At 72.2% G+C, this 217,131-nt stretch carries 178 protein-coding genes, 3 tRNA genes and 1 riboswitch (1 of these 182 only partly in view); of the genes, 82 read left to right on the top strand and 99 right to left on the bottom strand.

Annotation, left to right across the window (positions count from 1 at the left end; translation table 11 throughout):
• The first annotated feature begins 32 nt into the window (after nucleotides 1-32).
• On the top strand, nucleotides 33-1,490 hold the full coding sequence (locus ADL08_RS01160) for a PLP-dependent aminotransferase family protein (protein WP_063885205.1): 1,458 nt from the start codon (nucleotides 33-35) through the stop codon (nucleotides 1,488-1,490).
• Between the two features lie 113 nt (nucleotides 1,491-1,603).
• Here ADL08_RS01160 and ADL08_RS01155 read toward each other — a convergent pair whose 3' ends face one another.
• The gene (locus tag ADL08_RS01155; protein WP_053640083.1) at nucleotides 1,604-2,416 is read right to left on the bottom strand and encodes a carbon-nitrogen family hydrolase; all 813 of its coding nucleotides are present in this window, start codon (nucleotides 2,414-2,416) and stop codon (nucleotides 1,604-1,606) included.
• Between the two features lie 155 nt (nucleotides 2,417-2,571).
• Between ADL08_RS01155 and ADL08_RS01150 the strand changes: the two genes are divergently transcribed.
• Nucleotides 2,572-3,399, top strand: a complete 828-nt coding sequence (locus ADL08_RS01150; protein ID WP_053640082.1) for a maleylpyruvate isomerase family mycothiol-dependent enzyme — start codon at nucleotides 2,572-2,574, stop codon at nucleotides 3,397-3,399.
• Nucleotides 3,400-3,419: 20 nt separating this feature from the next.
• Here ADL08_RS01150 and ADL08_RS01145 read toward each other — a convergent pair whose 3' ends face one another.
• The 5 genes from ADL08_RS01145 to pdhA (ADL08_RS01125) form a co-directional block, all read right to left on the bottom strand.
• Nucleotides 3,420-4,736: an MFS transporter gene (locus tag ADL08_RS01145; protein WP_053640081.1), complete on the bottom strand. Its 1,317-nt coding sequence runs from the start codon at nucleotides 4,734-4,736 to the stop codon at nucleotides 3,420-3,422.
• Nucleotides 4,733-5,374, bottom strand: coding sequence for a GntR family transcriptional regulator (locus ADL08_RS01140; RefSeq protein WP_053640080.1), 642 nt, complete (start codon nucleotides 5,372-5,374; stop codon nucleotides 4,733-4,735). Before ADL08_RS01140 ends, ADL08_RS01145 begins: the two co-directional genes overlap by 4 nt.
• Nucleotides 5,375-5,483: 109 nt before the next feature.
• A complete protein-coding gene (locus tag ADL08_RS01135) occupies nucleotides 5,484-6,893 on the bottom strand; it encodes a dihydrolipoamide acetyltransferase family protein (protein WP_053640114.1) in 1,410 nt (469 codons plus the stop codon).
• A 31-nt stretch (nucleotides 6,894-6,924) separates the two neighbouring features.
• The gene (locus ADL08_RS01130) at nucleotides 6,925-7,905 is read right to left on the bottom strand and encodes an alpha-ketoacid dehydrogenase subunit beta (RefSeq protein WP_053640079.1); all 981 of its coding nucleotides are present in this window, start codon (nucleotides 7,903-7,905) and stop codon (nucleotides 6,925-6,927) included.
• Nucleotides 7,906-7,907: 2 nt separating this feature from the next.
• Complete coding sequence (pdhA, locus tag ADL08_RS01125) at nucleotides 7,908-9,101, bottom strand: pyruvate dehydrogenase (acetyl-transferring) E1 component subunit alpha (protein ID WP_053640078.1); 1,194 nt, start codon at nucleotides 9,099-9,101, stop codon at nucleotides 7,908-7,910.
• 342 nt (nucleotides 9,102-9,443) lie between these two features.
• Here pdhA (ADL08_RS01125) and ADL08_RS01120 point away from each other — a divergent pair, with 342 nt between their 5' ends.
• The 3 genes from ADL08_RS01120 to ADL08_RS01110 all read left to right on the top strand — a co-directional run bounded on the left by ADL08_RS01120 (nucleotide 9,444) and on the right by ADL08_RS01110 (nucleotide 11,802).
• On the top strand, nucleotides 9,444-10,103 hold the full coding sequence (locus tag ADL08_RS01120) for a response regulator (RefSeq protein WP_053640077.1): 660 nt from the start codon (nucleotides 9,444-9,446) through the stop codon (nucleotides 10,101-10,103).
• An 85-nt stretch (nucleotides 10,104-10,188) separates the two neighbouring features.
• A complete protein-coding gene (locus ADL08_RS01115) occupies nucleotides 10,189-10,641 on the top strand; it encodes a pyridoxamine 5'-phosphate oxidase family protein (RefSeq protein ID WP_053640076.1) in 453 nt (150 codons plus the stop codon).
• Nucleotides 10,642-10,815: 174 nt separating this feature from the next.
• Nucleotides 10,816-11,802: a phosphotransferase gene (locus ADL08_RS01110; RefSeq protein WP_053640113.1), complete on the top strand. Its 987-nt coding sequence runs from the start codon at nucleotides 10,816-10,818 to the stop codon at nucleotides 11,800-11,802.
• A gap of 46 nt (nucleotides 11,803-11,848) precedes the next feature.
• Here ADL08_RS01110 and ADL08_RS01105 read toward each other — a convergent pair whose 3' ends face one another.
• Entirely contained in the window at nucleotides 11,849-13,489 is a 1,641-nt protein-coding gene (locus ADL08_RS01105) for a protein kinase domain-containing protein (protein WP_053640075.1), read from the bottom strand.
• Between the two features lie 264 nt (nucleotides 13,490-13,753).
• Here ADL08_RS01105 and ADL08_RS01100 point away from each other — a divergent pair, with 264 nt between their 5' ends.
• From ADL08_RS01100 to ADL08_RS01075, 6 genes are all read left to right on the top strand, one after another.
• Nucleotides 13,754-15,385: a protein kinase domain-containing protein gene (locus ADL08_RS01100; RefSeq protein WP_053640074.1), complete on the top strand. Its 1,632-nt coding sequence runs from the start codon at nucleotides 13,754-13,756 to the stop codon at nucleotides 15,383-15,385.
• Nucleotides 15,386-15,645: 260 nt separating this feature from the next.
• The gene (locus ADL08_RS01095; RefSeq protein WP_159042953.1) at nucleotides 15,646-16,434 is read left to right on the top strand and encodes a hypothetical protein; all 789 of its coding nucleotides are present in this window, start codon (nucleotides 15,646-15,648) and stop codon (nucleotides 16,432-16,434) included.
• Nucleotides 16,435-16,530: 96 nt separating this feature from the next.
• Nucleotides 16,531-17,190: a PadR family transcriptional regulator gene (locus ADL08_RS01090; protein WP_053640072.1), complete on the top strand. Its 660-nt coding sequence runs from the start codon at nucleotides 16,531-16,533 to the stop codon at nucleotides 17,188-17,190.
• Nucleotides 17,191-17,345: 155 nt separating this feature from the next.
• Nucleotides 17,346-18,080 carry an ABC transporter ATP-binding protein gene (locus tag ADL08_RS01085; protein ID WP_053640071.1) on the top strand — a complete coding sequence of 245 codons (735 nt, stop codon included), beginning with the start codon at nucleotides 17,346-17,348 and terminating at the stop codon, nucleotides 18,078-18,080.
• Complete coding sequence (locus ADL08_RS01080) at nucleotides 18,077-20,938, top strand: ABC transporter permease (protein WP_053640070.1); 2,862 nt, start codon at nucleotides 18,077-18,079, stop codon at nucleotides 20,936-20,938. Before ADL08_RS01085 ends, ADL08_RS01080 begins: the two co-directional genes overlap by 4 nt.
• A 97-nt stretch (nucleotides 20,939-21,035) precedes the next feature.
• Complete coding sequence (locus ADL08_RS01075) at nucleotides 21,036-21,581, top strand: bacterial proteasome activator family protein (protein ID WP_053640069.1); 546 nt, start codon at nucleotides 21,036-21,038, stop codon at nucleotides 21,579-21,581.
• A gap of 139 nt (nucleotides 21,582-21,720) precedes the next feature.
• Here the strand turns inward: ADL08_RS01075 and ADL08_RS01070 are convergent, their stop codons facing one another.
• From ADL08_RS01070 to pdhA (ADL08_RS01040), 7 genes are all read right to left on the bottom strand, one after another.
• Complete coding sequence (locus ADL08_RS01070; RefSeq protein WP_053640068.1) at nucleotides 21,721-22,707, bottom strand: NAD(P)H-quinone oxidoreductase; 987 nt, start codon at nucleotides 22,705-22,707, stop codon at nucleotides 21,721-21,723.
• Nucleotides 22,708-22,746: 39 nt separating this feature from the next.
• The gene (locus ADL08_RS01065; RefSeq protein WP_053640067.1) at nucleotides 22,747-23,808 is read right to left on the bottom strand and encodes a potassium channel family protein; all 1,062 of its coding nucleotides are present in this window, start codon (nucleotides 23,806-23,808) and stop codon (nucleotides 22,747-22,749) included.
• A 20-nt stretch (nucleotides 23,809-23,828) separates the two neighbouring features.
• Nucleotides 23,829-25,316, bottom strand: a complete 1,488-nt coding sequence (locus ADL08_RS01060) for a molybdopterin molybdotransferase MoeA (protein WP_053640066.1) — start codon at nucleotides 25,314-25,316, stop codon at nucleotides 23,829-23,831.
• Nucleotides 25,313-26,164, bottom strand: a complete 852-nt coding sequence (locus ADL08_RS01055) for an NTP transferase domain-containing protein (RefSeq protein ID WP_053640065.1) — start codon at nucleotides 26,162-26,164, stop codon at nucleotides 25,313-25,315. Before ADL08_RS01055 ends, ADL08_RS01060 begins: the two co-directional genes overlap by 4 nt.
• A 231-nt stretch (nucleotides 26,165-26,395) precedes the next feature.
• A complete protein-coding gene (locus ADL08_RS01050; protein WP_053640064.1) occupies nucleotides 26,396-27,760 on the bottom strand; it encodes a dihydrolipoamide acetyltransferase family protein in 1,365 nt (454 codons plus the stop codon).
• Complete coding sequence (locus ADL08_RS01045; protein WP_053640063.1) at nucleotides 27,760-28,806, bottom strand: alpha-ketoacid dehydrogenase subunit beta; 1,047 nt, start codon at nucleotides 28,804-28,806, stop codon at nucleotides 27,760-27,762. Before ADL08_RS01045 ends, ADL08_RS01050 begins: the two co-directional genes overlap by 1 nt.
• On the bottom strand, nucleotides 28,806-29,963 hold the full coding sequence (gene pdhA / locus ADL08_RS01040; RefSeq protein WP_078967902.1) for a pyruvate dehydrogenase (acetyl-transferring) E1 component subunit alpha: 1,158 nt from the start codon (nucleotides 29,961-29,963) through the stop codon (nucleotides 28,806-28,808). The genes ADL08_RS01045 and pdhA (ADL08_RS01040) overlap by 1 nt, the downstream gene beginning before the upstream one ends.
• Before the next feature lie 192 nt (nucleotides 29,964-30,155).
• On the opposite strand from pdhA (ADL08_RS01040), the gene ADL08_RS01035 reads away from it, so the two are divergent.
• Nucleotides 30,156-30,665 (top strand): Lrp/AsnC family transcriptional regulator, encoded by a 510-nt coding sequence (locus tag ADL08_RS01035; protein WP_053640062.1) that lies wholly within the window; start codon nucleotides 30,156-30,158, stop codon nucleotides 30,663-30,665.
• A gap of 20 nt (nucleotides 30,666-30,685) precedes the next feature.
• Here the strand turns inward: ADL08_RS01035 and ADL08_RS01030 are convergent, their stop codons facing one another.
• Nucleotides 30,686-31,279 (bottom strand): TetR/AcrR family transcriptional regulator, encoded by a 594-nt coding sequence (locus ADL08_RS01030; RefSeq protein WP_053640061.1) that lies wholly within the window; start codon nucleotides 31,277-31,279, stop codon nucleotides 30,686-30,688.
• Nucleotides 31,276-32,787: a 3-hydroxyacyl-CoA dehydrogenase gene (locus tag ADL08_RS01025; RefSeq protein WP_199836925.1), complete on the bottom strand. Its 1,512-nt coding sequence runs from the start codon at nucleotides 32,785-32,787 to the stop codon at nucleotides 31,276-31,278. The genes ADL08_RS01030 and ADL08_RS01025 overlap by 4 nt, the downstream gene beginning before the upstream one ends.
• A 207-nt stretch (nucleotides 32,788-32,994) precedes the next feature.
• Here ADL08_RS01025 and paaN point away from each other — a divergent pair, with 207 nt between their 5' ends.
• Nucleotides 32,995-34,692 (top strand): phenylacetic acid degradation protein PaaN, encoded by a 1,698-nt coding sequence (gene paaN, locus ADL08_RS01020; protein WP_053640060.1) that lies wholly within the window; start codon nucleotides 32,995-32,997, stop codon nucleotides 34,690-34,692.
• A 38-nt stretch (nucleotides 34,693-34,730) separates the two neighbouring features.
• Here paaN and ADL08_RS01015 read toward each other — a convergent pair whose 3' ends face one another.
• The 3 genes from ADL08_RS01015 to ADL08_RS01005 are packed head-to-tail and all read right to left on the bottom strand — an operon-like array spanning nucleotide 34,731 to nucleotide 37,503.
• The gene (locus ADL08_RS01015; protein WP_053640059.1) at nucleotides 34,731-35,426 is read right to left on the bottom strand and encodes a TrmH family RNA methyltransferase; all 696 of its coding nucleotides are present in this window, start codon (nucleotides 35,424-35,426) and stop codon (nucleotides 34,731-34,733) included.
• A complete protein-coding gene (locus tag ADL08_RS01010; RefSeq protein ID WP_053640058.1) occupies nucleotides 35,423-36,670 on the bottom strand; it encodes an HTTM domain-containing protein in 1,248 nt (415 codons plus the stop codon). Before ADL08_RS01010 ends, ADL08_RS01015 begins: the two co-directional genes overlap by 4 nt.
• Nucleotides 36,667-37,503, bottom strand: a complete 837-nt coding sequence (locus ADL08_RS01005; RefSeq protein ID WP_053640057.1) for a DUF5819 family protein — start codon at nucleotides 37,501-37,503, stop codon at nucleotides 36,667-36,669. Before ADL08_RS01005 ends, ADL08_RS01010 begins: the two co-directional genes overlap by 4 nt.
• A gap of 111 nt (nucleotides 37,504-37,614) precedes the next feature.
• On the opposite strand from ADL08_RS01005, the gene paaA reads away from it, so the two are divergent.
• Genes paaA through ADL08_RS00980 form a run of 5 tightly spaced genes read left to right on the top strand, consistent with a single transcriptional unit; the run spans nucleotide 37,615 to nucleotide 41,265 of the window.
• Nucleotides 37,615-38,646, top strand: a complete 1,032-nt coding sequence (gene paaA, locus ADL08_RS01000; RefSeq protein ID WP_053640056.1) for a 1,2-phenylacetyl-CoA epoxidase subunit PaaA — start codon at nucleotides 37,615-37,617, stop codon at nucleotides 38,644-38,646.
• On the top strand, nucleotides 38,643-38,930 hold the full coding sequence (gene paaB, locus ADL08_RS00995; protein WP_053640055.1) for a 1,2-phenylacetyl-CoA epoxidase subunit PaaB: 288 nt from the start codon (nucleotides 38,643-38,645) through the stop codon (nucleotides 38,928-38,930). The genes paaA and paaB overlap by 4 nt, the downstream gene beginning before the upstream one ends.
• Nucleotides 38,927-39,685, top strand: coding sequence for a 1,2-phenylacetyl-CoA epoxidase subunit PaaC (gene paaC, locus ADL08_RS00990; protein ID WP_420709536.1), 759 nt, complete (start codon nucleotides 38,927-38,929; stop codon nucleotides 39,683-39,685). Before paaB ends, paaC begins: the two co-directional genes overlap by 4 nt.
• The gene (gene paaD / locus ADL08_RS00985; protein ID WP_053640054.1) at nucleotides 39,679-40,176 is read left to right on the top strand and encodes a 1,2-phenylacetyl-CoA epoxidase subunit PaaD; all 498 of its coding nucleotides are present in this window, start codon (nucleotides 39,679-39,681) and stop codon (nucleotides 40,174-40,176) included. Before paaC ends, paaD begins: the two co-directional genes overlap by 7 nt.
• Nucleotides 40,177-41,265 carry a 2Fe-2S iron-sulfur cluster-binding protein gene (locus ADL08_RS00980; protein WP_053640053.1) on the top strand — a complete coding sequence of 363 codons (1,089 nt, stop codon included), beginning with the start codon at nucleotides 40,177-40,179 and terminating at the stop codon, nucleotides 41,263-41,265.
• Nucleotides 41,266-41,332: 67 nt separating this feature from the next.
• On the opposite strand, the gene ADL08_RS00975 is transcribed toward ADL08_RS00980, so the two are convergent.
• From ADL08_RS00975 to ADL08_RS00960, 4 genes are all read right to left on the bottom strand, one after another.
• The gene (locus ADL08_RS00975; protein ID WP_053640052.1) at nucleotides 41,333-41,677 is read right to left on the bottom strand and encodes a rhodanese-like domain-containing protein; all 345 of its coding nucleotides are present in this window, start codon (nucleotides 41,675-41,677) and stop codon (nucleotides 41,333-41,335) included.
• Nucleotides 41,678-41,733: 56 nt separating this feature from the next.
• The gene (locus ADL08_RS00970) at nucleotides 41,734-42,570 is read right to left on the bottom strand and encodes a hypothetical protein (RefSeq protein ID WP_420709543.1); all 837 of its coding nucleotides are present in this window, start codon (nucleotides 42,568-42,570) and stop codon (nucleotides 41,734-41,736) included.
• A 149-nt stretch (nucleotides 42,571-42,719) separates the two neighbouring features.
• Entirely contained in the window at nucleotides 42,720-44,180 is a 1,461-nt protein-coding gene (locus ADL08_RS00965; RefSeq protein ID WP_078967884.1) for a DUF2252 domain-containing protein, read from the bottom strand.
• A gap of 129 nt (nucleotides 44,181-44,309) precedes the next feature.
• Complete coding sequence (locus tag ADL08_RS00960) at nucleotides 44,310-45,365, bottom strand: hypothetical protein (RefSeq protein WP_053640051.1); 1,056 nt, start codon at nucleotides 45,363-45,365, stop codon at nucleotides 44,310-44,312.
• A gap of 103 nt (nucleotides 45,366-45,468) precedes the next feature.
• On the opposite strand from ADL08_RS00960, the gene ADL08_RS00955 reads away from it, so the two are divergent.
• Entirely contained in the window at nucleotides 45,469-45,936 is a 468-nt protein-coding gene (locus tag ADL08_RS00955) for a MarR family winged helix-turn-helix transcriptional regulator (RefSeq protein ID WP_053640107.1), read from the top strand.
• A gap of 30 nt (nucleotides 45,937-45,966) precedes the next feature.
• Here ADL08_RS00955 and ADL08_RS00950 read toward each other — a convergent pair whose 3' ends face one another.
• The 3 genes from ADL08_RS00950 to ADL08_RS00940 form a co-directional block, all read right to left on the bottom strand.
• Nucleotides 45,967-46,626, bottom strand: coding sequence for a response regulator (locus ADL08_RS00950; protein ID WP_053640050.1), 660 nt, complete (start codon nucleotides 46,624-46,626; stop codon nucleotides 45,967-45,969).
• 36 nt (nucleotides 46,627-46,662) lie between these two features.
• Nucleotides 46,663-48,438 (bottom strand): sensor histidine kinase, encoded by a 1,776-nt coding sequence (locus ADL08_RS00945; RefSeq protein WP_053640049.1) that lies wholly within the window; start codon nucleotides 48,436-48,438, stop codon nucleotides 46,663-46,665.
• A 347-nt stretch (nucleotides 48,439-48,785) separates the two neighbouring features.
• Nucleotides 48,786-48,872 (bottom strand) — tRNA-Leu (locus tag ADL08_RS00940).
• Between the two features lie 550 nt (nucleotides 48,873-49,422).
• Between ADL08_RS00940 and ADL08_RS00935 the strand changes: the two genes are divergently transcribed.
• From ADL08_RS00935 to pknB, 6 genes are all read left to right on the top strand, one after another.
• Nucleotides 49,423-50,277, top strand: coding sequence for an FhaA domain-containing protein (locus tag ADL08_RS00935; RefSeq protein ID WP_053640048.1), 855 nt, complete (start codon nucleotides 49,423-49,425; stop codon nucleotides 50,275-50,277).
• A gap of 10 nt (nucleotides 50,278-50,287) precedes the next feature.
• Complete coding sequence (locus tag ADL08_RS00930; RefSeq protein ID WP_053640047.1) at nucleotides 50,288-50,809, top strand: FHA domain-containing protein FhaB/FipA; 522 nt, start codon at nucleotides 50,288-50,290, stop codon at nucleotides 50,807-50,809.
• Nucleotides 50,810-50,986: 177 nt separating this feature from the next.
• Nucleotides 50,987-52,477, top strand: a complete 1,491-nt coding sequence (locus ADL08_RS00925; RefSeq protein ID WP_053640046.1) for a Stp1/IreP family PP2C-type Ser/Thr phosphatase — start codon at nucleotides 50,987-50,989, stop codon at nucleotides 52,475-52,477.
• Nucleotides 52,478-52,504: 27 nt separating this feature from the next.
• The gene (locus tag ADL08_RS00920) at nucleotides 52,505-53,947 is read left to right on the top strand and encodes an FtsW/RodA/SpoVE family cell cycle protein (protein ID WP_053640045.1); all 1,443 of its coding nucleotides are present in this window, start codon (nucleotides 52,505-52,507) and stop codon (nucleotides 53,945-53,947) included.
• Nucleotides 53,944-55,410, top strand: a complete 1,467-nt coding sequence (locus ADL08_RS00915; RefSeq protein ID WP_053640044.1) for a peptidoglycan D,D-transpeptidase FtsI family protein — start codon at nucleotides 53,944-53,946, stop codon at nucleotides 55,408-55,410. The genes ADL08_RS00920 and ADL08_RS00915 overlap by 4 nt, the downstream gene beginning before the upstream one ends.
• 154 nt (nucleotides 55,411-55,564) lie before the next feature.
• The gene (pknB, locus tag ADL08_RS00910) at nucleotides 55,565-57,607 is read left to right on the top strand and encodes a Stk1 family PASTA domain-containing Ser/Thr kinase (RefSeq protein WP_053640043.1); all 2,043 of its coding nucleotides are present in this window, start codon (nucleotides 55,565-55,567) and stop codon (nucleotides 57,605-57,607) included.
• A gap of 79 nt (nucleotides 57,608-57,686) precedes the next feature.
• Here the strand turns inward: pknB and ADL08_RS00905 are convergent, their stop codons facing one another.
• From ADL08_RS00905 to ADL08_RS00890, 5 genes are all read right to left on the bottom strand, one after another.
• A complete protein-coding gene (locus tag ADL08_RS00905) occupies nucleotides 57,687-58,364 on the bottom strand; it encodes a class E sortase (RefSeq protein ID WP_053640042.1) in 678 nt (225 codons plus the stop codon).
• A 37-nt stretch (nucleotides 58,365-58,401) separates the two neighbouring features.
• Nucleotides 58,402-59,760 (bottom strand): class E sortase, encoded by a 1,359-nt coding sequence (locus tag ADL08_RS00900; RefSeq protein WP_053640041.1) that lies wholly within the window; start codon nucleotides 59,758-59,760, stop codon nucleotides 58,402-58,404.
• Nucleotides 59,757-60,395 carry an aminodeoxychorismate/anthranilate synthase component II gene (locus ADL08_RS00895; RefSeq protein ID WP_053640040.1) on the bottom strand — a complete coding sequence of 213 codons (639 nt, stop codon included), beginning with the start codon at nucleotides 60,393-60,395 and terminating at the stop codon, nucleotides 59,757-59,759. Before ADL08_RS00895 ends, ADL08_RS00900 begins: the two co-directional genes overlap by 4 nt.
• Nucleotides 60,392-60,553 carry a hypothetical protein gene (locus ADL08_RS36290; RefSeq protein ID WP_107091943.1) on the bottom strand — a complete coding sequence of 54 codons (162 nt, stop codon included), beginning with the start codon at nucleotides 60,551-60,553 and terminating at the stop codon, nucleotides 60,392-60,394. The genes ADL08_RS00895 and ADL08_RS36290 overlap by 4 nt, the downstream gene beginning before the upstream one ends.
• A gap of 154 nt (nucleotides 60,554-60,707) precedes the next feature.
• Nucleotides 60,708-61,475 carry a DUF881 domain-containing protein gene (locus ADL08_RS00890; RefSeq protein ID WP_053640039.1) on the bottom strand — a complete coding sequence of 256 codons (768 nt, stop codon included), beginning with the start codon at nucleotides 61,473-61,475 and terminating at the stop codon, nucleotides 60,708-60,710.
• Between the two features lie 140 nt (nucleotides 61,476-61,615).
• On the opposite strand from ADL08_RS00890, the gene crgA reads away from it, so the two are divergent.
• Nucleotides 61,616-61,870, top strand: coding sequence for a cell division protein CrgA (gene crgA, locus ADL08_RS00885; protein ID WP_030321260.1), 255 nt, complete (start codon nucleotides 61,616-61,618; stop codon nucleotides 61,868-61,870).
• Between the two features lie 315 nt (nucleotides 61,871-62,185).
• Here crgA and ADL08_RS00880 read toward each other — a convergent pair whose 3' ends face one another.
• Nucleotides 62,186-63,049: a rhomboid family intramembrane serine protease gene (locus ADL08_RS00880; protein WP_053640038.1), complete on the bottom strand. Its 864-nt coding sequence runs from the start codon at nucleotides 63,047-63,049 to the stop codon at nucleotides 62,186-62,188.
• Between the two features lie 22 nt (nucleotides 63,050-63,071).
• A complete protein-coding gene (locus tag ADL08_RS00875) occupies nucleotides 63,072-63,599 on the bottom strand; it encodes a peptidylprolyl isomerase (RefSeq protein WP_053640037.1) in 528 nt (175 codons plus the stop codon).
• 172 nt (nucleotides 63,600-63,771) lie between these two features.
• Between ADL08_RS00875 and ADL08_RS00870 the strand changes: the two genes are divergently transcribed.
• Nucleotides 63,772-64,506 (top strand): DUF5324 family protein, encoded by a 735-nt coding sequence (locus ADL08_RS00870; protein ID WP_053640036.1) that lies wholly within the window; start codon nucleotides 63,772-63,774, stop codon nucleotides 64,504-64,506.
• A gap of 378 nt (nucleotides 64,507-64,884) precedes the next feature.
• Here the strand turns inward: ADL08_RS00870 and ADL08_RS00865 are convergent, their stop codons facing one another.
• The 3 genes from ADL08_RS00865 to ADL08_RS00855 all read right to left on the bottom strand — a co-directional run bounded on the left by ADL08_RS00865 (nucleotide 64,885) and on the right by ADL08_RS00855 (nucleotide 67,140).
• Nucleotides 64,885-65,262, bottom strand: coding sequence for a DUF6344 domain-containing protein (locus ADL08_RS00865; protein WP_053640035.1), 378 nt, complete (start codon nucleotides 65,260-65,262; stop codon nucleotides 64,885-64,887).
• A gap of 145 nt (nucleotides 65,263-65,407) precedes the next feature.
• The gene (locus ADL08_RS00860; protein ID WP_159042954.1) at nucleotides 65,408-66,583 is read right to left on the bottom strand and encodes an MFS transporter; all 1,176 of its coding nucleotides are present in this window, start codon (nucleotides 66,581-66,583) and stop codon (nucleotides 65,408-65,410) included.
• Between the two features lie 484 nt (nucleotides 66,584-67,067).
• Nucleotides 67,068-67,140 (bottom strand) — tRNA-Ala (locus ADL08_RS00855).
• A gap of 129 nt (nucleotides 67,141-67,269) precedes the next feature.
• Between ADL08_RS00855 and ADL08_RS00850 the strand changes: the two genes are divergently transcribed.
• Nucleotides 67,270-67,818 carry a helix-turn-helix domain-containing protein gene (locus tag ADL08_RS00850; RefSeq protein WP_053640034.1) on the top strand — a complete coding sequence of 183 codons (549 nt, stop codon included), beginning with the start codon at nucleotides 67,270-67,272 and terminating at the stop codon, nucleotides 67,816-67,818.
• A gap of 61 nt (nucleotides 67,819-67,879) precedes the next feature.
• Entirely contained in the window at nucleotides 67,880-69,298 is a 1,419-nt protein-coding gene (locus ADL08_RS00845) for a serine/threonine-protein kinase (RefSeq protein WP_053640033.1), read from the top strand.
• A 4-nt stretch (nucleotides 69,299-69,302) separates the two neighbouring features.
• On the opposite strand, the gene ADL08_RS00840 is transcribed toward ADL08_RS00845, so the two are convergent.
• The 11 genes from ADL08_RS00840 to dnaA all read right to left on the bottom strand — a co-directional run bounded on the left by ADL08_RS00840 (nucleotide 69,303) and on the right by dnaA (nucleotide 84,027).
• The gene (locus tag ADL08_RS00840; protein ID WP_078967886.1) at nucleotides 69,303-70,604 is read right to left on the bottom strand and encodes a hypothetical protein; all 1,302 of its coding nucleotides are present in this window, start codon (nucleotides 70,602-70,604) and stop codon (nucleotides 69,303-69,305) included.
• 158 nt (nucleotides 70,605-70,762) lie between these two features.
• Complete coding sequence (locus ADL08_RS34955; protein WP_003958712.1) at nucleotides 70,763-70,897, bottom strand: DLW-39 family protein; 135 nt, start codon at nucleotides 70,895-70,897, stop codon at nucleotides 70,763-70,765.
• 169 nt (nucleotides 70,898-71,066) lie between these two features.
• Nucleotides 71,067-71,140: transfer RNA gene (locus tag ADL08_RS00835), tRNA-Ile, on the bottom strand.
• A 110-nt stretch (nucleotides 71,141-71,250) separates the two neighbouring features.
• Nucleotides 71,251-71,814, bottom strand: a complete 564-nt coding sequence (locus ADL08_RS00830; RefSeq protein ID WP_053640032.1) for a DUF3566 domain-containing protein — start codon at nucleotides 71,812-71,814, stop codon at nucleotides 71,251-71,253.
• Nucleotides 71,815-71,923: 109 nt separating this feature from the next.
• Nucleotides 71,924-74,539, bottom strand: a complete 2,616-nt coding sequence (gene gyrA, locus ADL08_RS00825; RefSeq protein ID WP_053640031.1) for a DNA gyrase subunit A — start codon at nucleotides 74,537-74,539, stop codon at nucleotides 71,924-71,926.
• A gap of 41 nt (nucleotides 74,540-74,580) precedes the next feature.
• Nucleotides 74,581-76,611 (bottom strand): DNA topoisomerase (ATP-hydrolyzing) subunit B, encoded by a 2,031-nt coding sequence (gyrB, locus tag ADL08_RS00820; RefSeq protein ID WP_053640030.1) that lies wholly within the window; start codon nucleotides 76,609-76,611, stop codon nucleotides 74,581-74,583.
• Nucleotides 76,612-77,331: 720 nt separating this feature from the next.
• Complete coding sequence (locus tag ADL08_RS00815; protein WP_053640029.1) at nucleotides 77,332-77,901, bottom strand: DUF721 domain-containing protein; 570 nt, start codon at nucleotides 77,899-77,901, stop codon at nucleotides 77,332-77,334.
• Between the two features lie 13 nt (nucleotides 77,902-77,914).
• Entirely contained in the window at nucleotides 77,915-79,036 is a 1,122-nt protein-coding gene (gene recF, locus ADL08_RS00810) for a DNA replication/repair protein RecF (protein WP_053640028.1), read from the bottom strand.
• A gap of 56 nt (nucleotides 79,037-79,092) precedes the next feature.
• Nucleotides 79,093-79,971: a phosphogluconate dehydrogenase (NAD(+)-dependent, decarboxylating) gene (gene gnd / locus ADL08_RS00805; protein WP_053640027.1), complete on the bottom strand. Its 879-nt coding sequence runs from the start codon at nucleotides 79,969-79,971 to the stop codon at nucleotides 79,093-79,095.
• Nucleotides 79,972-80,157: 186 nt separating this feature from the next.
• A complete protein-coding gene (dnaN, locus tag ADL08_RS00800; protein ID WP_030205035.1) occupies nucleotides 80,158-81,288 on the bottom strand; it encodes a DNA polymerase III subunit beta in 1,131 nt (376 codons plus the stop codon).
• Between the two features lie 957 nt (nucleotides 81,289-82,245).
• Nucleotides 82,246-84,027, bottom strand: coding sequence for a chromosomal replication initiator protein DnaA (dnaA, locus tag ADL08_RS00795; RefSeq protein ID WP_053640026.1), 1,782 nt, complete (start codon nucleotides 84,025-84,027; stop codon nucleotides 82,246-82,248).
• A 396-nt stretch (nucleotides 84,028-84,423) separates the two neighbouring features.
• Here dnaA and rpmH point away from each other — a divergent pair, with 396 nt between their 5' ends.
• From rpmH to ADL08_RS00750, 9 genes are all read left to right on the top strand, one after another.
• On the top strand, nucleotides 84,424-84,561 hold the full coding sequence (rpmH, locus tag ADL08_RS00790; RefSeq protein WP_006381191.1) for a 50S ribosomal protein L34: 138 nt from the start codon (nucleotides 84,424-84,426) through the stop codon (nucleotides 84,559-84,561).
• 21 nt (nucleotides 84,562-84,582) lie between these two features.
• A complete protein-coding gene (gene rnpA, locus ADL08_RS34945) occupies nucleotides 84,583-84,954 on the top strand; it encodes a ribonuclease P protein component (protein ID WP_078489585.1) in 372 nt (123 codons plus the stop codon).
• The gene (yidD, locus tag ADL08_RS00780) at nucleotides 84,951-85,277 is read left to right on the top strand and encodes a membrane protein insertion efficiency factor YidD (protein ID WP_053640024.1); all 327 of its coding nucleotides are present in this window, start codon (nucleotides 84,951-84,953) and stop codon (nucleotides 85,275-85,277) included. The genes rnpA and yidD overlap by 4 nt, the downstream gene beginning before the upstream one ends.
• 3 nt (nucleotides 85,278-85,280) lie before the next feature.
• Nucleotides 85,281-86,609, top strand: a complete 1,329-nt coding sequence (gene yidC / locus ADL08_RS00775) for a membrane protein insertase YidC (RefSeq protein ID WP_053640023.1) — start codon at nucleotides 85,281-85,283, stop codon at nucleotides 86,607-86,609.
• Nucleotides 86,610-86,639: 30 nt separating this feature from the next.
• Nucleotides 86,640-87,152: a protein jag gene (locus ADL08_RS00770; RefSeq protein ID WP_053640022.1), complete on the top strand. Its 513-nt coding sequence runs from the start codon at nucleotides 86,640-86,642 to the stop codon at nucleotides 87,150-87,152.
• A gap of 93 nt (nucleotides 87,153-87,245) precedes the next feature.
• Nucleotides 87,246-87,986 carry a 16S rRNA (guanine(527)-N(7))-methyltransferase RsmG gene (gene rsmG, locus ADL08_RS00765; RefSeq protein WP_420709538.1) on the top strand — a complete coding sequence of 247 codons (741 nt, stop codon included), beginning with the start codon at nucleotides 87,246-87,248 and terminating at the stop codon, nucleotides 87,984-87,986.
• A gap of 272 nt (nucleotides 87,987-88,258) precedes the next feature.
• Nucleotides 88,259-89,353, top strand: coding sequence for a ParA family protein (locus ADL08_RS00760; protein ID WP_078967887.1), 1,095 nt, complete (start codon nucleotides 88,259-88,261; stop codon nucleotides 89,351-89,353).
• Nucleotides 89,350-90,330: a ParB/RepB/Spo0J family partition protein gene (locus ADL08_RS00755; RefSeq protein WP_053640019.1), complete on the top strand. Its 981-nt coding sequence runs from the start codon at nucleotides 89,350-89,352 to the stop codon at nucleotides 90,328-90,330. The genes ADL08_RS00760 and ADL08_RS00755 overlap by 4 nt, the downstream gene beginning before the upstream one ends.
• A gap of 165 nt (nucleotides 90,331-90,495) precedes the next feature.
• Nucleotides 90,496-91,113 (top strand): GNAT family N-acetyltransferase, encoded by a 618-nt coding sequence (locus tag ADL08_RS00750; protein WP_053640018.1) that lies wholly within the window; start codon nucleotides 90,496-90,498, stop codon nucleotides 91,111-91,113.
• Nucleotides 91,114-91,200: 87 nt separating this feature from the next.
• Here ADL08_RS00750 and trxA read toward each other — a convergent pair whose 3' ends face one another.
• The 7 genes from trxA to ADL08_RS00715 all read right to left on the bottom strand — a co-directional run bounded on the left by trxA (nucleotide 91,201) and on the right by ADL08_RS00715 (nucleotide 100,936).
• Nucleotides 91,201-91,533: a thioredoxin gene (trxA, locus tag ADL08_RS00745; RefSeq protein WP_053640017.1), complete on the bottom strand. Its 333-nt coding sequence runs from the start codon at nucleotides 91,531-91,533 to the stop codon at nucleotides 91,201-91,203.
• Between the two features lie 47 nt (nucleotides 91,534-91,580).
• Nucleotides 91,581-92,564, bottom strand: coding sequence for a thioredoxin-disulfide reductase (gene trxB / locus ADL08_RS00740; protein WP_053640016.1), 984 nt, complete (start codon nucleotides 92,562-92,564; stop codon nucleotides 91,581-91,583).
• A 136-nt stretch (nucleotides 92,565-92,700) separates the two neighbouring features.
• Nucleotides 92,701-93,630, bottom strand: coding sequence for a hypothetical protein (locus ADL08_RS00735; RefSeq protein ID WP_053640015.1), 930 nt, complete (start codon nucleotides 93,628-93,630; stop codon nucleotides 92,701-92,703).
• Nucleotides 93,627-94,361, bottom strand: a complete 735-nt coding sequence (sigM, locus tag ADL08_RS00730; RefSeq protein ID WP_420709544.1) for an RNA polymerase sigma factor SigM — start codon at nucleotides 94,359-94,361, stop codon at nucleotides 93,627-93,629. Before sigM ends, ADL08_RS00735 begins: the two co-directional genes overlap by 4 nt.
• The gene (locus tag ADL08_RS00725; RefSeq protein WP_053640013.1) at nucleotides 94,358-96,049 is read right to left on the bottom strand and encodes a protein kinase family protein; all 1,692 of its coding nucleotides are present in this window, start codon (nucleotides 96,047-96,049) and stop codon (nucleotides 94,358-94,360) included. Before ADL08_RS00725 ends, sigM begins: the two co-directional genes overlap by 4 nt.
• A 117-nt stretch (nucleotides 96,050-96,166) precedes the next feature.
• Nucleotides 96,167-98,482 (bottom strand): murein biosynthesis integral membrane protein MurJ, encoded by a 2,316-nt coding sequence (murJ, locus tag ADL08_RS00720; protein WP_053640012.1) that lies wholly within the window; start codon nucleotides 98,480-98,482, stop codon nucleotides 96,167-96,169.
• Between the two features lie 45 nt (nucleotides 98,483-98,527).
• Nucleotides 98,528-100,936 carry a DUF6049 family protein gene (locus ADL08_RS00715; RefSeq protein WP_053640011.1) on the bottom strand — a complete coding sequence of 803 codons (2,409 nt, stop codon included), beginning with the start codon at nucleotides 100,934-100,936 and terminating at the stop codon, nucleotides 98,528-98,530.
• Nucleotides 100,937-101,194: 258 nt separating this feature from the next.
• Between ADL08_RS00715 and ADL08_RS00710 the strand changes: the two genes are divergently transcribed.
• Nucleotides 101,195-102,661 (top strand): CCA tRNA nucleotidyltransferase, encoded by a 1,467-nt coding sequence (locus ADL08_RS00710; RefSeq protein ID WP_199836920.1) that lies wholly within the window; start codon nucleotides 101,195-101,197, stop codon nucleotides 102,659-102,661.
• A 90-nt stretch (nucleotides 102,662-102,751) separates the two neighbouring features.
• On the opposite strand, the gene ADL08_RS00705 is transcribed toward ADL08_RS00710, so the two are convergent.
• From ADL08_RS00705 to ADL08_RS00695, 3 genes are all read right to left on the bottom strand, one after another.
• The gene (locus ADL08_RS00705) at nucleotides 102,752-104,011 is read right to left on the bottom strand and encodes an MFS transporter (protein ID WP_053640009.1); all 1,260 of its coding nucleotides are present in this window, start codon (nucleotides 104,009-104,011) and stop codon (nucleotides 102,752-102,754) included.
• Between the two features lie 73 nt (nucleotides 104,012-104,084).
• Entirely contained in the window at nucleotides 104,085-105,167 is a 1,083-nt protein-coding gene (locus ADL08_RS00700) for an inositol-3-phosphate synthase (RefSeq protein WP_053640008.1), read from the bottom strand.
• A gap of 49 nt (nucleotides 105,168-105,216) precedes the next feature.
• Nucleotides 105,217-105,897: a PadR family transcriptional regulator gene (locus ADL08_RS00695; RefSeq protein ID WP_053640007.1), complete on the bottom strand. Its 681-nt coding sequence runs from the start codon at nucleotides 105,895-105,897 to the stop codon at nucleotides 105,217-105,219.
• Nucleotides 105,898-106,264: 367 nt separating this feature from the next.
• On the opposite strand from ADL08_RS00695, the gene ADL08_RS00690 reads away from it, so the two are divergent.
• Nucleotides 106,265-109,027 carry a transglycosylase domain-containing protein gene (locus ADL08_RS00690; protein ID WP_078967888.1) on the top strand — a complete coding sequence of 921 codons (2,763 nt, stop codon included), beginning with the start codon at nucleotides 106,265-106,267 and terminating at the stop codon, nucleotides 109,025-109,027.
• A gap of 115 nt (nucleotides 109,028-109,142) precedes the next feature.
• Nucleotides 109,143-110,645, top strand: a complete 1,503-nt coding sequence (locus ADL08_RS00685; protein WP_053640006.1) for a glycosyltransferase family 87 protein — start codon at nucleotides 109,143-109,145, stop codon at nucleotides 110,643-110,645.
• Nucleotides 110,646-110,688: 43 nt separating this feature from the next.
• On the opposite strand, the gene ADL08_RS00680 is transcribed toward ADL08_RS00685, so the two are convergent.
• From ADL08_RS00680 to ADL08_RS00670, 3 genes are all read right to left on the bottom strand, one after another.
• Complete coding sequence (locus ADL08_RS00680; protein WP_053640005.1) at nucleotides 110,689-111,720, bottom strand: alanine racemase; 1,032 nt, start codon at nucleotides 111,718-111,720, stop codon at nucleotides 110,689-110,691.
• A gap of 102 nt (nucleotides 111,721-111,822) precedes the next feature.
• The gene (locus ADL08_RS00675; protein ID WP_053640004.1) at nucleotides 111,823-112,941 is read right to left on the bottom strand and encodes a lipid II:glycine glycyltransferase FemX; all 1,119 of its coding nucleotides are present in this window, start codon (nucleotides 112,939-112,941) and stop codon (nucleotides 111,823-111,825) included.
• Nucleotides 112,942-113,139: 198 nt separating this feature from the next.
• Nucleotides 113,140-113,454 carry a hypothetical protein gene (locus ADL08_RS00670; RefSeq protein WP_053640003.1) on the bottom strand — a complete coding sequence of 105 codons (315 nt, stop codon included), beginning with the start codon at nucleotides 113,452-113,454 and terminating at the stop codon, nucleotides 113,140-113,142.
• Nucleotides 113,455-113,749: 295 nt separating this feature from the next.
• On the opposite strand from ADL08_RS00670, the gene rpsF reads away from it, so the two are divergent.
• From rpsF to rplI, 4 genes are all read left to right on the top strand, one after another.
• Entirely contained in the window at nucleotides 113,750-114,040 is a 291-nt protein-coding gene (rpsF, locus tag ADL08_RS00665; RefSeq protein WP_015034882.1) for a 30S ribosomal protein S6, read from the top strand.
• A gap of 75 nt (nucleotides 114,041-114,115) precedes the next feature.
• A complete protein-coding gene (locus ADL08_RS00660) occupies nucleotides 114,116-114,715 on the top strand; it encodes a single-stranded DNA-binding protein (protein ID WP_053640002.1) in 600 nt (199 codons plus the stop codon).
• Nucleotides 114,716-114,772: 57 nt separating this feature from the next.
• Complete coding sequence (gene rpsR / locus ADL08_RS00655; protein WP_005315025.1) at nucleotides 114,773-115,009, top strand: 30S ribosomal protein S18; 237 nt, start codon at nucleotides 114,773-114,775, stop codon at nucleotides 115,007-115,009.
• 18 nt (nucleotides 115,010-115,027) lie between these two features.
• Nucleotides 115,028-115,474 (top strand): 50S ribosomal protein L9, encoded by a 447-nt coding sequence (gene rplI, locus ADL08_RS00650; RefSeq protein ID WP_053640001.1) that lies wholly within the window; start codon nucleotides 115,028-115,030, stop codon nucleotides 115,472-115,474.
• 128 nt (nucleotides 115,475-115,602) lie between these two features.
• Here the strand turns inward: rplI and ADL08_RS00645 are convergent, their stop codons facing one another.
• Entirely contained in the window at nucleotides 115,603-116,940 is a 1,338-nt protein-coding gene (locus tag ADL08_RS00645) for an MATE family efflux transporter (protein ID WP_053640000.1), read from the bottom strand.
• A 439-nt stretch (nucleotides 116,941-117,379) separates the two neighbouring features.
• Here ADL08_RS00645 and dnaB point away from each other — a divergent pair, with 439 nt between their 5' ends.
• Nucleotides 117,380-118,840, top strand: coding sequence for a replicative DNA helicase (gene dnaB, locus ADL08_RS00640; RefSeq protein WP_063885203.1), 1,461 nt, complete (start codon nucleotides 117,380-117,382; stop codon nucleotides 118,838-118,840).
• 60 nt (nucleotides 118,841-118,900) lie between these two features.
• Complete coding sequence (locus ADL08_RS00635; RefSeq protein ID WP_053640103.1) at nucleotides 118,901-120,283, top strand: serine hydrolase domain-containing protein; 1,383 nt, start codon at nucleotides 118,901-118,903, stop codon at nucleotides 120,281-120,283.
• Between the two features lie 65 nt (nucleotides 120,284-120,348).
• Here ADL08_RS00635 and ADL08_RS00630 read toward each other — a convergent pair whose 3' ends face one another.
• The 3 genes from ADL08_RS00630 to ADL08_RS00620 form a co-directional block, all read right to left on the bottom strand.
• Nucleotides 120,349-120,801 carry a GNAT family N-acetyltransferase gene (locus tag ADL08_RS00630; protein WP_053639998.1) on the bottom strand — a complete coding sequence of 151 codons (453 nt, stop codon included), beginning with the start codon at nucleotides 120,799-120,801 and terminating at the stop codon, nucleotides 120,349-120,351.
• A gap of 36 nt (nucleotides 120,802-120,837) precedes the next feature.
• The gene (locus ADL08_RS00625) at nucleotides 120,838-121,296 is read right to left on the bottom strand and encodes a MarR family winged helix-turn-helix transcriptional regulator (protein ID WP_053639997.1); all 459 of its coding nucleotides are present in this window, start codon (nucleotides 121,294-121,296) and stop codon (nucleotides 120,838-120,840) included.
• Nucleotides 121,297-121,513: 217 nt separating this feature from the next.
• The gene (locus ADL08_RS00620) at nucleotides 121,514-122,377 is read right to left on the bottom strand and encodes a GNAT family N-acetyltransferase (protein WP_053639996.1); all 864 of its coding nucleotides are present in this window, start codon (nucleotides 122,375-122,377) and stop codon (nucleotides 121,514-121,516) included.
• A 251-nt stretch (nucleotides 122,378-122,628) separates the two neighbouring features.
• Between ADL08_RS00620 and ADL08_RS00615 the strand changes: the two genes are divergently transcribed.
• Nucleotides 122,629-123,927: a globin domain-containing protein gene (locus ADL08_RS00615; protein WP_234351947.1), complete on the top strand. Its 1,299-nt coding sequence runs from the start codon at nucleotides 122,629-122,631 to the stop codon at nucleotides 123,925-123,927.
• 46 nt (nucleotides 123,928-123,973) lie between these two features.
• Here the strand turns inward: ADL08_RS00615 and ADL08_RS00610 are convergent, their stop codons facing one another.
• The 4 genes from ADL08_RS00610 to ADL08_RS00595 all read right to left on the bottom strand — a co-directional run bounded on the left by ADL08_RS00610 (nucleotide 123,974) and on the right by ADL08_RS00595 (nucleotide 127,200).
• On the bottom strand, nucleotides 123,974-124,453 hold the full coding sequence (locus ADL08_RS00610; RefSeq protein WP_053639994.1) for an NUDIX domain-containing protein: 480 nt from the start codon (nucleotides 124,451-124,453) through the stop codon (nucleotides 123,974-123,976).
• 55 nt (nucleotides 124,454-124,508) lie between these two features.
• Complete coding sequence (locus tag ADL08_RS00605) at nucleotides 124,509-125,405, bottom strand: LysR family transcriptional regulator (protein WP_053639993.1); 897 nt, start codon at nucleotides 125,403-125,405, stop codon at nucleotides 124,509-124,511.
• Nucleotides 125,406-125,640: 235 nt separating this feature from the next.
• A complete protein-coding gene (locus ADL08_RS00600; protein ID WP_053640102.1) occupies nucleotides 125,641-126,813 on the bottom strand; it encodes a cystathionine gamma-lyase in 1,173 nt (390 codons plus the stop codon).
• 9 nt (nucleotides 126,814-126,822) lie between these two features.
• On the bottom strand, nucleotides 126,823-127,200 hold the full coding sequence (locus ADL08_RS00595; RefSeq protein WP_053639992.1) for a phage holin family protein: 378 nt from the start codon (nucleotides 127,198-127,200) through the stop codon (nucleotides 126,823-126,825).
• A 51-nt stretch (nucleotides 127,201-127,251) separates the two neighbouring features.
• On the opposite strand from ADL08_RS00595, the gene ADL08_RS00590 reads away from it, so the two are divergent.
• The 4 genes from ADL08_RS00590 (at nucleotide 127,252) to ADL08_RS00575 (ending at nucleotide 129,575) form a co-directional block, all read left to right on the top strand.
• Nucleotides 127,252-127,569: a cupin domain-containing protein gene (locus ADL08_RS00590; protein WP_053639991.1), complete on the top strand. Its 318-nt coding sequence runs from the start codon at nucleotides 127,252-127,254 to the stop codon at nucleotides 127,567-127,569.
• Nucleotides 127,570-127,771: 202 nt separating this feature from the next.
• Entirely contained in the window at nucleotides 127,772-127,990 is a 219-nt protein-coding gene (locus tag ADL08_RS00585; protein ID WP_053639990.1) for a DUF5326 family protein, read from the top strand.
• A gap of 241 nt (nucleotides 127,991-128,231) precedes the next feature.
• The gene (locus tag ADL08_RS00580) at nucleotides 128,232-128,996 is read left to right on the top strand and encodes an IclR family transcriptional regulator (RefSeq protein ID WP_078967889.1); all 765 of its coding nucleotides are present in this window, start codon (nucleotides 128,232-128,234) and stop codon (nucleotides 128,994-128,996) included.
• Between the two features lie 138 nt (nucleotides 128,997-129,134).
• Nucleotides 129,135-129,575, top strand: coding sequence for an SsgA family sporulation/cell division regulator (locus tag ADL08_RS00575; RefSeq protein ID WP_053640100.1), 441 nt, complete (start codon nucleotides 129,135-129,137; stop codon nucleotides 129,573-129,575).
• Between the two features lie 140 nt (nucleotides 129,576-129,715).
• Here the strand turns inward: ADL08_RS00575 and ADL08_RS00570 are convergent, their stop codons facing one another.
• Entirely contained in the window at nucleotides 129,716-131,134 is a 1,419-nt protein-coding gene (locus ADL08_RS00570) for a YibE/F family protein (protein WP_420709539.1), read from the bottom strand.
• 71 nt (nucleotides 131,135-131,205) lie between these two features.
• A riboswitch (TPP riboswitch) is annotated at nucleotides 131,206-131,352 on the top strand.
• On the opposite strand from ADL08_RS00570, the gene thiC reads away from it, so the two are divergent.
• On the top strand, nucleotides 131,346-133,115 hold the full coding sequence (gene thiC, locus ADL08_RS00565) for a phosphomethylpyrimidine synthase ThiC (protein WP_053639988.1): 1,770 nt from the start codon (nucleotides 131,346-131,348) through the stop codon (nucleotides 133,113-133,115). It overlaps the preceding riboswitch by 7 nt.
• A gap of 74 nt (nucleotides 133,116-133,189) precedes the next feature.
• Here the strand turns inward: thiC and ADL08_RS00560 are convergent, their stop codons facing one another.
• From ADL08_RS00560 to ADL08_RS00550, 3 genes are all read right to left on the bottom strand, one after another.
• On the bottom strand, nucleotides 133,190-133,843 hold the full coding sequence (locus ADL08_RS00560) for a hypothetical protein (protein ID WP_053639987.1): 654 nt from the start codon (nucleotides 133,841-133,843) through the stop codon (nucleotides 133,190-133,192).
• 161 nt (nucleotides 133,844-134,004) lie between these two features.
• A complete protein-coding gene (locus ADL08_RS00555) occupies nucleotides 134,005-135,453 on the bottom strand; it encodes a metallophosphoesterase (protein ID WP_053640099.1) in 1,449 nt (482 codons plus the stop codon).
• 333 nt (nucleotides 135,454-135,786) lie between these two features.
• Complete coding sequence (locus tag ADL08_RS00550; protein WP_053639986.1) at nucleotides 135,787-136,893, bottom strand: LacI family DNA-binding transcriptional regulator; 1,107 nt, start codon at nucleotides 136,891-136,893, stop codon at nucleotides 135,787-135,789.
• Between the two features lie 390 nt (nucleotides 136,894-137,283).
• Between ADL08_RS00550 and hisC the strand changes: the two genes are divergently transcribed.
• The 5 genes from hisC to ADL08_RS00525 all read left to right on the top strand — a co-directional run bounded on the left by hisC (nucleotide 137,284) and on the right by ADL08_RS00525 (nucleotide 146,504).
• On the top strand, nucleotides 137,284-138,381 hold the full coding sequence (gene hisC / locus ADL08_RS00545; RefSeq protein WP_053639985.1) for a histidinol-phosphate transaminase: 1,098 nt from the start codon (nucleotides 137,284-137,286) through the stop codon (nucleotides 138,379-138,381).
• 244 nt (nucleotides 138,382-138,625) lie between these two features.
• The gene (locus ADL08_RS00540) at nucleotides 138,626-140,134 is read left to right on the top strand and encodes a cytochrome ubiquinol oxidase subunit I (RefSeq protein WP_053639984.1); all 1,509 of its coding nucleotides are present in this window, start codon (nucleotides 138,626-138,628) and stop codon (nucleotides 140,132-140,134) included.
• A gap of 18 nt (nucleotides 140,135-140,152) precedes the next feature.
• Entirely contained in the window at nucleotides 140,153-141,157 is a 1,005-nt protein-coding gene (gene cydB / locus ADL08_RS00535) for a cytochrome d ubiquinol oxidase subunit II (protein WP_053639983.1), read from the top strand.
• A 26-nt stretch (nucleotides 141,158-141,183) separates the two neighbouring features.
• A complete protein-coding gene (gene cydD / locus ADL08_RS00530; RefSeq protein WP_199836919.1) occupies nucleotides 141,184-144,768 on the top strand; it encodes a thiol reductant ABC exporter subunit CydD in 3,585 nt (1,194 codons plus the stop codon).
• Nucleotides 144,769-144,791: 23 nt separating this feature from the next.
• Nucleotides 144,792-146,504 carry a GAF domain-containing sensor histidine kinase gene (locus tag ADL08_RS00525; protein ID WP_053639981.1) on the top strand — a complete coding sequence of 571 codons (1,713 nt, stop codon included), beginning with the start codon at nucleotides 144,792-144,794 and terminating at the stop codon, nucleotides 146,502-146,504.
• An 82-nt stretch (nucleotides 146,505-146,586) separates the two neighbouring features.
• On the opposite strand, the gene ADL08_RS00520 is transcribed toward ADL08_RS00525, so the two are convergent.
• Nucleotides 146,587-147,477 carry a Cof-type HAD-IIB family hydrolase gene (locus ADL08_RS00520; RefSeq protein WP_053639980.1) on the bottom strand — a complete coding sequence of 297 codons (891 nt, stop codon included), beginning with the start codon at nucleotides 147,475-147,477 and terminating at the stop codon, nucleotides 146,587-146,589.
• A gap of 220 nt (nucleotides 147,478-147,697) precedes the next feature.
• Here ADL08_RS00520 and ADL08_RS00515 point away from each other — a divergent pair, with 220 nt between their 5' ends.
• Complete coding sequence (locus tag ADL08_RS00515) at nucleotides 147,698-147,997, top strand: hypothetical protein (RefSeq protein ID WP_159042955.1); 300 nt, start codon at nucleotides 147,698-147,700, stop codon at nucleotides 147,995-147,997.
• 145 nt (nucleotides 147,998-148,142) lie between these two features.
• Here ADL08_RS00515 and ADL08_RS36990 read toward each other — a convergent pair whose 3' ends face one another.
• Together ADL08_RS36990 and ADL08_RS00510 are read right to left on the bottom strand one after the other, a co-directional pair.
• Nucleotides 148,143-148,283 (bottom strand): hypothetical protein, encoded by a 141-nt coding sequence (locus ADL08_RS36990; protein ID WP_159042956.1) that lies wholly within the window; start codon nucleotides 148,281-148,283, stop codon nucleotides 148,143-148,145.
• Nucleotides 148,284-148,425: 142 nt separating this feature from the next.
• Entirely contained in the window at nucleotides 148,426-148,773 is a 348-nt protein-coding gene (locus tag ADL08_RS00510; RefSeq protein ID WP_159042957.1) for a hypothetical protein, read from the bottom strand.
• Between the two features lie 160 nt (nucleotides 148,774-148,933).
• Here ADL08_RS00510 and ADL08_RS00505 point away from each other — a divergent pair, with 160 nt between their 5' ends.
• The 3 genes from ADL08_RS00505 (at nucleotide 148,934) to ADL08_RS00495 (ending at nucleotide 151,089) form a co-directional block, all read left to right on the top strand.
• On the top strand, nucleotides 148,934-149,929 hold the full coding sequence (locus ADL08_RS00505) for a helix-turn-helix transcriptional regulator (RefSeq protein ID WP_053639977.1): 996 nt from the start codon (nucleotides 148,934-148,936) through the stop codon (nucleotides 149,927-149,929).
• A 345-nt stretch (nucleotides 149,930-150,274) separates the two neighbouring features.
• Nucleotides 150,275-150,880, top strand: coding sequence for a helix-turn-helix transcriptional regulator (locus ADL08_RS34930; RefSeq protein WP_107091946.1), 606 nt, complete (start codon nucleotides 150,275-150,277; stop codon nucleotides 150,878-150,880).
• A complete protein-coding gene (locus tag ADL08_RS00495; protein ID WP_053639976.1) occupies nucleotides 150,877-151,089 on the top strand; it encodes an MbtH family protein in 213 nt (70 codons plus the stop codon). Before ADL08_RS34930 ends, ADL08_RS00495 begins: the two co-directional genes overlap by 4 nt.
• Here ADL08_RS00495 and ADL08_RS00490 read toward each other — a convergent pair.
• Nucleotides 151,049-151,825, bottom strand: coding sequence for a 4'-phosphopantetheinyl transferase family protein (locus ADL08_RS00490; RefSeq protein ID WP_053639975.1), 777 nt, complete (start codon nucleotides 151,823-151,825; stop codon nucleotides 151,049-151,051). The genes ADL08_RS00495 and ADL08_RS00490 overlap by 41 nt on opposite strands.
• 403 nt (nucleotides 151,826-152,228) lie before the next feature.
• On the opposite strand from ADL08_RS00490, the gene ADL08_RS00485 reads away from it, so the two are divergent.
• From ADL08_RS00485 to ADL08_RS00435, 11 genes are all read left to right on the top strand, one after another.
• Complete coding sequence (locus ADL08_RS00485) at nucleotides 152,229-153,050, top strand: TauD/TfdA family dioxygenase (RefSeq protein WP_053639974.1); 822 nt, start codon at nucleotides 152,229-152,231, stop codon at nucleotides 153,048-153,050.
• Nucleotides 153,051-153,179: 129 nt separating this feature from the next.
• Nucleotides 153,180-154,547, top strand: coding sequence for a serine hydroxymethyltransferase (gene glyA / locus ADL08_RS00480; RefSeq protein WP_053639973.1), 1,368 nt, complete (start codon nucleotides 153,180-153,182; stop codon nucleotides 154,545-154,547).
• A gap of 124 nt (nucleotides 154,548-154,671) precedes the next feature.
• Nucleotides 154,672-169,509: a non-ribosomal peptide synthetase gene (locus tag ADL08_RS00475; protein ID WP_053639972.1), complete on the top strand. Its 14,838-nt coding sequence runs from the start codon at nucleotides 154,672-154,674 to the stop codon at nucleotides 169,507-169,509.
• Complete coding sequence (locus ADL08_RS00470) at nucleotides 169,506-174,080, top strand: non-ribosomal peptide synthetase (protein ID WP_053639971.1); 4,575 nt, start codon at nucleotides 169,506-169,508, stop codon at nucleotides 174,078-174,080. Before ADL08_RS00475 ends, ADL08_RS00470 begins: the two co-directional genes overlap by 4 nt.
• Nucleotides 174,077-175,375, top strand: coding sequence for a diaminobutyrate--2-oxoglutarate transaminase (locus ADL08_RS00465; RefSeq protein WP_053639970.1), 1,299 nt, complete (start codon nucleotides 174,077-174,079; stop codon nucleotides 175,373-175,375). Before ADL08_RS00470 ends, ADL08_RS00465 begins: the two co-directional genes overlap by 4 nt.
• A 56-nt stretch (nucleotides 175,376-175,431) precedes the next feature.
• Nucleotides 175,432-176,478, top strand: a complete 1,047-nt coding sequence (locus tag ADL08_RS00460; protein WP_053639969.1) for a cupin-like domain-containing protein — start codon at nucleotides 175,432-175,434, stop codon at nucleotides 176,476-176,478.
• A 113-nt stretch (nucleotides 176,479-176,591) separates the two neighbouring features.
• Nucleotides 176,592-177,821, top strand: a complete 1,230-nt coding sequence (locus ADL08_RS00455; protein WP_159042958.1) for an MFS transporter — start codon at nucleotides 176,592-176,594, stop codon at nucleotides 177,819-177,821.
• Nucleotides 177,818-178,009, top strand: a complete 192-nt coding sequence (locus tag ADL08_RS00450) for an MbtH family protein (RefSeq protein ID WP_053639967.1) — start codon at nucleotides 177,818-177,820, stop codon at nucleotides 178,007-178,009. The genes ADL08_RS00455 and ADL08_RS00450 overlap by 4 nt, the downstream gene beginning before the upstream one ends.
• An 18-nt stretch (nucleotides 178,010-178,027) precedes the next feature.
• Nucleotides 178,028-178,765, top strand: coding sequence for a thioesterase II family protein (locus ADL08_RS00445; RefSeq protein ID WP_159042959.1), 738 nt, complete (start codon nucleotides 178,028-178,030; stop codon nucleotides 178,763-178,765).
• Nucleotides 178,766-178,767: 2 nt separating this feature from the next.
• Nucleotides 178,768-179,634, top strand: coding sequence for an alpha/beta fold hydrolase (locus tag ADL08_RS00440; protein ID WP_199836918.1), 867 nt, complete (start codon nucleotides 178,768-178,770; stop codon nucleotides 179,632-179,634).
• A gap of 25 nt (nucleotides 179,635-179,659) precedes the next feature.
• Nucleotides 179,660-181,987 (top strand): M20/M25/M40 family metallo-hydrolase, encoded by a 2,328-nt coding sequence (locus ADL08_RS00435; protein WP_053639965.1) that lies wholly within the window; start codon nucleotides 179,660-179,662, stop codon nucleotides 181,985-181,987.
• Between the two features lie 85 nt (nucleotides 181,988-182,072).
• On the opposite strand, the gene ADL08_RS00430 is transcribed toward ADL08_RS00435, so the two are convergent.
• From ADL08_RS00430 to ADL08_RS00400, 7 genes are all read right to left on the bottom strand, one after another.
• Nucleotides 182,073-183,650, bottom strand: a complete 1,578-nt coding sequence (locus tag ADL08_RS00430) for an aldehyde dehydrogenase family protein (RefSeq protein WP_078967892.1) — start codon at nucleotides 183,648-183,650, stop codon at nucleotides 182,073-182,075.
• Nucleotides 183,651-183,716: 66 nt separating this feature from the next.
• A complete protein-coding gene (locus tag ADL08_RS00425; protein ID WP_053639963.1) occupies nucleotides 183,717-184,595 on the bottom strand; it encodes a DUF72 domain-containing protein in 879 nt (292 codons plus the stop codon).
• 86 nt (nucleotides 184,596-184,681) lie between these two features.
• A complete protein-coding gene (locus tag ADL08_RS00420) occupies nucleotides 184,682-185,140 on the bottom strand; it encodes a hypothetical protein (RefSeq protein WP_053639962.1) in 459 nt (152 codons plus the stop codon).
• A 46-nt stretch (nucleotides 185,141-185,186) separates the two neighbouring features.
• Nucleotides 185,187-185,729, bottom strand: coding sequence for an RNA 2'-phosphotransferase (locus tag ADL08_RS00415; protein ID WP_053639961.1), 543 nt, complete (start codon nucleotides 185,727-185,729; stop codon nucleotides 185,187-185,189).
• A gap of 152 nt (nucleotides 185,730-185,881) precedes the next feature.
• Nucleotides 185,882-186,829, bottom strand: a complete 948-nt coding sequence (locus tag ADL08_RS00410; protein WP_107091947.1) for a MerR family transcriptional regulator — start codon at nucleotides 186,827-186,829, stop codon at nucleotides 185,882-185,884.
• 273 nt (nucleotides 186,830-187,102) lie between these two features.
• Nucleotides 187,103-188,896 carry an SDR family oxidoreductase gene (locus tag ADL08_RS00405; RefSeq protein WP_053639959.1) on the bottom strand — a complete coding sequence of 598 codons (1,794 nt, stop codon included), beginning with the start codon at nucleotides 188,894-188,896 and terminating at the stop codon, nucleotides 187,103-187,105.
• Nucleotides 188,896-189,741, bottom strand: a complete 846-nt coding sequence (locus tag ADL08_RS00400) for a M24 family metallopeptidase (RefSeq protein WP_053639958.1) — start codon at nucleotides 189,739-189,741, stop codon at nucleotides 188,896-188,898. The genes ADL08_RS00405 and ADL08_RS00400 overlap by 1 nt, the downstream gene beginning before the upstream one ends.
• 403 nt (nucleotides 189,742-190,144) lie before the next feature.
• Between ADL08_RS00400 and ADL08_RS00395 the strand changes: the two genes are divergently transcribed.
• From ADL08_RS00395 to ADL08_RS00380, 4 genes are read left to right on the top strand one after another with little or no spacing between them, the layout of a single operon-like run.
• On the top strand, nucleotides 190,145-191,119 hold the full coding sequence (locus ADL08_RS00395; protein WP_053639957.1) for an ABC transporter ATP-binding protein: 975 nt from the start codon (nucleotides 190,145-190,147) through the stop codon (nucleotides 191,117-191,119).
• Nucleotides 191,116-192,027: an ABC transporter permease gene (locus ADL08_RS00390; RefSeq protein ID WP_053639956.1), complete on the top strand. Its 912-nt coding sequence runs from the start codon at nucleotides 191,116-191,118 to the stop codon at nucleotides 192,025-192,027. The genes ADL08_RS00395 and ADL08_RS00390 overlap by 4 nt, the downstream gene beginning before the upstream one ends.
• Nucleotides 192,028-192,076: 49 nt before the next feature.
• Nucleotides 192,077-192,988 carry an ABC transporter ATP-binding protein gene (locus ADL08_RS00385; RefSeq protein WP_053639955.1) on the top strand — a complete coding sequence of 304 codons (912 nt, stop codon included), beginning with the start codon at nucleotides 192,077-192,079 and terminating at the stop codon, nucleotides 192,986-192,988.
• A 14-nt stretch (nucleotides 192,989-193,002) separates the two neighbouring features.
• Nucleotides 193,003-193,722 carry an ABC transporter permease gene (locus ADL08_RS00380; protein ID WP_053639954.1) on the top strand — a complete coding sequence of 240 codons (720 nt, stop codon included), beginning with the start codon at nucleotides 193,003-193,005 and terminating at the stop codon, nucleotides 193,720-193,722.
• 125 nt (nucleotides 193,723-193,847) lie between these two features.
• Here ADL08_RS00380 and ADL08_RS00375 read toward each other — a convergent pair whose 3' ends face one another.
• Nucleotides 193,848-195,194, bottom strand: a complete 1,347-nt coding sequence (locus ADL08_RS00375; RefSeq protein WP_078967893.1) for a CynX/NimT family MFS transporter — start codon at nucleotides 195,192-195,194, stop codon at nucleotides 193,848-193,850.
• The gene (locus ADL08_RS00370) at nucleotides 195,191-195,871 is read right to left on the bottom strand and encodes a FadR/GntR family transcriptional regulator (RefSeq protein WP_053639952.1); all 681 of its coding nucleotides are present in this window, start codon (nucleotides 195,869-195,871) and stop codon (nucleotides 195,191-195,193) included. Before ADL08_RS00370 ends, ADL08_RS00375 begins: the two co-directional genes overlap by 4 nt.
• A 123-nt stretch (nucleotides 195,872-195,994) precedes the next feature.
• On the opposite strand from ADL08_RS00370, the gene lpdA reads away from it, so the two are divergent.
• Complete coding sequence (gene lpdA / locus ADL08_RS00365) at nucleotides 195,995-197,398, top strand: dihydrolipoyl dehydrogenase (protein WP_053639951.1); 1,404 nt, start codon at nucleotides 195,995-195,997, stop codon at nucleotides 197,396-197,398.
• A 148-nt stretch (nucleotides 197,399-197,546) separates the two neighbouring features.
• Complete coding sequence (locus tag ADL08_RS00360) at nucleotides 197,547-198,152, top strand: rhomboid-like protein (protein ID WP_420709540.1); 606 nt, start codon at nucleotides 197,547-197,549, stop codon at nucleotides 198,150-198,152.
• Nucleotides 198,153-198,252: 100 nt separating this feature from the next.
• Here the strand turns inward: ADL08_RS00360 and ADL08_RS00355 are convergent, their stop codons facing one another.
• From ADL08_RS00355 to ADL08_RS00315, 9 genes are all read right to left on the bottom strand, one after another.
• Complete coding sequence (locus tag ADL08_RS00355; protein ID WP_053639949.1) at nucleotides 198,253-199,059, bottom strand: HAD family hydrolase; 807 nt, start codon at nucleotides 199,057-199,059, stop codon at nucleotides 198,253-198,255.
• Nucleotides 199,056-200,345, bottom strand: a complete 1,290-nt coding sequence (gene serS, locus ADL08_RS00350) for a serine--tRNA ligase (protein ID WP_053639948.1) — start codon at nucleotides 200,343-200,345, stop codon at nucleotides 199,056-199,058. Before serS ends, ADL08_RS00355 begins: the two co-directional genes overlap by 4 nt.
• Nucleotides 200,346-200,830: 485 nt before the next feature.
• On the bottom strand, nucleotides 200,831-201,766 hold the full coding sequence (gene pheA, locus ADL08_RS00345) for a prephenate dehydratase (RefSeq protein WP_053639947.1): 936 nt from the start codon (nucleotides 201,764-201,766) through the stop codon (nucleotides 200,831-200,833).
• Between the two features lie 132 nt (nucleotides 201,767-201,898).
• Nucleotides 201,899-203,146: an iron uptake transporter deferrochelatase/peroxidase subunit gene (efeB, locus tag ADL08_RS00340; protein WP_053640097.1), complete on the bottom strand. Its 1,248-nt coding sequence runs from the start codon at nucleotides 203,144-203,146 to the stop codon at nucleotides 201,899-201,901.
• Nucleotides 203,147-203,236: 90 nt separating this feature from the next.
• Nucleotides 203,237-205,207, bottom strand: a complete 1,971-nt coding sequence (locus tag ADL08_RS00335; RefSeq protein WP_053639946.1) for a copper resistance CopC/CopD family protein — start codon at nucleotides 205,205-205,207, stop codon at nucleotides 203,237-203,239.
• Nucleotides 205,208-205,270: 63 nt separating this feature from the next.
• A complete protein-coding gene (locus ADL08_RS00330) occupies nucleotides 205,271-205,735 on the bottom strand; it encodes a copper chaperone PCu(A)C (protein WP_053639945.1) in 465 nt (154 codons plus the stop codon).
• Nucleotides 205,732-206,484: an SCO family protein gene (locus ADL08_RS00325; protein WP_078967895.1), complete on the bottom strand. Its 753-nt coding sequence runs from the start codon at nucleotides 206,482-206,484 to the stop codon at nucleotides 205,732-205,734. The genes ADL08_RS00330 and ADL08_RS00325 overlap by 4 nt, the downstream gene beginning before the upstream one ends.
• A gap of 39 nt (nucleotides 206,485-206,523) precedes the next feature.
• On the bottom strand, nucleotides 206,524-207,327 hold the full coding sequence (locus ADL08_RS00320) for a YcnI family protein (RefSeq protein WP_053639944.1): 804 nt from the start codon (nucleotides 207,325-207,327) through the stop codon (nucleotides 206,524-206,526).
• Nucleotides 207,328-207,470: 143 nt separating this feature from the next.
• Nucleotides 207,471-208,256 carry a hypothetical protein gene (locus ADL08_RS00315; RefSeq protein ID WP_053639943.1) on the bottom strand — a complete coding sequence of 262 codons (786 nt, stop codon included), beginning with the start codon at nucleotides 208,254-208,256 and terminating at the stop codon, nucleotides 207,471-207,473.
• Nucleotides 208,257-208,484: 228 nt separating this feature from the next.
• Between ADL08_RS00315 and ADL08_RS00310 the strand changes: the two genes are divergently transcribed.
• Complete coding sequence (locus ADL08_RS00310; protein WP_053640095.1) at nucleotides 208,485-208,955, top strand: ATP-binding protein; 471 nt, start codon at nucleotides 208,485-208,487, stop codon at nucleotides 208,953-208,955.
• A gap of 99 nt (nucleotides 208,956-209,054) precedes the next feature.
• Here the strand turns inward: ADL08_RS00310 and ADL08_RS00305 are convergent, their stop codons facing one another.
• Complete coding sequence (locus ADL08_RS00305) at nucleotides 209,055-210,515, bottom strand: aminopeptidase P family protein (RefSeq protein ID WP_053639942.1); 1,461 nt, start codon at nucleotides 210,513-210,515, stop codon at nucleotides 209,055-209,057.
• Between the two features lie 134 nt (nucleotides 210,516-210,649).
• Nucleotides 210,650-212,206, bottom strand: a complete 1,557-nt coding sequence (locus tag ADL08_RS00300; protein WP_420709541.1) for a PP2C family protein-serine/threonine phosphatase — start codon at nucleotides 212,204-212,206, stop codon at nucleotides 210,650-210,652.
• A gap of 535 nt (nucleotides 212,207-212,741) precedes the next feature.
• Between ADL08_RS00300 and ADL08_RS00295 the strand changes: the two genes are divergently transcribed.
• Entirely contained in the window at nucleotides 212,742-213,482 is a 741-nt protein-coding gene (locus ADL08_RS00295; RefSeq protein ID WP_053639940.1) for a bifunctional DNA primase/polymerase, read from the top strand.
• 168 nt (nucleotides 213,483-213,650) lie between these two features.
• On the top strand, nucleotides 213,651-214,307 hold the full coding sequence (locus ADL08_RS00290; RefSeq protein ID WP_053639939.1) for a hypothetical protein: 657 nt from the start codon (nucleotides 213,651-213,653) through the stop codon (nucleotides 214,305-214,307).
• Between the two features lie 220 nt (nucleotides 214,308-214,527).
• Here the strand turns inward: ADL08_RS00290 and ADL08_RS00285 are convergent, their stop codons facing one another.
• The 3 genes from ADL08_RS00285 to ADL08_RS00275 all read right to left on the bottom strand — a co-directional run.
• The gene (locus ADL08_RS00285; RefSeq protein ID WP_053639938.1) at nucleotides 214,528-215,505 is read right to left on the bottom strand and encodes a DUF5926 family protein; all 978 of its coding nucleotides are present in this window, start codon (nucleotides 215,503-215,505) and stop codon (nucleotides 214,528-214,530) included.
• A gap of 267 nt (nucleotides 215,506-215,772) precedes the next feature.
• On the bottom strand, nucleotides 215,773-216,291 hold the full coding sequence (locus ADL08_RS00280) for an ATP-binding protein (RefSeq protein WP_420709542.1): 519 nt from the start codon (nucleotides 216,289-216,291) through the stop codon (nucleotides 215,773-215,775).
• 195 nt (nucleotides 216,292-216,486) lie between these two features.
• Nucleotides 216,487-217,131 carry the 3' portion of a glycerophosphodiester phosphodiesterase gene (locus ADL08_RS00275; protein ID WP_053639936.1) on the bottom strand. Its footprint extends 177 nt past the window's final position, so 645 of the gene's 822 nt are visible here — the last part of the coding sequence; the start codon falls outside the window, past its right edge — the gene reads right to left on this strand; the stop codon is at nucleotides 216,487-216,489.

The following is a 217,131-nucleotide window of genomic DNA, read 5'->3' as shown; positions in this document are numbered from 1 at the left end:
CCCCCGTTCCCCTCCCCCCTCCCCTCGACGTCCTGGTCGCCCGGCTCGGGCGCTGGTCCGCCGGGCGCGGGCCGCTGTACCTCCTGCTCGCCGCCCGGCTGCGGCGGCTGATCGACGAGGGGGCGCTGCCGCCGGGCACGCTCCTGCCGCCGGACCGGCGCTTCGCGACGGCCCTGGCCGTGGGCCGTACGACGGTGGTCGCCGCCTACGACACGCTGCGGCAGGAGGGACGGCTCGTACGGAGGCAGGGCAGCGGTACGCGGGTGGCGCCGGCCGCGCTCATGGCGAAGCGGCTCCGGTCGGCGGGTACGGGGGCGGGGGCGGGGGTGCCCCGGGTGCGGGAGACGTCGAACCCGCTCTTCCTGCACCTCCTGGAGGCGCCGGACGACGTGATCCTGCTGAGCTGCGCGGCCCCGGACCGGGCCCCGGCCGAGCTGACGGAGGCGTACCGCTCCCTCGCCCTGCCCGTGGGGGACCTCGGCTACCACCCGGCCGGGCTCGGGGCGCTGCGGGAGGCGGTCGCCGCGCGGTGCGCGGCGCGGGGCGTGCCGACCGGGCCGGACCAGGTCCTGGTCACCACCGGCGCCCAGCAGGGGCTCGCGCTGCTCACACGGCTATTGCTCGCGCCCGGGGACGGGGTCCTGGTGGAGGCGCCGACGTACCCGGGGGCGCTCGACCTGTTCCGGGAAGCGGCGGCCGTGCCGCTGCCGGTGGCGGTGGGCCCGGACGGGATCGACGTGGCCGGGGCGGTGCGGATGATGGAGCGTCACCGCCCGGCCCTGGCCTATGTGGTGGCCCGCTTCCAGAACCCGACCGGGACCGTGCTGCCGCCGCTCGCCGGGCGCCGGCTCGTCGAGGCGGCGAACGCGCTGGGGGTGCCGCTCGTCGACGACGAGGCCCTCGCCGACCTGTCCTTCGACGCCGGGGTGCCGTGGACACCGCTCTCGGCGTACGGGGAGGTGATCGCGGTCGGTTCGCTCAGCAAGGTGGTGTGGGGCGGGCTGCGCATCGGCTGGGTACGCGGTCCGGCCCCGCTGATCGCCCGCCTCGCCCGGCTGAAGGCCCTGCACGACCTGGGCAGCGACGTCCCCGCCCAGCTGGCGGCGGCGAGGATCCTGGACGGTTTCGGGCCGGTCCTGGCGGCCCGGACGCGGGCGGTCCGGGCGGGCCACGACCATCTGCGGGCCGAGCTGGCCCGGCTGCTGCCGTCCTGGTCCTGCGCCCAGGCGACGGGCGGCCAGACCCTGTGGGTGCGGCTCCCCCACGGCGACGGCGTCTCCTTCGCGCAGCTCGCCCTCCGGCACGGGGTCGCCGTCCTCCCCGGCGCCACCGCCGACGCCCTCGGCGGCAGCGTCCGCCACCTGCGGCTGCACTTCCTGGCGGCCCCGGAGGTGCTGACGGAGGCGGTACGGAGACTGGCGGCGGCCTGGGCGGAGTACGCCCCGGGGCCGGAACCGGGCCGGGCGGCCCTGCACGCGATCACGCTGTGACCGGCGGGGGTTTGCCGGAGTCCTTCGGGGGTCCGGCAGGCGCCCTTCGGGGGTCCGGCAGGCGCCCTTCGGAGGTCCTGCCGAAGCCCTTCGGGGGTCCGGCCGGACACCCCCTAGGGCCGCGTCGGCGCAGCCCGCTTCGGCGTCGCCACGCCCAGGACCCGGTCCTTGAGCGCCGGGAACTCCTCGCGGGTCGTGGCGACCCGGCCGGGGTCGAGCGCGACGCGCAGGACCTCCTCGCCGGGCCCGGCCTCCGCCAGGGCCTCGCCCCAGGGGTCGACCACGATCGAGTGCCCGGCCTGCTCGACGCCCGCGTGGGTGCCCGCGGTGCCGCAGGCCAGGACGTACGCCTGGTTCTCGACCGCGCGGGCCCGGGCCAGGAGGGTCCAGTGGGCGCGGCGGCGGGCGGGCCAGCCGGCCGGGACGACGAAGGCCTGGGCGCCCGCGTCGACCAGGCCGCGGAAGAGCTCGGGGAAGCGCAGGTCGTAGCAGGTGCCGACGCCGACGGTGAGGTGCGGCAGGTCGACGGTGACCAGGTCCTCCCCGGCGGCCATGAGCACCGCCTCGCCCTTGTCGAAGCCGAAGCGGTGGATCTTCCGGTAGGAGGCGGCGAGTTCGCCGTCGGGGGAGAGGACGAGCGAGGTGTTGTAGAGGGCGCCGGCCTCCGCCTCGACGAAGGAGCCGGCGTGCAGCCAGACCCCGGCGTCCCGGGCGGCCTCGGCCATCGCCCGGTGCGTGGGGCCGTTCAGCGGCTCGGACTCGGCGGCGAAGAGGTCGGACGCGAAGGCGCCGACGGTCCACAGTTCGGGGAGGACGACGAGGTCGGCGCGGCCGGACTCCTCCCGTACGAGGCGTGCCGCGCGGGCGCGACGGGCGTCGACCGGTTCGTCCGGGTCTACCGCGATCTGGATCAGCGAGGCGCGCACACTACCACCGTCCTGGCATTCGAGCCGTCAACACCGGCCTACGATCGTCACACGAAAGCACTGCCGGGGTGCCTTCGGGCAGCGTAACTTAGCGTCCGAGCCTCCCACCCAGTCGTGTTTTCAGCCCGCGCACCGAAGAACCGCCGAGGGGTCCCGTGACCGTCCATCCCAGCCTCCAGAACCACGCCGACGCCTGGACCCACTCCATCGAGGCGATAGCCGAGCTGGTGCAGCCGCTCGTGGAGGGCGAGTGGAACCGGCGGACCCCCTGCCCTGGCTGGTCGGTGCGGGACATCGTGTCCCACGTCATCGGCATGGAGACGGAGATGCTCGGCGACCCTCGGCCGATCCACTCGCTGCCGCGCGACCTCTACCACGTGCGCAGTGAGTTCGCGCGCTACATGGAGGTCCAGGTCGATGTGCGGCGCCACCACACGGCGCCGGAGATGACGTCGGAGCTGGAGTACATCCTGATCCGCCGGGCCCGTCAGCTCCGCAACGAGAACCGCTCCCCCGACCGTCTGATCCGCGCCCCGCTGGGGGCCGAGCAGACCCTGGAAGCGGCCTACCGGGAACGGGCCTTCGACGTGTGGGTGCACGAGCAGGACCTGCGGGCGGCGCTCGGGGTGCCGGGGAACCTGGACTCGCCCGGGGCGCACGTGGCCCGGGACGTGCTCCTGGAGGCGCTGCCGAAGGTGGTCGCCAAGGACGCGGGCGCGCCGGCCTCCTCGGCGGTGGTGTTCGACGTGACCGGTCCGGTGGAGTTCCTGCGGACGGTGCGGGTGGACGCGGAGGGGCGCGGTTCGATCGACGGCGCGCCCTCGCTCGGCCCGGCGGTGACGCTCGCGACGGACTGGGAGACGTACGTGCGCCTGGCCTGCGGGCGGGTCCGGGCGGCCGACGCGGCCGACCGGATCAAGGTGGAGGGCGACGAGCGGCTGGCGTGGGCGATCCTCGACAACTTCGCGGTGACGCCCCGGTAGTTCCCGCCTTTCCCCTTGGGTCATACGGGTACGTGCACGGCCTCCACGCGGCTGGCGACGAGCCGTTCCCGTTCCCGGCGGTGGGTGCGGGCCTTGAGGCGCAGGATCTGCACGATGCCGAGGGCTTCGAGCACGAACACCGAGGAGAACGCGATCCGGTAGTCGTCCCCGGTCGCGTCGAGCAGCACGCCGACGGCGAGCAGCGTCGTCATCGAGGCGACGAAACCACCCATGTTGACGATGCCGGAGGCGGTTCCCTGACGCTCCGGCGGATTCGCCGGACGGGCGAAGTCGAAGCCGATCATCGAGGCCGGCCCGCAGGCGCCGAGGACCAGGCAGAGGGTGACGAGCAGCCACATCGGCGCGTGGTCGCCGGGGTACGCGAGGGTGGACCCCCACAGCAGGGCGGTGGCCGCGACCGTGCCGAGGGCGAGCGGGGCGCGGGCCGCGTGGTGGCGGGCGATGATCTGCCCGTACGCGAGGCCGACGGCCATGTTCGAGAGCACGACCAGGGTGAGCAGCGTCCCGGCGGTGGACCGCGACAGGCCCTGCGCCTCGACGAGGTACGGCAGTCCCCACAGCAGCAGGAACACCATGGCCGGGAACTGGGTGGTGAAGTGCACCCACATGCCGAGCCGGGTGCCGGGCTCGCGCCAGGACTCGGCGATCTGGCGGCGGACGTAGGCCGCGCCCGCGTGTGCGGCAGGCCGGGGCTCGTGCCCCTCGGGGTGGTCCTTGAGGAAGAGCAGCAGCAGGACGAGGACGAGGACGCCGGCGAGGGAGCTGCCGACGAAGGTGGTGGTCCAGCCGAGGCCGTGCAGGGCGCGGGCGATGAAGACGGTGGAGACCAGGTTCCCGGCCATGCCGAAGAGGGCGGCGACCTGGCCGATGAGCGGGCCGCGCCGGGCGGGGAACCAGCGGCTGCCGAGCCGCAGGACGCTGATGAAGGTCATGGCGTCGCCGCAGCCGAGGAGCGCGCGGGAGGCGAGCGCGGTGCCGTACGACGGGGAGAGCGCGAAGCCGAGCTGGCCGACGGTGAAGAGGACGACGCCGAGGACCAGGACCCTCTTGGTGCCGAGCCGGTCGACCATGAGGCCGACGGGTATCTGCATGCCGGCGTAGACGAGCAGCTGGAGGATGGAGAAGGTGGAGAGCGCGGAGGCGTTGACGTCGAAGCGTTCGGCGGCGTCGAGTCCGGCGACGCCGAGCGAGGTGCGGAAGATGACGGCGACGAAGTAGACGGCGACGCCGACGCCCCAGACGAGGGCGGCGCGGCGGCCGCCGGGCGGGTCTCCGGGGAGGGTGACGGCGGAGCCGTGTCCGTTGCGGTCGCTCACCGGTCCTCACCCCGGACCAGGACCTTGACCCAGCTGAGGTGCTGGCGGACGCAGTGCGCGGCGCCCTCGGCGTCGCCGGCCTTGACGCGGTCGAGGATCTCGGCGTGCTCGGCGATGTTCTTGGCGACGCGGTCGGGCTGGGACTGCATCACGGCGACGCCCATGCGCAACTGGCGGTCGCGGAGCTGGTCGTAGAGGCGGGCGAGGATCTGGTTGCCGGCGTGCTGGACGATCTCGGCGTGGAAGCAGCGGTCGGTGACGGCGACCGCCGCGAGGTCCCCGGCCAGGGCCCGCCGCCGCTGCTCCTCCAGGAGCTCTTCGAGGCGGGCGATCAGCGCGGCGGGGGCGGGTACGGCCCGGCGGACGGCGAACTCCTCGACGAGGAGCCGGGTCTCGACGACGTCGGCGATCTCCTGCGCGGAGACGGCGAGGACGAGGGCGCCCTTCTTCGGGTAGAGCTTGAGCAGCCCTTCCATCTCCAGCTTGAGCAGCGCCTCGCGGACGGGGGTCCGTGACACCCCCACGGCCGTGGCGAGTTCGCCCTCGGTCAGGAGGGTGCCCCCTTCGTAGCGCCGGTCGAGTACGGCCTGCTTGACGTGCATGTAGACGCGGTCGGCGGCAGGGGGAGCTGATGGCATGCGTACAGCATAGATACAACATGGATGCCGCGCAGGGCCCCGTCCACATCATGGACGGGGCCCGGTGGGCGCGTGCGCCGGTTTCACGTGAAACCACGCGAGTCGGGCGTCAGGCCCAGGTGATCAACCGCTTCGGCTGCTCCAGGATCGCGGCGACGTCCGCCAGGAACTTGGAGCCGAGCTCGCCGTCGACCAGGCGGTGGTCGAAGGAGAGGGCCAGCGTGGTGACCTGACGCGGCTTCACCTTGCCCTTGTGGACCCACGGCTGGAGCTTGATCGCACCGACCGCGAGGATCGCGGACTCGCCGGGGTTCAGGATGGGCGTACCGGTGTCGACGCCGAAGACGCCGACGTTGGTGATGGTGAAGGTGCCGCCCTGCATCGCCGCCGGGGTCGTCTTCCCCTCGCGGGCCGTGGCGACCAGCTCGCTCAGCGACTTCGAGAGCTCGGGCAGGGTCTGGGCGTGCGCGTCCTTGATGTTCGGCACGATCAGACCGCGCGGGGTGGCCGCGGCGATGCCCAGGTTCACGTAGTGCTTGAGGACGATCTCCTGCGCCGCCTCGTCCCAGGCCGCGTTGATCTCCGGGTTGCGCCTGACCGCGACCAGGATCGCCTTGGCGATGAGGAGCAGCGGGTTGACCCGCAGGCCCGCCATGTCCTTGTCGGACTTCAGCTCCTCGACCAGCTTCATCGTGCGCGTGATGTCGAAGGTCACGAACTCGGTGACGTGCGGGGCGGTGAAGGCCGAACCGACCATCGCCGCCGCCGTGGCCTTCCGTACGCCCTTGATGGGGACGCGGGTCTCCCGGGCGCCGGCCTCCGCGGCGGGAGCGGCGGCCGGAGCCGCGGCGGGCACGGGAGCCGGAGCCCGCACGGGAGCCGGGGCCTCGGCGGCCGGTGCGGGCGCCGGGACGGCGGCCGCGTGGACGTCCTCGCGGGTGATGATCCCGTCCGGGCCGGACGGGACGACCGTCGCCAGGTCGACGCCGAGGTCCTTGGCGAGTTTCCGCACCGGCGGCTTGGCCAGCGGCCGGCCGGCCCCCGACGCGTGCCCGTTGAGCTGCTCCGGTACGGAGACGGCGACGGGCGCCGGCTGTGCGGGAGCGGCGGCCGGGGCGGCCTCCCCGGAGCCGGCGGCCTTGCGGGGGCGGCGCTTGGTGGAGCTGGCGGCCACGCCGTAGCCGACGAGGACCGGCTGACGGCCCTGCGGCTCGTCCTCCTCGGCCACCGGCTCCGCCGGTACGGCCTGGGCCGCGACGGACTCGGTCACCGGGGCCGCCGGGGCGGGGGGCGCGCCGCCGCCGACGTTCACCGAGATGATGACCTGGCCGACGTCGACCGTCGTCCCCTCGGGGAAGCACAGCTCGTGGACCGTGCCGTCGAACGGGATCGGCAGCTCGACGGCCGCCTTGGCCGTCTCGACCTCGCACACGACCTGTCCGTCGGTGACGGTGTCGCCCGGCTGGACGTACCACTTGAGGATCTCGGCCTCGGTGAGGCCCTCGCCCACGTCGGGCATCTTGAATTCGCGGATCGTCACGGTGCTCTCCTCAGTACGCCAGCGAGCGGTCGACGGCGTCGAGCACGCGATCGAGACCCGGCAGGTACTCCTCCTCCAGGCGCGCCGGCGGATACGGCGCGTGGTAGCCGCCGACCCGCAGGACGGGGGCCTCCAGGTGGTAGAAGCAGCGCTCGGTGATCCGGGCGGCGATCTCCGCGCCGGAGCCGAAGAAGACCGGGGCCTCGTGGACGACGACCAGGCGGCGGGTCTTCTCGACCGAGGCCTGGACGGTGTCGAAGTCGATCGGGGAGATCGAGCGCAGGTCCACGACCTCGATCGACCTGCCCTCCTCGGCGGCGGCCGCGGCCGCCTCCAGACAGGTCTTCACCATCGGGCCGTAGGCGAGGAGGGTGAGGTCCGTGCCCTCGCGGGCGACCCGGGCCTTGTGCAGCTCGCCGGGGATGGCCTCGGTGTCGACCTCGCCCTTGTCCCAGTAGCGGCGCTTGGGCTCGAAGAAGACGACCGGGTCGTCGCTCTGGATCGCCTGCTGGAGCATCCAGTAGGCGTCGGAGGGGGTCGCGGGGGTGACGACCTTGAGGCCCGCGACGTGCGCGAAGAGCGACTCGGGGGACTCCGAGTGGTGCTCGACCGCGCCGATGCCGCCGCCGTACGGAATGCGGATGACGACCGGCACCTTGACCGCGCCGAGCGAGCGGGCCCGCATCTTCGCGAGCTGCGTGACGATCTGGTCGTACGCGGGGAAGACGAAGCCGTCGAACTGGATCTCCACGACCGGCCGGTAGCCGCGCAGCGCGAGGCCGATCGCGGTGCCGACGATGCCGGACTCGGCGAGCGGGGTGTCGACGACCCGGTCCTCGCCGAAGTCCTTCTGCAGGCCGTCGGTGATCCGGAAGACGCCGCCGAGCTTGCCGACGTCCAGACCCATGACGACGACCTTGGGGTCGGTCTCCAGGGCCGTGCGCAGCGACTCGTTGAGCGCCTTCGCGAGGGAGAGCTTCTGAACAGCCATGGTTACTCGGCCTCTCCGTTCGCGAAGGACGCCTGGTAGGCGGCGAACTGCGCGCGTTCCTCGTCGACGAGCGCGTGCCCGTCCGCGTACACGTTGTCGAACATCGCCATGTGCTCCGGCACGGGCATGGCGCGGACTACCTCGCGGACGTGCTTGCCCAGGGTCTCGCTCTCCGCCTCCAGCTCCTCGAAGAAGGCCGCGTCGGCGTGGCCCTCGTTCTCCAGGTAGGCCTTGAGGCGCAGGATCGGGTCCTTGGCCTCCCACTCCTCGCGCTCCGCGTCGCGGCGGTAGCGGGTCGGGTCGTCGGAGGTGGTGTGGGCGGCCATCCGGTAGGTGAACGCCTCGACGAGCGTCGGGCCCTCGCCGCGGCGGGCGCGCTCCAGGGCGGAGCGGGTGACGGCGAGGCAGGCCAGCACGTCGTTGCCGTCGACGCGGACGCCGGGGAAGCCGAAGCCCTGGGCGCGCTGGTAGAGCGGGACGCGGGTCTGCTTCTCGATGGGCTCGGAGATGGCCCACTGGTTGTTCTGGCAGAAGAACACGACCGGGGCGTTGTAGACCGCGGAGAAGACGAACGACTCGTTGACGTCGCCCTGGCTGGAGGCGCCGTCGCCGAAGTACGCGATCACGGCGGAGTCCGCGCCGTCCTTGGTGATGCCCATGGCGTAGCCGGTGGCGTGCAGGGTCTGCGAGCCGAGGACGATCGTGTACAGGTGGAAATTGTTGCTGTTCGGATCCCAGCCGCCGTTGTTCACGCCGCGGAACATGCCGAGGAGGTTCGTCGGGTCGACCCCGCGACACCAGGCGACGCCGTGCTCGCGGTAGGTCGGGAAGACGTAGTCGTCGTCGCGCAGGGCGCGGCCCGATCCGATCTGGGCGGCCTCCTGGCCCAGGAGCGAGGCCCACAGGCCCAGCTCGCCCTGGCGCTGGAGGGAGGTGGCCTCGGAGTCGAAGCGACGGGTGAGGACCATGTCGCGGTAGAGGCCGCGCAGCTCCTCGGCGCTCAGGTCGATGTCGTAGTCGGGATGCTGGACGCGCTCCCCTTCGGGCGTCAGGAGCTGGACGAGCTCGGGCTCCGTCGCTCCCGCCGCGGCGCGCGTGCTCGTCTTCTTGGTGGTGCTCGGGCTCGCGCTTGCGGTGCGCTTGGTGCCGCTGCTGCGTCGCGTCGTCTTGCGCGCGGCAGTGCTCTCCACGGTCACGTGCGTGCTCCTCCGTCGGTCCGGCCCCCGGGTTCGCCGGTGAGGCCAGTGCGGCTCTCCGCCTTATCCGTACCCTTCGCACGGGGTGGGTGCGACGCGGCCGGGGTCGGGCGTGACAAGTGCCCCGGCGAGCGCCCTGTCATAGGCACGTTACCCACAGCGCGGCATTCCCGCGAAACCCCTCTTGACCTGCGTTTTTGCTTGGATTTCCAAGTAAATCGAGGAAAAGGGGAACAGCGGCTGGTCAGCGCGTCGGCAACGGCCTGGCGGGCCGCCGGAACAAGCGGCACGTTATCCCGCGCACCCCGGGCGCGGGAAGAGCCAATATGTGAGACTGACAGCGTGCGCGAAGAAGGAAAAATCACGGTATTCCTGTTGGACGACCATGAAGTCGTCCGGCGCGGCGTCCACGAGCTGCTCTCCGTGGAGAGCGACATCGAGGTCGTCGGCGAGGCCGGCACAGCGGCTGACGCGCTGGTCAGGATCCCCGCGACCCGTCCGGACGTCGCCGTCCTCGACGTCCGGCTCCCGGACGGCAGCGGGGTGGAGGTGTGCCGGGAGATCCGCTCGCGGAACGAGGACATCAAGTGCCTCATGCTGACCTCCTTCGCGGACGACGAGGCCCTCTTCGACGCGATCATGGCCGGGGCCTCGGGCTACGTCCTCAAGGCCATCCGGGGCAACGAGCTCCTGAACGCGGTGCGGGACGTGGCGGCCGGCAAGTCGCTGCTCGACCCGGTGGCGACCGCCCGGGTCCTGGAGCGGCTGCGCGACGGCAACGCCCCCAAGGGCGACGACAAGCTCTCCCACCTGACGGAGCAGGAGCGCAGGATCCTGGACCTGATCGGCGAGGGCCTGACCAACCGGGTCATCGGCGAGCGGCTCCACCTCGCGGAGAAGACCATCAAGAACTACGTGTCCAGCCTGCTGTCGAAGCTGGGCATGGAGCGGCGCTCGCAGGCCGCGGCGTACGTGGCGCGGATGCAGGCCGAGAAGCGCTGACCGGTCCGCTTCGGGACCTACGTCCCTCCGCGAGGGGGGCGGGGGCCCCTTCTCGGGCGTACGGCGGTGACGGAGAGTGGAAGACATGTCCACCGACGAGATCCGCGCCATCGAGCTGCTGAACCGCGTGTCGTACGGCCGGGTGGCGACGAGCATGCGGGCGATGCCCTTCGTCGCCCCGGCCCGCCACATCGTGGTCGACGGCCGGGTGCTGCTGCGGATGCACGAGGGCCTCGGCTACCACCGCGCCTGCAACGGCGGCGTCGTCGCGTACGGGGCGGACAACTTCGACTCGGGGGCCGAGCACATCTGGTCCGTGCAGTTCAGCGGCACCGCGAGGGTCGTCGAGCCGACCCGGGAGGAGCGCGCGGCCTTCGGTCCGGAGCCGGAGCTGGTGGACGGCGAGCCCTTCGTCCCGGTCTACCTGCGGATCGAACCGCAGTTCGTGACGGTGCACGCGCTCGACTACGCGAGCGAGACCGCGGGCGTCCGGCCCGCCGCCCGTTCCGTACGGCGACACCTCCACCACGTAGCGTGATCTAACATCTGGCGGGTGCCGCGCTCATCTGAAACGCTCCCCCCGCCGACCGGCGCACCGCCACCGCACCCCCGGACCGCAGGGACCCGGCCCGGCGGCGCCCCGCCCGTACGGTCCGGCGGCGCTCCGCCGACCCGGCCCGCCCGGCCCCCCGGCGCCCCGCCCGTCGACGCCCTGCTGCGGCGGCACCGTCACGCCGGTGAGCCGCTGGCCTGCGTGCCGGTCACCGAGGGGCTGCTCAACCGCGGCTTCCGCCTCACCACCACCCGCGGCACCTACTTCCTCAAGCAGCACCTGGACGCCGCCACCGCCGACCGGGCCACCGTCGCCCGCCAGCACCGCGCCACCCAGCGCCTGCACGCCCTGGGCCTGCCCGTCGCCCCGCCGCTCGCCGACGCCCGGGGCCGTACGGTCGTCGTCGTCGGCGGCCACTGCTACGCCCTGCACCCCTGGGTCGAGGGCCGCCACCGGGACGGCGGCCAGCTCTCCACCGGCTGCTGCCGCCGCCTGGGCACCCTCCTCGGGCAGGTCCACACCGCGCTCGACCGGGTGATGGACGCCCCGGAGGCCGGCGGGACGGACGCGGACCCGTGCGCGAGCGCGGACCCCCAGGACACCTTCCGGGCCATCGACGAGCTGATCCGCCTCGTCCGCGCGCACCGCCCCCGCGACAGCTTCGACGCGCTCGCCGAGCACCGGCTCAGGGAGCGCCGCGGACTGCTCGCCCGGCACGCCCACCACCGGCCCCCGGCCGCCTCGGCCGCCGGCTGGGTGCACGGCGACTTCCACCCGCTGAACCTGCTGTACCGGGGCGCGGAGCCCGCCGCGATCGTCGACTGGGACCGCCTCGGGCTCCGCCCGAGGACCGAGGAGGCGGTCAGGGCCGCCGCCATCTTCTTCGTACGGCCGGAGGGCGAGCTGGCCCTGGGGAAGGTGCGGGCCTACGCGCGCGCGTACCGGCGGGCGACGGGCGCCGACGGCGCCGAGCTGGCGGCGGCGGCGCACCGGGTGTGGTGGGAGCGGCTCAACGACTTCTGGACCCTGCGCTGGCGCTACCAGCTGCACGACCGGAGGGCCGACGCGCAGTTCCCCGCGGTGTCGGCCCTGGCGGTCTGGTGGACCCGCGAGTACGAGGCGGTCCGGGAGGCCTTCGCGGGGTGAGCGCGGCGCGCGCCCGGCCCGGCGGGGCCGTTCCCGGCCGGGTCCGTCAGCCGGAGCCCTCGCCGGTGGCCGGCGGCTGGGTGCCCGGCTCCCCCTCGCCGCCGCCGTCGGCGCCCCCGGAGGGGTCGCCGGTCGGCTCGGTGACCGGCGGGGTCGTGGGACGGATCGTCGGCTCGGTCGTCTTCGTGGGCGTCCTCGTGGGCTCGACCGGCGGCGTGGTGGTCGGCTCGACCGGCGGCGTGGTGGTCGGCGTGCCCGTGGGCCAGTCCGGCTGCCGCGTCGGCTGCTCGGTCCACGGCTCCCGGGTCGTCCCGTCGCTGGACGTGCCCGGGTCCTGCGTCTGGTCCCGGGTCTGCTGCTCCGAGGGCGTGGGCTCCTCCGAGGGCGTCACCGAGGGCGAGGTGGTGACGGTCGGCGTCTTGTTCTCCGTGCCACCGCCGCCGCCGTTCCCGCCCGCCTTGCTGAGGGCGAACGCGACCCCGGCGACCACCGCGACCAGCGCGAGCGCGGCGAACAGCCACACCTTGCCCCGGCCGCCACCGCCGCCGCCCTGCGACCCGTACGAGCCGCCCTGGCCGTAGCCGCCGCTGCCGCCCGTACCGCCGTCGTAGCCGGCGAACCCGCCGTCGTCGGGGTTCATCGGCGGAAGGATCGGGCCCTGCGCGGTCTCGCCGTGCATCGGGTGGCCCATGGCGGTCGTCGCGGCCACGCCGCCGGCCGGGGTGCGCCCGCCGTCGTGCGCCTCGATCGGACCGGTGTTCCACGTGCCGGTGTACCCGCCCTGCTGCTGGAGCATCTGGAGGGCGTACTGGATGAGCCCGCGCATCTCCTCGGCGCTCTGGAACCGGTCGTCCGGGTCCTTCGCGAGCGAGCGCATCACCAGGCCGTCCAGCTCCGGCGGCACGGACCCGGTGACGTCGGACGGCGGGACCGGCACGTCCTGGACGTGCTGGTAGACGACGGACAGCGGGGTCTCGCCGGTGAACGGGGGACGCAGCGAGAGGAGTTCGTAGAGCAGGCAGCCCGTCGCGTACAGGTCGGAGCGGTGGTCCACGGCCTTGCCGAGCGCCTGCTCGGGGGAGAGGTACTGCGGCGTGCCCATGACCATGCCGGTCTGGGTCATCGTCGACTGCGCGCCGTGCAGGGCGCGGGCGATGCCGAAGTCCATGACCTTCACCGCACCGCTGTGGGTGATGATCACGTTCGCCGGCTTGATGTCGCGGTGCACGATGCCGTGCTGGTGCGAGTAGGCCAGCGCCTCCAGGACCCCGGAGACGATGATCAGGGCCTGCTCGGGACCGGGCGCCTCGGCGCTCAGCAGCAGGTCGCGGATGGTGCGGCCCTCGACCAGCTCCATCACGATGTACGGCACGGGCCGGCCGCCCACCAGGTCCTCGCCGGAGTCGTACACGGCGACGATCGCGTGGTGGTTGAGACCGGCGACGGACTGCGCCTCACGCGTGAAGCGGGCCTTGGAGACCGGGTCCTCGGCGAGGTCCGCGCGCAGCAGCTTGACCGCCACGGTACGGCCGAGCCGTACGTCCTCCGCCGCGAACACCTCGGCCATGCCGCCGCGTCCCAGACGGTGCGTCAGGCGGTAGCGCCCGTCGCCGACGACTCCGCCGACGCCCCAGGACTCCGCCGACGAGTCCGGCACGCCGCCGCCTGCTCCGGATTCGGGTGCCATCAGTCCTCGCCGTCGTCTGTCGTGCCGTGTCCAGTCGTCACGCTACAGGCTCCGTACGACATCACGGTCCGAGATGGACCGGCCATCCAATCCCGTTCACGTACACCTGTGCAAATTCGACGCATTCCCGCACCGGTTCGGAAACGCTTCCTGTGCGGAGGGTCACGTAACGGGCACCCGGCTTGACGTGTCACCGCCCTGGGGCAGACTTGGCCGGGAAAATCCGGGAACGACGCCGCCACGCGCGCGTAGGGGGAAGCACAGATGAGCCAGGACGGCGCACAGGGCCGCTACGCGGGCGGTTCGGTCGCGGGCGGCCGGTACCAGCTGCGCGATCTTCTCGGCGAGGGCGGCATGGCGTCGGTGTACCTGGCGTACGACACCGCCCTCGACCGGCAGGTCGCCATCAAGACGCTGCACACGGAGCTGGGCCGGGAGCAGTCCTTCCGCGAGCGGTTCCGGCGCGAGGCGCAGGCCGTCGCGAAGCTGTCGCACACCAACATCGTCTCGGTCTTCGACACCGGCGAGGACACCCTCGACGGCGCCGTCATGCCGTACATCGTCATGGAGTACGTGGAGGGGCAGCCGCTCGGCTCGGTCCTCGCCTCGGACGTGCGGCAGTACGGCGCGATGCCGGCCGACAAGGCGCTGAGGGTCACGGCCGACGTGCTCGCCGCCCTGGAGGTCAGCCACGAGATGGGCCTGGTCCACCGGGACATCAAGCCGGGCAACGTGATGACCACCAGGCGCGGCGTGGTCAAGGTCATGGACTTCGGCATCGCGCGGGCCATGCAGTCGGGGGTCACCTCGATGACGCAGACCGGCATGGTCGTCGGCACCCCGCAGTACCTCTCCCCCGAGCAGGCCCTCGGCCGCGCGGTGGACGCCCGCTCCGACCTCTACTCGGTCGGCATCATGCTCTTCCAGCTCCTCACGGGCCGTCTCCCCTTCGACGCCGACTCCCCGCTCGCCATCGCGTACGCGCACGTGCAGGAGGAGCCGGTCGCCCCGTCCTCCGTCAACCGCTCGGTGACGCCCGCGATGGACGCGCTCGTCGCCCGCGCGCTGCGGAAGAACCCGAACGAGCGGTTCCCGAGCGCGGCGGCCATGCGCGACGAGTGCCTGCGGGTCCTGTCGGCCGGGCGGACCGGCGCCCCCGTGATCGTCGCGGGCGGGCCGGTCAGCAGTGGCGCGGGCGTCGGCTCGGCGGTCTTCCCGCCGGTCGGCCAGACCCCGCCGCCCGGTCCGCACTCCGGACCGCACGGCGTGCAGCCGCCGTACCCGGCGCCGACGCCGCAGCCGGGGCCGTACGCGACCCCCACGCCCGCCCCGGCGTACGGCTACCCGCAGCAGGCCCCGGTGCCCGCGCCGTACGCCCAGGCCCCGACGCCGGCGCCGTACGCCCAGACGCACACGTCCGCCCCGGCGGGCGGCGGCTCCCGGCGGAACACCCCAGTGATCGTGGGCGCGATCGCGGTCGCCGTGCTCGCGATCGGCGGTCTGATCGTGGCGCTCAGCCTCGACAAGGACGACGTGAAGGACCCGGGGGCGGGCGGCACCGGCGGCACGGGCACCCAGCAGAGCCAGTCGGCGGCGCCGGGCCACAAGGGCCCCGACCTGACCAAGACCGTCGACGTGAAGAAGTGCACCCAGCCGAGGGAGTCGAGCGAGGACCCCGAGAAGTTCGAGGTGCCCAACTTCAAGTACCGGAACCTCCAGTCGGTGAAGGACTGCGTCCAGGCCGCCGGATGGAAGATCAAGGTCGAGACCCCGGTGGACGAGTCCACGTACGGCGAGGACACGGTCCTGGAGCAGTACCCGCCGGCCGGTACGGACATCACCGCCAAGGACGCGGAGTTCACGCTCCAGGTCTCGACGGGCAACCCGCCGCAGTAGGTCCCGGGGCTATCTGTTCAGCGCCCCCTCCGGAGGCCGGCCGGACGCCTGCCGCACGTCTGCCAGGGGCCTGTCGGGTGCCCACCGGGCATCTGCCGGGCGCCTGTCGGGTGCCTCCCTGGTAGCTCCCGGAGTGCCTCCCGGGTGCTCCGGGGGCGCTTCCCGGGCGCCTGTCGGGCGCCTCCCGGATGCCGGAATTGTCCCGTCATGTGACGCTGAGTCGAACACCTCGGCGGCTCGGTACGGGAGGGGGTCACCCGGTGACTCCAGTACTCCGCGGGGCACGGGCGCGAGCCCCGCGCCCCGCGCTCACCTGCGCGTTCCTCTGCGCCTGCACCCTGTACGCCGCGCCCCTCGCGCACGCGGCGGTGCCTCCCGGCGCCACGGCGGGCGCGACGGCGGGCACCACGGCCCCGACGCCCACGCCCCCCGGTACCACCCCGGCGGCGCCCCCGGCTCCCTCCGTGTCCTCCGCGCCCCCTTCGGGAACGCCCTCCGCGACCGTCTCGCCGTCCGCCCCCGCCTCCGGAACCCGCTCCGGAACCCCCTCTGTCACCGCCTCCGCCTCCGGACCCGCCCCCGTCTCCGCCCCTCCGGGGCGTACCGGTGGCGCCGTCTCCCCCGCGCCCGCTCCCGCCGGTTCCGGAGCGGTCTCCCCGGCCGCGCAGTACGCCGGGGCCTCGGACGCCCCCGCGCCGGAGGCGTCCCCCTCCCTGGCGGGGCGGCCCGCCGCGGAGGGCAGGATCCGCCCCGGCCGCACCGAGACCGCCACCGGTCCGACGCCCCCGGAGAGCCCTCCTCGTACCGAAACCGCTACGGAATCCGACCCGTGGGAGGGCGAGGAGGAGGAGGGCGGAGCCGTACCCGAGGAGGAGGCCGCGCCGCCCGAGGCCGCGCCCGCCAGCCTGCCCGCCGTCGCGCCCCGGGCGGGCACCGAGACCGCTCCGAACCTCGTCCACCAGCGGGTTCCCGTGCTGACCCTGGGGGTGGGGCTGGCTCTGATGGGGCTCGGCATCGGCTTCCTGGGGCTTCGGATGCGCCGCCGCTGAGCCGGTGCGGAGGGCCGGGGTCCCCCTTGAGTGGGACCTCCCGCTTCCACCCCAGGTCGGTTGTCCGCCACGGCATACCCGGTATACATACTGAGTATGTCGATCCGCCACGGGCTCCTCGCCCTCCTCGAACGCGGCCCGCGTTACGGCTCTCAGCTCCGTACGGAGTTCGAGTCCCGCACCGGTTCCACCTGGCCGCTCAACGTCGGCCAGGTCTACACGACCCTCAGCCGTCTGGAGCGCGACGGGATGGTCGCGCAGGGCGGCGAGGACGAGGCCGGGCACACGCTCTACACGATCACCGACAGCGGCCGCACCGAGCTGAAGACCTGGTTCGGGAAGCCGGTGGACCGCACCAGCCCCGCCCGTGACGAGCTGGCCATCAAGCTCGCCATGGCGGTGGGCGCGCCGAGCGTCGACATCCGCGACGTCATCCAGTCCCAGCGCCGGCACACCGTGCAGGCGATGCAGGACTACACCCGGCTCAAGGCCCAGGCGCTCCTGGCCGTCGAGAGCGGCGGGGCGCGGGAGCGGGACGACGTGGCCTGGCTGCTCGTCCTGGAGCAGCTGATCTTCCAGACGGAGGCCGAGGCGCGCTGGCTGGACCACTGCGAGTCCCGGCTGATCCGCCTCTCGGCGACCGCGCGGTCGGCACCGGACGCGCAGGACGCACCGGCCGCACCGGCCGCACCGGCCGCCGAGGCGCCCGCCCCGGCTCCCGCCGCGCAGTCGGGCGCGGACGCCGCCCGTCCGTGACACCGGCGCGCGCGGGCCGTCCGCTCCCGGCACCGGGGCGCGGCCGCCGACCGCTCGCGCCCCTTTCCGTACCTCCGAACCTCTGACGCACCACCTTCCACCGCACGCTCCGTACCCGGCCGACCGCCCGGTACGACCAAGGGGGGAACCCTTCCATGTCCGCACAGCAGCCCGTGCTGCAACTGAAGAACCTGACCCGGGTCCACGGCTCGGGCGCCACCGAGGTGCACGCCCTGCGCGGCATCGACCTTGCCGTGTACCCCGGTGAGCTCGTCGCCGTCATGGGTCCGTCGGGATCCGGCAAGTCCACCCTGCTCACCATCGCGGGCGGCCTGGACTCCCCCACCTCGGGCGAGGTGATCGTCGAGGACACCGACATCACCAAGGTCGGCATCAAGCAGCTCGCGGCCCTGCGCCGCCGCAGCATCGGCTACGTCTTCCAGGACTACAACCTCATCCCGGCCCTCACCGCCGCCGAGAACGTGGCCCTGCCCCGCGAGCTGGACGGGACCTCCGCCCGCAAGGCGCGCGTCGAGGCCCTCGCCGCCCTGGAGGAGATGTCCCTCGGCCACCTCGCCGACCGCTTCCCCGACGAGATGTCCGGCGGTCAGCAGCAGCGCGTGGCCATCGCCCGCGCCCTGGTCGGCGACCGCCGTCTGGTCCTCGCCGACGAGCCGACCGGCGCCCTCGACTCCGAGACCGGCGAGTCCGTCCTCGCCCTGCTCCGCTCCCGCTGCGACGCGGGCGCCGCCGGCGTCCTCGTCACCCACGAGCCGCGGTTCGCCGCCTGGGCCGACCGCGTCGTGTTCCTGCGGGACGGCGCCATCGTCGACCAGACCGTGCGCAGCGAGGCCGACTCCCTCCTCACGGGCCGGGTGGCGGAGGCGTGAAGACCTGGTTCCACTCCTGGCGGGCCGCGATCCGCATAGCCCGTCGTGACGCCTGGCGCGCCAAGGGCCGCAGCGCCCTCGTCCTCGCGATGATCGCCCTGCCCATCCTGGGCGTCAGCGCCTTCGACCTGACCTTCCGCAGCGCGGAGCTGTCCCCCGCCGAGAAGGTGGACCGGACGATCGGCGCGGCCGACGCGCGCTTCCGGGACGCCGACATGGGCGGCGTGCCGATCCTCCAGGATCCGGCCGGTGACATGAACGCTCCGGCCAGGAAGGAGGACGACGAACGGTGGCCGTCGGGCTCCACCGACGTCACCAGGACCTTCCCCGCGGGCTCCACCGTCCTCACGGACCGCACCGGATCGGCCAAGCTGACCACGTCCCACGGTCTGCTCATGACCGAGGTGCGCGAGCTGAAGGCGTCCGACCCGATCGCCCGGGGCATCATGCCGCTCCTGGAGGGGCGTTACCCGGAGAAGAACGACGAGGTCATGGCGACCTCGCACTTCCTGGAGACCAGCGGTCTGTCGGTCGGCTCGACCCTTTCCGCTCGCAACTTCGAGCGTCCGTATCGGATCGTCGGCTCGTACGAACTTCCCGACTCGCTCAACACCGATCAGGTCAACGCGCTCCCCGGCGCCTTCCTCGCCCCGTACGGGAAGGCCGTCGAGAAGGCCGGTCTGTCGGCCCCCGGGTCCTCCGTGTCGTACCTGGTGCGGAAGCCCGGTGGTTTCACGTGGAACACGGTCCAGGAGATCAACACCAAGGGCGTTCTCGTCGCCTCGCGCGCCGTGCTGCTCGCCCCGCCCGCCGACGCCGACGTCCCGCTCTACCAGAAGGAGGGCTGGGGCAACTACGAGGCCGGGACCGCGGACCGCGCCGCCGAACTCGCCGCGGTCGCGACCGTCGTGGGCCTGGCGATGCTGGAGATCTGCCTCCTCGCCGGTCCCGCCTTCGCGGTCGGCGCCCGCCGCTCGCGCCGCCAGCTCGGTCTGGTCGGTGCCAACGGCGGTGCCCGCAGCCACATCCGGGCGATCGTGCTGAGCGGCGGTCTGGTCATCGGCGTCGCGGCCGCCGTCGTCGGCACCGTGCTCGCCGTGGCCCTGACCCTGGCGCTCCAGCCGCTCCTCGAAGAGGCGATGGGCCAGCGGTTCGGCGCCTTCGACGTCCGGCCGCTCGAAATCCTCGCCATCGCGCTGCTCGCGGTCCTGACCGGTCTGCTCGCCGCGATCGTCCCGGCCGTCACCGCCTCCCGGCAGAGCGTCCTCTCCTCGCTCACCGGCCGGCGCGGTGTCCGCCGCAGCAGCCGCGTGCTGCCGGTGATCGGTCTCGTGGCGGTCGTGATCGGTGCGTCCGTCGCCCTCCTCGGCTCGCTCGTGACCGAGCAGGTCGCCCTGGTGGCGGCCGGCTCCGCCCTCGCCGAGCTGGGTGTCGTCGCGATGACCCCGGCCCTGGTGGGCCTGTTCGGACGCAGTGGACGCTGGCTTCCGCTCTCGCCGCGCCTCGCGCTGCGGGACGCCGTCCGCAACCGGGGCCGTACGGCTCCGGCCGTCGCCGCCGTCCTCGCCGCCGTCGCGGGAACGGTCGCCGTCTCGACCTACATGGCGAGCCGGGAGGCCGAGAACAGGGCCTCGTACGAGCCCAGGCTGCCGTACGGCGCCGCCGCCGCCTTCGTCCGGGAAGAGGGCGGCCGGGACGTCCCGGCGGTCCGCGAGGCCGTCCAGCGGTACCTGCCCGTCGAGCTGCGCGCCGACGTCGACCGCGTCGTGGTCGGCAAGCCCGGCTGCCCCCCGTGGAGCAACGACGCGGGCTGCGGCCGCTTCGAGGTCGTCGTGCCCCCGGCGAACGAGTGCCCGCTGTACGTGTCGGTCCCCGGCGGCGGCGACCCCGCGGAGAGGTTCACGCCCGACCAGCGGCGGAAGATGATCACCGACGACTGGCGCTGCAAGGAGTCCTTCCACAGCGGGATCTACGTCGACGGCGGCCTGCTCGTCGGTGACGCCAAGCTCCTCCAGGTCCTCGGCGTGGACGACCCCGGGGCCGTGAAGGCCCTCGCCGACGGCAGGATCGTCACCTTCGACCGGGCCCAGATCGACAAGAACGGCACCATCGGGCTCAAGCAGATCACCGACACCGCCGCCGCCGACAAGGCCATGGAGGAAGGCCGTCCCGTGCCCGGCAAGGTCAGCTCCGTGACCGCCTACCTGGTGCCCGGCGGCAAGAACTCCTACGGGATCCAGGCCCTGATCACCCCGGCCACGGCCAAGGCCGCCGGTCTCTCCACCGTGCCGCTGGGCGTGTACGCCGCCACCGACCGGCTCCCGGACAGCGAGCAGCGGCAGAAGCTCGACAGCGAGATCGCCAAGCTCGGCAGCAGCGTCGAGCTGCACGTGGAGGAAGGTTTCGTCAACGAGTACGGCATCGTCCTGCTCTCGCTGGCGATCTTCGCGGGCCTCGTCACCATCGGCGCCGCCGGCATCGCCACCGGGCTCGCCCAGGCCGACGCCGAGGCCGATCTGAAGACGCTCGCCGCCGTGGGCGCCCCGCCCCGGGTCCGCCGTACGCTCAGCGGTTTCCAGTGCGGGGTCGTCGCCGCGATGGGCGTGGTCCTCGGCTCGGCGGCCGGGCTGCTGCCCGCCGTGGGGCTCCGGCTCACCGAGGAGCGCGACCAGCTCCGCTACCACGAGATGAGCGTCGCCGAGGGCTGGAGCGCCGACACGGCCCCGCCGGACCTGCCGATCGTCGTCCCCTGGGAGACGCTGGGCCTCCTGCTCGTCGCCGTCCCGCTGGGCGCGGCCCTGCTCGCCGCCCTCGTGACCCGCTCGCGCGGCGCGCTGGCCCGGCGCGCGGCGACCTGACGGTCTTCGTCGCCCGTCTGTGCCCCTGTACGAGGGTGGATCACCCTCGTACAGGGGCACACCCCGTGGTGAAGCACGTGTACGAGAGAATGGCGGCATGGAGATGCCGAGGAATGACAGGTCGCAGGAGAGCCCCCAGGTCCTCATCGTGGGACAGGACGGGATGGCGCTCGGCGGCACTCAGGGCGACGACGAACCCCGCGAGGTCCCGGTGACGGAAATGGTCGAGCAGCCTGCGAAGGTCATGCGGATCGGCAGCATGATCAAGCAGCTCCTGGAAGAAGTACGCGCGGCACCTCTCGACGAGGCCAGCCGGGTCAGGCTCAAGGACATCCACGCCAGCTCCGTGAAGGAGCTGGAGGACGGGCTCGCGCCCGAGCTGGTCGAGGAACTGGAGCGCCTCTCCCTGCCGTTCACGGACGAGGCGATCCCCTCCGAGGCGGAACTGCGCATCGCGCAGGCGCAGTTGGTGGGCTGGCTGGAGGGCCTCTTCCACGGCATCCAGACGGCGCTGTTCGCCCAGCAGATGGCGGCCCGCGCCCAGTTGGAGCAGATGCGCAGGGCGCTGCCGCCGGGCTCCGGTCACGACGATGACGACGACCACGGCCCGGGCCACGCGATCCGCTCGGGGCCGTACCTGTAGGACGCGCCGGTGGGACGGGGTCGTACGCGGTCTTGCGGCTTCGTACGCGGTCCACGGCGTTCGTACGCGGTCTTGCGGCTTCGTACGCGCAGGGGCCCGGCACACGAGGTGTGTGCCGGGCCCCCGTGCGTGGGCCGGGTCAGTCCCGGGGGGCGAGGAGCAGGACCTTGCCGACGTGGTCGCCGGCCTCCAGCGCCCGGTGCGCGTCGGCGGCCTCCGGCAGCGGCACCGTGCGGTCCACGACCGGCCGGACCGTGCCCGCCTCGACCAGCGGCCAGACGTGCTCCCGGACGGCGGCGACGATCGCCGCCTTCTCCCGCGCCGGACGGGACCGCAGCGTGGTCGCCATGACGGCGCCGCGCTTCGCGAGCAGCGCCCCGAGGTTCAGCTCGCCCTTCACCCCGCCCTGGAGGCCGATGATCACGAGGCGCCCGTTCACGGCGAGCGCCTTCACGTTCCGTTCCAGGTACTTGGCGCCGACGATGTCCAGGATGACGTCCGCCCCGGCCCCGTCCGTCGCCTTGGCCAGTTCCTCGACGAAGTCCTGCGCGCGGTAGTCGATGAGGACGTCCGCGCCCAGTTCGGCGCAGCGCGCCAGCTTCTCGGGGCTTCCGGCCGTGACCACGACCCGGGCCCCGACCGCCTTCGCGAGCTGGATCGCCATCGTGCCGATCCCGCTCGCGCCGCCGTGCACGAGGAGCGTCTCGCCCGGCCGCAGGTGGGCGATCATGAAGACGTTGGACCAGACGGTGCACGCGACCTCGGGGAGCGCGGCGGCCGTGGCCGCGTCGACGCCCTCCGGCACCGGCAGGAGCTGGCCGGCCGGGACCACGACCTTCTCCGCGTAACCGCCGCCGGCGAGTAGCGCGCACACCTCGTCGCCGACGTTCCAGCCGGTCACCCCCGGGCCGAGCGCGGTGATCCGGCCCGAGCACTCGAGACCGGGGTACGGGGAGCTGCCCGGCGGCGGGTCGTAGAAGCCCTGGCGCTGGAGCAGGTCGGCGCGGTTGACCGCGCTCGCCACCACCTCGACGAGCACCTCGCCCTCGCCGGGTACGGGATCGGGCACCTCGGACCAGATCAGGGCCTCGGGTCCGCCGGGTTCCGGAATCGTGATCGCATACATGGCGGCGAGGCTACTCCCGCGACCGCCGCCGGGGCGGGCTCAGTCCTCCGGCGGGGTGGAGAGCCGGGTCACCGGCACGGCGCGCACGATGGTGATCACCCGGTCGGTCAGCTGGAGGGGGTTGGCCGCGGGGTCGTCGTAGCTGAGCAGACGGTGGCCCCGGAGCACGCTCACCACCAGGTCCCCGGTCTCCCGCGGGCTCTTGCCCGCCTCGCTCTTGGTCACGGGGCGCTCGACCAGGTCGAGGCCGGAGCCCTGCTGGATCAGGTCCTCCATCACCGTGCCGGCGCTGGGGCTCAGCACCGAGAGGCCGAGCAGGCGCCCGGCGGCGCTGGCGCTGGTGATGACCGCGTCCGCGCCGGACTGGCGCAGCAGCGGCGCGTTCTCCTCTTCGCGGACGGCGGCGACGATCTTCGCGCCCCGGTTGAGCTGGCGCGCGGTCAGGGTGACCAGGACGGCCGTGTCGTCGCGCTGGGTGGCGATGACGATCTGCCGGGCCCGCTGCACCTCGGCGCGGAGCAGCACGGCGCTGCGGGTCGCGTCGCCGATGACACCGACGAAACCGTCCGCGTTCGCCGTCTCGATCACCTTGCTGGAGGGATCGACGATGACGATCTGCTCCTTGCTGAGCCCGGTCGCGCAGAGGGTCTGGATCGCGGACCGCCCCTTCGTGCCGAACCCGACGATGACGGTGTGGTCGCGCAAGGTGGACCTCCAGCGGTTCAGCCGGAACTCCTCCCGGGTCCGCTCGGTGAGGACCTCCAGGGTGGTGCCGACCAGAATGATCAGAAACAGCACGCGCAGGGGCGTGACCAGCAGGATGTTGATGAGCCGCGCCGTGTCGCTGTACGGGACGATGTCGCCGTATCCGGTGGTGGAGAGCGTCACGGTCGCGTAGTAGGCGCAGTCGAGGAAGTCGAGCTTCTCGTCGGCGTTGTCGTGGTAGCCGTCGCGGTCGAAGTAGACGAGGAGAATCGTCACGAAGAGCACGCCGAGCGCCATGAGCAGGCGCTTGCCGACCTGGCGCAGCGGCCGCTCCACCTCCCGGCGGGGCAGGGTGACCCGCGGGCCGGAGATCTTCTCGTCCGCGTGGCGGGCCATCACGTCACGACTGGGAAGTTTCACGTGAAACACGCTCCTTGGGCCGGTGCGGCCCCCGCCGTCGGCGGCCAGGGAAGATCGAGGACGTCCAGTTCCTGTCCCGGCCGTGCCCCGCCGGGCGGGACGACGGCCAGGCCGTCCGCGGCGGCGACGCCGCGGAGCATGGCCGGACCGTTGTAGCGCAGCGGAACGGCCGATCCGCCGCGGCGGACGACCGGGACGAGTCGTGTGTCATGGGGGTGCCCGTGCACCTCGTCCCGAACGGGCACACGGTACGGCACGGGAGTACGGGCTCCGGATCCGGCCCCGTCCTCTGCGGGGAACGCGGGGGACGCGGGGGACGCGGCCCGGGCCAGGGCGGCGAGCAGCGGAGCGGCCAGGGTGAGGAGCCCGGAGACGGCCGCGAGCGGGTTGCCGGGGAGACCGACGAGGTGGCGCACGTGGAGCGGGCGGGCCGGGTCGGTGCCGAGACGGGCGAGGAGCATGGGGTGCCCCGGCCGTACCTTCACCCCGTCGACCAGGAGCGTGGCACCGGCCTTGTCGAGCACGCGGTGGACGTGGTCCACGGGTCCGGCGGCGGTGCCCCCTGTGGTGACGACCAGGTCGGCGGCGGAGCCGGTGACGGCCGCGTACAGCGCCTCGGCGTCGTCGCCGATCCGGCGGGTGGCGAGGACGTCCGCGCCGAGCGCCGCCAGCCAGGGGCCCAGCATCGGCCCGAGGGCGTCCCGGATGAGCCCTTCGTGGGGGAGACCGGCCGCGAGGAGCTCGTCGCCGAGGACCAGGATCTCCACCCGGGGGCGGGGCCGCACGAGGAGTTCGTCGTATCCGGCGGCCGCGGCGAGGCCGAGGACGGCGGGGGTCACGGCGGCGCCGGCGGGCAGCAGTTCGTCGCCGGAGCGGCACTCCTGGCCCCGGGGACGGATGTCCTGCCCGGCGACGACCTCGCGCAGGGCGTGCAGCAGGGCACGAGGCGGGCCGTCCGGGCGCTCGGGGCGGGAGTGCTCGGTACGGGGCTGCTCTGTGCGGGGCTGCTCGGTACGGGAGTGCTCGGTACGGAGGACGGCCGTGGTCCCGGGCGGGACGGGGGCGCCGGTGGCGATCCGTACCGCCTCCCCGCCGGCCAGGGCGGCGGCCGGAGCGTGGCCGGCCAGGACGGCGGTCTCCTCGCGGACGTGCCAGGGGCCGGGGCCCGCGACCGCCCAGCCGTCCATGGCGGAGGTGTCGAAGGACGGCAGGTCGGCGAGGGCCGGGAGCGGCCCCGCCAGGACCTGGCCGAGCGCCCGCCCCAGCGGGAGCGCCAGCGGCTCCCGGCCGGTCCGGGCCGCGGCCCCGGCACGGCCCGCGACGGCCCGCGCCTCGGGCCAGGAGGTGGCCCGGTGCGGATGCCCGGCCTTCGCGCCACCGACGGGTCCGGAAGGGGTGTCGGCGGGACCGGAAGGGTCGTCGGCGGGCCCGGAAGCGCTGTCGGCGGGGTCGGGGGCCACGGGAGCGGACTCCTTCAGGCTCATCCGGGTCCGTCCTGCTCGGCCTCCCAGCGCAGGGCCAGCGCCGCGGCCTTGCGGGCGGCCTCCGCGACCGCCTCGGGGCCGCCCTCGCCCGCGCGCGCCGCCGCGTACCCCACCAGGAAGGTGGTCAGGGGCGCGGCGGGGCGGGCCACGTTGTGGGCGGCGTCGCGGGCCAGATCGAGCAGCACGCCGGTGTCGACGTCCAGCTCGATGCCCAGTTCGTCCTTGACTGCGGTGATCCATTCGTCCAGCACGCTCCCATGCTCCCTGATGCGGGCGCGGGCCGTGGCGATGTCCTCCCAGGTGTCGCAGTCGAAGGAGGCGAAGGGGCCCGCGGGAAGCCGGACGAGCCGGAGCGCGTGCGTGAGGTGACGCAGCGGCAGGTGGGCGAGGCCGCCGTGGTCGTGCGCGAGCCGGTCCAGCGCGCGGCGCAGCGGACCGGTCCGGTACGCGGCGACGAGCGGCTGGTCGCGCCCCTCGGCGTCGGTGAGGAGCACGGCCTCGGCGCCCGGGTCCTCGTCCAGCGCGTCGAGGAGGCTCCGGACGGTGGCGCCGTCCAGGAAGGGCAGGTCGGCGGAGAGGACGAGCAGGACGGCGGCCTCCGCCTCCCGCACCCCCGCGTCGAGGGCGGCCACCGGGCCGCCGCCGGGCGGGTCCTCCCCGGTCCAGCGGACGGGCCGGCCGGTCGGCCGGGGGGAACCGACGACCACGGTGCGGCCGGCGCCGGAGCAGGCCGCGAGCACCCGGTCGAGGAGGGTCCGGCCCCCGATCCGTACCCCGGGCTTGTCGGTGCCGCCGAGGCGCCGGGCGGCGCCCCCGGCGAGCACGACGGCGTCGTATGCGGTGGTCACCCCAGCAGTATGGGCCGCCGGGGGCCGCGGACGCCCGGCCCGTCCCACTTGGAGAGACGGGCCGGCGCGCCGCCGGAGGAGCAACGGCCCGCCGGTCCATGGGACATCGGTCCGCCGATCAGCAGGGCACCGGTCCGCCGACCCGTGGGGCGGCGGACCTTCAGACCCTGGGGGCGGCGGACCTTCAGTCCCTGGGGCGGCGGACCTTCAGGCCCTGGGGGCGGCGGACCGTCAGACCGTGCGGAGCAGGACCGCGGGCTGTTCGACGCAGTCCGCCACGTACCGCAGGAAGCCGCCCGCCGTGCCGCCGTCGCAGACCCGGTGGTCGAAGGTGAGCGAGAGCTGCACCACCTGACGGACGGCCAGTTCGCCCCGGTGCACCCAGGGCTTGGGAATGATCCGGCCGACGCCGAGCATCGCGGCCTCGGGGTGGTTGATGATCGGCGTGGAGCCGTCGACCCCGAACACCCCGTAGTTGTTGAGGGTGAACGTGCCCCCCGTCAGGTCGGCCGGGGTGAGCGCGGACTGCCGGGCGGCCTCGGTCAGGCGCCCGAACTCCTCCGTCAGCGACTCGGCCGTCCGCGTCCCCGCGTCCTTGACCACGGGGACGACCAGGCCGCGCGGGGTCTGGGCGGCGAACCCGAGGTGCACGTCCGGCAGCCGGGCGATCTCCCGGGCTGCGGTGTCGACCGTGGAGTTGAGCTCGGGGAACCGGGCCAGGGCGTGGACGCAGATCCGGGCGAGGAGCGCGAGCAGCGAGATCTTCGGCCCGCCCGCCGCGTTCATCGCCGCCCGCGCGGCCATCAGCTCGGTCGCGTCGGCGTCGACCCAGCAGGTCGCGTCCGGGATCTCCGTACGGCTGCGGGACAGCTTGTCCGCCACCGCGCCGCGGATCCCGCGCAGCGGGACCCGCTCGCCCGCCGGTGCGACGGAGCCCGCCGGTGCGACGGAGGAGGCGGGGGGAACGGGCGCCGGGTGGTCCCGGTCCGTCGCGAGGGCGAGTTCCACGTCGGCCCGCAGGATCAGCCCCTCGGGTCCCGAACCGCGCACCTGCCGCAGGTCGAGCCCCCCGTCCCTGGCCAACTTCCGCACGATCGGCGAGATGACGGGCACGGGCCCCTGGTGCGCGGGGGCGGCGGGAGCGGGCGCGGGCGCGGGGACCACGACCGGTGCCGGAGCCGGAGCGGCGGCCGGAGCCGTCTGCCGCACCCGGCGGCGACGGGCGGCGGGCCCGGCGGTGCCGTACCCGACGAGGACGTTGCCCGAGTACTCGGAGGAGACGGCCGACTCGGCGTCCCCGGCGCCCTTCTCCGCGGCGGCGGGAACGGCTGCGGGCTCCGGTTCCCCCGTGCCGCCCACGGCGACCGTCAGGAGCGGTGCGCCGACGGGCAGTTCGGTGCCCTCCTCGCCGTACCGGGCGGTGACGACGCCGCCGTACGGGCAGGGCACCTCGACCATGGCCTTGGCCGTCTCGACCTCGACGACCGGCTGGTCGACGGCGACGACGTCGCCGACGGCGACCAGCCAGCGCACGATCTCGGCCTCGGTGAGTCCCTCGCCGAGGTCGGGAAGCTTGAATTCGAGGACCTGGGCCATCAGTTGTCCGCCTCCCACTGGAGCCGCGCCACCGCGTCCAGGACCCGGTCCACGCCGGGCAGGTGGTGCCGCTCCAGCATCGGCGGCGGGTACGGGATGTCGAAGCCCGCGACCCGCAGCACCGGCGCCTCCAGGTGGTGGAAGCAGCGCTCGGTCACCCGGGCGGCGATCTCCGCGCCGGGGCCGCCGAAGCCGGTCGACTCGTGGACCACGACCGCGCGTCCGGTGCGCCGCACCGAGGCGCAGACGGTCTCGTCGTCGAACGGCACGAGCGAGCGCAGGTCGACGACTTCGAGGTCCCAGCCCTCCGCCTGCGCGGCCTCGGCGGCCTCCAGGCAGACCGGCACCGAGGGGCCGTAGGTGATCAGGGTGGCGCCGGTGCCCCGGCGCCGCACGACGGCCCTGCCGATCGGCTCGACGGCCGCGGGCGCCTCGGGGGACCAGTCGGACTTGGACCAGTAGAGCCGCTTGGGCTCCAGGAAGACCACCGGGTCGTCGGAGGCGATGGCCGCGCGCAGCAGGCCGTAGGCGTCCTCGACGGTGGCCGGGGTGACGACGTGCAGGCCCGGGGTGGCCGTGTAGTAGGCCTCGGAGGAGTCGCTGTGGTGCTCGACGCCGCCGATCCCGCCGCCGTACGGCACCCGGATGACGATCGGCATGGGCATGGCGCCGCGCGTGCGGTTGCGCATGCGGGCCACGTGGGAGATCAGCTGCTCGAACGCCGGGTAGGCGAAGGCGTCGAACTGCATCTCCACGACGGGCCGCAGGCCGTACATGGCCATGCCGACGGCCGCGCCGAGGATGCCGGCCTCGGCCAGCGGGGTGTCCGTGCAGCGGTCCTCGCCGAACTCCTTCGCGAGCCCGTCGGTGACCCGGAAGACCCCGCCGAGGGCGCCGACGTCCTCGCCCATCACGTGGACGGTCGGGTCCTCGGCCATGGCGTCGCGCATGGCGCGCTGGAGCGCCTGCGCCATCGTGGCGGGCTTGGCCTTCCCGGCCTTCCTGCCGGTCCCGGCCGCCTTGGGACCGGTCGTCGCGGTCGTCATCACGCCTCACCCTCGGCTTCGAGCTCGGCGCGCAGCTGCGCCGCCTGTTCGCGCAGCTGTGTGGTCTGCTCCGCGTACACGTGGGAGAACAGGTCCATCGGGTCGAGCACCGGGTCGGCGTTCATCCGTTCGCGCAGGTCCGCGGCCATCGTCTCGGCGGCCTCGGCGGCGGCGCGCCTGCCGTCCTCGTCGAGCAGGCCGCGTCCGGTCAGTTCCCGTTCGAGGATCAGGACGGGGTCGTGCGCCCGCCAGGTCTCGACCTCGGCGGCCTCGCGGTAGCGGGTGGCGTCGTCGGCGTTGGTGTGGGCGTCGATCCGGTAGGTGACGGCCTCGACGAGGGTCGGGCCGCCGCCGCTCCGCGCGCGTGCCACGGCCTCGGTGAGCACCTGGTGGACGGCGACCACGTCGTTGCCGTCGACGAGCCGGCCCGGCATCCCGTATCCGACGGCCTTGTGGGCGAGGGAGGGGGCGGCGGTCTGCTTGGCGAGCGGCACGGAGATCGCGAAGCCGTTGTTCTGGACGAGGAAGACCACGGGGGCCCGCCAGACGGCCGCGAAGTTCAGCGCCTCGTGGAAGTCGCCCTCGCTGGTGCCGCCGTCGCCGACCATGGCGAGGGCGACGACGTCGTCGCCCTTGAGGCGGGCGGCGTGGGCGAGGCCCACCGCGTGCGGGAGCTGGGTGGCCAGGGGGGTGCAGAGCGGCGCGATCCGGTGCTCGTGCGGGTCATAGCCGGTGTGCCAGTCGCCGCGCAGCAGGGTCAGGGCCTGGACGGGGTCGAGGCCGCGGGCCACCGCCGCCAGGGTGTCGCGGTACGAGGGGAAGAGCCAGTCCCGCTCCTCCAGGGCCGCGGCGGCGGCGATCTCGCACGCCTCCTGGCCGGTGGTGGACGGGTACACGGCGAGCCGGCCCTGCTTGGTGAGGGCGGTGGCCTGGGTGTTGTACCGGCGGCCGCGGACCAGCTCCGCGTAGAGCTTCAGCAGCAGCGCGGGATCGGCGTCGGCCACGGCGTCCGTGCCGAGCACGCGCAGCGGCTCGGCGTCGGGCAGCAGCGGCGCGGGGTCGGTGCGCGGCTGCCACGTCGGCGGGGTGGTCCGGTGGGCGTGGGCGGCACCGGGCGGCTCTTGGACTGTCGAACTGCGCTGTCGCAACGAGTCCACCTCCTCGTGGGAGCGGGCGTGAAGCCCGAAGGCGGGCGGCGCGAGTGTGGTGCGCCTCACCTACCGATTGTTCGGTCGTGGAGGCATTTTGGCTACAGGCACCTCCAGCCTGTGGACAAACGGTTCTCCACAGCTTGGGATGAGAACAGGTCGTCCACCGGAGAAAGGCGGGGGCACATGGCGGATGAACAAATGGCCGACGAATGGGAGCAGGTCGTGTCACCGGCTCCCGCGGCGGCGCTGCCGGGCCCGCCCGCGCGCCCGCTGGACGCCGTCGACCGCGACATCCTGCGCATACTCCAAACGGACGGCCGCGCCTCGATCCGCTCCGTGGCCGAGCGGGTGCACGTCTCCCGGGCCAACGCCTACGCGCGGATCAACCGGCTCATCGACGACGGGGTGATCCGCGGTTTCAGCGCCCGCGTGAACCACGAGCGGGCGGGCCACGGCGCCTCCGCCTACATCACGCTCAAGATCGTCCAGAACTCCTGGCGGACCGTGCGCGAGCAGCTCCAGGCCCTGCCGGGAGCCGCGCACATCGCGCTGGTCAGCGGCGATTTCGACGTACTGCTCCTGGTGCACACCCCGGACAACCGGACCCTGCGCGAGCTGGTGCTCACCAAGCTCCAGTCGATCCCGGAGGTGCTCTCCACCCGGACCCTGCTGGTCTTCGAGGAGACGGACCTCGACCCGGACCACTGAGGCGTCCGGGCCGACCGCCGTCAGCGGGCCGTCCGCAGCCCGTCGAAGGCCAGGTGGACGACGGTCTCGGCGATCCGCCGCCGCTCCGCCACCGTGTCCGGGTGCGGCCGGTACCACTCCACCAGCGAGTTGATCATGCCGAAGAGCAGCCGGGTCGCGAGCCGGATGTCCACGTCGGCCCGCAGGTCGCCCTCGGCGGCGGCCGCCTTGAGCAGGTCGGCCACCCGGTGGTCGAACTCGCGGCGCCGCTCCATCGCCCACCGCTCGGTGGCCGTGTTGCCGCGCACCCGCAGCAGCAGCGTCACGTACGGCAGCTCCTCGACCAGCACCTCGACCGTGCGGCGCGTGACGTACTCGACCCGCTCGACGGCCCGGCCCTGCCCGGCCCCCGGTTCGTCGAGGACCGCGAACAGGCCGTCGAGCGCCCGGCTGACCGCCCGCCGGAGCAGCTCCTCCTTGCCGGACACGTGGTGGTAGATCGACGACTTGGAGATGCCCGCCGCCTTCGACAGGTGCTCCATGGACGTGCCGTCGTAGCCGCGCTCGTTGAAGACCCGCACCGCGACCGAGAGCAGCGTCTCGGGGGTGTACGTGTCGCGCTTCGCCGTGGTCATCGGGATTCCCGTCCTTCCTCGGCGTATCCCCGGCGCACCAGGCCGACGCTCGGCGCGTACCGGCCCGTCGGGTACCGCTCGTGCAGCGCCCCGAGGAGGGAGCACGCGCGCCGGTGGCCGAACGTCCCGGCCCACTCCAGCGGTCCCGCCGGGTAGTTGACCCCGAGCCGCATGGCCGTGTCGACGTCCTCGGCGGTGGCGACCCCGCGGTCGACCGCGTCGGCCGCGAGATCGGCCAGCATCGCGACCGTGCGGGCGACGATCATGCCGGGCACGTCACCGATGACGGACACCTGCTTGCCGAGGGCCTGGAAGAGGCCCACCGCCTCGGCGAGGGCGTCCGGCGCGATCCCCTCCCGGGTGGAGAGCACGATCCGGCTCGCGCGCGCGTAGTCGTGGGCCAGGTCGAAGTGGACGATCTCCTCGTGGCCGTACTCGAAGGAGGACTCCCCGTCCGCGAGCACGAGCCGGACACCGCCCGGCAGCTTGACGAGGCCGTTCCCCTTCTTGCGCCGGACCTTGATCCCCGCCTCCTCGAAGAGCCCCACCAGCGGCTCGGCGGGTCCGAGGTCGCCCCGGACGAGGATCCCCTCCGGCGCCTTCGCCGGCGGGGCCGTGTGCGGCTCGGGCCGCTCGGCGCCCTCCGCGTACGAGAACCAGCCGTGGCCCGTCTTGCGGCCGAGGCGCCCCGACTCGACGAGCCGGCGCTGCGCGAGCGACGGGGTGAACTTGGGGTCCTGGTGGAAGGAGTCCCAGACGGAGCGGGTGACGGCCTCGTTCACGTCCTGGCCGATCAGGTCGGTCAGCTCGAACGGGCCCATGCGGAAGCCGCCGCTCTCGCGCAGGGCCGCGTCGATGGTGGCCGGGTCGGCGCCGCCCTCCTCGTGGACGCGCAGCGCCTCGGCGTAGAAGGGGCGCGCGACCCGGTTCACGATGAAGCCGGGGGTGTCCGCGCAGCGCACCGGCGTCTTGCCCCAGCCCTTCACCGTCCCGTACGCGCGCGTGGCGGCGTCCGGGTCGGTGGCGAAGCCGCTGACGACCTCGACCAGCGGGAGCAGCGGCGCCGGGTTGAAGAAGTGCAGTCCGACGAACCGGCCGGGCAGCCGCAGGCCCCCGGCGATGGCGGTGACGGAGAGCGACGAGGTGTTGGTGGCGAGGACGGTGTCGTCGCCGACGACCTCCTCCAGATCGGCGAAGAGCCGCCGCTTGACCGCCAGGTCCTCGACGATCGCCTCGGCGACGAGGGCCGCGTCCGCGAGCTCGGCGAGCTCCCCGGCCGCGTGCAGCCGCCCGACGGCCGCCTCGCGCGCGCCGGCGTCCAGGCGGCCCTTCTCCACGAGCCGGTCGAGGCGGGCGGCGAGGGCGGCCACGGCCTCCTCCGCCCGGCCGGGGGCGCTGTCGTAGAGGCGCACGGGGTGGCCGGCGACCAGCGCGACCTGGGCGATGCCCTGCCCCATGGTCCCGGTGCCGACGACGGCGACGACGCGGTGCCGCCCGACGGGCTCCACGGCTTCGGCACGGTCCCGTTCCCCGCCGGCGGGCTCATTGGTGGTCACGTCGTCGTTCCCCCTGACGGTCGCGTCGGACTCATGGGAGTGATCCTCCCCGATGGGTTTTCCACAGGATCGACGGGCCCCCTTGTCCCGACCGATCGTTCGGTTACTCTAACTCCGTACGTGTCTCCCTGCCCAGCTCGACGAGGAGTTGGTCCATCCATGGCCACCGCTCAGCCGACCACCGACCGTCTGGCCGAGAAGCACCGGTCCACGCTCGACCAGGCGCTCGACACCATCCGCACCCGCGCCTACTGGTCGCCGCACCCCGAGCACCCCAAGGCGTACGGGGCGGACGGCTCGCTCGACGCGGCGGCCGGCCTCGCCGCGTACCAGTCCCTGCTGAACGGCCGCTTCGAGCTCGACCAGCCCGGCACGGACGGCTGGACCGGCGGCGAGGTCTCGCCGTACGGGCCGGAGCTCGGCGTCGAGTACCCGCACGCGGACATCGACGTCCTGCTGCCCGCCATGCGCGAGGGGACGGGCGCCTGGCGGGACGCCGGGCCCGAGACGCGCGCCCTGGTCTGCCTGGAGATCCTCGCCCGGATCTCCGCCCGCACCCACGAGTTCGCCCACGCCGTCATGCACACCAGCGGACAGGCGTTCATGATGGCGTTCCAGGCCGGCGGCCCGCACGCCCAGGACCGCGGCCTGGAGGCCGTGGCGTACGCGTACGCGGAGCAGACCCGCACCCCCGCCGGGCGGGCCGGCTGGTCCAAGCCCCAGGGCAAGCGCGACCCCCTGGAGCTGAGCAAGGAGTTCACCCCGGTCGGCCGGGGCGTCGCCCTGGTGATCGGCTGCAACACCTTCCCCACGTGGAACGGCTACCCGGGCCTGTTCGCCTCCCTCGCCACCGGCAACCCGGTCCTGGTCAAGCCCCACCCGCGCGCGGTCCTGCCGCTCGCGCTCACCGTCCGGATCGCCCGCGAGGTCCTCGCCGAGACGGGCTTCGACCCGAACCTGGTGGCGCTCGCCGTCGAGCGTCCCGGCGAGGGCATCGCGAAGACCCTGGCCGTGCGCCCCGAGGTCCGGATCATCGACTACACCGGCTCGACCGCCTTCGGCGACTGGCTGGAGGCCAACGCCCGCCAGGCCCAGGTCTACACCGAGAAGGCCGGGGTCAACACGGTCGTCGTGGACTCCACCGACGACTACAAGGGCATGCTGGGCAACCTGGCCTTCTCGCTGTCCCTCTACAGCGGCCAGATGTGCACCACCCCGCAGAACCTGCTGATCCCCCGCGACGGCATCGCCACCGACCAGGGCCCCCGGTCGTACGACGAGGTCACGGCCGACCTGGCGGCGGCGGTCGGCGGCCTGCTCGGCGACGACGCCCGGGCCAACGGCCTGCTGGGCGCCCTGGTCAACCCGGACGTGAAGGCGCGCCTCGAAGCCGCCGCCGAGCTCGGCGAGGTGGCGCTGGCCTCCCGCGAGGTGGTCAACCCGGACTTTCCCGACGCCGTGGTCCGCACCCCGGTGATCGTGAAGCTGGACGGCGCCAAGCCGGAGGCCCGGGACGCGTACTTCTCGGAGTGCTTCGGCCCGGTCTCCTTCGCCGTCGCGGTGGACTCCACCGCCGACGCCCTGGAGCTGCTGCGGAGCACGGTCCGCGAGAAGGGCGCGATGACGGTCGGCGCGTACACGACCTCGGAGGAGGTCGAGCGCGCGGTGGAGGAGGTCTGCCTGGAGGAGTCGGCCCAGCTCTCGCTGAACCTGACGGGCGGGGTGTACGTGAACCAGACGGCCGCGTTCTCCGACTTCCACGGCTCCGGCGGCAACCCGGCGGCGAACGCCGCCCTGTGCGACGGCGCCTTCGTCTCCCACCGCTTCCGGGTGGTGGAGGTCCGCCGCCAGGCCTGACCTCCCGCGTGCGGCGGGGCCCACCGGGCCCCGCCGTCCTAAGGGGTGTCGATCTCCGCGTACCGCTGGATCCACGCGTGCATGGCGATCGCGGCGGCCGCCCCCGCGTTGATCGACCGGGTGGAGCCGAACTGGGCGATCGAGCAGACCCTCTCCACGTGGGCGCGGGCCTCCTCGGTGAGCCCGGGCCCCTCCTGCCCGAAGAGGAGCACGCAGCGGCGGGGGAGCACGGTCCGCTCCAGCGGCACGGCGCCGGGCAGGTTGTCGATGCCGATGACGGGCAGGCCCTCGGCCGCCGCCCACGAGGTCAGCGACTCGGTGTCCGGGTGGTGGCGGACGTGCTGGTAGCGGTCGGTGACCATGGCGCCGCGCCGGTTCCAGCGCCGCCGGCCCACGATGTGGACCTCCTTGGCCAGGAAGGCGTTGGCGGTCCGCACCACCGAGCCGATGTTGAAGTCGTGGCCCCAGTTCTCCACCGCCACGTGGAAGTCGTGGCGCCGGGTGTCCAGGTCGGCGACGACCGCCTCGCGCGTCCAGTACCGGTAGCGGTCGACGACGTTGCGCCGGTCGCCCCCGGCCAGCAGCTCGGGGTCGTACCGCTCGCCCTCGGGCCACGGCTCCGGGTGCGGCCCGACGCCGACCTCGGGGCCGAACCCCTCGTCGTACTGGACCGGCTCCCGGTCGGGCCCGGCGGTCTCCGGCCCGTTCCCGGGCCTCTCTTCGGTGGTGCTCACCCGACGAGGGTACGGGGGCCGTACTCCCCGTCCACACGGCGCTGCTCGGGCAGCGTCCCGTCCGGCGTGCGCCGCAGCAGCCGGTCCCGGACCCGGGTCACCCGCGCCCCCAGGGCCACCAGGAACACCGTCGGCAGGAACACCGCGTCGGCGGAGATCATCGCCAGCGAGAAGAACGGCAGGCCGAGGAGCAGGGCGATCCCGGCGTGCTCCAGCATCATCGCGACGAGGAGGACGTTCTTGACCTTGCGGTTGAAGAGCGTGAAGGGGAAGGCGACCTGCACGATCACCGTGCCGTAGGTCAGCACCATCACCATGATCCCGCTGGCGGCGAGCAGCTCGGAGAGGGCGGGCCAGGGCGTGAAGTAGTCGAGGTGGAGCGGGTAGTACAGCGCGGTGCCGTCCTGCCAGCGCGAGCCCTGGATCTTGTACCAGCCGGCCGTGGCGTAGATCAGGCAGACCTCCGCCATGAGCACCAGGAGGGTGGCGTTGTGCGCCAGGTTGGCGAGGGCGTCGAGCAGGGTGCGCGGCTCCCCCGGGGCGTACCGGCGGACCAGCCACCACAGCGCGTTGCCCAGCCAGAGCACCCACAGCAGCACCGGCATCCACCACTCGCCGCTGACGTCGGAGAACCAGGTGGCGGCCATGAGGAAGCCGCCGAGCACGACCCACAGCAGCGGACCGGTGAGGTCGCGGCGCGGGGGCTCCCCGGCGCGGGCGGCACGGGCCTCGCGGGCCTCCCGCCGGGCGTCGAGGGACCACACCCGCGAGCAGCGGGCCAGGACGAGGTAGATCGCGGCGAGGTGGAGGACGTTGTCGCCGCCGTCGCCCACGAAGACGGCGCGGTTCTGCAGCGACAGCACCCCGACCATGAAGACCACGGAGACGGCCCGGGTGCGCCAGCCCACCATGAGGAGGACCGCGGAGAGCACCGCGAGTCCGTAGACGACCTCGAACCAGATCCGGCCGTCCGACCACATGAGCACGGTGAAGGCCCGGTTGTCGGCGATCAGCCGCTCGGCCATCCCCCAGGACCAGGGGCTCTCGAAGCCGTACAGCAGGTGCCGGTGCGGCAGCTCGCGCAGCAGGAAGAGCAGCCAGGTCAGCGAGAAGCCGATCCGGACGATCGCGCTCTGGTGCGGGCCGAGGGAGCGGCCGGTGACGGTCTGGACGGCGCGGGCGAGCCGGCGGTCGAAGGGCTCGCGGGCACGCGCGGGCGTGGGGGCCGGCGTCGGGGTGCTCATCGGGCCTCCTCCGTACGGTTCGGGGCCGCGTCCGCGCGGTTCGGGTCGGCGCCGGCGTCGGCGGACCGGTCGGCGTCGGTGATCCGCCACCACGGGAAGTCGCGGTAGGAGGGGGAGGACTTCGACTTCTCGGTGCTCCAGTGCGGCGCGGGCACGGGCCGGGTGACGGAGCGGAGCTGGACGCGGCGCACGTCGGAGCCCGCGAGGGAGGGGAGGGCGTCGAGCCGCTGCACCGCGATCCGGCGCATGTACTGCTCCGAGAGGCGGCCGCGCATCCCGTTGGGGCGGTGGTCGTCGGAGTGCGAGTTGGAGTAGAAGTCCAGGGCCCTGCGGAGCTGGTTCTGCTGGGAGTGGCTCGGCAACGGGTTGTGGCGGATCGCCTCGACGTCCTGGGCCGTGAGGTCGATCCAGCCGGTGGTCCGGCGGGCGCCGTCGGCGGCGGTGACCTCGGCGCGGACCTCGACGGAGGCGTTCTGCCGGAGCGGGTTGGGCGCGAAGAGCTTCCAGTTCTGCTCGAACTCGGGGTAGATCCAGTCGTCGACGGCCTGACCGTTCTGCTTGGTCAGCGTGTTGGACGGCGCCACGTGCAGGAAGACCATCGCCAGGTGGACGCAGGCGAAGACGCCGGTGACGGCGAGCGCGACGGCGACGACGACCTGGTACGGCAGGGACAGGGCCATGATCCCGGTGCCCGCCCCGCCCGCCCCGCCCGCCCCGTCCGTTCCGGCGGGCTGCGGGAGCGCGGAGCCCGGGGGCGCGGGTGGCGGTTCCTCCGGGGACGTCCGCCGGTCGTCCCCCGCCTCGACCGCGTCCTTTTCGACGTACGCGTCCATCCCGCCCCGATCCCGATCGGCCCACTCGGTTATCCACAGGGTTGACACCATACGGGCCGTCGTCTCACCATTGAAGCCAATGAACCGAACGATCGGTCGGTAGGGGATCTGATGACCGCAGTGACGGCAGGAACGGCAGGGGCCGCGGGCACGGCGAGCGGCGCGGGCACGACCGGCGCGGCGGACGCGGCCGCGGTGGAGGCGGCCGCCCACGAGGCCGTGTTCGACGCCGCCGTCGCCGCCGACGAGCGCATCGAGCCGCGCGACTGGATGCCCGAGGCCTACCGCGCCTCGCTCGTCCGGCAGATCGCGCAGCACGCCCACTCCGAGATCATCGGCATGCAGCCCGAGGCGAACTGGATCACCCGCGCGCCCTCGCTGCGCCGCAAGGCGATCCTGATGGCCAAGGTGCAGGACGAGGCCGGCCACGGGCTCTACCTGTACAGCGCGGCGGAGACCCTCGGCACCAGCCGGGACGAGCTGCTCGACAAGCTCCACTCCGGCCGCCAGAAGTACTCCTCGATCTTCAACTACCCCACGCTGACCTGGGCCGACGTCGGCGCGATCGGCTGGCTGGTGGACGGCGCCGCGATCACCAACCAGGTCCCCCTGTGCCGCTGCTCCTACGGCCCGTACGCCCGCGCGATGGTCCGGGTCTGCAAGGAGGAGTCCTTCCACCAGCGGCAGGGCTATGAGGCGCTGCTCGCCCTGTCGAACGGCACCGAGGCCCAGCACGCCATGGCGCAGGACGCGGTGGACCGCTGGTGGTGGCCCTCGCTGATGATGTTCGGCCCGCCGGACGACGAGTCGACCCACACGGCCCAGGCGATGGCCTGGAAGATCAAGCGCCACTCCAACGACGAGCTGCGGCAGCGCTTCGTCGACATCGCCGCGCCCCAGGCCGACGCGCTCGGCCTCACCCTCCCCGACCCCGACCTGCGGTGGAACGAGGAGCGCGGGCACTACGACTTCGGGCCGATCGACTGGACCGAGTTCTGGGACGTCCTCAAGGGGAACGGCCCCTGCAACGACCAGCGGCTGAGCAGACGGCGCCAGGCCCACGAGGACGGCGCCTGGGTCAGGGAAGCGGCGGCGGCCCACGCGGAGAAGCACACCGGAAAGAACGGGGAGGCACAGGCATGACGAGCGACGGTTGGCCGCTGTGGGAGGTGTTCGTGCGCTCGCGCCGCGGACTGTCCCACACCCACGCGGGCAGTCTCCACGCGCCCGACGCGGAGATGGCACTGCGCAACGCCCGCGACCTGTACACCCGCAGGAGCGAGGGCGTCTCGATCTGGGTCGTGCCCTCCGCGACGATCACCGCCTCCTCGCCCGACGAGAAGGACCCCTTCTTCGACCCGGCGGCGGACAAGCCCTACCGCCATCCGACGTTCTACGAGATCCCGGAGGGGGTGAAGCACCTGTGAGCACTCCCGACACCCGAGAGGGCGCCGACACCCGCGAAGGCACCGCCGTGCCCGTCGGCGCGGCCCTCGCCCTCGGCGACGACGCCCTCGTCCTCTCCCACCGCCTGGGGGAATGGGCCGGCTCCGCCCCCGTCCTGGAGGAGGAGGTCGCCCTGGCCAACATCGCACTGGACCTGCTCGGCCAGGCCCGCGTCCTGCTCTCCCTCGTCGGCGACGAGGACGAGCTGGCCTACCTCCGGGAGGAGCGCTCCTTCCGGAACGTCCAGCTCGTCGAGCAGCCGAACGGCGACTTCGCCCACACCATCGCCCGCCAGCTGTACTTCTCCACCTACCAGCACCTCCTGTACGCGCGGCTGGCCTCCGGCGGCGGGCCCTTCGCCGGGCTCGCGGCGAAGGCCGTCAAGGAGGTCGCCTACCACCGGGACCACGCCGAGCACTGGACGCTGCGCCTCGGCGACGGAACCCCCGAGAGCCACGAGCGGATGAGCCGGGCCTGCGAGGCCCTGTGGCGGTACACCGGCGAGCTGTTCCGGCCGGTCGAGGGGCTCGACGTGGACCACGCGGCCCTGGAGAGCGCCTGGCTGGAGTCGGTGACGGACGTCCTCGGCAGGGCCACGCTCACCGTGCCCTCCGGGCCCCGCACCGGCGCCTGGAGCGCGGGCGCGGGCCGCCAGGGCCTGCACACCGAGTCCTTCGGCCGGATGCTGGCCGAGATGCAGCACCTGCACCGCAGCCACCCGGGGGCGTCGTGGTGACCAGGACGGCCCTGGAGGAGGAGCTGAGCCGGGTCGCCGGCTCCGTCCCCGACCCGGAGCTGCCCGTCCTCACCCTGGAGGAGCTGGGCGTCGTGCGGGGCGTCCACGTCACCGGCACCGGCCGGGTCGAGGTCACCCTCACCCCGACCTACACGGGCTGCCCCGCGATCGAGGCCATGTCCTCGGACATCGAGCGCGCCCTCCACGACCACGGGGTCCCGGAGGTCTCCGTCGTCACGGTCCTCGCCCCCGCCTGGTCCACCGACGACATCAGCGAGGAGGGGCGGCGCAAGCTCACCGAGTTCGGCATCGCCCCGCCGCGCCCGCAGGGCCCGGCCGGCGGCCCGGTGCCGCTGACGCTGGCGATCCGCTGCCCGCACTGCGGCTCCACCGACACCGAGCTCCTGAGCCGCTTCTCCTCCACCGCGTGCAAGGCCCTGCGCCGCTGCACCGCCTGCCTCGAACCGTTCGACCACTTCAAGGAGCTGTAGATGGTGTCCTCAGGCGCGGGACGGGCCGGGTTCCATCCGCTCGCGGTCAGCGAGGTCGAGCGGCTCACGGACGACTCCGTGGCCGTCACCTTCGCGGTCCCGCCCGAGCTCCACGAGACGTACCGGCACCTGCCCGGCCAGCACCTCGCGCTGCGGCGCACCGGCGAGCGGGGCGGGGAGGCCCGGCGGACGTACTCGATCTGCGCCCCAGCCGCCCCGGCCGGCGAGCCGCCCGTCCTGCGCGTCGGCATCCGGCTCGTGGACGGCGGCGCGTTCTCGACGTACGCCCTGAAGGAGCTGGCCGTGGGCGACCTCGTCGAGGTCATGGAGCCGATGGGCCGCTTCACGCTCGCCCCGCGCCCCGGCCATTTCGCGGCCGTCGTCGGCGGCAGCGGCATCACTCCGGTGCTCTCGATGGCGGCCACCCTGCTCGCCCGCGAGCCGGAGGCCCGGTTCTGTCTGGTCCGGAGCGACCGCACCGCCGCGTCCACGATGTTCCTGGACGAGGTGGCCGACCTCAAGGACCGCTACCCGGGCCGCTTCCAGCTGGTCACCGTGCTCTCCCGGGAGGAGCAGCAGGCGGGCCTCCCGTCCGGCCGGCTCGACCGCGAGCGGCTCGCCGGACTGCTTCCCGCGCTGCTGCCGGTCGGCGAGGTCGAGGGCTGGTTCCTGTGCGGCCCTTTCGGTCTCGTGCAGGGCGCCGAGCGGGCGCTGCGCGACCTGGGCGTCGACCGCGGCCGGATCCACCAGGAGATCTTCCACGTCGACGACGGCTCCGCGCCCGCGGCGGCCCCGGCGTCCGACACCCCCGCGCACGCCACCCTGACCGCGACCCTGCACGGCCGGTCCGGCACCTGGCCGGTGGAGCGGGGCGAGACGCTCCTGGACACCGTGCTCCGCGCCCGCGCGGACGCCCCGTACGCCTGCAAGGGCGGGGTGTGCGGCACCTGCCGTGCCTTCGTCGTCGGCGGCGAGGTGCGGATGGACCGCAACTTCGCCCTGGAGCCGGACGAGACGGAGGCCGGTTACGTCCTGGCCTGCCAGTCCCGCCCCACCACCGCCGACGTGGAGCTGGACTTCGACCGCTGACGGGACCGGGCCGGAAAGGTCCTCGGGAGAACGGCGCGGGGGCCGGAGGCGGGGGCCCGGTGGAGGGTCAGAGCACGAACGCCTGGGCGCCGTTCTCCGTCACCATCGGGCGCCCGGCGCCGTCCCAGGCGAGCATCCCGCCGTCGACGTTCACCGCGTCGAAGCCCTGCTGGACCAGGTACTGCGTGACCTGTGCCGACCGGCCGCCCACCCGGCACATCACATAGGCCCGGCCGTGCTCGGCCAGGGACTCCGTGACCTCGCCGAAGCGGGCCACGAAGTCGCTCATCGGCACGTGCACCGCGCCCTCGACGTGCCCCGCGGCCCACTCGTCCTCCTCCCTGACGTCCAGCACCAGGGCATCGGCCGGCACGGAAGCCGCGTCCACCGAGGGCAGCGGGGAGAAATTCATGGGACCGGCCTTCTCTCGTCAGAACCGCCCGAAGGGGCTCGGGCGCACGGAAAAACCTACTGCACCAGACCGGACAGCTCGTTCTCCCGCTCGGAGACCTGCGCGAGCAGCTGCTCCGCGATCTCTTCGAGCAGTCGGTCGGGGTCGTCCGGCGCCATTCGCAGCATCGCGCCGATCGCGCTCTCCTCCAGCTCGCGCGCCACCGCCGACAGCATGTCCTTGCGCTCCGCGAGCCACTCCAGGCGCGCGTACAGCTCCTCGCTCTCGCTGAGCCGCTCCTCGGCCGGTGCGGGACCGGCCTCCCACTCGGCGGACAGTTCGCGCAGCAGCCCCTCGTCGCCCCGGGCGTAGGCGGCGTTGACCCGGGTGATGAACTCCTCGCGCCGCTTCCGCTCGCCCTCCTCACGGGCCAGGTCGGGATGGGCCTTGCGGGCCAGCTCGCGGTAGAGCCTGCGGGCCTCCTCACCGGGCCGGACCCGCTTCGGCGGCTGCACCGGCCGCTCGGTGAGCATGGCCGCCGCCTCGGGGGAGAGGCCGTCGGTGTCGATCCAGTCGTGGAACAGCTCCTCCACGCCGGGCATGGGCATGACCGCCGCCCGGGCCTCCTGGGCCCGCCGCAGGTCCTCGGGGTCGCCGGTGCGCGCCGCCCGGGCCTCGGCGACCAGCGCCTCCAGCTCGTCGAGCCGCGCGTACATCGGACCGAGCTTCTGGTGGTGCAGCCGGGAGAAGTTCTCCACCTCGACCCGGAAGGTCTCGACGGCGATCTCGAACTCGATCAGCGCCTGCTCGGCCACCCGCACGGCGCGCTCGAGCCGCGCCTCGGGCCGCTCGTCGCCCCCGGCGTCCGGTCCCGGCTGCCCGTCGGCGGCGCCGTCGGCCACACCGTCGGCCACACCGTCCGCCACACCGTCGGCCGCGCCGCCGACCGCGTTCTCGGCGCCGTCCCGATCCTGTTCCCGGCCCTGGTCCACGTCGCTGTCCTCGCTCCGGCTCGTCACCCTCCCAGCGTAAGGGGCCGGGGCCGCCGGCCCTCGCGGAGGAGTCAGACGCCGAGCTCGGCCGCCACGCGTCCGGAGCGGACGGCGGAGAGCAGGTCGGCGTGGTCGGCCGTGGTGCGGTCCGCGTACGTGACGGCGAAGGAGGCCACGGCCTCGTCCAGCTCCTCGCTCTTGCCGCAGTAACCGGCTGTCAGGCGCGGGTCGACGCTGTGGGCGTGGGCGCGGGCGAGCAGGGCCCCGGTCATCCGCCCGTAGTCGTCGACCTGGTCGGCGGTGAGCGCGGCGGGGTCGACACTGCCCTTGCGGTTGCGGAACTGACGCACCTGGAACGGGCGCCCGTCGACCGTGGTCCAGCCGAGCAGGATGTCGCTGACGACCTGCATCCGCTTCTGCCCGAGCACCACGCGCCTCCCCTCGTGGCCCGCGTCCCGCACCGCGAACCCCGCGGCCGGCAGGTAGGGGAGCAGGGCCGAGGGCCGGGCCTCCTTGACCTGGAGCACCAGCGGCTCGCCCCGGTGGTCGAGGAGCAGCACGACGTAGGAGCGGGTGCCGACGCTGCCGGTGCCGACCACCCGGAAGGCCACGTCGTGGACGGCGTACCGCGCGAGGAGCGGCAGCCGGTCCTCGGACACGGTCTCCAGGTAGGCGCCGAGGGAGGCGGCGACCCCGGCCGCCTCGTCGTCCGGGACCCGACGCAGCACCGGGGGAGCGTCGACGAACCTGCGGCCGCCGCCCTCGGCGTCCGCCACGGTCTCGGTCGACCGGGCGGCGAACCGGGCGCTGGTGTTGTTGCGGGCCTTGGCGGAGACCTTCTCCAGGATGCCGAGGAGGTCGTGGGCGTCGGCGTGGGAGACAAGTTCCTCGTCGGCGATCGCGTTCCAGGCGTCGGCGGCGGGGAGACGGGCGAGCAGCCGCATGGTGCGCCGGTAGGCGCCGACGGCGTCGAAGGCGGCGGCCCGGCAGACCTCCTCGCTCGCGCCGACCTCCCGCCCGGCGAGGACCAGGGAGGTGGCGAGCCGCTTGAGGTCCCACTCCCAGGGGCCGGCGACGGTCTCGTCGAAGTCGTTGAGGTCCATGACGAGCCGGCCGCGGGCGTCCCCGTAGAGGCCGAAGTTGGCGGCGTGCGCGTCGCCGCATATCTGCGCCACGATCCCGGTGACGGGGGTCCCGACGAGATCCTGGGCCATCAGTCCGGCGGAGCCGCGCAGGAAGGCGAACGGGCTCGCCGCCATCCTGCCGACCCGTATCGGCGTGAGCTCGGGGACCCGGCCGAAGTTCGACTCCTCGACGGCGCGGACGGCGTCCGGGCGGTCCGCGACGAGATCCTGCCGGTCGTGCGAGGAACGGGGGACCCGCCGGCGCAGCTCCTTGCCCCGCTCCTTGGGGGAGGCGCCGACGCCCGCGTCCGCCCGGCGCGCGAACCCCGGCACGTGCGGCACGCGCTCCGTGCTCCGCGCTCCCTCCGTACCGCGCCGCTCCGGCACGACAGCCGTGATCACGTCCATGGGACGCCCTCCCCCGATGCGATGTCCGTCCTCGTTCGGCCCCGACCGTACCTCCGCCGCCGACCGGCCGTCTCCCCCTGTGGACAACCGCCTGTGGACAAGTTCCCGCGGTCGGGACCAGGGTGGGGATCAGACCGCGACGGCCTCCTCCATCTCCTCCTCGACCTCGGCCTTCTTCTCCCCGGCCCCCTCCCCGGAAGGTCCGGCGACCGCCTTCGCGCGCCGTGCCTCCGCGCGGCCCGCGACGGCGACGAGGGCGGCTCCGGCGAGGAACCAGAGGGCGAGGACGAGGACGTTCCCGCCGAGGGCGTGGCCGTCGAAGTACACGTGGGCGCGCACGCCCTCGACGAAGCCCGCGCCGTTCCAGAAGGAGTGCAGGGCACCGAAGAAGCCGGGCTGGAGTTCGGGCCGGTAGATGCCGCCGGAGCTGGTGAAGTTGAGCATGACGAAGAGGACCATCACGCCGAGCGTGGTCCAGCGGCGCAGGAAGGTGTGGAGTCCGAGGCCGACCAGCAGGATGCCCGCCGCGTACAGCCAGGACATCGCCCACACCCCGCCGAGTCCCCGGTCGACCAAGTGGAAGACCGGTCCGGCGAAGAGGGTGCCGATCAGGCTGACGACGAACGACATGCCGGCGGCGAGGAGGGCCCTGATCCGCATGGGCAGGACGGCTCCGGCGCCGCCGATGACGGCGACCGAGGCGTACGCGCCGATGCTGAGGGCGACCAGGAGGAAGAAGACGCCCTGGCCGGTGGGGTCGCCGGAGGCGGTGGGGGCGACGTCGGTGACCTTCAGCGGGGCGTCCTGCGCGGCGGCGACCTTGGTGAACAGCTTCTCGACCGCCATGGCGCTGGTGTCGGAGGAGCCCGAGGCGACGAGGAGTTCGGGCTTCTCGCCCGGTACGTAGGCGCCGAAGCTGTGCTGCTCGCGCAGCGCGGTGACGGCCGCCTCCCGGTCGGCGACGGTGCGCACGTCGAGGGCGCCCGCCCCCTTGTCCTGGAGCGACTGGGCGAGGACCTGGGTCGTGGGCCCCGAGCCGACGACGTCGACGCGCAGGTCGTGGGGTTCGGGGGCGTGGAAGGCGCCGAGGTAGGCGAGTCCCATGCCGACGCACATCAGCAGGGGGGTGAGCAGATGCCCGAGGACATGCTTCAACGCACCCCTGGTGTTCGGTCCTGCGGACACCGAGACCTCCATGGTTGGCTTTTACAACTAAAGAACCGTTGTACTATACAACCGAAAGTCCGTGGTGGGCGAACAGCGTCCGCACGACGACGAGGGAGCCCCCATGACCGGCGGCGCGGAACCACCCCGCGAGGCGTCCCTGGACGTCATCCAGCGCGAGCTGACGGCCTTCGCCCGCCGGGCCCGCGCCGCGGCGGCCCGGGTCCATCCCGAACTCCCGCTCGTCTCGTACACGCTCCTCGCCCACATCGAGGAGAGTCACGGCTGCCGCGCCACCGACCTCGCGGCCCACTACCTGCTCGACAAGTCGACGGTCAGCCGCCAGCTCGCCGGCCTGGAGAAGCTCGGCTTCGTGGAGCGCCGGCCGGCCCCCGACGACCACCGCGTGCAGGTCCTGCACGCCACGGAGGCGGGCACGAAGGTCCTCGACTCGGCCCGGACGAACCGCAGGGCCGCCTACCAGGAGCGCCTCAAGGACTGGTCGGCCGAGGACCTCTCCCGCTTCGCCGCGTACCTCCTGCGCTACAACGACACCGGCACGAACGGCCTCCCGGACCACCCCGGCCCCTGACCCTCCCTACGCCCCCGGCCTCTGAGCCCCCTACAGCCCCGCGTCCCGCGCGAGCAGCGCCGCCTGGACGCGGTTCTCGCAGTCCAGCTTGGCCAGGATCCGGCTCACATACGTCTTCACCGTCCCCTCGCTCATGTGCAGCCGCTTCCCCGCGTCCGCGTTGGAAAGCCCCTCCCCGAGCAGCGCCAGGACGCCCCGCTCCTTCTCGCTCAGCGCCGCCACCCGCCCCCGGGCCTCCTCCGCGCGGGCCGCCTCCCGGCCCCTGGCGAGCCGCTCCACCACGTGCCGGGTCGCCGCCGGCGACAGGTACGCGTCCCCCGCCGCGGTCGCCCGCACCGCCCCGATCAGCTCCGCGGGCGCCGTGTCCTTCAGCAGGAACCCGGCACCTCCGTGCTCCAGCGCCCGCAGGACGTTCTCCCGCTCGCCGAAGGTCGTCAGGATGATGACCCGGGCCTCGGGCACCGCACGCCGCAGCTCCGGCAGCGCCGAGAGCCCGTCGAGGAGCGGCATCTGGATGTCGAGCAGCACCACGTCGGCGGCGTGCGCCCGCGCCGCCTCGACCGCCGCCCGCCCGTCGGCCGCCTCCCCGACCACCTGGATCTCCGGATCCGAGTTGAGGATCATCCGGATTCCCGCCCTGATCAGCGGCTCGTCGTCGGCGATCACGACCCTGATGGGCTGCCCTGCCACAGCTTCTCCCCCACGGCTCCGGTACGAGCGGCCGCGCTACCGCTGCTCGGCCATGTACGACTTCTTCTCGATCAGCTTGCCGTCCTTGAAGCAGAACCGGAAAACGGGCTCCTCGTCCCAGCTGTCGCTCGTCTCCGAGGACAACAGGACCAGGCACTCGGCCCCTTCCGGCCGCGCGGGCCCCGACCCCTGGAGGCCCACCGTGGCTATCGAGTCGCCCGAGGGCAGTTGGGCACGAACCTCCTGCTCGCTCGCCCCCGTCTTCACCGCCTCGTACTCCGAGGGCTCGATCATCCCCTTCTCCAGCGAACCCACCAGGAAGTAGAGGCCGAAGCCCCCCGCCACCAGAAGCAGGACGAGCGCCGCGAACGCGATCCCGCACCCCAGCGCGACCCCCCTGCCCGTGCCCGCGCCCCTGCCCCCACGCACCGCCATCGCCAGCTCCCGCTCGGTGAACGTCCAGTCGGCCGGTCCGACCACGACCGGACGACCATCGCCCACCAGCGGCTTCGTGGTCTGCTGCCGGAAGTCGTCGGCCGCATCGACCAAAGGCACCGCCTCCGCGACCGGCGCCGCCCCGTACGGCAGCATCCCGGCCACCCGGAACCCGCCGCCGTCGGCCGGGCCCGCGTGGCACATGCCGCCCACCAGCCGGGCCCGCTCGGCGAGGCCGGTCAGCCCCTGCCCGCCGCTCACCATGTCCTCGGCGGGCCCGTCCGCCGGCTCCTCGTTGACGACCTCCACCACGAAGGCGTCCGGTTCGTAGCGCAGTTCGACGCCGATCGGCGCTCCCGGCGCGTACTTGTAGGCGTTGGTGAGGGCCTCCTGCACGATCCTGTACGCGGCGTGGTCGGCCGCCGGCGCGAGCGGCCGTTCCTCCCCCGCCCGCCGGAGCCCGACCTCGGTGCCGGCCGCGCGGGCCGCCGCCACGAGCCCCTCGATGCCGGCGATCCCCCGGGCCGCCCGCCCCGTCTCGTCCCCCGCGGGCGCCGCCGCCGGCCCGTCCGCCGCCCCGACCCCGTCACGGAGTATCCCGACGACCTCCCGCAGCTCGTGCATCGCGGTCACCGAGGCGTTCCGCAGGACGCCGACCACCTCGCGCTGCCGCTCGCTCAGCTCCCGGTCCACCTCCAGGGCCCCCGTGTGCACGGCGATCAGGGCCAGCTGGTGCCCGAGGCTGTCGTGCATGTCCTGGGCGATGCGCTGCCGCTCCCGCAGCCGCGCCTGCCAGACCACCATGGTCCGCTCACGCAGCAGTTGCGCGTTGCGCTCCTGGAGCGCGTGCAGCAGGGTCCGCCGCTGGGTCCAGTAGCGGTGGGCGAGCCCGGGGGCCAGGGTGGTCCCCAGGTAGTAGAGGGTCGCCATGAAGACGACGGTGAAGAGCCGCTGCCGGTCCCAGGTGTCCACGAGCGTCCCCCCGACGTCGAGGACGAAGGCGGCGATGAACGCGGTCAGCGCCCGCCCGGCGCTCGCGATGTACCGGCCGGACGACCAGCCGACCACGATGAGGAGCGGCCCGAACCCGGGGGCGAAGGGGGCGAGCGCCGCCGTCAGGACGAGCACGCCCGCGGGGAGTCTCCGTCGCAGCAGCGACAGCACGGCGGCACCGGCGGCGACCCCCGCGAGCCGCCATCCCTCGCCGCCCATCAGTTCCTCGGTCCCGGCGCCGAGCAGCGCCACGACCGCGGCGAGCGCCACCTCACCGGTGGTCCTGCGCCCCGACCACTGCCCGGGCACCGCGAACCAGGCCCACCCGGCTGCGAGCGCGGCCCCGATCCCGTACGAACCACCCCGGTACCCCGACTTCGACATAGCGTCCACGCCCGCACCCTAGGCAGAGGCGCCGCCCCCGGCCTTCCCCCTTTCGTCTCACCCTTCCGCGACGAAGGTCATGGGTCCGGACAGCTCGCGTGCGGTGCCGTGGCTCCTTCCACCGCCGTCGCCCTCCCCACGACAGGGTGTGGACCGGTGTGGGTCACCTCACTCCACTCCCGTCCGGCCGACGGGCCACTCCCGTCCGGCCGACGGGCCACTCCCGTCCGGACAACGGGAAACCGGACGACGGGAAACCGGACGACGGGAAAAGCGAAACGGTCGGCATCGTGATCACGATGCCGACCGTTTCGTCGGTACTGCCAGACACCTTCAGAGGTGTCCTCTGGTGCGCGAGGGGGGAGTTGAACCCCCACGCCCTTTCGGGCACTGGAACCTGAATCCAGCGCGTCTGCCTATTCCGCCACCCGCGCATTGGGTGTGCTCCGGGCCCTCTCACTTTTCGGTGGGAGCGCCTGGCGACATCAGAAGATTAGCACGTCGCAGACCGTCGATTCACATCCGTTGTTTCGGCTCCACACGCGGAGACCAAGGTGAAGGAGTGACAGGAGGAACGACAGGGGTAGGGCGGTCCGGGACGGGACGGAGGAGGACGGAAGGAGGGGGCGGGAGGGCGGCGGGAGGACGGCGAGGGGGGTTGCCGGAGCCGCGGCCGGAGCAGAAGGGGACGGACGGAGAGGGAGCGGGCCGGCAGGACGGGGCGGGACGGAGCCGGGAGAAACGACGGGAAACGGGGGGAGCGAAGGGGAGGAACGCGGACGGACCGCCCGGACCTCGGACCGTGCCCCCACTTACACAGCCGGGTGCGGGACACTGTCCACAGGCCGCCTCTACGATCCGTGGGGGCAACCTGTGAGAGGTGACACTCGTCCACAGGGCAGAGAAGGGGAACCAGCCGATTTCCCGACGCGTGGATACGATCAGTAAGCAGTACCAGGACGACAACGACGGAGGAGGTGCCCCATGGGAGTCCTGAAGCGTTTCGAGCAGCGTCTCGAAGGTCTGGTCAACGGCACCTTCGCCAAGGTCTTCAAGTCCGAGGTCCAGCCGGTCGAGATCGCCGGCGCGCTCCAGCGCGAGTGCGACAACAACGCGCAGATCTGGAACCGCGAGCGGACCGTCGTGCCCAACGACTTCATCGTCGAGCTGAGCACACCGGACTACGAGCGTCTCAGCCCCTACTCGGGCCAGCTCGGCGACGAGCTCGCCGGCCTGGTCAGGGACTACGCTAAGCAGCAGCGGTACACCTTCATGGGACCGATCAAGGTCCACCTGGAGAAGGCCGAGGACCTCGACACCGGCCTGTACCGCGTCCGCAGCCGCACGCTGGCGTCGAGTACGTCACAGCCGCAGCCGCCCTCGGCCGGACAGCAGCAGGGCCGCGACGGCTACGGGTACCCCCCGGCCGGCGCCCCGCCCATGCCCGCCTCCCCGCCTCCCGGCGCGCCCGGCCACCGGCCGCAGGCCGCCGCGGGCCGCCCCTCCGGCGGCCCCGGCGCCATGCCCGGCCCCGCCACCCACGGCGGAGCGGGCACCCAGACGCGCCGCTGGATCGAGATCAACGGCACCCGCCACCAGATCTCGCGCTCGACCCTGGTCCTCGGCCGCAGCACCGACGCGGACGTGAGGATCGACGATCCCGGCGTCTCCCGCCGGCACTGCGAGATCCGGACCGGAACGCCCCCGACGATCCAGGATCTCGGATCCACCAACGGCATCGTGGTGGACGGGCAGCACACCACCCGCGCTACGCTCCGCGACGGCTCGCGGATCGTCGTGGGCAGCACCACCATCGTTTACCGGCAAGCCGAAGGGTGAAGCGGGGGCAATGTCAGAGCTGACCCTGACGGTCATGCGGTTGGGTTTCCTGGCCGTTCTGTGGCTGTTCGTCATCGTGGCCGTCCAGGTCATCCGTAGCGACCTCTTCGGTACGCGGGTCACCCAGCGCGGTTCGCGGCGCCAGGAGGCGCGGCCCCAGCAGGCCGCGCGCCAGGCCTCCGCGCCGCCGCAGCAGCGCGGCCAGCAGCAGAACACGGGCGGTCGCCAGCGCCGTGGCGCCCCGACCAAGCTCGTCGTGTCCGAGGGCACCCTCACCGGCACGACCGTCGCCCTCCAGGGCCAGACGATCACGCTGGGCCGGGCACACGACTCGACGATCGTCCTCGACGACGACTACGCCTCCAGCAGGCACGCCCGGATCTACCCCGACCGGGACGGCCAGTGGATCGTCGAGGACCTCGGGTCGACCAACGGCACGTACCTCGACCGGGCCCGTCTCACCACCGCCACGCCCATTCCGCTGGGCGCGCCGATCCGCATCGGCAAGACCGTCATCGAGCTGCGGAAGTAGTGGCTGCATCATGAAGAGGCGCGAGCGGAGCGAGCGAGCCGGGGCGGTCCCCGCCGCGCTCCCGGCCGGAGCGGCTGAAGCGTCCGGAGCGACTGAAGTGACCGGAGCGACCGGAGGGTGGGCAGTGTGGGTCGAGACCGGCTGTACCCCGATGCAGCGTCGACAGGGCAGGTGCGCATGACTCTGTCGCTGCGATTCGCCGCGGGCTCGCACAAGGGCATGATCCGCGAGGGCAACGAGGACTCCGGCTACGCCGGCCCCCGGCTCCTCGCCATCGCCGACGGCATGGGCGGCCAGGCCGCCGGTGAGGTCGCCTCCTCCGAGGTGATCTCCACCCTCGTCACGCTCGACGACGACGTCCCCGGCTCCGACATCCTCACCTCGCTCGGTACGGCGGTGCAGCGCGCCAACGACCAGCTGCGGATGATGGTCGAGGAGGACCCTCAGCTGGAGGGCATGGGCACCACGCTCACCGCCCTCCTGTGGACCGGCCAGCGGCTCGGTCTGGTGCACGTCGGCGACTCGCGCGCCTACCTGCTGCGCGACGGCGTCCTGACCCAGATCACCCAGGACCACACCTGGGTCCAGCGGCTCGTCGACGAGGGCCGGATCACCGAGGAAGAGGCCACCACCCACCCGCAGCGCTCGCTCCTCATGCGCGCGCTCGGCAGCGGCGACCACGTCGAACCCGACCTCTCCATCCGCGAGGTCCGGGCCGGCGACCGCTACCTGATCTGCTCCGACGGCCTGTCCGGCGTGGTCTCGCACCAGACGCTCGAAGACACCCTCGCGAGCTACCAGGGCCCGCAGGAGACCGTGCAGGAGCTGATCCAGCTCGCGCTGCGCGGCGGCGGCCCCGACAACATCACGGTGATCGTCGCCGACGTCCTCGACGTCGACGGCGGCGACACCCTCGCCGGCCACCTCAGCGACACCCCGGTCATCGTGGGCGCGGTCGCCGAGAACCAGGCCCAGCTGAACGACGGCGGGGCCATGCAGACCCCGGCCGGCCGCGCCTCCGGGCTCGGCCGCCACGCCTCTCACCGGCAGCCCCCGGCCGGCGGCTTCGGCCCGCCCGGCAGCGGCGACGACCAGGGCTACGACGGGATGCCCCCGGAGGGCTCCTTCGAGTCGTACACCGACGACGACTTCGTGAAGCCGCGCAAGGGCCGCAAGTGGCTCAAGCGCTCCTTCTTCCTCGTCCTGGTCCTCGCTCTCCTCGGTGGCGGCCTCTACGGCGGCTGGCGCTGGACGCAGACCCAGTACTTCGTGGGTTCCAAGGACCAGCACGTGGCGCTCTACCAGGGCATCAGCCAGGACCTGGCGTGGGTCTCGCTGTCGAAGGTCGAGAAGGACCACCCCGAGATCGAACTCAAGTACCTCCCCGCCTACCAGCGGAAGCAGGTCGAGAACACGATCGCGGGCGGCAGCCTCGGCAAGGCCGAGACGAAGATCACCGAGCTGGCCGTGCAGGCCTCCGCCTGCAAGAAGACCGAGCAGCGCCGCGCCGCCGCCGAGAAGGCCGCCGACCAGGCGAGCAAGCCGCCGGCCCAGAAGCCCGACGGCACCGCCACCCCCGACTCCAAGCCCACCACAGCCGCTCCGTCCCCGGGTCCCACCCTCACCGGGGAGGAGCAGAAGCTGGCCTCGAACTGCGGCAAGCAGTAAGCACCCGTAGGGGGGCCTTTCACCACCATGAGCGTTGTCACCAACACGACCACCATCGGCGCGATCGAGGCGCCGAGCCGTCGTAACACCGAGCTGGCGCTGCTCGCGTTCGCCGTCGTCATCCCGGTGTTCGCGTACCTCAACGTCGGCCTGGCCATCGACGGCAAGGTCCCGGCCGGCATGCTCGGGTACGGCCTCGGCCTCGCCCTCCTCGCGGGCGTCGCACACCTGGTGGTCCGGAAGTGGGCCCCGTACGCGGACCCGCTGATGCTGCCCCTGGCGACCCTGCTGAACGGCATGGGCCTGGTGCTGATCTGGCGCTTGGACCAGTCGCCGCGGCTGATCGCGACCTCGATGCGGCTCTACAAGAGCTTCAGCCCGGACGCCCCCAGCCAGATGATGTACTCGGCGATCGGCATCGCCATGTTCGTGGGCGTGCTGCTGCTGCTCAAGGACCACCGGGTCCTCCAGCGCTACACGTACATCTCCATGGTGGTCGCCCTCGTCCTCCTGCTGCTGCCGCTCGTGCCGGGCCTCGGCACGGACAGTTTCGGCGCCAAGATCTGGATCCGGGTCGGCGGCTTCTCGATCCAGCCGGGCGAGTTCGCCAAGCTGGTCCTCGCGGTGTTCTTCTCCGGCTACCTGATGGTGAAGCGGGACGCCCTGGCCCTGGCCAGCCGCCGCTTCATGGGTCTCTACCTGCCCCGGGGCCGCGACCTCGGCCCGATCCTGACGATCTGGGCGGTCAGCCTCCTCATCCTGGTCTTCGAGAACGACCTCGGCACCTCGCTGCTGTTCTTCGGCATGTTCGTGATCATGCTGTACGTGGCGACCGAGCGGACCAGCTGGATCGTCATGGGTCTGCTGATGGCGGCGGGCGGCGCGGTCGCCGTCAGCTCCTTCGCCAGCCACGTCCAGTCCCGCGTGGCGGCCTGGCTCGATCCCTTCGAGTGCCTGAAGACGGCGCCTGCCGACAGCAACATGGCGTACGCCTGCGACCAGATGACCCAGGTGCTGATGTCCTTCGGCTCCGGCGGCATCCTCGGCACCGGCCTCGGCCAGGGCAACTCCGACCTCATCGGCTTCGCCGCCAACTCCGACTTCATCTTCGCCACCGTCGGCGAGGAGCTCGGCCTCACCGGTGTGATGGTCTTCCTGCTCCTCTACGGGCTGATCGTCGAGCGCGGTGTCCGCACCTCCCTCGCCGCGCGCGACCCCTTCGGCAAGCTGCTCGCGATGGGCCTCTCCGGCGCCTTCGCGCTCCAGATCTTCGTCGTCGCCGGCGGTGTCCTGGGACTCATCCCGCTCACCGGCATGACCATGCCGTTCCTCGCGTACGGCGGTTCCTCCGTGATCGCCAACTGGGCACTGATCGGCATCCTGATCCGGATCAGCGACACCGCGCGCCGTCCCGCGCCCGCGCCCGCCCCGTCCCCCGACGCCGAGATGACCCAGGTGGTCCGTCCGTGAACAAGCCGCTGCGGCGGGTCGCGATCTTCTGCGGCCTGCTCATCCTCGCCCTGCTCCTGCGGGACAACTGGGTGCAGTTCGTCCGTTCCGACGAGCTGACCACGCACCCGAAGAACACCCGTGTCCGCATCGAGCGGTACGCCAACGAGCGCGGCAACATCATCGTCGACGGCAAGCCGATCACCGGCTCCGTCGACTCCAAGGACGAGTACTACAAGTACAAGCGGACCTACGTCGACGGCCCCATGTGGGCCCCGGTCACCGGCTTCGCCTCGCAGGCCTACGACGCCACCCAGATCGAGAAGCTCGAGGACGGCATCCTCACCGGCAACGACGACCGGCTCTTCTTCGACCGCACCCTCGCCATGTTCACCGGCGAGCAGAAGAAGGGTGGAGACGTCATCACCACCCTGAACGGCGCCGCGCAGAAGGCCGCCTTCGAGGGCCTCGGCAAGAACACCGGCGCCGTCGTCGCCATCGAGCCCCAGACCGGCAAGATCCTGGCGATGGCCTCCACCCCCTCGTACGACCCCTCCTCCATCGCCGGCTACTCCGGCAAGGACGAGGAGGCCTGGGTAGCGCTGGAGAAGGACAAGAACAAGCCGAAGCTGAACCGGGCGCTCCGCGAGATCTACCCGCCCGGCTCCGTCTTCAAGGTCGTCACCGCCGCCGCCGCGCTGGAGAACGGCAAGGTCGACGACATCAACGCGCCGACCGACACCCCCGACGGCTGGAAGATCCCCCTCTCGACCAAGGAGATGGTCAACCACGCCAGCGGCTGCGCGAACGCCAGCCTGAACAGGGCGCTGGAGATCTCCTGCAACTCGGTCTTCGCGAAGCTCGGCGACGACGTCGGCCGCGACAAGATGGTCGAGATGGCCGAGAAGTTCGGTTTCAACGCCGAGCAGTTCACCCCGGTCCGCTCCTCCGCCTCCGTCTACGACAAGAAGTCCGACCGCGGCGGCAACGCGCTCTCCTCCATCGGCCAGTTCAACACCGCGACCACCCCGCTCCAGATGGCGATGGTCACGGCGGCGATCGCCAACGACGGCAAGCTGATGAAGCCGTACATGATCGACGAGCTGCGCGCCCCGAACGTCGACCTGGTCAAGAAGAACGAGCCCGAGGAGCTGAGCCGCCCGGTCTCGCAGGAGACCGCCCAGAAGCTCCAGCAGATGATGGAGAACGTCGTCGCCAACGGCACCGGCGGCAACGCCGACCTGAAGGCGGACGGCGTGAAGGTCGGCGGCAAGACGGGTACGGCCCAGCACGGCGCGAAGAACGCCAAGCGCCCCTACGCCTGGTTCATCTCGTACGCGAAGACCTCCGAGGGCTCCCCGGTCGCGGTCGCCGTCATCGTGGAGGACTCGGCGGGCACGAACCGCGAGGACATCAGCGGTGGCGGCCTGGCCGCCCCGATCGCGAAGGCCGTGATGAAGGCGGTCCTGAAGACCCGGGGATGATCCCCGGCACGGCAGGGGCCAGGTACCGGTCGGGTATCAGCTACCGGCCCCGGGCGGAACGCCTGCCCGGGGCCGGTAGCGTATGCGCGAACAGCACACACCGCCGGACCACCCATGGGTGCGGTCGGGACAGACGGAGAGGGCTGGATTAGCTATGGAAGAGCCGCGTCGCCTCGGCGGCCGGTACGAGCTGGGCTCGGTGCTCGGCCGTGGTGGCATGGCCGAGGTGTACATCGCCCAGGACACCCGGCTCGGCCGCACCGTCGCCGTGAAGACGCTGCGGGCCGACCTGGCCCGTGACCCGTCCTTCCAGGCCCGGTTCCGCCGTGAGGCACAGTCCGCCGCCTCGCTGAACCACCCGGCGATCGTCGCGGTCTACGACACCGGCGAGGACTACGTCGACGGGGTCTCCATCCCGTACATCGTGATGGAGTACGTCGACGGCTCGACCCTGCGTGAGCTGCTGCACTCGGGGCGCAAGCTGCTGCCCGAGCGCACCCTCGAAATGACGGTCGGCATCCTCCAGGCGCTGGAGTACTCGCACCGCGCCGGCATCGTGCACCGCGACATCAAGCCGGCGAACGTCATGCTGACGCGCACCGGCCAGGTCAAGGTCATGGACTTCGGCATCGCGCGCGCCATGGGCGACGCGGGCATGACCATGACGCAGACCGCCGCGGTGATCGGCACGGCCCAGTACCTCTCCCCGGAGCAGGCCAAGGGCGAGCAGGTCGACGCCCGCTCCGACCTGTACTCCACCGGCTGCCTGCTGTACGAGCTGCTCACCGTCCGTCCCCCGTTCATCGGCGACTCCCCGGTCGCGGTCGCGTACCAGCACGTCCGCGAGGAGCCGCAGCCGCCGAGCAACTTCGACCCCGAGATCACGCCCGAGATGGACGCCATCGTCCTCAAGGCGCTGGTCAAGGACCCCGACTACCGCTACCAGTCCGCCGACGAGATGCGCGCGGACATCGAGGCCTGCCTCGACGGCCAGCCGGTCGCGGCGGCGGCCGCGATGGGCATGGCGGCGGCGCCCGCGTACGGCGGGGGCTACGGCGGCTACCCGCCGGAGGACCAGCCGACCACGGCCCTGCGCCAGGCCGACCCCGGCGGCCAGACCGCCATGCTCCCCCCGATCAACCCGAACGACGGCGGCTACGGCTACGACGACCGTCCGGACCGCCGTCGCGGCGGCGGTCAGAAGAAGTCGAACACCTCGACGATCCTGCTGGCCCTCGCCGGCGTCCTGGTGCTCATCGGCGCGATCTTCATCGGCGTCTCGCTCTTCGACAAGAAGGACGGCCCGGATCCGGTCACGGTCCCGCAGCTGGTCGGCGAGAAGCTGGACGTCGCGACGAAGCACGCAGCCAACGTGAAGCTGAAGGTCCAGCAGGCGGGCACCGAGCGCTGCGAGCAGCCCACCGGCGCCATCTGCCGCCAGGAGCCGGTCGCGGACAACGTCGCGAAGCTGGCGCCCGAGAGCACGATCAAGGTGTACGTCTCCGAGGGCGCGCCGCTCGTGGAGGTCCCGGACGTCCAGGAGCAGTCCCAGGAGCGGGCCACGAAGTCCCTGGAGGACAAGGGCTTCAAGGTCAAGGTCGAGGAGGAGGAGGCCGACGCGAACCCGGGCTCGGTCCTGCGCCAGAACCCGGACGGCGGCACCAAGGCGGAGAAGAACACCGAGGTGACGATCACCATCGCGAAGAAGAAGCTGAGCACGGTTCCCCCCGTGGTCGGCAACCAGCTCGCGCAGGCCGAGCAGCAGCTGAAGGCGCTGGGCTTCGTGGTGGTCACCGAGGAAGCGGACTCCGAGAAGCCGAAGGGCGAGGTCCTGGAGCAGACTCCGGAGGGCAACTCCTCGGTCGCGGGAGGCTCCGAGGTCAGGCTCAAGGTCTCCAAGGGCCCGCAGCAGACCCAGGTCGTGATCCCCGACGGCCTCGCGAACCGTCCCTTCAAGGACGTCAAGGCGCAGCTCGAGGCCATGGGCCTGGCGGTCGTCCAGAAGGGTTCGGACAAGGAGGACGCGATGGTCGTCGCCACGAATCCGGGCGCGAACACCCCCGTCAACACGGGCTCCTCGGTGGACGTCTTCACCATGGGCGGCGGTCTTCCCGGCAACTCCGGTGACAACAACAACGGGGACAACAACGGCGGCAACAACGGCGGCGACAACGGCGGCTTCGGCCTGTTCGACTGATCGCCCGCCCCGTACGACGGGAGAGCCCCGGCATCCAGGACGGATGCCGGGGCTCTCCCGTGTGTCGCGGCCCGGAGGCTCAGCGCAGCTCCGCCGGGGGCGTCCGGTCGCGGTCGACCCGCTCCGTGCGCTCCAGCTCGCCCCAGACGATGTAGCGGTAGTCCGAGGTGTACATGGGCGTGCAGGTGGTGAGCGTGATGTACCGGCCCGGCCCGGTCTTGCCGGACTCCTTCGGGACGGGCTGGAGGACGTCCACGTTGTACTTCGTGGTCTCGGGCAGGGCCTTGTAGACCTTGTAGACGTACCAGGTGTCCTTGGACTCGAAGACGATCGCGTCCCCGGTCTTCAACTTGTGGATGTTGTGGAACTTCGCGCCGTGCCCGTCCCGGTGCGCGGCCAGCGTGAAGTTGCCCTGCTTCTCCTGCGGGAGCGCGGCCTTGATCGGGTCGGTGTAGTAGCCGGCCACGCCGTTGTTGAGGACGTCGGGGTCGGTGCCCCGCTTCACCAGGACCTCGCCGTCGCCCATCGCCGGCACGTGCAGGAAGCCGATGCCGTCCCGGGTGTCGAGCGCGCCCGGGGCGTCGTCGGCCCAGTGGTCGCGGACCTGGGCGCCGTCCTGGTCGGCGGCGCGGTCGGCGAGGACGTTGGTCCACCACAGCGAGTAGAGGACGAAGAGACCGAGCACCAGGCCGGCTGTGATGAGGAGTTCGCCGAGGACACTGATGATCCCGGCGATCCGGTTGCGCGCTCGTGCCACTAGGTCGTCCCGTCGTCCCGTCCGGAGGTGTGGGGTCTCAGCCTACGAGCGCTTCGGGCTTCCCCTTGCTGCGCGGGCGTTCCTCCAGGAGCCTGCCCCACACGATCATGCGGTACGTGCTGGTGAATTCGGGCGTGCAGGTGGTGAGCGTGATGTACCGGCCGGGCTCGGTGAAGCCCGACCCCTTCGGGACGGGGTCGATCACGGACACGTTGGAGGGCGAGGTCTGCGGCAGGATGCTCGCCATCTCGTACGTGTAGTACGCGTTCCGGGTCTCGACGACGATCGGGTCGCCGGGCTGCAGCCGGTTGATGTACCGGAAGGGCTCGCCGTGCGTGTTGCGGTGGCCCGCCACCGCGAAGTTGCCCTGCTTGTCGGAGGGCATGGCCGTCTTGAGGCTGCCCTCGGCGTAGTGGCCGGCCATGCCCTTGTCGAGGACCTTGGTCTTGTCGATGCCCTCGGCGATGGGGACGACGACGTCCAGCTTGGGGATGTACATGATGGCGAAGCCCTCGCCGGGCTCGAAGACGTCCGGCTCGTCCTTGTCCACGCCCTTGGCCCAGGTGTCCTCGATCCGCTCCTTGGCCTGGTTCGTCTCCTGGCCGGCGAGGACGTTCGTCCACCACAGCTGGTAGGTGACGAAGAGCAGCATGACGACGCCGAGGGTGATGAAGAGCTCGCCGACGACCCGGCTGGCGACGACGCCGACGCTGTCCTTGGCCTCGCGGGCGGCCCGCCGGGCCTCCACCCGGGAGAGGGGAGCGGCCGGTTTCGCCGCGGCGGCGGGTGGAGCGCCCCGGCGGCCCTTGCCCCGGCCGCCCTTGGCGGCACGGCGGCGCTCGGCCCGCCCGGGTCCGGGGGCCCGCTCGGGTCCGGGGGCCTGCTCGGCGTCCGTCCCCGAAGGCCCCGGGGGGCCCTCGACGACCGGCAGGGCCGCCGTCTCGTCCGGCCGGGGGTTCGGGGCCTCCTCGGTGCCGTACGGCCCGTAGGAGGGCTCGTAGGGGCTCTCGGGAGGCCCGGTCCGGTGGTCGGAGGACTGCCCGTGCGGGTACGGCTGAGCCGGCGCGTAGGAATTGTCCGGTACGTACGGATCGGCCTGCGCGTACGGCTCGTCGGGCGCGTAGGTCTCCGCAGGGGCGTACGCCTCCGGGGACGCGTACGGGTCGACGGGCGCCGCGTACGGACCGGCCGCGGGCGCGTACGGGTCCGCGGCGGACGCGTACGGATCGGCGGGGGCGTACGGATCGGCGGGGGCGTACGGATCGGCCGGCGCGTACGGTTCCGTCCCCGGTGCGTACCCGTTCCCGTTCCCGTTCCCGGGCGCGTGCCCGTCCCCCGGTATCGGCTCCTGCCCCGGCTCGTGCGTATCCCGGAACCACGGCGAGCCCGCCGTCACGCGACGGCCTTGCCCACCACCGGCGCGAGCCCTGCCGACCGGCCGACCGCCCCCTTGTCCCCGCACTCCTCCAGCCAGTTGGCGAGCATCAGGTGTCCGTGCTCGGTGAGGACGGACTCGGGGTGGAACTGCACCCCCTCGACCGGGAGTTCGCGGTGCCGCAGGCCCATGATGATGCCGTCCTCGGTCCGCGCGGTGACTTCGAGCTCGGCAGGCAGGGCGGCGGGCTCGGCGGCCAGCGAGTGGTAGCGGGTGGCGGTGAACGGCGACGGCAGACCGGCGAAGACGCCCCGGCCGCCGTGCGTGACGGGCGAGGTCTTGCCGTGCAGCAGCTCGGGCGCGCGGTCGACGACGCCGCCGTACGCCACGGCCATCGACTGCATGCCGAGGCAGACGCCGAAGACGGGCACGCCGGTCTCCGCGCAGTGCCGGACCATGTCGACGCAGATCCCGGCCTGCTCGGGCGTGCCGGGACCGGGCGACAGGAGGACGCCGTCGAAGCCGTCCTGGGCGTGGCTCAGCTCGACCTCGTCGTTGCGCAGGACCTCGCACTCGGCGCCGAGCTGGTAGAGGTACTGAACGAGGTTGAAGACGAAGCTGTCGTAGTTGTCGACGACGAGAATCCGCGCGCTCACTGGCCGTCCACCGTCACATCGTTGAACGGAAGCAGCGGCTCCGCCCAGGGGAACACGTACTGGAAGAGGACGTAGACGATCGCGAGGGACAGCACGATCGAGATCAGCGCCCGTACCCACGCGTTGCCCGGCAGATGCCGCCAGATCCAGCCGTACATGACGTCGACCGCCCCTTCCGTTCGTTACGGGGACCAGAGTACGGGGCGAGGGGGCCGGGAGGGGGCAGCTGTCCAAAGCCTGTGGACGACGGGCGGCGACCCGGGACCGTCGTCCACAGTCCGTGGACGGGGCCGGGGCCGGGGCGGGATCCGGTCAGCCCACCGGCTTCGCCTGGTGGAGGTCCACCGTGCCCGAGTAGCCGGGAAGGGACACCGACCGGTGCTCGTCGACCTTCCAGCCGAGCCCGTACGCCTTGACGTAGAGCTGGTAGTTCCGGATGGCCGGGGAGTCGGCCAGCGCCCTGCCCAGCCGGCCCCGGTCGCCCACGGCGGTGATCTTGTAGGGCGGTGAGTAGACGCGGCCCTGGAGGATCAGGGTGTTGCCGACGCAGCGCACGGCGCTGGTGGAGATGAGCCGCTGGTCCATGACCCGGATGCCCTCGGCACCGCCCTGCCAGAGGGCGTTGACGACGGCCTGGAGGTCCTGCTGGTGGATGACCAGGTCGTTGGCCTGCGGTTCGGGGTAGCCGGGGGCGGCCCGGGCGTTCGGCGGGGCGTCGTCGAGGGTGACGGTGAGGCCGGATCCGGAGATCTCGGTGGTGCCGGCCGCCGCCTCCAGCGCTTCGAGCTTCTCGTCCTCCGCGCGCGTGGAGCCGTCGTCGCGAGCGGCGAGGGAGTCCACCTGGGAGCGGAGGGCGGCGGCGGACTCGTCGAGTCCGGCGTTCTTGTGGCTGCGTTCCTCGATGAGGTCGGAGAGCCTGAGGAGGGAGGCGTCCGTGCGGAGGTTGGTGCCCCTGGCGGTGTTGAAGCTCGTGACGAAGATCAGTCCGGCGAGGGCGAAAACGGCGAGGGTGAGCAGCCGGACGGGGCGCCACCTCGCGGTGCGGCCCGGCCCTTCGGGAGTACCGGCGGAATTGCTCAACGTACCCTGATCCCCTTCGGTGCCGCGGAACCACTACGCTAACGGACGCCCGGGGGACGCAGACGTCCTCCTTCGTCACATCCCGGCGCCAGCCACAGTTCCCTGCGCGGTCACGCAGCGCATCGACAGGAGAGTCCCTCGTGCCGAAGTCACGGATCCGCAAGAAGGCCGACTTCACGCCTCCGCCCGCCAAGCAGGCCACCAGCATCAAGCTGACCAATCGCAGCTGGGTGGCGCCGGTGATGCTGGCCCTGTTCGCCATCGGTCTGGTGTGGATCGTGGTCTTCTACGTCACCGACGGCTCGATGCCGATCGAGTCGATCAGGAACTGGAACATCGTGGTGGGCTTCGGCTTCATCGCGGCCGGTTTCGGCGTCTCCACGCAGTGGAAGTAGCGGTGGTCCGGCCGCCCGCGAGGGCGGCCTAGCGTCCGTACCGGGCGCCCGTCAAGCTCTCCCCTGAGTTTATCCACAGCGTTGTGCACAGCACTGGATAACTTACGAAGATCTGTGGATAACTCACACGGCGTTGACGCCGGTGCGATCGCGTCCGCCTTCGGCACGCCCTGACGCGCCCCTCACCTTCCTGGAAAAACCCCAGGTCACAGGTGAGGGGCGCGTTCTTTTCCCACGGAGCGGGAAGGTTCCGCCACACACTGTGGATAACTCTGGGGAAAGCTCGCCCGGAAGCTCATCCACAGCCCTGTGTGCTCAGGCGAGCGCGGTCGAACGGAAGAGCACGATCCCCAGGTCGAGCAGGAAAACCAGTCCACAGGCTGTGTACTGCACCAGGTTCCGGCGGGCCCGGGGCGCGTGCACCAGCGCGTACGTCACCAGGGCGCCGCCGACCAGACCGCCGATGTGGGCCTCCCAGGAGATCCCCGGACGGGTGAAGGTCAGCAGCAGGGACAGCGCCACGAAGAGGACGACCGGTCGCATGTCGTGCCGTCGGCGGCGGGCGAGCACGACCCAGGCGCCGATCAGTCCGAAGACGATCCCGGAGGCGCCGAGCGAGAGCTGGTTCTGCGGGGAGAGCAGATAGGCGAGCGCCGATCCGGAGAGACCGGAGAGCAGGACCAGGACCGTGTACCGGATCCGGCCCAGCTCAGGTTCGACGATCCCGCCGATCACCCAGAGTCCCAGCATGTTGAAGAGGAAGTGCGGGATCTCCTGGTGGAGGAAGGCGGAGGTGAGCAGCCGGTACCACTCGCCGTCCGCGACCCCGACCAGCTCGCCGGTCGGGAGGAAGGCGTACCCGATGAGCCCCAGGTCGTCGACGAGCCGGTCGCCCACCACCTGGACGGCGATGAAGAGCGCCAGGTTGATCGCGATGAGGATCTTGGTGACGAAACGTTCGTCCGTGGCGATCCGGCCGCCCGCGAGCGTCCGGGGCCGGTTGGCGTCGGGGGCGTGCCCGGTCCCCGAGCCGCCGCGCACGCAGTCGGGGCACTGGAATCCGACGGAGGCGGAGATCATGCACCGCGGACAGATGGGCCTGTCGCAGCGGGCGCAGCGGATGCCGGTCTCGGTCTCCGGGTGGCGGTGGCAGCGCGGCAGTCCGGGCTGAGAGTCCATGGGAGGTCCCGTCCCTTCCGGCTCAGCGCTTCTCGATCACCACGGACTCGATGACCACGTCCCGGAGCGGACGCTCGGTGTGCGGATCGGTCGCGGTCTCCGCGATCGCGTCCACGACCTTGCGGCTCTCCTTGTCCACGACCTCGCCGAAGATCGTGTGCTTGCGGTTGAGCCAGGTCGCGGGGGCGACGGTGACGAAGAACTGCGAGCCGTTGGTCCCGGGGCCGGCGTTGGCCATGGCGAGGAGGTAGGGCCGGTCGAAGAAGAGCTCCGGGTGGAACTCGTCGGCGAAGGAGTAGCCGGGGTCGCCGGTGCCGTCGCCCAGCGGGTCACCGCCCTGGATCATGAAGTCCTTGATGACCCGGTGGAAGACCGTCCCGTCGTAGAGCGGGTCCTCGGAGACCGCGCCGGTGGCGGGGTGGGTCCATTCGCGCGCGCCGGTCGCGAGGTCGGTGAAGTTTCGGACCGTCTTCGGCGCGTGGAACGGCATCAGCCGCACCTCGATGTCGCCCAGGCTCGTCTTGAGGATCGCGTACAGCTGCTCGGCCACGGTCGCCTTCCGTCCACGTCGGGTCGCGTCAGGCCACGCCTGACTCTGCGGTGAACGATCCTCGCATGCCCCGGATGCCCGCCCCGCATGCCGGACCTGGCTCCGACGGGCATGATTCCGGAGAGGATGGAAAGGCGAAAACCTGACATCGCCACCGAGGAGGAGGAATCCCGTGACCCGCATGGACAGCGTGCGCGCCGCCACAGGTTCGGCGAAGGAGAGTGTTCTGCACGCCGCCGACGCGGTGGCACCCTACGCCGAGACGGCCAGGGACCAAGCCACGCACTACGCGCACGAGGCGCGGGAGATCATCGCGCCCAAGCTCTCCAAGGCCGCCAAGCAGGCCCGTACGCAGGCTCGTACCCAGTACGACGCGTACGTCGCACCGCGGGTACCGCCGCGGGTCGACGCGGCCGCACACCGTGCGGCGGTCAAGACCCGCCGGGCCGCCCGTCAGGCAGCCGACTACACCGCTCCGCGCGTCGAGAGCGCGGTCGCCGCCACCGGGCCCGCCCTTGAGGAGGCCGGTGCGCGTTCCACGGCCGCCTGGGCCGCGCTGCGCGGTCAGGTGACGCCGAAGGACATCCAGAAGATCGTGAGGAAGCACGAGCGCCGGGCCCGGACCGGGCGCCTCGCCAAGGGACTCGTCGTCCTCGGCGTGGTGGCCGGCGGCGTGTTCGCCGCCTGGAAGTGGTGGGACAAGCAGTCCAATCCCGACTGGCTGGTCGAGCCGCCCGCCGCCACCGAGGTGGACGAGGAGGTCACCGTGCTGACGTCCGTCGACGGCAGTGGGGCCGTCCTCGATCCCGAGGTGGAGGCCAAGGAGAACGAAACCCTGGCCGAGGCCGTGGAGCTGGACGTCAAGGAGGCCAAGGAGGAGGCCGAACGACGCGACGAGGGCCGCTGACCGGGCGGGATTCCCCCATGGGCCCCTGCCGGCTCCTGCCGTACGGTGCGGGTGCCTGCGGGGTCCTGCCGTACGGGGCCGAGCCCTGACGGGTCCTGATGGATAGCGCCGGGTCCTACTGGATTCCGCCGCCGGACAGTGCCGGTTCCTACTGCTGAGTCGTGCCGCCGGACAGTGCCGGTTCCTACTGCTGAGTCGTGCCGCCGGACAGTGCCGGGTCCTACCGGGCCCTGTCGTCCAGGGCCGGGTTCCACCGGTTCCCGCCGGACGGTCCGGGCGGTGCCGGGTCCTGTCGGGCGGTGGCGGAACGCCGTGAGCGTCGGCGTCGAGTCGTCACGGGTGGGGTGCGGGGAGTGCACGTCGTGGTCTCCCCGCGCCCTACGCCGCCGAGGCGAGCGCCAGCTCCGTCAGCGCGGCCGGGTCGCTCTCGGGCGCGGCGGACGCGGACGACCGCTGGCGCGCCGCCGGGGAGGAACCGTGGGCCTCGGCGGCGATGCGCTGCTTGATGGTGGGCGGCAGGGAGCGGTCCCCGGCGAGCGGCCACCGGTGCGCCCGCTGTGCCGGTACGGAGGCGGACGCGCGCTCCCCGGCGGCGGCGGAGGTGGTCACGGCGGCGGGAGCGGCCGGCTCCTCGGGCTGCTGCACGGCGGGCTGCTGGGCCGCGGCGGCGGTGCCCGTCAGGCCGACGGAGGCGAGCAGGGCGAAGAGGACGGAGATGAAGGCGGCCCAGAACTGCTTGACCTTGGCGGTGGCCATGATCCCTCACTTTCGTGATGTTCTCGGATGGTTCATTTCGGGTTGCGCGCTTTACATACCTTCCTCATGATGTGGCTGCGCTCCGGAATGACACGGAGCGACGCCGCCCGTGCGCAGTTCTTCGGATGAACACCACTCGTACGGATCAGCGGGCGGCTTCCGCCCACCGCACGGCGGGCCCGGTCGCCGCTCCCGCGACCAGGAAGACCCCGCCCAGGAGCAGCCACCCGGGCACGCCCCACCCGATGAGCAGCGTGGCGACGAGCAGCGGCCCGAGGGTGCGGGCGACGGGGACTCCGGTGCCGTAGAAGCCCTGGTACTGGCCGATCCGGTCGGCGGGCGCCAGCGCGAAGCCGATCTGCCACGAGCCCGCGGAGTGCCGCATCTCGGCGAGGACCTGGAGCACGGCCCCGAGGACGAGCACCGCCACCGCGACCCCCGCCGACGCCTCCGACAGCGCTCCCGGAAGGGCTCCCGACAACCCGAAGACCGCGCACGCGGCGCACATGACCGCCCCCGACCACCGCACCGCCCGCGCGGCCGTGGCGAGGTCCGTCACGGAGCGGGCGGCGCGGACCTGGAAGAGCGTCACGACGCCCGTGTTGAGGACGAAGAGCGCCGACACGGTCCAGCCGGGCGCCGCCGTCCGCTCCACGATCCACAGCGGCAGGGCGAGGCTGAGGAGCGGCATCCGCAGCAGCATCAGGGCGTTGAGGAGGGCGAGGAGCGCGTACGGTCGGTCCCGCAGCACCGCGAGCCCCGGCCCGCCGCCCGGCGGCCCCGGGGCGGGCGCCACCGCGGGCAGCCGGCCCAGGACGAGCGCGCAGCCCAGGAACGCGACGGCGTCCAGCGCGAACACGGCGAGGTACGCGCTCCGCGTCCCGGCGTGCAGCGCGAGCCCGCCGAGCGCGGCTCCCACGGCGAGTCCGCCGTTGAGGGTGGCCTGGAGCCGGGCGAGCACCCGCGTCCGCGCGGCCGGCCCGACGAGCCCGGCGAGCAGGGCCTGGCGGGCCGCGGCGAGCCCGCTCTGCGCCGTGGCGTACGCGACGGCCGCGCAGAGGAACGGCACGAAGGACCGCAGGACGAGGAAGCTCCCGACGGACACGGCGGTGGCCAGGGCGAGCAGGACGGCGGTCCCGCGCGGCCCCCGCCGGTCGGCCAGGTGCCCCAGCGGCACCCCGGCGAGCGACCCGACGGCCCAGGCGACCGCGAGTCCGGCCCCGATCTGCGGCGCGGAGAGTCCGACGATCCGCGTGAAGTAGAGCGCCGAGGAGACGTAGAAGGCCCCGTCCCCGACCGCGTTGACGAACTGCGCGACCACCAGCGCGCGGGGCGCACGCCCGCCGCCCTCCCCTCCGCGCCTCCCGGCCCCCTCCTCGCGCGCGTGCCCACCGTTCCCGAACTCGCACGGACCGGGCTCGCACGGACCGGGCTCGCACGGACCGGGCTCGCACGGACCGGGCTCGTACGGACCGGATTCGCGCGGCCCGGCCCCGGGCGGACCGGGCTCGCACGGACCGGGCTCGCACGGACCGGGCTCGTACGGACCGGATTCGCGCGGCCCGGCCCCGGGCGGACCGGGCTCGTACGGCCCGGCCCCGTACGTCCGCCCCCGCGCGTTCGACTCGTTCGCCATGGACACGACGCTAGGACCGAATGGCCCGCCCTCCCTGGTCCATTGACGCCCACCGTGCCTGGGCCACTTGGGCTCTTGATCACCCAGCGCCACGGCCCCGGATCCCGGAAGAAACGCGAAAGACCCCCCTGAACCCGCGCTTCCGCAGGTCAGGGGGGTCCGTCCGGAGTGGAGCCTAGGGGAGTCGAACCCCTGACATCTGCCATGCAAAGACAGCGCTCTACCAACTGAGCTAAGGCCCCGGAACGAGGACAGCGTACCGGGTCACCCCCCATGTCCGGCAAAAGGATTGGGACTCCCGGTCCGCGACCACGCTCCGTAAGATGCTGACCGAGGTTCGCAGTGGCGAACCGCAGGGATGGGGAGAAGTGATGGACGCAGCGCAGCAGGAAGCCACGGCCAGAGCCAGAGAGCTTCAGCGCAGTTGGTACGGGGAGCCGCTGGGGGCGCTCTTCCGTCGGCTGATCGACGATCTCGGGCTCAATCAGGCCAGGCTCGCGGCCGTGCTCGGACTCTCCGCGCCCATGCTGTCCCAGCTGATGAGCGGCCAGCGGGCGAAGATCGGCAACCCGGCCGTCGTCCAGCGCGTCCAGGCCCTCCAGGAGCTCGCCGTGCAGGTCGCCGACGGCAGCGTCAGCGCCGCCGAGGCCACGGACCGGATGGACGAGGTCAAGAAGTCGCAGGGCGGCTCGGTCCTCACCGGCTCGGGCCAGACCGGCACCGGCTCCGGCGCCCCGACCGTGCGCCGGGTGGTCCGCGAGATCCAGTCCCTGCTGCGCTCCGTCTCGGCCGCGGGCGACATCATCGACGCCGCCGACTCGCTCGCCCCGGCCCACCCGGAACTGGCAGAGTTCCTCCGGGTGTACGGCGCCGGGCGCACCGCGGAGGCGGTCGCCCACTACGAGTCGCACCAGAACTGAGGGGTCCGGCGGCCGGCCGGGCCCGCGGAGAGTCGACGCGACGGGGAGCGGGCGCAGCACGATGGGTGAGGTCTTCGCCGGACGGTACGAGCTGATCGACCCGATCGGACGGGGCGGGGCGGGCGCGGTGTGGCGGGCCTGGGACCACCGGCGCCGCCGCTACGTGGCGGCCAAGGTGCTCCTGCAGAGCGACGCCCACACCCTGCTCCGCTTCGTCCGCGAGCAGGCGCTGCGCATCGACCACCCGCACGTCCTGGCCCCGGCCAGCTGGGCTGCCGACGACGACAAGGTCCTCTTCACCATGGACCTGATGGCCGGCGGCTCCCTGGCCCACGTCATCGGGGACTACGGCCCGCTGCCGCCCCGCTTCGTCTGCGTCCTCCTCGACCAGCTGCTCTCGGGGCTCGCCACGGTGCACGCGGAGGGGGTCGTCCACCGGGACATCAAGCCGGCCAACATCCTCCTCGACGTCACCGGGACCGGGCGGCCGCACCTGCGGCTGTCCGACTTCGGCATCTCCATGCGCAAGGGCGAACCCCGGCTCACCGAGACCGACCACGTCGTGGGAACGCCCGGTCACTTCGCGCCCGAGCAGCTCCTCGGCGCCGAACCGGACTTCACCGCCGACCTGTTCGCCGTCGGCCTGGTCGCGCTCTATCTGCTCCAGGGCCGCAAGCCGGACTCGCGGGCCCTGGTCGAGCACTTCCTCACGTACGGCACCCCGAGCGCCCCCGAGGGCGTCCCGGAGCCCCTGTGGCAGGTGCTCGCGGGGCTGCTCCAGCCCGATCCGCAGGTCCGCTTCCGGACGGCCACGGGAGCGCGCAAGGCGCTGAGCGCCGCCGTCGAGATGCTGCCCGAGCCGGCCGCCGACGAGGAGCCGGTCGAGATCTTCGACCAACTCGGCCCCCTGCCGCCCGGCTTCGGACCCGAAGGCCCCGAAAACCCCGTAGGCCCTGAAGGCCCCAGGAGCCCCGCGAGCCCCAAGAGCCCCGGGAACTCCACAAGTCCCGCAGGCCCCACGAGCTCCACGGCCCGCCCCGCACAGGACCATCAGGGCGCCCGGAACCCCTCCACTGCCCCCGCCCAAGCCACGGCCACCGACCCCGGGCGCCCCCTCCCCCCGCCCGTACCGGCTCAGGAGCGGCCCGCCGGGCCCGTGCACCCCGTACCGCCGCCACAGCCGCCCCCGCAGCCGGCCGTCGCTCCGGCGGCCCCGCCGCCCCGGCCCTCCGAGACGGGCAGCTTCCACCTCCCCCCGCCGGTCGCGTACCCGGCGTCGCCGTACGGACAGGCCCCTCCGCACCCGTACACCGCTCCTCCCGTCCAGGCCCCCGGCCCCTACGGGTACCCGCAGCCGGTGACGGCCCCCGCGCCCGTCCCCGTGCGCCGGCCGGGACCGCCCCCGAAGGTCGCGGTCCCGGTGCTCCTGTTCGCGCTCGTCTCCCTCGCGGTCGGCCTCTGGGCCCTCACTCAGGTCTGAGGAGTCACGCCGCCCGTCGGCGCGCCACCAGCGTCCACGCGCCGAGGCCGAGCAGCAGCACCGTCCCGGTGCCGATCCCGGCCGTGGCGACCAGCCGCATGGAGTCGCCGCGCGCCGCCTCCTCGGCCGCCTGCGCGCCGCTGGACCCCTTCTCGGCCGACCTCTTGTCGTCGGGGGTCACGGCGAACGGGCCGGGGTCCGCGTCGTACCCGGGGCCGGCCTTCGCCGCGTTCAGCACGTTCACCCGCAGCGTCAGCGGCACCGGCCCGTCGCCGTACTCCTCGGCGATCTCCGGGCTGAGCGTGGCGGACAGGTAGTACCAGCCGGCGAACCGCATCCCGCTCGTGGACTCGGTGTACGAGGTGCGGTTCTCGTGCGCCACCGGCCGCTGCGGGCCGAGCGCCAGCGTCGCCTGCTTCCCGCCGTAGCCGACGGTCTCCGCGTCGACGTGGCCGAGCGCCGGATTCTCCAGGGAGAGCACCAGGGCGTTGGAGACGTGGTCGTCGCCCTCGGCGCTGCTGCCCAGTTCGGCGGTGGCGAAGAGCTGCTGCCCCCAGTCGAGGGGGACCCGGTAGAAGAGGGTCTGCCCCGGCCGGATGTCGGCCCGCCACTCGCCCTGCGTGAGCGAGGCCGCGTCGTAGACCCCCGAGCCGCCCTGCCGGGGCTCGGGTTCGCCCGTCAGGGGCGCGGGCGTGGCGGACGGCCAGGCCTCCGGAAGCTCGGTCGGCCCCGCCTTCTTCAGGAGCGGTTCGGCCAGGTGCCGGATCTCGACGTCCCAGTCGGACTGGTCGGAGCCCGCCTTCGTGGTGCGCTCGACGAGCACGTAGTAGTTGCCCGGCTGCTGGCAGCTCGAACTGTCCGGGTTCACCGTGCGGCGGGCGTACGCGGCGAGGGGGCGGGTGTACCGGGCCGAGGAGAAGCCCATCTGCTGGTAGCCGCACTCGGTGCCGGAGTTGTCCTGGATGCTGACCTTGAAGCCGTCGCCGTAGTCGACCTTGCCGCCGGGCCCGGGGACGGCGACCACGGAGACGTAGGTGTTCCGCTTTCCGTCGAGGACGACCCGGTAGTAGACCTTGCCGTTCTTCCGGAGCGTGTCGCGGTAGGTCCGCCCGGTCTCCAGCGGCTGCGCGTCCGAGCTGGAGGCGGCCCCCCGGACCCGCTGGGCGGTGGCGTCGAAGGTGTACGGAGGGAGCGCCTCGCCGCCTGCGGCCCGGGCCTGGGCGGGCGTCCCCGCCACCGTTCCCACCGCCGCGGCGGCCGCGATCAGGGCCCCCGCCCTCCTGCCGATGCCGATCCGCTTCTTCACGCGCTCCCCCTCGTCGCTTCCGCTTCGCCCGAGCGAGCAACATATTCGCCCGGGCAAACCACCGACAGGGCCCGGTGAGATCCGAACGGCCCCGGAACGGAGCGAAGCCCCGGTCCGCACAAGTGCGGCCGGGGCTTCACCCACAGACGGTGTTCGTCTCAGACACCCGAACCTGCGGGCACGGAGTCGGTCGCCTCCGTCCACAGATCCTGCTCGGCGCGATCCGCCTGGATCTGGCGGTACACGAGGAGCCCGCCGATGGCGGCCAGTGCGACCAGGAGAAGCTTCTTCACCGCGCGACCTCGTCTTTCGTTGACGTAGGAGACTTCTGACGCCCACTCTACACATCGACCGATACCGATCGGTGACCTGTGCGAGTTTCAAACCCACGACGTCCCCGATTCACTCCGGGGCAAAGAGAATCGGCCCGGACGGTTCAACCGTCCGGGCCGATCTGAAATGTGGGGCTAACAGGATTTGAACCTGTGGCCTCATCCTTATCAGGGATGCGCTCTAACCAACTGAGCTATAGCCCCGCCGCGCTTTGCGGTGTGTGTCCCGCGCGCTGACTCCTGAAGATTAGCGCACGTGGGGGCCAGTCCCAAAATCCGTTGTCCGGACCGGCCCCGCGCGTCCCGCCCGGCCTCTACTCGTCCTCGGCCAGCGTCAGCTCGACGCCGCCCACGAAACCGGCCGACAGGTTGTAGATGAACGCGCCGAGCGTCGCCAGGGCGGTCATCAGGACCACGTCGATCACGGCGATCACCGAGGTGAACATCAGCACCCGCGGCAGCGAGAGGAACGACTGCAGGTCGAAGCCGTTGGACTCGTTCGAGCCCGTGGCCTCGCTGATCGTCCCGCCGACCGTCGAGAAGACGCCCATGGCGTCCATGACCATCCACAGCACCGCGGCGGCCACGACCGTGCAGATGCCGAGGGCGATGGAGAGCAGGAAGCTCACCTTCATCACCGACCACGGGTCGGCCTTCGCCACCCGCAGCCGGGCCTTGCGCGTCCGGGGCGTCGTGCGCGCGCCCGTACGGGGCCGTCGCACGGCCCCGGTCTGGCCGCCCGACGTGCCGCCCGTCGTCGGGGCGCCGTACGCCTGCGGCGGGTGGTAAGGCCCGCTCGCCTGCCCGCCCGCGCGCTCGCCGGGCAGCGGCCCGTTGTAGCTCTCGTACGAGGGCTGCTGCCCCCGAGTGTCCGTCACCGCAACCCCCTGGGAGTCCGTGGCGGAACCACGGGCGCCGCTCGCGCCGGCACCTGCAGAAGAAGCTCCGGCGGCCGCAGATCCGGCGCCCGTGGCTCCACTCACGCTCTTACTCCTCGTGCTCCCCGGCCGAGGGCTCCGTGCCCCCGGCTGTCCCGACCTCGACCACCGCGGCCTCGGTCACCTCGACACCGCCCTCGACCTCGTCGGCGTCGTCGATCTCGTCGTCGGTGTCGCCCGCCTCGGCGTTCCGCGCGATGCCGACGACGGCGTCGCGCTTGCCCAGGTTGATCAGCTGGACGCCCATGGTGTCACGGCCGGTCTCCCTGACTTCGTTGACTCGCGTACGAATCACACCGCCGGACAGCGTGATGGCGAGGATCTCATCCGTCTCCTCGACCACCAGCGCGCCCACGAGCGAGCCGCGGTCCTCCACGATCTTGGCGGCCTTGATGCCGAGGCCGCCACGGCCCTGGACGCGGTACTCGTCGACGGGGGTGCGCTTCGCGTACCCGCCGTCGGTCGCGGTGAAGACGAACGTACCCGTCCGGACGACATTCATCGAGAGCAGTTCGTCGTCCTCGCGGAAACTCATGCCCTTGACACCCGAAGTGGCGCGTCCCATCGGACGCAACGCGTCGTCCGTGGCGGTGAAGCGGATCGACTGCGCCTTCTTGCTGATGAGCAGCAGGTCGTCCTCGGCCGAGACCAGCTCGGCGCCGATCAGCTCGTCGTCGCCGCCGTTCTCCAGCTCGCGCAGGTTGATGGCGATGACGCCGCCGGAGCGGGGCGAGTCGTAGTCCTTCAGCGCGGTCTTCTTCACCAGGCCGGCCTTGGTGGCGAGCACCAGGTACGGCGCGGCCTCGTAGTCGCGGATCGCCAGGATCCGGGCGATCTGCTCATCCGGCTGGAAGGCGAGGAGGTTGGCCACGTGCTGGCCGCGGGCGTCCCGGCCGGCGTCCGGCAGCTCGTACGCCTTGACCCGGTAGACCCGGCCCTTGTTGGTGAAGAAGAGCAGCCAGTGGTGGGTGGTGGAGACGAAGAAGTGGTCGACGATGTCGTCCTGCTTCAGCTTCGTGCCCCGCACGCCCTTGCCGCCGCGCTTCTGCGAGCGGTAGTCCTCGGTCTTCGTCCGCTTCACGTAGCCACCGCGCGTGATGGTGACGACGATGTCCTCCTCGGCGATCAGGTCCTCGATGGACATGTCGCCGTCGAAGGGCACGAGCTTGGAGCGGCGGTCGTCGCCGAAGCGCTCGACGAGCGCGGCCAGCTCCTCGCTGACGATCGTCCGCTGCCTCTCGGGCGAGGCCAGGATCGCGTTGTACTCGTTGATCTTCGCCTGGAGCTCGTCGTGCTCGGCGACGATCTTCTGCCGCTCCAGGGCGGCGAGCCGGCGGAGCTGCATCTCCAGGATCGCGTTGGCCTGGATCTCGTCGATGCTCAGCAGGTCCATCAGGCCCGTGCGGGCGACCTCGACCGTGTCGCTGCGCCGGATCAGCGCGATGACCTCGTCGATCGAGTCGAGGGCCTTGAGCAGACCGCGCAGGATGTGGGCGCGCTCCTCGGCCTTGCGCAGCCGGAAGCGGGTCCGGCGGACGATGACCTCGATCTGGTGCGTCACCCAGTGGCGGATGAACGCGTCGAGCGAGAGGGTGCGCGGCACGCCGTCGACGAGCGCCAGCATGTTGGCGCCGAAGTTCGACTGGAGGTCGGTGTGCTTGTAGAGGTTGTTCAGGACGACCTTGGCGACGGCGTCGCGCTTGAGCACGATCACCAGGCGCTGGCCGGTCCGGGACGAGGTCTCGTCGCGGACGTCGGCGATGCCGCCGATCTTGCCGTCCTTCACCAGGTCGGCGATCTTCTGCGCGAGGTTGTCCGGGTTGGTCTGGTACGGCAGCTCCGTGACCACCAGGCACTGGCGGTTCTGGATCTCCTCGACCTCGACGACCGCGCGCATCGTGATGGAGCCGCGACCGGTGCGGTACGCCTCCTCGATGCCCTTGCGGCCGACGACGAGCGCGCCGGTGGGGAAGTCCGGTCCCTTGATCCGCTCGATGAGCGCGTCGAGCAGCTCCTCGTGCGAGGCCTCCGGGTGGGCCAGGTACCACTGGGCGCCCTCGGCGACCTCGCGCAGGTTGTGCGGCGGGATGTTGGTCGCCATGCCGACCGCGATGCCGGCCGAGCCGTTGACGAGCAGGTTCGGGAACCGGGCCGGCAGGACCGTCGGCTCCTGGTTGCGCCCGTCGTAGTTGTCCGTGAAGTCGACGGTCTCCTCGTCGATGTCCCGGACCATCTCCATCGACAGCGGCGCCAGCTTGCACTCGGTGTAGCGCATGGCGGCGGCCGGGTCGTTGCCCGGGGAGCCGAAGTTGCCGTTGGAGTCGACGAGCGGCAGCCGCATCGACCAGGGCTGGGCGAGGCGGACGAGCGCGTCGTAGATCGAGGAGTCGCCGTGCGGGTGGTACGTACCCATGACGTCACCGACGACGCGGGCGCACTTGTAGAAGCCCTTCTCCGGCCGGTAGCCGCCGTCGTACATCGCGTACAGCACGCGGCGGTGGACGGGCTTGAGGCCGTCCCGCACGTCGGGCAGCGCGCGGGACACGATGACGGACATCGCGTAGTCGAGGTACGAGCGCTGCATCTCGGTCTCGAGCCCGACGGGCTCGATCCGCAGCACGGGCTCCTGCTCTTCGGTGGTACCGGAGGTGTTTTCGTCGGCCATTGCTGGTCGTCAGTCCTTTCGTACGGTCAGCTGGGACCGACTCAGATGTCGAGGAAGCGGACGTCCTTGGCGTTCCGCTGGATGAACGAGCGGCGTGCCTCGACGTCCTCGCCCATCAGCACCGAGAACAGGTCGTCGGCCTGGGCCGCGTCGTCCAGGGTCACCTGGCCGAGCACCCGGTGCTCGACGTCCATGGTGGTGACGCGCAGCTCCTCGGCGTTCATCTCGCCGAGGCCCTTGAAGCGCTGGATCGAGTCCTCGCGGATCCGCTTGCCGTTCTGCTTGCCCAGCTCGACGAGCGCGTCCCGCTCCCGGTCCGAGTAGGCGTACTCGAAGTCGTCCCGGCCCCACTTGATCTTGTAGAGCGGCGGGCGGGAGAGGTAGACGTGACCGGCCTCGACCAGCGGGCGCATGAAGCGGAAGAGGAAGGTCAGCAGCAGGGTGTTGATGTGCTGGCCGTCGACGTCGGCGTCCGCCATCAGGATGATCTTGTGATAGCGGAGCTTCTCGATGTCGAAGTCCTCGTGCACGCCGGTGCCGAAGGCGGAGATCAGCGCCTGGACCTCGGTGTTCTGCAGGATCTTGTCGATGCGGGCCTTCTCGACGTTCAGGATCTTGCCGCGGATCGGCAGGATGGCCTGGTACATCGGGTTGCGGCCGGACTTGGCCGAGCCGCCGGCGGAGTCGCCCTCGACGATGAAGATCTCGCACTTGGACGGGTCGTTCGACTGGCAGTCGGAGAGCTTGCCCGGCAGGGACGCCGACTCCAGGAGGCCCTTGCGGCGGGTCAGGTCGCGCGCCTTGCGGGCGGCCACGCGCGCGGTGGCGGCCTGGATGCCCTTGCGGATGATGTCCGCGGCCTCGTTCGGGTTGCGGTCGAACCAGTCCGTCAGGTGCTCGTGGACGACCTTCTGGACGAAGGTCTTCGCCTCGGTGTTGCCGAGCTTGGTCTTCGTCTGGCCCTCGAACTGCGGCTCGCCGAGCTTGACCGAGATGATCGCGGTCAGGCCCTCGCGGATGTCGTCACCCGTGAGGTTGTCGTCCTTCTCGCGGAGCAGCTTCTTGTCGCGCGCGTACTTGTTGACCAGCGTGGTCAGCGCGGCGCGGAAGCCCTCCTCGTGCGTACCGCCCTCGTGGGTGTGGATCGTGTTCGCGAAGGAGTACACGCCCTCGCTGTACGAGGAGTTCCACTGCATCGCGATCTCGACCGAGAGCAGGCGCTCCTTGTCCTCGGCCTCGATGTCGATGACGGTGGGGTTGACCAGCTCGCCCTTGCGTGAGTTGAGGTACTTCACGAAGTCGACGATGCCGCCCTCGTAGTGGTACTCGACCGTGCGGGCGGGCGCCTCGGCGGCGGCCTCGGCGTCCGGGTCGTCGGCGCCGACCGTGGCCTTCGCGGACTCGCGCTCGTCGGTGAGCGTGATGGTGAGGCCCTTGTTGAGGAAGGCCATCTCCTGGAAGCGGCGCGAGAGCGTCTCGAAGGAGTACTCGGTGGTCTCGAAGATGTCCGGGTCGGCCCAGAAGGTCACCGACGTGCCGGTCTCCGCGGTCGCCTCGTGCTGGACGAGCGGGGCCGTCGGGACGCCCATCTTGTAGTCCTGCGTCCAGCGGTGGCCGTCCGTCCGGATCTCGACGGAGACCTTGGTGGACAGGGCGTTCACGACCGAGACGCCGACGCCGTGCAGACCGCCGGAGACGGCGTAGCCGCCGCCGCCGAACTTGCCGCCCGCGTGCAGCACGGTGAGGACGACCTCGACGGCCGGCTTGCCCTCGGAGGCCACGATGCCCACCGGGATGCCGCGGCCGTTGTCGATGACGCGGACGCCGCCGTCGGGCAGGATCGTCACGTCGATGGTGTCGGCGTGGCCGGCCAGGGCTTCGTCGACCGAGTTGTCGACGACCTCCTGCACCATGTGGTGCAGACCGCGCTCGCCGGTCGAGCCGATGTACATGCCAGGGCGCTTGCGCACGGCATCCAGGCCTTCGAGGACCTGGATGTTGCTGGCGGTGTACTGGTTGTTCTCGTTGGGGTTGCCGGAATCGGCCACGAAGCGCCCTTTCTGGCACAGCACAGGCCGTTCTCCGGGCATGCGGGAGCGGCTGCGTCGTTCGACATGTTCCGCAGGGTGGCGGGATTGTCTTCCAGTCTACCGGTAGCGCCGACACTCATGGGGGTTTGCCGGTACCTGAGTCCGCATGTGCCGCCCTGGGCGGTAGCGAGACGACTCCCCATATCCGGATAGGGGCTCCAGAGCCCTCTGACGGCCACCTAGCGCTTCGAGTCGTAGCGCGGCGTGGGCGGCGGGGGCCCCACGTTGTCAGCGCGTGATCGATGACGGCACGGGGGCGGGGTCCGGTTCCGCCGCGGGGCGCGGGTCGGGTCTGTCGTGGGGCGCGGGTCGGCTCCGCCGTGGGGCGGGGTTCGGGTCTGTCGTGGGGCGCGGATCGGTTCCGTCGCGGGGCGCGCTCCGCCTCGTTGCGGGCAGGTGTTCCGCCCCGCTACGAGGGCGCACTCCGCTCCCGCCGGGGGCGCGCTCCGCCTTGTCGTGGGCGCGCGACCTGTTCCCGCGACGGGCGAACGCCCCGCCCGCCGCCGGGGACGCGCCCGCCCCGTCGTGGGCAGACGTTCCGCAGTGCGGAACGGGTGGGCACGACGACACCGGCACGGTGCCCTCCCCTTGTACCGACGTACCCGCGTACCCACGTACCGACGTACCCGCCTCACCCGCACCACGAGAACGAGGGCGCGAAGGGCGACCCCGCGCCGAGGAGGACCCCGGCCGCCCGGCGCCCTAGCCGTACGTGTCGCCCGGGCCCACCGACCCCGGCGCCCGCAGCGGCCCGTACCCCCGCCTCGGCGCCCCCGGTCCCAGCACCTTGATCAGCCGTACCGTCCCGTGCCCCAGGTCCTCGTTGAGCCGCGCGACGAGCTTCGGCGCGAGGAGTCGCAGCTGCGTGGCCCACGCGGTCGAGTCGCACTGCACGGTCAGCACGCGCGCGTCCGGCTCGTCGTCGAACCTCACCGGTACGCAGTGCTTCGCCAGGTCCTCGCCGACGATCTGCGGCCAGCGGCCCATGACCCCGCCGACCGCCGCCGGCGTCTCCCAGCCCCGCTCGGTGATCAGCCGGTTGATCGCGGCGCCGAGCGCCATCGGGTCGCGCCCGTCGGCGCGCGCGCCGGACCGCAGCCCGCCGCCGCGCCGGGCCTGCTTCTTCTGCTGCGCGGCCGCGCCCCGCGCCTTCGCCTGCTCCTTGGCGGCACGCAGTGCCACCCGGGCGAGGTCGACGCCCGAGGACTCGGGGACCGCGGTTCCGGATGCCGCGGGACCGTCCACAGGCTGGGGAAGGTTCTCCTCGCTCATGCGCGCTCCACGGTCATACGCGTTCCACCGTCCCGCCGGCCACCTCGTACCGGGCCCCGGCGAGCACGCCCGGCACGTCGTCGTCCACGGCGGCCGTCACCAGGACCTGCTCGCCGTGCGCCACCAGCTCCGCGAGCCGCTCGCGCCGGCGCGCGTCCAGCTCGGCGAAGACGTCGTCGAGGACGAGGACCGGCTCGTTGCCCTCGGCCCGCAGCAGGTCGTACGAGGCGAGCCGCAGCGCCAGGGCGTACGACCAGGACTCGCCGTGGCTCGCGTACCCCTTCGCGGGCAGGTCCCCGAGCTTGAGCAGCAGCTCGTCCCGGTGCGGCCCGACGAGCGTGACGCCCCGCTCGATCTCCTGCTTGCGGACCTCGGCGAGGGCGGCGAGCACCTGCTCGTACAGCTCCTCGCGGGTGCTCCCGGCGCCGGGCGCGGAGGGCCGGTACTCCAGGAGGATCGGCCCGCCGCCGGGCGCGAGCTGTTCGTACGCCTTGTCCGCGAGCGGCTGGAGGACGCCGATGAGGTCGAGCCGCTGGGCGAGCAGCTCGGCGCCCGCCCGCGCCAGGTGCTGGTCCCAGACGTCCAGGGTCGACAGGTCCATGCCCCGCCCGCCGTGCCGCCGGGCCATCGCGGCCGACTTCAGGAGCGTGTTGCGCTGCTTGAGCACGCGCTCGTAGTCGGAGCGAACGCCCGCCATGCGCGGCGCGCGCGCCGTGATCAGCTCGTCGAGGAAGCGCCGGCGCTCGCCGGGGTCGCCCTTCACCAGGGCGAGGTCCTCGGGGGCGAACAGCACGGTCCGTACGATCCCCAGGATGTCCCGCGGTCTGACCTGCGAGGACCTGTTGACGCGGGCGCGATTGGCCCGGCCCGGGTTGAGCTCCAGCTCGATCAGCTGGGAGCGCTCGCCCTGGGTGACGGCGGCCCGGACGACCGCGCGCTCCGCCCCCATCCGCACGAGCGGGGCGTCGGAGGCGACGCGGTGGCTGCCGAGGGTCGCGAGATAGCCGACGGCCTCGACCAGGTTGGTCTTGCCCTGGCCGTTCGCGCCCACGAAAGCGGTGACGCCCGGGTCGAGCGGGACCTCGACCCGGGCGTAGGAGCGGAAGTCGGCCAGCGACAGATGCGTGACGTGCATGGTTGGGCGCCGACCTTCCCCGGCTGCTGTGCACCGCCGGGTGCACAGCCTGTGGATTACTTCTTCGTCTCGACCGCGTGGCCGCCGAACTGGTTGCGCAGCGCGGCGATCATCTTCATCTGCGGGGAGTCGTCCTGGCGCGAGGCGAACCGCGCGAACAGGGACGCGGTGATCGCCGGCAGCGGTACGGCGTTGTCGATGGCGGCCTCGACGGTCCACCGGCCCTCGCCGGAGTCCTGGGCGTAGCCCCGCAGTCCGTCCAGGTGCTCGTCCTCGTCCAGGGCGTTGACGGCCAGGTCGAGCAGCCAGGAGCGGATGACCGTGCCCTCCTGCCAGGAGCGGAAGACCTCGCGGACGTCGGTGACGGAGTCGACCTTCTCCAGGAGCTCCCAGCCCTCGGCGTACGCCTGCATCATCGCGTACTCGATGCCGTTGTGGACCATCTTCGCGAAGTGGCCGGCGCCGACCTTGCCCGCGTGGACCGAGCCGAAGTCGCCCTCGGGCTTGAGCGCGTCGAAGACCGGCTGGACCTTCGCCACGTTCTCGGCGTCGCCGCCGTACATCAGCGCGTAGCCGTTCTCCAGGCCCCACACGCCGCCGGAGACGCCGCAGTCGACGAAGCCGATGCCCTTGGCCGCCAGCTCCTCGGCGTGCTTCTCGTCGTCCGTCCAGCGCGAGTTGCCGCCGTCCACGACGACGTCGCCGGGGGAGAGCAGGTCGGCCAGCTCGTCGATGGTGGACTGGGTCGCGGCACCGGCCGGGACCATGACCCACACGACGCGCGGACCCTTGAGCTTGCCCACAAGCTCTTCGAGGCTGTGGACGTCGGCGAGGTCCGGGTTGCGGTCGTATCCGATGACGGTGTGGCCTGCGCGGCGGATGCGCTCGCGCATGTTGCCGCCCATCTTGCCGAGACCGACGAGACCGAGCTCCATCAGAGATTCCTTAAGCGTCGTGTGCGGTTCGTACCCGCGTCCGAGCCTACGCCCGGACGCGGGTGCACACCTGTGGGGTCAGCCGCTCAGGCGACGCCCCGCAGCAGGGCGTCGACCGCCGAGGCGCACCGGCGCACCGCGGTCTCCCGGGGGACGACCCCGGCCCCCGGCAGGACCCGCCGGACGTCAGCCGCTGAGGCGCACCGGCATGATCAGGTACTTGTAGGCCTCGTCCGCCTCGGCGTCCACGGCGGGCTTGCCGCTGAGCAGCGCCGGCTTGGTGGAGGTCGTGAAGGAGAGCTGGGCGACGGGGGAGTCGATCGCGCTCAGACCGTCGAGCAGGAAGGTCGGGTTGAAGGCGATCGAGATGTCGTCGCCCTCCAACTGCGCGTCGACCCTCTCCACAGCCTGTGCGTCGTCGCTGGAGCCCGCTTCCAGGATCAGCACGCCCTGCTCGAAGCTCAGCCGGACCGGGGTGTTGCGCTCGGCCACCAGGGCCACGCGCTTGACGGCCTCGACGAAGGGGGCGGTCTCGATCACCGCGACCGAGTTGAACTCGGTGGGGAAGAGCGTCCGGTACTTCGGCAGGTCGCCTTCGAGCAGGCGGGTGGTGGTGCGGCGGCCCGCGCCCTCGAAGCCGATGAGGCCCTCGCCCTTGCCGGAGCCCGAGAGCGCCAGGGTGACCGTGTCGCCGCTGGTGAGCGCCTTGGCGGTGTCCAGGAGGGTCTTCGCGGGCACCAGGGCGACCGCGGAGGCGTCCGGGGACTCCGGCTTCCACAGGAACTCGCGGACCGCGAAGCGGTAGCGGTCGGTGGAGGCCAGGGTGACCGTGTCGCCCTCGATCTCGATGCGCACGCCGGTGAGGACGGGCAGCGTGTCGTCACGGCCGGCGGCGATGGCCACCTGGGCGGCGGCGGAGGCGAAGACCTCACCGGGGACGGTGCCCGTCGCGGTGGGCATCTCCGGAAGCGCCGGGTACTCCTCCACGGGCAGGGTGTGGAGGGTGAAGCGGGAGGAGCCGCAGACCACGGTCGCCCGTACACCGTCTGTGGAGATCTCCACCGGACGGTTGGGGAGGGCGCGGCAGATGTCGGCGAGCAGGCGGCCGGAGACGAGGACGGTGCCGTCCTCCTCGACCTCCGCCTCGACCGAGACCCGCGCGGAGACCTCGTAGTCGAAGCTCGAGAAGCTCAGGGCGCCGTCCTCGGCCTTCAGCAGAAGGCCCGCGAGTACGGGCGCCGGCGGACGGGCCGGGAGGCTGCGGGCCACCCAGGCCACCGCCTCGGCGAGTACGTCGCGCTCCACCCGGATCTTCACCGGAACCGCCTCCTGCTTGTTGCTGGCTCTTCGTCGACTGCGGGAACCAGTCTGACGTACGCCGCCGACACTCGGTGCTGCTCCGGGTCAAGTCGGGACGAGGGGCGGGCGGAGCTCCGGCGCCGAGTTGTGCACAGGCCCTGCTTCAAAGCGGATTCCGAGCTAACTCTAGGTGGGAGTAGTAGTAGGGCCTGTGGAAACGGTGGATAACCCCGTCCACGCAGGTCAGACCCAGTTTTTTGTCCACCGTGCCTGTGGGTGGAACCAGTGGATAACCGGGGGTCTCTGTGGACACCCGAAAGTTCTGCACACCCCATACACAGGACACAGGGAGTTCTCCCCAGCGCTGTCCCCAGCTTTACCCAGGTTCCCCACAGGCCAATCGTCTCCCTTGGTGTGACGCCTTTCACTCGTCGAGGTGAGGACGGGTGTTTCGTTGCCGAACAGTGGACAGGGCTGTGGAGAAGCTGTGGGCAACAGGCCGTCCCCTGTGGGCAGCCGGTGGACAACCGTCGAGACCCCCTGTGGACGAAAGTTCCGTCCACAGCCTGTGGATAACGTTTGCCAACAATTCCCCAAGGGTCTGAGCTGGAGTGATCCTCTGTCGCCAGGCGCACCTGTGGACAAAATCCGGATAACTTCGCAGTCCCCACCCTGTGGACGGGTGATCATCCCGCAATCTGTGGAGAACCCGCCAGCGGAACGACGCAATCGAACAGGGCCACCTCGTCGCCCACCCGTCTCCGGGCTGTCCCCAGCCTGTGTTCAACCCCCGACGGGTCCCTGCCCGGCCTCCGAGCGGCCCGCTCCGACGGTCCTGAGCCCCCGAGACGCCCTCCCGGGAGCGCCCCCGGGAAACCCCCGGAAACCCCTGGAAACCCCCGGGAACGCCTGAGGGCGCCCCGGGAGGAGTCCCGGGGCGCCCTGTGGGAAGCCGTACCGACCGTGTCGGCCCTGTCAGCCGTTCTTGATGCGGTTGGTCAGTTCGGTGACCTGGTTGTAGATGGAGCGCCGCTCCGCCATCAGGGCGCGGATCTTCCGGTCCGCGTGCATCACCGTCGTGTGGTCGCGGCCGCCGAACTGCGCGCCGATCTTCGGCAGCGACAGGTCCGTGAGCTCGCGGCACAGGTACATGGCGATCTGGCGGGCCGTCACCAGGACGCGGCTGCGCGAGGATCCGCAGAGGTCCTCCACCGTCAGGCCGAAGTAGTCGGCGGTGGCCGCCATGATCGCGGGAGCGGTGATCTCCGGAGCGCTGTCCTCGCCGCCCGGGATCAGGTCCTTGAGGACGACCTCGGTGAGCCCGAGGTCGACCGGCTGCCGGTTGAGGCTCGCGAAGGCCGTCACCCGGATCAGCGCGCCCTCCAGTTCGCGGATGTTCCGCGAGATCCGGGAGGCGATGAACTCCAGTACCTCCGGCGGGGCGTTGAGCTGCTCCTGCACCGCCTTCTTGCGGAGGATCGCGATGCGCGTCTCCAGCTCCGGCGGCTGCACGTCGGTGGTGAGGCCCCACTCGAAGCGGTTGCGGAGCCGGTCCTCCAGGGTCACCAGCTGCCGGGGCGGCCGGTCCGAGGAGAGCACGATCTGCTTGTTCGCGTTGTGCAGGGTGTTGAAGGTGTGGAAGAACTCCTCCTGCGTCGACTCCTTGCTCGCCAGGAACTGGATGTCGTCGACGAGCAGGATGTCCACGTCGCGGTAGCGCTTGCGGAAGGTGTCGCCCTTGCCGTCGCGGATCGAGTTGATGAACTCGTTGGTGAACTCCTCGGAGCTCACGTACCGCACGCGCGTGCCCGGGTAGAGGCTCCGCGCGTAGTGCCCGATCGCGTGCAGCAGATGGGTCTTGCCGAGCCCCGACTCCCCGTAGATGAAGAGGGGGTTGTACGCCTTCGCCGGCGCCTCGGCCACCGCGACCGCGGCCGCGTGCGCGAACCGGTTCGAGGAACCGATCACGAAGGTGTCGAAGAGGTACCGCGGGTTCAGCCGCGCGTGCTGCTCGCCCGGCGCGCCGGAGCCCTGCCCGGAGGAGCCGGAGGACGGGGAACCGTGGACGCCCCCGGGGCCGGGGACCGGGCCGCCGCCCGGCCGGGGGCCGGGACGCGCGGAGTGGCTCGGCGGGTCGGGCAGCTCGGCGCGCTCGGGCCGCTGCTGCTCGTAGCCGTGGGAGGGCTCGTCGTAGCGCGTCTGCCGGGGCTGCTCGGGCCCGGTGTACGGCGCCCGCTCCTGGTAGCCGCCGAGGCGCGGCTGCTGCCAGGAGAGGTCCTCCTGGGTGCGCGGCCAGGAGCCGGGATCGGGCCGCTGCGGCTGCTGGTAGTCCGGATAGGCCGGGCGGGCGGTCGGCAGCCCGTCGTCGGACATCGGCCGGTGGCCGTAGCCGTCGTACTTCTCGTACCGCTCGGGCCGGTCGCGCTCGTCGTAGCGGGACTGCTGCGGCTGCGGCACGGTGGGCGCGGGCGGCGTCTGCTCGCCGACGGAGTCGTCGACGGTGATCGCGATCCGGATCGGCCGGCCGCACTCACGGCTGAGGGTCTCGCTGATCAGCGGGGCGAGCCGGCCCTCCAGGACGCGCTTGCCCCACTCGTTGGGCACGGCCAGGAGGGCCGTGTCGGCGACCAGGGCGAGCGGCTGACAGCGCTCGATCCACTGCTTGTCCTTGGGCTCGATCCCCTGCTGGCCCTCGGCGAGGAGCTGTTCGAGGACCCGCGGCCACACTGCGGCAAGATCGGCAGGTACGTCAGCCACAGGGCACGCTTTCTCGCAGGTCCCACGAAGGTGTGGTTCTCGGGGACGGTGGATCGAAGTCCGGAAGACCGGCCCGTTGAGGACAGGTGAGGACAGAACGGAAAAGATTGTGGAGTCCGCCCACGGTAGTCGGGCGGACTGACGTGGTTCAAGTTGTTGTCCACAGCCTGTGCACAATGGGGGGTGGCGACAGGTCGGTTTGACCGGATGGCGTAGCCGCGCGTACCGTAACCAGGTCGAGTTGTCGATGGCTGCTGCCGCCTGCCTCCGATGGGCAAAGATCACTCTCCGTGATCACGAAGCGGTGCACTCGGGCGTATTGCGAGCTACTCGTGGGCGCACGGTGACAGCCAGGCGATGTCCCGCCACCACCCGAATCATTTCTGGAGCCCCCGAGTGAGCAAGCGCACCTTCCAGCCGAACAACCGTCGTCGCGCGAAGACCCACGGCTTCCGCCTGCGCATGCGCACCCGCGCCGGTCGCGCCATCCTGGCGAACCGCCGTGGCAAGGGTCGCGCGAGCCTGTCCGCCTGATCCACTTAAACAGGTCATGACGTGCTGCCTACCGAGAATCGGCTGAGGCGGCGCGAGGACTTCGCAACCGCGGTACGCCGAGGGCGCCGGGCCGGTCGCCCGCTCCTCGTCGTCCACCTACGCAGCGGTGCAACGGACCCGCACGCGCCTGGGGAGAGCGCTCCCCCGACGCGTGCGGGTTTCGTCGTGAGCAAGGCCGTGGGCGGTGCGGTCGTACGCAACCAGGTGAAGCGTCGTCTGCGTCACCTCGTCCGCGACCGCCTCTCCGCCCTGCCCCCCGGTAGCCTGGTGGTGGTACGGGCGTTGCCCGGAGCCGGCGACGCCGATCACGCACAGCTGGCCCGAGACCTGGACGCCGCTCTTCAGCGGCTCCTGGGAGGGGGCACGCGATGAAGTACCCGCTGCTGGCTCTCATCAAGCTGTACCAGTGGACGATCAGCCCCCTGCTGGGCCCCGTCTGCCGGTACTACCCGTCGTGTTCCCGCTACGGATTCACGGCCATCGACCGGCACGGCGCGATCAAGGGCACGGCCCTGACCGCCTGGCGCATCCTGCGGTGCAATCCGTGGTCGCCCGGCGGTGTGGACCACGTCCCCCCGCGGAAGCGCCCCCGCTGGCACGAAATGCTGAGGAACGCGTTGCGCGGCGACAAGGGCGGGTCCACCGCCGAGACGAGCCCGGCCGCAGAGACCTCGCCCAATGCTCAAGGAGCCTGATTAGTGGACACGATTGCCAGTCTGTTCAGCTTCATCACCTGGCCCGTTTCCTGGGTCATCGTCCAGTTCCACAAGGTGTACGGAGCGGTCTTCGGTCCCGACACCGGGTGGGCCTGGGGTCTGTCCATCGTGTCCCTCGTGATCCTGATCCGCATCTGTCTGATCCCGCTCTTCGTGAAGCAGATCAAGTCGACGCGGAACATGCAGGCGCTCCAGCCGAAGATGAAGGCGATCCAGGAGCGCTACAAGAGCGACAAGCAGCGGCAGTCCGAAGAGATGATGAAGCTGTACAAGGAGACGGGCACCAACCCGCTCTCCTCGTGCCTTCCCATCCTGGCCCAGTCGCCGTTCTTCTTCGCCCTGTACCACGTGCTGTCCAACATCGCGTCGGGCAAGGAGATCGGCGTGATGAACCAGGCGCTGGTCGACAGCGCCCGGCAGGCCCACATCTTCGGCGCCCCGATCGCCGCGAAGTTCATGGACAGCCCGGAGAAGGTCGAGGCCCTCAACGCCTCGCTGACCGACGTCCGCATCGTCACCGCGATCATGATCATCATGATGTCGGCCTCGCAGTTCTTCACCCAGCGCCAGCTGATGATGAAGAACGTCGACCTCTCGGTGAAGACCCCGTACATGCAGCAGCAGAAGATGCTCATGTACATCTTCCCGGTGATCTTCGCCGTCATGGGCATCAACTTCCCCGTCGGCGTCCTCGTCTACTGGCTGACCACCAACGTGTGGACCATGGGCCAGCAGATGTACGTGATCAACCAGAACCCGACGCCGGGCAGCAAGGCCCAGGACGCCTATCTCCAGCGCCTCCTCAAGAGCATCACCCACCACGGTGAGGTCCGCGGCCGTCGCCGGAAGAGCGTCGTCAAGGTCGTCGTCGCCAAGGGCAGCGACCGCAACGAGAACGAGCGCCGCTTCTTCGGAAGCCTCGCCAAGGCGGGCTTCGCCGCCCAGGCCGACGGCACCGTGGTCAAGAGCGACACCGTCACGGCCGAGGCCGAGGGCGGTGGCGTCGCCAAGCGCCAGCAGCCCAAGCGCCAGACCAAGGCCCAGCGCCAGGCCGCGGTCCAGCAGGCCGTGGCGAAGGAGATCGAGGACGGCTCCGGGCCGACCGCCGAGAAGGCGGCTCCCTCGCTGGAGAAGAAGCCCCAGGGGCCGGCCGGGACCGGTGCCTCCGAGGCCGTCGACGGGAAGGGCGAGGCCCAGGGCGACAAGCCCACGCGCCCGAGCCGTGCCAACTCCGGCGGCTCCCGCCAGCAGGGCAAGACCGGCCAGCGCAAGGGCCAGCAGCGGCCCAAGCACCCGTCCTCCAAGAAGTAAGCCTCCCCCGACGCAAGAAGGAGCCCGTCCGTGACGGAAGGCACCACCTCCGCCGCCGCCGAGGGTGGCGACACCCTGACCCGCCTGGAGCAGGAGGGCGAGATCGCGGCCGACTACCTCGAAGGCCTGCTCGACATCGCCGACCTCGACGGCGACATCGACATGGACGTCGAGGCGGACCGGGCAGCGGTCTCGATCGTCAGCGACTCCAGCAGCCGTGACCTCCAGAAGCTCGTCGGCCGTGACGGCGAGGTCCTGGAAGCCCTCCAGGAGCTGACCCGTCTGGCCGTGCACCGGGAGACCGGGGACCGCAGCCGCCTGATGCTCGACATCGCCGGCTTCCGGGCCAAGAAGCGTTCCGAGCTCGCCGAGCTGGGCGCCAAGGCCGCGGCCGAGGTGAAGGCCGACGGCCAGCCGGTCAAGCTCGACCCGATGACGCCGTTCGAGCGCAAGGTCGTCCACGACGCGATCGCCGCCGCCGGTCTGCGCAGCGAGTCCGAGGGCGAGGAGCCGCAGCGCTTCGTCGTCGTGCTCCCGGCCTGACCCCTCACGTAGTCTCGGCCCCGTCTGTTCACAGGCGGGGCCGATCTTTGTCAGCCCGATAGTCAGCCACCACAGTGCGCTCGCACGTCATGCGTGCGGTACGGAAGGACGGTTCCCGTGACGGAGGCAGCGGAGCTCGCCGAGGCGCCGGAGCAGGCACGGACAGTCTTCGGTGAGTACTTCCCGGAGGCCGTGCGGTACGCCGAGCTCCTCGCGGACGCGGGTGTGAAGCGCGGTCTGATCGGTCCGCGCGAGGTCCCGAGGCTCTGGGAACGCCATCTGCTGAACTGCGCCGTCCTCTCGGAGGTCGTTCCCGAGGGCGTCACCGTCTGCGACGTCGGCTCGGGGGCCGGCCTGCCCGGCATCCCCCTGGCCCTGGTCCGGCCGGACCTGAAGATCACGCTCCTGGAACCGCTGCTGCGCCGGACGAACTTCCTCCAGGAGGTCGTCGAACTGCTCGGCCTCGACCACGTCACCGTGGTCCGTGGGCGCGCGGAGGAGATGCTCGGCAAGATCACGCCCGTGCACGTGGTGACCGCGCGCGCGGTGGCTCCGCTGGACCGGCTGGCCGGCTGGGGCGTCCCCCTGCTGCGTCCGTACGGAGAGATGCTGGCGCTCAAGGGCGACACCGCCCAGGAGGAGATCGACGGCGCCCGCGCCGCCCTCTCCCGGCTCGGCGTGGTGGAGACCTCTGTACTGCACGTGGGTGAGGGCATCGTCGATCCCCTGTCCACGGTTGTCCGGGTGGAGGTCGGTGAGAGCCCCGGCGGCGTGCGGTTCGCGGCCAAGCGGGCCAAGGCCGCCCGTACGAGCAAGACCCGTCGGCGCCGCTGACGGGACGCTGTCGGCGGGGGCCGCTGACGCCGCCGGGCGTCGCATACGTCCCATTTCGGAGTGTCGACCGGTCCCGGCGGAGCGGCACGGGCATGGTGTTTCACGTGAAACATCGCTCACTGCTGCAGGGGATCATCAGCCGCGGTCGCGCGGCCACCATGCCCCGGGACCGTAGGCCTCGCGTGAATCCACCCGCGAGGGTTACGGAGATGTCCACAGAGGTGGATTCATCCACAGAACCACCGACCTCGCTGGTTCGCGACCCCGAAAGCATGGCAGGCTCTCCCCATCGCGAGCCCGAAGTCGAGGAGAGTGAATCCTTGCGGTCCGACGCCAACATCGCGGGACCGATGACCGATCCGGTCCCCGGTCCCCGAACCGAATCGGTGGGAGGCGATGTTTCACGTGAAACATCGCCCCCCATGGAAACGCCGCCCCCCATGGACGACACCCCCATCGGTCGTGCTGCCCAGATGGCAGTAGAGGCCCTGGGGCGTGCCGGTGAGGGGCTTCCCCGCCCGGCCCAGACTCGCGTCATGGTGGTCGCCAACCAGAAGGGCGGCGTGGGCAAGACGACCACGACGGTCAACCTTGCCGCCTCCCTCGCCCTGCACGGCGCCCGCGTCCTGGTCATCGACCTGGACCCGCAGGGCAACGCCTCCACGGCGCTCGGCATCGACCACCACGCCAGCGTCCCCTCGATCTACGACGTCCTGGTGGACAGCCGGCCGCTCTCCGAAGTGGTGCAGCCCGTCATGGACGTGGAAGGCCTCTTCTGCGCCCCCGCCACCATCGATCTCGCCGGTGCGGAGATCGAGCTGGTGTCGCTGGTGGCGCGTGAGAGCCGTCTCCAGCGGGCGATCCAGGCCTATGAGCAGCCGCTGGACTACATCCTGATCGACTGTCCGCCCTCGCTCGGGCTCCTCTCGGTCAACGCCCTGGTGGCGGGGGCCGAGGTGCTGATCCCGATCCAGTGCGAGTACTACGCCCTCGAAGGCCTCGGTCAGCTCCTGAAGAACGTCGACCTGGTCCGTGGACACCTCAATCCCACGCTCCACGTCTCGACCATCCTGCTCACCATGTACGACGGCCGGACGAGGCTCGCCTCCCAGGTCGCCGAGGAGGTGCGCACCCACTTCGGCGAGGAGGTGCTGCGCACCAGCATCCCCCGGTCCGTCCGTATCTCGGAGGCGCCGAGCTACGGCCAGACGGTGATCACGTACGATCCGGGCTCCAGCGGTGCCCTGTCGTACATCGAGGCGGCTCGTGAGATCGCCCTTCGGGGCGTCACCGTGAACTATGACGCCCAGCACACACGTGTGGGGCACCAGAACCATCAGCGCAGCATGTCGGAGGGAATTCAGTGAGTGAGCGACGTAGGGGATTGGGGCCGCGCGGGCTCGGTTCGCTGATCCCGCAGAGCGCTCCGTCTCCCGAATCGGCGGTGGCATGGGCCGAGGCCGTGAAGGCGGCCGAGCCGCAGGTCCCCGCCGGGGCGTACTTCACCGAGCTCCCGCTCGACGCCATCGTGCCCAACCGGCACCAGCCGCGACAGATCTTCGACGAGGACGCCCTCGCGGAGCTGGTCACCTCCATCAAGGAGGTCGGTCTGCTCCAGCCCGTGGTCGTGCGCAAGGTCGACGGCGACCGCTATGAGCTCGTCATGGGTGAGCGCCGTCTGCGGGCCTCCACGACGGCGGGCCTGGACAAGATCCCCGCGATCGTCCGGGAGACCGACGACGAGAAGATGCTCCTGGACGCCCTCCTGGAGAACCTCCACCGGGCGCAGCTGAACGCGATCGAAGAGGCGCACGCCTACGAGCAGCTCCTCAAGGACTTCGGCTGCACCCATGACCAGCTCGCGGACCGGATCGGACGCTCCCGTCCGCAGATCTCCAACACGCTGCGACTGCTGCGCCTCTCTCCCCCGGTGCAGCGCCGGGTCGCCGCCGGAGTGCTCTCCGCCGGCCACGCGCGGGCCCTGCTCGGTGTGGAGGACATGGAGGCCCAGGACAAGCTGGCGGCCCGGATCGTCTCCGAGGGCCTCTCGGTGCGGTCCGTCGAGGAGATCGTGAGCCTCATGGACTCCGAGGGGTCCGCCGGTGCGGTCAAGCCGAAGAAGCCGCGGGCCGGCGCTCGTGTCTCGCCCGCCCTCACGGATCTGGCCACTCGTCTCTCGGACCGCTTCGAGACCCGGGTGAAGGTCGACCTGGGGCAGAAGAAGGGCAAGATCGTCGTCGAGTTCGCCTCCATGGACGACCTGGAGCGGATCCTCTCGACCCTGGCTCCCGGCGAGGGCCGGGTCCTGGACCAGAAGGGTGCCGAACAGGGCGCCAAGGGCTGACCCCTGTGCTTCCCCCGTTTCGACGGGGCTGAGGGCGGGCCGTGCTCCGGTTCCATCGGGGCGTGGCCCGCCCTTTGCCTGGGAGCGGTGTTCTCCCGATCGCCTGATCGATACGATTCCAAGAGGCACATTCGTACGCGAAGGCGAGGGAAGCGAGGAACAGCCGTGGGGCGTCGGCTCGTACCGCTCACGCTGGACAACCTTCCGGATCTCCCCGAGCGGTGTCGCTCCTGTGTCTTCTGGGAGCTCGACCCGGTCAGCGGCGAGGCCGCCGTGAAGGCGGGGCGATCGGAACCGGAGAAGGAGTCCTGGATCTCGGCCGTGCTCCTGGAGTGGGGCTCCTGCGGACGGGTGGTCTACGTCGACGAGGTGCCGGTCGGCTACGTCCTCTACGCTCCCCCGGCCTATGTGCCGCGGTCGACGGCCTTTCCGACGAGTCCCGTCGCGGCGGACGCCGTCCAGCTGATGACGGCGTGGATCATGCCGGGCTACCAGGGCCAGGGGCTGGGGCGGGTGATGGTGCAGACCGTGGCCAAGGACGTGTTGAGGCGGGGCTTCAAGGCGATCGAGGCGTTCGGGGACGCCCGGTGGAAGGAGCCGGCCTGTGTGCTGCCTGCCGATCATCTGCTCGCGGTGGGCTTCAAGACCGTCCGGTCGCACCACGCCTTTCCCCGGCTGCGGCTGGACCTCAGGACGACGCTCTCCTGGAAGGAGGACGTCGAGCTGGCCCTGGACCGCCTGCTCGGAGTCGTACAGAAGGAACCCGCTCTGCGTCCGCTCTAGCCCGGGCACGAGAACGGCCCGCTCCCGGTGAGGGAGCGGGCCGCTGCTGTTTCCTATGAATGTTTCACGTGAAACAGCGAAGGAGCATCAGGCCTTGGTGGGCTCGACGAAGCCCTCCAGGTCGCGCAGGATGGCGGCCTTCGGCTTGGCGCCGACGATGGTCTTCACGACCTCGCCGCCCTGGTAGACGTTCAGCGTCGGGATGGACATGACGCCGTACTTGGCAGCCGTGGCCGGGTTCTGGTCGATGTTGAGCTTCACGATCTCGATCTCGCCGTGCTCGGCGGCGATCGCCTCGAGCGACGGGGCGATCTGGCGGCACGGGCCGCACCACTCGGCCCAGAAGTCCACCAGAACGGGCTTGTCGCTCTTGAGGACTTCCTCTTCGAAGTTGGCGTCGGTCACAGACTTCAGGGCCACAGCGGCCTCCTTGAACTCGCGGGGTGTGGGCGGGGGAAAGGCGGGGGTCAGACCACGGGGGTCTCGGCCAGCTTCTCGGGCTCGGCCACCTTCTCGGTGTCGGCGAGGGCGGCCAGGAAGCGCTCGGCGTCGAGCGCGGCGGAGCAGCCGGTACCGGCGGCCGTGATGGCCTGGCGGTAGGTGTGGTCGACGACGTCGCCGGCGCCGAAGACACCCGGGAGGTTCGTGCGCGTCGACGGGGCGGCGACCTTGAGGTAGCCCTCGTCGTCCAGCTCCAGCTGGCCCTTGAAGAGCTCGGTCCGCGGGTCGTGGCCCACGGCGATGAAGAGGCCGGTGACCGGGAGCTCACGGGTCGCGCCGGTCTTCGTGTCCCGCAGGGTCAGACCGCTGAGCTTCTGGTCGCCGTGGATCGTGGTGACCTCGCTGTCCCAGGCGAAGGAGATCTTCGGGTCGGCGAAGGCGCGGTCCTGCATGGCCTTCGAGGCGCGCAGGGTGTCGCGGCGGTGGACGATCGTGACGGACCTGGCGAAGCGCGAGAGGAAGGTGGCCTCCTCGATCGCGGTGTCGCCGCCGCCGACGACGGCGATGTCCTGGTCCTTGAAGAAGAATCCGTCGCAGGTGGCGCACCAGGAGACACCGCGGCCGGAGAGGGTGTCCTCGTTGGGCAGGCCGAGCTTGCGGTGCTGGGAGCCCGTGGTAACGATGACGGCCTTGGCGCGGTGCACGGTGCCGGCGGTGTCGGTGACGGTCTTGATCTCGCCGGTCAGGTCCACGGCGACGACGTCGTCGGGGACGAGCTCGGCGCCGAAGCGCTCGGCCTGGGCCCGCATGTTGTCCATGAGGTCCGGGCCCATGATGCCGTCACGGAAGCCGGGGAAGTTCTCGACCTCGGTCGTGTTCATCAGGGCGCCACCGGCGGTGACCGCGCCCTCGAAGACCAGCGGCTTCAGCGACGCTCGGGCTGTGTAGAGCGCAGCGGTGTATCCCGCGGGCCCCGAGCCGATGATGATCACATTACGGACGTCGCTCACGGGTTTCTTCCTCGTCTCTGCAGACTGCCACTGCCTACGGGGCGGTTGTCTCGGTCGCTCACCCCACCCAACGGATCCTAAGGTGTGTGCATTCCCGAGACCGCCGCGCGGCACGTGACCAGGGCGGGAAGAGGGGTCAGGAGCGGGGGTAGGCCTGGCTGAGGAGCACCTCGGCGGCGGGGGCCCCGCTCTCCGCCCGATCGGCACAGGAGGCGTCGAGCACATAGGCCCGGACCTGTGTGGTGTCGGTGGGATCCGTGAGGACGAGCAGATAGGCGGGCTTCCCCTGGTACTCGCCCCGCTCGTGGCCCAGCACCGCCTCGGTGCGGCCGGTGCCGGCGAGGACGCAGGCGGGCACGGCGCCGTTCTCGCTGCGCCGGGGAGTCACGGCCCCGGTGTCGGAGGACATGGATTCGGGCCCGATGCCCTGAGGGGTTCTCAGCGTCCTGTCCTGGGCCAGGAGGTCCTGGACCCGCTTCTCGACGGGTGATCCGGAGAAGGGGGCGGCGGCGGTCCGGGCAGAGGCATCGGCCTGCTTCGTACCGGCCGCCACGCCGTCGCCGGCCGTGTCGCCCGCCTGGCTGAGGTACAGGCTCGTACCGAGGAGCACGGCGCCGAAGGCGGCGCCGATCGTGGAGAGCAGGGCGATCCTGCGGCGGGGCCGCTTGGAGCGACCCGGGCCGGTGGCCGCACGGGGACGCCCGGCGGGACGGTCCGGGGCCGGGGAGGAAGGCGGTGTCTCCATGGAGGAGCGCGATGTTTCACGTGAAACAGGGGTGTCGCTCTCGCCGTCCGGGGAGGTGGCGTCGAGCAGGGCCTCGGCGGCGAGGGCGGCGTCGATCCGGCCCGCGATCTCGGCGGGCATCCGAGGCGGTCCGGGCAGGGTGCCGAGCAGGCTCCGGATCTCCTCCAGGGAGGACCGTACGTCCGCGCAGAGGGGACAGTCGTCCACGTGCCGGCGTACGGCCGCGGAGCGGGACGGCGAGAGCAGCCCCTCGGCCAGGTCGGAGATCTCCGAGACGTCCGGGTGCTGTGTGGTGTCAGCCCTGTCGGCCGTGGAAGTCACGCGCGCCCACCTCCGCCCTTCACAGCAGCTGGATCAGTCGGTCCGGTGTCCGTCGGCCCCGGCACCGGTGGGACGGATGTCCCCGGCGTCCGGTTCCTTCCCCCTTCGGCGACCTCGTTACCCACGGTGTCGGTACGCAGATGAGTGACCATCGGAAGGAGACGGGCCCGGCCCCGCGCGCAGCGGCTTTTCACGGTTCCGGCGGGAACGCCGAGAATACGGGCTGCTTCCGCGACCGGGTATCCCTGCATGTCGACCAGGACGAGGGCGGCCCGCTGGTCTGCGGGGATCGAGGCGAGCGCGGCCAGGACCTCGCGGTGGAGGTCCCGGCGCTCCACGGGCGCCTCGGCGGACTCGTGGGGGTCGAGAAGCTGCTCGAAACGATCGTCGTCGTTGACGGGCGAGGTCCTGCGGGAAGCGGTCTTGCGCGCCCGGTCGAGACAGGCGTTCACCGTGATCCGGTGGAGCCAGGTCGTGACGGCCGACTGGCCGCGGAAGGTGTGGGCGGCCCGGAAGGCCGAGAGAAGGGCGTCCTGAACGGCGTCAGCGGCCTCCTCGCGGTCCCCCAGGGTCCGCAGGGCCACCGCCCACAACCGGTCCCGATGCCGCCGCACCAGCTCACCGAAGGCGTCGGGGTCCCCGTCGACGTGACGGGCCAGGAGTTCCCGATCGTCGGTGGCCTCGTCTATCGGATCGTCCAACGGTGAGCCCCCTCCCTCTGCGGCCGTCAGCCCAGGATCTTGATTTCCGTCAGCTTGCCGCGGAAGCCCCCGTCGTTGGCGGGCAGCTCGGTGAGCCAGATCAGAACGTAGCGGGTGGTGACGGGGACGGCGGTCTTCAGCGTCACGTCGCTGCCGGAACCGGAGGCCCGGGTGGTGAACTGGTCGGGCATGGTCGGCTCCGACGTCGCGTCCGCGGGGGCCGTCCGCAGCTCCACCGAGGTGTCTCCCAGGAAGGCCAGGTCGACCGAGCTGATCTTCTGGGCCTTGCCCAGGTCGAGGACGAGACCCACGCCGGACTTGAGCTTGCCCAGGTCGGCGGTCACGTAGTTCTCGGTGTGCCAGAAGGTACTGGGATCCCCGTCGTAGGCGTTCGGTATGGCTTGGGGCTTCTCCGCCCCGTTGCCCAGCGGGTCGAAGTCGTGCGCGGATTCGATGGCCACCGGCTTAGGCGCCACCGGCTTCTCGTCGGTGACGACCGTCGGGACCGGGTCCGGTGTCTTGGAGGTGTTCTTCGGGCCGAGGAGGCGGTCGGCGATCTGCCAGCTGCCCAGGCCCAGGGCGGCGATCAGCAGGGCCGAGACGGCCCACTTCAACGCCTTGCCGGTGCGGCCCTGGAGCGGGGGCGGGGGGACGACGACCGTCTGGGTGGCCGCCGGGTGCGGCTGGGGACGCCCGTACGTGCCCTGCTGGTACGTCGTGCGCTGGTACTCGGGCGGGGCGGTGAACTCGGGCTCCGGCGGCTTCACGCGGGGCATCGTGGACACGGCCCTGGCCAGCTCGTCCGGCGTGGTGCAGGGCGGCTCCTGGCGCGAGGCGGTGGCCCCGTCGTTGACGAGGGCGCGCATGGCGATCTCGGAGAGGCCCCGGTGGACGCCGGCACGGACCTGGTCGGGAGGAAGCAGTCCGACGCCCTTGGGCAGCCCGGAGAGGCCGTAGGCGTCGGTCTCGTACGGCCAGCGCTGGGTGAGCGACGCGTACAGCAGGGCGCCGATGGCCTCGGTGTCGTTGCGCTGCGGACGCTCGGCCGTGATGCCGCGCAGGGCGGCGTTCACGGCGAGGCCCCGGATGCGGTACTGGCCGGTGGAGCTGCGCAGGACCGCGCTCGGGGTGAGCCGGAGGTGGGAGAGGCCTTCGCGGTGGGCGGCGGCCATGGCCTGGGAGACCTGGCTGACGAGCTGGTAGGCGTCGTGGGCCTCCAGCGGACCGGAGGCGAGCAGCGCCGTCAGCTCGACGGAGTCGGGCAGCCACTCGTGCACGACGTACACGAGGTCGTTCTCCTCGACGGCGTCGAGGACCTGGACGAACCGGGGGTCGCCGAGGAGGGCGGCGGAGCGGGCCGCGGCCAGGACCGAACGCGCCCGGGGGTGGTCGGCGGGCAGCAGATGGACCCCGACGGCACGCCGGAGCTTCTCGTCGACGGCCCGCCAGCTGCTGAAGCCGTCCAGACGAGTGACGCACTCCTCCAGCCGGTAGCGCCGGGCCAGTTTGTGGCCGCTGTGCAGTTCCGGAGCCGTGAGGGAGGGCTGTTCACCGCTCTGTCGTTCGACCGCCTTGCTCTCCGTGGCCTCGGCGGTTTTCTCCGCCGTCTTCTCTTCTTCCGCCACCCCGTCGGTCGCGGCCTTGTCCGCCTTGGCGGTCAGCGGGTCGTCACCGCTGTTGTCGGCCACGTCGACGGCAGCCGTGCTACGTTCCGCCACCGTCGTTCCTGCCTCCCCATCCGTTGCGCCACATCCAACAGCCAAGCCAATTGTGCCCACAGTCGGACGCTATGCACGACACGCGGTCCCCGCCGATGGTTGTGCGGGACCTCAGGTTCAGCGTCCCAGACGGCCGCGGACCATGCCGACCAGGGTGTTCAGTTCGGTGATCCGCATGCGCTTGGCCGCGACGAAGAAGACTCCGAGGAGCACGGCCCCGCCGACGGCCAGGGCGACGAGCGAGCCGAGCGCACCCTCGCCGAGCAGCTTCAGGAGGCCGAACCCGACGGCACCGGCCACGAGCGCGGCGGGCACGGAGGCCATGCACAGCCGGGCGTAGGTCCGCAGCACGTGGGTGCCGTCCAGGTCGCCGCCCAGCCGGTTGCGGAGCCGGCGCCAGGCGATGCCGACACCGACCGCGTAGGCGAGGCCGTACGAGGCGGCCATGCCCACGACGGCCCACTGGGCGGGCAGGACGACGTAACAGATCGCCGAGGCGGCCGCGTTGACGGCGGCGACGATGACCGTGTTGTAGAAGGGCGTCCGGGTGTCCTCGTAGGCGTAGAAGCCGCGGAGCACGACGTACTGGACGGAGTAGGGGATCAGGCCGAGGCCGAAGGCCATCAGGATGAAGCCCATGCCCTGGGCGGCCTCGATGCCGCTGGAGGCGTAGAGCAGGGTGCACATCGGGACGCCGAGCGCCAGGAAGGCGAAGGAGACCGGGACGATCGCGACGGCCGAGTTCCGCAGGCCCTGCGAGATGTCGTCGCGGACGGCGCCCGGGTCGTCGTCGTGGGCGGCGCGGGAGATCCGCGGCAGCAGCGCGGCCATCACGGAGACGGTGATGATGGCCTGCGGCATGCCCCAGATCAGCTGGGCGTTGGAGTAGGCGAGGAAGCCCGCGCCGTTCTTCCCGGACTCCTCGCCGGCGGCGGTGGCGAGCTGGGTGACGACCAGGACGCCCGCCTGGTTGGCGAGGACGAAGAGCACGGTCCACTTGGCGAGCTTGACGGTCTTGCCGAGCCCGTGGCCCTTCCAGTCGAAGCGGGGCCGGAAGCGGAAGCCCGTCTCGCGCAGGTACGGGATCATCGCCAGGGCCTGGACGACGAGGCCGAGCAGGGTGCCGATGCCGAGCAGGCGGATGCCCTCGTCCGGGATGGTCCGCACGCCCATCTGGGACTCGGCGGAGGTGCCGTAGACCCAGATGAACAGGCCGAAGGTGACGATCATGACGATGTTGTTGAGGACCGGGGTCCACATCATCGCGCCGAACTTGCCGCGGGCGTTGAGGATCTGCCCCATCACCACGTGCACGCCCATGAAGAAGATCGTGGGCAGGCAGTAGCGGGCGAAGGTGACGGCCACGCTGTTGGCCGCCGCGTCGTCGGCGATGGTGTTCGACATGAGCCGGATCAGCAGCGGCGCGGCGAAGACGGCCAGGGCGACGATCGCGGCGAGCGCCACCATGACCAGGGTGAGCAGACGGTTGGCGAAGGCCTCGCCGCCGTCCTCGTCGTTCTTCATCGACCGGACGAGCTGGGGGACAAAGACCGAGTTGAGGCCGCCGCCGACGGTGAGGATGTAGATCATCGTCGGCAGGGTGTAGGCGATGGTGAAGGTGTCGCCGAGCAGGGCGGCGCCGAGCGCGCCGGTGATCACCAGGCTGCGGACGAAGCCGGTCAGCCGGGAGACCAGGGTGCCGGCCGCCATCACCGCACTCGACTTGAGCAGCCCGGAGGCGCGGCCGGTCTTCTTGGGGGCGGGCGCGGGCAGCGGGTCCGGCTCCGGGGTGGGCGGGGGCACCTGACCGGGCGCCTGCTGGTCCCGGTAGAGGTGCGCGAAGGCGTCCGGCTCGGGCGTCTCCTCGCTCGCCCGGGTCACCAGGTCGTCGACGCCGGTGAACTGGACCGTGCGCGCGTCGTCGCCGTACGGCAGGTGGCGCGAGGGGCCGTCGGGCTCCGGCGCCGGGGTCTGCGCCCACACCCGGGGGTCGGGGGCGTGCGGGGGCACGGCCGGCTGCTGGTAGAGCACCTGGGGGTCCTGGTAGGTGCCGGGGGGCGGCGGCGGGTGCGCGGCGCGGTCGTAGAGCGCCTCGGTCACCGGATCCTGCGCGGAGAGGTCCTGCGCCCGGTACGGATCGTGGGCGTAGGCGTCCTGGACGTAGGGGTCCTGCGCGTAGGAGTTCTGGGCGTAGGGATCCTGTGCGGGGGGGCCTTGTGCGTACGGGTCCTGCCCGTACGGATCCTGCGCGTAGGGCGGCTGCTGCGCGTAGGGCGGCTGCTGCGCGTAGGGCGGCTGCTGTGCGGGGGCTCCGCCCTGCTGCGGGTACGGAGCCGGCGGGTGGCCGGAGCCCGAGGGTGCCGCGGGCGTGCCACCGGACGGCTCGGTGCCGCCCGCGCCCTGGCCGCGGTCACCGTCGTACGGCGCGTTCATGGTTACCCCACCTCATCGTCCCCGGCCGACCGGCCACGACATCGCTCAACGGTCCACTTTCTCACCCGTGGCCGACGGGTCGCCGCTTTCGGACCCGGTGTCCGGTGTCGGGTCACTCGGCTGCTCGGGTCCGTCCGCGTCGTCCTCTCCGGGTTCCGCGTCCGGCTCGTCCGCTCCGGCCCCTTCCGTCTCCCGGGCCTTCTCGGCCCCTTCGGCCCCTTCGGCGACTTCCGTCTCCCCGGCCGCGTCCGCTTCGGCGGTCTGGGCGGCCAGCCGCTTGCGCTGGCTGTACATCCGCACACCGGCGAGGACGAGGAGGAGGACGCCGCCGGCGATCACCAGCATGACCGTGGGGGTGATCTCGGAGACCTTCACGGTGAACGACATCGGCTTCCCGTACGGGGTGCCGTCCTCGGTGTAGAGCTGGGCGGTCACCGGCACCTGGCCGTTGACGTTGGCCGTGGCGTCGAACTTCACCGACTGGCTGTGCCCGGCGCCGACCTTCACGGGCAGCTCGGCGATCCTCTCGCCGTTGATCTCCAGCCGGTTCCCGTTGTTGGAGGCGAGGCGCAGCACCAGGTGGTCCACGCCCTGGAGCAGCTTGTTCTGGACGGTCACGGGGATCGTCGCACTGCGGCCGGAGAGCGTGAGGTCCGACTTGTCGACCAGCTGGATGCTCTTGGTGAGCCGCTGCAGATAGCCCTGGACGTTGACCCGGTAGATCGTGGCCGCTCGGGTCTGACCGCGCCAGGACGTCGACATCTCGCGGTTGATCGCGTTGCCGAACGGGGTCACGACGCGGTCCGGGAACGTCAGGACGACCTTGAAGTCGTTCAGCTCGTCCCGGGTGGTCTTCATGTCGCGGAAGGCCTGGACCGGCAGCTCCCGGTCGCGCAGCTTCTTCGGATACCGGGAGCTGCCGGGCACCGCGGTGGAGGCGTTCGGGTCCGGCTTGGCCGTGGCCGCCGCGAAGAGGTCGCTCGGCTGGCTCCAGCGCCGGCCGGAGAGACCGCGCAGGGCGGTCGCCATGGTCTGTGCCTGGGCGACGGTCGGCACCCGCTGGGGGGCGACCACGACGCTCCGCTGCTTCTCCGGCTGCTCCAGGGTGATCGCGAGCGACTGGGAGAGGAACTCCTGGACGGCGAGCGTGGACCTCTCCGCGCGGACCATGTCGCCTTCGAAGGCGGTGGACAGGAGCGCGTCGCTCACCACGGCCGTGGTGCTGCCGTTGCCCAGGGGGCGGGCCGCCGTGGGCGTGTAGGAGAGGTCGTCGCGGACGCTGTCGCTGCGGGCGATCACCTTGTCGGCGCCGGCCGAGGTCGCCACCGACACGATGGCGGGGTCGACGGCCCCGTCGACGGGCCAGGCGAAGTCGGTGGAGGGCTGCACGTGGAGGACGGTCTCGACCGTCACCCCGGCGAGGGCGGTCGCCGACTGGAGGTGCCCCAGGGAGCCGGGGACGTCCTTGCCGTGGTGGGCCAGGGAGGCGAGGTCGGGGTCGGCGAAGGGAAGGGCGACGACCTTGTGCCCCTGCACCGCCTTCTCCAGCTTGCCCAGCCACCGCTCGGCGAGCTCCTTGTTCGTACCGGGAACGTGCAGGGAGCCGTCCTTGACGCGGTAGCCGTTCGCCATGGCGTCGACGGTGGCGAGCAGATCCGGATCGATCACCCAGGTGACCGGCAGGTCCTTGCCCAGCGAGACCATCTGGTCGAGACGCCCGCCCGGACGCAGCTCGGCCGCCAGGGCGTCGTCCTCGAAGACCGGGGTCTGCTGGTCGTCCGTGGCCGTCTCCGCCGAGACGTGGGCCGAGGCGATCAGCGGCCAGAGGTAGGTGATCTGGGTCTTCTTCTCCGTGGCCTCGGGCTGGTACGGCAGGAAGGTCCGCTCGATGCCGAGCACCCGGGGGTAGGGGCGGTCCGGGGTCTCTCCGGTGAGGGAGACGCCGAGCTGGTAGACGCCCGCCTCGTCGAGTCCGAGGTCGGCGACCGGGACGGAGAGCGAGAAGTCCGCACTGAGGCCGGCGCCCAGCTTGGGAATCTCGGCGGTGGGGGCGTCCGGCACGGGAGCGGGGTCGCTGTCGTCCCGGTAGCCCGTGCGCCCCGTCACCTGCTCGATTTCGCTGCGGCTGGTCATCCGGGGCCCGACGCGCAGTTCGACGACCCCGTCGGTGACGGCTTTCCTGCCCCGGTTGGTCACCGTGCCCGTGAGGGTGACGGTATCGCCCTCGACGGGGGTGTTCGGGGTCAGGGTGTCGAGCGACACATCGACGGTCTTCGAGCCGGTGGCGTCCTCGGCGGCGGTCGCCGAGGGAGCGGCGGCCGCGGGGGAGGTGGTGACCGGAGCCTGGAGCAGCCCGGCGAGGAGCGGTGCCCCGACGGCGACGGTGAGTGTGCGCCGCAGCCATCGTCGGGCAGGTGAGGGACCGGTCCCCTTGATGTCTGCCGCCTCGGCCACGCGTTCGCCCGTCCTCGTCGTTGTCTGTGGTGCCAGTGGTGTCGGTGGTTGCCGGTTGCTGTGTCCAGGCATGGTAACGAGGCATGCTGGGAGCAAGTGCCGGGGACTGCTCCAGGCGATCTTCGACCGGCCGCGGCGCACACGGCCGGGCGGCCCCGCCGCGGGGAGGCCGGGCCGTTCCGCCCCGGGGAATCGGGCGGCCCGCCCCCGGGAAAACGAGGACGTCGGGGTGAGCCGGGGCACGTACCCTTTTCTGTTGTGCCGAACGCCAACGAAGACACCCCGACTGCACTGAGCCAGGTGCAACGCCGCGCGGTCAGTGAACTGCTGCGCGTGTCCCCTGCCGCCGACGACCTCGCCCGCCGCTTCCAGGAGGCCGGGTTCAGCCTCGCGCTGGTCGGTGGCTCGGTACGGGACGCCCTGCTCGGCCGGCTCGGCAACGACCTGGACTTCACCACCGACGCCCGCCCCGAGGACGTACTGAAGATCGTCCGCCCGTGGGCCGACTCCGTGTGGGAGGTCGGCATCGCCTTCGGAACGGTCGGCTGCCAGAAGGACGCCCGGGTCGGGGACGTCGTCCAGCGCTTCCAGATCGAGGTCACCACGTACCGCTCGGAGGCGTACGACCGGACCTCGCGCAAGCCCGAGGTGTCCTACGGCGACTCGATCGAGGAGGACCTCGTCCGGCGTGACTTCACCGTCAACGCCATGGCCGTGGCCCTCCCCGAGAAGGAGTTCATCGACCCGTACGGCGGTCTGGAGGACCTGGCCGCCCAGGTGCTGCGCACGCCGGGCACACCGGAGGAGTCCTTCTCCGACGACCCGCTGCGCATGATGCGGGCCGCGCGGTTCGCCGCGCAGCTGGACTTCGAGGTCGCCCCCGAGGTCGTCGTGGCCATGAAGGAGATGTCCGGCCGGATCGAGATCGTCTCCGCCGAGCGCATCCGTGAGGAGTTCAACAAGCTCCTCCTCTCGGCACACCCGCGCAAGGGCCTCGGCCTGCTCGTGGACACCGGCCTCGCCGACCACGTGCTGCCCGAGCTGCCGTCGCTCCGGCTGGAGAGCGACGAGCACCACCGGCACAAGGACGTCTACGAGCACTCGCTGACCGTGCTCGACCAGGCGATCGACCTGGAGGAGGACGGTCCCGACCTGGTGCTGCGCATCGCGGCCCTGCTGCACGACATCGGCAAGCCGCGCACCCGTCGCTTCGAGAAGGACGGGCGGGTCTCCTTCCACCACCACGAAGTCGTGGGCGCGAAGATGACCAAGAAGCGCATGACCGCGCTGAAGTACTCCAACGAGATGATCAAGGACGTCTCGCGCCTCGTGGAGCTGCACCTCCGCTTCCACGGGTACGGGACGGGCGAGTGGACCGACTCGGCCGTGCGGCGCTACGTGCGCGACGCCGGTCCGCTGCTCTCGCGTCTGCACAAGCTGACCCGCTCGGACTGCACCACCCGCAACAAGCGCAAGGCGGCCGCGCTCTCCCGCGCCTACGACGGCCTGGAGGACCGCATCGCCCAGCTCCAGGAACAGGAGGAGCTGGACGCGATCCGTCCCGACCTCGACGGCAACCAGATCCAGGAGATCCTGGGCATCGGCCCCGGCCCGGCCATCGGCCAGGCGTACAAGTTCCTGCTGGAGCTCCGGCTGGAGAACGGACCCATGGAGTACGACCAGGCCGTCACCGCGCTCAAGGAGTGGTGGGCGGCGCAGGACTGAGCCGGCCCCCGGCGGGCGGCCCGCTGTTTCACGTGAAACACCGGGCCGCCCGCCGGACCCTTGGGGAGGGGTGGTGTTTCACGTGAAACATCACCCCTTCGCCCGTTCCCCGCGCAGAGCCACGGCGATCGATCCGTAGACCACGGCCACCAGGACGATCAGCGGGGCGGAGCGGCCGTCGGACGGCAGCATCAGCGCCGCGACACCGGCTGCGCCGACGAAGGCGACGTTGAACAGCACGTCGTAGAGCGAGAAGACCCGGCCCCGGTAGGCGTCGTCCACGGACGTCTGCACCACCGTGTCCGTCGCGATCTTGGCTCCTTGAGTGATGAGCCCGAGGAGGAAGGCGGCGGCGAGGAAGGGCACGGGGGCGAAGGTCAGGCCGAGCGCCGGTTCGAGCACGGCCGCCGTCGCCGTGCACACGGTCATCCAGCCGAAGGGCCCGAAGCGCCGGACCGCCCACGGGGAGAGGACCGCGGCGGCGAAGAAACCCGCTCCCGACAGGGCCACGGCGAGGCCGAGGAGGCCGAGGCCCTCGGACTCGGTGGAGCTCCAGGTGTAGCGGCAGAGCATGAGCACGGTGACGAGCAGGGCGCCGTAGCAGAACCGTATGAGACCCACCGCGGTGAGCGCCCGGAGCGCGGGCCGCCGCTCGGCGAGGTGCCGCAGTCCTTCGCCCAGTCCCCGGGCCGTCGACCGCAGGGCCGTGGCGAGGCGCTGCGGCACGAGCTCCGGATCGGGCCCGAGGAGCTCCCGGGGCATCCGCAGCGAGGCGAGGGCGGCGCAGAGGTAGAGGACGGCACCGAAGGCCACCACGGCCGCGTCGGAGTCGTCGGCGAGCAGGCGGACGCCGAAGGCGAGACCACCCCCCACGGTCGCGGCGAGCGTGCCGGCGGTGGGGGAGAGCGAGTTCGCCACGACCAGCCGTTCGTCGTCGACGACACGGGGGAGCGCGGCCGAGAGGCCCGCGAGGACGAAGCGGTTGACGGCCGTGACGGAGAGCGCGGAGGCGTAGAAGAGCCAGTCGGGCACGGAGGCGAGGACGAGCAGCGCGGTCCCGCACGCGAGCAGGGCGCGCAGGAGGTTCCCGTACAGGAAGACCTGGCGGCGCTGCCAGCGGTCGAGGAGCACACCGGCGAAGGGCCCCACGAGCGAGTACGGGAGCAGGAGCACCGCCATGGCGGAGGCGATCGCGGTGGGGGAGGTCTGCTTCTCGGGGGAGAAGACGACGTACGTGGCCAGGGCCACCTGGTAGACGCCGTCGGCGCACTGGGAGAGCAGCCGGACGGCGAGCAGGCGGCGGAAGTTCGTCAGGCGCAGGAGTACGCGCAGATCACGTACGACGGACATGGCAGCAAGACTCACACACGAGGAGGGCCCCGGGCAGTGCCCGGGGCCCTCGGTCGTCAGGCGTGCTGCGCGCTCAGCGCTCGACCTCGCCCTTGATGAACTTCTCGACGTTGGCCAGGGCCTCGTCGTCGAAGTACTGCACCGGCGGGGACTTCATGAAGTACGAGCTCGCCGAGAGGATGGGGCCACCGATGCCCCGGTCCTTGGCGATCTTCGCGGCGCGCAGGGCGTCGATGATGACACCGGCCGAGTTCGGGGAGTCCCACACCTCGAGCTTGTACTCCAGGTTCAGCGGAACGTCACCGAAGGCGCGGCCCTCGAGGCGCACGTACGCCCACTTGCGGTCGTCCAGCCAGGCCACGTAGTCCGACGGACCGATGTGGACGTTCTTCTCGCCCAGCTCGCGGTCGGGGATCTGCGAGGTGACGGCCTGCGTCTTGGAGATCTTCTTGGACTCCAGGCGGTCGCGCTCCAGCATGTTCTTGAAGTCCATGTTGCCGCCGACGTTGAGCTGCATGGTGCGCTCGAGACGGACACCGCGGTCCTCGAACAGCTTCGCCATCACGCGGTGCGTGATGGTCGCGCCGACCTGCGACTTGATGTCGTCGCCGACGATCGGGACACCGGCCTCGGTGAACTTGTCCGCCCACTCCTTGGTGCCGGCGATGAAGACCGGGAGGGCGTTGACGAAGGCGACCTTGGCGTCGATGGCGGCCTGCGCGTAGAACTTCGCGGCCTTCTCGGAGCCCACCGGCAGGTAGCAGACGAGAACGTCGACCTGGCGGTCCTTGAGGATCTGGACGACGTCGACCGGCTCCTCGGCGGACTCCTCGATGGTCTGGCGGTAGTACTTGCCGAGACCGTCGAGGGTGTGGCCGCGCTGGACGGTGACGCCCTTGCTCGGGACGTCGCAGATCTTGATGGTGTTGTTCTCGCTGGCGCCGATGGCGTCGGAGAGGTCGAGGCCGACCTTCTTCGCGTCGACGTCGAAGGCGGCGACGAACTCGACGTCACCGACGTGGTACTCGCCGAACTGGACGTGCATCAGGCCGGGCACCTTGGCCGCCGGGTCGGCGTCCTTGTAGTACTCGACGCCCTGGACCAGCGAGGCGGCGCAGTTGCCCACGCCGACGATGGCTACGCGAACCGAACCCATTCCGGTTGCTCCCTGTGTGATCGTGTGAAGCCCTGCTGTGTGCGGGGATTCACGTGGTGGTGTCGTCGGACGGATCCGGCCGGGTACTGCCCCCGTGCCGGGGCAGGCCGCCCGTTTCTCCAGAATCGTTGTCGTGCAGAGCGGCGGTCCCGGGGCCGGATCGCTGATCCCGCCCCGCCCGCTCGCTCTCGATGAGCTCGTTCAGCCAGCGCACTTCGCGCTCCACGGACTCCATGCCGTGTCGCTGCAGCTCAAGCGTGTAGTCGTCGAGGCGCTCGCGGGTCCGGGCCAGGGAGGCGCGCATCTTCTCCAGGCGCTCCTCCAGCCGGCTGCGGCGTCCTTCGAGGACGCGCATCCGCACCTCGCGCTCGGTCTGCCCGAAGAAGGCGAAGCGAGCGGCGAAGTGCTCGTCCTCCCAGGAGTCCGGCCCGGTGTGGGAGAGGAGCTCCTCGAAGTGCTCCTTACCTTCCGGGGTCAGCCGGTAGACGATCTTGGTCCGGCGTCCCGCGAGCGACGCGGCGAGGGTGTCCTCGGGGGCGCTGCCCGGTTCCTCGATCAACCAGCCGTTTGCGACCAGCGTCTTGAGGCAGGGGTAAAGCGTTCCGTAGCTGAAGGCCCGGAAGACGCCCAGCGAGGTGTTGAGCCGCTTCCGCAGCTCGTATCCGTGCATCGGGGCCTCCCGCAGGAGGCCGAGGACGGCGAATTCGAGGATGCCGGAGCGTCTGCTCATCTGTCGCCTCCTCCGGTGCCGGTGCCCTTATGCCGTGCTGATGTATCGACTCGATACATCAGCACGATAGAACGGCCGCTCTGTGACGACAAGTGGACCCGTCGTGACCGGCGTCACATCCTCAATTCACAGCAGTCGACTTGCCTGATTTGGGGTGAAGTCCGGCTCTCGGCGGTTTTTGGCCGTGCGTAGTCTGTGCGGATGCAGACCACCGGGAACCGAGCGACGCCGTGGGGCGTCAGTGCTGCGGGTGACCGGCTGCGGTACGGGGGGACCTCCGATGGGTCCTGGCCGTGCGCATTTCGGGGGGACCGGAACTCAACTGCCGCTTCCAGGCGTACTCGCCTGCCCGAGGAGTAGTCGTTCGATGAGCGAGCATCGTCGCAAAGCGCCGCAGCAGCAGCCACCGACGGGTGGCCGCGCGGCGGCACGGCGCGCTGCCCAGCAGCCGGTGGGCCGCAGGTCGGCCCCGGTTCAAGACGTCGGTACGGAGGCCCCTGCGGCCTCCTACGGGCCTCCCTCCTCCCACGGAGGTGAACAGCGTCCCTACGGGGGGCGCGCGGAGGCCCGCCGTGCCGCCCAGCGCGGCAGCCGCCGGAAGGGAGCCGGCTCCGGTCCCGGCGGCCCCGGCGGATCGGGTGGAGGCCGACGCGGTGGCGGCGGCGGGGGGCGCGGTCCCGGGGACGGCCCCGAGGGGCGCGGACCCGGCAAGAAGCGGATCATCGACTACCCGCGCCACGACAAGTACGGCTGGCGCCGCTGGCTGCCCTCGTGGCGGCTCGTGACGGGCACGTTCCTCTTCTTCGTGGCGAGCCTGATGGGCGTGTCGGCCTTCGCGTACTCGAAGGTGCAGATCCCCAACGAGGCCGCCACCGCGAAGTCGCAGAACAACATCTACTACTGGGCCGACGGCACCCGCATGGTCGCGACGGGCGACGGCGCCAACCGCCAGATCGTCACCCTTCCGAAGATCTCGGAGCACATGCAGAACGCGGTGGTCTCGGCGGAGAACAAGACCTTCTGGGACGACTCCGGCATCGACCCGAAGGGCATGGGACGTGCCGTGTGGAACATGGCCAAGGGCGGCCAGACCCAGGGCGGTTCGACGATCACCCAGCAGTACGTGAAGAACAACCTTCTCGACGACCAGTCGCAGACCCTCACCCGCAAGGCGAAGGAGTTCTTCATCGCCATAAAGGTGGGCAACGAGGTCGACAAGAAGGACGTCATGGCCGGCTACCTGAACACCGCGTACTACGGACGTGGTGCCTACGGCATCCAGGCCGCCTCCCGTGCCTACTTCAACACGGACGCCGACAACCTCAACCCCAGCCAGGCGGCGCTGCTCGCCTCGGTGCTGAAGGGCGCCACGTACTACGACCCGGCCGGCTACCCCGAGATCGACCCGAACGCCACGGCCGAGAAGAACACCGAGCGGGCCACCAAGCGGTGGAGCTGGATCCTCGACGAGATGCTGAAGGACGGGAAGATCACGTCCGAGGAGCGGGCCAAGTACACGGCCTTCCCCAAGATCCAGAAGCCCGGTCAGAGCGCCAACCTGACCGGTCAGATCGGCTACCTCGTCAGGACCGCCAAGGCGAACATCAAGACCCAGTTCGGCGTCGACGAGAAGGAACTGGAGCGCGGCGGCTACCAGATCTACACGACCTTCGACAAGCGCAAGGTGGCCGCGCTCGAGAAGTCGGTCCAGAAGGTCCTGAAGGAGAACATCGATCCCAAGAAGCGGCCCAAGACGGACACGCACGTCCAGTTCGGCGGCGCCTCCGTCGACACGGACACGGGAGAGATCGCCGCCCTCTACGGCGGTGTCGACGCCACCAAGCACTTCACCAACAACGCCGACGCCACCGGCGCGATGGTCGGATCGACGTTCAAGCCCTTCGTGCTCGCCGCCGCGATGAAGGACGGCGTGCGGGATCCGAAGCTGGATGCCGAGCAGAGTCTGTCCGACCGCACGATCGTCGACCCGGACAAGAGCCGCTACTCCGGCAAGAACGGGCTGACGATCCGGAAGTACAACGGCGAGATCTGGCACAACGAGGAGGGCAAGGAGTGGCGCCAGACCAATGACGGCCAGGAGAACTACGGCAGCATCTCCCTGCGCCGGGCCATGATCAAGTCCGCCAACTCGCCCTACGTGCAGCTCGGCATGGACGTCGGCATCGACAAGGTCCGGGACGCGGCCGTGCGCGCCGGCCTGCTGGACAGTTCTCTCGTCAAGGGCGAGGTCCCCTCGTTCTCCCTCGGCATCTCCAGCCCGAGCGCCATCCGCATGGCCGGCGCCTACGCGACCTTCGCCAACCAGGGCAAGCAGAACGACCCCTACTCCGTGCGGAAGGTCGTCAAGGACGGCGAGACCATCCACGAGCACGAGGCGAAGCCCGACCTGGCCTTCACCCCGGCCATCGCCAACAACGTCACCGACGTCCTCCGGGACGTCGTGGACGACGACGAGGGCACCGGCAGGAAGGCGCGGCTTCCCGGTCGCGCCGTGGCCGGCAAGACCGGTACCACCGACGACAACCGGTCGGCCTGGTTCGTGGGCTACACCGCGCAGCTGGCGACGGCGATCGACATGTACCGCTACGACGACGACGACACCAAGCAGGGCCGCAAGTTCGAGAAGATGTACGGCACCGGTGGCCGCGACACGATCCACGGTTCGTCGTTCCCCTCGGAGATCTGGCAGGACTACATGTCCGAGGCCGTCAAGAACGACCCGAAGGTCAAGTTCCCCAAGCCGGAGAAGCTGGAGGGCGCCGGGACCGTCTACGGCGGCGGTGCGACGAGCCCGACGCCGACGCCGACGCCGACCGAGTCGGAGACGACCTCCCCGACGCCGACCGAGAGCGTGACGCCGTCGACGACTCCCCCGACCACTCCGCCGACGACCACTCCCCCGCCGTCCCGGACGCCGACGCCGGACAAGACGACGTGCAGCATCTGGGACCCGGACTGCTACAACCCGGGTGACCCGGGCGGCAACACCGGGCAGCCCACGACCACGCCGCCGACCAGCGAGGATCCGGATCCGACCGGCACGCCGACGGACGACGGGGGCGGCAGGCCGGGCGGGAACAGGCCCGGGGACGGGGCCTGGGTCCCCTAGACCCGCCCGGGACCGATCACCTTCAGGGCCGTCGCGGCCGCTCCGTACCTTCCGTACGGGGCCGGCCGCGGCGGCCCTCGCCGTTTTCCCGGGGACGTACGGCAGGATGTCCCCCATGCCGAGCCTCCAGAAGACGAGCGCGCCGCGGGAGCGCTCGCAGACGGTCATCCCCACCCACCGGGACGAGGTGGCCGCCGCGGGCAGCGAACTCATCGGCGGTCCCTACGGCCGCCGGGCGCTGCCCGGCACCGGAAGGTTGTCCCCGGTGCGGGTGATCGCCCTCGTGGCCATCGGCATGTTCGCGCTGGGCATGGTGCAGAAGCTGCCCTGCTACAACTGGGCCTGGTTCCGGGGGACGACCTCCCAGTACACCCACGCCTGCTACTCGGACATCCCGCACCTGTTCTCCGGGCGGGGCTTCGCGGACGGCCTGGTCCCCTACTTCGACCGGCTGACCGGCGACATACCGTTCCTGGAGTACCCCGTCCTGACCGGGCTCTTCATGGAGGTCGCGGCCTGGCTGACGCCGGGCGGCGGCGAGACGGCGGAGCGCGAGCAGGCGTACTGGCTGGCCAACGCCGGCCTGCTGATGGTCTGCGCGGCCGTCCTGGCGGTCTGTGTGGCCAGGACGCACCGCCTGCGCCCCTGGGACGGGCTCCTGGTCGCCCTGGCGCCCTCGGTGGCGCTCACGGCCACGATCAACTGGGACCTGCTGGCCGTCGCGCTGACCGCCGCCGCCGTCCTGATGTGGGCGCGGAGCCGTCCGGTGGCCTTCGGGATCCTGCTGGGCCTGGCCACGGCCGCCAAGCTCTACCCGGCCCTGCTCCTCCTCCCGCTGCTGCTGCTCTGCTGCCGTGCCGGGAAGTGGCGGCAGTACGGGGCGGCGGTGCTCGGCTTCGCGGGGGCCTGGCTGGTCGTCAACCTGCCGGTGATGCTGCTCGCGCCGGAGGGGTGGAAGCAGTTCTACCTCTTCAGCAGGCAGCGGAACGTCGACTTCGGTTCGGTCTGGCTGCTCGTCAGCCAGCGCACGGGCGACCCGATCCCGCCCGACCGGGCCAACTTGTACGCGCTGCTGCTCATGGGCATGGCCGTCATCGCCCTCGCCCACCTGGCGTTCACGGCGCCCCGCAGGCCCCGCTTCGTCCAGCTGGCCTTCCTGATCGTCGCCGCGTTCGTCCTGGTCAACAAGGTCTACTCGCCGCAGTACGTGCTGTGGCTCGTCCCGCTGGCGGTCCTCGCCCGGCCGCGCTGGCGCGACTTCCTGATCTGGCAGGCGTGCGAGGTCATGTACTTCCTGGGCGTCTGGATGTACCTGGCGTACACGACCAGCGGCGACAAGCAGGGCCTGCCGGTGGAGGGCTACCAGTTCGCGATCGTCCTGCACCTGCTCGGCACCCTGTACCTGTGCGCGATGGTCGTGCGCGACGTCCTGGCGCCCGAGAAGGACCCGGTCCGGCGGGACGGCTCGGACGATCCCTCGGGCGGCGTCCTGGACGGCGCGGAGGACGTCTTCGTGGCGGGCGGCGCGGCGCACCCGGCCCGGCACGCCGCCCCCGCGCCGGAGGAGGCGCGGCGGGTCAGGTGGGGCGCCCCCGAGGAGCGGGACGCCCGGGAGTAGCGGTCACGGCCGGTCCGGGGCCCGGGGGCCCCGGACCGGGTGATCAGCGCTCGACGAGCCGGTCGAACTGCGTCGTGGTGTGGCGCAGGTGCGCCACGAGCTCGTCGCCGACCCGGGGCTCCTGGGCGTCGGCGGGCACGAACAGGATCGACACCTGCATGTGCGGCGGCTCGGCGAACCAGCGCTGCTTCCCGGCCCACACGAACGGCGACAGGTTCCGGTTGACGGTGGCGAGGCCGGCCCGCGCCACGCCCTTGGCGCGCGGCATGACGCCGTGCATCGCCTTGGGCGCCTCCAGGCCCACGCCGTGCGAGGTGCCGCCGGCGACGACGACCAGCCAGCCGTCCGAAGCGGCCTTCTGCTGGCGGTAGCCGAACCGGTCGCCCTTGGCGACCCGGGTCACGTCGAGGACCGCGCCCCGGTACTCCGTGGCCTCGTGGTCGCCCAGCCAGAGCCGGGTGCCGATGCGGGCGCGGAAACGTGTCTGCGGGAACTGCTGCTGGAGCCGGGCCTGCTCCTCGGCCCGCAGGTGGCTCACGAACATGGTGTGCAGCGGCAGCCGGGCGTTCCGCAGCCGGTCCATCCAGGCGATGACCTCCTCGACGGCGTCGGTGCCGTCCGGGCGGTCCAGCGGGAGGTGGAGGGCGAAGCCCTCCAGGCGCACGTCCTCGATGGCGGCGTGGAGCTGGTGGAGCTCCTCCTCGCGCACGCCGTGCCGCTTCATCGAGCTCATGCACTCGATCACGACCCGAGCGCCCACCAGGGCGTGGACGCCGTCCACGGAGGACACGGAGCGCACCACCCGGTCGGGCAGCGGAACCGGTTCCTCACCCCGGCGGAAGGGGGTGAGGACCAGCAGGTCGCCGCTGAACCAGTCCTTGATCCGCGCGGCCTCGTACGTGGTGCCCACGGCGAGCATGTCGGCGCCGAACCGGGCCGCCTCGTCCGCGAGCCGCTCGTGGCCGAAGCCGTAGCCGTTGCCCTTGCAGACGGGGATGATGCCGGGGAACTGGTCGATGACCGTCTTCTGGTGCGCCCGCCAGCGAGCGGTGTCGACGTACAGGGAGAGCGCCATGGCCGGCCCGGAACCTTTCTGGTGGCTGCGGTGTGTCAGAGGTGTCTACGAGAGTACGGAAAGGCGGGCGGCACGTCCTGGGGCCGTGCCGCGCCGGAGGGGTCAGCGCCGAGACATGTACATGTCGAGCGCCTTGTGGAGCAGCTTGTTCAGCGGGAAGTCCCACTCGCCGACGTACTCGACGGCCTCGCCGCCCGTGCCCACCTTGAACTGGATGAGGCCGAAGAGGTGGTCGGTCTCGTCGAGGGAGTCCGAGATGCCGCGCAGGTCGTAGACGGTCGCGCCCATCGCGTAGGCGTCGCGCAGCATCCGCCACTGCATCGCGTTCGAGGGCCGGACCTCGCGGCCGATGTTGTCGGAGGCGCCGTAGGAGTACCAGACGTGCCCGCCGACGACGAGCATGGTCGCGGCGGAGAGGTTCACCCCGTCGTGACGGGCGAAGTACAGCCGCATGCGGTTGGGGTCCTCGCTGTTGAGGACGGTCCACATGCGCTGGAAGTACGAGAGCGGGCGCGGCCGGAAGTGGTCGCGGACGGCCGTGATCTCGTACAGCCGCTGCCACTCGGCCAGGTCCTCGTAGCCGCCCTGGACGACCTCGACGCCGGCCTTCTCGGCCTTCTTGATGTTGCGGCGCCACAGCTGGTTGAAGCCCTTGAGGACGTCGTCGAGCGAGCGGTTCGCGAGCGGGACCTGGAAGACGTAGCGGGGCTGCACGTCGCCGAAGCCCGCGCCGCCGTCCTCGGCCTGCTGCCAGCCCATCTTCCGCAGCCGGTCCGCGACCTCGAAGGCGCGCGGCTCGATGTGGCTGGCCTCGACGTCCTTGAGGCGCTTGACGTCCGGGTTCTGGATGCCGGACTTGATGGCGGCCGAGTCCCAGCGGCGGATGACGACCGGCGGGCCCATCTTCACGGAGAAGGCGCCCTGCTGCTTGAGGTGCGCCAGCATCGGCTGCAGCCAGTCGTCGAGGTTGGGCGCGTGCCAGTTGATGACCGGGCCCTCGGGCAGGTAGGCCAGGTAGCGCTTGATCTTCGGGAGCTGGCGGTAGAGCACCAGGCCGACGCCGACGAGTTCGCCGCTCGCGTCGAACCAGCCGAGGTTCTCCGAGCGCCACTCGGTCTTCACATCGGCCCACGCCGGGACCTGACAGTGGCTCGCGGCGGGCTGGCTCTGGATGTACGCCAGATGCTGCTCACGGCTGATGGTCCTCAGGGTCAGGCTCATGCGGGGCGCTCCTCGGCAGGTGTGTCCCCATCGGTCAGGGGCTCCGGCTCTCGCGCCGAAGCCTACTGTGACCGGGGAGCGCCCCGGATGTCTGTACGGGCCCTGACGTGCCCCTGGGCCGCCCGGACCGGCTCCGGTGCGGCCCTGCGGGCCTTTTGCCCCGTCCGGTGGCCCGGGGGCCGGTCGGGGGACCCGGGCTCAGTTGAGGACGCCGGTGAAGAGGCCGCCGTGGGCCATGCCGAGGTAGAAGCCGACCGCCGACGCGCCCAGCCCGATGATCAGGAGGAAGCGTTCGCGGGTCGTCGCGGAGATGAACTGCCCGTATCCGCCGGTCAGGATCCCGACCAGCCCCGCCCAGGAGCTGAGCAGGTAAAGGCCGTGGAACTGCGCGGTGACGAAGGCGAGGACACCGAGCACCAGCGTCACGCCGACCAGGGCGTCCTGGAGCGGGTGCGGTTTGCCGTCGGTGGCGAAGAGGGAGTGACCGGGGTCGCGTCGCATTGCCTGTGCCATGGGACACCTCCTGGCGTGCTTGCCGGAAGGCGGCGCATCCTAGCGCCGCCCACATCCGTTGTGTACAGATTGCGTCCCTTCACCAGGGAATTTCAACCGGAAGCGGTTGTACGGGTACGCTGTACGGTCTGCACCGGTGTCTGCCCTGGTCCCTCCCGGGATCCCGGCGGTGCCCCTCGCCCGATCCGTTCGACGAGGGGGACTGTCAGTGGTGGCGGATACCGTTGTTCACGCATCACGACCCTCCTGCCACGGAACGACCGTGGCCGCTGAGTCCAAAGGAGGTGGGTTCCACATGCGTCACTACGAGGTGATGGTCATCCTCGACCCCGATCTCGAGGAGCGCGCTGTCTCCCCGCTGATCGAGAACTTCCTCTCCGTCGTCCGTGAGGGCAACGGAAAGGTCGAGAAGGTCGACACCTGGGGCCGTCGTCGTCTCGCCTACGAGATCAAGAAGAAGCCCGAGGGCATCTACTCGGTCATCGACCTGCAGGCCGAGCCTGCGGTCGTCAAGGAGCTCGACCGACAGCTCAACCTGAACGAGTCGGTCCTCCGGACCAAGGTCCTCCGTCCCGAGACCCACTGAGCTTCTTAGCTCAGAGGTCATCGGGTCCGAGTAGCAACACAGCAGCCAGAAGCAATCCCGCCGAGAGGTTCCCCCATGGCAGGCGAGACCGTCATCACGGTCGTCGGCAATCTTGTCGACGACCCCGAGCTGCGCTTCACCCCGTCCGGTGCGGCGGTCGCGAAGTTCCGTATCGCGTCCACCCCCCGCACCTTCGACCGCCAGACCAACGAGTGGAAGGACGGCGAGAGCCTCTTCCTCACCTGCTCGGTCTGGCGTCAGGCGGCGGAGAACGTCGCCGAGTCGCTCCAGCGAGGCATGCGCGTCGTCGTGCAGGGTCGGCTCAAGCAGCGGTCCTACGACGACCGTGAGGGCGTCAAGCGCACGGTCTACGAGCTGGACGTCGAGGAAGTCGGCCCCAGCCTCAAGAACGCCACGGCCAAGGTCACCAAGACCACCGGTCGCGGCGGCCAGGGCGGATACGGCGGCGGCGGCCAGCAGGCCGGCGGCGGTGGCGGTGGCGGCTGGGGTGGAAACTCCGGCGGTGGCCAGCAGGGCGGCGGCGGTACTCCCGACGCCGACCCGTGGGCGACCGGCGCTCCCTCCGGCGGCGGCGGCCAGCAGGCCGGCGGCGGTGGCGGTGGCGGCTGGGGTGGGAACTCCGGCGGCGGCTACTCGGACGAGCCCCCCTTCTAGGGCACGCCCTCGAAGCAGCTCGTACCCAAAACTTCTTGATCACACAGGAGAAACACCATGGCGAAGCCGCCTGTGCGCAAGCCTAAGAAGAAGGTCTGCGCGTTCTGCAAGGACAAGACCGCGTACGTGGACTACAAGGACACGAACATGCTGCGGAAGTTCATTTCCGACCGCGGCAAGATCCGTGCCCGCCGCGTGACCGGCAACTGCACGCAGCACCAGCGTGACGTCGCCACGGCCGTCAAGAACAGCCGTGAGATGGCGCTGCTGCCCTACACGTCCACCGCGCGATAAGGAAAGGGTGACCGACTAATGAAGATCATCCTGACCCACGAGGTTTCCGGCCTCGGTGCCGCTGGCGACGTCGTCGACGTCAAGGACGGCTACGCTCGCAACTACCTGGTCCCGCGCGGTTTCGCGATCCGCTGGACCAAGGGTGGCGAGAAGGACGTGGCGCAGATCCGCCGCGCCCGCAAGATCCACGAGATCGCGACCATCGAGCAGGCCAACGAGATCAAGGCCCAGCTCGAGGGCACGAAGGTGCGCCTGGCCGTTCGCTCCGGCGACGCCGGCCGTCTCTTCGGCTCCGTGACCCCGGCCGACATCGCCTCGGCGATCAAGACCGCGGGTGGCCCGGACGTCGACAAGCGTCGCGTCGAGCTCGGTTCGCCGATCAAGACCCTGGGCTCGCACCAGGTGTCCGTGCGTCTGCACCCCGAGGTCGCCGCGAAGCTCGGCGTCGAGGTCGTCGCCGCGTAACGCTGCCCCGGCAGTGCTCGTGCATGAAGGAAGGGCCGTACCCCTCGGGGTGCGGCCCTTCCGCCGTTTCACGTGAAACGGGATCGTGCGGATCCCACGGGGCCATGGGCCGTACGGAGCCCGCGGGATCAGCGGGTGGCGCCCGTGACGATCCAGCGGCCCGAACGGGAGCGGAGCCAGAGCGTCAGCATCCGGACCGCCATCATCAGCGTCATCGCCCACCAGACCGCGGTGAGACCGCCGCCGAGGGCGGGAACGAGCAGGGCGACCGGGGCGAAGACGGCGAGGGTCAGCAGCATGGCCCGGGCCAGGTAGGGACCGTCTCCCGCACCCATGAGGACACCGTCGAGGACGAAGACCACTCCGGCGATCGGCTGCGAGACCGCGACCACGAGCAGGGCCGGGAGCAGGGTGTCCTGGACCGCGGTGTCACCGGTGAAGAGCGGGATGAACAGAGGGCGGGCGAGGACCAGGAGCGCGCCGAGCACCACTCCGGAGACCACGCCCCACTGGACCATGCGGCGGCAGACCTGTCGGGCGCCGGCCGGGTCGTCCGCGCCGAGGTAGCGGCCGATGATGGCCTGGCCCGCGATGGCGATCGCGTCGAGGGCGAAGGCCATCAGGCTCCACAGGGACAGGATGATCTGGTGGGCGGCGACCTCCGTGTCCCCCAGCCGGGCGGCGACGGCCGTGGCGATCATCAGGACCGCCCGGAGCGAGAGCGTACGGACGAGGAGCGGGACGCCGGCCCGGGCGGAGGCCCGGATGCCGGACGCGTCGGGACGCAGGGAGGCGCCGTGGCGGCGGGCGCCCCGCACGACCACGGTGAGGTACGCGACGGCCATGCCGCACTGGGCGATGACCGTCCCCCAGGCGGAGCCCGCGACGCCGAGCCCGGCTCCGTAGACCAGGACGACGTTGAGCACGCCGTTGACCGCGAAGCCGCCGATCGCCACGTAGAGCGGTGTACGGGTGTCCTGGAGGCCGCGCAGGACGCCGGTGGCGGCCAGGACCACCAGCATGGCGGGGATGCCGAGGCTGGAGATCCGGAGGTAGGTGACGGCGTGGGGGGCGGCGGTGTCGGAGGCGCCGAAGACGTCGACGAGCCAGGGCGCGGCGGGCAGGGTCAGCGCGACGACGGCGGCGCCGAGGAGGAGCGCGAGCCAGATGCCGTCCATGCCCTGCCGGATGGCGGCCGGAAGGTCGCCCGCGCCCACGCGCCGGGCGACGGCCGCCGTGGTGGCGTAGGCGAGGAAGACGAAGACGCTGACGGCGGTGGAGAGCAGGGCCGCGGCGATCGCGAGACCCGCGAGCTGGGGGGTGCCGAGGTGGCCGACGATGGCGCTGTCGACCATGAGGAAGAGCGGCTCGGCGACGAGGGCGCCGAAGGCCGGCAGGGCGAGGGAGACGATCTCGCGGTCGTGCTGACGACGGACGGCCTTGGGGGTCGGGGGAGCCTGACTCATGGAAGCAATCTAATCTTCCACAGGTAAGAGATACAAGGCGTGGATGACCCTTACCTGTGGACGGCGGAGAGCTTCGGATGTGGGCCGTTTGTTCTGATCTTGGCCCGGGAGGAAAACTTTTTCTCCCCCACAGCCGGTGGACGGTGAAAGCCCAGGTCAGATGGGTGGTGTGGAGAGCGGTATGAGTTTGTCCACAAGGCTGTCCCCTGGTCTGTGCACAGGATCCGGCAAGTTCTCCACAGCATCTGGGTGTTCACCCACAGGGCCTGTGGATAACTGGATTGGCTGGAGCTCTCCACAGGCCTACCCTGGTCCGTCGCCCGATGTCCCGGAAGCGGTCGTGAAGCCACTCTCTGATCAGGTCCGTGGCGTGAAAGAGTGGCACGGCTAGGTCCGCGGAGCGGACGGAGGAGGTGGCTTGGTGAGCGTTCCCGAGGCCCTGGACGACCCCTGGGCCGACAGTGGACCGAGCGACCGGCTGCCCACCCGTACCCGAGGCGAACGCGGTCGCGGCCGCGGGCGCGACGACCAGCACGAGCGGGGCGGCGAAGGCCCCTGGGACGGCGGACTCTCCGGGTTCGAGCGCGTCCCCCCGCAGGACCTCGACGCCGAGCAGTCCGTCCTCGGCGGCATGCTGCTCTCCAAGGACGCCATCGCGGACGTCGTGGAGATCATCAAGGGCAACGACTTCTACAAGCCCGCGCACGAGACCGTGTACGCGGCGATCCTCGACCTCTACGCCAAGGGCGAGCCGGCCGACCCGATCACGGTCGGCGCCGAGCTCACCAAGCGCGGCGAGATCACCCGGGTCGGCGGAGCCTCCTACCTCCACACCCTGGTCCAGTCGGTACCGACCGCGGCCAACGCCTCGTACTACGCCGAGATCGTCCACGAGCGCGCCGTCCTGCGCCGCCTCGTCGAGGCGGGCACCAAGATCACGCAGATGGGGTACGCGGCCGACGGGGACGTCGACGAGATCGTGAACTCGGCCCAGGCCGAGATCTACGCGGTCACCGAACAGCGCACCACCGAGGACTACCTGCCGCTCGGCGACATCATGGAGGGGGCGCTCGACGAGATCGAGGCGATCGGCTCCCGCAGCGGCGAGATGACCGGTGTGCCGACCGGCTTCACCGACCTCGACTCGCTGACCAACGGACTGCACCCCGGTCAGATGATCATCATCGCGGCCCGACCCGCCATGGGTAAGTCGACGCTCGCCCTGGACTTCGCCCGCGCGGCCTCCATCAAGCACAACCTGCCCAGCGTCATCTTCTCCCTCGAAATGGGCCGCAACGAGATCGCGATGCGCCTGCTCTCGGCCGAGGCCAGGGTCGCGCTCCACCACATGCGTTCCGGCACGATGACCGACGAGGACTGGACGCGGCTGGCCCGCCGGATGCCGGACGTCTCCCAGGCCCCCCTCTACATCGACGACTCGCCGAACCTGTCGATGATGGAGATCCGGGCGAAGTGCCGGCGGCTCAAGCAGCGCAACGGCCTCAAGCTCGTCATCATCGACTACCTCCAGCTCATGCAGTCGGGCGGCTCGAAGCGCCAGGAGAGCCGTCAGCAAGAGGTCTCCGACATGTCGCGAAACCTCAAGCTCCTCGCCAAGGAGCTGGAACTGCCGGTGATCGCGCTCTCCCAGCTGAACCGTGGCCCCGAGCAGCGCACCGACAAGAAGCCGATGGTCTCCGACCTGCGTGAGTCCGGCTCGATCGAGCAGGACGCCGACATGGTGATCCTGCTGCACCGCGAGGACGCCTACGAGAAGGAGTCCCCGCGCGCGGGCGAGGCGGACATCATCGTGGGCAAGCACCGAAACGGCCCGACGGCCACGATCACCGTCGCCTTCCAGGGCCACTACTCCCGCTTCGTGGACATGGCCCAGACCTGACGGGGCTCGTCGTGACCGGGGCGGAACCGTCGGGGCGCGGGATCGCGTTGGATGGGGGTCATGACGACATTTTTCGAAGCTTTGCTGCCCGGGACCGAGCGGGCCCTGCTGCACCGGGTCGCGGTGGCCCAGGCCGAAGGGCGGACGCCCTCCTTCGTGGGAGCGGTGGTCCGTGACGGGGCGCTGGTGTGGAGCGGGGCGCGCAGTTGTGTGGACGGGCATGCGCCCGACGCCGACACGCAGTTCAGGATCGGCTCGATCACCAAGGTCTTCACCGCCGTTCTGGTGATGCGGCTGCGGGACGAGGGGATCCTCCGGCTGGACGACCCGCTGGAGCGGCACCTCAAGGGGACGGGCGCCGGCGAGGTGACGATCGCTCAACTCCTCGGCCACAGCGCCGGGCTCGCGGCCGAGACGCCCGGCGCGTGGTGGGAGCGTTCGTCCGCCACGCTGCGGCCGGAGCTCTCCGACGTCTTGGGGGAGCGGCCCTTCCTCCGGCCGCCGGGGCACCGCCACCACTACTCCAACCCCGGCTACACGCTGCTCGGTTCACTGGTCGCGGAGCTGCGCGGACGGTCCTGGGAGGAGGCGCTGCGGCGCGAGGTCCTGGAGCCGCTGGGGATGGACCGCACGACGGTCGATCCGGTGGCTCCGCACGCCGGCGGCTGGGCGGTGCACCCCTGGGCCGACGTGATGCTGCCCGAACCGTCCGAGGACCTCGGCCTGATGGCGCCGGCGGGGCAGCTCTGGTCGACGGCGGCCGACCTCGCCCGGTTCGCCGCGTTCCTCGCGGAGGGGCACGAGGGGGTGCTCGGCGCGGCCTCCGTGGCGGAGATGCGCGCTCCGGCCTCCCCGGCCGGCGAGGGGGAATGGGAGGGCGGCTACGGGCTCGGCCTCCAGCTCCTCCGCAGGGACGGCCGGACCCTGATCGGCCACACCGGCTCCCTGCCGGGCTTCGTCGCCTGCCTGTGGGTGAGCGTGGAGGACGGCCTCGCGGGGATCGCCCTCTCCAACGCCACCTCGGGGCCGTTGGCGGCGGCTGTGGCCGCCGATCTCGTACGGATCGTGGCGGAGGCCGAGCCGAGGTTCCCGGAGCCGTGGCGACCCCTCCCCGAGGCGGAGGTCGACGAGGAGCTGCTGGCCCTGACCGGACCCTGGTACTGGGGCACGTACGCCTACGGGCTGCGGCTCGGGCCCGAGCGCGGTGTGGTGCTCGAACCCCTGCGGGGCGCCGGACGGCGGGCCCGGTTCCGGGCGCTGCCCGGCGGCGGCTGGGTCGGGCTGAACGGCTATTACGAGGGAGAGACGCTCCGGGCGGTGCGGCGCCCCGACGGAAGCGTCAGCCACCTCGACCTCGGCTCCTTCGTCTTCACGCGTGAGCCGTACGAGCCGGGCGACGCGGTGCCGGGAGGCGTGGACGAGGCAGGTTGGCGCGGCCTCTGAACCCGGGTGGCCGTTTCACGTGAAACCGGGTGTTTCACGTGAAACGGCGCACCGGGGCGGGAGAGTCAGAGGGACTTCTTGAAGCCCACGTGGGACGCCTCGAAGCCGAGCCGCTCGTAGAAGCGGTGGGCATCGGCACGGGTGACGTCGGAGGTCAGCTGGACGAGGCTGCACCCCTGTCGGCCGGACTCCTCGACGGCCCACTCGATGAGCCGCGTCCCGAGGCCGCTGCCGCGCTCGTCGGCGTGGATGCGGACGGCTTCGATGATCGAACGGGTGGCCCCCTGGCGGGAGAGTCCCGGAACGATCGTCAGCTGAAGGGTGCCGATGACCTTGCCCCCGCGGACGGCCACGACGGGAAGCTGGTGGGGGTCGTTCGCCAGACGCTCGAAGGCGGCGAGGTACGGGGCGAGGTCGCCGGGGGATTCGCGCTGCGCGCCCAGGGGGTCGTCGGCGAGCAGGGCGACGACGGCCGGGAGGTCTTCCACGGTGGTCGGACGTATCTCAAGATCGCTCATGGGACGCAGCGTACGTCCGACCGTTTCCGTACCGGGTCAGACGGGGGCGCCCACACCCTCCACGACCTGGACCAGCGGGGCCAGCTCGGGGTTCTCGGCCGCTTCGTCGAGGGCCTCGCGCAGGGCGCTGTCGTTGGTGGGGCGGGCCTCTTCGAGGAGCTTCAGGCCCTCCTCGGTCACGTCGGTGTAGATGCCGCGCCGGTCGGTGGCGCAGAGGTACCGGGTGAGCAGACCGCGGTCTTCGAGCCGGGTGACGAGCCGGGTGGTGGCGCTCTGGCTGAGCACGACCGCGTCGGCGACCTGCTTCATCTGGAGGTGGCCGCCGGGGCCGCTGTGCTGGCGGCTGAGGACGTCGAGCAGCGAGTACTCCCGCACACTCAGGCCGTGACGGGACTCCAGGGCGCGCTCGATGTGGGACTCGATCCTGCCGTGCAGCAGGGAGAGGGCGCACCAGCGCTGGGAGAGCGCGGTGAGGGCGGGGTCCGTCGCGGTCATGGTCTCTCCTCGGTCTCTCCTCGGCACCGGAGCGGCTCGTGTCCCAGGGTAAAGGATGAGACGCAATAGTGGGCGTCTGCAAGTAAATCTGTCCCGGATGCCCGGATGCCCGGATGCCCGGATGCCCGGATGCCCGGATGCCCGGATGCCCGGAGCCGCACGAGGGCCGCGCCGGTCGAGGGTCGTGCCGACCGGCTCCGGGGCGTCGTACCGGGCCCTATCCGGCCGCGACCGTGAGAGGGGCGAAACGGCGGCGCCAGTCGCCGGGGAGGTCCGGCAAGGAGCGGACCATCACCGCGTTCGTGGCGATCGGGTCGATGCCGTTCTCCTTCGCCCAGCTCAGCAGGGACGTGTGGCGCACGTCGATGTCCGTGCGCAGGGGCCGGTCGGTGGCGGCTGCCAGGGAGGCGATCAGCGCCTTGGCCGTGGCCGGGTCCCGGGCGATCAGCGGTCCGACGACATGCGTGTCCATGTTGGGCCAGGCCGCCGCGAAGCCCGTGACCTCGCCGTCCTCCTCCGCGACCCGGAGGTGGTCCGCGAAGGCGGGGAGCCGGGTGATCACGGGGGTGCGGTCGAGGCCGAAGACCTCCAGGTCCAGACGGAGGATCGCCCGGAGGTCCTCCGCCGTGGCCGGGCGGACCGGGACGGCCGGAGCGGGCGTGGTGAAGGTGAAGCGCCCGCGCACCATCTCCGCGCGGCCCGTCTGCGTGAAGCCCAGCTGTTCGTAGAGGGGCTGCCCGTTGGCCGTGGCGTGCAGGGTGAGCGGGGTGTCCCCGGCCTCCTCCAGGACGTACCGCATGAGCCGGCGTCCCACCCCTTGGCGTGCGTACCGCTCGGAGACGAGCACCATGCCGATCGCGGCGAGCCCCGGACCGTAGGAGGTGACCACGCAGCAGGCGAGCAGCCCCTTCCCTTCGGGGTCGTCGATGCCGTACCCGGTGCCGGCGGTGAGCAGGAAGCCCCACTTGTGCTCCTCGCGGGGCCATTCCCGGTTCTCGGAGAGGTCGGCGCAGGCGAGGAGGTCGTGGGGGGTGAGGCGCCGGACGGGAAGCTGTGCCAGGGCGGCGGGAGAAATCGGCATGCCTTTCAGGCTGTCCGACACGGTGATCTTCCGTCCACCGCTTTACCGGATCCGGTCGACCTCCAGAGGTGTGTTCGTCCCGTCCCGTGGCATACGGACGATGTTTCACGTGAAACCCGGAGCGGGGCCGGCCCGGCCCGCCCGGCTCCGATCCACCGGAGGATCTCTGAATCACCCACCGGAGGAGCCCTGATCACCCACCGAAAGAGCCCTGGCCCAAAACACCGCAGCCTAGCCAGGAAACCGGCCCTATGGATCGAGAACACCACTTTCCGTCCCCGAAGGCGGTCGGACCCCTCATGCTGCGTTCACGGAAGCCCGGCCGGCATGAGGCGAGGCACATGATGGATGCTCCGACCACCACGACGGACGCGAAGGACGCGGACGAGCACGAACCCCCGGCGGTGGACGGGAAGGAACGCCCGATGTCCCGAGGCCCCTCCGCCGACGCGGTCCTCGTCCGCCGCACCATGGCGGAGATCGCACCGGTCGCCGACCGGGTGACCTCGTACTTCTACGCCCTGCTCTTCGTGCGGCACCCCGAACTGCGCGACATGTTCCCCGTCGCCATGGACACCCAGCGGGACCGGCTGCTCAAAGCCCTGCTGACGGCGGCCGAGCACCTGGACGACGCCCCGGTCCTCACCGCGTACCTGGAGAACCTCGGCCGGGGGCACCGGAAGTACGGCACCCACTCCACCCACTACCCGGCCGTCGGCGAGGCCCTCGTCGGAGCCCTCGCTCGGTACGCGACGACGACCTGGGACGACGCGACCCAGGCGGCCTGGGTGCGCACGTACACGACGATCTCCCAGATCATGATCGACGCGGCGGCGCAGGACGAGCGGTCCGCACCCGCCCGGTGGCACGCCGAGGTGGTCTCCCACGACCTGCGCACCCCGGACGTCGCCGTCGTCACGCTCCGGCCCGACCAGCCCTATCCCTTCCTCGCCGGGCAGTACACGACGCTGGAGACCCCGTGGTGGCCGCGGATCTGGCGCCACTACTCCTTCGCCTCGGCGCCGCGGCCGGACGGGTTGCTCTCCCTCCACGTGAAGGCCGTCCCGGCCGGCTGGGTGTCCAACGCGCTGGTCCACCGGGCGCGCCCCGGGGACGTCCTGCGGCTCGGGCCGCCGAGCGGCTCCATGACGGTCGACCACTCCACGGACACCGGCTTGCTCTGCCTGGGTGGCGGTACGGGCATAGCACCGATCAAGGCCCTGGTGGAGGACGTCGCCGAGCACGGGGACCGGCGGCCGGTCGACGTCTTCTACGGGGCGCGCAGCGGTCACGACCTCTACGACATCGACACGATGCTGAGGCTCCAGAAGACCTTCCCGTGGCTCTCCGTCCACCCGGTCACCGAGGCGCAGGGGCGCCTCCCGGACGCCGTCTGCCGCTACGGGTCCTGGGGCGGACGCGACGCCTACCTCTCGGGTCCGCTGGGCATGGTCCGGCGCGGGGTGGACGCGCTGCGGGGAGCGGGAGTCCCCTCGGAGCGCATCCGCCACGACTTCCTCGCCGAGCTGGCCCCCGCGACCTCCGGCTAGCCCGGCCCGGGCCGTCCCGGAACGGATCGGCCCGGCCCGGGTCCGGTCAGCCCAGGTCCGGGGCGTGCATCGCGCGGACTCCCTCGATGTTGCCGTCGAGGTAGTGGCGCAGGGAGAGCGGGACGAGGTGCACGGCCGCGATGCCGATCCGGGTGAAGGGAACCCGGACGATCTCGTACTCGCCGACGGGCTCCTCCATCTCGGGCCCGTGCCGCAGGGAGGTGTCCATGGACCCGAGCCGGCACACGAAGAAGTGCTGGACCTTCACCCCGGAGAGCCCGCCGTCCACGATGTGCTCGACGGTGTCGACGAAACAGGGCACCACGTCGGTGATCTTGGCCCCGAGCTCTTCGAGCACCTCGCGGTGCAGGGCCTCGACGACGGTGGAATCGGTGGGCTCCACGCCGCCGCCGGGCGTGAGCCAGTAGGGATCCATCCCCGGCTTGGTCCGCTTGATGAGGATGAGGTCGTCCCCGTCGAGCAGGATGGCGCGTGCGGTGCGCTTGATCACGGGCCGTTCGGTCATGTGAAGAAAATGGCCCGTTCGGAGGGGGCTGAAACGCGTCCTTCCCCGCGGGGGCTCACCAGTCCCCGGCGGCGCTCAGCAGCGCCTCGTGCGCCAGGGCGAGGTGCGCGAGCGCGAGCGTTCCCGTCCGTACGACCAGGAAGTAGGTCCGCAGCGGGGGCACCGGGGGATCGAGGAGCGCCACGAGCCGCCCCTGCTCCAGTGCCTCCTCGCAGAGGTAGCGCGGCAGGACGGCGAGCCCCGACCCGGAGGCGGCGGAGTCCCGCACGGCCCGCAGGTCGGGGGCGATCACGGTGGCGGCGGCGGCCGGCCCGGTGTCGAAGACGCTCGCCCAGTAGCGGGACACGAACGGCAGCGACTCGTGCACCTCGACCACCGGAAGCTGCTCCAGGACCACGGCGCCCTTGCTCAGGAGCACCTCGGGGGAGAGCCGGGCCGCCCAGCGCGGCGCCGCGACCAGGACGTGCTCCTCGTCGCAGAGCGGGGTGGAGACGAGCAGACCGCCGCGCGGGCGGGCGGTGGTGATGGCGAGGTCGTGGTGGCCGGCGGCGAGCCCGTCGAGGACCTCCTCCGTGGTGACGGGGAAGGAGGTCCGCACGGCGAGGCCCCGGCCGACCAGCGGGGTGAGGGCGGGCAGGACGCGGAGCGCGGTGAACTCCGGGGGGCCGGCGACGTGGAGGGTCCGGACGCCGCTCTCCTCGTCGAGCCCGGTCTCGGTGATCTCGACGAGGGCGTCCAGGTGCGGGGCGGCGCGGTGCGCCAGCTCGTCGCCGATGGTGGTCGGGGTGACGCCCCGCGCCCGTCTGAGGAAGAGGGGCCGTCCCAGCTGCCGTTCGAGCGTCCGGATCTGGCTGGTGACCGCGGGCTGCGAGAGGCCCAGGAGGGCGGCGGCCCGCGTGAAGGAGCCGGCCCGGTGCACCGTGACGAACGTCCGCAGCAGGGCAAGATCCATGTCCGCCCCCTCCCGGCCGTGCGGCCGTTCGACTCAGGCGGTCGGCTGACAGCGCCTCAGGAACGTCCAACTATAAATAAGTCGATAGGTCTCTGTCGCTACCGTGATTGGACACTGACGCTCGGTCAACTAGCCTTGTGCAGACGGTTTCCACACGTGGAACCGAGGGCGTTCCGAGCCACGAGGGGGGAGGCTCGGAGCGCCCCGCTCCACAGGGGAGACCCGTACCCGCTGCTCAGCCGGTCGAACCCGCCTCGTCCAGGGCGCGCAGTACGTCGGCGATCAGGTCCTCGGGATCCTCGGCGCCGACGGAGAAGCGGATGAAGCCCTCCGCGACCGCGTCCCCGCCCCAGCGTCCGCGCCGCTCCGCCGTGGAGCGCACCCCGCCGAAACTGGTGGCGTCGTCCACGAGCCGCAGCTCCTCCAGGAACCGCTCGGCCCGCTTCCGGTCCGCCAGCTCGAAGGAGACCACCGGCCCGAAGCGCCGCATCTGCCGGGCGGCCACCGCGTGCGAGGGGTCGTCGGGCAGCCCCGGGTAGCGCAGCCCGGTGACGTCCGCCCGCCCGGCGAGCGTCCGTGCCAACTCCAGGGCGGTCGAGCACTGGCGGTCGATCCTCAGCTGGAGCGTGGCGAGCGAGCGGTGCGCGAGCCAGGCCTCCATGGGGCCGGGAATGGCGCCGACGATCTTGCGCCAGCGCCGCACCTCCGCCGCCCGCTCGGGATCGCGGCAGCTCACGTGCCCGAGCAGGACGTCGCCGTGCCCGGTCATGCCCTTGGTGTCGCTGGCGACGGAGAAGTCCGCGCCCAGCTCCAGGGGCCGCTGGCCGAGGGGGGTGGCGAGGGTGTTGTCGACGGCGACGAGCGCGCCCGCGGCGTGCGCCTCGCGCACCAGACGGCGGATGTCGCAGACGTCGAGCCCGGGGTTGGACGGGGTCTCGATCCACAGCAGCCGGGCCCCTTCGAGGACGGCGAGCTGACCGTCGTCCCCGGTCGGGGCGGTGCGGACCTCGACCCCGTACGCCCGCAGCTGCTCGTGGAGCAGGGGGAGCGCCTGGTAGCCGTCGGCCGGGAGGACCACCGCGTCGCCGGACTTCAGCTGGGAGAGGAGGACGGCGGAGACGGCGGCCATGCCGGAGGCGAAGACCAGCGTCTCGACGCCCTCCTCCCCCGGCGCCTCCAGCTCGCCGATCGCCCGTTCCAGGTGGGTCCAGGTGGGGTTCTCGTCCCGGCCGTAGGTGTACGGGCCGGTCGGCTCGCCCGGCAGGTGGAAGTGTGCGGCGAACACCGGACCCGGGAGGGTCGGTTCGTACTTCACCGGCTCGGGCAGTCCGGCCCGCACCGCGCGGGTCCCGTCGCCGAGCGCGGCGGCCTTCCGGCCGGGGCCGGAGGTGTGTTCCTCGTGCGTCACGGTGCCCACTCAGTCCTGGTCGGGGAGCACGACGTTCAGTGCCCAGGAGACGACGGAGATGATCAGGCCGCCCAGGACCGCGGTCCAGAAGCCCTCCACGTGGAAGCTGAGGTCGAGCTTGTCGGCCAGCCAGGAGGTGAGGAGCAGCATCAGGGCGTTCACCACGAGGGTGAACAGGCCGAGCGTCAGGACGAAGAGGGGAAGCGTGAACAGCTGGACTACCGGCTTCACCAGGAAGTTCACCAGCCCGAAGACCAGGGCGACGAGAATGAGGGACAGGGTCTTCTTGCCGGTGCTCTCACCGGTCAGGGTGATGTCCTGGAGCAGCCAGATGGCCACTCCCAGGGCGCCCGCGTTCGCGAGCGTCTTGACTACGAAATTCATCATGTGTCTGATCGTGGCAGACGTGATCGGAACGAAGGCAGGGGCTGACGGGCGATGAAGGCATTCCGGCTGGACGAACTGGAGGCGGAGCGTGCCGCGAACAAGGGCGCGTACCTCCAGTTCCTGCGGGAGCGGAACATGTCGGTCGGCCTGTACGCGCTCGACGCGGGGGAGCTCGACCCGCAGCAGCCGCACCGGCAGGACGAGGTGTACTTCGTGGTGAGCGGCCGGGCGGCGATCACGGTCGGGACGGAGACGACCCAGGTGGCGCGCGGCAGTGTGGTCTACGTGCCGGCCGGGGTGGAGCACAGGTTCCACCACATCAGCGAGGACCTGCGGGTCATGGTGGTGTTCTCGCCCCCGGAGGGCTGAGCGGCCCGCTGGCCCGCTGGACTCCAGACCGCCGGACCCGGACCCCGGAGGCCGGATCGGGGAAGCGGAGCCCGATCCCCCTAGGGGTCGGATCAGGGGAGAGCGGGGGCCCCACGGCCCTCCACGGACCCTTCGGACGCCTAGCCTTGAGGATGTTCGGCGCGGAGTGCGCGGGACGGACCTTCGGAAGCGAGGTAGGACGATGGCCGTACGGGAGATGCTCGCGGGAATGCCCTGGTGGGTGAAGTGGGTCGCCATACCCGCCCTCGCCCTGCTCGTCTTCGGCGGGCTGATCACCAGCGTCCTGACCTTCGTGATCGGCCTCCTCTTCAAGGTGCTGCTCTTCGTGGCCCTCGTCGCCGGACTGATCTACGTCGTACGGAAGTTCAGCTCCTCCGGCCGGTCGCGCGAGGACTGGTAGCACAAGCTACTCATCGGTATGGCGACAAGGGAGAGTGTTAGCCCGGGCGGGGGAACGGGCCGGGCTGAACGGGGTGGGGGCCCAAGGGCTGCCACTACAGTGGAATCTCTCCGCCGCGATGGGGACTACAGGCGTAGACCTCCTTACTGACCAGCGGTTTCCCAGGCCCGGCGGGCGCGGGGGCGGCCCCCGCGGGCGGGTGCGACGCATCCGTCGTCACGCCTGGGGGTGACCTTTGGCCATGGCTACGCAGACGACCGCTCCTACCCTGATCGGCTCGGTGCAGCGTGCGCTGAGACTTCTGGAGGCCGTGGCCTCCCATGCGGACGGTGCCCCGGCGAAACAGCTCGCCCGTGAGACCGGCCTTCCGCTGCCCACCACGTACCACCTGCTCCGCACCCTGACGCACGAGGGCTATCTGCTCCGCGAGAAGGGCGTGTTCGTCCTGGGGGACGCCGCCGTCAGGCTGGCCGGCGGCGCAGCCGTGCAGAATCGTCGCATCAAGATCGAAAACTCCCTCGCCCGCTGGCGGGACGAGATCGGCGTCCCGATCTACTTCGCCGTCTACCGGGAGGGAGAGGTCGAACTCGTCGCCGTCGCCGACACCCCCTCCACCCCCGCGGTGGAGGAGTGGGCCGATTTCCGCGAGACGGCGCACGCCCATGCGATCGGACAGTGCATCTTGAGCCAACTTGATCCGGGAACTCGTCAAGACCACCTTGACCGCCACCCGGTGGAATCCATCACCCCGTACACGGTGAGTAACCGAAGTGCCCTTTTGGATCGTTTGGGCGGTTTGGGGAGAATGGAACCCCTGGTGGAGCGTCAGGAATATGCGCTCGGCACGGTCTGTGCCGCAATCCCCCTCACTGTGGGCTCCGCAGCGGCCTCCATGGCCATTTCCCTCCCCCTCCACCAGCAAGAACGGTTGCTCCCAGCAGTCGAGCGACTACGCACAGAGATCGGAACGCTCTTCGGGTCACTCGCGTTCTCTATCAGTATCTGAAAAATCACTCCTTGTGATCTGCTAGTGCTTACAGCACGATTGCGTCAAGAGGGCCACGGGGGATCATTCCTGGCCGTTTCGGTCACAGCTTTCAGCAGCTGTGTTTACACAACTGCTTGATCTACTGCGGGGTACATGATGCGAGAGTCGGTTCAGGCCGAGGTCCTGATGAGCTTCCTCGTCTCCGAGGAGCTCTCCTTCAAGATCCCGGTCGAACTGCGGTACGAGGCCCGGGATCCCTACGCGGTGCGGATGACGTTCCACCTCCCCGGGGACGCACCCGTGACCTGGGCCTTCGGCCGTGAACTGCTGCTCGACGGGATCAACCGGCCGAGCGGGGACGGCGATGTGCACATCGCGCCGACCGAGCCCGAGCGGCTCTCGGACGTCTCCATCCGGCTCCAGGTCGGCGGCGACCGCGCCCTGTTCCGGGCCAGCGCGCCACCGCTCGTCGCCTTCCTCGACCGTACGGACAAGCTGGTTCCGCTCGGTCAGGAACGGACGCTCGGTGACTTCGAGGACAACCTGGAGGCGGCGCTGGGCCGGATCCTGGCCGAGGAGAACGCCGGGCCGGCCTGAAACGGGCGCACCGTCACCGAGCCGTTCCGATCCGGACCCTTCCGCGTGGCCGACCCCCCGAGCCGGCGCGCCGACGGACCGGACGTACCACCCGGTGTGTGCGCATCACTTGGCGCGTGCGCATCACCGGTGCGTGCGCATCACTTGGCGCGGCGGCGGCGTCCGCCCCGTGCCGCCGAGGGCTTCCGGCCGCCGGTCCCCGGGCGGTCGGTGCCCTCCGCGCGGTCGGCGGAGACCACGAGCGCCGCGAGCGCCGTGGTGACCGGGACGGACGCCACCAGACCGATCGATCCGACCAGCGTCCGGACGATCTCCTCGGCCACCAGCTCGCTGTTGGCCACCGCCCCCATGCTGCTCTGCGCGATGGAGAAGAGCAGCAGCAGCGGCAGGGCGGCGCCCGCGTAGGCGAGCACCAGCGTGTTCACGACCGAGGCGATGTGGTCGCGGCCGATCCGGATCCCCGCCCGGTACAGGCCGCGCGGCCCCATGCCCGGGTCGGCCTGGTGCAGCTCCCAGACGGCCGAGGTCTGGGTGACCGTCACGTCGTCGAGCACACCGAGCGAACCGATGATCACACTGGCCAGCAGTAGACCGGACATGTCGATGTCCGGATAGAGCCCGTGGATCAGACCGGTGTTGTCGTCGGTGTTGCCGCTGAGCGAGGCCCAGCCGATGAAGAGCGAGCCGAGCAGCCCGATGAGCAGCAGCGAGATCAGCGTGCCGAGCACCGCGACCGAGGTGCGGGCCGAGAGGCCGTGGCACATGTAGAGCGCGATCAGCATGATCGCGCTCGCCCCGACCACCGCCACCACCAGCGGATTCGACCCCTGCAGGATCGCGGGCAGGATGAAGAACATCAGCACCAGGAAACTCACGGCGAGCGCGACCAGGGCCATGAGCCCCCGCATCCGCCCGACCGCCACGACCGCGAGGGCGAAGATGCCGGCGAGCACCGCCAACGGCACCTTCCGGTTCACGTCCGTCACCGAGTACTGGAGGTCGTACGGGGCGTCGGGGGCGTACGCCACCACCACGCCCTGACCCTCCTCCAGTTGTCGCGGTGCGCCCGGCTGCACGATCTCGGTGAACTCGCGCCCCTTGTTCGCGCCGGTGGTGACCTCGATCTTCGCCCTCTTGCACTCCCCCTGCTGGGCCTCGACCGCCTCGCGTCCCTCCGGGGTGGAGGTGTCCCCGGTCGGCGGGACCTGACCGGCGTTCACGGTCTTGCAGTCGACGTGCTCGACGGAGACGACCTTGCCCTGCTCGGTCTGCCGGTCGAAACCGACGCCGGTGCGCTCGTGCGGCGGGGCGCCGCCGGGCCACAGGACCGCGAGGCCGACCAGGACGGCGGTGGCGAAGGGGACCAGGACGGCGGCGATGACCTTGCGCAGATGCCGGGACACGGGCGCGGCGGGCCCGTGGCTGTGCCCGTGTCCGGCTCCAGGACCGGGACCGTGCCCGGATCCGTGCCCTGCTCCGTCGCCGGATCCATGGCCGTGGGAGGCGCCCGGACCGTGGGAGTGGTCGTGTGGCTCGGGGGTCTGCTGGGGGGAAGTCACCGACCGATCATCGCAAGAACGGCGGGGGCCCACTGTTCAGCACGCCCGGGAGGGCGCTAGCGTGGTGGCACCTTTGCACACGCGGGAGCTCGGAGCACCGGGCTGAGAGGGCGCTGATCACCGTACGCGCGTACCGACGTACGTACGGGAAGAGGCTGCGCCGACCGCCGAACCTGTTACCGGGTAATGCCGGCGTAGGGAGATCGGTCTCATGACCATTCAGGACGCACGCACGCCTGCCACCAGCCAGGAAGGCCGCACGCCGGGCTGGCACAAGGGATACGTCCAGGGATCGCGCCCCGACCTGCGGGTGCCGGTCCGTCAGGTGCACCTCACCAACGGCAGGGACGTCACGCTGTACGACACGTCCGGCCCGTACACCGACCCCACCGTCGACACCGACGTGCGGCGGGGCCTGCCGCCGCTGCGCGAGAACTGGATCATCGCGCGCGGTGACACCGAGGAGTACGCGGGCCGCCCGGCCCGTCCCGAGGACGACGGCATCAAGCACACCTCGCCGCGCGGCGGCGGGCTCAAGAACCTCGACGCCGTCTTCCCCGGCCGCCCCCGCCTGCCGCGCCGGGGCCGCTCCGGCCAGGCGGTGACGCAGCTGGCGTACGCCCGCCGTGGCGAGATCACGCCGGAGATGGAGTACGTCGCGATCCGCGAGAACGTCTCCCCCGAGGTCGTGCGGGAGGAGATCGCGGCGGGCCGGGCCGTCCTCCCGGCGAACGTCAACCACCCGGAGATCGAGCCGATGATCATCGGCAAGCGGTTCCTGGTGAAGGTCAACGCCAACATCGGCAACTCCGCCGTCACCTCCTCCATCGAGGAGGAGGTGGAGAAGATGACCTGGGCGACCAAGTGGGGCGCCGACACGGTCATGGACCTGTCCACCGGCCGCAACATCCACACCACCCGTGAGTGGGTGCTGCGCAACTCCCCCGTGCCGATCGGCACCGTCCCGCTCTACCAGGCCCTGGAGAAGGTCGACGGCAGGGCCGAGGAGCTGAACTGGGAGATCTACAAGGACACGGTGATCGAGCAGGCCGAGCAGGGCGTCGACTACATGACGGTGCACGCCGGCGTCCTCCTGCCGTACGTGCCGCTCACCGCGCGCCGCAAGACCGGCATCGTCTCGCGCGGCGGCTCGATCATGGCCGCCTGGTGCCTCGCGCACCACCGGGAGAACTTCCTCTACACGCACTTCGAGGAGCTCTGCGAGATCCTGGCGGCGTACGACGTCACGTACTCGCTCGGCGACGGTCTGCGGCCCGGCTCGATCGCGGACGCCAACGACGCCGCCCAGTTCGCGGAGTTGAGGACGCTCGGCGAGCTGAACACGATCGCCAAGCGCCACAACGTCCAGACGATGATCGAGGGCCCCGGGCACGTCCCGATGCACAAGATCAAGGAGAACATCGACCTCCAGCAGGAGATCTGCGAGGAGGCGCCGTTCTACACCCTCGGCCCGCTGACCACGGACGTGGCGCCCGCGTACGACCACATCACCTCCGGCATCGGCGCGGCGATGATCGCCTGGTGGGGCACGGCGATGCTCTGCTACGTGACGCCCAAGGAGCACCTGGGCCTGCCCAACCGCGACGACGTGAAGACCGGCGTCATCACGTACAAGATCGCGGCCCACGCGGCGGACCTCGCCAAGGGGCACCCGGGCGCCCAGGAGTGGGACGACGCGCTCTCGGACGCGCGCTTCGAGTTCCGCTGGGAGGACCAGTTCAACCTGGCGCTCGACCCGGACACCGCCCGTGAGTTCCACGACGAGACGCTGCCGGCGGAGCCCGCGAAGACCGCGCACTTCTGCTCGATGTGCGGTCCGAAGTTCTGCTCGATGAAGATCTCCCAGGACATCCGCCGCGAGCACGGCGGCACGGAGCAGGAGATCGAGGCCGGCATGGCGGAGAAGTCGAAGGAGTTCGCGGCGAGCGGCAACCGGGTCTACCTGCCGCTGGCCGAGTAGGAACCCGCCCGCGTACGGACCGGCCCGCGACCCCGGGGGAGTCGCGGGCCGGTCCGTCGTCGCGGGGACTTCCGTCAGGGGTCGGAAGGGTCGGAAGGGCCGGTGGCGGCGAGGGCGTCGCGGAGGAAGGGGAGGACGCCGCGTTCGAGCAGGGCGAGGCGCCAGGCCTCGCGGGCGCGGGAGAGTTCGTCGTCCGGGGCGGCGCGCGGGCCGCCCGTGCTCACCTCGGCGGGACTGTTGCGCAGGGCCGTGACGAGGAGCCCGGCGGCCGCGCAGAGCAGTCCGGCGGCGGCGAGGGAGCCGAAGACCAGGCCGGCCGTGAGCAGGGTCGCGCCGAACGCCACGGTGGGGGCGAGGGCGTGCAGCACCGCGCCGACCAGCAGGAAGATGACGGAGGCGGCGCCCGCGAGGACGGGGACCATGACGGTGACGATCGCGACGGCGCCCGCGCCGGGGCCGGGGAGGTCGTACGGTGCCGGGACGCTGGCCCCGGCGGCCGTGCGGTTCTGCTCGCGGACCTTCACGAAGTGGTCGTACTCGCTCGCGGCCGCGGAGGTGACGAGCGCTGTCGCGTTCAGCGTCATCGCGCGTAGCTGCGGGACCGTGAGCCGGGTGCCGACCCCGGCGAGTTCCGGACGTGCGTGGGCGGTGCTCAGTGCGTCGTCGAGGACCCGCTCGTACTCGGCGCGGTCCTCGGTCAGCAGGTGCGGAGCCACGTTCATGTGCATCCCCCGATGCTCCGTAGGCCCGTGACGGTCGCGAAAAGGCGGCCGGGCGGGCGGAAACGGAGGAGAGCCTGCTACGGATGCACCCGATGGTATTGCGGCGACGCCACGGGCTGACAGGGTGTTTCCGGAAATCGCCCTCCCCGGATGCGCAGGGTGATGCGTCAGGCGTGCGGTCCGCCGTTCAGGGGGAGTTGGACGACCAGTAGCTTTCCGGCCATGGTCACTCCGCCGTCCATGGCGATCGCGAGTCCGTCGGCGTACACGTGCGGTCCGTCGACGACCGGGCCGCCGCCGTCCTCGCCGTCCTCGGTGCCGACCTGGCCGAGGAGGTACGGGATCGGGCTGTGGCCGTGCACGATCCGGCTGCCGCCGTAGGTGGCGAGCAGCTCCTGGACGGCCTGCGGTCCCCCGTCGTCACGGAACGCGAAGCGCTTGGTGAACTTCCGGAAGACGTCCCAGACCTCGTCCGCGTCGTTCCGGTTGAGGATCTCGTGGACCGTGTCGTTGACGTCCTCGATGGTCTCGCCGTATTCGAGGTACGCGGTGGTGTCCGAGTGCACGAGGAGGTGGTCGTCCTCCCGCACCACGGCGTCGAGCCGGGACATCCACTGGAGGTGGACGTCCTGGAGCCGGTCCATGTCCTGCTTCTGGCCGCCGTTGAGCAGCCAGGCGGCCTGGAAGGTGGCGGTGCCCGCGCCGGAGTTGACCGGGGTGTCCCCGAAGCGCTTGGCGCCGATGAGCAGCAGTTCGTGGTTGCCCATGAGGGCCTTGCAGTAGCCGCCGGCGGCGGCGGCCTCGGCGGAGAGCCGCATGACCAGGTCGATCACGCCGATCCCGTCGGGGCCGCGGTCGGTGAAGTCGCCGAGGAACCAGAGGCGGGCGTTGCCCGCGGCCCAGCCGCCGTTCTCGTCGATGAGGCCCTGGGCGCGCAGGGCCGCGAGGAGTTCGCCGAGGTAGCCGTGGACGTCCCCGACGACGTAGAGGGGACCGGGTCCGTCGCCGGACGGGGCCTCGCCCGCGGGGGCGGGCACGGGGGAGACCTTCACCTGGACGGTGTCGCCGCGGTTGATGACGGGCAGGTCGCGCTCGGTCGGCGTGTACCCCTCGGGCACCTCGCCCTCGGGGAACGCGTTCCCGGGGTGGCCGGAGGCGACGGGGGCCGCGTGCCCGGCCGGGGAGGCGGGGTACGGGGGTGCGACGGTGCGGTGGCCGAGGTGGAGGGTCGGGTCGGCGGGCATGGGCGCGGGCGCCTGCGGCGGGGGCGGGGGCGTCTGCGGTACGGATGCCTGCGGTACGGGCTCGGCCACCGGGGGGCGCACCGGGACCGGCGCCGGAACCGGCGCGGCCTCGACCGGGATGGGCGCGACGGGGCCGGAGTGCGGCGCGGGGGCGGACTGCGCCGTCCGCTGCTCGGCTGCGGCGGCGTGCGGTTCCGGGGCCGGGTGCGCCGCCGGGTGTTCGGTGGCGTGTCCGTGCTCCGCCGGCGTCGGCTCCGGGCCCGAGGGCTCGACGGCATGGCTCTGCACGGGCACGCGTGCGTACGGCGGTACGCGGAAGTCACGCAATGTCGCCGTGCGTACCACGGGCTCCTGACCGGCCCCCTGAGTCATCGACCCCTCCACCACCGTCGCGATGCCCTGCACATCGCGGACCGGCCTGGTCGGGGTGGCCCGCGGTGTCGTCCGCCCATCATAGGAATGAGCGTCCTCCTGTGTGACGCACCAGGGGTGGTGAATCCGGGTCCACTCCGGGTTCACCGGTCGTTTCGCCCGAATTGGGAAGGTCCAGTCCAGGGTTGGGGCCGGTGCGGTGATCGGTTTCGCCGTTCTCGCCCGTGGGCAGGGACGAGAACGGCGTGTTCGAAGGCGTTCCCTTCCGGGGAGCCGGACCTTCGTGTCGGTCCTTCGCGCGCGCCGGTCCTTCGCGCCGGTCCTTCGCGCGCGTCAGTCCTTCGCGGGTGAGCGCGGCGGGCTGACCGTCGTGCGGGGCGGGCGGCGCTGCGAGGAGGTGCGGACGATGAGTTCGGTCGGTATCACCTGCTCGACCGGTCCGTCGGTCTCGACCCCCTCGATGGCGTCGATGAGGAGCTGGACGACGGCCGTGCCGATCCGGCGCGGTTTGAGCGAGAGCGTCGTGAGGGGCGGTTCGGTGGTGGCGTAGCCGGCCGACTCGCTGCAGCAGACCAGCAGGAGGTCCTCCGGGACGCGCAGGCCGTAGCGGCGCGCGGCCGAGAGGAGGTCGGTTCCGTTGGGGTCGAAGAGGCCGTACACGGCGTCGGGCCGGTCCGGGCGGGCGAGCAGCCGGTCGGCCGCGACGGCGCCCGCGCACGGATCGTGCGCCGGATAGGCCTCGTAGACGGGGTCCTGGCCCACCCGCGCGCACCAGTCGAGGTAGGCGGTGGTGGACAGGCGGGTGTACGTGTCCGTGCTGGTGCCGGTGAGGAGGCCGATGCGGCGGGCGCCGGCGTCGGCGAGGTGGTCGAGCAGGTCGAGGACGGCGGCTTCGTGGTCGTTGTCGACCCAGGCGGTGACCGGGAGGGTGCCGGCGGGGCGTCCGTCGGAGACGACGGGCAGGCCCTGGCGGACCAGTTCGGTCACGACGGGGTCGTGGTCGGAGGGGTCGATGACGACGGTGCCGTCGAGGGCGACGTTCGACCAGACGTCATGGCGGGAGGTGGCGGGGAGGATGACCAGGGCGTAGCCCCGGGCGAGCGCGGCCGATGTGGCCGCCCTGGCCATCTCCGCGAAGTACGCGAATTCGGTGAAGGTGAAAGGTTCATCCCCGTACGTGGTCACGGTCAGGCCGATGAGTCCCGACTTGCCGGTGCGGAGCGTGCGGGCCGCCGCGGACGGGCGGTAGCCCAGCCGGTCGGCGACCTCGCGGACGTGGCGGCGGGTGGCGTCGGGGAGCCGGCCCTTTCCGTTGAGCGCGTCGGAGACAGTCGTGATGGAGACCCCGGCGGCGGCGGCCACGTCCCGGATGCCCGCCCGGCCCTGCCGGCTTCCCCGGGTCTGTGCCCGGCTCACCTGGTGCTTCCCTGCTGCTGTCATGGCGAGCCGATAGTAGGGCGATGAGGGGCGGTCGGGACGGACGCATATGCAGACGTTGACAGGCACGTTTCTGCATGATCGAGACCCGGTAAATGGGCTTGAATCAAAGGTAGTTGCAGCTCTTCGCCTATGTCTTGGTGCCGACAGATGGCGTGGGCTGGGCGAAGGGTCGAAGTCTCGAAGCGGTCTCAACTCACCTCTACGGGGGATGCGCGCCACGGCGCCCGCCACCGGCGCGCGCCACCCGGGTGCGCGCCCCCACCCTCCGGGCCGGCCGTGGATCCGGTGAGGAGCCGTGTCCCTCCTGTTGTCCGCGGCCCATTCGCAGCGGCGGCGAATCCTCTTAAGGTGAGCAGTATTGGCGGTACGGACGGTCGAGGAGGCCACACTGTGAGCGAGACCAGCGGGACGAGCACCGGCAGCCCCAAGCTGCGCGCCGAGCTGGACGGCGTCCCCACCTACAAGCCGGGCAGGCCGGCCGCCGCGGGCGGGCCCGTGGCCTTCAAGCTGTCCTCCAACGAGAACCCCTACCCGCCGCTGCCGGGGGTCCTGGAGAGCGTGGTGGCCGGTGCCGACACCTTCAACCGGTACCCGGACATGGCCTGCACCGGTCTGATGCAGGAGCTGTCGGAGCGCTTCGGAGTGCCCGTCTCGCACCTGGCCACGGGCACCGGCTCGGTCGGGGTCGCGCAGTCGCTGCTCCAGGCGACCTCGGGCCCGGGCGACGAGGTGATCTACGCCTGGCGCTCCTTCGAGGCGTACCCGATCATCACGCAGATCAGCGGGGCCACCTCGGTGCAGGTGCCGCTGACCGACGGCGAGGTGCACGACCTCGACGCGATGGCGGAGGCGATCACCGACCGGACCCGGCTGATCTTCGTCTGCAACCCCAACAACCCCACGGGCACCGCGGTGCGCCGGGCCGAGCTGGAGCGCTTCCTCGACCGGGTGCCCTCCGACGTCCTGGTCGTGCTCGACGAGGCGTACAAGGAGTTCGTGCGGGACCCCGAGATCCCGGACGGCATCGAGCTGTACCGCGACCGTCCCAACGTCGCCGTGCTGCGCACCTTCTCCAAGGCGTACGGCTTGGCCGGGCTGCGGGTCGGCTTCGCGGTCGCCCACGAGCCGGTGGCGGCGGCGCTGCGCAAGACGGCGGTGCCGTTCGGCGTGAGCCAGCTGGCGCAGGACGCGGCGGTGGCCTCGCTGCGGGCCGAGGACGAGCTGCTCGGCCGGGTCGGGTCGCTGGTGGCCGAGCGCGAGCGGGTCCGCGCGGCGCTCGTGGAGCAGGGCTGGACCGTGCCGGACACCCAGGCGAACTTCGTCTGGCTGCGGCTCGGCGAGCGGACGGCGGACTTCGCGGCGGCGTGCGAGCGGCACGGCGTCGTGGTGCGCCCGTTCGCCGGCGAGGGCGTGCGCGTCACGATCGGCGAGGGCGAGGCGAACGACCTGTTCCTCCAGGCGGCGGAGGCCTTCCGCAAGGAGCTCTGAGCCGGACCGGGAGAACCGAGGGGCGTTTCGACGGCCCCCGCGAGCGGTTGCTCGCGGGGGCCGTCGGCGTGTGAGCAAAGAGACGTCCCGGAAGGGGCCCCCGGAGACAAGTACGTATTTCGTATGAGCAATAATGCTTGTGAATGTGAACGCGTTCACAAGCGCATCCCGGTTCGTCCCGCTATCGGACGAATGGCCGGGGTGGGTCACCACGGTGATCACGGTGATGTAAGGAGAGATCGACGTGGACCTAGCTCTGGCGCCAGAGACTCTGGCGCGCTGGCAGTTCGGCATCACCACCGTCTACCACTTCCTCTTCGTCCCGCTGACGATCTCCCTCGCGGCGCTCACCGCCGGGCTCCAGACCGCCTGGGTGCGGACCGAGAACGAGAAGTACCTCAGGGCGACGAAGTTCTGGGGCAAGCTCTTCCTGATCAACATCGCCATGGGTGTCGTCACCGGCATCGTGCAGGAGTTCCAGTTCGGCATGAACTGGTCCGACTACTCGCGCTTCGTCGGGGACATCTTCGGCGCCCCGCTCGCGTTCGAGGCGCTCATCGCCTTCTTCTTCGAGTCGACCTTCATCGGTCTGTGGATCTTCGGCTGGGACAAGCTGCCGAAGAGGATCCACCTCGCCTGCATGTGGATGGTGTCGATCGGCACCGTCCTCTCCGCGTACTTCATCCTGGCGGCCAACTCCTGGATGCAGCACCCGGTGGGCTACCGCATCAACGAGGAGCGCGGCCGGGCGGAGCTCACCGACTTCTGGCTCGTGCTCACCCAGAACACGGCCGTCGCGCAGTTCTTCCACACCATCACGGCGGCCTTCCTGGTCGGCGGCGCGTTCATGGTCGGCATCTCCGCCTTCCACCTGGCCCGCAAGAAGCACATCCCCGTGATGCGGACCTCGCTGCGGGTCGGCCTGATCACCCTGATCATCGCCGGCCTCGGCACCGCCATCAGCGGTGACCTGCTCGGCAAGGTCATGTTCAAGCAGCAGCCGATGAAGATGGCCGCCGCCGAGGCGCTCTGGGACGGCGAGGCGCCCGCCCCCTTCTCGATCTTCGCCTACGGCGACGTCGACAAGGGCCACAACAAGGTCGCCGTCGAGATCCCCGGCCTGCTGTCCTTCCTCGCGAACGACGACTTCAGCTCGTACGTCCCCGGCATCAACGACGTCAACAAGGCCGAGCAGGAGAAGTACGGCCCCGGCGACTACCGGCCCAACATCCCCGTCGCCTACTGGGGCTTCCGCTGGATGATCGGCTTCGGCATGGCCTCCCTGACCCTGGGGATGATCGGCCTCTGGCTGACCCGGAAGAAGTTCATGCTGGCGCCGGGGCTGCGGACGGGCGAGGACGAGGTGCCGCACCTGGTCCTCTTCAAGGACAGGGCCCTCAGCCCCCGGATCGGCAGGTGGTACTGGATCGTCGCGCTCTGGACGATGCTCTTCCCGCTGATCGCCAACTCCTGGGGCTGGATCTTCACCGAGATGGGCCGTCAGCCGTGGGTCGTCTACGGCGTGCTGCGCACCCGGGACGCGGTCTCCCCCGGCGTCTCCCAGGCCGAGGTCCTCACCTCCATGATCGGCTTCACCCTGCTCTACGCCGTCCTCGCGGTCATCGAGGTCAAGCTCCTCGTCAAGTACGTCAAGGCGGGCCCGCCCGAGCTGACCGACGACGACCTCAACCCGCCCACCAAGATCGGCGGGGACACCCGTGACCCCGACCGGCCCATGGCCTTCTCGTACTGAGGCTCAGGAGACCGAGGCATGGAACTTCACGACGTCTGGTTCGTACTCATCGCCGTCCTCTGGACCGGCTACTTCTTCCTGGAGGGCTTCGACTTCGGGATCGGCATCCTGACCAGGCTGCTGGCCGGGGACCGGACCGAGAAGCGGGTCCTCATCAACACCATCGGACCCGTCTGGGACGGCAACGAGGTGTGGCTGCTCACCGCCGGCGGCGCCACCTTCGCCGCCTTCCCCGAGTGGTACGCGACGCTGTTCTCCGGCTTCTACCTGCCGCTGCTGCTCATCCTGGTCTGCCTGATCATCCGGGGCGTGGCCTTCGAGTACCGGGCGAAGCGGCCCGAGGAGAACTGGCAGCGCAACTGGGAGCAGGCCATCTTCTGGACCTCGCTGCTCCCCGCGATCCTCTGGGGCGTGGCCTTCGGCAACATCGTCCGGGGCGTGAGGATCGACGCGGACATGGAGTACGTGGGCACCTTCTTCGACCTCCTCAACCCGTACGCGCTCCTCGGCGGACTGGTCACGCTCACCCTCTTCACCTTCCACGGCGCGGTCTTCGCCTCGCTCAAGACCGACGGTGACATCCGGGTGCGGGCCAGGGCGCTCGCGCTCAAGCTGGGCCCGGTCACGGCGGCGGTCGCACTCGTCTTCCTGATCTGGACCCAGGTCCACACGGGCGGCGCCGCCAGCTTCGTGGCGATGGTGGTCGCGGCGGTGGCGCTGGTCGGCGCGATCGTCGCCATCGGGGCGGGGCGCGAGGGCTGGTCGTTCGCGCTCTCGGGCGTCACGATCGCCGCCTCGGTGGCGATGCTCTTCCTGGCGCTCTTCCCGGACGTCATGCCGTCTTCGCTCGACCCCGAGTGGAGCCTCACCGTGACGAACGCGTCGTCGAGCCCGTACACGCTCAAGATCATGACGTGGTGCGCCGCGATCGCGACCCCGCTGGTGCTGCTCTACCAGAGCTGGACCTACTGGGTGTTCCGCAAGCGGATCGGTACGCAGCACATCGCCGACAGCGCCCACTAGGGCCGGCCGGCGCTCAGAGAAGGGGCATGTTTCACGTGAAACCGATCGACCCGCGTCTGCTCCGGTACGCCCGGGCCACCCGTCTCTTCCTGATCGCGGTGGTCGTGCTCGGCCTCGTCGGGGCGGTGCTGGTCGTCGCCCAGGCGATGCTCGTCGCCGAGATCGTGGTGGGCTCCTTCAAGGAGGGCCGGTCGGTCTCCGCCCTGGCCACGCCCCTGCTGCTGCTCGCCGGAGTGGCGGTGGCGCGGGGGCTGGTCTCCTGGCTGACCGAACTCGCCGCCCACCGGGCGAGCGCGGCGGTCAAGTCCGAACTCCGGGGGCGGCTCCTCGGCCGCGCCGCCGCGCTCGGGCCGGGATGGCTCGGCGGACAGCGGACCGGTTCGCTGATCGCCCTCGCGACGCGGGGCGTGGACGCGCTCGACGACTACTTCGCCCGCTACCTGCCCCAGCTGGGCCTCGCGGTGGTCGTACCGGTGGCGGTCCTGGCCCGGATCGTCACCGAGGACTGGGTCTCGGCGGCGATCATCGTCGTCACGCTGCCGCTCATCCCGCTCTTCATGATCCTCATCGGCTGGTACACCCAGGCCCGGACGGACCGGCAGTGGAAGCTGCTCTCGCGGCTCTCCGGCCACTTCCTGGACGTGGCGGCCGGTCTTCCCACCCTCAAGATCTTCGGCCGGGCGAAGGCCCAGGCCGAGTCGATCCGCGCGATCACCTCCGCGTACCGGCAGGCGACGATGCGCACGCTGCGGATCGCCTTCCTCTCCTCCTTCGCCCTCGAACTCCTCGCCACCCTGTCGGTCGCCCTCGTCGCCGTGACCATCGGCATGCGCCTGGTCCACGGCGACCTCGACCTCTACACCGGGCTCGTCATCCTGATCCTGGCGCCCGAGGCGTACCTCCCGCTGCGGCAGGTGGGAGCGCAGTACCACGCGGCGGCGGAGGGGCTCGCGGCGGCGGAGGAGATCTTCGACGTCCTGGAGCGGCCGGTACGGGACGGGGGGACGGGCGCGGTCCCGGACTCCGCGCGCCTCGAACTGGACGCCGTGACGGTGCGGCACGCGGGGCGCGCCGAGCCCTCGCTCGACGCGGCGACGCTGACGGTCGAGCCGGGCGAGACGGTGGCCCTGGTCGGGCCGAGCGGCTCGGGGAAGTCGACGCTGCTCGACGTGGTCCTCGGGTTCACGGCTCCGGAACCGGGCGGCACCGTCCGGATCGGCGGCGAGGACCTCGCGGGGCTCGACCCGGAGGCCTGGCGGTCGCGGATCGCCTGGGTGCCGCAACGCCCGTACCTCTTCGCGGGGACGATCGCCGAGAACGTACGGCTCGCCCGCCCGGACGCCTCCGACGCGGCGGTACGGGAGGCCCTGCGGGACGCGGGCGCCGACGGGTTCGTCGCGGAGCTGCCGGGCGGGCTCGACACCCCGCTCGGCGAGGACGGCACCGGGCTCTCGGCCGGGCAGCGGCAACGGCTCGCGCTCGCCCGCGCGTTCCTGGCCGACCGGCCCCTGCTGCTGCTCGACGAGCCCACGGCCGCGCTCGACGGCGAGACGGAGGCGGGCGTGGTCGACGCGGTCCGGCGCCTCGCGGCCGGCCGGACGGTCCTGCTCGTGGTCCACCGCCCGGCACTGCTCGCGGTGGCGGACCGGGTGGTGAGCCTGGGAACGGACACCGGGACATCGCCGGTGCCGGTGTCGGCGCCGGTCGGCGGGGCGCCCGGCACGGCCGAGGCGGTGGTCCGGTCCGGGACGGCGGCCACGACCGGTGCGGCCGAGACGGCCTTCACCGTCGGCGCGGCCGCAGAGGACGGAAGCGTCCCCGGCACCACGGCCCCGCGCCACGTGCTGCGGCGGGTCCGGGACATGGCCGGGGAGCTCAAGGGGCGGATGGCGCTCGCGCTGCTGCTCGGAAGCCTCGCCCTCGGGTCCGCCGTCGGGCTCATGGCCGTGTCCGGCTGGCTCATCTCCCGGGCCTCCGAACAGCCCCCCGTCCTCCATCTGATGATGGCGGTCACCGCCACGCGCGCCTTCGGCATCGGCCGGGCCGTCTTCCGTTACGCCGAACGGCTCGTCTCGCACGACGCCGTCCTGCGGATGCTCGCCGACCTGCGGGTCTCCGTCTACCGCCGGCTGGAGCGGATCGCTCCGGCCGGTCTCGGCCGCACCCGGCGCGGAGACCTGCTCTCCCGGCTCGTCCAGGACGTCGACGCGCTCCAGGACTACTGGCTGCGCTGGCTGCTCCCGGTGGGCGCCGCGCTCGTCGTGGGCGTCGGAGCCGCCGGATTCACGGCCTGGCTGCTGCCCGAGGCCGGGGCCGTCCTCGCCGTGGGCCTGCTGGTCGCGGGGATCGCCGTACCGGCGGCCGGCGGGGCCCTCGCCCGCCGGGCCGAACGACGGCTCGCCCCCGCGCGCGGCGCCCTGGCGACCACCGTGGCCGACCTGCTGCGCGGCTGCGCCGAGCTGACGGTGGCCGGCGCGCTGCGGAGCCGTACCGAAAGGGCCCGGGAGGCCGACCTCGCCCTCACCGGCATCGCCTCCCGGCAGGCCGCCGCCGCCGCGCTCGGGGCCGGGCTCTCCGCCCTGGTCTGCGGCCTGACGGTCGCGGCCGCCGCGTTCGTCGGCGTCCAGGCCGTACGGGAGGGGCGGCTCGACGGCGTGTCCCTCGCCGTGGTCGTCCTGACGCCGCTCGCCGCCTTCGAGGCCGTGACCGGTCTTCCGCTCGCCGTCCAGTACCGGCAGCGCGTCAAGCACAGTGCCGAGCGGGTCTTCGACGTGCTCGACGCCGCCGTGCCCGTACACGAGCCGCGGACGCCCGCCGCTCCCCCGGCGGGCCCGTTCCCGCTCGAACTGTCCGGGCTGGCCGCCCGGCACGCCGGACAGGAGCGTCCGGCGCTCACCGGCTTCGGGCTCACCCTGGAGGCCGGGCGCCGGGTCGCCGTCGTCGGCGCCTCCGGCTCCGGCAAGACCACGCTCGCCCAGGTGCTGCTGCGGTTCCTGGACGTGGAGTACGGCATGTACCGGCTCGGCGGCGTGCCCGCCTGGGAGCTGGACGGGGACGCGGTGCGGCGCCTGGTCGGCCTGTGCGCCCAGGACGCGCACCTCTTCGACAGCTCCGTGCGCGAGAACCTGCGGCTCGCCAAGGTCGGCGCGGACGACGCGGAGCTGCGCGAGGCGCTGCGCCGGGCCCGGCTGCTCGACTGGGTGGACGGGCTGCCCGACGGGCTCGACACCCTCGTGGGCGAGCACGGCGCGCGGCTCTCCGGCGGCCAGCGCCAGCGGCTCGCGCTCGCGCGGGCCCTGCTGGCCGACTTCCCGGTCCTCGTCCTCGACGAGCCGGCCGAGCACCTGGACCTCGCCACCGCCGACGCGCTCACCGACGACCTGCTGCGGGCCACCGAGGGCCGCACCACCGTCCTCATCACCCACCGGCTGCACGGCCTGGACGCCGTCGACGAGGTGATCGTCCTGGACGGGGGCCGGACCGTGCAGCGCGGGCCGTACGCCGAGCTCGCGGCGGAGGACGGGCCGCTGCGCCGGATGCTGGAGCAGGAGAGGGCGACGGATCTGCTCGCCGTCGCCGCGACGACCGGGGCGGCCGACTTTTCTCGCTAAATAGGACTTACTAGGCTCAAGGCATGACCGCCACCGAGTCCGGCGCCCCGGACCCCCTGGAAGCCGCCACCCGGGCCACCCGCAGCCTCCAGGGGCTGTCCACGGAGCTCACCGCCCGCGTACCGCAGCTCCTGGAGGCCATGCGCTCGGTCGGCACCGGGCTCGAACTCCACTCCACCCTCGACCGCATCTGCGAGACCGCCGCCGAACTCGCCGGCGCCCGCTACGCGGCGATCGGCGTCGTCGACGACGACGGCGACGGCCTCTCCGACTTCGTCACCTTCGGCGTCGACGAGGACACGGCCCGCCGGATCGGGCGCCGCCCCGACGGCCACGCGGGGCTGCTCGGCGCGCTGATCCGCGACCCGCAGACCATCCGCCTCGCCGACCTCTCGAAGGACCCGCGCGCGGCGGGCTTCCCGCCCGGCCACCCGCCGATGCGGACCTTCCTCGGCGTCCCCATCCGGGTCCAGGGCGAGATCTTCGGCAACCTGTACCTCGCGGAGAAGCGCGGCGGGGACGACTTCAACGACTACGACGTGCACATGGTCCGGGTGCTCGCCACCGAGGCGGGCATCGCCATCGGCAACGCCCGCCTGTACGAGGCCGCCCGGCAGCGCGAACGGTGGATCGACGGCTCGGTCGCCGTCACCACCGCCCTGCTCTCCGGCGGCGACGCCGACGACGCCCTCACGGTCGTCGCCGAACAGGCCCGCCGGCTCGCCGACGCGGACGCCGGCATCGTGCTGCTCCCCGCCGAGGAGGGCGGCCTGGAGGTCGTCGCGGTCTCCTCGCCCCGGTCCACGAAGTGGCTGGGCGTGGTGGTCCCGCCCGAGAGCGACGTGGTGCGGCAGCTGTTCGAGGGCGAGGCGGTCTTCGTCCCGGACGCCTCCTCGGACCCGCGCATGACCAGCCCGCTGACCTCGACGTACGGGCCGAGCATGATCCTTCCGCTGCAGAGCGGCGGGCGGGTGCTCGGGGCGCTCGCCATGCCGCGCGTACGGGACGGCCGCCCGTTCACGGAGACGGAGCGGACGCTCGCCACCCAGTTCGCCTCGCAGGCGGCGCTCGCCCTGATGATGGCCGACGCACAGCGGGACCGGGAGCGCCTCGCCGTCTACGAGGACCGCGACCGGATCGCCCGTGACCTGCACGACCTGGTCATCCAGCGGCTCTTCGCCACCGGCATGATGCTGGAGAGCGCCCAGCGCAGGTCGATCGTGCCGGCCGTGCGCGAGGGCGTGGGCAAGGCCGTGGACGAGCTGGACGTGACCATCCAGGAGATCCGTACGGCGATCTTCGCGCTCCAGCAGGGACCCGCGGAGGCCCCGTCGGGGCTGCGCACCCGGGTCCTGCGGGAGATCAACATGGCGGCCGTGCCGCTCGGCTTCAAGCCCGCCCACCGCTTCCTCGGCGCGATCGACTCGACGGTCGGCGAACTCACCGGCAAGAACCTCATCGCCGCGCTGCGCGAGGCGCTCTCCAACGCGTTCCGGCACGCCGACGCGAGCCGGATCGAGGTGGTCGTCGACGCCGGCGTCACCCTGCCCGACGGCTCCGCCGGGGTGCGCCTGTCGGTCGCCGACGACGGCGTCGGCATCCCGGCGGGCGGGCGGCGCAGCGGTCTGCGCAACCTGAGGCGCCGGGCGGAGTCCCTGGGCGGCGCGAGCCGGTGCGGGCCGGGGCTCGGGGACGGCGGCGGGGGGACCACGGTGGTGTGGGAGGCGCCGCTGTAGCGGTGTCCGGTTCGGGCCCGCGGTTCCGGTTCGGGCCCGTGGTTCCGGGTCACGGGTCCGGTTCGGGCCCGCGGTTCCGTGGCTAGTTCGGGCCCGTGGTTCCGGCGAGGGCCTCGGCGACGAGCTGCTCGATGACGACGGCCACGCCGTCCTCGTTGTTGCCCGTCGTACGGTCGGAGGCGGCGGTGAACACGTCCGGGTGGGCGTTGCCCATCGCGTACGAGCGGCCCGCCCAGGTGAGCATCTCGATGTCGTTCGGCATGTCCCCGAAGGCGACGACCTCCTCGGCCGTGATGCCGCGCTCGGCGCAGCACAGGGCGAGGGTGGAGGCCTTGGAGACGCCGAGCCCGCTGATCTCGATGAGGGCGGTGGGGCTGGACCGGGTGAAGGCGGCCCGGTCGCCCGCGGCCGTCCTGGCCACCGCGAGGAACGCGTCGGGGTCCAGCTCCGGGTGCTGGGCGAGCAGCTTGAGCACGGGGGCCGCCGCACCGGCCTCCTCCTCGAAGAGGAGCTTCTCGGCGGTGGCGACGGTGGCCCCGGGGTCGAGGAAGAAGGGCGGGTAGTGCGGTTCGTAGTGGATGCCGGTGGTGAGCTCCACGGCGAAGGAGGCCCCGGGCGCGGCGGCGCGCAGGGCCTCGACGACGTCGAGGGCGACCGGCCGCTCCAGCGGGCGGACCTCCAGGAAGGTGCCTCCGGAGTGGAGGTCGACGACGGCGGCGCCGTTGGCGCAGATCGCCATGCCGTGTCCGTGGACGTGCGCGCTGACGACGTCCATCCAGCGGGCGGGGCGGCCGGTGACGAAGAAGACCTCGATCCCGGCCCGCTCGGCCGCGGCGAGGGCGGCGACCGTGCGCTCCGAGACGGTCTTGTCGTCGCGGAGCAGCGTGCCGTCGAGGTCGGTGGCGATCAGCCGGGGCACCGGGGCGGAGGGGCGCGGGGACCGCGGGGGCCGCGGAGAACGGGGAGAGGTCACCGCACCATTCTTCCGCACCTCGTGCACGGGCGTGCGAGGAGCCGCACATATGAGTGGAGGAAAAGGGGCGGAGGGTCGGATTCGAGCCGCCCGTGGGACACCCGTGGGGCCCGTGTGACGCTTTCGGTCCGTTCGGACGTGGCCGTAAGCATTCGTTCGTTTTTCGGGTGGCGGGGAAGGATCCGGAAAGGTGACGGCGTCTCTGAGGGGGAGGCGGGGCATGGTCGCGGGTCGGCGGAGCACGGAGTGCGACTTCTGCGGCGTCCCGTACGGGGCGTGGGTGGCGAGTCTCGGCATGGCCCTCTGCCCGGAGTGCGAGCGGACCGGGGCGGAGCGTCCCGCCCGGGAGCCCGTTCTGGTGGGTGACGTCCTGGCCGGTCTGGACGGGCTGGACGGGCTGGACATCCTGGCAGGTCTGGCCGGTCTGGACGGGCTAGACGGTCTGGACGGTCTGGACGGTCTGATCGGTGTGTCGGCCCCACCCGAAACGGAGCGGAGTCGCGTCCGGCGGGATTCCTGATCCGCCGCGTGCGGTGACCGCGCGCCGAAAAGCCGAAACGGCACCGAAGACCTTCGTCTTCGATGCCGTCCCACATTCTGGAAAGGGCACTCCGGGCGCCCGCCTCCCGCACCGCCGGTCCGACGCCTTGGCGTCGGGGCGGACATCAGCCCCAGATCATGTCGTTCGGCGCGGGGGAGCCGGCGACCACGGAGTCCGTGGTGTCGCCGGACGCGGCGATCGCGGGGGTGAAGAGGGCAAGGGCCGTCAGGACAATCGCGGCCCAGCGGGCGGGACGGAAGCGCATCAATGTAAGGATCCATTCCGAAGCGAGTGGCTTGTTCGTTCTGTGAGAAGAAGCTTCGCCAAGCGGAAACGGCTTCGGAAGAGAGTTCCGGTGGACGGAACGGGCCCTGGACCGAAGCGGTCAGCGGGGCGCGTCCCCGGGGTCATTCCACGAGGCCTTCGAGGCGGCCGAAGCCGTCGAAGCTGTCGAAGCTGTCGAGGCCGTACGGAGCGAGGAGCGGCGCCTCGGAGCGGCCGACCCGCCAGCCCGGGAGCGGACCGACCTCGGCCACCGCGCGTCCGCACAGCCTCGCCGCCGTCTCCTCCGCGTCCATCAGGCGTTCGGCCAGCAGGTAGATGCCCACCGTCACCCCCTGCTCCGGGTGGGGGTGGACGACCACGTGTTCCACTCCGTCGTCGGGGCGTGCCAGGGCGCGGAGGAGATCCACGAGGTTCCGGGGGATGCACAACTCCGCCTTCCTGTTGAGGAGTTCGGTGTGAACGAGATACACGCCTCGCATTTTCCCAAAAGGGCAAACAGGGGAGAAGAGCACCGGTAAGTCCCATTCCTGCAATGGCCGGTACAGTCCACGACTCCTTACTGTGTAAAACGAGCCACTCGTGGGATGATGCGATGGTCTTTACTGCGAGGCCTCTGGGGGGAGATACGCCGTGCTCAAGTCGCTTGGTCTCGATTCCGTCGCCGAGGCCGTCTACAGAGGCCTCCTGACACAGCCGCGTGACGGCGTGGCAGACCTCGCCGAGCGACTGGAACTCACCACCGACCAGGTCCGCCACGGACTGGACACCCTGAGCGAACTGTCCCTGCTGAGACCCTCCTACGAACGGGAGGGCGAGTTGTGGCCCGTATCGCCCGAGGTCGGCCTCCAAGTGCTGATGGCGCGTCAGCAGGCCGAACTCGCGGCGCACCAGAAACGGCTGGAGGAGTCGCGCGCGGCCGCGGCCCGGCTGATAGCGGAGTACGCGGAAATACGGCCGGACGACAACCGCCCGCACAGCGAGCGCCTGACCGGGATCGACCAGATCCGCGACCGGCTCGCGGCGCTCACCCGGGACACCCGGGAAGAGGTCATGACCTTCGCGCCGGACGGGCCCCAGCGGCCGGAGCACATCGAGGCGGCGAAGCCGCTCAACCAGGAGCTGCTGGAGCGCGGTGTCCGGATGCGGACGGTCTACCTCAACAGCGCCCGCAACAGCCCGCACACCCTCCAGTACGTGAGCTGGCTGTCCAAGCTGGGCGGCGAGGTGCGCACCGTGCCGACGCTGCCGACCCGGCTGATCGTCGTCGACCGCAAGGCCGCCGTCATCCCCGTGAACAGCAACAACAGCGCCGAGGGCGCCGTCGTGCTGACCGGCCAGGGCACGCTGACCGCGCTGTGCGCGCTGTTCGACGGCGTCTGGAACGGCGCCCGGCCGCTGAACGAGGAGAGCAGGGCCGACGACCAGGGGCTCACCGACCAGCAGTCCATGGTCGTGATCCTGCTCGCCGAGGGCCACACGGACGAGACCATCGCCAAGCGGCTCGGGGTGTCGCCGCGCACCGCGCGACGGCTCGCCTCCGAGCTGATGACCCGGCTCGGGGCGCGCAGCCGCTTCGAGGCGGGCGTGCGCGCGGTGCAGAACGGCTGGCTCTCCGAGCAGCGTTGAGCCGTGGCCGTGGCCGTGGCCGTGGCCGTGGCGGTGGCCCTGGTCTTGGCCCTGGCTGTAGTCGTCGTGGCCGTGCTCGGGACCGTGCCGGCGTACCCGTAACCCCGTCGTGCCCCTGATCCGACCGGCCCTTCGCGGACCGGTCCCTTCGGCGTGCGCCCGCACCCCGCACCCCGTACCCCGTGCGCCCGCACCCCGTGTCCCCCCGCTCCGGTCGGGGTGGATGTCCCCTTGCGTCCAGGGCCCCAATGGGCCACCGGAGGCGTCTTCCGGTCCGCGTTCCGATCATGGAGATTGGCCCGTACAGCCGGAGTGGACCGCGCCCGGCGCAGACGGGAGGACGACATGGTGCGCGCCGGGATCTTCGTCCGGAACCAGCTCGCCCTGCTGGGCATCCGCTGTCTGCTCGACGCGGAGACCGACATCCAGGTCGCGTTCGCCACGGCGACGCCCTTCGCGGTGGCGGCCGGCACGGTCGACTGCCTGGTGCTCGACCTGGACCTGCTCGACGAGCTGCCCGGGCTCCCGGGCGGGACGGCGGGGGTGCCCGTCGCCCGGACGGTCCTGCTGACCGCCGACGGCACGGCCCCGGACCGGATCGGCGAGACGCATCCGTTCGACGGCGCGCCCCCGCTGCTCGTGGACGCCATCCGGCGGGCCGCCGGACCGGATCCGGCCACGGCCCGGGCCGGGCCCGTCGCCCGGCAAGGCGTCGCCACGCTCTCCCCGCGCGAGCGGGAGGTGCTCGGGCACCTGGTCGAGGGCTGCACCCACGACCAGGCGGCCCGGCGGATCGGCATCAGCCAGCACACGGTCGACACGTACGTGAAGCGCATCCGCTCCAAGCTCGGCGCGCACAACAAGGCGCAGCTCGTCCGCGCCGCCCTGACCGCCCCGCGCGTCCAGCCCGCGCGCACCGAATTCCGACAACGACAGCAGGTGGAGACATGACGACCGAGAACACCGGCACCCATCTCGTGGTCCGCAACCACGAACTGCAGTACTCGCTCTGGCCCGTCGAGCGCGAACTGCCGGCCGGCTGGGAGCCGGACGGGTTCCGCGGCGACCCCCAGGAGTGCCTCGACCACATCGAGGGGACGTGGACGGACATGCGTCCGCTCAGCGCCCGGGCCTCCGGGCCCACGGCGGTCCCGAACTGAAGGCGGCGGCCGAGGGGCGGCTCCGGGAGTAGGCGGTGAAGGCCAGCGGTCCGCCGCCGATCACCGCGGCCGCGGCCGCGCAGCCCGCGCCCGCGTCCAGGTCCTCCAGGACGAAGTCCTCCGCGGGCCGGGCCGCGGGACCGCCCAGGAACAGGACCCTCGGGTCCTCCTCCGGAGCCGACACCCCGACCTCGGACAGCGGCACCCGCAGCCCCTGGCCGGTCGCCTTGAGCACGGCCTCCTTCCGGGTCCACATCCGGTGGAAGCCGCTCACGGTGGCATGGGCGGGAGTACGGGACTCCGCCGGTCCGACGACGTGGGGGAGCAGCTCCGCGGGCGTCACCGAGGCGCTGATCTCCTCCACGTCGATCCCGACCGGGCCCGCCCGGGTGACGGCGACCGCCACCCGGGCGCCCGAGTGCGAGACCGACACCTGGAGCCCGGTGCCCGGCAGTTCGGGCTTGCCGTGGTTCCTGGAGCAGTCGGGACAGCGGGCGACCACCTCCACCCGCCCCGGCGGAAGACCGAGGTAGCCGGCCGCGGCGGTGCGCAGCAGGGCCCGTCCGGCGACGAACCGGTCGCGGTCCTCCGTCCTGCGCAGCAGGGGGATCCGTGCCCGTTCGGCCTCGTCCAGCAGGGCGAGGCAGTCGTCGGTGACCGTGGCCGGATCCGCCCACCAGACGTGGCAGTCGGCCGTCCCGAGGACCGGGGTCGCCGGGGGTGCGTCAAGCAGCACGTGCCCTCCCTGGGGTCGGGGCCCTGTCCACGGCGAGCGCCCCGTGCCGGAGCCCCGCGGGCCGGCCGGGTACGGCGTCGGGCCCGGATTCGTCCTTCACCGCATCACCCTCCACGCGTCGTCCGCCACCGGTAGGCCTCTCATGATCACGGCGGCACGGCGCGAACACACGCCCCCGAAAGCCGTGACACCCGTTCCGGGGACAGCGCGCACCACCGTCCATGGACGGAATTACGCACCCCCGCCATTGACCGGATCAGTCCAGTATCCCGATATTGCCCACCCGTTCCGCACGCATCTAACGTCACGGTAGTGATCGAATGTCAGGGCCTCTCCCAACGTAGGAATTCTCATGGCGACAACTCCCTTCAAAACCTCTCCCCTTTCCGATCACCACGGCCTGGTGATCGAAAGCGCGGATCTTCCCATCGGTGAACTTCCGCACTCCGAGATCTCCGAACTCTTCAAGCAGCACGGCACGTTGATGTTCCGCGGCTTCGGTGCCACCGCCGACGATTTCCGCGCACTCGTGCAGAAGTTCTCGTCGAAGCTCTTCTTCCACCAGAACCCCAATCGCGAGACGATTTCCGACGACGGCGCGGTGCTCCTCGTCGACGCGCACCGGAATCCCATTCCGGCGCACTCCGAGATGAGCTACTGCCCGCTGCACCCCGGACTCCAGTGGTTCTACTGCGTGCGGCCGGCCGACGAGGACGGCGAGACGACGGTCTACGACGGCGTCGAGGCGTACAAGCGGCTCGCCCCGGAGACCCGCGAGCTGTTCGACCGGCTCCGGCTGACCTGGCGCCTGCCGTTCCCGACCGCCCCGGAGCACCAGGAGCGCGTGTTCGGCACGGCCGACCGCGCCGAACTGGAGGCGCTGTTCGCCACGTTCGACGACTTCGAGTACGACTTCGACAACGCCGGGAACCTCAACTGGAAGTGGACCGTCTCCGCGGTCCCGCGCGCGCCCTACGCGGACGTTCCCACGCTGTGCAACAGCTACCTGGGCTCGGGCGCGCTGGTGTCCTTCGAGGACGGGTCGTCCATCCCGCAGCACTGCCGCTGGGACGCGCTCGACGCCACCGAGGAGGTGCGGGTCGACCTCCAGTGGGAGGCCGGGGACATCGTCATGATCGACAACAAGCGCGTGATGCACGGCCGGCGCGGCTTCGAGGACCCGGACCGCAAGGTCGCGGCGATGCTCTCGACGCCGAACTTCTGACCGGCCCCCCTCCCGTCCTCCCGCGACCGCCGTCCTCCCGCGACCGCCGCCCCCCGCCCGAAGGCCTCCGCCCGCCGCCCTTCGCCGCAGGTCTCCGCCCGTCGCCCCTCACAGTTTGGAACCGCCCCCATGACCCACGCCGTCGGCCTGCCCACGCTCACCGGTCCGACCGCCCCGCTGTCGTCCTTCTACGAGAACGCCCTGCACGCCATGGAGCTCGGGGACCCGGCCCTCTACGGGCTCCTCGACGACGAGCTCCGCCGGCAGCACGAGACCCTCGCCCTGGTCGCCTCGTGCAGCCCGGTGACCCCCGCGGCACTGCTCGCCGAGGGAAGCTTCTTCGCCAACGTCACGGCCGAGGGCTACCCGGGCAAGCGGTTCCACGCCGGCTGCGTGAACGTCGACAAGGTCGAGCGGCTCGCGATCGAGCGGGCCAAGCAGGCCTTCGGCGCCCGCTACGCCAACGTCCAGCCCCACTCGGCGAGCACCGCCAACCAGGTGGTCATGAACGCGCTGCTGAGGCCCGGCGACCCGATCCTGGGCCTCGACCTGGACGCCGGCGGCCACCTCAGCCACGGCGCCTCCGTCAACATCTCGGCCCGGATCTTCGACGCGCACAGCTACGGCCTGGGGGCCGACGGGCTCATCGACTACGAGGAGGTCCGGGCGCAGGCCCTGCGGCACCGTCCGCGCCTGATCGTCGCGGGGACCACCGCCTACCCCCGTACGCTCGACTGGGCCGCGTTCCGCGCCATCGCCGACGAGGTGGGCGCGTACCTGCTCGCCGACATCACCCACATCGCCGGCCTGGTGGTGGCCGGGCTGCACCCGTCGCCGCTGGCCCACGCCCACGTCGTGACCACCTGCACGCACAAGCAGCTCTACGGCCCGCGCGGCGGTCTGATCCTGCTCGGCGACTCGGCCGACTCCGTGCTCCCCGACGGCCGGACGCTCCAGCAGACCCTCCAGAGCGGGCTCTTCCCGCTGGTCCAGGGCGCGCCGGTGGTGAACAGCATCGCCGCCAAGGCCTACGCCCTGGGGGCGGCGACCACGCCGGCCTTCACCGAGACGATCCACCGGGTGCGCTCCCTCGCGGCCGCGCTCGCCGAGCAGCTCACGGGCCGGGGCGTCCGGGTAATCTCCGGCGGCACCGACAACCACATCGTCGTGGCCGACGTCCTGACCTCGTTCGGGATCACCGGCGTCAACGCCGAGAAGGCGCTCGAACAGAGCGGCATCCTCGTCAACAAGAACCGGATCGTCGGGGACGTCCACTCCGCGTTCGTGACCTCGGGCGTGCGGTTCGGCAGCAACAGCATGGCGGCCCGCGGGTTCGACACCGCCGACCTCGTGGAGGTCGCGGACCTCGTCTGCGAGGTGCTGACCGCCACCGAGAACACCTCCAAGAACACGTACGCGCTCGACCCCGCCGTCCGGGAGCGCGTCCGGGAGCGGGTCCGTTCCCTCTGCCACCGCCGGCCCATCGCCGGTTACTGACCGCGTTTCCCCGGGCGGACCGGCGGCGCCCCCCATCGCCGCCGGTCCCGCCACCGCGGTGCGCCCGCGAACCCGCCCCGCCCGCCCGGACTCCAGAATTCCCACGCCGATGCGAGAACGGTCCATGTACACAAACAATTCTGTCGTTGACGTCATCCGCCGCAATGTCTCCGAGCGCGGTGCCGCCGCACGCTACGCATTCCTCGCCGACGCCGGCGGCGTCGACACCGAACTCGACATGATCGAGATCGACAGGCGTGCGCGGGCGATAGCCGTCTCCCTGCGGGAACGGGCGAAGCCGGGCGCGCGGGTCATGCTCCTCTATCCGCCGGGCGAACACTTCGTGGTGGGCTTCGTGGCCACGCTCTACGCCGGCATGGTCGCGGTCCCCGTGTATCCGCCGGACCCCATGCGGGTCGCCCGCACCCTGCCCCGGCTGCGCGCGGTGGTGCGGAGCTCGCGCCCCGAGATCGTCCTCTCGGACGGCCTCATCCAGGCCTTCACCCGCGAACTGTTCGAGCAGCAGGCGCCCGAGGTGGCCCGACTGCCCTGGGTGATCACCGAAGAAGCGATGCTGGAGGGCGCCGACGACTGGCGGCGGCCGTCCCTCACCCCCGACTCGGTCGCCCTGCTCCAGTACACGTCCGGCTCCACCGGCACCCCGCGCGGCGTCGTGGTGACGCACGGGAACCTGCTGTCCAACGGCGCCGCGATCGCCGGCGGCTTCGGCCTCGCCGAGGGCGACGTCGTCGCCTCGTGGCTGCCCTTCTACCACGACATGGGCCTGCTGGGCGGCGTCCTCCAGCCGATGCTCTCCGGGCTGTCCAACGTCCTGATGTCCCCGCTGGAGTTCATGCGGCGGCCCATGCGCTGGCTGGAGGCCATCTCCTCGCGCGGGGCGACCGTCAGCGGCGGGCCGAACTTCGCCTTCGACCTCTGCGTCAACAAGAGCACCCCCGCCGAGCGGGAGAACCTCGACCTGTCCTCCTGGCGGGTCGCCTTCTGCGGCGCCGAACCGGTGCGCCACCGCACCCTGGAGCGCTTCGCCGACGCGTTCGCCGTCAGCGGCTTCGACCGGTCCGCGCTGCTGCCCTGCTACGGACTCGCCGAGGCCACCCTGTTCGTGGCGGGCAGCGGCCGCGGCAACGGCGCCCACACCACCCGCATCGACCGCGCGGCCCTGGAGCGGGGCCGCGTCGAGGCGCTTTCGGACGGCGACCCCCTGGTGTCCTCCGGCGTCGTGGCCGAGGGCCACGAACTCGCCGTCGTCGACCCGGAGTCCGGCGAGCGCGTCGCCCCCGGCGGCGTGGGCGAGCTGTGGGTGCGCGGCACCTCCGTCGCCTCCGGCTACTGGGAGGACGAGGCCGCGACCGAGGCGGCCTTCGGCGCCCGCCTGGCGGACGACCCGCTGCCCTACCTGCGCACCGGCGACCTCGGCTTCGTCCTCGACGGGCAGATCCACGTCACCGGCCGCCTCAAGGAGATGATGGTCGTCCGCGGCCGCAACCTCTACGCGCACGACCTGGAGGAGACCGCCGTGGCGGCCTCCCCGTGGGCCCGTCCGGGCTGCGGCGCGGCGTTCTCGGTGGAGACCGGGGACGGCGAGGAGTGCGTGGTCCTGCACGAGGTCGCGGCCGGCACCCCCGAGGAGGAACTCCCCCGGATCGCCGACGCGATCGCCGCCGCCGTCCAGCACGAGCACGGCATCGCCCTGCTCGACGTGGTCCTGCTCGGCGCCCGCAGCCTCGCCAAGACCTCCAGCGGCAAGATCCAGCGCCTGGCCGGCCGCACGGCGTACACCGCCGGACAGGTCGAGGGCGAGCTGTACCGCCGCTCCACGACCGCCCCGGCCCGCGGCGAGCAGCGGCGACTCGACCTCCCGTCGCGCGCCGAGCTGCTGGAACTCTCCCCCGAGCGGCGCGTCGACGCGATCGAGCGCGCCCTGAGCCTGTTCGGCCGGGGCGAGGACGACGCGCCCGCCACCACGGTCGCCGAACTCGGCCTCGACTCGCTGGCCGCGGTCGACCTCGCCTTCCGCATCGAGGAGCGGCTCGGCGCGGTCACCGACCCGGGCCTGCTGCTCCAGCCGACGACCCTGCGCGCGGTGGCCACGGCGATCGAGGAGCAGGCGCGCACCGCCCCCGAGGCCCCCGCGCGGCAGGAGACCGGCCGGCGCGGCGGCTCCGTACCGCTGTCGGCCGGCCAGCGGTCGCTGCTGTTCATGCGCGAGCTCGAAGGCCCCGACTGCCGGCAGAACGTCTCGGTGGCCGTCCGGCTCGCGGAGCCGGTCGACGTCGCGGCGCTGTCCGCGGCCGTGCGCCACATCGGCGCCCGCCACCCGATCCTGACCGCCCGCTTCCCCGTCGACGGCACCCGGCGCGCGCAGCTCATCGACCCCGGCACCCCGTTCGAGCTGGACGTCGTCGACCTGACGGGCGCGACGGAGCGGGAGCTCCGGGCCCGGGTCGACGCGTGCGCCCTCGACCCCTTCGACGTCGAGCACGGCGACGTCGCCCGCGCGAAGCTGTTCACCGGGTGCGGCACCCCGGTCCTGGTCCTCGCGCAGCACCACGCCGTCACGGACTTCTGGTCGGTGGTGACCCTCCTCGACGAGCTGACCACCGCCTACGGCGACCTGCTGCGCGACCGCGTCCCCGACCTCCCGGCGGCCGTCGGCTACGAGGAGTTCGTGCGCTGGCAGCAGGACTACGAGCGCTCCCCGCAGTGGCGGGCCGACGAGGACTACTGGCTCGACCTGCTCGCCGGTGACGTCCAGGCCCCGACCCTGCCGGTGCGGGAGCGCCCGGAGCCGGACAAGGGCATCGCGAGCCACCGGGTGACGGTGGACCCCGAGCTGCTCGCCGAACTGGAGCGGGTCGCCGGGGACGGCGGCACGACGGTGTTCTCGGTCCTGATGGCGGCCTTCGAGATCCTCGTCGCCGCGCACAGCGGCGCCCGGGACTTCGTCGTCGGCGCCACCACGGCCGGCCGCCCCCAGGCGCGCTTCCGCAACACGCTCGGCTACTTCGCCAACACCATCCCGGTGCGCGCCGAGCCCGGCGCCCACGCCAGCGTCACCGAGCTGATCCGCAGCACCGGACAGCAGCTGCGGCAGTCCCTCGGCCACCAGCACTTCCCCGTCAGCCGGCTCGTCGAGCTGCTGCGCGCCCGGGGCAACACCTCGGCCGCGATCAACACGGCGGTCGTCTTCGAGCGCCCCCACAACACGATCGCCGACGACATCACCTCGGTGCTCTTCGGCGCCGGCCGCGACAGCGCGGTCCTCGGCGACCTGAGGCTGGAGCCGTTCCCGGCCGGCGAGCTGGCCACCCAGTTCGACATCACCCTGCACGCCGTACCGGCCGACGGCGGCCTCCTCGCCCACATGCTGGTCCGCGCGGACCGCTTCGACGAGGCCCTGGCCGGGCAGCTCGGGCAGCAGTTCCTGGAGCTGCTCGAACAGATCGCCGCGCACGGCGGGTCCCCCGTCTCGGCGCTGCGCCTGACCGGCGCCACCGAGTCCCTCGACCGCGCCGGCGTCCCGGCCCGCACCCTGCCCGGCGTCACCTCCGTACACGAGCTGTTCGAGGCGACGGCCGACCGCACCCCCGACGCGGTCGCCCTCACGGCGGGCCCGGTGGAGCTGACGTACGCCCAGGTGGACCGCGCCGCGAACCGCCTGGCGCACCGGCTGCGGCAGGACGGCCTCGGGGTCGAGGACACCGTCGGCCTGTGCCTGGAGCGCTCCCCCGAGCTGATCGTCGCGATGCTCGCGGTCATGAAGTCCGGGGCCGCGTTCGTCCCCCTGGACCCGACGCTGCCGCGGTCCCGCCTCGCCGGCATGGTCGGCGACGCCCGCTGCGCGCGGATCCTGTGCCACGCCGCGACCGCCGGCCTCGCCGACTCCCTGGGCGACGCGACCCGCGTCGACGAGGAGCCCGGCGCGGACCTCCCCGAGGACCGCCCCGCGCTCGCCGTCACCGGCGACAACCTGGCGTACGTCATCTTCACCTCGGGCTCGACCGGCCGCCCCAAGGGCGTGCAGATCGAGCACCGTTCGCTGGTCAGCTACCTGCTGTCCTTCCTCGACGCCTTCGACGTCGAGGAGGGCGACCGGGTGCTGCAGTTCGCGCCGCTCACCTTCGACCCCTGCCTGGAGGAGATCTTCTCCGCCTGGACCCGGGGCGCCGCGCTGGTGCTGCGCGACGAGTCGGTGCTGGGCTCGCCGGAGCGCTTCTGGGCCTGGTGCGAGGAGCAGCGGCTCACCCTGCTCGACATCCCCACGGCCTTCTTCCACGTCCTGGTCACCGCCCTGGAGACCGGCGTGCGGGTGCCGCCCACGCTGCGCTCGATCCTCATCGGCGGCGAGGCCGCGCACCCCGACAAGCTCGCGCAGTGGTTCGCGGCCGACCGCGGCCACGTCGGCCTCCACAACCGCTGGGGCACCACCGAGACCACCGTGTGCTCCACCGTCGCCCACCTCGGCCCGGAGTCGGGCCTGGTCTCCCGCGCCCGGGACGTGTCCATCGGCGCCGACATGACCGACGCGGTGGTCCACGTCCTCGACGCCGGGCTGCGGCCCGTCGCCGACGGCGTCGTGGGCGAGGCGTACATCGGCGGCGCGGGCGTCGGACGCGGCTACGCGTCGGCGCCGCGCAAGACCGCCGAGCGGTTCGTCCCGGACCCGTTCGCGACCGAGCCGGGCCGGCGCCTGTACGCCACCGGCGACCTGGTGCGCCGCTCCACCGACGGCGAGCTGCGCTACGTCGGCCGCGCCGACCAGCAGGTCAAGGTGCGCGGCTACCGCATCGAGCTCGGCGAGGTCGACGTGGCGCTGCGGCGCCACCCCGAGGTCGCCGAGGCGGCCGTGGTCGCCTCCCGGGGCACGGGCGAGACGGAGCTGATCGCCGCCGTCACCGGCGCGGGCGTCGACGCCGACGGGCTGCGCGACTGGCTGAACCGCGAACTGCCGAGCTACATGGTCCCCACCCGGCTCCTCGTCCTGGACCGGATCCCGCTCACCTCGAACGGCAAGGTGGACGCGCACGCGCTGCGCGACCTCGCCCTGGAGGTGTCCCGCTCGGCCGGGGCGGCGGACATGACGCCGCTGGAGAGCAGGCTCGCGGCCGTCTGGCGCGAGGTCCTGGAGGTCTCCGGGGTCGGTCCCGACGACGACTTCTTCGCGCTCGGCGGGCACTCGCTGCGCGCGGCGGAGCTCAGCACCCGGGTGCGCCGCGAGTTCGGCGTGCAGCCGCCGCTGCGCATGTTCTTCGAGTCGGTCACCGTACGCGCCCAGGCGGCGCGGATCGCCGAACTCGACTCCACCGCAGCCGACTCCACCGCCCCCGCCCCCGCCCCCACCTCCGCCTCCGTCGAGCCCGTCCTGTCGCTGGGACAGCGCCGGCTGTGGTTCCTGGAGAAGTTCGCCCCCGGCTCCTGCGCCTACGTCGTGCCGGGCGTGCTGCGCCTGTACGGAGGGCTCGACCGGGACGTCCTGCGCGGCGCGCTCGACGCGATCGTCGAACGGCACCCCGCGCTGCGCACCGGCTTCGAGGACGAGGGCGGCCGGCCCGTCCCCGTCACGCACACCGGTCTCGCCTGCCCCTTCGAGGTGCTCGACCGGACCTCGGTCGCGCCCGCCCGGCGCGAGGCGGAACTGGCCGCGCTCGTCGACGGGCACGCCCGCAAGCCCTTCGCCCTGGACGCGCCGCCGCTGATGCGCGCCGCCCTGGTGGAGTTCGGCCCCGACGAGCACGCCCTGCTCCTGGCCTTCCACCACATCGTCTTCGACGGACGCTCCCTGGAGGTCATCGCCGGCGAACTGGCCGGCCTGTACGCGCACGGCTCGGGCTCCGGCGACGCCGAACCGCCCGCGGTCGTCCACGACTACGCCCACTGGGCGGCCGACGAGAGCGCCCGCCTGGAGTCGGCGGAGGGCCGGAGCGGCCTGGACTTCTGGACCGGACACCTCGCCGGCGCCCCGCTCGCCCTCGACCTGCCCCTCGACCGGCCCCGCCCGGCCGTGCAGACCTTCGACGGCGCGCGCGTGCCGCTGACCCTGGACCAGGCCGACTCGGACCTGCTGCGCTCCCTCGCCCGGGAGCAGGGGGCGACCGTCTTCATGACGCTGGCCGCGTGCGTGTCCTCGGCACTCTCCCGGCTGACCGGCCAGGAGCGGGTGGTCGTGGGCGTGCCCGACGCCAACCGCCCGGGCGACGGCGCGTACGACGACGTCGTCGGCTTCTTCGTGAACACCGTCCCGCTCTGCTTCGAGACCCCGGACGGCGCCACCGGCCGCGACCTCGTCGACCGCGCCCGCGCCACCACGCTGGAGGCGATGCCGCACAAGTGGGTGCCGTTCTCCGCGATCGTGGAGGCGAGCGGCCAGGACCGCGACCCGAGCCGCAGCCCGCTCTTCCAGGCGATCCTCGACGTCCGCAGCGGAGCCCTGCCCACGCCGGCCCTGCCCGGCCTGCGGGTCGAGACGGCGCCGCTGTACACCGGCACCGCCAAGACCGACCTCACCTTCGAGATCACCGACGACGGCGGCCCGCTGACGGGCTGGCTGGAGTTCAACTCGGACCTGTTCCGGCCCGGGACCGCGCAGCTCGTGGCCCGGCTGTTCGCCGAGACGGCCCGCGCGATGGCGCGGCGGCCGGACGCGCGCGTCGAGACCCCCGCGGCGGCGACGGTCCTCGACCGCTGGCCGGCCGGACCGGACGCCGAGGGGCGGCCCGACACCTTCTGGGCGCAGTTCGAGCGGGTCGCCGACGGCAGCCCCGACGCGATCGCGCTGGAGGACGCCGGGACCGCGCTCACCTACGGCGAGCTGCGCGCCCGCGTGGACCGGGTCGCCCGGGTGATCGCGCGGCGGTTCGCCGTGCGCCCCGGGGACGTCGTCGCCGTGTCGGTCGAACCGTCCGTCGAGGCGGTCGTCGCCGTCCTGGCGGCGCAGCGCGCCGGAGGGGCGTACCTGCCGGTCGACCCCGCCTACCCGGCCGAGCGCAAGGAGTTCATGCTGGCCGACTCCGGGGCGCGCGGCCCGGTGACCCGCGACCTCGTGCGGGAGGCCCTGGACGGGGCCCCCGCGCCGGAGACCGAGGCCGTGGAGCTGCCGCGGGTCCGTCCGGACTCGACCGCGTACCTCCTCTACACCTCGGGATCCACCGGCCGCCCCAAGGGCGTCCTCGTCTCCCACCGCGCGCTCGCCAACCTCACGGCGAACCAGGCACGGGTCTTCGGGATCGACGCCGGCTCGCGCATGCTCCAGTTCGCGAGCCCCAGCTTCGACGCCTCCGTCTGGGAGATCTTCTCCACGCTCGCCGCGGGCGGCACCCTGTGCGTCGTCGGCCGCGAGCACGCCCTGGTCGGCGAGGTCCTGGCCGACGTCCTCGCCGAGCGCGGGATCACCGTCTGCCTGCTGCCGCCGTCGGCGATCGCCTCCCTGCCCGCCCGTGAACTGCCGGAGCTCGCGACCCTGGTCTCGGGCGGCGAGGCCTGCCGCCCCGAACTGGTCGAGCAGTGGCAGCCGGGCCGGCGCTTCGTCAACGCGTACGGCCCCACCGAGTGCACCGTCGCCATCACGGCCGCCGTGTGCGAGCCGGGCCGGCCCGCCTCGCTGGGCGCGGTGCTGCCGGGCGGGACGGCGTACGTCCTGGACGCGGAGCTGCGGCCGGTGGCCGCGGGCGCGGTCGGCGAGCTGTACGCCGGCGGCGCGGGCCTGGCCCTCGGCTACCACGCCCGTCCCGGCCTCACCGCCGGACACTTCCTGCCCGACCCGTTCTCCGGCGTCCCCGGCGCCCGGATGTACCGCACGGGCGACCTCGTCCGGCTGCGCGCCGACGGCACCCTGGACTACCTCGGCCGTCGCGACGGCCAGATCAAGCTGCGCGGCTACCGGATCGAGCCGGCCGAGATCGAGTCGGTGCTGCTCGCCCGGGCCGGCGTGACGCGGGCCGTGGTGCGGGGCGTCGACGGGGTGCTCGTCGCCCACGTCGAGTCCGCCGGGGCGGGGCTGACCCCGCAGGTCCTGGCGAAGCTGTGCGCGGCCCAGCTGCCGCCGCACATGGTCCCGGCCGCGTTCGTGATCCGCGGGGAACTGCCCCGGCTGCCCGGCGGCAAGGTCGACCCGAGCCGCTTCGAGCGTCCGCGCCGCGCCGACTTCGCGCAGGCCGACTTCGCCGAACCGGAGACCGGCACCGAGCGGACCGTCGCCCGGATCTGGGCGCGGGTCCTCGACGTCGACGCGGTCGGCGCCGGCGACGACTTCTTCACCGTCGGCGGCCACTCCCTGCTCGCGACCGTGATCACCTCCCAGGTCGGGGAGGAGCTCGGCCGGGAGGTCCCGCTGCGGGCCCTGTTCGAGGCACCCGTGCTCCGGGACTACGCCGCCCTGTGCGATGCGGCCTCCGCCCGGGACGCCTCCGCCGGGATCGCCACCCACGCCACCACGGGGAGCGACGCTCCGCTGTCGGTGATGCAGGAGCGCCTGTGGCTCCTGGAGGAGATCGAGAACGGCGTCGAGAACGGCGCCGGCGGCCGGGCCCACACCGGCCGCTACCACCTGGCCGGCGCGATCCGGCTCACCGGCGCACTCGACGAGGCCGCCCTCCGGCGGGCCGTCACCCGCCTGGTGGACCGGCACACCACGCTGCGCACGGTGGTCTCCCACCACGAGGGGGCCCTGACGCAGACCGTCCTGGACGGCGCCGACGTCACCCTGGAGCGCACCGCCCTGACCGGCGCGACCGCCGAGGAGCGCGCCGCCGAGGCCCTCGCCCTCGTGGAGCGCGAGGCGGCGCAGCCGATGGACCTGGCCACGGGCCCGCTGCTGCGGGTCCGGCTCCTCGACCTCGGCCACGACGACGCCGTGCTGGTGCTGACGCTCCACCACATCGTCGGCGACGGCTGGTCGATGGAGATCCTCAAGCGGGACCTGACGCACTTCTACGCCGAGGAGACCGGCCACGCGCCGGACACCCCGCTGCCCCCGCTGCCGGTCACCTACGAGCAGTTCTCCCGCTGGCAGCGCCACCGGCTCGACTCCGGCGAGCTCGACGCCTCCGTCGCGTACTGGTGCGAGCAGCTCGACGAGCTGCCCCCGCTCACCCTGCCGGCCTCGCGCGGCGGCTCCGCACCCGCCGTCTCCGAGGGCCACCGGGTGCGGGCGACCGTCACGCCGGAGCTGCGCGAGGCGATGGAGCGGCTCGCCGCCGAGTCCGGGGCGACCCTCTTCATGGTCCTCGCGGCGACCCTCCAGCTCACCCTGGGGCGTCTCGCCGGCCAGCGCGACTTCGCGATCGGCGTGCCCATCGCGGGCCGCGGGCACCGCGAGGTGGAGGACCTCATCGGCTTCTTCATCAACTCGCTGGTGCTGCGCGCCGACCTGTCGGGCGACCCGACCTTCGCCGAGCTGCTCGACCGGGTCCGCACCACCACGCTCGACGCCTACGAGCACCAGGACGTCCCGTTCGAGACGCTCGTCGGCAAGCTCGCCCCCGAGCGCGACCTGTCCACCACCCCGCTGTTCCAGGTCTACCTGAACCTGCTCAACATCCCGCCGCACCGGTCCGAGCTGCCCGGCCTCACGGCCGACACCTTCGCCGTCCCGGACCTGGGCGCGAAGTTCGACCTCACCTTCTACGTGGACCCCGCGCGGGAGGGGCTGACGCTCGACCTGATGTACGCCGCCGACCGCTTCGACGCGGCGACGGTGCGGGAGCTGCTCGCCCAGTGGATCAGGGTCATCGAGCAGGCCGTCGCCGACAGCGGCGGCCCGATCGACGCGCTGCGCCTCGACACCCCGCTGGCGCGCCGCGAACTGCCCGATCCGGCCGCGCCGCTGGACACGACCTGGTACGGGTCGGTCGTCGAGCAGTTCGAGCGGCGGGCCGCCCGCGAGCCCGGGCGGATCGCGATCAGCGAGCCGGGCCAGGAGCTCACCTACGGCGACCTGGCCTGGGCGACGGCGGCCATGTCGGGCCTGCTGACCCGGCAGGGGATCGCCAAGGGGGACGTGGTCGCCATCTACGGCGAGCGCAGCGCCTCCCTGGTGTGGGCGATCCTGTCCGTCCTGCGGGCCGGCGCCTCCTTCGCCATCCTCGACCCGAGCTACCCGGCCGACCGCGTCGCCGACTGCCTCGCGGTGGCCCGGCCGAACGCCTTCCTCCAGCTGGAGGGCGCCGGCGCCGTGCCGCTCGCGGTGGACAGCGCGCTCCAGGGACACTCCCTGCGCTGCCGCTTCGAGCTGCCGTCCCGACTGGAGGACGCCCGGCACCTGGTGCCGAAGGGCACCGAACCGGCCGGGGCGGTCCGGGTCGGACCCCGGGACTGCGCGTACGTCGCGTTCACCTCGGGCTCCACCGGCAAGCCGAAGGGCATCCGGGGCGCGCACGGCTCCCTCACCCACTTCGTGCCCTGGATGGTGGAGACGTTCGGGCTGCGCGAGACCGACCGCTACAGCCTGCTCTCCGGCATCAGCCACGACCCGCTGCACCGCGAGGTGTTCACCCCGCTGGTCACGGGCGCCACGATCTGCGTGCCCGACCGGCTCGACGTCGAGACCCCGGGCCGCCTCGCGCAGTGGTTCCGCACCGCGCAGGTCTCGGTCAGCCACATGACGCCCCCGATGGCGCGCCTGTTCGACCAGCTCTCGGTCGCCCCGGGCACGCTGCCGCTCCTGGAGCGGGTGTTCTTCCTCGGTGACACGCTGACCAGCCGTGACGTGCGGGCCGTCACCCGCATGGCGGGCTCGGCGACCTGCGTCAACCTGTACGGCTCCACCGAGACGCAGCGCGCGGTCGGCTACCACGTGGTCCCCGCGGACCACGGCACCGCCGACACCGACCCGGGCGTCACCTACCCGCTCGGCCGCGGCATGAAGGACGTCCAGCTCCTCGTCCTCAACGGGTCCGGGCAGCAGGCCGGCGTCGGCGAGCCGGGCGAGATCGTCATCCGCTCCCCGCACCTCTCGCTGGGCTACGCCCACGACGAGGCGCTCACCGCCGCCAAGTTCGTCCGCAACCCGTTCGGCGGCGACGAGGGCGACCGGATGTACCGCACCGGCGACCTCGGCCGCCACCTGCCCGACGGCTCCGTCACCCCGCTCGGCCGCGCCGACAACCAGGTCAAGATCCGCGGCTACCGCGTCGAGACCGACGAGGTGCAGCACGCGATCTGCGCCGCGCCGGACGTCCAGGACGCCCTGGTCCTGGCCCGGCCGGACGCGAGCGGCGAGAACGCGCTGGTCGCGTACGTGGTGTCGCGGCCCGGCACCCGGGCGGTCGGCAACGAGGTGAAGGCCTTCGTCCGCAAGCGGCTGCCGGACTACATGGTCCCGGCGTTCGTCGTCGCCCTGGACGCCTTCCCGCTGACCCCGAACCGCAAGATCGACCGGGCGGCGCTGCCCGAGCCCTCCGCGGCGTCCGGCCTCCACGAGGACGGGCCGCGCACACCGCTGACCCCGACCGAGGAGCTGGTGGCCGACCTGTGGCGGGACGTGCTCGGAGCGCCCCGGGTGGGTCCCGAGGACAACTTCTTCAACCTCGGCGGCCACTCCCTGATGGCGACCCAGGTCGTGTCCCGGATCCGCCGGGTCTTCGGCTGCGAGATCGCGCTGCGGACCCTGTTCGAGAAGCAGACCGTACGGGAGCTCGCCGCGCACATCGACGGCGTCGCCGGCGGGGCCCGCGCCGCCGAACCGGTCGTCGCGCTGCCCCGCACGGGCCCGCTGCCCGCCTCGTACGGACAGGAACGCCTCTGGTTCCTGGACCAGCTGGAGGGCGACACCGGCGCCTACAACAGCACCACGGCCGTGCGGATGCGCGGCCCGCTGGACACCGACGCCCTGGCCGCGACCCTGGACGAGCTGGTCGCCCGGCACGAGGTGCTGCGCACCCGCCTGGTCATGGACGGCGGCCGGGTGAGCCAGATCGTCGAGCCGGCCGGCGGGATCACCATGCCGCTGGTCCACGTCGACTTGGCCGGCGAGCCCGCGGAGAGCGCCGAGGAGCGCTGGCCCGGGATCGTCGAGGAGGCCTCGCTGCACCGCTTCGACCTGGCCGAGGCCCCGCTGGAGCGGGCGACCCTGATCAGGCTCTCCGCCGAGGACCACGTCTTCGTCCTCACCGTGCACCACGTCGTCGCCGACGGCTGGGGCCTGCAGATCGTGGTCCGCGACTTCGCGGCCCTCTACCAGGCGCGGGTCCGGGGCACGGCCTCCCCGCTGCCCGAGCTGGACGTGCAGTACGCCGACTGGTCGAGCTGGCAGCGCGACCGCGTCGAGGGCGGCGACCACCGGGCGCAGCTCGACTTCTGGTGCGAGGCGCTGGCCGAGCCGGCGCCGCTGATCGAGTTCCCCGCGCAGCGGCCGAGGCCCGCGGCGATGACCAACCGGGGCCTGACGGTCCGCCGGGTGATCGGCGCCGAACTCGTCGGCGGGGTCCGGCAGGTGGGCCGCGAGCACAACGCGACCCTCTTCATGACCCTGCTCGCGGCGTTCAACTGCCAGCTCCACCGCTACGGCGGCGCCGGGGACATCGCGGTCGCCACCCCGGTGTCGACCCGCTCGGTCGAGATCGAGGACGTGGTCGGGTTCTTCGTGAACACGATCGTCTTCCGCAACGAGGTCTCCGCCGAGGAGTCCTTCACCGAGCTGCTCGAACGCGTCCGGTCCACGACCCTGGCCGCCTACGCCAACCAGGACATCCCCTTCGACCGGGTGGTGGACGCGCTCCAGCCGAACCGGGACCTGAGCACGAGCCCGCTGTTCCAGGTCATGTTCACCCTGCACAACGCGCCCCACTCGGAGATCGACCTCGGCGACCTCAGGCTGGAACGGCTGCACGTCCCGGCCGGCGCCGCCAAGTTCGACCTCAGCCTGGACCTGGCCGAGGAGAAGGACGGCCTGCACGCCACGCTGGAACTCAACGCCGACCTGTTCGACGCCGAGGCCGGCGAACGGCTCCTGGACCACTTCGAGGCCCTGCTCGGCTCCGTCGTCGCCGCGCCGCGGCGGACCGTGGCCGACCTCGAACTGCGCCCGGCCGCCGAGGCCGCGGCCCAGGACGCCCTGAGCGCCGGCCCGCCGGCCCTCACGCCGCGGACCACCTCCGAGGCGCTGGAGCACTGGGCGCGGCACACCCCGGACGCCCCCGCCGTCGTCGACGGCGACACCGTCTGGACCTACCGCGAACTGCGCGACCGGGTGGCGGCGCTCGCCGGGCGCCTGGCCGACGCGGCCACCGGCCCCGAGCCGGCCGTGGTGGTCTGCGCCGGACGCTCCGCCCGGCACATCGCCGCCGCCCTCGCCTGCGGCGCGGTCGGCGCGACCTACGTGCCGGTCGCCCCGTCCGTGCCGGACCGGCGGATCGCCTCGGTGCTCGACCGGCTGGGCGAGGTCGTCGCGGTCACCGACGACGAGCAGGCGGAGCGCCTCGCCGCCCTGCTCGGCGAGGGACGCGGCACCCGCCTCGTCCTGGACGACTCCGCCTCGCCGGACCGCCCGCTCGACGCGCACGACCCGCACCCGGCGCGCCGCTCGTACGTCATCTTCACCTCCGGTACGACCGGTGAGCCCAAGGGCGTGGAGATCGAGCAGGCCGGACTCCTCAACCACCTGGAGCTGATGGCCCACGAGCTGGGCCTCTCGCCGGACGACGTGATCGCGCAGACCGCCTCGCAGTCCTTCGACATCTCCGTCTGGCAGATGCTCGTGGCGGTGACGCGCGGCGCGACCACCGTGGTCGGCGACGACGCCACCGTCCGGGACGCCGGGGCGCTGCTCGCCCTCGTGCGGGAGCGCGGCGTCACCGTGCTCCAGCTCGTGCCCGGCATGATCAGGGCGCTCCTCGGCCACGCCGGGGACGAGGACCTGGCGAGCCTGCGCTTCCTGATCGCCACCGGCGAGGCACTGCCGCCGGACCTGGCGGCGGACTGGCTGCGCCGCTTCCCCGGGATCCCGCTGGTCAACGCCTACGGTCCCGCGGAGTGCTCGGACGACACCCACCTCGCGGTGCTGACCACCCCGCCGCCGACCGACCGCGCGGCCCCGCTGGGCGGCCCGGTCGCCGGAGTGACCTCCCACGTCCTCGACGCGCAGGGACGGCGCCTGCCGTTCGGCGTGCCGGGCGAGCTGGCCATCGGCGGCCCGGTGGTGGGCCGCGGCTACCTGGGCGACCCGGCGGCCACCGCGCGGCGGTTCGTCCCCGACCCGTACGCGACGGTCCCCGGCGCCCGCCTGTACCGCACCGGAGACCGGGTCAGGCTGCACGCCGACGGCCGGCTGGAGTTCCTCGGCCGACTGGACGACCAGCTCAAGATCCGCGGCTTCCGCATCGAGGCGGGCGAGGTCGAGGCCGCCCTGTGCGAGCTGCCGGCCGTACGGGAGGCGGCGGTCGTCCTGCGCGACCGCGACGGCGAGCCGACCCTGGTCGCCTGCGTCGTGGGCACCGAACGCGACCCGGCCGTCCTGGCCGCCGCGCTCGGCACCCGCCTGCCGCGCTACATGGTCCCCACCGGCTACGTCTTCGCCGACCGGTTGCCGCGCACACCCAACGGCAAGGTCGACCGGGCCGCGCTCCAGCGGGACGACGTGACCGTCGAGCGGGTCCGCCGGCGCTTCGAGGAGCTGTCGGGACCGACCGAGCGGCTCGTGGCCTCGGTCTACGAGGAACTGCTCGCCGCCCCCTCGGTCGGCGCGCTGGACGACTTCTTCACCCTGGGCGGCCACTCGCTGCTCGCCACCCGTCTGGTGGCCGAACTGGCCGCGCGGACGGACATCGAACTGCCGCTGCGCACCGTCTTCGAGCAGCCCACCGTGCGCGGTGTCGCACAGGCCCTGGAGGAGTTCCAGATGGCCGGGCTGAGCGAGGCCGAGCTCCTCGAACTCGAGGTGCTGCTCGACGGCGTGACCGACGACCAGGCCCGCGAGCTGCTCGCGGCCGGCGAGGAGAGGGACGCATGATCAGGGAAGCCGTCATCGGGCGGGAGACCTTCGAGGGGCTGTCCGCGGCCAAGCGGGAGCTGATGGCCTCCCTGCTGCTCGCCCGCGGCAGGCAGCGGGCCGCGTCGCGCACCGTCCGCCGCCGCGACCCCGCCGGGCCCTGCCCGCTCTCCCGGGGCCAGGAGCAGCTCTGGGTCGCCGAGTCCCTCGCGGACGGCCGGCCGCTCTACAACGTGCCCTACGGGGTGCGGCTGCGCGGCGCGCTCGACGTCACCGCGCTGCGGGCCGCGCTCGACGGGCTCGTCGCCCGCCACTCCGTCCTGCGCACCGTCTACCGGCAGCGGCCGGACGGCGTCCTGGAGCAGGTGGTCCTGCCGGCCGGGCCGGTGGAGCTGCCGGTCGAGGACGCCGCCGGCGAGGAGGCCGCCGTGGCCGCCGCGCAGCGCGAGGCGGCCCGGACGATCGACCTGGCGTCCGGTCCCGTCCTGCACGGGCGGCTGTTCCGGATCGCCGCCGACGACCACCTGCTCGCCCTGGTCGTGCACCACATCGCGACCGACGCCTGGTCGGTGGGCGTCCTCCTGGAGGACCTCGCCGAGCTGTACGACGCGGCCCGCGAGGGGCGGTCGCCCCGGCTGCCCGAGCTCGCCATCGACTACGCCGACGCGGCCGCCCACGAGCGGGCCCGGGAGCCCGAGGACTACGGCTGGCTGGTCGCGCAGTGGCGCGAGCAGCTGGCCTGGGCCCAGCCGCTCGGCCTCTCCCCGAACGGGGACCGGGGCACGGCCCGGGCCGGCCGGCGCGTCCGCCACCAGTGGGACGCGGCGTTCGCCCAGGAGCTGCGGCGCACCGCCGAGGCGCACCGCACGACCGTCTTCAACGTGATGCTCACCGCGTTCGCGGTGCTCCTGAACCGGTACACGGGCACCTCCCGGTTCGCCATCGGCACGGTCATGGCCAACCGCGACCGGCAGACCGAGCGCCTGGTCGGCTACTTCGCGAACACCGTCCCCGTGGTGGCCGACCTGTCGGCCGGGGGCGGCACCCTGGGCGACGTCCTCGCCGGGATCTCCCGCGAGTCGCTGTGGGCGCGCGAGCACCAGATCCCCTTCGACGTCCTGGTCGACCGGGTCGCGCCGCGGCGCACGCTGGCGGAGAGCCCGCTGTTCGAGGCCATGTTCGTCTTCAACAACGGTCCCGGCCACGAGATGCGGCTGCGCGACCTGTCCCTGACCCCCACCCACCTCCACTCCGGCACGGCCAAGTTCCCCCTGGACCTGTCCTGCGCGGTGACGGACGACGAGGTCATGGTGTCGCTGGAGTTCGACGAGTCGGTGCTCGACGCCGCCGCCGCCGAACGCCTCCTCGGCCACTACCGACGGCTGCTCACCGGCCTGATCGAGACCCCGGACGTCCACGCCGACAACGCGGACCTGCTCACCCCGGCCGAGTGGGAGCTGGTCGTCGACGAGTGGAACCGCACGGACGAGGAGTACCCCGCGCACGCCACCGCGCACGGCCTGTTCGAGGAGTGGGCGGACCTGGAGCCGGACGCCGCCGCCGTGACCTGCGGCGACGAGGCGGTCAGCTACGCCGAGCTCGACGCGCGCGCCAACCGGCTCGCCCACCTGCTCCTCGAACGGGGCAGCGGCCGCCACGAGCGCGTCGGCGTCTGCCTGGAGCGCGGCATCGACCTGGTCGTCGCCCAGCTCGCCGTCGCCAAGACGGGCGCGGGCTACGTCCCGCTCGACCCGGCCTACCCGGTCGAGCGCCTCCAGTGGATGCTGGCGGACTCCGGCGCCCGCCTGGTCGTCACCCGTGACGACCTGCTCGTCGGCGACGGCGTCACGGCCGTCGACCCCGCCGCCGCCGGGTCCTTCCCCACGACCCGCCCCGGCCGCGACGTCCGCCCGGACGACCTGCTGTACCTGATCTACACGTCCGGCTCGACCGGCCTGCCCAAGGGCGTGCTGCTCGACCACCGGGGCCGCGTCAACAACTTCACCGACTTCAACCGGCGCTTCCTGGTCGGCCCCGGTGACAAGGTCTTCGGCGTCTCGGCCCTGGCCTTCGACATGAGCGCGTACGACGTGTTCGGCACCCTCATGGCCGGCGCGACCGTGGTGTTCCCGACGCCCGAGGACGAGCGCTCCCCGCACCGCTGGATCGAGACGATCGAGCGCGAGTCCGTCACCGTGTGGCACTCGGTTCCGGCGCTGTTCGGGCTGCTGACCGAGGAGTGCGAGATCCGGGGCGGGGAGCGGCTGCCGATCCGGCTGGTGCTGCTCGGCGGCGACTGGATCCCGCTGGCGCTCCCGCAGCGGGCCGCCGCGCAGCTGGCCCCCTCGGCGCAGCTGGTGAGCATGGGCGGCGCCACCGAGGTCTCCATGGACTCGACGATCCACCTGATCGGCGAGGTCCTGCCGGAGCAGCGCAGCATCCCGTACGGCGTCCCGATGGCCAACCAGACCTCGTACGTCCTGGACGCGTCGCTGTCCCCGCTGCCCGTCGGCGTGCCCGGCGAGCTGTACCTCGGCGGCGTCGGCGTCGGCTGGGGCTACCACAACCGGGCCCGGCTCACCGGCGAGCGCTTCCTGCCCGACCCGTTCGGCGCGGTGCCCGGGGCCCGGATGTACCGCACCGGCGACCGCGCCCGCTGGATGCCGGACGGCAACCTCGAACTGCTCGGCCGCATCGACTTCCAGATCAAGATCAACGGCTACCGGGTCGAGACCGGCGAGATCGAGGCCGCCCTGCGGGAGGAGCTCGGCGGCGGCTCCTGCCTGGTCGCGGCGCACGGCCCGCGCGACGGCGCGAAGACCCTCGTGGCCTATCTGGTGGCGCCCCCGGGCGGGGAGGTCCCCGACGACGCCGAGCTCAAGCGGCGGCTGTCGGCGCGACTGCCCCAGCACATGGTGCCCGCCTCCTTCGTCCGCATGGACTCCTTCCCGCTGACCCACAACGGCAAGGTCAACCGCCGCGAGCTGCCGGCGCCCACGGTCACCGCCCTCACGGGCCGGGCCGCGGCCACCGGCACCGAGCGGGCCCTGGTGACCCTGTGGCGCGAGGCCCTGGGCCGCGACGACGTCCCGGTCGACATCGGCTTCTTCACCCTGGGCGGCAACTCCATCGCGGTCATCCGCATGGTGAGCGCCGCCCGCCGGGCCGGCATCGAGATGACGCCGCGCATGGTGTTCGCCCACCAGACGGTCGAGGCCCTCGCGAAGGCGGTCGACGAGGCCGCCGCCGCCCCGGCCGCCCCCGCGGTGGTCCGGGCCCGCCCCGCCGGGCGGGTGGTGACGGCCGGTCAGCGGCACATGCTCGACGTGCTGGAGAGCGCCTGGGTGCCGGGCCTCTACCAGATGCAGTCCACGACGGAGCTGCCCTTCCCGGTCGACCCCGACGGCTTCCGGGGCGCCTGGCAGGCGCTCACCGACCGCCACCCCGCCCTGCGCACCGGCTTCCGGCGCGACGGCGACGGCGCCTGGATCCCGGTCGTCGCCGACCGGCTCGCCCCGGCGATCGAGGTCCTCGACTGGAGCGACCGCACCGCGGACGCGGTCGACGACGAGCTGATCGCCCTCCTGGAGGCCGAGCGCACCACGCCCTTCGACGTGTCCGAGCCGCCGCTGTGGCGGGTGTGGCTGGTGCGCGGCCCGTCCGGCTGGTGGCTGGGCCAGATCCAGAGCTACCTGCTGGCCGACGGCTGGTCGAACCTGGTGCTCCTCGACGAGCTCCTCGCGCTCTACCTCGCCGCCCTGGAGGGCAGGCCGGCCGGCCTTCCGCCGGTCCCCGCGCTCGACGCCGAGGACGGCGACCCCGAGGCGGACGAGGCCTTCTGGCGCGGCCGGCTCGCCGGAGCGCTCCCCTCGCGGCTGGCCGCGGAGCCGGGCCGGCTCGGCCCGTCCCGCTTCGCCCGGGTCTCGGACCGGCTCGACCCGGCCGTCGCCGACGCGCTGCGCGAGCGGGCCACCGAGCACGGGCACACCTTCTCGACCCTGGCCTGCGCGGGCTGGGCCCTGCTCGCCGCCTCGCGCCTGGAGCGCGCCGACGTCACGGTCGGCGTGGTCTCGGCGGGCCGCGACCGCGCCGTCGAAGGCCTGGAGCGCGCGGTCGGCCTGTTCATCGCCGCCCTGCCGGTCCGGGTCGGAGTGGACCGGGACGAGCCCCTGACCGCCCTGTTCGACCGCTTCCAGCTCGCCCGGGTCGAGGGCGCCGAGCACACCTCGGTCCCCACCGGCGCGCTCCAGCGGATGGGCGCGGGCGAAGGGCCGCTGTTCGACTCGGTCGTCGTCGTCGCCAACTACCCGGTGTCCTCGGCGCTGCGCGCCCAGCAGTCCGCGAGCGTGCGGCGGGGCGCCGAGAGCGACGGCACCCGCAACCAGACCGAGTACGCGCTCCGCCTGGACGTCACCGACGACGCCGAACCCCGCATCGCCCTCTCGTACTACGGCGACCGCGTCGCCGACGCCGACGCACGGCGGCTGCTCGACGACTACCTCGCGCTGCTCGCCGCCGTCGCCCGTACACCTGCCGCCACCGTCGGCCAGGTGCTCCCGCTCGCCCACCCCCCGATTGGAGACCTCCGATGACGGTCCTGGCAGATCCCACCACCACCACCGCCTCCTCCTCCTCCTCCACCCAGGTGTTCCAGGCCCGGGAGTCCGCCGTCCGCTCGTACTGCCGGGCGTTCCCCGTCCTGCTCACCTCGGGCCGCGGCACCACCCTGATCACCGAGGACGGCACGGAGTACGTCGACTTCTTCTCCGGCGCCGGCGCCCTCAACTACGGCCACAACCACGAGCACATCAAGCGCCGGGTCATCGAGCACCTGGAGGGCGACGGCCTGCTGCACGCGCTCGACTTCCACACGGCGGCCAAGCGGGAGTTCCTGGACCGCTTCGGCCGGGAGATCCTGGAGCCGCGCGGCCTGCGCCACCGGGTCCAGTTCTGCGGCAGCACCGGCACCGACGCCGTCGAGGCCGCGCTGAAGCTGGCCCGCAAGCACACCGGCCGGACCCAGGTCATCGCCTTCTCCGGCGCCTACCACGGCGTCAGCCGCGGCAGCCTCGCCGCGACCGCCGACCTGTCGCTGCGCAAGGTGGCCGGTACGCACCTGGGCGACGTCACCCACCTGCCCTTCCCGGTCGGCCCGCGCGGCCCGTTCCCGACCATGGACCTCCTGGAGCAGTACCTCTCCGACGACCTGTCCGGCGTCGACCTGCCCGCGGCGGTGATCCTGGAGGTCGTCCAGATGGAGGGCGGCGTCTACCGGATCCCCGACGCCGACCTGCGGCACCTGCGCGACATCTGCGACCGGTACGACATCGTCCTGATCGTCGACGAGATCCAGGCCGGCTGCGGCCGGACCGGCGGCTTCTTCTCCTTCGAGCAGGCCGGGATCGTCCCCGACCTCATCACCGTCTCGAAGTCCATCGGCGGCATGGGCCTGCCGATGTCGCTGCTGCTCATCCGCGAGGGCTTCGACTCGTGGCAGGCCGGCGACCACCCGGGCACCTTCCGCGGCAACCAGCTCGCGTTCGTCGCCGCCTGCGCCGCCCTCGACCTGTGGCGGAGCCCGGCCTTCCTCGACGGGGCCCGCGACGGTGCCGAACTGCTGCGCACCTTCTGGCGGGACCACCCGCTGCCCGGCGTCGAGGTGCGCCCCGAGGGCCACGCGATCGGCATCGACCTGACCCACGCGGGCGGCCGCCGGGCCGCGGACGCCGTGGTGGCGTACTGCTTCGAGCGCGGGCTGATCGTCGAGTCCACCGGCCGCGACAAGGCCGTCCTCAAGCTGCTGCCCGCCCTGACCATGGAACTCGACGTGCTCCGCCACGGCTGCGAGCTGATCCACGAGGCCCTGCTCGTGGCACTGCCCCGGTGACCCGGCCCACCGCCCCGACCACCCCCGCCCCACAGGACACAGGAACAGGACCCGTCATGACCATCAACCCGCCCGAGCAGGCCGAGACCGCCGGAACGTTCTTCTCCGAGGCCACGGTGAAGACCGACGCGATCGACCGGATCCACGCGCCCTCCCCCGAGGAGTTCAAGCGCGAGTACGTCTACAAGCGCAAGCCCGCCGTCATCACCGGCCTGATGGACACCTGGCCGGCCATGGAGCGCTGGAGCCTGGACTACTTCCGCGAGCACTTCGGCGACCTGGACATCCACGCCAACCTCCAGCGGCTCGACAACGAACTGATCCTGGGCAACGTCGGCGGCTTCCGCGGGATGAAGCTGTCCAAGCTGCTCGACGAGATCGAGAACAACACCGACGAGGGCCGCGCCTACTACCTGCGCGCCTACCCCGTCCACCGGATGGTCGAGCACCACCCGGGCCTCGCCGAGGACTACGACCTGCCCGACCTGGCGCCGAACTGGGCCGACATCCGCTTCAAGGCGGACTGGAGGACCGGCACGGCCAACCCCGCCAAGCTGCTCGGCCTCTACCTCGCCAAGACCTTCCTCAACCGCGGCGGAGGCAAGGGCGCCCCGCGCGCGACCGTCTCCTCCCGGGTCGCGGCCGTCATGTTCATCGGCAGCAAGGGCACCGTCACCCCCTTCCACAGCGACGGCATGCAGACCGCGGCCTACCTGAGCCAGGTCGTCGGCCGCAAGCGCTGCTACTTCGTCTCCCCGGACCAGCACGAGAAGCTGTACCCGCGCCCGTTCCGCCGCCAGTTCGGCATGGCCCAGGTCGACTACCGCCGCCCCGACCTGGAGCGCCACCCGCGCTTCAAGGACGTGGTCGTGGAGGAGACCGTCCTGAACCCGGGCGAGACGCTGTACGTGCCCAGCGGCTACTGGCACGCCATCGAGGCGATGGACACCTCGATCTCGTACAGCCACCAGATCGTGGGCGAGGACAACGCGCTCGGCTGGCTGACCTGCATCCCCGAGCGTTACCTGGCCCAGATGTACTTCAAGTCCCAGGGCGGTCTGCGCAACGTGACCGGCGCCAAGGACTGGGACGACTGGGCCTGACGGTGAGCACATCTGCGAGCACGGCCGCCCCCGGGGGCCCGGCCACGGCCACGGGCCCGGCCGGTCCCGGAGCGACGGCCGCGGGCCCGGCCGGCCCCGTGGCCGGGAACCTGATGAAGGACCGCGACTTCCTGCTGTTCGCGGGCGGCCAGGGCGCCTCCGCGCTCGGCGACGCGCTGAGCAAGACCGCCCTGCCGCTCCTCGTCCTGGCCCTCACCGGCTCCGGACTGCACATGGGCCTGATCGCCATGCTGTCGGCGCTGCCCATGATGCTGCTCGGCGTCCCCGCGGGGGCCTGGGCCGACCGCTTCGACCGGCGGCGGATGATGCTCTGGTCGGACGTCGGGCGCGCGCTGCTCGTCGGCGCGGTGCCGGTGGCCGCGCTGCTCGACGTGCCGGTGCTGCCGGTGCTGTACGCCATCGCCGTACCGGTCGGCGTGCTGTACACCGTCTTCGAGGCGGCCTGCCTGTCCTGCGTGCCCTCGCTGGTCGGCCGGGACCGCCTCGGGGAGGCCAACTCGCTGCTCTCGATCGGCAACGCGCTCGGCTACATCGCGGGACCGGCCCTCGCCGGCCTGCTGGTGACGGGCATCGGCGGGGCCGCCACCCTGGGGGTCGACGCGCTGACCTTCGCGGTGTCGGCGGTCGCCCTGATGCTGATCCGCCGCCCGCTGCAGACCGCGCGGGAGCACGCCCCCGCCCCGATGCGCCGGCAGGTCCTGGAGGGCTTCCGGTTCATCGCCGGGCACCGGCTGCTGCGGGCGGCGCTGCTCTACTGGGCGGCGGTCACCTTCTTCACCGCGCCGATCATCATCTGCGCCACCTACTTCGTCCGCGAGGACCTCGGCTGGTCGCCCGGCGCCCTCGGCACGGTCATCGCGGTCTACGCCGTCGGGGCGATCGCCGGCGCCGTGCTCGCCTCCCGGATCAAGGAGGCCTCCGCCGCCGTCATGTGCGCCGGCACGGTCCTCGGCAGCGTCGCGCTGCTCGTCCTGAGCGGCACCGAGTCGCTGCCCCTGGCCCTCGGCGTCGTCCTGCTGGCGGGCGCGGGGGAGTCGCTCTCCGCGATCCTCTACAGCACCCTGCGGGCCCGGCTCACCCCGGACGAGCTCCTCGGCCGGGTGACCACGACCGCGCAGGTCGCCGCGTTCAGCCTGAAGCCCCTGTCCGTCCTGGTGGCCGGCGTCGCCCTGGAGGCGACCTCCGGCTCCGTGACCCTGTCCGTCATCGCGCTCTCCTGCATCGCGGTCAGCGTCGCCTTCGGCGGCGTCCTGCGCCGGATCCAGAAGGCCCACGGACCCCTCCTTCCCGTCACCCCGCAACCCGAAGAGGCGACACCATGACCGTCACCACCGCAGAACCCTCCTACCTCGTCGTGGTCAACGACGAGGAGCAGTACTCGATCTGGCGCAGCGACCGCGCGCTCCCGGCCGGCTGGGAGGCCGAGGGCCCCGCCGGCACCAAGGACGAGTGCCTCGACCGCGTCGAGGCCGTGTGGACCGACATGCGTCCGCGCTGCGTGCGGGGCTGATCCGCCGTCATGTCACTGATGCAGAGGCTCAGCACCGGCGGAGGCGACAGCCGGATCGTCTGCCTGCCCTACGCGGGCGGCAACGGGACGGTGTACGAGAGCTGGACCGAGTGGCTCCCCTCCGGGGTGGAGCTGTGGGCGCCCCACCTGCCCGCGCGCGAGCACCGGACGCTGGAGCCGCCGGTGGAGGACATGGACGAGCTCGTCGGCGCCCTGGCCGGCGAACTCCTCCGGGACGACCGGCCCACCACCCTCTTCGGGCACAGCTTCGGCTCCCTGGTCGCGTTCGAACTGGCCCGCCGGTTCCAGGAGCGGGCGCTCCCGGTCCGCTGCCTGGTCGTGTCGGGGATGCCGGCGCCGCAGACGCTGTCCGCCAGGCCCGCGCCCACGGACGCCGAGATCCTCGACGGCCTGCGCTCGCACGGGGCGGCCCCGGAGGAGTTCTTCCGCCAGCCCGAGCTGCTGGAGCTCGTCATGCCCGGCATCCGCGCCGACTACCGGATGGCGACGGGCTACCGGTACCGGGCGGGGGAGAAGCTCTCCGCCCGGTTGTTCGCCGCGGGGGGCGACGACGACCCCGGCGTGCCCGCCGAGGCCCTCGCGGCCTGGGCCGAGCAGGGCCGGGACGGCTGCCCGACCAGGCTGTGGCAGGGCGGACACATGTACCTGCTGAGCCACGCCCGGGAAGTCGCCGGGTACGTGGTCGACTGCCACCTGCAGTCGCTCAGCCGCCCCTTGCAGTCGATCGAAGGATGACCATGGAAACGCGCACGATCACCGTCCCCGGCGGAACGCTCCGCACCGGCAGCAGCGGCACGCCGGACCGCCCGGCCGCCCTCCTCGTCCACTCCGGCATCGCCCACGCGGAGATGTGGTTCCCGCTGATGCGGGAACTGGACGACGAGATGTTCGGCGTCGCCTACGACTGCCGCTGTTTCGGCGAGTCCACGACGACGCTCGACGGAGAGTTCTCCGACATCGGCGACCTCGCGAGCGTGCTGGACGCCTACGGCCTCGAATCCGCCGTCCTCGTGGGCGAGTCGAGGGGCGCGCGCCTCGCGGTCGACTTCGCCCTCGCCCACCCGGAGCGGGTGCGCGGACTGTTCCTGCTCGCCCCCGACGTCTCGGGCCTCGACACCCCGGTCGCGGACGACGAGCGCCCGCTGCTCGACGCGGTCGGGGCGGCCGAGGAGGCCTGGGACGAGGCCGACGAGGCCGACACCGCCCGCAGGGTCGAGGAGCTGATCGCGCACGAGGTGCGCCTGTTCGTCGACGGCCCCGGCCGCGAACCGGCGCCCGAGCGGGCCGCCGTACGGGAGGCGGTCGCCGGCATGCTGCGGCTCAACTACACGCAGCAGAAGGACACCCCGGACTTCGTGAAGGCCGAGCCCGCGGCCGGCCGGCTGGAGAAGCTCGACGTCCCGGTCCGCGTGCTCGTCGGAGACGCCGACACCACCGGCATGCGGGCCGCGGCCGAGGAGATCGAGCGCGCCTGCCCGCGGGCCTCCCTCGTCCGCGTCCCCGACGCCGCGCACGCGCTCACCCTGGAGCGCGGAGACATCGTCGTACACGAACTGCGCACCTGGCTGCGGGAGTTGCGACAGACGCCGGAGACGGCGGCATAACCATGGAAAGGGTCATGCGGTGAGCATGCTGAAGTCCCGGCCGCGAGCGGCCGACGCGCCGTCGTCCGCCCCGCCGGCACCGCCGGCGGCGGGCACCCCGCCCTTCCGGTCCGGCGCACGGCGGTTCGCCGGCACCTGGGCGGTCCTGGGCCTGCTCCTGGCCGTCTCCTTCTCGCTGGCGTACGGGGCGACCCGCCCGGCGCCCGACGGGGAGGCCGGCCGCGGCGCCCTCGCCACCGCCCAGCGGCTGGAGGACCTCGGCACGCGCGTCGCCGCGAGCCCGCGCCTCACGGAAGCGCTGGACCTGGTCGCCGACGACCTGAAGGCGATCCCCGGCCTGGAGGTGGAACGGCAGCGCGCCTCCGGCTCGCACCGCTTCCACGACCGCGCCGTCGACTACGCCGTCGAGAACGTGATCGCCCGCCAGCCCGGCGACACCGCCGACGCCCTCCTGGTGAACGTCCACGTCGACTCCGCGATGGAGGGCCCGGGCGCCGCCGACGACGCCGTCAACGTCGGCGCGGTGCTCCAGGCCGCCCGGCAGCTCGCCGGACAGGACCGCCACCGCACGGTCGTCTACCTGTTCAACGGCGGCGAGGAGGTCGGCCTCACCGGGGCGGACGCGTTCACCCGGCACCCGTGGGCGGCGGACGTCCGCTGGTTCCTGAACCTGGAGGCCGTCGGCTCGGGCGGTCTGCCCATCCTGTTCCAGGCGGGCGAGGACGACGGACGGCTGATCGAGCTGGCGGGCGACACCGCGCGGCCGTACGGCTCCGTCCTCGGCCAGTGGCTGTTCCGGGCGGGACTCATCAACTCCGACACCGACAGCCGGGTGTGGCGCGCCCGGGGCTGGTCGGGCCTCGACTACGCCCTCTTCGAGGACGGCTACCGCTACCACACGCCGAACGACCGGGTCGTCGGCATCGGCTCCGGTTCGGCGCAGGCGGTCACCGACCTGACCGTCCGCTTCGCCTCCGACGTGACCGGGACCGGGGCCGTCGACCCGGCCGACCGGAAGCCCGCCCCGTACTACTTCGACGTGCTGTCGCGCTGGTGGGTGACCCTCGACCCGCTCCTGGTGAAGTCCGGCACGCTCGTGCTGCTCCTCGTCCTGGCCGCGCTGACCCGGTGGGCCCACCGGGCCTGGGACCTCCGGCCCGGCCGGACGGCCGCCACCGCGGGCGCCGCGCTCCTCGGCCTCCCGGCCGCCGTGCTCACGGGCCTCCTGGTGGGCGTCGCCCAGTCGCTGGCCGGCCCGCACGCCTGGTTCGCGCACCCCTGGCTGGTGTACCTGGTGCCGCTGCCCCTGACCGTCCTGGGGGCGCTGGCCCCGCAGCTGCTCCTGGAGCGCCGGCGCCGCCGCCGCGCCCCGGACGGCGCCCGGCGGCCGTCGGCCCGTGCCGCCCTGCTCGCCAACACCTGGGCGGTCGCCCTGCTCGGCGCGGTCACCGCCTGGCTCGGCGTCGGCCCCGGCTACCTGCTGTGGATCGCCTCCGTCCCGCTGATGGTGTCGATCGCCGGCCTCCTGCTGCTGCCGGGCCGCTGGCGCGCGGTGCCGCCGCTGGCGGGCGCGTTCGTGGTGTTGGTGCTGATCGCCCAGTTCGCGCGGAACCTGTTCGAGCTGGCGGTCCCGATGATGGGCCGGCTGCCGACCGCCGTCCCCATGGACGCGGCCGTCGCCGTGGCCGGCGTCCTGGTCGCCGTCCCGCTGGCCCTCGTCCTCGCGCCGTTCGCCGCGTACGCCGGGCGTCCGCCCCGCCGGTCCGGCCTCGCCCTGGTGGCGTACGCCGCCTGCGGCCTCCTCGTCGTCGGCCTCGCCCCGCCGTACGACACCGCGCACCCCAAGATGGTGAGCCTCTTCCAGGAGCAGACCGACGGCGGGGACGCGCGGATCGTGCTGGAGGGCCGCGACGCCCTCACGCCCCAGGACCTGGGCGTCGTCGACGGGATCGTCCGCGACACCGGGCTGCGGGTCCGCGAAGGAGGGCTCGCCGCGCGGAAGGTGACCGTGCCGGAGGGGACCGTCTCCTTCGCCACCGAGGGGACGACCGCGCCCGTCCGGATCACCGTCGGCGCGAACCGCGCGGAGCTGGTCAGGGTCACGGTGACGGGCCCCGGCCTCTCCGTGGGCGGCCGGCCCTTCGAGGGCGACGAGGCGGTGGTCGACGTCGTCGGGCGCTTCGACGGCCACACGGTGACCGTCGAGCGCTCGGGCCCCGTCGAGATCCGGGTCGACCAGGTCTTCCTGAAGACCGGGGAGGACGCGGAGAAGGCCCTCGCGGCCCTGCCGGACTGGACGGTGGGCCACGCGAGGACGCTGGTCACGCACACGTACGAGGACCCCCGGTCCTGAGGATCCCCGGTCCCGGGGAGGCCGGGTACGGCCGCGGGGCCGGGGCCGGTGGACACGACCACCGGCCCCGGCCCCGTTCCTCGTGTCAGGCGCCCCCGGTCCACTCCTCCGGCAGGCGGTAGTCCAGGTCGGCCTCGACGGTCGCCACGTCCATCTGGGCCTTCTGCAGCGAACCGGAGAAGTCCCAGTTCATCGACTGCCAGCGGGTGAACTGGTCGAGCACCCACACGCCGGACTGGCGGCTGCCGTTGCCGGACTTGCCGTTCCCGCCGAACGGCAGGTGCGCCTCCGCGCCCGAGGTGGAGTTGTTCACGCTGACCATGCCGGCCCCGACGTCCTGCCGGAAGCGGAACACGGTGGCCGGGTCACTGGTCCAGACGGCGGCGGAGAGACCGTAGCCCGGGGCGTTGGCCAGCTCGATCGCCTCGTCGAGCGTCCGGTACGTGGTGATCCCGACGATCGGCCCGAAGGTCTCCTCCAGGAAGATCCGGTCCGTGGGCCGGACCCCGTCCACGAGGACCGGGTGGTAGTACAGGCCGTCCGACGGGTCTCCGACGAAGCCCTCGCGGGGCGAGTCGGCCGTGATCCTGCCGACGGCGCTCGAACCGAGCACCGTGTGGTGGGCGTCGATCCAGCCCAGCGTCTCCTCGTAGGAGCGCGCGAACTTCTCGTCGAGCAGCGGGCCGTAGACGACGGGGGAGGCCGGGTCGCCCACCGGCGCGGTCCGCACGGCCTCGGCGAACCGGCGCGTGAACTCGTCGTGCACGTCCTCGTGCACGACGACCGTGCCCAGCGAGGTGCAGCGCTGGCCCGCCGTGCCGTAACCGGAGAACAGCGCCGCCTGCACGGCCAGGTCGAGGTCCGCGTCGGGCGCGACGACCATCGGGTTCTTGCCGCCGAGCTCCAGGCACGGCGTCTGCAGGTGGCGGCCGCACAGCTCACCGATCCGCCGGCCGACCGCCGTCGACCCCGTGAAGCCGACCTTGTCCACCAGACCGCGCTCCAGCGCGGCCTCCAGGCCCGCGAACGTTGTCTCGCCGTCGGCGTGGACGAGGTTGAGGACCCCGGCCGGGACCCCCGCCCGCCAAGCGAGTTCGGCCAGGGCGCGCGCGGTCGCCGCCGCGTACTCGGCGGGCTTCCACACCACCGCGTTGCCGCACAGCAGGGCCGGGGCCAGGTACCAGGAGGGGACCGCCACCGGGAAGTTGCCCGCGGTCACGATGACCGCCACGCCGACCGGCACGCGGTAGGTGAACAACTGCTTGTCGGGCATCTCGGACGGGACTGTGTGCCCGTACAGGCGCCTGCCCTCGCCGAGGAAGAAGTCGCAGGTGTCGATGATCTCCTGGACCTCGCCCAGGGCCTCGGCGTACGTCTTGCCCACCTCGCGGGTCACCAGCCGGGCGAGGCGCTCCTTGTTGGCCTGCACGAGGCGGCCGAAGGCGCCCACGACCTGTCCGCGCACGGGGGCCGGCACCCGCGCCCACTCGCGCTGCGCCCGCCGGGCCGCCTCGCAGGCGTCCTGGAACTGCCCCGCGTCGGCGAGCCGGACCTCGGCGACCACGTCGCTCGTCCGGGCCGGATCGAGAGAGGCGTAGGTGACGCCGCTTCCGGGGACCTCCTTGCCGTCGATCACCGAGTTCAGCGCAGTCGGAGACGCCACCGGGACTTCCTCTCACCATGTCGAATGCGGCCGCGAGTATAGCCGTTGACCTGCGGAGGACCAGGGCTACGAGAGGCCGAGCAGCCCCCGCATCGACTCCGCGGCGCGGACGGCGGCGTCGCCGCAGCAGTTGTTGAAGAGGACGTGCACCTCCCGCGCCCCCTCGGCCAGCTCGCGGATGCGTGGTGTCCACTCCGCGAGTTCCCCGGGGGTGTAGTCGTGGCGGAACCTCTCCTCCTTGGTGCCGGTGCCCCAGGCGGTGTTGCGGCCGTGGAAGCGCACCAGGGCGAGGTCCGGGGAGGTGACCCGGACGACCGGCGGTACGGAGGTGGGCAGCGTCTGCGTCATGTCCACGGCCACGGCGGCCGCGTCCAGGTCCGTGAGGAGGGCGGCCGTCGCGTCGGCGTGCTCCTCGCGCCACCAGCCGGGGTTCCGGAACTCCACGGCCACCGGCCATCCGGCGGCGCGCTCGCGGCACCGGCGCAGGAACTCCGCCGCCGGCCCGCCCGGTACGAGCCGGTGCGGGAACTGGAACACCAGCGTCCCCAGGCGACCGGCCTCGCGCAGCGGTTCGAGGGCCGCGCCGTACCGGCTCCACACCTCGTCGAGCAGCCCGGGGTCGGTGCCGGCGCCCTGCTCCCGCCGCTGTCGGGCGAAGGCCGGGCGGAGGTCGGCGGGCAGCGCTTCCGGCCGGGTCGGGTGCCCGGTGAGCAGCGAGAACGCCTTCACGTCGAAGCGGAAGCCCTCGGGAGTGCGCTCGGCCCACAGGTGGCTGTTGCGGGTGCTGGGCAGCCCGTAGTACGTGGAGTCCACCTCCACCACCGGGAACCGCGTGGCGTAGTGCCGGAGCCTGCCCTCCGCGTCGCGCCGTCCCTTCGGGTACCAGCCGCTGGACACCAGCGCCTTGTCCGTCCACGAGCAGGTTCCGACCCGGATCTCTCCCATCCGCCCAGTGTTCCCCGAGGCCGGCCGCGGATTCGCCCGGCACGCGGGGTTTTCGCCGGCCCCCGACGGCGTCGGGGCCGGTGGCGTCAGCGAACGTTCCGGTTCATCCACGCCGTGAGCGAGGCGCCGGGGACGAGTTCCCTGTGGGTCCCGTCGCCGGGCAGCGGGACGACCAGCCACCAGCCGGGCGGGAAGAACCGGCCCTTCACATGGGCGAGGCCGCCGTGGACGGACCGCAGGAAGGCCGGGACGGCGTCACGGGGGACGTCCGCGAACTCAATGCCCTCCACGGTGATCCGGGCGTCGTCCTCGGGGAAGACCTGGACGGTGACGGCGGGGGACCCGCCCAGCTCGACGAAGGCCTCGTGCGGCAGGGAGCCGTCGGGGTCGAGGACGGCGAACGCGTCCGAGGCGGTGCGCCGGGAGGTCCGGTCCGCGCCGATGTCGTCGGTGACCGTCATCTCCAGGCCGAACTCCCGGGCGATCTCGCGGATCGCGGTGACGGTCGCCTCGGTACTGGGGAGGTGCGGGTGGGGGTGGGCCATGGAAGGTGATCATGCCCCATGGCTTCCGCCCCTCCCGCCCGTGGGGTCAGGACGGGAGGCGGAGGAACTCCGGCGGGACGGCGTCGGCCAGCCACACCCCGTTGGCGCTGACGTGGAAGACGTGCCCGGCCCGGTGCATGGCGCCGGCGTCGACGCTCAGGACGACCGGCCGGCCCCGGCGGGCGCCGACCCGTGTCGCGGTCTCCCGGTCGGGGGAGAGGTGCACGTGGTGGCGGGCCATGGGCCGCAGGCCCTCCGCCCGGATCGCGGGGAGCCGGTCCGCGACCGTGCCGTGGTAGAGGTACGCGGGCGGTTCGGCGGCCGGCAGGTCCAGGTCCACCCGGACGGTGTGGCCCTGGCTGGCGCGGATGCGGGTGCCCTCGACGGCGAAGCGCTTCTTGTCGTTGGTCTCGACGACGTGGTCGAGTTCCTCGCGGGTGATCGGGAAGCCGTGCTGGGCGGTGGCCCGGAGCAGCGCGTCGATCTCGGTCCAGCCCTGTGCGTCGAGGACGAGCCCGATGCGCTCGGGCTGGTGCCGCAGGTGCTTGGAGAGGTACTTGGAGACCTTCACCGTGCGGCGTTCGTCCATGGGCGGCTGTGGGGTCATCCTGCCAGGATGCCGGAGCCGGGATCGCCCCGGCCAATGATTTCCGGCGACTTCCGGTGGACAGGTTTGATCCACAGCCAAGGCGAGTTATCCACAGGATGAGGAGCCTTTCTGTGGACAACAAGACTGCTCACTCAGGGCAATTGATCAACTTTGCCCTCTATGAGGTGACTTGAGGAGAGTGCGTCCAATGTCCTCTTGTGGACCTCTCGTTCCGTGGCCGCCGTGACGAAGGCCGCGACCCCCTCCGCTCCCACCAGGCCCTGTACGGACCGGACCGTCCCGGCGGGCAGGGCCACCGGGCGCGGCTCGTCGTCCTGCGCGGGGGGCGCGTCCGGCGACAGATGGACCTGGAGGTGCCGGGTGGCGAACAGACGCATGGCACGCGCCAGTTCGGCGTCCACCGTCTGCTGCGCGAGCGGTCTGAGCCGCCGCACCATCGCCGCCGCGTCGGCCGCGTCCGCGTCCGTCGGCGGCCGGTGCCCCAGATAGCGGGCGAAGACGTACTCGGTCGTGAACTCCAGGAAACGGGAGGCGATGTGCTCGACCTGCCCCCGCAGCTCCCTCAGGTGCCCGGTGATCGCCGGCAACGGCACCCCGGCCGCGTACAGCTCGGCCGCCACCGCCAGCTCCTGGGGGCTCGGTACGAGGTACTCCTCCGTCTCCCGGTCCGGGATCCGCTCCAGTACGCCCAGCTCCACGGCCTCCCGGATGGCCTCCTCGTCCGGCGTGCCGCCGAAGCGGGCGTCCAGCTCCGCGCGCGATATCCGGGCCGCCTCCTCGTCCGTCCACGGCCCGTGGACCTCCGCGACCAGGCCGAGCACCCCGCCGAGCCCCCGGCCGGTGTCCCACGCCTCCATGAGTTCCTTGATCGAGGCCAGGGTGTAGCCCCGGTCGAGGAGGTCGGCGATCCGCCGGAGCCGCGCGAGGTGCGCGTCCCCGTAGACGTTCGCCCTGCCCCGCCGCTCCGGACGGGGCAGCAGACCGCGGTCCTGGTAGGCGCGGATCGTCCGGACCGTGGCCCCGCTGAGACGGGCGAGATCCTCGATCCGGTACTCCGGCTGTGCTGACTGCTCGGACAAACCCGCTCCCACCGACCGCTTCCACCACCCCGCCGCCGCGGGGCCCGTCCTGCGAGGGATCGTACGGCCGCCGCCCCCGTCAGCCGCCCGCCCCCGCCCACCGCCCGTCCTCGCCTCCCGCCCGCCTCCGCTGCCCGTCCGCTCCCGCTGCCCGTCCGCTCCCGCCCTCCGTTCGCTCCCGCTCCTTGTCCGGCGCCGCCCTCCGTCCGCTCCCGCTCCTCGTCCGGCGCCGCCCTCCGTCCGCCCCCCCCGCTCCCCGTCCGGTGCCGATCCCTACGCCGGCGGCTGCCAGCGCGCGAGGGCCCGCAGCGTGCCCGGGCTCAGCCGGGACAGGAAGCGGGCGCCCCGCGCCTCGGGGGTCACCGGCACGACGGCCCGGTCGTGCACGACGGCCCCCAGGATCGCGTCCGCGACCTTCTCCGGCGGGTAGTTCCGCAGCCCGTACAGCCGGGACGCCTTCTTCTGCCGCCGCTTCTCCTCCGCCTCGTCCGCCACCCCGGCGAACCGCGTGGTCGCCGTGATGTTGGTGTTGACGATGCCGGGGCATATCGCGGACACCCCGATGCCCTGGCCGGCCAGTTCGGCCCGCAGGCACTCGCTGAGCATCAGCACCGCCGCCTTCGACGTGCTGTACGCGGGCAGGGCCCGGGAGGGCTGGAAGGCCGCGGCGGACGCGGTGTTCACGATGTGGCCGCCCTGGCCCCGCGCGACCATCCGCGCCCCGAAGTGCCGGCACCCGTGGATCACGCCCCACAGGTTGACGTCCAGGACCCGCCCCCACTCCTCGCTCGACGTCTCGAAGAAGGAGCCGGCGAGCCCGATGCCCGCGTTGTTGACCAGGACGTCGACGACTCCGTACTCGTCCTCCACCTTGGCGGCCAGCTTCTCCATCGCCTGCTCGTCGGAGACGTCGACGACCTCGCCCCAGGCCTCCGGGGCCCCGATCAGGCGCGCCATCTCCGCCGTGCGGGCCGCCCCGTCGGCGTCCCGGTCCACGGCCACGACCCGGGCGCCGGCCTCCGCGAACGCGAAGGCGGTGGCCCGCCCGATGCCGCTGGCCGCCCCGGTCACCAGGACGAGCTGGCCGCCGAACCGCTCCGCGTACTCCGGCCGCACCCCGCCCTTGGCCGGCTGCGCCGCGCCCTGCTTCGCCGCCCCGGCCGCCGGTCCCTCGTGGGTCCTGACGAACTCGGCGATCCAGGAGGACAGCTGGTCCGGCCGGGTGCGCGGCACCCAGTGCTTGGCGGGCAGGGTGCGCCGGGTCAGCTCCGGCACCCAGGTGCCCAGGTCGTCGTAGAGCCGGTCGGAGAGGAAGGCGTCACCGGTCGGCACGATCAGCTGCACGGGCACGTGCGCGTACGCGTCGGGACGCGGCCGGGAGAGCCTGGCCCGGACGTTGTCCCGGTAGAGCCAGGCCCCGTGCGCCGCGTCGTTCGGCAGCGAGGACGTCGGGTAGTCGCCGGCCGGGACCTTCTCCACCCGCTCCAGGATCCCCGGCCAGCGCTTCCCGAGCGGCCCGCGCCAGGCCAGCTCCGGCAGCACGGGCGTGTGCAGCAGGTAGACGTACCAGGACTTGGCGCCCTGGCCGAGGAGCTGCCCGATCCGGCGCGGGGTGGGGCGTGCCATCCGCCGCTTGATCCAGTGCCCGAAGTGGTCGAGGGAGGGGCCGGACATCGAGGTGAAGGAGGCGATCCGGCCCTCGGTGCGCGGCACGGTGGCGAACTCCCACCCCTGCACCGACCCCCAGTCGTGGCCGACGAGGTGGACCGGCCGGTCCGGGCTGACGGCGTCGGCGACCGCGAGGAAGTCGTCCGTCAGCTTCTCCAGGGTGAAGCCGCCGCGCAGCGGGGTCGGCGCCGTCGACCGGCCGTGGCCCCGGACGTCGTACAGCACCACGTGGAACTCCTCGGACAGCCGGACCGCGACCTCCGACCACACCTCCTTGGAGTCCGGATAGCCGTGCACGAGCAGCACGGTCGGCCGGCCCGTCTCGCCGAGCTCGGCGACGCACAGCTCGATCCCGCCCGTACGGACTCGGCGTTCCCGGGCTCCCTTGAGCTCCGTCATCAGACCGCTCCCTCGTTCCAGCGCCGCACGTGCGGCAGATCGTCGTCCAGCCAGAACGCGCTCTGCTCGGGGTCCCGGGAGTCGGTGACGACCAGGATCTCCTCGAACTTCGCGCCCGTACCCCGGAATCCGAGGTGCGGCTCGACCGCCCACAGCCCGGGTGTGGGCGGGTGGTCGGAGAACTTGTACGGCGACCAGAGCGGCGACCAGCCGTCCCGGTGCCCGTGCAGGGCGTCGCTCGCCAGGCCCTTGAGCGCCTGGGTGCCGAAGCCGAAGAGCGTCGGCGTCCGGCGGCGCTCCCGCACCCGGTCGATCTTGTGGGCGATGACGCCGAAGGGGTAGGCCCGGTGCCGGTTCGCGTACCCCTGGCGGACCATCAGCCGGTCCACGTCCTCGTATATCTCGCGCAGCGTGCGGCGCTCGCGCACCTCGCGCAGGATCAGCTCGCGGTGGGCCGCGAGGTCGGCGAGCAGCCTGTCGTGCAGGGGGTCGAGGCCGAGGCAGCCGCTGTAGCCGATGTCGGCCGTGTATCCCCGGTGGACCGGGGCCATGTCGAGGATGAACGGCATCCCCGCCTCCAGACGCCGGTTCGTCGGGAAGAACTGGAGCGGGATCTTGAAGTCCACGAAGGCCGTGCGGTCCCCGAACCAGGCGAACGGCCGGTGGAACCAGTCCCTGACCCCCCGCTCGTACAGCCACTCCCGCTGCATCCGGGCGGCCTCGCGCTCGGTCACGCCCGGCCTGAGCTGCGCCGCGACGGCTTCCGCACACGCGTAGGAGAGCCGCTGCACCTCCTTGAAGCCCCGCAGCTCCGCGGAGAGTTCACCTGCCACTGCCGTTGCCATGCCATCCGCCGTCCCCCGTGAGCGCCCGGCTGCGCTGCGTGTTCGTAACTTGACATTGATGAATGTGACAATGCCCGGCGGCTGAGTCAAGGGGTCGGACGACGGCCTGTGGAAAACCCACCGGAAGCCCAACCGGAAGTCCGCCCGGAAGCCCGCCCACAATCCCGCCCACAAGCTCGCCCACAAGCCCACCCGGAAGTCCGCCCGGGAATCCCCCCCCGGAGCGCGGCGCACGATCACGTGGGACCACCGGGAAGGAGTCGTCGGAAGGCCGACCGGCGCCCCCCGGAAAACAACTTTTGTCGTTCCGCCCCCACCGGCTTGTACTCCTGTAGTCGGACAGAGATCGAGCCGTTGGTCTGACGACGCGTGTGGCGCGCACCACTACCTTCGAAGCGTGACTGTGATCGCGACCGAAAGCCTCAGCATGCGGTTCCCCCGGGTGACCGCTCTCGACCGGCTCTCCCTGGACATCGGGCCCGGTGTGACCGGACTGGTGGGTGCCAACGGAGCCGGCAAGTCCACGATGATCAAGATCCTGCTCGGACTCTCCCCCGCCACGGAGGGCCGCGCGGAGGTCCTGGGCCTCGACGTCCGGACCTCCGGCGCCCAGATCCGCGAGCGCGTGGGATACATGCCCGAGCACGACTGCCTCCCCCCGGACGTCTCGGCCACCGAGTTCGTCGTCCACATGGCGCGGATGTCCGGGCTGCCCCCGACCGCCGCCCGCGAGCGGACGGCCGACACCCTGCGCCACGTCGGCCTGTACGAGGAGCGCTACCGCCCCATCGGCGGGTACTCGACCGGCATGAAGCAGCGGGTGAAGCTCGCCCAGGCGCTGGTCCACGACCCGAAGCTGGTCCTGCTCGACGAGCCGACCAACGGCCTCGACCCGGTCGGCCGGGACGAGATGCTCGGACTGATCCGCCGGATCTGGACCGACTTCGGCATCTCCGTCCTCGTCACCTCCCACCTCCTCGGCGAGCTGGAGCGCACCTGCGACCACGTCGTCGTCATCGACGGCGGACGCCTCCTGCGCTCCAGCTCCACCAGCGACTTCACCCGGACCACCACGACCCTCGCGGTCGAGGTCACCGACTCCGACGAGCACCCCGACGGCACGGCGGCCCTCCGCACGGCCCTCGCGGCCGCCGGTGTCACCCTCCACCCGGGGGTGGAGGAGGGCCTGCCCGGCGCCGGCCACATCCTGCTCCTGGAGGCGGCGGGCGAGGAGACGTACGACCTGGTGCGCGACACCGTCGCCGGCCTCGGCCTCGGGCTCGTCCGCATGGAGCAGCGCCGCCACCACATCGCCGAGGTCTTCCGCCCGCAGGCCGCCGAGGCGTCCACGCCGCACGAGGAGGTGCCGGCCCGATGAGCACCCAGATCCCCCAGCCCTCCCAGGCCGCTCCCGACACGACCCGGATCCACAACATCGGCTACCGGTCCTACGACGGCCCGCGCCTCGGCCGGGCGTACGCGCGCCGGTCGCTCTTCTCGCAGTCCCTGCGCGGCGCCTACGGACTGGGCCGCAGCGCCAAGTCCAAGGTGCTGCCGATGCTGCTCGCGGGCGTGATGTGCGTCCCGGCGCTGATCATCGTCGCCGTCGCGGTCGCCACCAAGCAGACCAAGCTCTCGATCGAGTACACGCAGTACGCGATCTTCCTCCAGGTCGTCATCGGCATCTACCTGGCCTCCCAGGCGCCCCAGTCGGTCTCCCGCGACCTCCGGTTCAGGACCGTGCCGCTGTACTTCTCCCGCCCGATCGAGCGCGCGGACTACGTGCTCGCCAAGTTCGGCGCGATGGCGTCGGCGCTCTTCATCCTCACGGCCGTCCCGCTGCTGATCATGTGGATCGGCTCGATGCTCGCCAAGATGGACTTCGCCGAGCAGACCAAGATGTTCGGCCAGGGGATCGTCTCCGTGGCGCTGCTTTCGCTGCTCTTCGGCGGCATCGGCCTCGTCATGGCGGCCCTCACCCCGCGCCGCGGCTTCGGCGTCGCCGCCGTCATCGGCGTCCTGACCATCTCGTACGGCGCGGTCTCCACGCTCATGGGCATCGCGTACGCCACGGAGAACCCGGGCGCCATCGAGTGGCTCGGCCTGTTCTCGCCGATCACCCTCATCGACGGCGTGCAGACCGCCTTCCTGGGCGCACCGCCCATGTTCCCCGAGCTCGGAGGCCCGGGCGCCGGGGTCGGCGTGGTCTACCTCCTGACCGTCCTCGCGCTGATCGCCGGCTCGTACGGCATCCTGATGCGCCGCTACCGAAAGGTCGGGCTGTGACCGCCCTCCCGTCGCCCGCCGCCACCCCTCAAAGGAATGGGCTGCGCCCATGAGTACCCTCTCCATCGACCACGTCTCCCGCTGGTTCGGAAACGTCGTGGCCGTGAACGACGTCACGATGGCGGTGGGCCCCGGCGTCACCGGCCTCCTGGGCCCCAACGGCGCCGGGAAGTCCACCCTGATCAACATGATGGGAGGCTTCCTCGACCCCTCCACCGGCACCGTCACCCTCGACGGACGGACGATCTGGGGGAACGAGTCGGTCTACCGCGACATCGGCGTCGTGCCCGAGCGGGAGGCGATGTACGACTTCCTCACCGGCCGCGAGTTCGTCGTGGCCAACGCCGAACTCCAGGGCCTCGGCGCCAAGGAGGCCCAGCGGGCCCTGGCCACGGTCGAGATGGAGTACGCGCAGGACCGCAAGGTCTCCACGTACAGCAAGGGCATGCGGCAGCGCGTGAAGATGGCCTCGGCCCTCGTCCACGACCCGTCCGTGCTCCTGCTCGACGAGCCGTTCAACGGCATGGACCCGCGCCAGCGCATGCAGTTGATGGAGCTGCTGCGGCGGATGGGCGCGGCCGGCCGCACGGTCCTGTTCTCCTCGCACATCCTGGAGGAGGTCGAGCAGCTCGCCTCCCACATCGAGGTGATCGTGGCCGGACGGCACGCGGCCTCCGGCGACTTCCGCAAGATCCGCCGCCTGATGACGGACCGGCCGCACCGCTACCTGGTCCGCTCCAGCGACGACCGGGCCCTCGCGGCCGCGCTGATCGCCGACCCGTCCACGGCCGGCATCGAGGTCGACCACGCGGACGGCGGACTGCGCATCCAGGCGGTCGACTTCGGGCGGTTCACGGAACTGCTGCCGAAGGTCGCGCGCGAGCGGGGGATCCGTCTCCTGACGGTCTCGCCCTCGGACGAGTCCCTCGAATCGGTCTTCTCGTACCTCGTAGCGGCCTGAAAGGAGCCTGACCGATGTACAACCCCACAGTCGCCCGGCTCACCTACCGGGCCCTCCTCGGCCGCCGCAGGGCCCTGATCCTCTTCCTGCTGCCCGCCATGCTGCTGGTCATCTCGGCGGCGGTCCGCATGTTCAACGGAGCGGACGACCAGGTCGCGGCCGACGTCCTCGGCGGCTTCGCCCTGGCCACGATGGTGCCGCTGATCGGCGTGATCGCCGGCACGGGCGCGATCGGCCCCGAGATCGACGACGGCTCGATCGTCTACCTGCTGTCCAAGCCGGTGAAGCGGCCCGCGATCATCTTCACGAAGCTGATCGTCGCGATCGCGGTGACCATGGTCTTCTCGGCGGTGCCGACGCTGATCGCCGGGTTCATCCTCAACGGCAACGGCCAGCAGGTGGCCGTGGCGTACACGGTGGCGGCGCTCGTGGCCTCCATCACGTACAGCGCCCTGTTCCTGCTGCTCGGCACGGTCAGCCGGCACGCCGTGGTGATCGGCCTGGTCTACGCCCTGGTGTGGGAGGCCCTCTTCGGCTCCCTGATCGCGGGCGCCCGCACCCTGAGCGTCCAGCAGTGGGCGCTCGCCCTCGCGGAGAGGGTCACCGGCGACGGCCTGGTCACCTCCGAGGTCGGACTCACCACGGCGGTGGTCCTCCTGGTGGCGGTCACGGTCGCGGCGACCTGGTTCGCCGGCCAGAAGCTCCGCCGGCTGACCCTGGCGGGCGAGGAGTAGGCCCGCGGGGCGGACGCGGAAGCGGTACGGCTCCGAGGGTCGTCGCCCCCGGAGCCGGGAGGCCCTTCCGGGGCCGCCCCGCCACTCCGGTCGCCGCCCCGGCCGCCCCGGCCCGGCCCGGGACGTCAGACCGTACGGTTCCGGGCCGCGAGGAGTCCCACGGCCAGGGCCGTCGCGCAGACGACGAGGACCACGCAGATCGGCGGGGTCCAGGAACCGGTGGCCTGGTGGAGGGCGCCGGCCGCCAGCGGGCCCGCGGCGGCGAGCAGATAGCCGACCGTCTGGGCCATGCCCGAGAGCCCGGCCGCGGTCACCGCGTCCCCGGAGCGCAGCACGATCAGGGTCAGGGCGAGCCCGACCGCACCGCCCTGGCCGATGCCGAGGAGCGCCGACCAGAGCCAGGCGCCCTCCACCGGCGCCACCATCAGACCGGCGTAGCCGGCCGCGACCAGCGTGGTGACGAGCACGACCAGCGGGCGCTGGCTCCGCATCCGTCCGGCGAGGAGCGGCACCACGAAGGCGCCCGCCACCTGCACCAGGTTGTTGAAGGCGAAGACCACGCCGGCGGTGGAGCGGTCCATCCCGTGGTCGGCGAGGATCGTCGGCATCCAGGCGATCAGCACGTACGTCCAGAGCGACTGCAGGCCCATGAAGAGCGTGACCTGCCAGGCGAGCGCCGAGCGCCAGACGTTCACCGGGCGGGCGCCCCCGGCCGGGACGGCCCGTACCGCACGGCCCGTACGGCCGCGGGTGATCAGCACCTGGGGCAGCCAGGCGAGCGCCGCCACCGCGGCGAGCAGCGACCAGGAGCCGAGGGAGGCCTCCCAGCCGCCGCCCAGGGCCTTCTCCAGGGGGACGGCCGCCGCCGCGGCCACCGTGGCGCCCGTGATCATCGCGCCCGTGTAGACCGAGGTCATCGCCGCGGCCCGGTCCGGGAAGTCACGCTTGATCAGGCCCGGCATGAGCACGTTGAGCAGGGCTATCGCCGTTCCGACGAGGACCCCGCCGCCGTACAGCGCGTACACGGACGGCAGGACGCGCGCGAGGATGCCGGCGCCGAGCAGGAGGAGCGCCGCGAACAGCACGCGCTCGGTGCCGAATCGGCGTCCCAGCCACGGCGCCACCGCGGCGCCCGCGCCCAGGAAGAGCACCGGCACCGAGGTGACGAGCGAACTCGCCGTCGCGGAGAGCCCGAAGGCGGCGGACATCTCGCCGACCAGGGGGGCCACGCTCGCCAGGGCCGCCCGCATGTTGAGCGAGGCCAGCACGATCCCGACGAGGAGCAGCGCCGGATGCGCGAGCAGGGCGCGCCGGGCCGCCACCCCGGCCGCCGAGAGCCGGACCCCGGTCCCGGCTTCGGCCTCGGCGTCGACAAGCACGGGCGCGGGGGCAGACACGGGCGCGAGGGCAGACACGGGCGCGGTCGCGGGCGCGGGCGTCGGTGAACCCTCCGTACGCGCTCCGGCGGTCATCGGGTCTCCTCCGTCAGCGCCGCCACCGTCTCCATCGGCACCCGCAGCAGCTCGCGGGCCTGCCGCTCCGCCGCCTCCGGGTCGCCCGCCTCGACCGCGGCCACCAGGGCCTCGTGGGCGTCGATGTCGACCGGCGGCATCTCCCGGTCGCCGAGGGCCTCCACCAGGACCTCGTGGACCTGGGCCGAGAAGAAGCGGTACACCTCCACGAAGGCGGCGTTGTGGGTCGCGCCGACGACCGCCAGGTGGAAGGCGAGGTCCGCGTCGGCGTCCCGGTCGCCCTCCTCCCGCAGGGTGGCCAGGGCGGCCCGCAACCGCAGCAGGTCGTGGGTGTCGCGCCGGGCGGCGGCGAGCCGGGCCGCCTCGGCCTCCAGGGCGACCCGCAGTTCGAGCACGTCGGCCGCGCCCGCGTGCCGGACCCCGCGCAGGACGGCCGCCGGGTCCGCGGTGGACCGGACGAAGGTGCCGTTGCCCTGGCGGGACTCCAGGAGCCCGGCGTGGACCAGGACCCGGACGGCCTCGCGGACGGTGTTGCGGCCCACCCCGAGCTGCTGCGCGAGCTCGTGCTCGGTGGGGATGCGGTCGCCGACCGCCCACTCCCCGTCCGCGAGCTGACCGCGGAGCTGTTCCACCGCGGAGTCCACGAGCGAGGTCCGCCCCGCCGCCCTGAGTGCCATGCCGTTCCGACCTCTCGATTCGCCCGGTTGTCCAGTCATCCTACAACTGACCCGTCCGGGTCCTCCGGACTACTGTGGGGCCGTACGCGGACCGCACACCCTCATCACCCTCGGGAGTCAGTCATGTCAGACCGCTTCGACGTCGTCGTACTCGGAGCCGGCCCGGGCGGTTACGTCGCCGCCATCCGCGCCGCCCAGCTGGGCAAGCGGGTCGCGGTCGTCGAGGAGAAGTACTGGGGCGGCGTCTGTCTGAACGTCGGCTGCATCCCCACCAAGGCGCTGCTGCGCAACGCCGAACTCGCCCACATCTTCCACCACGAGGCGAAGACCTTCGGCATCAAGGTCGACGGCACCGTCTCCTTCGACTACACGGAGGCGTTCCGCCGCAGCCGTACGGTCGCGGACGGCCGCGTCAAGGGCGTCCACTACCTGATGAAGAAGAACGGGATCACCGAGTTCGACGGCCGGGGCACCTTCCTCGACGCGAACACCCTCCAGGTGGCCAAGTCCGACGGCACCTCGGAGACGATCGCCTTCGACAACTGCGTCATCGCCACCGGCGCCACCCCGCGCCTGCTGCCGGGCACGTCCCGCACCGACCGCGTGGTGACGTACGAGGAGCAGATCCTCGCCGAGGACGCCCCGAAGTCGATCGTCATCGCCGGCGCCGGCGCGATCGGCATCGAGTTCGCGTACGTCCTGAACAACTACGGCACCAAGGTCACGATCGTCGAGTTCCTCGACCGCGTCGCCCCGCTGGAGGACGAGGACGTCTCCAAGGAGCTGGCGAAGCAGTACCGCAAGCTCGGCATCGACGTCCTGACCTCGACCCGCGTCGAGTCCATCGACGAGTCCGGCCCGCAGGTCCGCGTCACCGTCACCGCCAAGGACGGCTCCCAGAAGGTCCTGGAGGCCGACAAGGTCCTCCAGGCGATCGGCTTCGCCCCGAACGTCACCGGCTTCGGCCTGGAGAACACCGGTGTCGCCCTGACCGAGCGCGGCGCGATCGACGTCGACGGCCGCTGCCGCACCTCCGTGCCGCACATCTACGCCATCGGCGACGTCACCGCGAAGCTGATGCTCGCGCACACCGCCGAGGCCATGGGCGTCATCGCCTCCGAGACCATCGCGGACGCCGAGACGATGGAGCTCGACTACCAGATGATCCCGCGCGCCACCTTCTGCCAGCCGCAGATCGCCAGCTTCGGCTGGACCGAGAAGCAGGCGCGCGAGAAGGGCTTCGACGTCAAGGTCGCGAAGTTCCCCTTCACCGCGAACGGCAAGGCGCACGGCCTCGGCGACGCCGGCGGCTTCGTCAAGATCGTCGCGGACGCGAAGTACGGCGAGATCATCGGCGCCCACCTGATCGGCCCGGACGTCACCGAGCTGCTGCCCGAGCTGACCCTGGCCCAGCAGTGGGACCTCACGGTCCACGAGGTCGCCCGGAACGTCCACGCCCACCCGACCCTGGGCGAGGCCGTGAAGGAGGCGATCCACGGGGTCGCCGGCCACATGATCAATTTCTGAGGTTCCTCCCGGTGCCCGGAGGTTTCTTCCGGAATCGCACAGGTCCGGGTGATAGGCACTGAAGGTGCCGAGCGAAAGGGCGCCGGGCGAGAAGGCGCCGAGCGGAACCTCTCCGGGTGGCGAACCGTCCCGGCCGATCAGGTCGTGGGTGCGTTCGTCACCCGGTACGCACGCGTGGCTGGCGATCATCGCGCTCACCAGCCTCGTCATCGCGCTCGCCCCCGCCGGCCTGGAGGACTACTTCCTCCACCGCAACAGCAGCAACCTCCACCAGCTCGCGCACCATCCGGTGCGGGCCCTGCTCGGCAGCGCGTTCTGGATCGAGGACCCGTCCGGCATCGTGCTGTACGCGGCGCTCTTCGAGCTCCTGCACGCGCCCGTGGAGCGCTGGCTCGGCACCGCGAAGTGGCTCGTCGCCGTCGCCGCCGCGCACGTCACGGCGACGCTCGTCAGCCAACAGGTGGTCCTGGCGGCCATCCGCCTCCACGACGTGCCGCGCAGCATGGCGCACGTCGTCGACATCGGGGTCAGCTACGGGCTCGCCGCCTCGGCGGGCGTCCTCGCCCACCGGCTCGCCCGCCCCTGGCGCCGGCTCTACCTCGTGGGCGTGACCGCGTTCTTCGCCGTCCCGCTCGTCACCGCCCGCACGTACACCGATCTGGGCCACGCGGTCGCCCTGGCCGTCGGCCTCGCCTGCCACCCGCTGACCCGCGGAAAACCAGTCGCACACGGACGGCCACCCGGCGCACACTAGGCGTACGGGGGACACGGGGGATCTCCCGAAGGAGGAGGGCGGCCGCTTCGAGCGCGCGGACCGCGGTCCACGCGGGCCGCCCTTCTCTCCCCGGCGCCGCTCAGGCGGCCAGCAGGCGTTCCAGGACGACCGCGATGCCGTCCTCCTCGTTCGAGGCGGTCACCTCGTCGGCCACCGCCCGCAGCTCCGCGTGCGCGTTGCCCATGGCCACGCCGTGGGCCGCCCAGCCGAACATCGGGATGTCGTTGGGCATGTCGCCGAAGGCGATCGTCTCCGCCGCCTTCACGCCCAGCCGGCGCGCGGCGAGCGAGAGGCCCGTCGCCTTGCTGAGGCCGAGCGGGAGGATCTCCACGATGCCGGGCCCCGCCATGACGATGTCCACGAGCCCGCCGACCGTGGCGCGGGCGGCCCGGGTCAGCTCGTCGTCGGTCAGCGCCGGGTGCTGGATGTACAGCTTGGTCAGCGGCGCCGACCACAGCTCCGACGGGTCCTCGTACGGCACGTACGGCAGCGGACCCTCGTGGACCCGGTAGCCGGGGCCCATCAGGACCTCGCCCTCCAGGCCGTCGCGGCTCGCGGCGAGGGCCAGCGGGCCCACCTCGGCCTCGATCTTCGAGAGGGCGAGCCCGGCGAGCTGCCGGTCCAGGGTCAGCGAGGTCAGCAGCCGGTGCTCACCGGCGTGGTAGACCTGCGCGCCCTGCCCGCACACCGCGATCCCGTCGTAGCCGAGGTCGTCGAGGATGTGCCGGGTCCAGGGCACCGCCCGGCCGGTGACCACGATGTGGGCGGCGCCCGCCGCCGTCGCGGCGGCGAGCGCGTCCCGCGTACGGGCCGAGACGGACTCGTCGGACCGCAGCAGCGTCCCGTCGAGGTCCGTCGCGACCAGGCGGTAGGGGAAGGGGCTCACTTGGCGATCGGCTCCAGGACCTCACGACCGCCGAGGTACGGCCGGAGCACCTCGGGCACCCGCACCGAACCGTCGGCCAGCTGGTGGTTCTCCAGGATCGCCACGATCGTGCGCGGTACGGCGCACAGCGTGCCGTTCAGGGTGGCCAGCGGCTGCACCGTCTTCTTGCCGCCCTGCTCGTCGCGCATGCGGACGGAGAGGCGACGGGCCTGGAAGCTGTCGCAGTTCGAGGCCGAGGTCAGCTCGCGGTACTTGCCCTGCGTCGGGATCCACGCCTCGCAGTCGAACTTGCGGGAGGCGGAGGAGCCGAGGTCACCGGTGGCGACGTCGATGACCTGGAACGGCAGCTCCAGGCCGGTCAGCCACTGCTTCTCCCAGTCCAGGAGGCGCTTGTGCTCGTTCTCCGCTTCCTCGGGCGCGACGTACGAGAACATCTCGACCTTGTCGAACTGGTGGACGCGGAAGATGCCGCGGGTGTCCTTGCCGTAGGTGCCGGCCTCGCGGCGGAAGCAGGGCGAGAAGCCCGCGTACCGCAGCGGCAGCTTGTCGGCGTCGATGATCTCGTCCATGTGGTACGCGGCGAGGGGGACCTCGGAGGTGCCGACGAGGTAGTAGTCGTCCTTCTCCAGGTGGTACACGTTCTCCGCGGCCTGGCCGAGGAAGCCGGTGCCCTCCATGGCGCGCGGGCGGACGAGCGCGGGGGTCAGCATGGGGATGAAACCGGCCTCGGTGGCCTGGGCGATCGCCGCGTTGACCAGGGCCAGCTCCAGGAGGGCGCCGACGCCGGTCAGGTAGTAGAAGCGCGAACCGGAGACCTTGGCGCCCCGCTCCACGTCGATGGCGCCGAGCGCCTCGCCCAGCTCCAGGTGGTCCTTGGGCTCGAAGCCCTCGGCCGCGAAGTCGCGGATGGTGCCGTGCGTCTCCAGGACGACGAAGTCCTCCTCGCCGCCGACCGGGACGTCCGTGTGGACGATGTTCCCGAGCTGGAGCAGCAGGCGCTTGGCCGTCTCGTCGGCCTCGTTCTGCTCGGCCTCGGCGGCCTTGACGTCGGTCTTGAGCTGCTCGGCCTTCTGCAGGAGCTCGGCGCGCTCCTCCGGGGTGGCCCTGGGGATCAGCTTGCCGAGCGCCTTCTGCTCGGATCGGAGCTCGTCGAAGCGGACGCCGGACGACCTGCGCCGCTCATCGGCGGAGAGCAGGGCGTCGACGAGGGAGACGTCCTCTCCACGGGCGCGCTGGGAGGCGCGAACACGGTCGGGGTCCTCACGGAGCAGGCGAAGGTCAATCACCCCACCAGGCTACCGGTGCGCGTTCACGCGACCCCACCGGATAAGAGGGCGTGTGCCGTTTCATCCGAATTGCCACTTTTGGAAATGCCGCACGTCGGCAAACGCGTTTAGTTATCCACAGGCTGTGCGAAAGATCTGTGGACTACGGAAAGGGTCGCAGGCCTTTTGTGTCCCACGCCTGGGAAATCGGTGATCAAACAGCAACGAGACGCTCATTCGGGTGGGAATCACTCACCCTGAAGAGTGGGTCTGCCGGGGGATGCTGACGGCGAGGCAGGCGGAACGCTGTGGATGACGTTCCCGGGGTCGGGAGCGACCAGGGTGATTTGTCGACCTCGCCGGAGGGCGGTGTCGACTTGTCCCCAGGTTGAGTGGAATGCCTGTGGATAACCTCTGTGGGTAACTGAAAAGTATGCAGGTAGGACTAGTGGTTCGTACCTGTGGACGACCGCGCACGCCCCGGGACGCGATCCGTCATTCTCGGATCAGGCCCGACCGTCCTGGGCCCTCGCCAGCCAGTCGGAGGCCGCCATGAACTCCTCGTCCGAGGTGCCGCGCCGCAGCGCCCGCACGTCCTCGACCGCGACACCCGCCCGCGGATACGAGCCGAGGAACCGCACCTTGGGGCACATCCGCTTGAGACCCATCAGCGCCTCGCCCACCCGCCGGTCCGCGACATGGCCCTCGGCGTCCACGGCGAAGCAGTAGTTCCCGATCCCCGCCCCCGTGGGACGGGACTGAATCAGCATCAGGTTCACCCCGCGCACCGCGAATTCCTGGAGCAGTTCGAGGAGGGCACCCGGATGATCGTCACCCAGCCACAGCACCACCGAGGTCTTGTCCGCGCCCGTCGGGGCCGCGGGCCGGGCCGGCCGTCCCACGAGCACGAACCGCGTCTCGGCGTTCTCCGCGTCGTGGATCTCGGTGACGAGCGCTTCCAGCCCGTACGTCGCCGCCGCGAACTCCCCCGCGAAGGCGGCGTCGAAGCGGCCCTCCCGCACCAGCCGGGCCCCGTCCGCGTTCGACGCGGCCGACTCCCACACCGCGTCGGGCAGGTGCTTCCGCAGCCAGTTCCGGACCTGCGGCTGCGCCACCGGGTGGCCCGTGACCGTCTTGATCTCCGAGAGCTTGGTCCCGGGCCGGACGAGGAGCGCGAAGGCGATCGGGAGGAGCACCTCGCGGTAGATCACCAGCGGCTCGCCGGAGGCCAGTTCGTCCAGGGTCGCGGTCACCCCGCCCTCGACCGAGTTCTCGATCGGGACGAGCGCGGCGGCGGCCTCCCCGTTCCGTACGGCGTCGAGGGCGGCCGGGACCGAGACCATGGGGACGAGCTCCCGTGTCGCGGCCTCGGGCAGCGTGCGCAGCGCCGCTTCGGTGAAGGTGCCTTCGGGGCCGAGATAGGTGTACCGGGTGGCGGACATACCGTCACCCTAATGGTCCCCGGGGACCGCCGAAGGCCTTCCGCCGCGCGCCTCCGGCCGCCGTGGGCCGGGCGCCGGCGGGGCGGGACGCCGTCGGCCGGGCGTCTCGCGTCGGTCGCCGCCCGGGTGACCTCACGCCTCCAGGAGGCGCTGGCCCACGTACTCGCCCTCGGCGGGGCCGCCCGGCACCGCGAAGAGACCGCTCGTCTCGTGGCGGATGAACGGGGACAGCGCGTCGCCCCGGTCGAGCTTGCGCTGCACCGGGACGAAGCCCCGGAGCGGATTCGCCTGCCAGCAGACGAAGAGGAGTCCGGCGTCCGGCGTCCCGTCCGCGGCGATGCCGTCGTGGAAGGAGAACGGCCTGCGCAGCATCGCCGCCCCGCCGTTCTGTTCGGGGGCGGAGATCCGGGAGTGGGCGTTGTCGGGGATGACCGTCCCGCCGTCGGGACCGCGCGCGTCCAGGTCGAGCTCGGTGGTCTCGGTGCCGCCGGTGAGCGGGGCCCCGTCGGACTTCCGGCGCCCGATCACCTTCTCCTGCTCGCCCCGGGCCAGCTTCTCCCAGTCGTCCAGGAGCATCCGGATCCGGCGCACCACCGCGTACGAACCGCCGGCCATCCACTCTCCGGCGCCGGTGGCCCCGGCCGGCACGAAGATCCGCCGGTCGAAGTCGGGGTCGGCGGGCTTCGGGTTGCGGGTGCCGTCGACCTGGCCCATGAGGTTGCGGGCGGTCATCGGCCTCGCGGTGGCACCGGCCGAGCGGTTGAAGCCGTTCATCTGCCAGCGCACCCGGGCCGCGTCCCCCGCGTCCTTCTGCACGGCCCGCAGAGCGTGGAAGGCGACGAGAGCGTCGTCGGCACCGATCTGCACCCACAGGTCGCCCTCCGAACGCCGGGGGTCCAGGGCGTCCGAGGAGAAGGCGGGCAGCGGATCCAGCTCGGCGGGACGCCGGGAGGCGAGGCCGGTGCGGTCGAAGAAGGTGCGGCCGAAACCGAAGGTGACCGTGAGGGAGGAGGGGCCCGCGTCGAGTGCGACCCCGGTGTCCTGGGCCGGCGCCCCGCCCGCCATCAGCACCTTGGCCGTGGCCGACCAGCGGCGCATCAGGGCGACGGCCTCCTTGCGCCCGGCTCCGGGGGCGAGGTCGAAGGCGATCAGATGGCCGCGGGACTGGAGGGGCGTGGTGATGCCCGCCTGATGTTTCCCGTGAAACATCACCTCGGTCGAGCCGACGCTGGTCAGGGCCGCCGGACCGCCGGCGCCGTTCGCGGAGGCGGTGCCGTCGCCGGACACGGCCGCCGAGATCCCGGCGCCGCCGGCCGCACCGGCGACCAGACCGGCCGCACCCGCCGCGCCGACGGTGCCGAGCAGCCGCCGCCGGGAGATCTCAAGCCGGGAGCTCTCGCTCCGGGAGGCCTTGCTCCGGGAGGTCTCGGGGTCGTCGCGCTCGATGTTGTCGCTCTCGCTCACGGGGGGTCAGCCGATCTTCACGTTCTTGTCGATGGTGGTCTGGTCGATGTCGGAGGTACGGACGGTCACCTGGATCCGCCACTCGCCGGACATCGGGATCTGGACGCCGCTCGCGCTCCAGTGTCCGGCCTGGATGCGGTCCGGGGCGACGGGCAGCGGGCCCACGTCCTTGGCCTCCAGGGTGAGGGCGACCTTGATCTCGGGGACGTCCAGCGGCTTGCCGTCGGGGCGCTCGACGTAGAGGTGGAGCCCGTTGGCGCCGGTGCGGCCGGGGTCGAGGCTGAGCCGGACGACGCCCTTGCCGTCGACGCCGCCGGTGTCGAAGGGCAGCCGGATGTCGACGGGCCGGTCGGGCACGGCGGCCGGGCCGGAGGCGGCGGTGGACCGCCCGGCCTCCTCCTCGGTGCGGCCGGGCTCGGTCGCGGTGAGGACGGTGGTCACGGCGAGGAGGACGACGGCGACGGCGGCCTCGGTCAGCACCGAGCGGCGCAGCCCGGCCCGCTCGGGGTCGGCGTCCCGCTCGCGCTTGCGCCGGGCGGTGGCGACGGCGGCCCGCTGCCGGGCGAGCTGGGCGGCCCGCTCGGGGTCGACGGCGGGGGAGGCCCCGGAGTCCTTGTCGGCGTCAGCATCGGCATCGGCGTCAGCATCGGCACCGGCGTCAGCATCGGCATCGGCATCGGCATCGGCGTCGGCATCGGCGTCGGCGTCATGGTCCGCCTGCTTCTCCGCCGAGGGCAGGTCCGCGAGTCGCTGGGTCCACCGACGGGAGATCCAGGCGATTCCGACGAGGACGCCCATCAGGCCGATCTTGACGAGGAGGAGCTGTCCGTAGCGGGTGCCGGTCAGGGCGGACCAGGAACCGACCTGGCGCCAGGACTGGTAGAGCCCGGTGGCCGCGAGGACGGCCACGGAGGCGAAGGCGACCTTGGAGAAGCGTTCGACCGCGGCGCGTTCGACGGAGGGCGCCCGGTGCAGGGCGACGAGCAGCACGGTGAGGCCGCCGAGCCAGGCGGCCACGGCGAGGAGGTGCAGGATGTCCACGGGCATGGCGATGCCCGGCTGGATGCCGGTCGAGGCGTGCTCGGCCAGGGCCCAGGTCCCGGCGATGCCGATGGCCACCACGGAGCCGCCGATGCCGAGGCCGAAGACGAGGTCCTTCTTCTCCTTCGGGTCGGTGCGCCGGGTGTAGGAGCCGAAGAGGACGGCCACGAACAGCGCGGCCGCGCCGAGCAGCAGCAGCCGGGAGGTGAGCGCGGCCCCGGTCTTCGTCTCCAGGACGCTCTTCAGACCCGCCAGGTCGAAGGCGTCGGAGAGCTCGCCGGAGCCGGTGTACGGATTGCGCAGCAGCAGCATCACCAGGGTGGCGCCGGTGAGGGTCAGCCAGGCCCGCACCACCGTCCGCTGCACCGGGCGGACGCTCGCGCCGCGCGGCCAGCAGGCCAGGACGAAGGCGCCGCCGCCGACGAGGACGGCGAAACCGGCGTACGAGAGGTAGCGCGCGACGCCGTAGAGGGCGCCGACGAGTCCGCCGCCGGGCTCCCGGTCGGGCAGGGCGACGGAGGTCTGGGAGGGCGCGCCGATGGAGAAGGTGAAGGCGCCGGCGATGGGGTGGCTGTCGGCCGAGACGGTCTGCCAGGCCACGGTGTACGTGCCGTCGGGCAGTCCGGCGCGGAGCTCCACCCCGTACCGGACGATGGAGCCGCTGCACAGGTCGCGTATCTCGCCGGTGTCGGCCCGCCGTCCCGCCGGATCGAGGACCCGGATGGAGTCGGCGCTCATGGCGACCTGTTCGGAGAAGGTGAGGTTGACCTCCTTGGGCGCGGTGGCGACCACCGCCCCGTCCTTCGGATCGCTGCCGGTGAGCGCCGCGTGCGCGGAGGCGGGCGCGGCGCCGGCGAGCAGCGTGCCGAGGAGCGCGGCCGCGAGGATCAGCAGCCGTGCCAGGGCGGTACCGAGGCGCGGGGCGGTGGTTGTCATCTCTGGGTCACTCCGTCAGTCGGTTCTGCGCGAACCGGTTCTGTGCGAACTCCGTCAACGCGGTCAGTGCTGCTTCGGGTTGTGGTTGGCGGCCTCGACGGGAAGGTCGACCTTGATCGGGTCGGACTTCTCGAAGTGGAGCTCGACGCTGACCTTGTCGCCCCGCTCGGGCTTCTCCTTCAGCGACATGAACATGATGTGGTTGCCGCCGCGTGCCAGGGAGAGCTTCCCGTTCGCGGGGATCTCGAAGAACTTCACCTCCTGCATCTTCTGGTTCTTCGTCTCGTGGATCGTGACGTCGTCCGAGATCGGGCTGGTGACGGAGGTCAGCCTGTCCGCCGTGTCGCCGTCGTTGGTGATGGTGAGGAAACCGCCGGCCATGTCCATCACGGGCTGGGGCATGAACGCGCCGCTGACCTTCAGCTCCGGCTTCCCGTCCCCGGCCGGGGCATCGGACGAGCACCCGGTCAGCGCGAGCGAGGCGGCGAGGGCCACGGCGGCGGACAGGGCGGTGGTGCGGCGGTTCACGGGTTCTCCCCCTTGATGAGCTTCGGCAGGTCCTTGGCGTAGTCCTCGACGGTCGTGTCCTCGCCGTACAGGACGTAGCCCTGGTCGGTGGTGGGCGAGAAGGCGATCACCTGGGCCCCGTGCATGGAGACGACCTTGCCGTCCTTCTGCTTCTTCGGCGGGTCGATGCCGATGCCGATCTGCCGGGCCCCCGCCTGGATGGCGGGGAACTCGCCGGTGAGACCGGTGAAGGAGGGGTCGCCGGCGGCGGGCAGCCACTTGGCGAGCTCGGCGGAGGTGTCCCGCTCGGGGTCGGTGGTGACGAAGACGACCTGGAGCTTGTCCTGGTCGGCCTTGGGGAGCTGCTTCATGGCGATGGCGATGTTGCTCATCGTCATGGGACAGACGTCGGGGCAGTGCGTGTAGCCGAAGTAGACCAGGGTCGGCTTGCCCTTGGTGCGCTCGCGCAGGTCGTACTTCTCGCCCTTGGTGTCGGTGAGGACGAGCGCGGGCTTGTCGTACGGCCGGTCCAGGACGGTGGCGGCCCTGGTGGCGTCGGTGCCGCCGGAGACCTCGGCGACGGTGCCCTTGCCCGCGCCGGAGGTCTTGCCGTCGTCGCCGAGGCCGACGGCCGCGGTGATGCCGATCGCCGCGACGATCGCGGCCGCGGCGATGAACAGCGGGGTGCGCCGGCCCGGGCGGCCCGGACGAGCCGGACCGCCCTCGAACGCGGAGGTGTTCGTCTTCTGTACGGACTTCTGTGCGGACATGCTGTTTCTTTCCGTGTCCTTCGGGAGGAAGTGCGGCCGTCAGGCCGAGCGGCGGCGGCCGGCGAGGACGCCGAAGGCCACACCGGCGACGCCGACGAGGATGCCGATGACGCCGAGGATGCGGGCGGTGGTGTCGGAGGAGGAAGAGGAGGACGCGGAGGACTCCGCGGCGGCCTTCTCCTCGTGGTCGCCCGCCTTGTCGTCGTGGCCGTCCTTCTCCCCCGCGGAGGCGGAGGCGGTGGCGGTGGCGGTGGCGGTCGCGGACGGCGCGGCACCGCCGCCGTGGTGGTCGTCGGACGCGGCGGAGAGCTTCAGGACGGGGGCCGGGTTCTGCGGCTCCTCCGCGCCCTCCTTCTGCTCCTCGATCCAGCGCACGACCTCCTTGTTGTCGTACGTCTGGACCGCCTTGAGGACCAGCTGGTCGACGTCCTCGGGCAGCTGCCCGAGGGAGAGCGGGAACTGCTGGAACTGGCCGGGGCCGATCTTCGAACCGTCGGCGGTCCAGGTGACCTTGGAGACGGCCTCGTTGATCTTCTTGCCGTGCAGCTCCAGCGGCTTGTCGAGCTTGCTCTTCGTCACCTCGGCCTTCCAGCCGGGGACGGGCTGCGGCATGACGGAGGCGAGCGGGTGGTCGAGCGGGAAGTTGACCTCCAGCTTCACGGTGGAGGCGTTGTCGCGCTCGTTCGGGACCTTGATGTTGACGGTCGCGTAGCCGCCCTTGGCGGCCTCGCCCTGCGGCTGCACGCTGACGTGCGCGAAGGCGGTGCCGGAGAGCAGCACGACGGAGGAGAGGGCCACGCCCCCGGCGAGGGCGGCGCGGGTGGAGATACGGGAAACGCTCATGACGGGACACTCCAGCTCGGAGAGGAAACGGAGAAGGACGAGAGGGTCCGCCGGGCCGGGCCGGGAATCCAGGACGGATCCAGAACGGGAACCCGGGCAGGCGCGCGGACGAACGCGGCCCCACTCCTGTCGAGCGGACCGCGTCAGGCTGCGAGGACGCAGTCGGCGGCCGGCGGGCCGCGCCTGATCACCGTGTCCTCGAGCGCCTCGGCCACCGGCGGCGGCGAGGAGCCGAAGGCGGTGCGGAGGGTCCGCCGGGGCGCGGTGCGCGCCACCGAGGGCAGCCCGGCGAGCAGGATCCGTACGAGACGGAGCGCGGCCCGCAGCGAGCGGACCCGGGCGTGCTCCACGAACTCCGTCGCGCCCTGCTCGGAGAGCTCGACGAGCCGGCCGAGGGCGCGGTCGCCGCGCCGCAGCAGCCAGCCCGTGGCCAGGGCGGCGAGCAGGTGCCCCAGGAGCATCGGCAGACCGGGCAGCAGGCCGTCGGCGGGGACGGCCTGCGCGGCGGCCGCGCCGTGTCCCGCGTGGGCGTGCGCGGCGGCCGGGTCGAGCCCGGCGTCGGTGAGGATCCTGGTGGCGTCGGTGGGGGTGAGGGCCGCGGCCCCCGCCCCGCAGACCAGCCGCGCCGCCATCCGGACGAGGGCGTCGTCGGCCTGGGCGCCCAGGGCGAGCCGGTGCTGCCCGAGGCCGAAGAGGACGTGCAGGCCGAGCTGTCCGGCCGCGAGGGCGCCGACGACGGAGCCGAGGGAGCGCTCGCGTCCGCCGAAGAGGACGGCGAACCCGAAGACGCCGAGGAAACCGGCGACCAGGGACCAGGGGGCGACGCCCGCGCACGCCGCGAGGGCGTGGCCCAGCGCGGACAGCACGACGCAGACCGCGGTGAACACCGCGGCCCTCAGCAGCCGTGGAGCGAGCGCGGGGGCAGACATGGCGGGCCCATCATCGCACCACGCCCCCCGTCCCCATACGGCAGGTCCGGAAGGTCGTTCTTGGGTCTCTTCGGGGTGACATACACCGCCCCGCGGGCCCCGGGCATCCGCCGAACGGGCGCTCTTGACGCCCCGGGGCGCTTACGGAGCCTCCCGTACGGCAATAGGTATCGGTACGTCGTGCTGCTGGGCCACTGGTCCGCCGAGCCGATGCCGGGAGGCTGGAGCATGAGCATCTGGTGGTCACTCCATCTGCGGCGCGAAGCCGCGAGCGTGCCGCTCGCGCGCCGGCTTCTGCTGGGCACGATGGAGACGGCGGGAGTCGATCCCGACGTGTCGTACGAGTTGTCGTTGGCGCTGACCGAGGCGTGCGCGAACGCGGTCGAGCACGGCGGCGCGGGCGCGGATCCCGACGGAGGACAGACCGGTCCCGGCGGGGCGCCGCCGGGGGCGTACCGGGTGACGGCGTACCTGGACGGCGAGACCTGTCGCATCGAGGTGGCCGACTCGGGCCCCGGCTTCCCGTACGCGGAGGCTCCCGCGGCCTCCTCGGACGCCGAGCACGGGCGCGGGATGCGGCTGATCGAGGAGCTCTCCGACCACGTGCGGTTCGGCAATCGCTCGGGCCGGGGCGGCGCGGTGGTCAGCTTCGACAAGATCCTGAAGTGGAAGGACGCCCCGTCCCTCCTCATGGCGTGAACCACCGGGACACACGGGACACACGGAACGCACGGTCACGGAGAAGGGCCCCCGCCGGTCGGTCGGCGGAGGCCCTTCGTGTTCCAACGTACGCGGAGGTCAGCCTTTCAGCGAGGCCATCCACGCCTCGACCTCGTCGGAACGGCGCGGCAGCGCGTCCGAGAGGTTCCGGTTGCCGTCCTCGGTGACGAGGATGTCGTCCTCGATCCGGACGCCGATGCCCCGGTACTCCTCCGGCACGGTCAGGTCGTCGGCCTGGAAGTACAGACCCGGCTCGACGGTCAGGCACATGCCCGGCGCGAGGGTCGTGTCGACGTAGGCCTCGGTGCGCGCGGCGGCGCAGTCGTGGACGTCCATGCCGAGCATGTGGCCGGTGCCGTGCAGGGTCCAGCGGCGCTGGAGGCCGAGCTCCAGGACGCGCTCGACCGGGCCCTCGACCAGGCCCCACTCGACGAGCTTCTCGGCGAGGACGCGCTGGGCGGCGTCGTGGAAGTCGCGGTAGGCGGCGCCGGGCTTCACCGCGGCGATGCCGGCCTCCTGCGCCTCGTACACGGCGTCGTAGATCGTGCGCTGGAGGTCGGTGTACCGGCCGTTGATCGGCAGGGTGCGGGTGATGTCGGCGGTGTAGAGCTCGTTCGTCTCCACGCCGGCGTCGAGCAGCAGCAGGTCGCCGGAGCGCACGTCGCCGTCGTTGCGCACCCAGTGCAGGGTGGTGGCGTGCGGGCCGGCGGCGCAGATGGAGCCGTAGCCGATGTCGTTGCCCTCGACGCGGGCGCGCAGGAAGAACGTGCCCTCGATGTAGCGCTCGCTGGTGGCCTCGGCCTTGTCGAGGACCTTGACGACGTCCTCGAAGCCGCGGGCGGTGGCGGCGCAGGCCTTCTCCAGCTCGGAGACCTCGAAGGAGTCCTTGATGAGGCGGGCCTCGGAGAGGTACACGCGCAGCTCTTCGTCGCGCTCGGCGGTGACCTTGTCGGCCAGCGCGGCCTCGATGCCGGCGTCGTGGCCGCGGACGGCGCGGACGGGGCCGGTGGCCTCCTTGAGCGCGGCGGCGAGCTCGCGCACGTCCTTCGCCGGGATGCCGAGGAGCTGCTCGGCCTCGGTGAGGGAGTGGCGGCGGCCGACCCACAGCTCGCCCTGGCCGTCGAGCCAGAACTCGCCGTTCTCGCGGTCGGAGCGCGGCAGCAGGTAGACCGTGGCCTCGTGGCCGTCCTCCGCCGGCTCCAGGACGAGGACGCCGTCCTGCGTCTGGTCGCCGGTGAGGTACGCGTACTCGGTGGAGGCGCGGAAGGCGTACTCGGTGTCGTTCGACCGGGTCTTCAGGTTCCCGGCCGGGACCACCAGGCGCTCGCCCGGGAAGCGGGCGGAGAGCGCGGCGCGGCGCTCGGCGGTCCTGTCGGCCTGGGCGATCGGCTCCAGGCCGTGCAGCTCGGTGTCGGCCCAGCCGGACTTCATGTTCTCGGCCAGCTCGTCGGACACGCCCGGGTAAAGGCCGTTCTTGCGCTGCTTGATCGGCTGGTCTTCGGTCTCTTCCGGGGTCTCCGGGGTGAGCTCCTCGGCCACGGGTCTGCCTCCTCTGGTACGACACTGAACCCCCACCATCGTACGGTCGTACGGAAGGGGGCCCAGGGCCGGAGGACCCATTACCGGAACGTCACGGTCCGCTTACTCGGCTGACCCGGCACGCGTGCGCGTCCTCACTCGAAGCGGGCCGCGAGCAGCACCACGTCCTCGCCCTCGACGGCCGGGTCGAGGCCCTCGGGCAGCAGGGCCCGCAGGACGTGGTCGGCGACGGCGCCCGGGTCGCACCGGTCCGCCCCCGGCACGCTCGCGGCGGCCGCGTGGAGCCGGGCGAAGGCCCGGTCCGTGGTGTCGCCGGTACGGCGCAGCAACCCGTCCGTGTAGAGGAGCACCGTTTCTCCCGGCGCGGGGGACAGCTCCACGCTCGGCGCCTCCCAGCACGTCAGCATGCCGAGCGGGGCCGACAGCGAGGTCTCGACGAACTCGGTGCGGTGGTCGCCGACGATCAGCGGCGGGGCGTGCCCGGCCCCGGCGAGCACGATCCGGCGCTGCGCGGGCTCGGCGTACGCGAAGAGCGCGGTCGCGGAGCGGGCGGGCTCGGTGAGCCGCAGCAGGAGTTCGAGGTCGGAGAGGACGGCGACCGGGTCCTCGCCCTCCATCACCGCGTACGCCCGGAGGGAGGCGCGCAGCCGGCCCATGGCGGCGAGCGCGCTGGGGCCGGTTCCGGAGACGGAGCCGACGGCGAGCCCGAGGGCGCCCTCGGGCAGGGGCAGCGCGTCGTACCAGTCGCCGCCGCCCTGCGGGCCGGTCAGGTGGCGGACGGCGAGCCGGACGCCGGGGACGCGGGGGAGCCGGCTCGGGAGCAGTTCCTCGGCGACGGTGGCGATCCGGGCGCGGGCGCGCTCGACCTGGAGGAGGCGGGCGAGGTGCTCGGTGGCGAAGCGGCCGTAGAGCCCGATGAGGTGGCGCCGGCGTTCGTCGGGTTCGGCGGGCTCGTCGTAGAGCCAGACGGCCGCGCCGAGCCGGCCGGCCTCCTCGGTGGCGAGGGGCAGGGCGTAGCTGGCGGCGTAGCCGAGGCGGGCGGCGACCTCGCGGTGACGCGGGTCGAGGCCCTCCTCGGTGCGCACGTCGCGGATGGCGATCGGGTCGGGCACGCGCGCGGGGTGGGCGGGTGCCGCGGGGCCGTCTCCGGCCGGTCCTGCCTCGGACGGTCCTGCCTCGGACGGGCCGGACCTGGGCGAGCCGGACCCGGGCGAACCGGACCCGGACGGGCCGGTTTCGGGCAGGCCGTCGAGGAGGCGGCCGTAACTCCCCGAGCTGCGCGGGACGGTCTCGATGGTGCCGAGGTCGGCGTGGGCGAGGCCGAGGCCGATGGTGCTGGTGGGACCGAGGCCGTCGGCGGGTTCGAGGACGGCCATGCCCCGGCGGGCGCCGACGAGGGCGGCTCCGGCGCCGAGCACCTCGCGGAGGGCCTCGTCGAGGGACGAGATCCTGATCAGGCGCTCGGTGAGTTCGTGGAGGGTGGTGAGGTCGGAGACCCAGGAGGCCAGCCGGTCCTGGATCAGGACTCCGGGGGGAAGGGCCGCGTCGGAGGGAGGGGCGGCCGAGGGGACCCCGGGGAGGGGTGCTGCAGTGTGCGGTGGCGCGGGAACTGTGGAATCGATTCCAGCCACTTTCGGCAGACGTGGGGCACTCATGTCAGCCGGCTTTCCGACCGGTGCGTTTGACGCCATAGCATCGCAAACCCCCATGTCATCCTGCGCCGCTCGATGTACCCACATCTACACGCACAAGAGGAGCGATGTCCAGCATTGTCCCCACGGGAAAAGTGGTGTCCGTGAGGTCGTGCGCAAGGGTTGAAGTAAGAGGGAAGTTGGCTGAAAATTACCCCCGGTGTGCACCTTTTGCGGTCGACTGGCGTCGTTTGAAAGCGCGTCATTACGAGCGTGCGGGGTACGTAAACGGTGACAGGCGGGGGCAGTTGAAGCTGCCCCGGAACGTGATGCGGGACCCCGGCGTCTTTCAGGCCGCAGGCCGCGGCCCGCCACCGACTGGCGGGGAACGTGTTCTGAACCGCTCTGGCTCTGACCTGGCTCCACTGGGCTCCACTGGCTCCACCGGGTTGTACACGGTTTTTCCGGCCCGGCCGGCCCCGCCCCCACGCGGTCCGGCGCCCGCAGTCCCGGTACGCGCTCTGATACGCACGGTGAATGAATCTGCACGTGGTGTGATGGGAATTCGGCGTTCAACGGAAAGGAACGAGCGCTCATGCGCGAGATCCTCGGAAGGCGACGCAGGCTCATGTTCCGGCGCAAGGCGAGGACCGCACGGCTCGACGCCGCGGTCACCTTCGCCGTCGAATGGAACTGGCCCGTCCTGCCGGGCGCGGGCCTGAGAACGACGCCCCGCGCGGCCACGGGCCTGAAGCTGCTGTCCCGCACGGCCGCGGGTCTGGGGATCTCGGCCCGTACGGACGCGGGGCCCACCTGCTCCTGTCCCGACTCCGACTGCGTGGTGCCCGGCGCGCACCCCTACGACCCCGGGCTGCTCGCCGCCACCACGGACGAGCGCATGGTCCGCTGGTGGTGGACCCGGCGCCCGGACGCCCCGGTGCTGCTCGCCACGGGCGGCGGCGCGCCCTGCGCGGTCAGCCTCCCCGCGGCGGCGGGCGCCCGGGCCCTCGCCGCGCTCGACGCCACGGGCATGCGCCTCGGCCCGGTGGTCGCCACCTCCACCCGGTGGTCGATCCTCGTCGCCCCGTACGACCTGGAGCGGCTGGGCGATCTGCTGTACGCGAAGGACAGCGTGCCCAGTTCGCTGCGGTTCCACAGTGAGGGCGGCTATCTGTTGCTGCCGCCCTCGGTCGCGGGCTCCGGACAGGTCCGCTGGGAGCGGGCACCCCTCGCGGGCTCGGCCCGGCCGTGGCTGCCGGACGTCGAGGCGGTGGTGGACGCCCTGGTGGAGGCGAGCACGAGCACGCCGGGCGGCGGAAGCCGGCTGGCGTACTGACGGAGGGCGCGGGGCGGAGCGCGACGAGTGCGGGCGTTCACCCGAACGGGTGCGTCCCGGCCCGACGCGTACGGGAAACGGGTGCGCGGCCGTCCGAGGTCCCGTCACCCGCCGCTATGTTCGCCCCACCGTGCATGATCTCCAGCCGAGCAGGAGCAGGTGGGCCCGATGACTCCGGTGAACCTCCGCGTGGTCGTACTCGGAGCCGCCGTCACGGCCGCCGTCCTGCTGCCGCTCGTCGCGACGGCGGGGCAGCTGGGCCCGGTTGGCCCGTCGGGGGACCCCGTACGGTCCGCCGAAGTCGAAGCCCGCGGCGAGGACGACGGGAAGGCCGGGGGCGAGGGAGGGGCCGGGGAGGCGTGGCAGGGCCTCGGCCCCGGGTCGCGTACGCCCGAGTCGGCCGTTCCCGCGATCTCCGCCGACTCTCCCGCCCCTCCCGTTCCCTCCGCCCCGCCGGCCCCCACCGCTCCCGAGCGGATCACGCGCTGTGGGCCGGAACTCGCCTCTCCGGGAGGCGCCGAGGCGCAGACGTGTGTCTTGAACGAGGGGTCCGACGTCTGGGCGCGTACGTACTACCGCAACGCCACGCGGCAGGAACTCGACGCGTTTCTGACCCTCATGGCCCCCGGCGGACGGACCGTGCACGTGCGCTGCGGAGTTCCCGCGCAGGATGAACCGGGCACCTGCGAAACGCCCCGGGAGCGCGGCGCGGGCGTGGTCACGGCGTATACGGCGGTCGCGGAATTCGCCGGCGCGGGCGGGGACGGCAGCACTCCGCTGCTGCTGCGAGCAGGCAGCAACGCGGCGGGCGACGAAGGAAGTTGAACGTCGGACGCTCCGGCCGGGCCGGGAGCGGACATGGAAACGCCCGGTCGCTGGCGACGGGGGATGCACCAGCGACCGGGCTTCCAGAACGGTAACAAGAGATCTGCTGTTCGCAAATTCGATCTCGGTTATTCGGACAGGGATTTACCTGTCCGAAGACCGGGTTGTGGTGGAAGTCACCGACTGGTCGGTCTGTCAGTCACCGATACCACCTGGGGTATCAGCTGAGAGTGACCTGACGGTTCGTGAGGCCGCCGCGCGCCCGCCGCTCCTCCGCGGTGAGCGGAGCGTCCGAGGCGAGCGCCCCGGTGAGCCGCTCGAAGAACTCGGCGGCCGGCTTCTCGCACTCCTCGGCGGTCATGGACGTCGGCAGGTCCCACACCGGCACCACGAGGCCGTGGGCGCGGAAGGAGCCGACGAGCCGGGTGTCCGGGCCGAGGGAGGTCGCGCCGGCGGCCTGGAGCCGGGCGAGCGCGTCGAGGAGCTTCTCCTCCGGGTACGGCATGACCCAGCGCAGGTGGTTCTTGTCGGGGGTCTCGCACCAGTACGCGGAGTCGACGCCCGTCAGCCGGACGGTCGGGATCGCGGCCGCGTTGGCGCGCTCCAGGGAGGCGGCGACCTCCGGGTCGGCGCCGTCCGCGGACTGCGGGATCCAGAACTCGAAGCCCGTGTGGACCTCGGGGGCGAACGCGGCGTCGGCGTCCAGCAGGTCCTGGAGGCGCGGGCCCTCGGCCGGCACGCGGCGCGCGGGGACGGGGGTGCCCGGCTCGGCCTCCAGGGCGCGCTGGAGGGTGTCGGCGAGGTCGCGGGCCAGGTCGCCGGAGGTGGAGTCGTTCTGCAGGGCGAGCAGGACGGAGCCGTCGTCCCGGCGGAGCGCCGGCCACGCCATCGGCAGCACGGTCGCGAGGGTCACGGACGGCACGCCCTCGGGCAGCCCGCCCTTCAGGGTGAGCGGCACGGTGGCGGCGGGCACCAGCTCGCGCAGCGCGACCCAGTCGCACTCGCCGGGCAGGCCCTCGAAGGGGCGCTGGACGAGCTCGGTCACGGCGTGCGCGGCGGCCCGGCCGTGACACGCCTTGTAGCGGCGGCCCGAACCGCACGGGCACGGCTCGCGCGCGCCGACGACCGGGATCTCCCCGCTCGTGACCTGTGCCTGGCCGGCCTTGCCGGCCTTCGTCTGGGGGCGCTTCTTGGCCATGGTGTGGCTTTCTCCCGATCGCGGCGGTGCTTGTCTGCGGTGCTTGTCTGCGGTGCTGTTTCGGGCGCGAGCCTAGCCGCCCCGACCGCCACCGCCCCTCAGGCGGGCCGCACGCCCGGCGGAGGGGCCCGCCCCGGAGAAACCGGATCCGCCGCCCTTCGACGGGCCCGTAAGGACCGATCCAGGCAGCCTGGATCGGTCCGGGCCACGATGATCGGCCCGGACCGCGATGATCGGTCCGGATCGTGGACCGACCCGGATCGGGGATCAGTCCAGATCGTCGTACGCGTCGAGGAAGTCGAAGCTCGAACCGCCGCCGCCGACGTGCGTCGCGAAGTCCTCGCGGCGGTGCCCCTCGGTGACGACCACCCAGACGGTGACCTCGCCGGTCGCGCTGTCGCGCACGCCCCAGTCCTGGGCCAGCGCACCGATGATGTTCAGCCCGCGGCCGCCCCGTGCCGTGACCGAGGGCGTCGACGGGACGGGCCGCGTCGGGCCGCCGCCGTCGGTGACCTCGACCCGCAGGCCGCCCGCCGGGTCGACCCGCCAGGCCGCCCGCACGTCACCGTCGCCACGATCCGCCCGTCCCAGCGGCCTGCCGTACCGGCAGGCATTGCTGAGCAGCTCGGAAAGGATCAGTACCGCGTCGTCGACGACCGACTCCGCGACCCCGCTGCGGTACAGCTCGTCCCGCATCCGGTGCCGCGCCTCACCCACGCCCGCAGGGCCGTGGGGTACGGCCATGCTCGACGACGTGGGCACCTCTTGTGCCACCACCAACGCCACCCCCGAGACCTCCTTTGCCCCACGCCACGGTGTGAATGCCCCGATGACCTGGACCGGAAACCGGCCAATCGGCGTGGGATGAGGCACTCGTGACGATCGCGTACGGACGGAACGCGCCGGTGCACACCCTGTAACCCGTGTTGCTCCCTTTGTCTCCTGTGACGGATGGGGCGGAAGTGAGGAAAAGGAAGGGGATCAGCCGCGGCCCAGCTGGTCCAGTACCTGCTTCGGGCGGTTGGTGATGATCGCGTCCACGCCAAGACGCTCGCAGAGCTCGACGTCCTCGGGCTCGTCCACCGTCCAGACGTGGACCTGGTGCCCGGCCTTCTGGAGCCGCAGGATCACCGCGGGATTGTGCCGGACGATCCGGATGGAGGGGCCCGCGATGCGCGCGCCCGCGGGGAGCCGCCCGTCGCGCAGCCGGGGCGAGACGAACTGGGCGAGGGAGACGGTGGGCAGGGTCGGCGCGGCGGCGGCGATCCGGTGCAGGGAGCGGGCCGAGAAGCTCATGACGCGTACGGGGGAGTCCTCGGGGGACGCGGGCGCGTGGAGGTCGAATTTCTTCAGGAGCTGGAGCAGGCGCTCCTCGACCTGGCCCGCCCAGCGCGTGGGGTGCTTGGTCTCGATCGCCAGCTCGACCCGGCGCCCGGTGTCGGAGACCAGCTCCAGGAGGCGTTCCAGGGTGAGGACGGAGGTGGAGCCGGGGGACCGCCGGTCGGGGCTCTCCGCCGACTCGCCCCGGCCCTTCCAGGTGCCGAAGTCGAGCTCGGCGAGGGCGGCGAGCTCGAGGGTGGAGACGGCCCCGCGGCCGTTGGAGGTACGGTCGACGCGCCGGTCGTG

Origin of the sequence: Streptomyces sp. NRRL F-6492 (genome assembly GCF_001280125.1) — a bacterium.
In the GTDB taxonomy this organism is placed as follows: Bacteria; Actinomycetota; Actinomycetes; order Streptomycetales; family Streptomycetaceae; genus Streptomyces.
This window is presented reverse-complemented; position numbering and strand designations above follow the sequence as displayed.

Excerpts from the sequence above, each read along its gene's own strand:
- ADL08_RS01065 (WP_053640067.1), bottom strand. The coding sequence starts at position 23,808 with ATGGCCCGCCACGCGGACGAGAAGATCTCCGGCCCGCGGGTCACCCTG.
- thiC (WP_053639988.1), top strand. The coding sequence starts at position 131,346 with ATGACCATTCAGGACGCACGCACGCCTGCCACCAGCCAGGAAGGCCGC.
- ADL08_RS00385 (WP_053639955.1), top strand. The coding sequence starts at position 192,077 with ATGAGTACCCTCTCCATCGACCACGTCTCCCGCTGGTTCGGAAACGTC.
- ADL08_RS00415 (WP_053639961.1), bottom strand. The coding sequence starts at position 185,729 with ATGGACGAACGCCGCACGGTGAAGGTCTCCAAGTACCTCTCCAAGCAC.
- lpdA (WP_053639951.1), top strand. The coding sequence starts at position 195,995 with ATGTCAGACCGCTTCGACGTCGTCGTACTCGGAGCCGGCCCGGGCGGT.
- ADL08_RS00425 (WP_053639963.1), bottom strand. The coding sequence starts at position 184,595 with ATGGGAGAGATCCGGGTCGGAACCTGCTCGTGGACGGACAAGGCGCTG.
- ADL08_RS00380 (WP_053639954.1), top strand. The coding sequence starts at position 193,003 with ATGTACAACCCCACAGTCGCCCGGCTCACCTACCGGGCCCTCCTCGGC.
- ADL08_RS00405 (WP_053639959.1), bottom strand. The coding sequence starts at position 188,896 with ATGACGGAGCTCAAGGGAGCCCGGGAACGCCGAGTCCGTACGGGCGGG.
- ADL08_RS00605 (WP_053639993.1), bottom strand. The coding sequence starts at position 125,405 with ATGGATCTTGCCCTGCTGCGGACGTTCGTCACGGTGCACCGGGCCGGC.
- ADL08_RS00440 (WP_199836918.1), top strand. The coding sequence starts at position 178,768 with ATGGAAACGCGCACGATCACCGTCCCCGGCGGAACGCTCCGCACCGGC.
- ADL08_RS00935 (WP_053640048.1), top strand. The coding sequence starts at position 49,423 with ATGGGAGTCCTGAAGCGTTTCGAGCAGCGTCTCGAAGGTCTGGTCAAC.
- paaB (WP_053640055.1), top strand. The coding sequence starts at position 38,643 with ATGACGAGCGACGGTTGGCCGCTGTGGGAGGTGTTCGTGCGCTCGCGC.
- pheA (WP_053639947.1), bottom strand. The coding sequence starts at position 201,766 with ATGTCCGCCACCCGGTACACCTATCTCGGCCCCGAAGGCACCTTCACC.
- ADL08_RS00680 (WP_053640005.1), bottom strand. The coding sequence starts at position 111,720 with ATGGCGCTCTCCCTGTACGTCGACACCGCTCGCTGGCGGGCGCACCAG.
- ADL08_RS36990 (WP_159042956.1), bottom strand. The coding sequence starts at position 148,283 with ATGCGCTTCCGTCCCGCCCGCTGGGCCGCGATTGTCCTGACGGCCCTT.
- ADL08_RS00295 (WP_053639940.1), top strand. The coding sequence starts at position 212,742 with ATGCGCGAGATCCTCGGAAGGCGACGCAGGCTCATGTTCCGGCGCAAG.
- cydB (WP_053639983.1), top strand. The coding sequence starts at position 140,153 with ATGGAACTTCACGACGTCTGGTTCGTACTCATCGCCGTCCTCTGGACC.
- gyrA (WP_053640031.1), bottom strand. The coding sequence starts at position 74,539 with ATGGCCGACGAAAACACCTCCGGTACCACCGAAGAGCAGGAGCCCGTG.
- ADL08_RS00850 (WP_053640034.1), top strand. The coding sequence starts at position 67,270 with ATGGACGCAGCGCAGCAGGAAGCCACGGCCAGAGCCAGAGAGCTTCAG.
- ADL08_RS00470 (WP_053639971.1), top strand. The coding sequence starts at position 169,506 with ATGATCAGGGAAGCCGTCATCGGGCGGGAGACCTTCGAGGGGCTGTCC.
- ADL08_RS00390 (WP_053639956.1), top strand. The coding sequence starts at position 191,116 with ATGAGCACCCAGATCCCCCAGCCCTCCCAGGCCGCTCCCGACACGACC.
- paaA (WP_053640056.1), top strand. The coding sequence starts at position 37,615 with ATGACCGCAGTGACGGCAGGAACGGCAGGGGCCGCGGGCACGGCGAGC.
- ADL08_RS01005 (WP_053640057.1), bottom strand. The coding sequence starts at position 37,503 with ATGGACGCGTACGTCGAAAAGGACGCGGTCGAGGCGGGGGACGACCGG.
- rpsR (WP_005315025.1), top strand. The coding sequence starts at position 114,773 with ATGGCGAAGCCGCCTGTGCGCAAGCCTAAGAAGAAGGTCTGCGCGTTC.
- ADL08_RS00550 (WP_053639986.1), bottom strand. The coding sequence starts at position 136,893 with ATGACAGCAGCAGGGAAGCACCAGGTGAGCCGGGCACAGACCCGGGGA.
- ADL08_RS00585 (WP_053639990.1), top strand. The coding sequence starts at position 127,772 with ATGGCCGTACGGGAGATGCTCGCGGGAATGCCCTGGTGGGTGAAGTGG.
- gnd (WP_053640027.1), bottom strand. The coding sequence starts at position 79,971 with ATGGAGCTCGGTCTCGTCGGTCTCGGCAAGATGGGCGGCAACATGCGC.
- ADL08_RS00760 (WP_078967887.1), top strand. The coding sequence starts at position 88,259 with ATGGCAGGCTCTCCCCATCGCGAGCCCGAAGTCGAGGAGAGTGAATCC.
- ADL08_RS00325 (WP_078967895.1), bottom strand. The coding sequence starts at position 206,484 with ATGTCCGCACAGAAGTCCGTACAGAAGACGAACACCTCCGCGTTCGAG.
- ADL08_RS00435 (WP_053639965.1), top strand. The coding sequence starts at position 179,660 with ATGCTGAAGTCCCGGCCGCGAGCGGCCGACGCGCCGTCGTCCGCCCCG.
- rplI (WP_053640001.1), top strand. The coding sequence starts at position 115,028 with ATGAAGATCATCCTGACCCACGAGGTTTCCGGCCTCGGTGCCGCTGGC.
- ADL08_RS00685 (WP_053640006.1), top strand. The coding sequence starts at position 109,143 with ATGCCGAGCCTCCAGAAGACGAGCGCGCCGCGGGAGCGCTCGCAGACG.
- ADL08_RS01070 (WP_053640068.1), bottom strand. The coding sequence starts at position 22,707 with ATGTATGCGATCACGATTCCGGAACCCGGCGGACCCGAGGCCCTGATC.
- recF (WP_053640028.1), bottom strand. The coding sequence starts at position 79,036 with ATGCACGTCACGCATCTGTCGCTGGCCGACTTCCGCTCCTACGCCCGG.
- ADL08_RS00845 (WP_053640033.1), top strand. The coding sequence starts at position 67,880 with ATGGGTGAGGTCTTCGCCGGACGGTACGAGCTGATCGACCCGATCGGA.
- ADL08_RS00370 (WP_053639952.1), bottom strand. The coding sequence starts at position 195,871 with ATGGCACTCAGGGCGGCGGGGCGGACCTCGCTCGTGGACTCCGCGGTG.
- ADL08_RS00690 (WP_078967888.1), top strand. The coding sequence starts at position 106,265 with ATGAGCGAGCATCGTCGCAAAGCGCCGCAGCAGCAGCCACCGACGGGT.
- ADL08_RS00575 (WP_053640100.1), top strand. The coding sequence starts at position 129,135 with ATGCGAGAGTCGGTTCAGGCCGAGGTCCTGATGAGCTTCCTCGTCTCC.
- ADL08_RS00515 (WP_159042955.1), top strand. The coding sequence starts at position 147,698 with ATGGTCGCGGGTCGGCGGAGCACGGAGTGCGACTTCTGCGGCGTCCCG.
- ADL08_RS00695 (WP_053640007.1), bottom strand. The coding sequence starts at position 105,897 with ATGAGCAGACGCTCCGGCATCCTCGAATTCGCCGTCCTCGGCCTCCTG.
- ADL08_RS00580 (WP_078967889.1), top strand. The coding sequence starts at position 128,232 with ATGGCTACGCAGACGACCGCTCCTACCCTGATCGGCTCGGTGCAGCGT.
- ADL08_RS01085 (WP_053640071.1), top strand. The coding sequence starts at position 17,346 with ATGTCCGCACAGCAGCCCGTGCTGCAACTGAAGAACCTGACCCGGGTC.
- ADL08_RS00660 (WP_053640002.1), top strand. The coding sequence starts at position 114,116 with ATGGCAGGCGAGACCGTCATCACGGTCGTCGGCAATCTTGTCGACGAC.
- ADL08_RS00925 (WP_053640046.1), top strand. The coding sequence starts at position 50,987 with ATGACTCTGTCGCTGCGATTCGCCGCGGGCTCGCACAAGGGCATGATC.
- ADL08_RS00315 (WP_053639943.1), bottom strand. The coding sequence starts at position 208,256 with ATGTCTGCCCCCGCGCTCGCTCCACGGCTGCTGAGGGCCGCGGTGTTC.
- ADL08_RS00670 (WP_053640003.1), bottom strand. The coding sequence starts at position 113,454 with ATGGCACAGGCAATGCGACGCGACCCCGGTCACTCCCTCTTCGCCACC.
- ADL08_RS00335 (WP_053639946.1), bottom strand. The coding sequence starts at position 205,207 with ATGACAACCACCGCCCCGCGCCTCGGTACCGCCCTGGCACGGCTGCTG.
- paaN (WP_053640060.1), top strand. The coding sequence starts at position 32,995 with ATGGCCACCGCTCAGCCGACCACCGACCGTCTGGCCGAGAAGCACCGG.
- ADL08_RS00945 (WP_053640049.1), bottom strand. The coding sequence starts at position 48,438 with ATGTCGAAGTCGGGGTACCGGGGTGGTTCGTACGGGATCGGGGCCGCG.
- ADL08_RS00610 (WP_053639994.1), bottom strand. The coding sequence starts at position 124,453 with ATGACCGAACGGCCCGTGATCAAGCGCACCGCACGCGCCATCCTGCTC.
- ADL08_RS00460 (WP_053639969.1), top strand. The coding sequence starts at position 175,432 with ATGACCATCAACCCGCCCGAGCAGGCCGAGACCGCCGGAACGTTCTTC.
- ADL08_RS00455 (WP_159042958.1), top strand. The coding sequence starts at position 176,592 with ATGAAGGACCGCGACTTCCTGCTGTTCGCGGGCGGCCAGGGCGCCTCC.
- ADL08_RS01135 (WP_053640114.1), bottom strand. The coding sequence starts at position 6,893 with ATGCCCGACGTGGGCGAGGGCCTCACCGAGGCCGAGATCCTCAAGTGG.
- ADL08_RS01075 (WP_053640069.1), top strand. The coding sequence starts at position 21,036 with ATGGAGATGCCGAGGAATGACAGGTCGCAGGAGAGCCCCCAGGTCCTC.
- ADL08_RS00920 (WP_053640045.1), top strand. The coding sequence starts at position 52,505 with ATGAGCGTTGTCACCAACACGACCACCATCGGCGCGATCGAGGCGCCG.
- ADL08_RS00450 (WP_053639967.1), top strand. The coding sequence starts at position 177,818 with ATGACCGTCACCACCGCAGAACCCTCCTACCTCGTCGTGGTCAACGAC.
- ADL08_RS00320 (WP_053639944.1), bottom strand. The coding sequence starts at position 207,327 with ATGAGCGTTTCCCGTATCTCCACCCGCGCCGCCCTCGCCGGGGGCGTG.
- ADL08_RS00285 (WP_053639938.1), bottom strand. The coding sequence starts at position 215,505 with ATGGCCAAGAAGCGCCCCCAGACGAAGGCCGGCAAGGCCGGCCAGGCA.
- ADL08_RS01060 (WP_053640066.1), bottom strand. The coding sequence starts at position 25,316 with ATGAGCCTGAAGGAGTCCGCTCCCGTGGCCCCCGACCCCGCCGACAGC.
- ADL08_RS01045 (WP_053640063.1), bottom strand. The coding sequence starts at position 28,806 with ATGACGACCGCGACGACCGGTCCCAAGGCGGCCGGGACCGGCAGGAAG.
- ADL08_RS00700 (WP_053640008.1), bottom strand. The coding sequence starts at position 105,167 with ATGGGTTCGGTTCGCGTAGCCATCGTCGGCGTGGGCAACTGCGCCGCC.
- ADL08_RS00615 (WP_234351947.1), top strand. The coding sequence starts at position 122,629 with ATGGATCGAGAACACCACTTTCCGTCCCCGAAGGCGGTCGGACCCCTC.
- ADL08_RS00975 (WP_053640052.1), bottom strand. The coding sequence starts at position 41,677 with ATGAATTTCTCCCCGCTGCCCTCGGTGGACGCGGCTTCCGTGCCGGCC.
- ADL08_RS00620 (WP_053639996.1), bottom strand. The coding sequence starts at position 122,377 with ATGCCGATTTCTCCCGCCGCCCTGGCACAGCTTCCCGTCCGGCGCCTC.
- ADL08_RS00705 (WP_053640009.1), bottom strand. The coding sequence starts at position 104,011 with ATGTCCGTCGTACGTGATCTGCGCGTACTCCTGCGCCTGACGAACTTC.
- ADL08_RS00555 (WP_053640099.1), bottom strand. The coding sequence starts at position 135,453 with ATGACTCAGGGGGCCGGTCAGGAGCCCGTGGTACGCACGGCGACATTG.
- pknB (WP_053640043.1), top strand. The coding sequence starts at position 55,565 with ATGGAAGAGCCGCGTCGCCTCGGCGGCCGGTACGAGCTGGGCTCGGTG.
- ADL08_RS00465 (WP_053639970.1), top strand. The coding sequence starts at position 174,077 with ATGACGGTCCTGGCAGATCCCACCACCACCACCGCCTCCTCCTCCTCC.
- ADL08_RS00635 (WP_053640103.1), top strand. The coding sequence starts at position 118,901 with ATGACGACATTTTTCGAAGCTTTGCTGCCCGGGACCGAGCGGGCCCTG.
- ADL08_RS00675 (WP_053640004.1), bottom strand. The coding sequence starts at position 112,941 with ATGAGCCTGACCCTGAGGACCATCAGCCGTGAGCAGCATCTGGCGTAC.
- ADL08_RS00880 (WP_053640038.1), bottom strand. The coding sequence starts at position 63,049 with ATGGACTCTCAGCCCGGACTGCCGCGCTGCCACCGCCACCCGGAGACC.
- ADL08_RS00375 (WP_078967893.1), bottom strand. The coding sequence starts at position 195,194 with ATGACCGCCGGAGCGCGTACGGAGGGTTCACCGACGCCCGCGCCCGCG.
- ADL08_RS00495 (WP_053639976.1), top strand. The coding sequence starts at position 150,877 with ATGACGACCGAGAACACCGGCACCCATCTCGTGGTCCGCAACCACGAA.
- ADL08_RS00930 (WP_053640047.1), top strand. The coding sequence starts at position 50,288 with ATGTCAGAGCTGACCCTGACGGTCATGCGGTTGGGTTTCCTGGCCGTT.
- ADL08_RS00625 (WP_053639997.1), bottom strand. The coding sequence starts at position 121,296 with ATGACCGCGACGGACCCCGCCCTCACCGCGCTCTCCCAGCGCTGGTGC.
- ADL08_RS00525 (WP_053639981.1), top strand. The coding sequence starts at position 144,792 with ATGACCGCCACCGAGTCCGGCGCCCCGGACCCCCTGGAAGCCGCCACC.
- ADL08_RS01100 (WP_053640074.1), top strand. The coding sequence starts at position 13,754 with ATGAGCCAGGACGGCGCACAGGGCCGCTACGCGGGCGGTTCGGTCGCG.
- murJ (WP_053640012.1), bottom strand. The coding sequence starts at position 98,482 with ATGAACGCGCCGTACGACGGTGACCGCGGCCAGGGCGCGGGCGGCACC.
- ADL08_RS01105 (WP_053640075.1), bottom strand. The coding sequence starts at position 13,489 with ATGGCACCCGAATCCGGAGCAGGCGGCGGCGTGCCGGACTCGTCGGCG.
- ADL08_RS00420 (WP_053639962.1), bottom strand. The coding sequence starts at position 185,140 with ATGGCCCACCCCCACCCGCACCTCCCCAGTACCGAGGCGACCGTCACC.
- ADL08_RS00865 (WP_053640035.1), bottom strand. The coding sequence starts at position 65,262 with ATGGCCACCGCCAAGGTCAAGCAGTTCTGGGCCGCCTTCATCTCCGTC.
- ADL08_RS01035 (WP_053640062.1), top strand. The coding sequence starts at position 30,156 with ATGGCCGACGAATGGGAGCAGGTCGTGTCACCGGCTCCCGCGGCGGCG.
- ADL08_RS00290 (WP_053639939.1), top strand. The coding sequence starts at position 213,651 with ATGACTCCGGTGAACCTCCGCGTGGTCGTACTCGGAGCCGCCGTCACG.
- ADL08_RS01130 (WP_053640079.1), bottom strand. The coding sequence starts at position 7,905 with ATGGCTGTTCAGAAGCTCTCCCTCGCGAAGGCGCTCAACGAGTCGCTG.
- yidD (WP_053640024.1), top strand. The coding sequence starts at position 84,951 with ATGAAGTACCCGCTGCTGGCTCTCATCAAGCTGTACCAGTGGACGATC.
- ADL08_RS00630 (WP_053639998.1), bottom strand. The coding sequence starts at position 120,801 with ATGAGCGATCTTGAGATACGTCCGACCACCGTGGAAGACCTCCCGGCC.
- ADL08_RS36290 (WP_107091943.1), bottom strand. The coding sequence starts at position 60,553 with ATGTACGGCTGGATCTGGCGGCATCTGCCGGGCAACGCGTGGGTACGG.
- ADL08_RS00980 (WP_053640053.1), top strand. The coding sequence starts at position 40,177 with ATGGTGTCCTCAGGCGCGGGACGGGCCGGGTTCCATCCGCTCGCGGTC.
- ADL08_RS00475 (WP_053639972.1), top strand. The coding sequence starts at position 154,672 with ATGTACACAAACAATTCTGTCGTTGACGTCATCCGCCGCAATGTCTCC.
- ADL08_RS34930 (WP_107091946.1), top strand. The coding sequence starts at position 150,275 with ATGGTGCGCGCCGGGATCTTCGTCCGGAACCAGCTCGCCCTGCTGGGC.
- cydD (WP_199836919.1), top strand. The coding sequence starts at position 141,184 with ATGTTTCACGTGAAACCGATCGACCCGCGTCTGCTCCGGTACGCCCGG.
- ADL08_RS00300 (WP_420709541.1), bottom strand. The coding sequence starts at position 212,206 with ATGGCGTCAAACGCACCGGTCGGAAAGCCGGCTGACATGAGTGCCCCA.
- ADL08_RS01115 (WP_053640076.1), top strand. The coding sequence starts at position 10,189 with ATGTCCACCGACGAGATCCGCGCCATCGAGCTGCTGAACCGCGTGTCG.
- ADL08_RS00560 (WP_053639987.1), bottom strand. The coding sequence starts at position 133,843 with ATGCACATGAACGTGGCTCCGCACCTGCTGACCGAGGACCGCGCCGAG.
- rpsF (WP_015034882.1), top strand. The coding sequence starts at position 113,750 with ATGCGTCACTACGAGGTGATGGTCATCCTCGACCCCGATCTCGAGGAG.
- ADL08_RS00955 (WP_053640107.1), top strand. The coding sequence starts at position 45,469 with ATGACCGGCGGCGCGGAACCACCCCGCGAGGCGTCCCTGGACGTCATC.
- ADL08_RS00815 (WP_053640029.1), bottom strand. The coding sequence starts at position 77,901 with ATGAGCGAGGAGAACCTTCCCCAGCCTGTGGACGGTCCCGCGGCATCC.
- ADL08_RS00445 (WP_159042959.1), top strand. The coding sequence starts at position 178,028 with ATGCAGAGGCTCAGCACCGGCGGAGGCGACAGCCGGATCGTCTGCCTG.
- glyA (WP_053639973.1), top strand. The coding sequence starts at position 153,180 with ATGACCCACGCCGTCGGCCTGCCCACGCTCACCGGTCCGACCGCCCCG.
- ADL08_RS00645 (WP_053640000.1), bottom strand. The coding sequence starts at position 116,940 with ATGAGTCAGGCTCCCCCGACCCCCAAGGCCGTCCGTCGTCAGCACGAC.
- ADL08_RS00965 (WP_078967884.1), bottom strand. The coding sequence starts at position 44,180 with ATGGACGTGATCACGGCTGTCGTGCCGGAGCGGCGCGGTACGGAGGGA.
- ADL08_RS00595 (WP_053639992.1), bottom strand. The coding sequence starts at position 127,200 with ATGATGAATTTCGTAGTCAAGACGCTCGCGAACGCGGGCGCCCTGGGA.
- ADL08_RS01090 (WP_053640072.1), top strand. The coding sequence starts at position 16,531 with ATGTCGATCCGCCACGGGCTCCTCGCCCTCCTCGAACGCGGCCCGCGT.
- ADL08_RS01050 (WP_053640064.1), bottom strand. The coding sequence starts at position 27,760 with ATGGCCCAGGTCCTCGAATTCAAGCTTCCCGACCTCGGCGAGGGACTC.
- ADL08_RS01010 (WP_053640058.1), bottom strand. The coding sequence starts at position 36,670 with ATGAGCACCCCGACGCCGGCCCCCACGCCCGCGCGTGCCCGCGAGCCC.
- ADL08_RS01140 (WP_053640080.1), bottom strand. The coding sequence starts at position 5,374 with ATGCCATCAGCTCCCCCTGCCGCCGACCGCGTCTACATGCACGTCAAG.
- ADL08_RS00400 (WP_053639958.1), bottom strand. The coding sequence starts at position 189,741 with ATGGCAACGGCAGTGGCAGGTGAACTCTCCGCGGAGCTGCGGGGCTTC.
- ADL08_RS01030 (WP_053640061.1), bottom strand. The coding sequence starts at position 31,279 with ATGACCACGGCGAAGCGCGACACGTACACCCCCGAGACGCTGCTCTCG.
- ADL08_RS00310 (WP_053640095.1), top strand. The coding sequence starts at position 208,485 with ATGAGCATCTGGTGGTCACTCCATCTGCGGCGCGAAGCCGCGAGCGTG.
- ADL08_RS00590 (WP_053639991.1), top strand. The coding sequence starts at position 127,252 with ATGAAGGCATTCCGGCTGGACGAACTGGAGGCGGAGCGTGCCGCGAAC.